Source organism: Cohaesibacter intestini, from assembly GCF_003324485.1.
GTDB classification, from domain to species: Bacteria; Pseudomonadota; Alphaproteobacteria; order Rhizobiales; family Cohaesibacteraceae; genus Cohaesibacter; species Cohaesibacter intestini.
Genome location: NZ_QODK01000004.1, coordinates 230,687 through 430,513, shown reverse-complemented (window position 1 = coordinate 430,513; position 199,827 = coordinate 230,687). Strand labels below are relative to the sequence as shown.

Genomic DNA, 199,827 nt, shown 5'->3' with positions numbered 1-199,827 from the left:
GGTCATGGCGAATGTGGCTGTGTGTGCGAGATGGAATGGATAGGTGTAAGCAACCAAATCCTACAACAAATCAACCATTTACACTACATTCGCCAGCCAAATTCCCGACCTTCATGCATAAGACGGGTTAGTCTGATCCTGAGATCGCCCTTGGATTGGGATCACCTTGCCGGAAGTGAGCGTGACGACCCGACCGATTGCAATGCGCCGATCACGCTCAGCGTTTACTTCATCACTGGTTGCCACCGGTTCATATGGCCTCAAGTACGGGACAGTCCCAGTTTCGAGATAGTCAGATCCCCAGTGTTCGATTGGCCACTCAGGCAAGTTTGCACTTAAAATGCGGTAGTCATCGGTGCGCGAAAATGGCAGTAAGCCATCATCAAGCATTTGCTCCACATCTTGGTCCTCGTTCAGAAACGTGCCTAAAATTGACCCTTTCGCCCGATAAACAACGTACCTCATGCCCAAACTCCTACAAATTTCAGTTTCCATTTGCTCAATGTGTTCATGGAGTAAGTAGACCCATCTTTCTTAATGGTCTGAAAGGTTCCATTCGCTATAGACTCATAATTGGACCACCAAATTTCTGTGTCTGTAAATCCAGTTACATGCCCAGACCCGTTATTGAGCTGATGCCTGCCGCTTCCAGTCACCTCTATTATGTCGCCTACGCTGTACCCTCCGTCCGGCTCTTTACAGACCATATAAGCCACTGCGAATAAGGGTGCCGCACCTTGCCCATGGGACCAAGACATTCGGCTGTTTTGCGTTACGGTAATCTCGCCAGAGGCAACGGTCGTTAATCCACCAACGTCACCGCTATACGTCCCCGCCGCAAGATCAAAATTGGCATGCACATTGTCCGGGTGGAACACCATATGATTGGCCCCGGTGATTTGTGTCCATGGGGACCATGTTCCGTTTAGTTTCTTTCTCAAAAAAGTCTTGTTGTCCGCCGAGAAGTCCCACGCAAATTGAGTGACATAAATATCATTGTGTCGATAGCAACGACCGATATACCATCCCGATCCGGGTGCGTGGGCCGCATTTGACCCCATATACACCCCGTTATTGATAGCATCGTTCCAATCGACAATCGTACTGGCTGTGCTGCCCGTGGCGGCGCTTGCTCGCGCATAATATTCCGGTAACTGATTGCCGAGCCGTGAGGCATTGGCCGCCGTTGCCGTTTTGCCCAAATAAGCCGCATCATGATTGTGATCGCTCGCCGCCTTGCCGTTGAGCGCATCGGCCAGCCCATCCACCGAGTTGATATTGACCGAGAATTGACCAAAGACAGCATTGACGCTGACCGGCACCCATGCCCCGGCCTGACGGGCGAGGAGATAGCCCTCGCCCGCCTGAGCGGCATCCACATCGCTGAGATCGGATAATTGATGACTATGGCCCACCGCCGCCTTGCCCGTGAGGGCATCAGCGAGGCCGGTTACCTTGTCCATGCCGATGCTGGCATCCGCATCGCGCTTGCCAGAAAGGGCAGCAAACAAGGCATGCACATCGTCATCAATCTTGCCAAGATTGCCATTGAAGGTGGAAAGATCCTCTGACAACCAGCCATTCGGACCAAAGCCAATCAGGCCATAGCCTCGATTAGGAGTTATAGTCATAACCTTGCCTTTTCCTAGTAGATTGCCGCCGCCTGATCGCCGATCAGAGGCCGAGCCTCAGGCCCGCCGGTCAGGGTGATCTTGACCCGTCCCTCGACCGCACTGACCCCATCGAGCTCATGCCGACGATCAGACCAATGGTTTTCAAACAAAGCCTCGGTCTCGGTCAGTGGCAGCTCGATCCAATTGTCATCAGCCTGATCATAATGGACGCTCGCCCCCGCACCCGGCGGCAGGAACGCCCGAAAATAATCAGTCAGACGCACATTGGCCCCGATCTTGAACGCCTTGGAGACATAGGTCGCGCTTTGTGCGATCTCTCCAGCAATCAGGATGACCGGTGCAAAGAGGATCGGGCTAAGCTTGACCGTTCCCCGCAGCACCGCCCGCAATTGGACCGTCTCGGTGATATATTCATCAAGAGACAAGACCTGACCCGCCGTGAGGCGATAGATCACCCCATTGGTGCGCTCAATCTCAAAGGTCACCGAGCAGTCACCGGACGGCACAAACACCCCGGCCCGAACCTGCAAATCAGAGCAATTGACCAAGGCATGAGATCCAAGATCAACTGTCTTTGTGGTTTGCGTGTAACGCGCCGCGATGAGCCTGAAAGTCAGATCCGAATTTTGATGAGGCGTCCAGCTTTTGGCATTGGAGGACGACAGCCGCACGCCGACCGTATAGGGCTGACCCGTGATATAGCGTTGATTGACCACATCGAGCGCGCCCAAGGTCGCCTCGGCCACCGCATGCACCCCGTCATCGGTCTTAATGACAAAGGCATGCTCACGGTCACTTTCGGTCAGGACCGGCAGGCGATAGCGTGCGCCCTTCCAGCCCACGACAGCGCCAGCCATGGACACAAAGCCCTCAGAGACAATCTCCGAGGTTGGAATGCCATTCTCAACCGTCACCTGATTGACCAAGATCCCGTTGGCCTCATCACCGATGGCACAGAGCTTGAAATCCACACCAATGACCTGACGGGGTTCCGCAGGCGTGAAGGTTTGCGCCTGAGGATCACTATCCCCCGTGTTGCCCCCTTCCCCGGATCCGGAGGTCCGGTTTGGATTATCCCAAAAGGAGAAGCCATCGCCGTTCGATTGCTCGACCAGATCCACCACGCCCCGTTGCCAAATGCTGATTGCAGTCACCCGCTGCAGGGTCTCGATATTGATCGCCCCCTCAGCCGTGAACACCGCCCACGCCTCAAGCCCCGCCGCCGATTTAGCAAAGACCTGTTTTGTGCCAGTGGTGACATTTTCCGGGATCGTGAAAGCGACCTCGATCTCACCTTGCGCATCAGCCACCTGCACGCCCGCCGGTTTGACATCGCGGCCATCAAAGGTCAGCTCGGCCAGTTGCTCGCCTTCCGACAAGCCCTTGATCACCGCCGTCACCGAGATTGACCGCATGAATTCGGCCTGCTCGGTGCGCGACCCAAGTGACCGGGTGCTTTCATCCACGGTCTGGAGCGGCCCACCATCCCACCGCGTGCCGCGCTGGAATTCTTGCGTTTCCGGCGAGGCCCACTCAGAGGCCGAGACCGTCCAGTAATCCGCTTGAGGCGACAATTCCATCGCGCCGGGCATCGGGTTAAAGTTCATGTAGGGGTTGATCGGCTCGCACCCGGATTGCGCCTCTTGCGCGATGATCACCTCCTCCTCATAGTCAAGGAGCACCGGGCCGGTCAGTGGCGCAGTGTAAAAGGTGGCAGCAATCGGCAACTGGAGGAGACCGCCAAATACAACAGCATTTTGCACCTCGCCCGCATCGCGGTTGCTATCATCGAGAAACGGATCAACGAATGTGTTGCGCACCCGTGCATTGTCCCGCCGCACCGCTTGCGCCTCCAACAGCGAAAGCTGCAGCATGCGGGTCATATTTTCCATATGCGCCCAGCGCCGGGCGAGCTCATCATAGCTCACCGCAAAGGTGCCATTGTTGACCACCGCAGGCGTGCCGAACCAATCATTATGCACCTCGGCCAGCTTGAGCAAATCCGCAGGGCTTTGCGGCTCCAAGGTTGAGCCCGGCACGCCGTTGACATAGGCCGGAAACCCGTCTTTGTCCAAACAGATCAGATCGATCCGAGGAAGCTTGTAGGTATAGGCAAGGATCGCCTGACCACCTGCAGCCGAGCCCGACACAGTGATCGAGGTGGCATCAAAGGCATCCGGCACCACGACCGTGCGATAGCGATAGGTCACGTTGTAAGTGGTGCTCTCGGCAGGTTCAGCGCCCGGCAATTGCCAATCCATCCCGCCAGCACTCAATTGATAGTCTGTGCCCTGTACAAAGGTTGTGCCGCCTTGGACCACAGAAATGATGCTGGTCACACTATTGTCAGGCAGGCCATCCACACCATTGGTGGTGGTCCCGCGCGTGATCTGGACGGTCTTTTCTTTCTCGATCAGGACTTGGGTCACCTCGGCAATCGGCGCATAGGCGACCGTGATTGTGGCCGCCACTGAGCTGGCAATCGTGTGGGTCTCACCCGGCACCGCCGCAACTTCGAAATCCTCCTCATGGCCGATCCTCAGCGCAGCAAAGCGCGTGCGCTTGCGACCTTGGATATTGGCCTCACCCTGCTCAATCGAGAAATATTGTTTGGTGCCGTCCTTGCCGAGCGCCGTCACACGATTGCCCGACACGATATAGTTGCCGCGCACGCGGTCATATTGAGCAATCGCCGCGCTCACGCCTTCCAGCGCAGGCGGAGGGGTCTGATCAATGATCGCCCCATCCTGCAGCGAATAGACGCGATAGAAATCACCGTCACCGCCATCGTCAAGCAGGCCCCAAGTCAGAGACCAGATCTCACGCGCCGCACCGGGCTCGCCTTCCGCATCCGATCCCGACACCTGACCCTTGAGCTGAGGATCCTCCTCATCGGTCAGCTCGCTCTTGACCAGCCGCACGCCGATCTCGACAAGGCCGACCATTGAGACAGCCTCAAGCACCTGAGCCTCAACCGCCAGCACGTCCCCGGCGATATAGATCTCACCGGCTTCCAGCGTCACGGCAGCGGCCTCAATATCGACAATTGCCAACGCCCCGGAAATCCGGTCGCCATCATTGGCGATCAGGTTGCCGATCCGCCGCGTGCGAGCGCGCGCAATGGTCTGCAGCTCATTGAGCTCACCGCCTTGGATCAGCGGTTGCTCACCGTGGAAGGTCACGCCTTTCCACTCAGGTTTATCGACCGCCCGGTCAATTACGTGGTCTAGTTCATCCCGCGTTGCCATCATACCCTCACTTGAAACTTGATTTGCTCGCGCACCGTCTTGCGCAAGGGGATCTCGACCGCTTGCCGCGCCATCTCAACCCCGCCGGAGACGAGATCAGGCGTCAGCCACATGCGACCGGGCAACACACCCGCCGCAATGTCAGCCTCAGCAATCAGCGCGATATGGTGAGCGGTCATCAGATCCGCGTCATTAAACGCGGTGAGCGCTTCCACATAGAGCCGATCCCCCGCCTCACTTGGCGCCAGCGAGACCCCGTTAAACTGATAGGCACCATCGACCGCGACCCCGACCGGATGGACCGCCCGCGCCCGACGATAGCCAATGGCCTCACCAGCCTCATCAAACAGACCAACCAGATAGGAGAGCTGCTTGAGCTGGTTCAGCATCACAAAGCGTCGTTGCGCCACCGCGTCCGACACCCATGGGAAATTGGCCTCACTCCACGGGATCGTGGCATCCGCCCAGGTCAGACCGGCATTCTCATCGACCGGCACGTCAATCCAGAGATCGAGCGCCTCACCGACCGCTTGAGAGAGCAGAAAATCGGCTTCCCATGTCCGGCAAAAAGACCAGATCGCCCCGCCATCCTTGACCCGGATCCCGCTTGAGAAATCCAGCATGGCATTGTCGAGCCGCGCGCCATTCGCCTCAGCGGCCCGCACGTCATAGGCAAAGACACCGCGCCAGAGATCCGACCGCATGGCCATTGACAGCCGCGTCACCCCTTCAATCTGTTCGAGCACCGGGTCATCATTCCCCGGCAGGCTGGAAAAAATGAGGGTGATCTGGTTCCAGAATGTGCGGCTCGGTTTGGCCTTCTCGATCTCAGCCGACAGATCCAGCCAGCCAAGCCCCAGCGCGACCGCCCCATCACTGGAGCGGATCCGGGTCCAATCCGGCCCCTCATTGACGAGGGTGTATTGATTGGCAATGTAAGGCGTCAGCTCGGTCAGCCCATATTCAATGATCAGCGGCAACAGAAAGGAGGGCGACGGGTGATCATGCTTAAAGCCCCGCATCGTGCCAATGGCATCGTGCAAGACTTGAGGCATGGCCATGGCGTCAGCCATCGCGCGTTCCCATGGGGTCGCGTTCGATGGCAACAAAGAGGAAAGAGACATTTAGAAAGCCCTTCCAGCGAGCTCCATATTGACCTCACCCAAGACAGCGACCTCAGTGAAAGGCACCTGCTTGTCAGAGGCCGGAGAAACGATCTCAATGCGATGCACGCCCGCATGATAAAGCTTGGCCTTGAGCCAAGTGTCATTGACATCGCGGCCCAAGAGCATGATCTCAGACCATGCAGCAATGAGCTGAGCTCGCATCTCCTCGATCACCGTGACCGAGGCATCCGGCAACAGCCAGACCCGCGCATGCACATTGGTCACCGCCCGCGCGGCAGGCGCGACAATGATTGTGTCATTGGTCAGGCGCGCCTCAGGGCTTTGCAAGGCAGCATCCACCACCGCCAGCAAGTCGGCATCCGGCACGCCATCATTGTCCGTCGAGATGATCGCCACATGGACAGTTGGATCCCGACCAATCCGATAAGGCTTGGCATCCGCGACCCGGATATCGGCAGTCATGGCGATGAGCTTATAATGTGGCTCACTGCCCCCAAGATCGCCCGCGCTGGTCTTGAGCACAATCCTTGTGAGATAGCGATCATCACTCTCACCCACCATCCGAGGCAGCTTGTGAAAGCCGCCCAGATAGTCGATATCCGTACCAGTCGCAAAGGGCAGAAATTGACCTCGCACCGCTTCATTGACGCTTTGCCGCATCAACAATTCTTCATAGGTCGAAACCTGCAGAAGGATCACAGCCGGGTCAGTCTCCAGCGCTTCCACATCGTAGGTCAGCCCTTGCGCTGCAAAGCTTTCCACCGCACGATCAATCCGAGCCGCCAGAAAAGCCTCATAGTCAATCTCATTGACCATAGTTGGCAAAGGGAGGCCCTCAGGCCAAAGGCTATTGGACATTGACTTTCTCCAACCCTAAAGCAGCACAGAGACATTGTGCTTTTCGACCGTGAAATCACCCAGATGACCGCGCGGCATGAAATCGCCAACGACCGCGACCGGCAACCGGCCTTTTCGCCGGGTGGTCACCGTCTCAGCAGGCTTGACCCGCTTGACATCAAAACGCGGCTCCCAAAGGTCAATCGCCAAAGCAATCGCCCAAAACATCAGGAGCGCATTTTCGTTGTCGAGATTTTCGCGCAGCAACATAAAGGGGATGAGCGAGCCAAAATCCTCACGCATCACGCGCACACCAAAAGGCGTCGGCAAGATGTAATCCCGAATGCTTTGGATCGTATGATCCCATTCGCTCGCCATCTTGCCAGTGTTGCGATCAATCCCCGGCATCGTCTTTTGCACGCGACACGGTCGGAGCCTTGTCAACCTTTGGCGCAGCCTTGGCCTTTGCCTCGGACTTTTCATGCGCCGAGGTGGTGACATGACCGAGCAACCAAAAATGGTTGAATTGTTTCTCGCTCAGCTCGATTGTCTGCCCCGGCTTGACCGGCGCGCCATTGATCCGCTCACCGGCCTTGTCAGTAACCTTGCATTTGATTGTCTTGGACATGGTTTCTTTCCTCATTTTGGTGTGAGCGTGCGCGCCGGACCTTCTGCAATCCCGCCATGGGTATGGGTCTCATCAATCGTCACACCGTTATTTTTGACATAACCCTCATCAAGATCGACATTGCCGACCGTGCGGATCCCGGAGCCGGTCAGCTCAAAACGCTTGCCATCGACCTCAGCCAGAATTTGACCATCCTTGATCAGCAAGGAAGTCTTGCCGACCGTCAGCCTCAGCTCATCGGGCCCCTCAGAAGGATTTTCATTTTCACCAGTCCAATCACCGGGCAGGTAAAAAGCTTGTCGCGCATCGCCATTGGGACAAAAGAGCGTGACAGGCTCGCTCTCACTTGCGGTAATGTTGAGTTTGACCGCACCCGCCGCAAAGCTCTTTTTACGCGCGCGGATAGGGTCACCCGGCCCGACCGAGACCTCAGAAAAGTCACTGCCAACTTTGGTAATCCGGCCCGGTCGGATGAGCCGTTCGATCCGCTTCTCAGCCACAGTGAGCCGCGATAAGATTTCCTGAAAGGGATCCATCAATCCAAAACCTTATCAGCCGGGTCACGACCATCGACCGGCAACCAGACAAAACCGCCCTCATCCGGCACAAGATCACCAAGCCCCAACAATTGAGCCTCACCGTTGCTCATGTTGCGCTCAGCCAGCTCAGCCAATTGTGGTAGCGCCGCCGGGTCCCCGGCAATATCAGCCCGCAGCAAAGCCGCATGCCGTGCCGTCTCAGAGACATTTTCAAGATAAGTGAGCGACCGATCCACCCAGCCGGTGGCAGGCTTGTGAGGCGCAGGCTCGGCCAGCATGCGCGCGGTCAGATGGATCTCACGCGCGGCAAACCGCACCCCATCTTTGCGACCACCACCGACCATGCTCTTACCGGTTACCAGATCCAACCCATCATGAAACAGCTCAGCCGCCTCGCTGCTTTCGGGTTGCAAGGCGAACAAGACCCCTCGCTCCAGACGCGAGAGATAGATCACCGCCCCCGGATCGGAATAAGGCAATTTCCATTTTTGTCGGCTTGGATCATTGGCGGCTTTCTCATCGGCATAAAGCACCGCCATTGAGATCAGAAAGGTCTGCTCAGATCGCCCCTTGAACACCGAAGGATTGAGGGACAATTGCGTATCCTCCGAATTAACAATCACGATAGGTGCGCAATGGTGCGCCTTGTCCTTAATGATATTGCCGATCAGGGCATCAAACACCCGCTCTTGACCAGCAAGGGTCTCAGCGGCCTTGATCGCCTGCACAAGCAGCATTTGCAAAATGGATCTGATAATCATGCCACTGACACCTTGACGCTGATCAGGTCATTGGAGGACGCAGGAGGAGCATATTCAACCACATAAGCATTCTGCTCATGGTCGAGCTGCTCGATCCGGTCCAATTCCTTGAAGATAAAGCCCGGCGGCAAGTCAGCTTTTCGAAACCGGATAAACGGCACTGTCAGGGTCACATCACCCTTAAAGTTGACGCCGATCCGCTCGCCATCGAGCTTTTGCGAAAACTCTTTCTCTTGCGGGACACCCACGCATTCAAAAGGCTCGACCGCCCCGCTCTCATCAACATTGCCATATTGGTCACGCACCACCCGACTGATCAGATAGCGCTCACCAAAAACTTGGTTGTTAATGCCAGCGGAGACGGTCGCCATAGCTCGCCGCAGGGACATGGTTAAACCACGGTCGGGACCAGCACGATCTCAACCTTGCTATCAGCCGAAGCTGAGACGGCAATACCTACCAACGTGTTGTCAGTTGCGGCCCCAGTGAAAGCCTTATCTGCAGCCTTCCAATAAAGCTTGGCACCAACTGCCACGGCATTGCCAGTAAACGGCACATCATATTTGCCGTTACGCTCAAGCCCCACCAGCTCGCCCTCATCGGCACTGGTAACATAGCAGCCAAACAGAGAACCGATCAGAGCAAAATCGCCAGACTTGGCACCGCCAGCAGGCGCAGGCACATCAATGACATTGCCCTCGGAAAGATAGTTTTTCATGATTTTGGATCCTTAAAACGAGCAAAGCCCAGCACGAGGGCTAGGCTTTTGCTCAAGGGATGGATTGGATCGGCCTAATTATTGGCCGGGATTTTTGACCGCGCCACGGAAATCAGACGCCGACACATGGAAATCAAGCACCACGACCAGCTCAACACCATCGACCGGGCTCGACTGGTTGCGCATGAAGATCGGCCCCGGATTTTGACGCAAATAACCGTAGGTCATCACGTCATACATTTCCGGGTTAGCGAACAAACGCCAAGATTTATCGGTGATCTCAGACTCGACAACCAGCTCCAGCTTGCCGCTGAACGGGTTGAAATCGGCCTGCTTGGTCGGGGTGACCTGAGCAAGGAACATTTCCGCTTCCGTTTCCAGATCCGGGCCAACCAGCAGCTTTTTCGCCGGAATGCTCAAGCGCTGCTTGTCGAGGCTCTCCTGCAAACGCATTGCTTTACGAGCAGCAGAAACCCCGGCGACCCCAAGCGCCGCCGCAGCCAGCAAGTTATTGTGAGCGGCATCAAACAGCGCTTTGCCATCCGACAACTTTGGACCATTGCCGCCATTGGCGAGCAAGATCTTGTAAGCCAGACCATTCTCGAACAGCAAAACAGCCTGAGCCGCTCGACGGCCAATGTCAGCAAATGCGCCGAGATTGTCGTTGATCAGCATTTGACGGGTGATCGAGACACGCCGACCGAAGGTCTTGAGCTGAGAGGTCTCTTTGCCTTCCGAGATACCACCGAAATCAATCTCGCCCTTTTCCGTCACCTGCTTGAGCGTCGGGAAATCGCCAAGGCTGTATGAGCTGGAGGTCTTGAAATCCTGCAGGTCAGACCGGCGCATAATCTCGCGATAGGTTGGAGCCGCTCGATCATATTCACGCCGCATGAGCTGATGATTGACCCCCTCCAGGATGAGCGGGAAATCACCGGTGGTGAGAGCGCGCTGGATGATATCAACATCATTGCGCCCGAACCTTGCCCGCTCGCCCATCGCGGTCGCCGCCACGTCAACAATCGAATAGGAGGTAAACTGACGGGCCTGATCACTCGGCTGGCTACCAGCCGCACGCGAGGCCAAGGCATCAATCAAGGCACCGCGCATATTGGCCGGGTTGTCGAGTGTTGTCTCGTTATGCGTGCCATTGGTCGGAGCCGAGGTGCGAGCCTGCAGAGCATTCAGCGCCGCATCACGCACCTCCTGCTCAGTGCGACCGCTCATCGAGCGCACCCAATCCATACCAAGGCCAGAGGCCTCGGCCTGACCGCAAACATAATCAATCGTTGCAGCAGAGCGCTCAGACTGGACAGGCGCAGCAGGCTCATTCGGAGCGCCCCGCGTTTCCTGAGGGGTTGCAGGATTGCCACCATTGACAGGATCCTGATTGGCGGACTGATCAGCCCGCTGGTTATCGGTTTCGGTTGACATCGCGCCATCCTCATTTTCTGGGGTTTCAATAGGTTCGCCTTGCGGCAAGGAACGAATATTTGCAGACGGATCGGCAGGAACGGAAACGAGAGACACCTCAAGCAACTCCCACTTGCGCGCCGTCCAGATCTCACGGTCATCCTCAATGCCGGTGCGCTCCCAATTATCGACCTTGTAACCAATCGACACACTGGAAAGCTCACCGCGCTTGACCTGACCCTCGGCATCTCGACCGGCCTCACTGTCAGCGAAAGTCAACCGGCCAACAAGCTGGCCATTCTCGACCCGAACATCGCCGACCGTGCCGAGAACAGCAGACCGCTCACGCTGATTGTGATGATCGAGGAGCTTGACTTGACCACCAGCCGCGCGGGTCAAATCAATCGCCGCGTCACTGATTTCCAGCTCCTCGAAGTCATACCAGCGCCGCACCCGCGACCCGGTTGAGAGGATCGCCTCAACAGAGCGCGACCCCTCATCATAGCTTGAAGGCGTCAGGTCAGCCGCGCGAGAGAGGCTCTGATTGCCCGGCTGGAAACGCTTTTGCTCAGTCTTCTTGGGCATCATCATCACCTTTCTTGTCATTGTCATCATCATCGGCATCATCCGGCGGATCCGCCGCTTGAGCCTTTGCATTCACATTGCCCGAATAGTCAAAGCGGATCCCGGCATCCTTGAGCACCTGATCAGCCTCAACAAATTTTGCGACCACATCGTCGAAATCACGGCCCCAGCGAGCAGTAAATTCTTGCGGTGGCATGGCACCGGCTTTGACCGCCAAAATGTCGGCCTGCATATCCTTGATTGGATCGAGATTTTCCTGCACCGGCGGCACGAAATCAGCCGGGTAACCGCCTTTTCTCGGCTTGAGCTCACCCTTGAGCACCGCCGCAAAAATGAACGACTTTTGGACGCGAGAGCAAAAGCGAGGAATGAGCAACAGCTCTTGCGTCTGCAGAACAAACCGATAGAAGGGCAACCGCCCGGCGCGCATTGAGCTATAATTGGCCTTGCGCATATCGCCGGAAACGAGGTCATACGTCATCGAGACGCCGATCCCCACCAACATCAGAATATTGGTGACGAACATCTCAAAGCTGGAATTGCTCGAAGGCGCGACCGCCTTGAATTCCTCACCCGGCTTGCCATCAATGATCACCCCCGGCGAGATCTTGCTCACCGATGGACCACCGCTCTCATCCTTTGTACCGGGCAGAACCGCGCCTCCAGCCTGAGGACGTTGCCGAAAGACCGCAAAGCAAGCCTCAATCTTGGCCTTGACCAATGCGGCCTCAAAAAACTCATTGAGATCCTTGAGCGTTGGCAGCACCGGAGCAAGCCAGCTCACACCATTGATCTGACCGGGCCGATCCTTGCGATAAAGATGGATCACATCTTCCGCCAAAAATCGGGTGCTTTGGAAGCCATCATAAGAGATCGCCTCACCGGGATGCTCATCATAGATATGATAGGCGACCCGCCGACCATGCCGGTCAAATTCGATCCCCATATCAATGCGGCCACCCTGAGGCAAAGGCCCATCTTTCGAATGATCAAGGTGATCAATCTCAAGCACCTGCAGCCGCAAAGGCAAAACCGGAAAATCCCGATCCCACCGATAGACGATCAGCACCGCGCCGCTCTCAGCCATCGCGCGCACAACAAGCCGCTGGAGACCATAATAGGTCTCCTCGCCGCCAAAATCGGCAACCTCGGCCCATTGGTCAAACAGCTTGTTTGTCTTTTTGTCGAGCGTCTTGACCCCGGTCCTCGACTTGGTTTTGATCCCACGCCCGATGAGATAGATCTCAAACAGCCGCACGATCCGCTCAGCGACCGGATTGTCGCGCACCGCCTGACGGGCATTGGCCCGCACCGTGCCAGCCGATGGCCGCACCTCGGCATTGGCAGAGGTGCGAGGCGCGACGAACTCACGAAAGCGCTTGGCCAGCATCTCGGCAGCATAGGAGCGCTGACCCATGATCGAGCGACCGACCTGATAGCGCACATATTGGAGCGCCTGCCCTGAGGCAAGCACACCCGCAGCATTCCATAAAAAGCCCATGGCGCTAACTCTCATAGATTGTTTGGATAAAGTCAGATCGAGGTTGCCCGGCGAGATCCCGCTCGATCATGTCAATGATCTCTTTCATCTCGCTCAGAGACCGATATTCGACCTCCTCACCAGCAATCCGGGTTTTCTTGGCACCAAGGGCAAAGGCCTTTTTGAGATTGGCCAAATCTTCTTGTGTCCAGCTCATCAGCTCAACCAATCATCATTTTGCCCAAGCCATCCATCACCGTCAGACAACCAACCATCGGCTGGACTGTTGCTCTCAGGCTGAGGATCCGGCTCAGGGTCCGGGTCAGGCTTGGTCAGGGCCTTGACGGGCTCAGGTGCAAAAAGCTCCTGTTGCGCGCCGACCTCTCCAAGCAAGCCATATTGTTTTTCGAGATAGTGCCAATTGTGATCCTCAAAGAGAGAGATCTGGAGGATCTCGGCAGAGGCAACCGCATAGATCTCGCAGTCAAGCAAATGGTTATCGCCGACCGGTTGCCATTTCTGTTTGGGGATCCCGGCGACAATCACATCCTTGAGATATTCAGAGGTGATCTGCTTGTAATACCAATCCGGCAAAAAATCGCCGTGATGGCAATATCCCGGCGGATCCTCAGAAGCCCCGGAGACAACCCCCTCTTTGTGAAGATTGTCATAAAAGGTCGCCTTGAGATCCCATGTTCCGACCGCGCGAAGCGTTGCGCCATCCTTGACCCGCCGCCCCTGATAGTCATAGGTGATCGGCTTTTCAGGGCCAATCGGAGGCTTGCCCCAGCCGTCCACCCCATGGATCGCTTGCGCCTTGAGACGCGCACCGCACCAAGTATAAACCGCCCCGGCCCGGCCACCGTCCCCCGCATCAACGCACATCATCTCAATCGGTCTGAGACAACCATTGATATCGGGAAACTCTTCCTCATAGACACGCGCAAGCTTTTTCCAAGCGCCCTCATTGGCGTCAGTCGTGTCACCATCCAGCCACCGGGCCGAAATGGTCCAGCTTTGCTTGCCACGACCAAAGGCCTTGATGATGACCCAAATCCCCTTATGCTGCACGTCAGCACCGGCAACCAGAATGAGGCCACCGCGCGGGATCTGGTTTTCAGGATAGTGCTGAGACCGCTCCATCAAGCGTTTCCACTCAGGCGCATTGCCTTTCATGGCAAAGGGCAAGCCAAGGACAAGGTTTTTAAAGCCCTTTGGTCCTTTGGATCCGCCATTTTCTGACGCCAGACAATCCTCGGCAATTGCCTCATAGCTCATCATCAGCGAGACAAAAGCATCCATATGGAAACCGGGCTCACGGCCCTCATTGCCCCGGTGCGCCCGATAGTGACCGGCCTTGACGCCCTTCACTCGCTCGGCCTCACTCACATGATGGCCGCAATGCGGACATTCATATTTTGACTTGTGAGGCGACTTCTCATCAATCACCAAGCCGTCAAAATGCTGATAGAAATATTCACCACATTCAGGGCATTGGATATACCAAAAGCGTTGATCAGACGCGAGAAAGGCCCGGTCAATTCTGCAGTGACCGACACCCTTGCCACCCTCCTCGCCCGCGTCAAGCTCAGGCGTCGAGAGCTGAAAAATCTTGTAAGTCTTGGCCCGGCGAAAGGCAGTGAAGCGACCAAAGAAAAGCGTTTCCGGGTCATCCTCGCCCGAAATATCCTGCCACTTGGAAACCTCATCCTTGATCCCATATTTGACCGTCTTGGATGACAGATCCATCGCCGAGTTGGCATTGGCAAATTTGATATAGCCGCCGGGAAACTTTTTCAGGAATTTTGAGGAGCCCTCATCCGACCGGCTGGTCATCGGCTTGATGACTTGCCGCCCGGTTTCTTTCTCCCAAGCGTCAATCAAGGGCCGGAATTTCTGATCGCTCATATCCTTGAGCGCATCAATCGAAGGCACCGCAAAAAGCGTATTGGCAGGCGTTTGATCCGCAATATAGAGCGCCCACGACAGGGCCAGAATTGACGCCCCGGTTTGCTGGCTCTTGCGGATTGTCACCACATTGCACGGATGCTCAACGCTCAAACATTCCGCAGGCTCGATGAGATAAGGCGCATTCGACCGGCTCCACAATTGCCCCGCATGATCACCGTCAATCAGGACAATATTTTTCTCAATCCAGTCAGGGAAACTCACCGGCAAGTTTGGCTTGATACCAGCCGCAAGCTCACCGAAGATCAGTTTTTCAGCGCCCGCAAACCAAGCCATAACAACACCAACAGTTAAAGCGGCGGATCTCCCTCAGGAGCCTCGGCAGCAATCGCCGCCAGCTCCTTGGCTACAAGGTCACAGATCTCAGCCGAATATCCTTTCAATTCCAGCCGCGCCGCATGCGACCCCTTTTCAGCCGCGAGACAAATGTCATCGGCTCTATTTTCGAGCCGGTTGATCCCGGCTTGGATCACCTTGCCCGCCCGCTCCAAAGCAGGCCGCAACAGATCCAGCCGCACCAATTGCCCCATCTCAAGGGCCTCGGCGCGCTTCTTGCGGTCAATATCGAGCTGCTTTTCCTCAAGCCTTTTATGCTCCAGCGACCCCGGCAAAGGCCCCGTCGAACTTGGCTGGCCATCCGCTTTCGGTTTGTCAGCATCAGGACGCGCCGCCGACACCTTGATCGGATCAATGGTCACATTGGCGAGCGCCTCATAGTGAGCAACCGGCACCCCGACAATATGGCCGCGCTCATTGCGCTTGAGCTCCAGCCCAGCGGCCTCAAGTTTTTTGAGCCGCTTGGAGATTGCCGCTTTAGAGATCCCTTCCATCTCGGCGAGCTCAGTCACCGTCTTGAAAAGCGTCTCACTGTTAACCTGATCGCCCATTTCCGTTAACCCCGTTAACCGCGTTAACCCAACAAAAACATAGCTTTAACTAGAAAACCCACGGGAGGTTACAACCCCGCGGGCGGGGGTGGGGGCTGGAAGGACCCGCGCGCCTTGGGCGGGTTAACCGGGGTCGGGTCAGGCAAAGAGCTGAGCGATCTCTTGTTGTAGGGTTGCATTGAGGGCCTCCTCGCTCTCTTTCTCGAACGTATCCGCCGCCTTGCCGCGAGCGCCCTCTACTGCCACGTTTGGGCCATAGAGCTGGCGGATCGGCAGGCGGTCCTCAGTCTGGCGAATGAAGACGCCAAGATGAGACTTGCCTGACTTGCCCGCCTCGACCGTGCCGAAGAATGACCCGGCGAAGATCTGACGCGATCCCCACGGGCTGGCCTCGATCCCCTCATCGGTTTGGGCCGGGCTGAACTCGGTCAGGTAAGACCATTCGGCTCGCACCCGGATCTCAAAGACGAAATTCCCAGCGCTTGCATAACTCTTGGACTTGGTTGAACGCTGGACCTTGCGTGCCTTGACGCCCGACTGCTTGGCAGTGGCTTGACGCCATGGGGTCATGGCCTGACGCCCGGCCTGACGAACGGTTGCCTGCAGCATCCGGGGCGACTTGTTGCCCATCATCTGGATGAGGTCGAGCGTCTTCTCGAAGTTGGATAGATCCACATCAATCACATCGCATCACTCCAGATCGGCCATGAGAAAACCCGCCCCGGACAATCAAGCCGGAGCGGGTTCACCTCACCACAAGGAACGCCAACAAAAAACCCGCGTTTGCTACGTGAGCAAATCGCGGGTGCTTTTCGACTATTAAAAGCTATGTCAAACGATTTGATTGCACAAGCCCTAAAGCTGGCTTTCAACCGGGTCTTGCACCCGCCTGACGAAAGACGGCAGCTCGAAGGGCTTGAGGGCCCAGCGATGCAGGCGCGGGATCATGGCATGGATCTCCTCAAGGCCACAGGCCCAAATTTCCCATTTTTTCAATTCGTTGGCATGACTTGCATGGTCACGAGAAAAGACAATATCGCAGGCCTGCCCCTTGCGGATATATGGCCCGTCATAGCCGCAAGGCTTGCGCAGCATGTTGCTGGGGATAAAGCTCAACCGTTGGTCATCGGCCCAATAGCTACACTTGCCGAGATCATAGCAGCGCAGGGCTGGCAGCTCGCTGAGCACCCCCGGCTCAAACCCGGCCCGCGCATAGAGAACCAGAGCGCCCGCCCGCATGGCCTGTTCTTTCCCCATTCCCGCATAAAAGCAAACTGTCTCATGGACAGCCAGCGCCGCCGGGTCGAGATCCTGACCGACAGGCCCGGAGCCGGAAATCATCACGCCCATTTCCTCGATCCGGTCAAAGGTGCCATTGGCATTGGCAAAGCCCAAGACCGCATCATCGGCCTGATAGCCACTCACGCGGTCAGCTTTCTGATCGCCATAGACCCACCGCAGGAGCCCGACAATGCTGATCGGTTTGGGCTCAAGGCTCTCCTGACGGGCTGGGACGGCAGGCGCGTGATAATAGACCTTTGCGGTCGCATTGGACGGCATGACCGGACCGGATTTGTAAATTTCAACCATTTGCTGAGCCTTTATTGTCAAATTTCACAAGGGAGACAGTTTGTCGACGGTTGATCGACAGTTTCAAAGACAACTGTCGAACCTGTTTTTATATATTTTTCAATTAGTTAACTAAATGGGTAGACAGTTGCGACAGTTACATAAGGTTAAAAGGTTACGCACACACACCCACACACACCCACATGAGCCTTGATACAGCCAAAACCCTCGCAACTATCGCAACCCTCTACGCAGCCTTGAAAAGACTACGTTTTTCCCGTCGACAGTTTGTCGACAGTTGGCGACAGTTGCGCACCCTTTAACCGTTGTAATCCTCCACACTTTGCGGCACGGGTGGCACAGGAGGACCGTCATGGACGCCGCCAGCATCGGGCATGACATAATCCAGCCGAATGTTGAGATAGCTGACCGTGCGCTTTTTGCGCTTCTCAAGCCCACGCTCGACCATGGCCCGGCCAAAGCCGGTCGCCTTATAGATCGGAGCCTCATTCAACCGCGCCCATGAGCAATAGGCCTCATAGAGGGTGGTGGCGTTGACCTCCTCGCCCTCGGCTTTTTCGATACAGTCAGCAATGAAGCGCCCAAGCGGGTCACTGTCCTCCTTATAGTCGTTGGTTTCTTTGGTGATCACGTCCGGCACCTGCAAACCTTCCTCCAGATAGCGCCTGACGCCATCCAGCAGCCAATTGAGGATCCCGCTCCTCTCTTGCCAAAGCTTGTCTGGCAAGCCCTTGTCCTGCTGATCCTCAGGGATATTCTGATCCCAATGGAACAGCACCACGCGCCGCCAGATCCCTCGGTCAGCCGAGCGGATCGAGGGCCGATGATTGCCCGAAACCATGAGCTTGAATTGCGGGAAAAATTCGAAAAAATCCTCACGCAACTTGCGCACCTGCAAAGGCTCACCACCGGTGATTTCCTTGATCACCGCCTCGGCCAAAACAGACCCACGCTCAGGCTCGGAGGCCTTGACCAAGCGCTTACCGGGCAAGCGGGCGAGATCCGGGGTCGCCTCGGAGCCACGCTTGCGGTCATCCTTCAACAGGGTCGAGAAATTGATTGTTGCCGCATAGGGCCCCATCATCTTGGCCAGCAGATCCATAAACACCGATTTGCCGTTACCACCCTCACCGAAGTTGAAAACGAATTTCTGCTCACGCGTCAGGCCGGTCAGGCAAAGCCCCGCCCAAACCTGCAGGAAGGCCTGCTTTTTCTTGCATGGGATCGCCGTATCCATGAACCGCTGGAACACCTCATAGCGCGCGTCTGGGTCATAGCTGACCGGCATCACCTTGGCCAAGCGATCCTCGCGCCGGTGAGGCTTCAAGGTCTCGCACGCGCCCTCAAGTTTCATGGTGCCATTTTCCAGATTGATGACCATGAGATCAGCATCCATCTCGGAGGGCTCGACCGTCATGTAATTCTGAGCGGTAGTGATCATGTTGGCGATCCGCCCGGCATTGCCGCAGGAGATCGCAAAGCCGAAATGACTATTGGCAAATTCGGCGATCTCCTCCTCATCCTGCAACCAGTCCGGCGGCTCATGGCGCAAGGCGGTCGCCTCATCCTGCATTGCCCTTGCGGTCTCATGAGCGCGCTTGTGAACATACTCCCAAGCGTCATCCTCGGTCCAATGCGAGCCGCACCAATGGTGCCAGCCAATGTCTCGCACATAGAGCAAATCCTGACCAAACCGCGCCTGCAGCCGCTCGCCATTGCCCAGATCATTGCGCTCCAGCTCAGCGAGCTCACGATCCAAGGCCGAGTAGAGCGCCGATCCATCCGACCGCTTTGGTGGCACGGCAAAGGATGATTTCTTTTTGCGCTTCTTTTTGGGCTTATCCCCGGCCTCGCCCTCCTGATTTCCTTTTGCCGCTTTTTCGGCATTATCCCCGTGATCCTCTTGGCTTTCAGGGTGATTTCCTTTTGGGCTATCCTCAGCAAATCCGCCATAGTCATCAGGGCTCGGCGCTGGAGGATAAGAGCCGGAGCGAGGGGCCCGGCGGGCGGCTTTGGCGCGGATCTCGGACAGGTCGCGTGGATGATTGGCCCCATCATTCAGCCCGCTATTGATCGTTGCTTGCACGGCCTTTGCGCCGTCATCTTTCATCAAGCCATTGCTTTGCGCCGCATCCTGCAACAGGCCGAAAGCCATGGCGCGGGTGATCACCTGAGCACCGACCAATTGCCCGATGGAAAAGGCCGCTTTGTTGAGCTGATTGTTACGCCCGCCTTTGCCACAAGTGCGCACCGCATGACACTCGCCATCGACCGCCGCAAGCGCATATTTTCGGACCGCCTCATCCTCCTCGGCCAAGGTCGATTGAAAGTCACCCTTGACCGCCGGAGCCGCACCGCCCTCCTCCTCGGCCTGCTCGACCGGCTTGATCACCAGATCCAACAGAGCCTCAGGAGCCTCGACCGGATCGACCTCAGTAGCCCAACGATAGACCGCACCGTCAGCCCTGATCGAAGGCGGCACGATGACATAACCGCCCTCACCCCTGACATCAACATGAGGCACGAATGCGAGCCTGTTGCGCACCTCTCGGCCATCGCTTGGCATGCGGTAAAAGAGATGACGTCCGCCCCTTGGGGTCGCGGTTGAGAGGGTCTGAGGCAAGGGCTCGCCGATGACCTCCTCGACAACAGCGATCAGATCCTCAACCTCGATCACCTCGCCGGTGACATCATCGACCTTTGCATCAAGGTCCAAGACCCACAGATCACAACCCCAGCCGGTCGGCGCGCCGATCAGCGCACGCGGCCACCGCGCCCACCATTGACGGATCTGATCGGGATCCTTGGTTGCATTTTCTGGCCAAGCCTTGATCAGTGATTTCTTGTTGCTTGGATTGGCCGGGAAGACCGCAAAGCCCTTTTCCGCCAGCGCCAAGGCATGATCCAGCATTTTCAGGCCGCTCTCGCCATTTGCTTTGCAATTGGCTGGCGCTGGCTTCGACGGCGGAAACGTTGTTTCCTTGTCTGTCATAGCAAAACCCCTTGTTGTTTTTTGAGATTGCGCTCTCGCCGCGCCTTGCGAGCGCGAACCGGTTGCGGCAACAAATAATCAGGAATGTCGGAAGGTTTGCGGGTCTCAGTGCAGAGTTGTTTATGCGCCTGAGCAATATGGTCAGCGCAAAACCATTGCCCCGGCCTGCCCGCCTTGAGCGAGGCCCCAATCCCGAACGCGCCCCAATTGGAGCAGCCCTTGGCCATGCAAAAATGTTTCACGCATGCCGGGTTGCTCTTATATCGGGTCGGCTTTTTGGCTTGGTCGATGATGAGGGTCATGAAATCCCCTCAACTGAGAGCCGGGCCTGCTCATCGAGAAAGGCCTCCAGCTCGGCCTCATCCGTCAGGAACACCCCATAGACGACACGGCCATCAGACATATTGACGAGAAAGGCATCCTCATCACCGAACACGACACCGGCACAGACCTCGCCCATGCGGGTCAGCTCATTGGCCAATTTTTTTGAAAGAAAGAGTCTTGGGCGCGGATGGACGCTCTCACACATTGCATCGCAATGTGTTGGCGCTTGCTTCGACGGCACTCGCTTTGCTCGCTTGTCGGGCATCTATTCACCCTCCTCAACCCGCGCCGTGTAACGCGCTTCAAGGGTCATGCAAACCCGCGCCAAGGCCTGCAGTTTGCCGCAGAGATCCTTTTCGATGATCTCTTCGGCGCTGACCTTGCCATCATCCGCAAGCGCCTCAGACAGCGCCTTGACCAGCCCGGCAAATTCATCGGTCACAGCACAGACCGCCGCATGACCGCGCCCCACCTGACAGCCATCCGGCTTTGGGATGGCGATCATCCCCGCAAGATCAGCAAGGCGCTTGACCCCATTGTTGGATCGCCCCTCGCTGAAAAGGATGATCTCAGCCAAGATCAGCAAGGACATGCTTTGTTGACGGCTTGGATCTTGCACCTCTTTGGGGCGCGCCATCCGATCAAGGGATTGGGCGCGATAGCCAGTGATTTCCGATACGGCCTCGGCACCGCCCGCCGCATCGAGATCGAGGCGGCTGGCAGCCAAAAGAGCGCTGATTTGCTTGTTGGAGAGCGCATAAGTCATGAGCGAAGACCCCGCGAAAAAACATGGACCGAGGCTGACCAGTCTTGCAGACTGGTTAACAACCACAGGAGACCAAGGAAATGGGAAACAACAGGAATGAAGGTGACCCGGCAGACCTGAAAGAGATGAGCGCCGAGACTTTCCGACAGGAAGCCGCAGCCCTCGGCCAAGAGCTGGCCAGACAGGTCAGGCGACTGGCTAAGCATCGGGGTCATCCGCTGCCCGCCTCCAGTTGAATAAACTGTCAGGCACCACAATGCCCTTTTCTTGCCCCAGATTTCGCAACTCGCGATACCATGCAGCAGGAAACTGACCGGAAGAAACGGCATTACTAATAGCTGGTGACTTTACTCCTAGGCGCTCAGCGACCTCACGAGAACCCAACGAAGCTATGATATTGCGAGCATGTTCCATGCCCCAATAAATTCATTAAAAGTGAATTTAGTCAATATTAGTTTTTAGAAATATTCATTTTTTGTGAATTGTGCAAAATAAGCGCCATGAAAACACCAGACGAAGCATCCATGGAAAAAGTCGCAGAGCGGGTCAGATGGCTGAGAGACCATTTGAACCTGAAGCAAAAGGATTTCGCCTCGAGCATAGAAATTCTACCTACGCAGCTAAACAACTGGGAAAAAGGCAATCAACGCTTATCGCTTCAAGGCGCTCTGAAAATTAGCAAGGTTTATGGGGTGTCACTCGACTTTTTGTTTTTAGGAAGAGCCGACACATTACCGCAACAAATGCGCGTAGCTTGGGCATCCAGACCACGCGTGAGCACTTCTAGCGCATCAAGCGAGAACCCCGACACATAACAAGCCTCCAACATCAATTTCAATCTCAACTCATCACTCATTTTACACTCTTAAGTCTCCCACCACACAATGGGAACAAAATGTGAACAAATCAAGATTTTCTTTACTTTTCAACCTATATGCACAACACAACCGCATTCACACCTAAATAACCCATTCCCCTAAACAACCCAAAAAGCTAGAAACAGCGCACCACAACCAACGCTACCTGTTATTCACTTTTTATGAATTTTTTTGTTGACTATTCATTTTTTGTGAATTTCAATAATGCAAAGAACTTTACCCGGACTTTGCAGAATGACAGTCACAAATCTATCGGCGACAGCCAGCCCCGACCATCGCCAAGGCACCACCGCGATCATCAATGGTCGCGCCTATCGCTGGCCCTCCAACTATCAATGGAAGCAGCTCGACAAGCGCCACAATGCGGATGAGCTTGATGCCATTCATCGCACACTCAAAGACTGGTTTGACACCAGCCCGGTGACCATCGAGCTCGCGCAGGAAATCGCCGACAATGCCCTGAGCGCCTTTGATGCATCCGGCCAAGCCCTCGCCTTCCTGAGGCGCGCAAACGGACATTAAGGGGAAGCCTTCCCCACTCACCCCTTCTCTGGCGACGTGCAAGGGGTGAGCACCTGAGGGGTGGATCGGTGATTTCTCCTCCCGATCACAGCGGATCCGCCCCTCTTTCCTACCATTCAAGAAAGGCCCAAACCATGATCATTCGAGACATTCTCGCCCTTGGCAGCTTGCTCACCTTCATGACGATGCTTGGCGTTTGGGCCTCCATTCTCTTTTGACCCGTTCACCTCCAGACAGAGAAAACAGTCATGACACTGCATTTCATTCTCCCTGAGCGCCGCTCTATGCCGCAAAGCCCTGAGCCGGATGACATTGATTTTCGCCTGATCGGCAGGCTCCTCGCCCTCAAGCCTTGGATACCTTCGCTTTTTAACGGTCAATATAGCTTTGCCGATCACTTGCTTAACCTTGCCGAGATCGTGCCGCCCAATTTCCAGCTTGAGGCCCTTTTGCTCTTTGCGCACGCGGCTTTTGATGAGCCGGTCATGCCGATGATCGAGGAGCAAAACGACACGCGCCGTTTTTTTGCGAGCTTCAAGCCGGTCGGTCAGGTGGATCCCTATATCAACCGGATCCGCGCATCTATCCGCCTTGCAGCCGGGCTGGAGCGTCACCCGGACGTTGGAGACCTTCGCTTTCTGATCGCAGCGACAAGCGCAACCATTCAAGCAGAATTGCGCGACATGGGCAGCGGCCACACCAGCAGCGTGACCAAAGGCGCAGCCATCACCAAACACCCCATCATGCCACGCACCACCGAAGGCGCAGCCGCCCTTTGGGCCGACCGGGTGGAGCAGCATATCCCTGACCGCATGGCAGAACGCAACCCCGAACGGGTCGCAAGTTAGAGAGGAGCCATCCAATGGCCGGATCAGTCAATAAAGTCATCCTTGTGGGCAATCTTGGGCAGGATCCTGAGATCCGCCGCACCCAAGACGGTCGCCCCGTCTGCACACTGTCCATTGCCACCGGCGAAAGCTGGAAGGACAAAAACACCGGCGAGCGCAAGGAAAAAACCGAATGGCACCGAGTTGTCATTTTCACCGAAGGCCTTTGCAAGATCGCCGAGCAATATCTCAAGAAAGGCTCGAAGGTTTATCTTGAGGGCAAACTCATGACCCGCAAATGGCAGGACCAGAACGGTCAGGACCGCTACACCACCGAGATTGTGTTGCAGGGCTACAACGCCGCCCTGACCATGCTGGAGAAGCTCGGAGCAGGCGGACCACCACCAGCCGAGCCGGGCAGCTATGGCGATCAACCACCCGGCCCAGACAGCCGCATCCGCGACGATCTGGACGACGATATCCCATTCTAGGGAATTGCCCTGCAATTCCCGACCGCACCACTCTCCACCTCACCACAGGAGCACAATAATGGATCGCCTGATCATCCCAATCGCCGCCACCCTTTCCGCCCTCGGCTTTGGCGCATATTTCGCCATCATGAAAGCCACCGCAATCATCGGCCCTCTGATTTAGGAACAAGACAATGGAGCCGCGCTTGATTAGCACAAAAGACGCAGCGCGCTATTGCGGTGTCTCAGTGGCCTATCTGCAAAGCAACTATCCTGGCAGACACATCAGAATAGGCAGCTACCCGAAATGGGATAGGAAAGTCCTCGATCAGTGGATCGATGAAATGTCTGGGCTGAGCAACACTTCAATCAAGGATACGGTACAAGACTATGGCTGGGCGGAACCGGGTTAAAAACCTGCATATCATCACCTCTAAGGGCAAGCGGTATTTTTACCATCGCAAAACCCGCGCGCGCATTAAGGGTGAACCAGGCACAGCAGAATTCTATCACCAAATCGCAATTGAAGACGCAAAAGTGCTCAACCAAAAGCCGATAAAGAACAGCCTAGGCGCATTGATTGAGGCCTATCGCAAAAGCCCGGAATATCGAAGTTTAGCACCCCGCACGAAGTCCGACTATGACAAGATCATGCACTGGATGCAGACTGGCAAGAGGAAAGACACACCACTAAACGGCCTCAAACCATCCACCATCACAAAAATCCGCGACATCGCATTCAAGATGCATAAGCGCACATTTGCTAACTATGTGGTGACTTGCTTTTCCCTGCTCTTCAATTGGGGCATGCAGCACGATTTCATCGAGACCAATCCAGCCGCAAAAGTAAAAAAGCTCAGAAAACCGACCAACGAAGGCCCAGCAAATCGCCCATGGACACAAGCCGAGCGCCTCGCCGCACTTGATGCAGCGCCGCAACAGTTGATCCTGCCCATGGCCCTCGCCCTCTATGCAGGCTTGAGACAAGGTGACGTGATCAAGCTCCCTTGGACTGCTTATGATGGCGGTTCAATCAACTTCATCCAAAGCAAAACGGGCGACCCAATATGGGTGCCGACAGGTCAAGTCCTGAAAACGATCATCGACAACACGAAGCGCCATAGCCCAATCATGTGCCTGACCACCAAACACACCCCTTGGACGGCAAGCGGCTTTCGCGCATCCTTTTTCAAGCTTATCCGCGAACTGGAGCAAGCCAACAAGGTCCAGCCCGGCCTAACCTTCCACGGCCTACGCACAACACTGGCAACAGACATTGCCGAGGCCGGAGGCAGCGAAAAAGAAATGATGGCAGTACTAGGCCATCGCACCGAAGCCATGGCTAGCCACTATTCCCGGCAGGCGAACAAGAAGAAACTGGCGAAAGGGGCTATAGAGAGGGCAGAATTGAAGAATAAGAAATAGTCGCTTGGTTTTCTGGGATGCGCCCGAGCCCGGAAGACGATTACAGAGGAATACGGTCATTCGACAAGCATCATCTGGGACAAATCCAGTTCCCCATCGCTGCAATTCGAAAGCCTCCTCAATACACCTCTACAATTTAAAGCTATCAAAGCCATTCAATAGAGGTCCTCAGATCCTTACAATGCCAGCGCACAGCATAGTATTGTGCCGAACGAGCTTCCTAAAAGCTTGGCCGTCATAGTTAATCTGAAGCGATATTGCTCTGCCTATTCTGCCCCCCCAAATCAATGAAATCCATTGCTTCATAAAACGCACAAAAAGGGGTTCCCTGATCTAGAGCAGAAGTTCTGCTCGTTGGTACAACAAACTAATTCAAATAGTTCAGAACCAACAAGTATTGAATGGTGTACGATCCGCCTGAATGGCAGACTAGACGTCATGCCCGAATTTTCGTTGAAGTCGCTTGACGCGTTTTATGATTGAACGTTTCATTCGTTGAGGGAATGTCTTTGCCCGAAGCGGCTGTTCTGGATCATCAACATGTTGGCCACCACCAATGTGATGACATGAACCAGGGTCAAGAAACGCCACCATCAGACCATCTCGTTTCATGACGATGCTTATCCGCTCCTCCGTCACATACTTCGCGTAAGGGCCATACTTTTTCCAGAGACTTCGCCGCGTGAGGCCAGGGTTGAAGGAAAAACTGAGCCATTCAGGGTGAATGTCCAAAGGCATCAGCGCATAAGAAACGCCATCAACTTCCTTGCGAACGCAGTTGTCCTGAAAACGTTGCTGGAGATCTGATATTTTCCTGACGCAAACGACGCTGACATCAGGCTCGGCATGCATCACCTTCATACAAGATGGAATCGTATCCTCTTCATTGAAAAGCCAATCATCCTCACCATGAAAAATAAATTCGGTGTCGACACGCGCATAAAGTTTATCGATCGATTTCATTTGTCCTAGTTGAGAGCCATTGAGAATAACATCAATGTCAGGATAGTTTTGTTCAATCCAAGATTTCACTTCTGAACTATTCGCGTCATCTATAACGAGCATTGTGCTTAAGCTATTTTTATGTGACGGCACAAAGCTGTCGATTGTTCTTGCCAAAAGATCTTTGCGTCCACAGCTTGTAATGCAAAGTGTGACTTTTTCTTTTGAACCATTTTGGATCATTTCTTCAACTTCCTGATTTATATGGTTTTTATAAAATGCAGCGCTTGATCCGGCATCATTCCTGATTTATACCAACTGAAACTGAATGCGAAGAGATAAATCAATGGTTGAAAAATGTCCCCCGATTTCAGTGCTTATCCGCACATTTAACGAAGGGGATCGGATTGCGAGAACATTGAGATCAGTCACCGGCCTAGGGCGCGAGATCGTGGTCATCGATTCGGGCTCAACTGACAACACGGTGGAGATCGCTGAAAGCCATGGTGCACGGGTGATATTCAACCCATGGGAAGGGTTTGGACCTCAACGCAGTTTCGGCGAAGGTCAATGCAAAAATCACTGGATCTTCTATATTGATGCCGACGAAGTCGTGACACCAGATCTGCGCGAGGAAATTCATTCTCTGTTCGACAAGGGAGATCCAACCCATGTTTGTTACTTCATTCGCAACACGATGGTCCTTCCAGGAGATACTTCCCCAAGACCATTCGCTGATTTCCGCAAGGTCCCACGACTGTACGATTTGCGATATGCGCGAGTGAAGCTCGATCCTTCTTATGATCGAATTGAGATTGATGAAGGCTATACCTCGGGTACGCTGAAAGCACGCCAGTATCACTATTCTTTCAGAAATTGGGGACATACCGTTTCCAAATTAAACTATACATCGGATCTTGCCGCAACCACTCAGATAGAGAAACCGATGTGGTTGTTGTATTTGCGTCTTGTGTCTGAGTTCCCGGTGGAAATGGTTAAATACTTGTTTGTCCGGCGATTCATATTTGCTGGTTGGAAAGGCATCGCCTTTGCGTCTACGCAGTCTTTTTCGCGCTTTATGAGAATTTTAAAGATGCTGGAGAAACGAAGTCAGTCATGAGTCGAATTCCTCAGAAAATAGCGCTGGCAATTTGCTCTCGCGGTCGCTCAACAATGCTGGAGCGGTGTCAGAAGTCTGTCGCCAATCTCAACTTGTTGGATGGCGTGCAGCTTTCTCTGGTTATTTGCGACAACAATGAGACGGCATACGATTGTGAGACACAATCTCAGCTACTGAGTTTTTTGCCCGCTGCTATGCATACTGAAACTGTTCATCAGCCCCAGCCAAGTATTCCTTTTGGCCTCTTAAGGTTGATGGCAAAGCCTGAAGCAGATCTCAAATTGCTCACAAAAGCGACAAAAGACGTTTCTTTTGCGGCTGGAAGGATGTGTGGATTTAGACCCAACGGGTCGAGCTATTACAAGGAAATCCAAGAAAGTTAAAGCGACAAGATGCTTGAGTAATTAATCATGATTTCGCGACTACAGCCAATCGCATCATGCAAGATATTTAAGAACGGTGACAGGGACGCCGGAACAAAAAAATGCTAACAAAGAATGATGAAATCGTCAGTCGGTTAGGTCGAAAGACAGAGCACGAAACAGAGTTCGTTTTCGAAAACCTAAACTTGTTTAACTGCTGGATTTTTTCCGACAAAAGCACGACGCACACAAATGTCTGTCAGGCTTTAAAAGGCCTTGAGTTTGGGAACACGGAAACCGTTTGGGTTCCAAAGAGCAGGTTGCTTGCGATCTTACACAATTACCTACCTAGCGATTTATACCCTGATATTGTCATTGGGATTGGGAAGACAGCAAACACAATCGTGAATAAGATAAAGAAGCGGAATCCCTCCGTTTTTAGCGCACAGTTTCTTGATAAACCTATATCAAACGCGCGACATGATCTGATTTTTACCTTCAAAGAAAATCAAGATAAAGTGGTCAGCGCGCTGAAATTTTCAACAGAGAGTGCTGTTCATGACTTGAATGCAGAGGAATGCTGCGAAGTTATTCACTCAAAATTCTGGGAAAGGCAAAAGCTGTTCCAAAAGTGGGATCCTAGCCTTGGCTCTCCAAGTTTTGAGATCTAAGACATTATTTAATCTACCGGCTCTACTGCTATGAGCGGCAAACACGTTTTCAGCGATATTCAACAGTACAGAGGGACTCAGCGGACATAACTATACGTATACTGGACATCACGATCCTGAATATCAGCAGAATGGACGACAACATGCAGCTTCAAACCAAGGGTGTCGGCAATGATATGGCGCTTGCGCCCCTTGGTCTTCTTGCCTGCATCATAGCCCCGAATGCCGCCGCTTTCTGTCGTTTTGACTCTCTGACTGTCAATCACTCCAGCCGTAGGACTGGCTTCTCGCCCTTCCAGTTCGCGGCACCCCATGACCGGGAGATGATTAATCCGGGTCCAAAAGCCAGCATTGCGCCATGCATAAAAATATCTGCGCACCGTCGAGACCGGAGGAAAGTCCCTGGGCAACATCCGCCATCGGCAACCGCTTCCACCAACATACAGGATCGCATCTATTACATCGCGTATATTTGTGGTGCGTGGTCGCCCGCCTGACCGGGCGGGAGGCAAGAACGGTTCGATCACTTCCCATTCTTTGTCGGTTAAATCTGTTGGATAGCGAAGTTTATCCCGGTTATTTTGAACCCGAGCGATATCATCCCAAGGCATATGATACTCCATCTTCTAGACAAAGACGGTTGAATCACAACCTATTGATATCGCTCAACTACTTTTCAATCCGGCTCTCAGAGGGTGAGAAATTATAAAACGGCTTGCCTCTGAAACCGTTGGCTTGCCTTGAATGATCTCGATCACAAGCGTAGATTTGCGCTTAGCCGTCCAACGTTTGACCTTGTCGTCCATCGCAATACCCATCGCGATTTTCCTTATTTATAGCATGAGTAGAATTTCAATGGGCCAATACATTCTTGCGACAACTTTATCTTTTAGACTCGGTTTCGATCTGCTAATCAGCGACAGGTCCGAATACGTGTGAAGTGGCTCGGTCCTGAAAAGTATGAACTATTTTGCGCCTTGGAATATCGCACATGACTTATAGGAACGTTCCTTCAGTTTCAGCTCGCTACGAGAGTGATCTTGGTATAAAGGAGAAACTAAGGGTCCTCATTGATGTCTTTCGTTTGTATCTGGTTGCAATTACTGCATTTGGCCTCGCCAAACTCAGACATAAGCCTTTGATTGCACTGTCTATTTCGAAAAGAGAAAAGCTTGTCTTACGCGCTGAAAATTCGGAGCAACAGTTTTTACTGAGTGCTCGCCTCCACAAGGTAAATGGCCGATCTGTGATACTGAAAAGAACACATGCCAAACTGATAAATTGCCTATTTGCCTCAGCAGTTCGGGTAGGCTGTCAGGTATACATCAAAGGTTGCGCGGACCGGGACTGGGGGCTTTCTCTACCCGATCATCCAAACGTTAAACGGATCGAAATCAGCATTTGGGGGCCAAATGCGCTAAGTTCGAACTCAGGATTGTTCTCTTATGTGTCTGATGCAAAAGGTATTTACTATGATGGCCGCACTCAGACCGAGCTAGAGGAGATGCTCAATGCACTATCTCCAAACTTTTGGCGAAATGATGAGTTTACTAAGCGTTTCGTAATGAAGCAAAAGGAAGTAGGTATACAAAAATATCCCGAAGTTGATGGTGTCTTCGAACTAGATCCGGAAGAGGAAGCAGTTCTAATCACAGGGCAAGTGAGTGGAGATGCTTCGACCGTACACACATTGACCCTTGCAAAGAGCAATTACGAGCTGGCACAACTCGCCCGTAAGATGTTCCCGGAACAGCCTCTATACTACAAACCGCACCCATACGAGCGCGGGAAAGATGAGACCCGAAAGATTCTCAAAGACTTCAAGGTCTCACTTGTACCGGCAGCTGCATCGTTCGAACAGGCAGCAAAGCGCTTCAGATCTGTTTTTGTCAACACGTCCGGAGCTGGACTTGAAGCGGCTATGCTTGGGTGTACTGTTTATACCGCTGGTGTATCGTTTTTCAGTCACTGGGGGTTTACCAAAGATTGTTTCAAGCCCGTGGAACGGCGGCACAACAAGTTAAGTCCAGAAGATGTTTACGGGGCGTTTATTTGTTGCTACGCAAAATATGTGAAATTTGATGAGAAATCAAAAAAAGTCACACTCATTCCGTTTGCTGAGTTTCTTGATTTGCACGAGCGTAAAATCGTGTTGAACTAAAGTCTCCAACAAAGCGAAACACAATTGGTTTTTGTTCAACGCCCGGAGCCCATTTCGACTAAATGTCTCTCCAAAGCCATCAGGCTTTCCAAGCTGTGAACAGGATGCTTTCTTAGCAGATAAAAACTATGATATATCCCGAAAACTGCCTAGACATTCTGGTTATCTGATTGAATCGGATTGGCGGATGTCCGGAACGTCCGCATTCCTAACATAAAAAACTGCGACAAAAGAACCGGCTTCGGAGTTTTACATTTTCAGCTCTAACCACTTGATACACAGGTATAGTTTTACATAACAAGAATCAGCAACCACTTGAATTCATTAGTTAAATCTATAAATCATAATCCGCGTGTCGGGGGTTCAAGTCCCTCCTCCGCTACCAAAATTTCCCTTATTTTTCAGAACGATAGATACTGGATGCGCTAAACGTTTATGCTAGCGTAGAACGTGGGTGCCGTTTGGGTCCGTTTTTCCTCTGAAATTGAATGCAAAAAGACCGCATCAACCCGCAGGGAAATTGAATTGCCCCTAGAATTGTAGTCACCTTGGGGCTTCAAATTTTTCTGTCGCTCATACTCGGCTGGTGAGAGCAGATAGCCAATAAGTGGACTGAAAAGAAATCCAGCGATATTTATCCCCTTATTGTCTCTTTTCGTCTTGCAGCATGTATCGTGTGGCGAATGACGTACATTATCAACGCGATGTGATTAGTCCGCATTTCTGGATATGCCATGTTCGCCGCACAATTGGGCCAATAGACCATGCAACCGATGAATGACATCGCCTCGTGGGGCGTTGATCCGTTCGACAATACCAATCTGCCGATTGACCTGAGGCATACCGAAAGGAATGCGGACCAGTGAGCCATCATCAGGGGAAGGCAGTGAGACATGGGGCACCACGGAGACGCCGAGCCCTTGCCGCACGCAGGTGACAATCGATCCGATGGTATCAATCTCCGCGACATCGAGGGTGATGACACCCATTCTAGAAATTTCAGTATCGATCAGATTGGCCAGTGGCACATTGTTGACATAGCGCACAAAGGGGTAGGTGCCCAGAATATGCACTGGATCTCGTTCCTTGACTGAGCCCGGCACAATCAACCAAAGAGGTTCACACAGAAAGGGACTCCATCTGAGCTGTGGTGGCAAACTCACATGCTCTGCCACCAATGCTGCGTCCAAACGTCCAGAAGCGACATCGGATATCATTGACGACGACAGGCCAACACGCAGATTGATCTTCAATGCAGGATATTGGTCGTGCATTTTGACAATCGCTTCGGGCAGCAGGTTAAGGGCATTTGTACGCACCGTCCCCAGACGCAGAACACCCGAAATCCGATTGCCCTTGAGACTGGCAACCGCATTTTCTTCCAAACGCAAAATTTCCTTCGCCAAGTCAAGCACTTGGACTCCTTGAGGAGTCAGACTGGGCGGGCGTGACGAGCGTTCGAATAGCTGCACATCCAGCTCTGCTTCAAGTGCCTGAATCTGCTGACTGACAGCAGAGGGCGTCAGCCCCACCACCTCGGCAGCCTTGGCAAATGTTCGGTGGGCGGCAATTGCAACCAATGTTTTGAGTTGTCGAGTATCCATCACTACATCCAGTTTTTCTTAATATAACAACCAGAATTTTTCGCTTCCATAAAGATATTTTTTTCAACTACCCTTTTGGGTGAGGATAACCGCAAAGCCTGTTGGGAGACGGCGGCGGGATCAACCGAAAAAGCAAGACTTATCACTTGCCGTTGGACGGCAAGCTGGGAGGAATTTATCATGCCGAACACGATTCTCGTGACCGGGCCTGATCTGGCACCCGCAGCTCAAGCGCTCGTGGAATCTCATGGTTTCGAAACGGTGCATACCCCTGCCTATGCAGCCAGCGATGTCATCGCTGATTTTCTGATCAAGACCGAAGCCGTCGGCGTGGTTTCTCGCCTCGGGCGCATTGATGCTGCCGCGATTGCGCAAGCCCCTGCCCTTCGGGTCATTTCCAAACATGGCGTCGGTGTCGACAATATCGATCTGGACGCAGCTGCCGCGAAAGGTATTCCGGTTCTCAAGGCGACCGGAGCCAATGCAGTGTCCGTGGCCGAACACGCGATCGCCCTGATGCTGACCACCGTCAAGCGTATCCTTCCTCTTGATGCCAGCCTGCGGGCTGGTCGCTGGGACAAGCCCGGCTTTAAAGGCCGCGAGCTAGCCGGTTCGACCTTCGCCTTGATGGGCATGGGGTCGATCGCACAGGAAACCGGACGCATCGCCAGCGGCCTCGGGCTAAAGCTGGTGGGGTATGATCCATTTGCCGATGAAGCGGTTTTCAAGAAATTCAATGTCCAACGCTGTGAGCGTTTCGAGGATCTGTTGGGCCAGGCGGATATTCTTAGCCTGCATTGTCCCCTCAATGACAGCACACGACAGATCATCAATGCGGATGCGATCCGGCAGATGCCTCAGGGCAGCTACATCGTCAATACCGCTCGCGGTGGTCTGATCGATGAAGATGCTCTGGTTGCAGCTCTTCGGTCCGGTCATCTGGCTGGCGCCGGTCTGGACACCTTCGCCATCGAGCCTCCCGCTGCCGATCACCCCTTCTGGCAAGAACCGGGCATCGTCGCCACACCGCATGTCGGTGGTGTCACGGCACAGGCAAATGCCCGCGTGGGCACAGATGCTGTCAATGGAATTTTCCAAGTCCTGAACGGAAGCCCTGTTGCGGTTGAGCGCATCGCCAACGCGCGGCAATTGGCTGCTGCCGGGCACAAAGCCTCTTAACTGGAGAATTGAAAATGGATATCGGATTCCGGATTTGCAAACGGGAACGCGTTGCACCGAAACCTCTGATCGAAGCCTATGCCAAGGTGCCTGTCGCCAACGTCTCGGACAGCATGAGCCGCATGACGGCTGCCGGATCGCGCTTGCGTCCGATGCACAAGAGTGGCGGCATGGCGGGTGCAGCCCTGACCGTTCGCGCACGCCCCGGCGACAATCTCATGTTCCAGAAGGCCATCGACATGGCCGAACCGGGAGACATCATTGTCGTTGATGCTGGAGGCGATCTGACCAATGCCCTGATGGGCGAATTGATGCTGGCTTATGCCATCACACGCGGTGTAGCCGGTTTCGTGATCAATGGCGCAATCCGCGATGTGGATGCCTTTGTTGAGACCAACTTGCCAACCTTTGCTGCAGGCGTCACGCATCGTGGTCCTTATAAAGACGGTCCGGGCGAGATCAATGTGCCGATCAGCATCGACGGTATGGTCATTGAGCCAGGAGACATCATCATTGGCGATTCCGATGGTGTTCTGTGTGTGCCACTTGATGACGCCGAAGAGGTTCTTGCGAAGGCCAAGGCCAAGCATGAGGCAGAGACAAAACAGATGCAAAAGATTGCCGATGGGAAAAACGACCGTTCTTGGGTCGATGCCGCCCTGAAGGCAAAAGGTTGCCTATTCCCCTAAAACCCACAGCATGTACGGAGGAGAAACATGCAGAAATTTATCAAGACTGTCACGCTCGCAAGCGCGTTCCTGACCATCGCCGGAGCAGCGGCTGCCGAGTTTCCTGAAAAACCGATCAAGGTGATTGTCGGTTATTCCGCTGGTGGTGGCACCGACGTCATGGCACGCACGGTTGCTCCATTCCTTGAGAAATATCTCGGTGAAGGCTCCAGCATTGTTGTTAAAAACATGCCCGGCGCCAGTGGCCAGATCGGTGTGACCGAAGCCGCTAACGCAGAGAAAGACGGCTACACGCTTGGCACCTACAATCTGCCGGGCATGATGGCACGTACCCTTGACCGCAAGGCCGATTATGACGCAGACAGCTTCACCTATCTGGCCAATGTCGTCAACGACCCGAACGTCATTGTCACATCCAAGAAAAGCGGTCTGGACACGTTTGAAAAGCTGTTGGCAGAAGCCAAAGCCAATCCGCGTGCGGTAACAGTTGGCATGTCCAGCCTTGGTGGGGACGATCACTTCCTGCTCACCAAACTGCAGAAAATGACCGATACAGAATTCACCATTGTACCTTTCCGTGGCTCCGCTCCGGCTCGTACGGCGCTCATGGGTGGTCACGTCGCAATGGGCGTGCTGAACGTATCGGAAGTCTCGGCTTTCAAGGAAGAGATCAATATTCTTGGTATCGCCCTTGCCGAACGCTCTGAATTTGCCCCAGATGTACCTACATTCAAAGAACAGGGCATCGATCTCATCAACGGCTCCATGCGTGGCTTCATTGCACCAGCCGGCCTGCCAGACGATGTCCGTGCAAAACTGCTCGACGCTTTCAACAAACTGGAAGGCGATGCCGAGTTCAAAGCGGCCATGAAAGCAACGGCCAACCCCGTAGAAGTTGTCACAGGCGATGACTTCAAGGCACTCAACGCTGAAATCCTGGACCTTGCCAAAGCGGTCTGGGCAGAAACACCCTGGCGTTGATTAACATGATGCGGGGAGAAGGCCTTGCTTTCCCAAGGCCTCTCCCTGCATCTCCCCTCGTGTCCCCTTGGCTGGAGCCTGTCTCATGCAACCGAGCAAACAGCAATCGAGCAATCGGTCGCGCTTTCTACGCGCGGAAACAATCACGGCCCTTGGCATTTTGATCGGTGCAATCGGCTTCCTCTTTCCGACGTCAAAGCTACCTGCGCTACCATCGCTTCTTCCTGCCGCCATGCTTGGTGGTCTGATCATCCTGTCGATATTGATGCTGTTGTCTGACCAGCGCAAGGCCAGCACGGGGGCCGAACAGGAGCCTGTTCTCAAAGCACCGCGCCGTGTCTTTGGTGCCTTTGGTCTGATTGTAGCCTATGCGATATCGGTCGATTTGATCGGCTTCTATCCCAGCACCGCCATCTCCCTGCCGCTTGTTGCCTATGTCTTTGGCTATCGCAGCCCTGTGGGCCTGCTGATTGCCACCGCCATCGTCTTGACCGCCATTTACCTGATTTTTGGCGTTGCAATGTCGCAGGAATTTCCGTCAGGCCTTCTTTGGTCCAAGTGAGGTGCCATGTATACCGATCTCATCCAATCTCTTCCGAATGTCATTGCCTGGACCAATCTGGCAGCGCTTGTTATCGGCGTGCTCGCTGGCATCGTGGTCGGAGCCATGCCCGGACTGAGCGCTACCATGGCGATCTCCGTTCTGGTCCCCTTTACATTTGGTCTCGAACCGCTCGTCGCACTGGGCCTGATGGCAGGCATCTATAATGGTGCCATGTATGGCGGTGCCATTCCTGCGGTTCTGCTGCGCATCCCGGGCACCCCAGCCGCGGTCGCGACCACCTTTGACGGCTATCCCCTCGCCCAACGAGGTGAAGGCGGATATGCGCTTCAAGTCGCAGTTGTCTCCTCTGCCATCGGCGGTGTCGCCAGCGCGTTTGCGCTGATGTTGCTCGCCCCGCCTTTGTCCCGCGTCACCTTGTTGTTTGGTCCCGCAGAAGTATTCTGGGTTGCCGTCTTCGGCCTCTGCAGCATCATCTTTCTGCTTGGTGGCAACATCGTCAAAGGCTTGATCAGCGCCTGTTTTGGCGTCTTTGTGTCGGTCATCGGCTCTGATCCGATCTTCGGCAATGACCGGTTTACCTTTGATCAACTGGAACTGCTGGATGGCATTCATATCGTCATTCTGCTGGTTGGCCTCTATGCCCTGCCTCCGGTCATCGATCTGCTGGAAAGCCCGCTCAAGACTGACGGTGGCGCAAGTGAACATCTCGGCACCCAACCGATCTGGCGAACTCTGCCGCGCATGAAAGGCTATTGGAAGACTTGGCTGCGCTCATCTTTGATTGGTATCTGGATCGGCATTCTGCCCGGTGCCGGTGGGTCCATGGCTGCCTTCATGTCCTACAATGAAGCGCGTCGTGCCAGCAAAAACCCTGAAGAATGGGGCAAAGGCGAAGGAGAAGGCGTTGCCGCTTCTGAAACGGCCAACAATGCCGACACGGCTTCCGCACTCATCCCTGCCCTGACCCTTGGCATTCCCGGTACGGCTGTCGCGGCAATCATGCTGGGTGGCCTGCTGATCCATGGTTTGCAGCCCGGTCCGATGCTGTTCCGCAACAATCCCGACATTGTCTTTGGCTTCATGTGGCAGTTCCTGTTTGGCGCCATCCTGCTGGTATTCCTAGGCGGTTCGCTGGCGACCAACAGCTTTGCCAAGCTACTCAAGTTGCCACGCCCGTTGCTCGGTTCCGTTATCATCATTCTGATGTTGATCGGCGTCTATTCCATCCATGGTCGGATGTTCGACGTCTATCTGATGCTCGGCTTCGGGGCCATCGGCTATGTCATGGACAAGTTGAAGTTCCCGCTTCCTCCTGTGGTGCTGGGTCTCATTCTTGGTGGCTTCGCCGAAGAGAATCTGCGTCTTGCCTTGCGCATTGGGCGGGGTGATTGGGCAGTCCTGTTCCAGAACACGACCAGTCTGATTTTGGTTGCCCTGACGCTGGCAGTGATCACTGGACCGATGATCAAGAAGCGCTTGCTCAAAGCCAAAGCATCCAACGGAAAGGCATAAAGGATGGTCGGGGCGAACCCTCACTTCCCGGTCAGGCAAAAGTGGCTGGCTTTGAACACCGAGGACGTCATCGACCCCGACCTTCCAATTTTCGACTGCCATGATCATCTCTGGGACCGGATGAAGGGCTTTGCGGCTTCTAAGGAGTCACTGGCATGATTTTGAACCTGGATGACTTCGAAGTCGCTGCACGCCGAAGGCTTCCGCGTCCGCTCTTTGGATATATCGCAGGCGCTGCGGAAACCGCTTCAGCCTATGCCGATAACCGCGCTGTTTTCTCTGAAATGCGACTGATCCCCAATGTTTTGCGAGGCGTTGAAGGCCGCACGATCACGCGTCCCCTTTTCGATAGATTATATGATGCTCCATTCGGCATCGCCCCCATGGGCATTTCTTCGCTCATGGCACTGGATGGCGATGTCGTGCTGGCACGTGCGGCGAAAGACGCAGGCATACCATTTATCTTGAGCGGCTCCTCGCTCACCCCTTTGGAACGTGTGCTGGAAAACAATCCAGATGCCTGGTTTCAAGCCTATTTGCCGGGTGAGGAAGACCGTATTCGCGCCTTGGTGCAGCGGGTCGAGCGGGCAGGCTACAAAACACTCGTTTTGACTGCCGATACAGCGGTTCTGGCGAACCGTGAGAACAATCTGCGCGCCGGTTTTTCAACGCCGCTGAGGATTACGCCGCGCTTGATCTTCGATTTTGCGCTCAAGCCGCGATGGGTTTTTGGAACGTTTTTAAGAAGTCTCGTAGAGCGTGGGATGCCGCATTTCGAGAATTCCTTTGCCGAACGCGGTGTGCCGATCGTCTCCAAAAATGTGGTGCGTGATTTTGGGCGTAAAGATCATCTGAACTGGGAGCATGTGCGTCTGATCCGCGATATCTGGAAAGGCAGGCTGGTCCTGAAAGGCCTGCTTGCGCATACGGATGTGGCGCATGCCCGCAAACATGGGTGCGATGGTGTGATCCTGTCCAATCATGGCGGGCGGCAACTCGATTTCGCCATCAGCGGTGTGCGAGCGCTGAAGGCCGCGCGAGGCGAAGCGGGTGATATGATGCTCGGTGTGGATGGCGGCATTCGCCGTGGAACCGATATCTTGAAAGCCGTGGCGCTAGGCACTGATTTTGTCTTTGTAGGACGGCCTATGCTCTATGCTGCCGCTGTTGGTGGGCAGTCAATGGTTGAACAGGCGATTCAAATCCTGAAAAAGGAGTTGAATCAGGATCTAGGTCTTGTCGGCCTTCGCGGACTTGATGAAGTGGGAGAAACGATACTTGATCGTTAAGTGCCCGATTACTGTGGTCTATGAGACCGTCGCTTCATAGAATATCGGAAGCCGGTTTCCTCCCCTTCATGTTATCTTGCCACAAGACACCTGATAGACCTCAACCATTCCCGAATTGGCCTGATCGCCGGTCCTTCCTATGCCTCAACGGCCTGCGAGCGAACAAAAGGGTTCTGAAAAGCCATGGCTGAAGCTGGCCTCGAAGTCGATGAAACCCTGGTTGCAGACTCCACATTCGGCATTGAATCGGGACGCGATCACAAAAAAGGGGAGCAATCGCTCCCCTAGTTTAATTTGCAGCTTGTCTCACCGCCAATCAGAAACTGATAACGAAGAAGGCAAACCAGGCATAGATCGCAGCAATCAATGTGGTGAACAGCATCAGCGGGAAGGCCAAAGCCATGAACTTCATGAAGGAAATCCGCTGCCCTGCCCGTTCGGCAAAGCTGGCAACCATGACGTTGGCACTGGCACCGATAAGCGTGCCGTTGCCACCAAGACAGGCACCAAGGGACAGACACCACCAGAGCGGCTTAATCGCATCTGCTCCACCAAGATCAGTTTGCATCGCTTCGATCAACGGGATCATCGTCGCAACAAACGGAATGTTGTCAACGATGGCTGAAAGAACGGCAGACGATCCAAGAATGATCATGCCAGCAAGCGGAACATTGGTGCCTGTGATTTGCAGCAACTGCTCTGCAATCATTTTCAGCAAGCCGGTATGTTCAACCCCATAGACCAGCACGAACAGACCGAAGAAGAAGAAGATCGTTTCCCATTCAACCTGCTGGAAAGCCTTGTGGACGTTGTGAGACTGCTCTTCCGGGCCGAATTTGAAGCTCTGCAACAGCAACAGGAAGGCCGCACCGGTCAGGGCGATCGTGCCTGGCTGCCAGCCAAGATCGTGCCCCCAGATGAAGCCAGCCATCACCAGCGCCAGCGTGAACAGAGACTTGTAGAGCAAGGGACGATCTTCAATGGCCTCACCGGCATTGTAGCGCATCATCATGACCTGCGCCCGCCGTGTCGTCTTCAACTTGCGCCCCCACAGGAGGTCGAAGAAGATCAGGCAAAGGATCATGATAACCACTGCGGGAGGACCAACATGTTCCACGAAATCCATGAAACTGAGACCAACCGCAGACCCGATCAGAATGTTGGGTGGGTCACCGATCAGGGTAGCCGAACCACCAATGTTGGAGGAAAAGATCTGCGAGAACAGGAACGGATAGGGATTGAGCTCCAATTGATCGGTCAAAAGCAGTGTTACCGGCACGACCAGTAAGACGGTTGTCACGTTGTCCAACAGGGATGAGAAGACTGCCGTCACAACGGCCAGCGCCGCCAGCAGGGCCCGCGGATTGGCTTTCACCGTCTTGGCGGTATAAATCGCCACAAACTGGAAAATGCCGGAATCCTTGGTGATGGCCACGATGACCATCATGCCGATCAGCAAAAACAGGGTATTGAAGTCAGTCCCGGCAACCACCAGTTCAAAGTTCAAAACCCCGAGCAGGACCAGCAGACCCGCCCCCAAAAGGGAGATGATCGCGCGGTTGATCTTTTCCGAGATGATAAAGATATAGGCAGTTACAAGAATGACGGTCGCAACAACCAGTGGCGACCAGCCAAAGGCTGCGCTTGTGGCCATCTCCGTGGCATGTCCCATTTTGTTTCGGGCCCCTATTCACAAGTGGTTAGCGAGGCCGGAACAGGCATCTGGTCAAGAGTCAGATGCGTCCATTTCCGGCCCAGTCAAGGTAGGATCCGCCTCGCTTCGCTCAAGCTCGGCAATAGCGGACCGCTCGGTCACAATTCCAAGAAACTTGTTGGTCTTCTTATCAACCACAGCAAGAGGAAGTCGAGCCTTGGCCAGCGTGCGGATGGTTTCCCAAAGGGACATTTCCGGCTGCAACGTCAGCGGTTTGCGGTTCATGACTTCTGCGAGTGGCTTGGCTTTGACCTTGCGCAGGCGACGAGCGATATCCGGCCCGGCTCCTCGTGCAAAATCGAGCCGCCCAAGTCCTATCCCCATTGAGAGGGCTTGGGGCAAAACAGCCTGCATCAGGGTTTCGTAGCCAAACAGACCAAGCATGGTCTTGTCGCTATCGAGAACAGGCGCGGTACGGATGTTGTTGTTATCAAGCACGTTGAGTGCTTCCTCGACCGTAATATCGAGTGGCAAGCTGACGACTTCGTCAATCATTGCATCAATGCAAGGCACGGCAATTTCCTCCAGCTCATTTCGCCATACGCGGCCGACAGGCCTGAAACGTACAACAAAATCTTTGGGTTAAACCCTATTGCGAATGTAACGAGCGTTGCAATAATCGCATAGGAATTCAGCCCCAGGCAAGGTAGCAGATAGGGTACCTGCAACTGATTTCACCGATTTTGGACAGGGCTTGAAGTGGCTTTATCCAAAAGTAGAACTCGACCTCACCGAAAGTATAGGATTGCTTCGTATCAGCCTTCCCTCGCGACATCAAGTTAAAGTCGATTCCGATGAAAATCCCTCGCCATCCCGACTCACGCTGTTTAAAAAATAAGTAATAATTGCAACCACTTGCAAAAAAGGTTCGATCATCGACCCTGTGCATTTCGAAACGCCGTTTGCGTTACCGGAGGCATTTGCTGAGGACTCACCCCTGTCTCGCCTATGGCCCCTGATGACGCATAAGGCAGTCCCAATTGCTCACCCTTCATGGCCAGACCATAGTTCGAAACGGAGAAACAATGGCCCCTTAAGCCATGCAAAATTTACATAGCTCCGTCAGTGAGACGCCCTTCATAAGCGGGCTATAACAGAGCCTGAAAACACAAAAAAGGCGTCCTTCGACGCCCTTTTTTCGCGTATCTTGCTTGCTTGACATCCAGACAGGGGATCACGCTTGCATGTGGGATTTGGCAATCTGCCTGAGCTTGTGCAACAACGGCTCGGTATAGCCGCTGGGCTGATCCTTGCCTTTGAAGACCAAATCGCAGGCTGCGCGGAAAGCAACCGAGGCGACATAATTGTCGGCCATGTTGCGATAGGCCGGATCATCAGCATTTTGCTGATCGACGACGCGAGCCATTTTCTCCATTGTTTCGATCACCTGCTCCGGGGTCACCAGCCCATGATAAAGCCAGTTGGCCATATGCTGGCTTGAAATCCGCAGAGTGGCACGGTCTTCCATCAAGGCCACATTGTTGATGTCCGGCACCTTGGAGCAGCCCACCCCCTGATCGATCCAGCGCACCACATAGCCAAGAATGCCCTGCGCATTATTCTCAAGCTCATTCTGGATGGTTTGCGGATCGAGATTTTTCCCCTCCAGCAGCGGTACGGTCAAGATCGTATCCAGATTTGCCTTCTGGCGCGAGGTCAGAGCATCCTGAATGGAGGCAACATGCACCTTGTGATAATGGATCGCATGCAAGGTCGCCGCGGTTGGTGATGGCACCCAGGCACAAGTCGCCCCGGCCTTTGGATGGCCGATCTTGGCCACCATCATTTCCGCCATTTCATCGGGTTTGGCCCACATGCCCTTGCCGATCTGGCCCTTACCATTCAGCGAGGTTTGCAAGCCCGTATCGACATTCCAGTCCTCATAGGCGGCAATCCAGGGCTCCGCCTTGATCTGCTCTTTGGGCAGGAACGGCCCCAGCTCCATCGAGGTATGGATTTCATCGCCGGTGCGATCCAAGAAGCCGGTATTAATGAAGACGATCCGGTCCTTCACCGCCCGAATGCACTCTTTCAGATTAACGGTGGTGCGGCGCTCTTCATCCATCACCCCGATCTTGATGCTGTTGCGCGGCAGGCCAAAACAGTCCTCGACCGCATCAAACAAGTCATTGGCATAGGCCACTTCTTCCGGTCCGTGCATCTTGGGCTTGACGATATAAATGCTGCCAGTCCGGCTGTTGCCCTTGCGAGGCAAATCATGCAAGGCGGCAGCAACAGTCGCGAAAGCATCCAGAATGCCTTCAAAAATCTCGTCGCCCTTGGCATCCAAAATGGCCGGGTTGGTCATCAGATGACCGACATTACGCACCAGCAGCAGGCTGCGCCCATGCAGGGTCAGGGTGCCGCCGCTACGATCCGTATAGGTCCGGTCCTCGGCCAGCTTGCGCGTCACCACCCGTCCGCCTTTGGAGAAACTGTCTTCCAGATCGCCCTTCATCAGGCCGAGCCAGTTGCGATAGACAAGACATTTATCCTCGGCATCAACCGCCGCAACAGAATCCTCGCAGTCCTGAATGGTGCTCAGAGCGGATTCAAGAACCACATCCTTAACACCCGCCTTGGACAGCCCACCGATCGGATGATCCGGGTCGATCTGCAATTCAATATGCAAGCCATTATTCTGGAACAGGATCACGGACGCTTCGACAAAGCCGACAAACTGGCTTTCATCTTTAAGGCTGGTTTCGCTGCCATCGGTCAGCGTGATCATCAAAGACCGGGTCTCCGGGTCGACCCTGTAGGCGGTAACATCCCCATGGCTGCCGGCTGCCAGCGGTACAGCATCATCAAGGAAGGCATGCGTCTTTGCAATCACCGCCAATCCGCGCGCCTCATTGAAGCCTTCACCCGGTGCAAGATCCCCGTCCTGCGGCACCACATCGGTACCATAAAGCGCATCATACAGACTGCCCCAACGGGCATTCGCCGCATTCAGGGCAAAGCGGGCATTCATCACAGGCACGACCAACTGCGGCCCGGCCAGCGTCGCCATTTCGCCATCCACATTGGCGGTCGTGACCTCGAAGTCGTCGCCTTCAGGCACAATATAGCCAATGTCTTCAAGGAAGGAGCGATAGGCCACCGGATCAAGCGGCTGGCCCTTATGCGCTTTGCACCAAGCATCGACTTGTTTTTGCAGATCGGCCCGCTTGGCCAGCAAGGCCCTGTTGGTCGGGGTGAAACGGGCAACCGCATCGGACAGGCCTTGCCAGAAAACAGTTGGAGAGACCTCGGTACCGGGCAGGATCTCTTCCTCGATCAGCGCCACCAGTTGCTCATCCACCTTCAGGTCATTCTTGTCTAGTCTGCGTGCCATCGTCTCAATCCCGTTGAAGTTCCTCAAAATGCAGGATGTGTTGCCCATCCCTTGTCCGGGAAGGATTATGCTCACAAGGCATCTATTCTGAAAAGCAGAAAATCGTGCGAAATTTTCAAACGATACAAGGAGATGTTTCGTTCAGAACCAGTCAGTGACACAAAAAATGCCCGGAATTCCTTGCAGAAATCCGGGCAGTCGCTGGAAAGGCTTTGGTTAGTGAACTGTGGGAACCATGCCTTTCGAGATGCTGTATCACAGGCATCGCGACAACAGCGACGCACAAGACGCGACAGCTACTCGGCAGCCGGTGCCGCTGCATCGGTGGTCAGGACGCCGCGTTCGATCTGATCGCGCTCGATCGATTCAAACAGGGCCTTGAAATTGCCTTCGCCAAAGCCGTCATCGCCCTTGCGCTGAATGAATTCAAAGAAGATCGGGCCGATCACCGTTTTCGAGAAGATCTGCAACAGAATACGGGTCCGGCCGCCATCGACCACCCCTTCCCCGTCGATCAGAATGCCATTGCGCTGCATCCGCTCCAGCGGCTCCTGATGCCCTTTCACCCGCTCGCGCGACATATCATAATAAGCATCGGGAGGGGCAGGCATGAAATCGAGCCCTTTGGCGGCAATCTGGTCTGTTGAGCGATAAATATCCTCTGTCCCAACAGCAATATGCTGGATGCCTTCGCCCTTATATGCGTTGAGATATTCCTCGATCTGGCTCTTGTCGTCTGAGCTTTCATTGATCGGAATGCGGATCTTGCCATCTGGCGATGTCAGCGCCCGGGAATATAGCCCGGTATATTCGCCTTTGATGTCAAAGAAACGGATTTCCTTGAAGTTGAAGGCCTTGGCATAGAAATCATACCAGGTGTTCATGTTGCCACGCATCACATTGTGGGTCAGATGGTCGAGATAGTAAAAGCCAGCGCCTTCCGGCTTCGGGTCCCGCTCGCCAAGCCATTGATAATCCGCATCATAGGCAGACCCATCCGCACCATAGGTGTCGACGAAATAGAGCAAAGAGCCGCCAATGCCATAGACCGCAGGCACATCAAGCGCTTTGCCCGGACCTTTATATTCCTCGGCCCCATAATCAAGGGCGCATTGCAGCGCCACTTGTGCGTCAACCACCCGCCATGCCATCGCAGGAGCGCAGGGACCATGGTCCTTGACGAACTGGGCCGCATGACCATCCGGATCGCGATTGATCAGATAATTGACATGACCTTGTCGATAGAGCGAAATATCCTTGTGCTTGTGTCGCGCCACCTCGACAAACCCCATGCTCTCGAACAGAGCTTCCAGCTTGCCCGCTTCCGGATGGGCAAATTCGACAAATTCAAAACCATCGGTCCCGGCCACATTGACCTCATCGATCACCGCCTTTGGCGCGTCATGCGGAAATGGTCCCATTGCTATCCTCCCAGTCTATTGATTAGGCATTTATACTAATAGAAACCTCCTGCGCCTTGTGCGCAAAATCAACGCCCTGTAAAAAGAATGTGCGCCACTTTGAGCGTCAAAATTCAAAATTTGCGAGAAATCAGCATGGATCGCTTTGACATCAAAATTCTGGAAGCTTTACAGCGGGATGGTCGCCTGACCAGTCAGGAACTGGCCGAAGAAGTCGGCCTGTCCTCATCCCAATGCGCCCGGCGCAGGGCTCTTCTTGAAAAGTCTGGTGTCATTGAAGGCTATCACGCCCGCCTCAACCAGTCCGCTCTGGGGCTTGATCTGATTGTCTTCATCCAGATCGCGCTCGACACCCACTCACCCGATGCCTCTAAACGGCTGTTGTCCCTGCTCAATTCCATGCCCGAGGTCAGCGAAGCTTATTCGATGACCGGTTCGACCGATTATCACGTCAAGCTGGTGGTCCCAGACCTCAAAGGCCTGTCCAACATCATCAACAACAAGCTGTTGCCGCAGGAAGGGGTCTCGCATTTGAAGTCTTCCATCGTGTTGGATCGCCTGAAAGAAAGTGGCCATCTGTCGCTGAACCACCTCAAGACCGACAGCAAAAAGGCGCCTCCCCAATAGAGAGACGCCCGTTGATCCTCTCAGCGTTTCACCACCTATTCGGCTGCTGCAAAGCCCGAAGCCTGTGGCGCATCGCCGGCATTCTCGTCCAGTAAGGCCGCCGGGCTGGCCAATTCGATCGCTTGTTTCAAATCCTCAAGGCAACCAACCTGATTGGCCAGAATAAGCACAAGCCGCGCATTCATGTCATTGGCGGCTGCCTCGGACAGGTCCCGTTGCGCCACGGTCAGCGCCTCGTAAAAGCAGTCGGGACGCTCGATATTGGGGGTCAGGATCAGACTCATTTCACACCTCCTGCCGTCGCACGACTGATCGCCTTGCGGATGGCCTCTGGATCAAACGTGCGCCAACGCGCTGCCACATGCTGGTCCGGGCGGATCAGATAGGCCGCCCCCTTGCGCCCGTCATAGCGATCGGCAGCCAGTCCCTCGACATCAACAAAGTCCTTGCCTTCAATCAGAATCGTCGGCGTAAAAGGCCCAGCATCAACCGGCTCGCTATCCAAGCCGAACACCAGAAGGGTGAAGCCTTCGCCTAAGCAATGGATCAACCACTCCTCTTGACCATCGACGACAATCGGTGCATCGGCAATGCAAGTTCCGGGCCGCATACTGCCCTGCCATGTGTCCGCATCCGGGGTGTTGAGCGGACTGTCGGCATAAGGTGTGGGAGAAGACAGACGTCCAGAATTGACCAAAGGCCGCGCAAAGGCATGATTGCGTGACAGATCGAGCACAGCATTGCGATAGCGCAGCGAGGCGGCATTTTTCGGCGTGATGAAATCCGTCGAGCGGGTCGAATTCAGCAGATTGTCATCTGCCGCATAGGCTCGCTCAAGGTGATAGCTATCAACCAAGGCCTCTGGCGCATCACCGCGCAGCACAGCCGCCAGTTTCCAGCCCAGATTGTCCGCATCCTGCACGCCCGTATTGGCCCCACGCGCCCCAAAAGGTGAGACCTGATGGGCCGAGTCGCCCGCAAAGATCACCCGCCCCTTGCGGAACTCATCCACCCGACGACAGGCAAACTGGTAGACGCTGCCCCATTCCAGCTCGAACTCCACATCCGCGCCGAGCATTGCCTTGACCCGTGGGATAATATTCTCCGGCTTCTTCTCTTCTTCCGGATCGCAATCCCACCCGAGTTGGAAATCCAGCCGCCAGACATCATCCGATTGCTTGTGCAGCAAGGCCGACTGGCCCTTGTGAAAATCCGGGTCAAACCAGAACCAGCGTTCGGTCGGGAAATCCGCCTTCATCACGATATCGGCAATCAGAAAGCGGTCTTGGAAAAATTGCCCGGTAAAGTCCGCCCCAACCATGCCGCGCACCGACGAGTTGGCCCCGTCGCAGGCAATCACCCAACTGGCCTCACTGGCGAATGCTCCGTCCGGCGTCTCGATCTCCAGACGGGCGTGATCGCTCTTCTGTTCTAGCGACACCAGCTTGTGCTTCCAGCGCAACTCAATAAGGTCGGAGGCCTCGCAGGCCGCAACCAGATATTCCTCGAGATAATATTGCTGCAGGTTGATGAAGGCCGGGATCTTGTGACCCTCTTCAGGCAGCAGATCGAAATCATAGACTTCCTTGTCACGGAAGAAGACCCGCCCACGCTTCCAACTGATGCCCTTGTCGATCATTCGGCCCGCAACCCCGAGGCGTTCCCAGATTTCCAACGGCCGCTTGGCATAGCACACCGCCCGCGAACCGACCGAGACGGTGTTGTTGTCGTCGATGACCACCACCGCAATGCCGCGCGAGGCCAGATCGAGCGCCATGGTCAAACCAATCGGTCCAGCCCCGACCACCATCACCGGATGGCGGACGGGCGCACCCGCACGTTGCTCCTCGGACTGGACATAGGCAAAGTCCGGCCAGTCATAGGTGTTAAGCATCAAGGCTCTCCCCGCCTTCAGTCTTGCCCAGTTCCTTGTCCAGTTCCTTGGCATGCAGCCATGCCGCATGCTGCGGGGCCTTCTTGGTGCGCGACCATTCCTCGAGCATATCCCATTTCACCGCATCCAGCCGCTTCAAGAGCGCTTCTTCCTGCGGGTCAGGACAGGCCAGTTCAACCCGATGGCCATTGGGGTCAAAGAAATAGATTGAATGGAAAATCGAATGATCCGTCACCCCAAGCACATCCACGCCATTGGCTTCCAGATGCTCCTTGAAAGCGATCAGCGTGTCGCGATCCTTGACCTTGAAAGCAATATGCTGAACCCAGACCGGGGTATTCTCATCCCGCCCCATTTCCGGCTTGGTTGGCAGCTCGAAGAAAGCCAGCACATTGCCCATGCCCGCATCAAGAAACAGATGCATATAGGGGTCCGGCTCATGGGTCGAAGGCACGCGGTCTTCGGCAATCGCCAGAATAAAATCCATGTTGAGCATCTTGGTGTAGAATTCAACAGTTTGTTTGGCATCCTTGCAGCGATAGGCCACATGATGGATCTGGTCGAGCTTCAGCGCGACATTTGACATGATTATTCCTCCCATTATCGTTGCAATTGCAACAAATATCAGACAAACATAGTCTTGAATTTGACAAAAATCAAGTCGTTGCATTTGCAATGATGTCAAATGTAACAAAAAGGATGATCCATGGACCTAGACTCTTTCTTTCCCTATCGCATGGCCATTGCGGCTGAAGGCTTTTCGCGCAACATTTCCAGCGTCTATGGCCAGACCTATGGCCTGTCACGCGAAGAATGGCGCTTGCTTTATCTGCTGGCAAAGGCGGGAAAGCTGGATTCGCAAGAACTGAGCCGCCGCACCACCCTCGACAAGGTGCAGGTCAGTCGTGCCTCTCAACGGCTCGAAGATAAAAAGCTGATCACCCGCGCCATCTCGAAAAAAGATCGCCGCCTGCGTGACTTCCGCATCACCAAGGCGGGCACCGCTTTGTTTGACGAGATCAAGCCCAAGATCGACGCTCAGGCCGAACAAATCCTCTCAGCCATGCCAACCGAAGACAGAGCTGCACTCAGTCAAGGCATCGAAAGCCTGATCCGTGCCATCAGGGCGCAGGAAAACGGCGAGACATAAAAAAGCCGGCATCTGCCGGCTTTTCCATTTGGATCGTCAGGACAGCAAATAGAGCGATATGCTCGGGAACAGCACGATCAACGTGATCCGCACGATATCCGCCACCCAGAACCAGAAAATGCCCTTGAACATGGTCTTCAATGGCACTTCTGGCAGCACCGAGCGCAGGACAAAGATATTCATCCCCACCGGCGGGGTGATCAGCGAGATCTCGGTCGCCACGACCACAATCACCGCAAACCAGATCAACGCCATCTCGGGATCGGCCAGAACACCCGTGCCGAAATCAAGCGTATAGAGCAATGGATAGAAGACCGGCACCGTCAGCAGGATCATCGACAGGCTTTCGAGCACCGTGCCAAGCAGCAAATAGATCACCACGATGATGAAAATCACCATCCAGGCATTCAGTCCCAGATCATAGACCATATCGCCCAGCTCATCGGGCAGCCCGGCAAAAGTGACGAAATTGCCAAAGATCTCTGCGCCAATGATGATGGCGAAGATCATGGCCGAGGCCTTGGCGGCATCCACCAAAGCACTCCCGAGCCCCTTGAGCGAAAAGCCACCGACCAGAGCGGCAATCACAACCGACATGGCAGCGCCCATTCCGGCCGCTTCAATCGGCGTGAAGAAACCGCCATAGATCCCCACCATGATGAAGACGAACAAGCCAACGGTTGCCAGCACACCAACCATGTCCTTGCGCGAAATCGGGTGCGGTTCGGTGACGTCCGGGGCCAGATCGGGCTGAAAGCGCACTGCCACCATCACCGCCGCCAGATAGAGCAATACACCCAGCAGTCCGGGAATGATCCCGGCAATGAACAGCTTGCCAATGTCGCTTTCGGTCAGAAGGCCGAAGATGATCAGAATGACTGACGGTGGAATAAGGATACCAAGCGTGCCCCCCGCCGCAATCGATCCGGTGGCAAGGCTGTCATGATAGCCATATTTGCGCATCGAGGGCATCGCCACCTTCGACATCGTGGCTGCAGTCGCCAGTGATGAGCCGCAAACGGCAGAAAATCCGCCACACGAAAAGATGGTTGCCATGGCAAGGCCACCCTTCATCCGGCCAAAGATCCGGTCAGCCCCGCTAAACAATCCCTGCGCAATGCCCGATCCGGCCAACACATTGCCCATGAAGATGAACAACGGCACGACGGACAGGGAATAGCTAAACCCGGTTTCGAACACTGCATTGCCGACCATGGCGCCAGCCGCTTCCATGCCGCGCATATAGGCAAAGCCGCCGCCACCGACCAAGGCCATGGCAAAGGCGATGGGAACACGCAGAAAGACCAGAACCAGAAGGATGGCAAAGGCGATAAGAGAAATGGTCATCCTTGCCTCCGGACAATCGCCAGAATACCCGACGCAAAACAGCTCAAACCACCAAGAGCAGCAAGCCACCAATAGGAAATGCCAAGCCCGGCCGTCCGGGTGCCCGCCGTAAACTGATCCTCGGCCATGATCACCAGACGATAGGCAAAATAGACAAAAATCAGCCCCATGACCGCACCACCAACACGCCCGAGCGCATGGCGCAGTTTATAGGGCAGGAAAGGCAACAGAAGATCGACCTCCACATGCCCCCCATGCAAGGTCGTCAGCGGCAGAGCGACAAAAACCAGAGCCGCAAGACAGACCTGCGTCAGCTCGAAAGCACCGCCAAGGGGTGCATTGAAGGCATAGCGCCCGACCACATCGACACAGGTGACGAGGACAAGCCCCGTCACCAGAAGTGCGGCGATCCCTTCAAGGAAGAGTTTCGCCTTGCCAATCATTTGCCAACGCCCGTCATCGCACGAAAGGCTTCAAGCGCGGCACGGCCATCATAGTCGCCCCCAAGGCTGTCGGCCCATGCCCCTTCAAGCTCGGCTGCCCGTGCGCGGACGGAATCCACCACCGCATCTGGCGCAGGCGCGATCTTGATGCCTGCTTTCTCCATCGCCCCAATGGCTTTGGCGTCGGCATCATTCCATGCTTTGCCCACCAGATCAGCAAAGGCCATACCGGAAATGCCTTCAATGGCCTTGCGGTCGGCTTCGGAAATGCCATTCCACTTGTCCTCATTCATCACCAGGAACCAGGTGGTGTTGTAAAGACCGCCCGGGAAGATGGTGGTGTTGGTGACATAGTCGGTCAGTTTGAAGGAGGTGATGGCTTCATAGGTAATGGTCACCCCGTCAACCACACCACGCGACAGCTTTTCATAGATCTCGCCAGACGACATGAAGACCGGCTCGACGCCATAACCCTTCAGCAGATCGGGAATATAGCCACCGGGCACCCGGATTTTGAGGCCAGAGAAATCTTCAAGTTTGTTGATCGCGGTCTTGTTGTTGTGGAACAGACCCGGGCCGTGCATGAAGAGGCCAAGCAGATGGGTGCCCTTATGCTCTTCACGGGCATCAAGCTTGTCGTTATAGACGGTCCAAAAGGCTTCAGAGCTTTTGACCGCATCGTCCCCAAGGAAGGAAAACTGACCGATCCGAGCCTTCTTGAAGCGGTCATCCTTGGTGAAGGAATGCAGACCGTAAGTGATGTCGGCAACGCCATCGCGTGCCATGTCAAAATGGGCGGGTGGCGAGCCGAGCGGTTTGGCCAGAACCCGCACATTGACGCGTCCTTCGGTGACCTCTTTCACCTGCTTGGCCCAGGGCTTGATGGCATTGATGACCACCGGATGGCGTGGCGGCAACCAGCTGGACAGGACCAGATCCTGTGCCATGGCTGTCAATGGCCCCGATACGCTGAGCAATGCGCCCATCAGCGCAGCTTTTACCAATTTCATGATGTTCCTCCCAGAAGATAACGGCCTGAACGGCCAGATGGTGTTGGTGAACCCGGCAGAGATGTCCTCTCCTTGCCCCCGCCGGGATGGTTCGTGCAGGCAGTTTTGGCCTGTTATTTGTGCGGGTTCAGCCCTGCAAATCGTTCCACATGGCAACATCGCGCTCGGCGGTCCAGACACGCGGCGTATCAATACCGCGCGCCTCGTCATAGGCACGTGCGACATTGAAGGGCAGACAATGCTCATAGATCGCATAGGAGCCGAATTTCTCGTCACAGGCCGCGCGCACCGCGTCCCATGCCTCTTTCAGGCTGCCACCCCGCGCCACAACACGGGCCACAGGCTTGTAGGTGCTTTCGATAAAGTCGGCTGTGTTGGCAATCGCGGCGGACACCATCTCCTCGCCAATCAGGGCATCGCCGCGTCCCGGCGCAATGGCCTGTGGCTCAAAGCTTGCGATATTGGCAAGCGTCTGCGGCCAGTCCTGAAAATGCCCATCGCCGCAATAGCAGGCCGAGTGATATTCAACGATATCGCCAGTGAACATGACCTCCTGATCCGGCACCCAGATCACCGCATCACCTGCGGTATGGGCTCGCCCCAGTTTCATGATGTCAACCCGGCGCTTGCCCAGATAGACCGTCATGCTGTCAGAAAAGGTGGTGGTTGGACGGGTCAGCCCCGGAATTTCCTCATGCCCTTCAAACAGCCGTGGGAAACGGCCAAACTCACTGTCCCAGTCTTCCTGACCGCGTTCTTCAACCATGGCCCCGGCCACATCCGACATAATGATTTCCCGTGCCCCGTAGGCAGACGCCCCCAGCACGCGCACCGCGTGATAGTGAGTCAGCACCAGATGGGAAATCGGCTTATCGGTCACCGAGCGAACACACTCGATCACCTTGCGTGCCAGACGCGGTGTGGCTTGCGCCTCGACAATCATCACGCTGTCATCGCCGATGATCACCCCGGTATTGGGGTCCCCTTCTGCGGTGAAGGCATAAAGCCCCTCGCCCACTTGGGTGAAGCTGATTTTCTTCTCTTCCATGTCCCCTTGGGAAGCAAACGCCTTTGCCATTGTGTCTTTCCTTAGTCCTGTGCCCAATCAGGCAGATCAATCGCAGGCAACACCTTGCCCGTGCATTCGCCAAATCCGACGCGGTAACCATCCCCCTTGGCGGCACCGCGCAAGGTCAGCACGTCGCCATCTTCCAGAAAGCTGCGTTCGTCACCGCTCGCCAATTTCAAAGGCTCCTTGCCACCCCAGCTCAGCTCCAGAAGCGATCCGCGCGATTCTTTGCTCTCTCCAGAAATGGTCCCAGACCCCAACATGTCGCCTGTGCGCATCACACATCCCGATGAAGTGTGATGGGCCAATTGCTGCGCCGCCGAGTAATACATCTGGGAATAGTTGGTCCGCGAAATGATGCTTTCTGCCTTACCCTCAGGTGCCAGCCCGACCTCCAGCTCGATGTCATAAAGCATCGGACCGGGTTCGCTGAGATAAGGCAGCAAGTCCCTCTCTCGTTCTGGTGTCGAGGTGCGGAACGGCTCCAATGCCGCCTTGGGTACAATCCACGGGCTGATCGTTGTTGCCGTCGCCTTGGATTGAAACGGCCCAAGCGGCTGATATTCCCACGCCTGAATGTCCCGTGCCGACCAGTCATTGAGCAGCACATAGCCAAAGATCATCTCATCGGCCTCGGCAACCGACACCATGCCGTTGGACGGCGTGCCGACAATCGCCCCCATTTCCAACTCAAGGTCAAAGCGGGCGCACTTGGCAAAGCGCGGAAGATCGTCATTGGGCCCCTTCACCTGCCCCCACGGACGGGTGACATCGGTACCCGAGACGACCACTGACGAGGCACGACCATTGTAACCGATGGGGATCGACAGCCAGTTGGGCGGCAGGGCATTTTCCGGCCCTCGGAACATGGACCCGACATTGAAGGCATGGTTTTTTGCCGCATAAAAATCGGTATATTCCGCGACAATGAACGGCAGCAGCATCCTTGCATCGGCCTGTGGCACCAGATGCGGTTCAATCGCCGCCCGGTGGCTTTCCTCTGACAATAGCGAGGTCAGCCGTGCCCGAAAAGATGACCAGACGTCGCTGCCAGCCGCCATAAACAAGTTCCACGCAGGCACCGCAAACAGGGCAGCATCCTGTCCATGATCAATCGCCGTGACATCGATGATCTGGTCGCCAATGGCCACCCCGACCCGAGGCCCCTTGCCATCATCAAACACCCCATAGGGCAGATTTTGAATCGGGAAATCCGTATCGCCATTGGCGCTTTCCAGCCAGCTTGTCAAAAGCTTGTCACTCATTCCAACTCTATCCTCATATTGTCGACGCCCAAATCCCAAGGACCGTTCCAATGGGCGGACACTTCACACTTCCAATCCTCAGGCCCGAAATCCGGGTCATCCGAGGGAATAAGATGATTGAGGGCCAATCGCTTGACCTCTGCGGTAGCAGCGATTTTTGCCACCTCACCGGCTGCACTGTGGGAGCGCTCCAGATGAATGCGCAGCCGGTCATCGCCATTGCCGACGCGGGCACAGAGCGCTTCAATCCCCGCCGTCAGCATGGCTTCATGCACCAACAAATCCGCCCCCTTTGCAAAGGTCACCATCGCCTCCATCGGTGCGGTATCGCCAGACAACACCACCCGATGGTGCGAGCCCGTTATTTTTAACGCGTAGCTTTCCTCAATCGGCGGATGAACATTCAGCATCGTTTCAATCAACAGACCATTGAAAGAGAAGCAACCTTGCGCAAGGCGTTCGATCGTCACCAGGCTGGCCAAATTGGGTCGTCCTTCGTCACGCACCCGCAATTCGATATCAAACGCCATACTGTCGAGAAATTTCTCCCAATAGTGCGCAAGCCCGTCAGGCCCCCAGACAGTGAGAGGCTTCTTGAGCCCCGCTGTCCAAGCCGTATGCAGCAGCGGCCCCAGTTCCAGATAATGATCCGAATGCAAGTGGGTGATGAGAATGCCATCAAGCTCGGTCAGAGCGACACCCGCATCGCAAAGACCACGCGTTACCCCAAGCCCTGCATCGACCAAAAGCCGCTGACCATCCATCTCGACCAGCATCGATGTCGGCATCGGCGTGCCGGGACGAATGGCCGGGCCACCTTTGGTCCCCAACAGGGTCACGCTATTTGTCATCGCCATCTCCTTTTCAACCGCACTCGCGTTTGCTCAAAACGCCAGATATCTATTTCTCTCCGGGCGTGCCGTCGAATTTCTTCTCAAGGCTCGTCCAGCAATCGATATAGGTATCCTGCATCGGCGCCTCGCTGGCTGCAAATGCGGTCAAATGTTGCGGGAAGCGGGTTTCGAACATGAAGGACATGGTTTTGTCGAGGAAAGCTGGCTCCATCGGCTCGTTTGACCCGTGATTGAAGGCATTGAGATCCGGCCCATGAGGCAACATGCAATTATGCAGGCTCATCCCGCCGGGCACGAAGCCTTCTGGCTTGGCGTCATAAATGCCATAGATATTGCCCATCAACTCGGACATCAGATTCTTGTGATACCAAGGCGGACGGAAGGTATTTTCTGCCACCAGCCAGCGCTCGCGGAACAGCACAAAATCGATATTGGCCGTTCCCGGCTGGCCCGACGGTGCCGTCAGCACCGTGAAGATTGACGGATCGGGATGGTCAAACAGGATCGCGCCCACCGGACTGTAGGTGCGCAGGTCATATTTATAGGCGCAGTAATTGCCGTGCCATGCCACCACATCCAGCGGCGAATGATCGATAAAAGTTTCGTGGAACTGACCACACCATTTGATCACCACCCGGCTTTTGGCATCCCTGTCTTCGAATGCCGCAACCGGGCATTTGAAGTCGCGCGGATTGGCAAGACAATTCGCCCCGATCGGCCCGCGATCTGGCAGGTCGAATTTCTGGCCATAATTTTCACAGACAAAGCCCCGACACGGCCCTTCCAGCACCTCGACCCGGTAGACCAGCCCGCGCGGCAGAATGGCGATTTCCTTCGGCTCGAGATCGATAATGCCAAGCTCGGTGCAAAAGCGCAGGCGCCCTTCCTGTGGCACCACCAGCAATTCGGAATCGGCGGAATAGAAATATTCATCCACCATCGAGCGATTGACCAGATAGATATGCGACGCCATGCCGACCTGCGTGTTGACGTCCCCCGCCGTGGTCATGGTCCGCATGCCGGTGATCCATGTCAGCGGTTCGTCGGAATGGGGCACCGGGTCCCAGCGATACTGACCCAACGACACGATGTCGTTGCCACCATTGTCTTTGTCTGTCGTGACATGGGGGGCGCTTTTCCAATATGGCACATCGACCCGTGCAAAACGGCCCGCATGTTTCACCGAGGGACGAATGCGATAGCACCATGTCCGCTCATTCTGACCGCGCGGTGCGGTGAAGGCAGTACCGGACAATTGCTCCGCATAAAGGCCGTAATTGCATTTCTGGGGGGAATTTTGTCCCTGAGGCAAGGCACCGGGCAAAGCTTCGGTCTCGAAATCATTGCCAAATCCGGGCATGTAACCCACATGCATGCCGGTCGCGTCGCTTGCACGCACCATGTTGTCGGGCAATGCGAAATCCGCCATGACCCTTCCTCCCCTCGCCTCTTTTTTGCTTGCGGGTTTTCCCGTAGCTCTATTGGCCCCAGTATTTCGTTGCACCTGCAACGTTGTCAAGAAGAAATTGTTGCGAATGCAACGAAAATACTTGCAATTTGGAAAAAAGCCCGGCGTAATATCGCCAACTTGAAAGGATGAATCCATGGCGGACGAGACGCTCCCACCGTTACCCGACTTTGATCTGATGGGCTACACACCCTACCGATTAGCTGTTGCTGCCCAAACACTTAGCGAAGAATTGGCAAAGCAGTACAAGGAACGGTTCGGCATCTCGATTCCCGAATGGCGGGTGATTGTTCATGTCGCCCATGCGGGGGGTGCATCAGTGCGCGACATAGAAGCGCGCGTCGGTATGGAGAAGTCCAAAGTCAGCCGAGCGGCCAGCCGACTCGAGGAACGTGGCTTTGTGACAAAGCGGATCAACGCACAGGACCGGCGCCTGATCCATCTCTGCATGACCCCCGAAGGCCATGCTCTGATGACCGAGTTGCTGCCCATCGCCCAAGCCTTCCAGCAGGAAGTTGAGAAACGCCTCGGGGCGACCTTTGCCGGTTTTGAGGCTGGTCTCGACAAGATCATCGGAGACGATGTGTCATGATCACCCTGCATGATTATTGGCGCTCGACAGCCAGCTATCGCGTCCGCATCACCCTCGGTCTTGCGGGCCTTGAATGGCAATCAAACCTGATCAATCTGGTTGAAGGCGAGCAAAGCACTCAAGCCCATCTGGCCCGCAACCCGCAAGGACTGGTGCCTGTCTTGGAGATTGATGGTCAGAGCTTCACCCAGTCGATGGCGATCATCGAATATCTCAACGAGACCCGCTCGCTTTCCCTGTTGCCGGACGAGCCAGTCGGTCGTGCCAAGGCGCGGGCATTGGCCTATGCCATCGCCATGGATCTTCATCCGGTCTGCAATTTGCGCGTCGCCAAATATGCGGTTGGCCAGTCCAATGGCAGCCTCACGATGGAAGGCTGGATGCAGGCCCATATTGCCCCTGCCCTAGAGGCCTTTGAAGCGATGCTGAAGGGGGGCGATTGTTGTTATGGTGACCACCTGTCGCTTGCCGACATTTGCCTGATGCCGCAGCTATACAATGCCCATCGCTGGGGCGTCTCACTCGACGCCCTGCCAAAAATCAGCCGCATCGAAGCCAATCTTGCCACCATCCCGGCCTTTGCTGCAGCCCATCCAGACCAAAGCCCGCACTGAGCATCAGGCACAAAAAAGGCGACGCCCCCTCAAAGAAGGGTGTGCACCGCCTTTTCTTCCCGCTTATCGCACTCAGCTGTCGAGTGCTGCCCGCATCTGGCGAATGGCATCGCCAATCTGCTCACCAAAACGCAACAGACTGCCGCCCAGCAAATAGACGCAATCCTCGCCATAGAGTTTTTTCATGTCCGCAAGACGATCAAGGCTCATGCCGCCACCAGGGCTTGGCAGGATCGCCCGCCCCGGACCATCCTTGGACCGGCAACTGGCCACAATCGCCTCGCATTCCTCCACCGAGAAACCAAAGCGCCCACCATGGTTGGGGAACACCGAAATATCAGCCCCCGCCAAACGCATCAGATCGCCAAACAGCATGCCATGACCATAGCCGGTATCTTCTGACAGGACATATGGCCCCAGATGGCTCGGATGGGCCATGATCGGTAGATTGAAGTCCGGATCCTGCGCCAGCCGGTTCATTGCGTCAAAGCCCAGCAGCCCCGGAATGAGCAACACACCATGCGCCCCGACCTCTTGGGCATAATAGGCCAGCTCGCGCACCTGATCCCCATGGCCACCAATACTGGCAAAATAAAGGGATTTGGTGGTCTCCCCCTCTTCTGCCCGCTCCGCATTGGCCCGGTTGACCGCGGCGGCCGCCAGTTTGACCCGCAGCCGGAAGGGGGCGGCGTCCTGATTGCACAGGCCATGATCTTCTTTGACAATGTCAGCCCCCGCCCTTGCGGTCAAATAGCACAAATGCGCCAGCCGCTCCGCCGAGGACCCTTGCGGTTTGATCACCGGACAGACATAGCCCCCGCTTTTGCGCCCGGTCAGGGCTCTTAGACCCTCGACGCCATATTGCGCACCGGGAAAGCGATCCCGCACATCCTCATTGGTCTCAATGGCAATGGCCTTGACGCCCTTGAGGATCGAGGCATTGCCCAGAACCACATTGAGAAATTGCGGAAATTCCCGCCCCACCGCGTCAATATGATAGGCGACCCGTCCATGCCATGTGCGATCCGTAACCTGCTCGACGCTTTCCACGCGCCCCAGCACCACATCTTCCACATAGCCTGACGGCACCACATCACGCGGGATCTCGACGGTATCTTCCAGAGCGATGTTGGCCGCGCGGTCCTCCGCGTCGGCCTGATCCTCGGCAAAAATCCGATAGGTGACGACGAAGCGATCCATCAGAGCGCCTCCGCCTTGACCAGCGAATGCACATCCTCGACGCGGGCGGTATCCAAATCATCCTCGGAAATACCGAATTGCTGGCCCATCAGATCCTCGATGCCCTTGACCAGAGCCACCGCATCCAGACCATAATAACGCATCAAATAAGGCCGCGAACCGCCGTGAGCATAGGTATCCTTAAGCCCCAAACGAATGAGCCGCTTGCCGACGCCTGCATCCGCCATGGTCTCCGCCACCAGCGAGCCAACACCACCTTCGGTGACATGGTTCTCCAACGTGATCACCCCATGCTTGACCGAGCCGATATGGTCGAGCAAAGTCTTGGCATCGAACGGCTTGATCGTGTGCAGATGCAAATGGCGGATCGACAGACCAGCCTTGGCCAGCGCCGAGCGAGCCCGCAGAGCCTCTTCGGTGCAAATGCCAGAGGTGACAACCAGAATGTCATCGCCAGCGGACAATTCGCGCATCTCGCCCACCTTGATCGGCGTATCAAACAGCCGCGGCACAGAGCCGCGCAACACCCGGCACCAGACCGGCCCGTCAATGCTGTCTGCCGCTTCGCAGATCGATTCCACCTCGGTCGCGTCCCCGGTTTCAAGGATCGTCATATTCGGGATCGACCGCATAACGCTGATATCTTCAATCGACTGGTGGGTCATGCCGCCGGGCGTGGTGACCCCGGGCAAGAAGCCCATCAGCCGCACCTTGCGGCGCGGATAAGCGATCGAGGCCATCAGCTGATCGTAAGGGCGGCGATACATGAAGACGCCGAAAGTGTGAATGAAGGGCCGGAAGCCAGCCAACCCCAGACCACCGGCAAAGCTGAGCATATTCTGCTCGGCCATCCCCATCGAGATGAACTGGTCCGGATGCCGATCACGGAACCCGTCAATCTCGCAGGACGAAGTCAGATCGGCAGACAGGCAGAGAATATCAGGATTGCCAGCGGCGAATTTTTCGAAGGCCGTAGCATAGGGGCGGTTTACCATTTCAACCATTTCGGGCCTCCTTAATGCGCATAATCAACAGGATCGACACCGAGATCTTCGGCAATCGATGTGTTGAAGCGGGCGCGTTCATCTTCGGATTTGAAGCGGACATAATGCAGACGCGGGAAGCGCTCTTCCAGAATTTGCATGCTCTTGAACGGAGACGTCCGGGCCAGAATGATCAAGGGACGCCCTTCATGGGGTTCATTCACTGCCTGCCGCATGGCGTCGAGATCATGGCCGTCAATCTCAATGCAGGCAGCACCGAACTCAATCATCTTGCGGCGAATGTCGCCGACTTCCATCACCGAATCCATCGCCCCGTCGCATTGCTGATCATTGACATCCATGATGGCATGAAGGCTGTCGATGCCATGGAAGCGAGCGGCCTGAATGGCTTCCCACGTTTGGCCCTCCTGCACTTCCCCGTCCGACATGAAGACCCATGTCTTGCCTTTATCGCCTTTCAGGCGACGGCCATAGGCAAGGCCTGCGGCGGTGGAAAGCCCGATGCCGAGGGTACCGTTATGCACTTCCATGCCGGGCGAATGCTCCGCCCCGATCATCTCGACCGACGAGCCATCCTGATTGAACATTTTCAGACCCGCTTCATCCATCCGGCCCACTTCGATCAGGGTCGCATAGGCAACCAGCGCATAATGGGCAGGCGCGATGAACAGACGGTCAAAGTCCGGCGTTGCCGGGCCGTTATAGCCTGCCCCGGTGTGATAATTCGGGTTGTTGGGTGATGGCACACCTTCAAACGGCTTGGGGATCGCAGGCAAGGTCGGCGCGCCCAAATTGAGCTGCTCATTATAGAGCCATGCCAATTGCTCGGCGGCTGAACAGGCTTGGCTCAGATAGCCGCCATTGTTGCGGATCGTGTGCTCGAAAACGCGACGGCGAATGCCGAGAGCAACGTCCTCCGTCCTCTTTTCATTGCGCATGTGAATACCTCATCGTCAAGCCACTTCATGCTGATAAAGGGGCTGCCTATCTTGGGAGACTGGGAACAAGTCATTTGGACTGGCCTGTGGGGCAGGTCAGTCCTTTAAAAAAGCAATGTCTTTGAAGATGGTGCCTTAAAAAACGACACCCTTACGCAGAATGAAGCAGCCGAAGGGCCGCGCTTCGGTGGTGCGCACCACGGCAAAGGCGCGTTTGGCCTGTACATAAAAGTCTTGCCGCTCAAGACTGGAGAGCGATCCCGTTTCTGGCAGGCGTGACTCCATCACCGCAAAGCCTTCACTATGCACTTCGCCAAGGGTCTCTGGCTCACCGTCAATTTCCATCCGAAGCGCGGAATAGTCGGCAAAGCCTTCAAGCGGCATCAATTGCGTGATCAGTTCGATCGTTGCTGGTGCATCAAGACCGGGCAGCTGGATGGCCTCTTTAACATTGCAATGCTCAGCGGTGGAATTTGCCGGGAAATTGGCATCCGCAACAACAATTTCATCGCCATGTCCCATCCGTGCCAGACAATGCAGCAGCTCCGGGGTCATGCGACCATCAATTCCAATCAACATCTCAATACTCCGTGTCGTCTGTCAGAATTCGGGTGGGCATAGCCTTGGAAAGGAAAGCGCCCGGCATGGCTTTTTCCGGGGAACCAGCCGGGCGCTCTGCGGGGGTTACCGCTTAGGCACAGGCATCCAAGGAGCCATTGCCACGTCAGCATGGGCAAACTGCGGCATTTTCTGGCCAAGCTCGTCCATGTTCTTGATGTCATTGTCATTCAGGAAGGTCTGGGTGATCAGGGTTGGTGGAACCACGACCTGTTCGCCCGGATTGGTACCTGCCAGCATCAGGGCAAGGGTGCGCACGGACACTTCACCAACCACGGCGGGGTTGGTTGCAACCGTTGCGGCCCAAGCTGAATTCGGTTCGCGCATTGCCGAAATATCAGCAGTCGAGACATCAGCAGAATAAATCTTGATATCCTCATTCAGACCAGCTTCATCGACGGCAATCTTCACGCCCTTGGCAAAGGCGTCATAAGGAGCGAAGACCACATTGATGGTTGGATTGGCCTGCAGCACGGCACGGGCCTGGTTGGCCACCGAGTTGGCAATCGGGTTGTCGAGGGTGCCGAACATGGCGGCTTCCTTGATGCCCGGATTGGCCTTCTTCACTTCTTCCCAAGCCACATGACGACGGTCAAGCGGTGCGATACCCGGCACATAGACATAGCCAGCAGTGAAGGAATTGCCATTATCCTTCATAGCCTGTTCCAGAGCCAGTTTGCCGAGCAGATAGTCGGACTGCTCGACCTGCGGGATGGCTTTATTCTCAACATTGACGTCGAAGGCCACGACCTTGATGCCAGCTTCCACCGCCCGCTGGGCAGCTTCCTTCATGGATTCGGTCAGACCATGCTGGATGACGATGCCGTCAACACCCAGAGCAATGGCCTGATCAACCATATCGGCCTGCAGGGCTGCATCCTGACGGCTGTCGAAAATGCGCAGATTGACCCCAAGGGCTGCCGACTGTTTTTCCACGCCGGAAAGATAGGCTTGGAAGAAGTCACCGGTGGAGAGATAGCGCACCAGAGCGATGGTGACATCTTCGGGCTTGTCAAATGGCTTTGGCATATCGGCCGCAGCGGCAGCCGTGACACCAAACGCCCCGAAAGCGAGCGAAGTGGCGCAGGCCAGTTTCATAAATTCACGTCTCAACATGTTAGATCCTCCCAAACTATGAGACTTCATGGCGAGCCCGGCTCCTCCCGTTGATAATCAGAGCCGCACTCATGACTGGATCGATGGGCCGACAAGAGATCGGCCCGTCGAAATTTTAGGCTTTCCCGCCTGACCCGCGACGCGAGGACAGGTAGAAAGTGAAGACAAGAGCAACGACAAGGACAGCGCCCTTGACGAAATCCTGTGTGTAGTAAGGGGCGTTGAGCATGGTCATGCCCTGCAAAAGAATACCGACAAACAGCGCTCCGATGGCCGTCCCGAACGCATTCGGACGGGCAGCGCCCAGCACGGCAAAGCCGATGAGGGCAGCGGCCACACTGTCGAGCAGCAGATTGTTGCCTGATGCGATATCCCCGCGCCCGAGGCGGGCCGCCAGCAGAATGCCACCGACAGAAGCCATGACGCCGGAGACCATATAGGCAACGACCTTGTATTTGTTGACCGGGGTACCGACGAGACCGGCGGCACGCTCATTAGACCCGATGGCATACATCAGACGGCCATGACGGGTCAGCGCCAGGAACACCCAGATGCCGAAGGCAATGATGATGAAGATCAGAACAGGCACCGGCACAAGGCGTTCCATCACCAGATCAAAGCGATGACGGCCAAGCCACAGGAAGGCCTGCGAGAAGACACCGGTTGCCTGAGAGCCATCTGGCAGGCTCATGCCCGTGGCAATTGAGTTGCCCTGCGTCGGAATGCGTTGCAGACCGATCAGCAGGAACATCATGCCAAGGGTTGCCAGCAGATCCGGCACGCGGAATTTCACGATCAGAATGCCATTGACCAAACCGACCAGAGCGCCCATCAGCAGACACAGCATCACCGCCACAAAGGCAGACTGTTCAAGGATAACCATCGAATAGGCTGACAGCATCAGTGCCGAGGTAGCGACCGCGCCAATCGACAGATCGAACCCGTCAACCACGAGCGTACAGGTGACACCCAGCGCAAGGATGCCAGTGATCGCCACCGACTGAAGAACGAACACAGCAGAGCGTGGCGAGGCGAAGCCGGAGGCCGCAACAGAGAAGTAAATGACGAGGCCCACCAGCAGGATCAGAAAGCCGTATTTGATGGCAAAGTTGATGATTTTGTCGTTTTGCATAACTATTCGGCCGCTTGGTTGGTTGCACCTTGACCGGACACCTGGCCAACCAGGGCGGTCATATCGATATTGCTGTTGCGATGTTCGCCGACGACGGCGCCCTCATGGAGCACGATCACCCGATCGGCGATCTCCAGAGCTTCGTCGATTTCGGAGACGAAGACGATGGTCGCCCGCCCCTTGGCTGTGGCCCGGATATGCTGGCCAATGTCCCTTCGGGCGCCGATATCGACCCCTTGGAAAGGCTCGTCGAGCAGCAGAACCCGGCATGGCTCAAGCAACCAGCGCCCAATCATCACTTTTTGCTGGTTGCCGCCCGACAGGGTATTGATCCCGTCCCCATTGCCCTGACAGACAACGCCGATCTGGCTGATCATCGCGTCCGCTGCCCTGCGCTGGCGTTTGCCACTGAGCAGGGACAGGCGACTGAAGGCGCCAAGGAACGGCAGGGTCATATTGTCGGCAATGTCGAAGTCGGGAATGACCGCATTGGTTGCCCGGTCTTTCGGCGACATATAGACGCCTCCGCGCACAGCATCCTTGGCATTGTTCGGCGCATAGGCCTTGCCATCGATTTTCATCGAGCCTGTCGGCGACTGGTCGAGACCGAAAATGATTTCCCCGAGCTTTGACTTGCCACTGCCAAGCAGGCCGGTGATGGCAACCACTTCGCCGTCGCCAGCACTCAGACTGACCTTGCCGCCATGCTCAAGCAGGGTGAGATCATTGATCTCTAAAATCGGGTCCCCTGCCGCCATTGGGTCAATCGCCGCTTCGCTCATCTGACGACCAAGCATCGCGGTGACCGCACCCTTGTAATCAAGCGTCGGCCCTTCAAACAGGCCGGAAATCTTGCCATCCCGCATACAGATGATCCGATCGGCAATCCGGCGGATGTCTGACATGCGGTGGGAGATATACAGAATGGTCACACCCTGATCCCGCAACCGGTCAATGAGCGCAAACAGGCGATCTGCTTCTGATGCGGAGAGTGACGATGTCGGCTCATCAAGGATCAGCAATTTCGGTGCGCGCGCCATGGCCCGTGCAATGGCGATCATCTGGCGATCAGCAACCCCGAGGTCGGATACCCGGGTGCGGACATCCATCGACAGCCCCATACCGGCTGCCACGCGCTCGGCTTCCGCACGCATTGGGCGTTCACGCACGAACAGACCCGCATCCGATCGGGCGAGCCGGTCGAGCAACAGATTGTTGGCCACATCTAGATCTGGAATGACCCCGTCATCGATGGATTGATGCACCGTCACCACGCCCTTGGCAATGGCGTCAGCGGCATCCTCCGGCTCAAAGGCAGAGCCTTCAAGTTCCATCGCTCCCTCATCGGCGCCGTGATAGCCGCAGATGACTTTGACGAGTGTCGATTTGCCCGCCCCGTTCGCGCCCATCAGCACGGTAACGGTCCCGGGATATAGCTCCATGTCAAGCCCGCGCAGCACTCGGTTTTGGCCGAATGACTTGCGCAGCCCTGTCACTTTCAGCGCTGCTTCACTCAATTATTCCTCCCTGCGCCGACCAGTGCGGCGTAGCTTCCACGAGCGATTATCAGCACAGATTATTCATTTGTCAACCCACTTGACGTTTGAATAATTTGATGTCAGTGTGAAGCCACCATGGGAGGAACAAAGCCATGTCTGAACATAGTCAATACACACCATTTTCAACCGAAAGCCTGCCCGGTTACCTCGCCGGCGTAGCTGCCATTGCCGACCGACTCGGTGGTGACCAGAGCGCCTGGAAGGTCCGTGAAGTGGGCGACGGAAACCTCAACCTCGTCTTCATTGTGGATGGGGAAATCGAGACCATCATCGTCAAGCAGGCCCTGCCCTATGTCCGCCTTGTCGGCGACAGCTGGCCCTTGCCGCTTTACCGGGCCTTTTTCGAATATCACGCGCTGATCCGTCAGGAAGCCCGTGACCCCGGCTCGGTACCCGAAGTGTTCCATTTCGATGAAACCAACGCCCTGATCGCGATGGAATTCATCAAGCCGCACCTAATTCTGCGCCACAAACTGATCAGGGGTGAAAGGGTTGAGGGTCTTGCCACTTTCCTTGGTAATTTCTGTGCCCGTACGGCCTTCCGCGGATCCGAATTGTCAATGAAGTCTGCGGACAAGAAAGCCGATGTCGGCCTCTTTGCCGGTAATATTGAAATCCCCGCCATCACCGAGGCTCTGGTCTTCACCGATCCCTATTATGACGCGGAAATGAACCACCATACCGATGGTCTTGACCCGGTGGTGGCGCAGCTGCGAGGCAATGCCGAGCTGAAAGCCCGCGCCCAGCGCATGCTGATGAAATTTGCCTCCAACACCGAAACCATGGTGCATGGGGACCTGCATTCCGGGTCGATCATGTCGACCGATAGCGACAGCCGGGTGATTGACCCCGAATTTGTCCAATATGCCCCGATGGGCTTTGACATTGGCATGCTGACCGCCAACTTCCTGATGGCCTATTTCAGCCAACCGGCCCATCGCGGTGCAGAGCTTGATGACTATCAGGAATGGATCCTTTCGGTGATCTCCGATTGTTATCAGCAGTTCGAGGCCGAGTTCATCCATCTCTGGAAGACCGAGCGCACCGGCATGCTCTATCCGAAAAGCCTGTTCGAAGATCAGGGTCACAGTTCGGAAGCGGCCTGTAAGGCTTTGCTCAAAGACATCTGGATCGACGCGCTTGCCATCTGCGGCATCGAAATGCACCGCCGCACCCTGTCCCTCGCCCACAATGCCGACTTTGAAAGCATCGAGGACGTCACGGTTCGTGCCCCACTGGAAGCACGCAACCTGATGATGGGAGCAGAAATCATTCTCAAAGCCGAAACCATCGCCGATCCCACCGCCCTCGTGGCCATGGCACGCGACTTCAACAAGAGGGACATCCTATGAAGGTCAACGGAAAACACTATCGTTCACTCTGGTGGGATGAAAGCACCAACGCGGTCGCGATCATCGATCAGCGCTGGCTGCCCCACGAATTCCGCATCCAGTCCGTGACCACGATGCAAGAATTTGCTGACGCCATCGTCGAAATGCGCGTCCGCGGCGCTCCGCTGATCGGGGCAACGGCTGCCTATGGCATGGCGCTTGCGATGAAGCTCGACCCGTCCGACAAGCATCTCGACGAGGCATGGCATTATCTCGACAAGACCCGTCCAACGGCCATCAACCTGCGCTGGGCGCTCAATCGCTGCAAAGCCCATTTGAGCCCCCTGCCCGAAGCGGATCGTGCGGCGGCTGCTTTGGCATTGGCCCATGAAATCGCCGATGAAGATGTGGAAATCAACCGCCGCATCGGCGAAAATGGCCTCGCCATCATCCGCGAAATCGCTGCCAAAAAGCCAAAGGGTGAACCGGTCCGCATTCTCACCCACTGCAATGCCGGTTGGCTGGCCACTGTGGATTGGGGCACAGCAACCTCACCGATGTATCACGCCTATAATGAAGGCATTCCACTCCATGTCTGGGTCGATGAAACCCGTCCGCGCAATCAGGGCGCCATCACAGCCTGGGAGCTGGGCAGCCATGGTGTGGAGCACAAATATATCGTCGACAATGCCGGCGGCCATTTGATGCAGCATGGTTTGGTAGACATGGTCATTGTCGGGACCGACCGCACCACCCGCCGCGGCGATGTCTGCAACAAGATCGGCACCTATCTCAAGGCGCTCGCCGCCCATGACAATGGCGTGCCCTTCTATGTCGCCCTGCCTTCTCCGACCATTGACTGGACGGTGGATGACGGCGTTGCCGAAATTCCCATCGAGGAACGCAATGCCTTCGAAACCACCCATGTTCAGGGTCAGACGGAAGCAGGTGACATCGGCACAGTGCAAGTCACCCCGATGGGGACTGAGGGCGGCAACCCGGCCTTTGATGTCACACCGAACAGGCTGGTCACCGGATTGATTACGGAACGCGGTGTCTGTGAGGCCACCCCGGAAGGTCTGGCGGCGCTCTTCCCAGACCTGTCCAAGACTGACTGACGCTTCAACCGCACCCGGCCCCGCAGCTTTTTTCCGCGCGCTAAAGGGGCCGGGTGATGGCGCAAATTGCATCCCGAGCCAAATCAGGCTAGAGCGACAAGCGCCTAAAGATCTCACATCCCGGTCCACAAACAAAAAAGGACCAGCCGGGCAGTGAGCCAATTGGGGGGAGAACCGACCATGGCGACAGACAGTTCCAAAGCAAAACCTACCCATTCTCTGACGCGCCGCATTTCAAGGCAGGACGACGCGATCATCGAGGCGACATGGGCCTATTATCATGACGGCCTCAATCAGAATGACATTGCCAAGCGCCTCGGCGTCAGCCGCGCATCCGTTGTCAATTATCTGACCGAAGCCCGCCGCCGTGAATATGTTCGTATCACGCTCGACAGCGAGATCTTTCTCAATCACGAACTGTCTGAACGGCTCAAGGATGCCTATGGCCTGACCGCAGCTTTGGTGGTGCCTTCCGACCCTTCCAGTCCGGCAGGCTCAACCGAGCGCGTCGCCCGCTCCACCGCCGACTGGCTACCCCATTTGCTCGAACCGGGCGACCGGATGGGCGTTGCCTGGGGCGAGACCATCTATCGGGTGGCCGAAATGGCCCCGCATCTATCCATCGAAGACATCACGGTCGTCCAATTGGTCGGCTCTCGCGCTGCTGATCTGGGCTTTGCTGCCGAAGTCTGCTCGGGCACCATCGCCCGCCATTTCGGCGCGCACTGCATCAACCTGCACGTACCGCTCACGGTCTCCAATGCCGAGCTGGCCACCCAGTTGCGCGCCGAGCCCGACATCACAGAACAATTGGCCGCCGTGGCCGACTGCAACAAGGTGCTGTTTGCCTGCGGCACAGTCACCGATACCAGCCACATTGCCCGCACGCGCATTCTCAGCCTCGACAGTCTGGAAAAGCACCGCCAGGAGGGCGCAACCGGCGTCATCTGCGCCCGCCTGATCGATCAGGATGGTACGCCAATCCCGACCGACATTGACGACCGGATGCTCGGCGTCACCCTCGAACAGATGCGCGACAAGGAAATGGGCATTCTGGTTGCCTCCGGCGCAGCAAGGGTGCCCGGTGCACGCGCCGCCATCAAGGGTGGTTATGTCACCCATCTGGCCACCTGTTCCCAAACCGCACAATTATTATTGGAGCAAGAGACGTGACCAACGCTCTCCCGGATACCGTCACCACCCGCCAAGCCATCATCGACGCCTGCCGCTGGATGAATAGCAGCGGCATCAATCAAGGCACCTCAGGCAATATTTCCGTACGCACCGGTGATCGGGGCGACGACATGCTGATCACCCCGTCCGGCGTTCCCTATGCCGACCTCGAACCGGATATGCTCGTCCGCATGCCAATCGACAGCGCCCCCACCGGCAACGAGCCTTTGAAGCCGTCAAGCGAATGGCGCTTCCATCAGGGCCTGTTGCATAGCCGCCCCGACATGGCCGCTGTCGTCCATGCCCACCCGGCCTATGCGTCGGCGCTGGCCATCAATCGCCAGACGATCCCCGCCTGCCATTACATGATTGCGGCCTTTGGCGGCTATGATGTGCCGCTGGCTGGCTATCACCTGTTTGGCAGTATCGAATTGTCCGATGAAGTCAATCGTGTGATGCAGGATCGCCATGGCTGCCTGATGGCCAACCATGGGGCAATTGTTGTCGGCGAAAGCCTGGACAAAGCCCTCTGGCGCCTCGAAGAGCTGGAAAATATCGCCAAGGTCTATTGCCTGAGCAAACAGGTCGGCGATCCGGTCATCCTGTCCAACGCCGAAATGGACGATGTCATATCGGCCTTCGCCAATTATGGCCCTGTGAAAGTCTGATCTCTCCGCAAGCAGCATTGGGGTGAAACTGAGCAGCCATTTACCCCTTATGATTGATTGCAACCTTAAGGGCCGCGACCCTGTCGCGGTCCGTTTTTTTTGCCCCCGCCGCAACAAAGCCGAGCGCCAACTCCCGCGTTGCACCTCCAGCCAACTGACAAGGAGATGAACAAGAGGCATGCAGTTCCTTCATCCCCATAGCCTTGAATAGAGGCGCATTGTCGATTGTCACCCCACCACCGGGCATGATGCCAATCCTGCCGGCAGCCCAATCGATCGACGCCTGCAACTGGTCGCGACCTTCATTCACACAAGGCGCACCGCCAGACGTCAAGATCCGCTCGATCCCAAGAGATATGGCCTCTTCAATGGCAGCTTCAGGGTCGGCAAGTAGATCAAACACCCGATGCAGGGTCACTCCCATGCCCTCTGCCGCCTCAACCATCCGCGCCAAGGCGTCCAGATCGAGCGTCAGATCCAGACGCGCCGCCCCGATCACCACCCCCGCAAGACCAGCATCGCGAGCGGAGCGAATGTCGGCGCACATCAAGGCGATCTCTTCAGCGGAAAAACAGAAGTTCCCGGCCCGGGGCCGGATCATGCCATAGACAGGCACGGGGGAGTGCGTCGCCGCATGGGCCATGAACCCTGCCGATGGTGTCAGGCCACCCACTGCCAGAGAAGAACAAAGCTCGATCCGGTCCGCCCCGCCAGCCAAAGCGGCCTCAAGCCCTTCGACATTATCGACACAGACTTCCAGCAAGACATCGGCTGACCCGGCTTGACCCTCTTGGAACTGGCGATGATCGTCCTTAGCCATCAAACCGACTGCCAAGAATTGCAGCCCCCAGAATGCCCGGCTCAATCCGGTTTTCGGCCGGAACAACGATATGCTCAAGGCCATGCAACAAAATACGCTGCCGCACCATCGCGTCAATGGCTGCGATCAGCGCGGTCGCATTGGACAAACCGCCACCGACCGGCACAATCGACGCCCCTGTCACATTGATCACAAGTGCCAACGGCCCGGAGATCAGGTCCACATAGACAGCTATGGTCTTGCTGGCCGCAGCGTCATCAGCCTCCCAAGCCGCAACAATCTGTTCTGCGGAGAGACAGGTGCCGGTCAGATGCTTGTGGATCTTTTCCAGCCCCCGTGCACTACAGGTGGCATCAATGCAGCCTTTCAGACCACAGCCACATTCAAAACGCGGCAAGTGAATAGGCGGATCGCCCACTTCGGTTGCCGCTACGGGACCATGGCCCCACTCTCCGGCATACCCGCCGCGGCGATTGACCAACTGTCCGTCGATCACCAGACCACCTCCAACCCCGGTACCCAAAATGACCCCAAAGACGACTTCATGCCCCTTGGCCGATCCAAGCTCGGCCTCGGCCAGCGCAAAACAGTCGGCATCATTGGCAATGATCACCGGCAGGCCAAGGGCTGCCTGCAGATCGGCCTGCATTGGACGTCGATGCAAGCAGGGAATGTTGGCAACAACCGCCAGACCACTAGCAGGATCAATGATCCCGGCAATTGAAATGGATATGCAGCGCGGTCTTTCCGGCGCCAACGCGATCACGCTGCGCAACGCAGCCACAAAGGACTCAAAACAATGGCCCGGTGTCGGGATACGCGGCACGATTTCCAGCGATCGTGGGTCGGCACCAAATGCACCCTTGATAGAGGTGCCGCCGATATCGAAACAGACAATCATTCAAGCGCCCTCACTGTCAGGTGCGGGAAAAGCAGCACTGCCCGCCAATCCAGGTGGAATGCAGTGACAGATCAGCCCCCATCAGCACAAAGTCGGCATCCGCCCCGGTGCGCAAGTGCCCCTTGTTAGCGGCACCAATGGCCTGCGAGGGATAGAGCGACGCCATTTTCAGCACATCAGCCAAGGACAAGGACAATCTCTCATGGGCCAGCTTGATCATCGACAGCATGTCGATATCAGCCCCGGCCAACGTGCCATCGGCCAAGGTCAGTCGCCCGTCGCGGCGATAGATGGTCCGGCCCCCAAGAATGAATTCGGTCGCATCGGTACCTGTGGGCGACATGGCATCGGTGACAAAGAAAATACGCCCTGCCCCCTGCTTGGCCCGCAAGGCTATCGCCATGGAAAGCGGATCGACATGAACGCAATCGGCAATCAAGCCGCACCAGACCGTGTCACTGGTCAGCGCCGCCCCCACCACACCGGGTTCGCGATTGCCCATCTGGCTCATGGCATTGAACAGATGGGTCACCATCGACGCCCCTGCCTCGAAATAAGCCTTGGCATCCGCCGCCTTGCAATCGGTATGGCCAACACTGACCTTCCAGCCCGCCGCCACCAGAGCCTTTACCTGATCCAACGTGACATTTTCCGGCGCGACCGTCGTCATGGCCTGCCCAAAGGTGCCAACTGCCTTGGTCAGCGCCGCCAGATCAGCGTCATCCATTGGCCGAATAAAATCTTCCACATGGGCCCCTTTGCGAGATCGCGACAAATGCGGCCCTTCCAGATGCAACCCCAGAAAGCCCGGCACCTTGGCACGCTTGGCCTCGGCACCGGCTGCAAGCACCGCATCGCGCACCTCTGGCGCGTCGGTGATCAGCGTCGGTAAAACAGACGTGGTACCAAAGCGGGCATTGGCCGAGCAAATGGTCTCGATGGCATCCTTGGTGGGCGTGTCATTGAGCAATGCCCCGCCGCCGCCATTGACCTGTAGATCGACAAAGCCCGGCACCAGAAGATCGCTCACATGATCGTGCAAAGCATAACCATCCGGCACATCAGAGAGGGACGCAAGCCCTGCAACCGATCCATTCCGGACCAACAGGGCAACATCGTCATGAAAATGTTCGCCATCAAACAGGTGCTTGGCGGAATAGGCAACGGAACCGGTCATCGCGTCACCGTCACTTTCTTCAGCGCTGCAGGCTTGTCCGGATCAAGGCCACGATGCCGCGACAATTGCTCGACAAAGCGATAGAAAGGCACGATCAATGTCAGGGCGTCGGTCAGCGGGTGACCGGTAACGACAAAGGGCAACCGCACTGCGTCGCCTGCATGGTTCGATGAAATGTAGCAATGGGGATTCTTCGCCACCACTCCATTGACGATCTCGACAATCGAGTTTTCAGCAGCATCCCGCGCCGCAAAGGCGATAACCGGAAAGTCCCGATCCACCAGCGACACGGGCCCATGCAACATTTCGGCCGACGAATAGGCCTCCGCATGCAGTTCGCAGGTTTCTTTGCATTTGAGCGCGGCCTCGGCCGCAATCGCCATGGTCGGCCCACGGCCCAGCATATAGAGCGAATTGGCCTTGGCGACCGGCTCGATCATCTCTGACCAGTCAATCGACAAGGCGGTGTTGAGATGCTCTGGCAGACGCGCCAGTGCATTCTTCAACGTGTAATCCTCAGCCCATCCGGCGAGGATCGCCAGCCCGGCGACGATCGAGTTGACATAAGACTTGGTGGCGGCAACCGCCTGTTCTTCTCCGGCTTTGATGTCGACCGCCAGTTCGCATTGATTGGCCAGATCGGATGGCAGCGTGTTGACCAGAGCCGCCGTCAGCGCCCCGCCTTCTCGCGCCGCCTTGGCCATCGCCACGATATCAGCACTCGCCCCGGACTGGGAAATGGCAAACACGGCCGCGCTGTCCATCTTCATTTTGGCGCCATAGATCGAGGCAATCGACGGCCCTTGCGAGGCAACGGGCAGGCCCATCACCAGCTCGATGGCATATTTCATGAAATAGGCAGCATGATCGGACGAGCCGCGGGCAATGGTCACCACGACCTTGGGATCACGCGCACGCAGGGCAGCCGCGACCGGGTCAATGCTGTCCGGCACGCTCTTTAGCAGTCGCTCCACGGCTACAGGGATTTCTTCGGTTTCTTCCCGCATCTTCGTCATTGGGCACTGCCTTCTGTCATTGTGAAAAACTCATTTCGGCGACAAAGTCATAAGCGTCGCCACGATAGATGGATTTGGTCAACTCGATCGCCCGACCGCTTTGCAGATAGGAAATGCGCCGAATGCTCAGCCCCGCCATCCCCACCGGCACACCGAGCAACTCGGCCTCGCGCGCCTCCAGATTGATCGCAGAAATCTTCTGCACCGCCCGCACCGGACGATTGCCGTCCCGGTCCAGCTGATCATACAGTGACGTTGTGACCTTGGAGGGGTCCGACAGGATATCGACCGGCAGAACCGCACATTCCAAGGCCATCGGCTGGCCATTGGCTTCCCGCAGCCGATTGAGGCAGGCAATCGAGACGCCCCCGGACAATCCCAGCGTGAACATCTCATCCGGCGATGGCCTGCGCACTTCGCGTTCCAGCCAGATCGACGAGGTTTCAAAGCCCCGCGCCATCATGTCTTCGGTAAAGGAGGTGAGATGGGACAAAGATTGCTCAAGTTTGCCCGGCTGCTGACGCACGAAGGAACCGGAGCCATGACGTTGCTCGACAATCCCCTTCTTGACCAGTTCCTGAATGCCCTTGCGCACGGTGACCCGCGACAGATCGGTCAGATCCGCGATTTCCCGCTCGGCAGGCAGTGAATGGTCAGGCAGCAACAACCCCATGGCAATGGCCTGCTCAATCCGCCGGGACAGCAGCACATAGAGAGGCCCAGCCTTCTTACTCAACCAGTCCCCCGCTCGCAGATAATCTTCCACTGTCATCAAGGCATGCCTCACAGTTCTGATTGCGCCTCTCTTCAGGCTCCCTCGCATCCAGATCAGAATGCCAAAAGCGCGGTCAGCGCAAAAACCCTCCAAAACAATTCCAATCCTATTCAGTCATACAGGACCAGACGGAATAAAGAAAGACCAAAATAAGACCAAATATATCAATAAGCAAAAATTTTTCGCACAAGCCTAGATATTATGCAAACTTTAGAGGTGGACAGATGGTATTTAAAAGGTATTATATTGGAGAGCACTGTCAGGAGGAGTAAGCAGTGGACCTTGTCACCGAAACACGCCACAGAAGCGCAATCGGCCTGGAAATCCAGCCCCCGCTGGACATTGCGACGATTCTTGCCAATGGCCAGATAGAGGCAGCCAAGGCGATTGAAGCGGCAAAGCCCGCCATCTGCGACGGATCCGCTGCAATGGCCCGTCAGTTCCTAGCCGGTGGAAAGCTGATTTACGCCGCAGCAGGCTCGTCCGGGCTGATGGCATTGGCAGATGCCTCCGAGCTTGGCGGCACCTTTGGCATCGATTCAGCCAAGATCCGCATTCTGATGGCTGGCGGCATCCCCACCAATGGCGACATGCCCGGCAACACCGAAGATGACAGCTCCAGCCTGACGCAAGCCTTGTCTGATCTGTCCGACCGGGACTGCCTGATCGCGATTTCTGCCAGCGGCAGCACCCCTTACACTTTGGAAGCGGCACATATTGCCAAGAATGCTAGCACCTACGTGATTGGCATCGCCAACAATCCAGGCTCTCCGCTGCTTGGCCTGAGCGACTGTCCGATCCTGTTGCCGACCCCTCCGGAAGTGATTTCCGGATCGACCCGCATGGGTGCAGCGACCGCCCAGAAAATGGCACTCAACATGCTTTCCACCATGATGGCGATCCATTTGGGCCATGTTCATGACGGCATGATGATCAATTTGAAGGCAGACAATAACAAACTGCGCCAGCGGGCAAGAATCATCGTCCAAACCATTGCCCAGACATCCGAGGATGACGCCACCAACGCCCTTGAAACAGCACAGGGCAATGTCAAACAGGCCATTCTTCTGTGCGCCGGCATCAGCGACAAGGCGGAGGCCGAGGCGCTTCTCAGCCGTCACGACGACCATTTGCGTGCAGCGCTCAATGCGCTCGCCGCCAAGGACTAGAACCAGCACCATAACAAGAAAAGCAACTTGCCCATTCCACTTGCAACCAAGCAACACAACATACAGAGAGGTTCAACGTGAACACCAAATTGACAACTGCAGTCCTTCTCGCAGCCACCGTGCTGAGCAGCGCTGCCTATGCCGCCGACGCTACCCTCACCATCGAGAGCTGGCGCAATGACGACCTGACTCTCTGGCAGGACAAGATCATTCCAGCCTTTGAAGCCAAGCATCCAGGTATCAAAGTCAAGTTCACCCCATCGGCTCCAACCGAATATAACGCGGTGCTGAACTCCAAGCTTGATGCAGGCTCTGCTGGTGACATCATCACCTGCCGTCCATTCGATGCCTCGCTGGCTCTATATGATGCCGGTCATCTGGCAAAACTCGACGACATGGACGCCATGAACAACTTCTCCGACGTTGCCAAATCCGCTTGGCAGACGGACGATGGTTCTGCAACCTTCTGCGTACCGATGGCTTCCGTGATCCACGGCTTCATCTACAATAAAGACGCCTTCGACGAGCTGGGCCTCAAAGCCCCGGAAACCGAAGACGAATTCTTCGCAGCCCTTGAGAAAATCAAGGAAGACGGCAGCTATATTCCGATGGCCATGGGCACCAATGACCAGTGGGAAGCGGCCACCATGGGCTACAACAATATTGGTCCAAACTACTGGAAAGGCGAAGAAGGCCGTCTGGCTCTGATCAAGGGCGAGCAGAAGCTGACCGACCCGCAGTGGGTTGAGCCATATGCGACGCTGGCCAAATGGGCCCCATATCTCGGCGACGGCTTTGAAGCCCAGACCTATCCGGACAGCCAGAACCTCTTCACCCTTGGCCGCGCCGCTGTTTATCCAGCAGGCTCTTGGGAAATTTCCGGCTTCAACGCACAGGCTGACTTCAAGATGGGTGCCTTCATGCCACCGGTCAAAAAGGCTGGCGACAAATGTTATATTTCCGACCACACCGATATCGGCATTGGCATGAATGCCAAAACCCCGAATCCAGAAGCCGCCAAAACCTTCCTGAGCTGGGTGGCTTCGCCTGAATTTGCTGAAATCTTCGGCAACGCTCTGCCGGGCTTCTTCCCGCTGTCGAAAACCCCTGTCGAGCTGAGCGATCCGCTCGCCAAGGAATTTGTCAGCTGGCGCGGCAAGTGCGAAAGCACCATTCGTTCCACCTACCAGATCCTGTCCCGCGGCACACCAAACCTCGAAAACGAGACCTGGGGTGCATCAGCCGCCGCCATCAAGGGTACCGCGACCCCTGAAGAGCTTGGCAAGAAACTGCAGGATGGTCTGGCCAGCTGGTACAAACCGCAAATGTAAGACCAACGGGCAAGCGGCGCACCGCGTCGCTTGCCTCACATAGCCTGTCGGTAGCCCTCGGGCTGCGGACAGGATCGGCCCGGCCTTGAACGGCCCTCGCCCAACCTGCGATGTCCGCACCCGTCAAGCCTAAAGGCACCGAGACGACATCAAGCTGGGTGCGAGCAACAGACTGACTTTCAAGCCTCATCGGACCGGGAAAGCGCGAGAGGCTTCGAAACTGGAGAATGTGATGCAAGCGCCCCGCTTTCGATGGCACATCGTCGTGTTTTTGGCACCAGCCGTGCTGGTCTATACTGCGGTCATGATCTTTCCGCTCTTCAACACCCTGCGCCTCGCTCTTTATAGCGAGATCGATCATGTGCGCACCTATGTCGGATTCGCCAATTTCGAACGTCTGTTCGGCAACTCGATCTGGTCCGAGCAATTCTGGAACGCGCTGGGGAACAATTTCTGGTTCTTCTTCATTCATATGCTGGTCCAGAACCCGATTGGTGTCGCACTGGCAGCGATCCTGTCCCATCCGCGCTTGCGCTTTGCGGCGCTTTATCGGTCTGCCATCTTCATTCCAACCATTCTGAGCTTCGTGATTGTCGGCTTTGCATGGAAGCTGATCCTGTCGCCCATCTGGGGCATCGCCCCCAATATGCTCGATGCGATTGGCCTGAAGGCCCTCTTTGCCCCGTGGCTGGGCAAGGAAGCCTATGCCCTGACCGCCCTGTCACTGGTCTCGGTCTGGCAGTTTGTCGGCATCCCGATGATGTTGATCTATGCTGCTTTGCTGTCGATCCCCGAGGAAGTGCTTGAAGCGGGTGAAATTGACGGCATCACCGGCATTTCCGCCTTCTGGAAAATCAAGCTGCCGCTGATCCTGCCCTCCATCGGCATCATTTCCATTCTCACCTTCGTGGGCAATTTCAACGCCTTCGACCTGATCTATACCGCGCAGGGGGCCCTTGCCGGTCCGGACTTCTCGACCGACATTCTGGGCACCTTCATGTATCGCACCTTCTTCGGCTTCCAGCTGCAATTGGGTGACCCGCATATGGGCTCGGCCATTGCTGGTTCCATGTTCGCGATCATTCTCATTGGCGTCTGCATCTATTTGTTCGGCATTCAGACGCGCCTGCGCCGTTATCAAATGTAGAAGGAGGCAGACATGGAAAATACAGCCCGTACCAACCGCTTCAATGCGCTGGCTATGCATGGCGCTCTGGGTCTTTACACCCTGATCGCCCTGTTCCCGGTCTTCGTCATCCTGATCAACAGCTTCAAAACCCGCAAAGCCATCTTTCGTGAGCCTTTGGCCCTGCCCAATGCGGACAGCTTCTCGCTGATCGGCTATGAAACCGTGATGAAACAAGGGGATTTCTTCCTCTATTTCCAGAATAGCTTCATCGTCACTGTGGCCTCCCTGTTCTTCATCCTGTTGTTCGGAGCCATGGCCGCCTTTGCGCTGAGTGAATATCGCTTCAAGGGCAACACCTTGATGGGGCTTTATCTGGCCCTTGGCATCATGATCCCAATCCGCATTGGCACCGTTGCCATTCTGGAAATGATGGTCGCCACCGGCCTTGTGAACACCCTCTGGGCGCTCATTCTGGTCTATACAGCCCAAGGCCTGCCGCTGGCGGTCTTCATCCTCAGCGAATTCATGAAGCAGGTTTCCAATGACCTCAAAGACGCTGCCCGCGTCGATGGCCTCAATGAATATGTGATCTTCGGGCGCATCGTCGTGCCTTTGGTCCGTCCAGCCATGGCCACGGTCGCGGTGTTCAACATGATCCCGATTTGGAACGACCTGTGGTTCCCGCTGATCCTCGCTCCGGCCGAGGAAACCAAAACCCTGACCCTTGGCAGTCAGGTCTTTATCGGCCAGTTCGTCACCGACTGGAATGCGGTTCTCTCCGCTCTGTCGATGGCCATCCTGCCGGTCCTCATCCTTTACGTCATCTTCTCCCGCCAGCTCATTCGCGGCATCACTTCAGGAGCGGTGAAATGATCAGAACCCTGATTGCAGGCCTCGGCAATATGGGCTTTTCCCATGCCCTCGCCCACCATCATCATCCAGAGTCCGAGATTGTCGGCCTCGTTGCCCGAACGCAAAGCGCCAAAAAGGACGAATTGGCCGCCTATCCCTTCTTCACCGACTTTCATCAAGCGCTGAGCGAGACCAAGCCTGACCTCGTGGTGATCGCCACCTATACCGACACCCATGTGGATTTTGCCTGCGCCGCCATGGAAGCCGGGGCCCATGTGTTCGTCGAAAAGCCCCTTGCCATGAGCGTGGCGGATGCCGAACGGGTGGTCGCCACCGCCAAACGCACCAACCGCAAGCTGGTGGTTGGCTATATCCTGCGGCATCACCCCTCATGGATCCGCTTTGTGGCCGAAGCCCGTGCGCTGGGTGGACCTTATGTCTTCCGCCTCAATCTCAACCAGCAATCAAGCGGCGCTGAATGGGAAACCCACAAAGCCCTGATGCAAACCACCAGCCCTCTTGTCGATTGCGGCGTCCATTATGTCGACGCGATGTGTCAGATCACCGATGCCAAGCCTGTCAGCGTCAATGGCATGGGCTTGCGCCTGTCCGATGAGATCGCCGAGGACATGTATAATTATGGCCAACTACAAGTCATCTTCGCCGATGGCTCGGTCGGCTGGTATGAGGCAGGCTGGGGGCCGATGATGTCCGAGACCGCCTTTTTCGTCAAAGACATCGTCTCGCCCAATGGCTCGGTTTCGATCACCGATGGCAACAAGGGCGCATCGGCCGACATTGATGGCCACACCAAGGTTGGCGGCATTCTGGTTCACAAACCGGACGGCGACCGGACCATCGATCTGGCAGGAGAGCCCGGCCATAACGAGCTTTGCGCCAACGAGCAGGATTTCATCCTGCGCGCCATCAAAGACGATATCGATCTGGAACGACATATGCAGGATGCAGTGCAATCGCTGGCCATTTGCCTTGCCGCCGACCAGAGCATCCGCACCGGCAAACCTGTAATGCTTGAGGAGGCAACGCTGTGACTGCGCTGACCCTGAAAAATGTGTGCAAGGCCTTTGGCAAGACCGAGGTCCTGAAAGACATAAATATCGACGTCGAGGATGGCGAGTTCGTCGTTTTCGTCGGCCCTTCCGGCTGTGGCAAGTCCACCCTGCTGCGGGTCATTGCGGGCCTTGAAGATGCCTCATCGGGAGAAGTCTCTATTGGCGGCGAAGTCGTCAACAGCGTGCCGCCTTCCAAACGCGGTATCGCCATGGTGTTCCAGTCCTACGCCCTCTACCCCCACCTCAATGTCGCCAACAACATGTCGCTGGCCTTGAAGCAGGAAGGCGTACCGAAGGATCAGATTACCGCCCGCGTCAATGAAGCCTCGCGGATGCTCAAACTGGATGACTATCTCAGCCGCTATCCGTCCGAATTGTCCGGCGGCCAGCGCCAGCGCGTCGCCATTGGCCGGGCCATCGTCCGCAAGCCCAAGCTGTTCCTGCTCGATGAGCCTTTGTCGAACCTCGACGCAGCACTGCGCATGAATACCCGCATCGAAATCGCCAATCTGCACAAACAGCTCAATGCCTCGATGATCTATGTGACCCACGACCAGACCGAGGCCATGACCTTGGCTGACAAGATCGTCGTGCTGCGTGATGGCCGGGTCGAGCAAATCGGCAGCCCGATGGATCTGTATAACAATCCGGCCAACAAGTTCGTTGCCGGATTCCTTGGCTCGCCTTCGATGAATTTCCTGCCCGCCTCGCTGCTTGAGGAGGGCGACCGCCGCACCATTGGGCTGCGCCCGGAAGACCTTTATCTCGCAGACGATGGCCCGCTGAGCGCAGATGTGCAGCATGTTGAGCATCTGGGAGGCGACACCAATGTCATCTCCAAGATTGCCAACATCGACTCCACCATACGCCTGTTTGGCCAGCATGACATCAACCCCGGCCAGCAATTGAAACTGGGCTTTGATCCCGCAAAACTGCACTATTTCGACGACTAGCAGCAACGGGCTGCCATCAAGACACAACAACATCAAGGCCGACGGGACATCTTGTCGGCCTTGATGCATTGTAGGCCCTCGCATTGCTGCTACAGATGTCCAATGTGACAAGGTGCTCGAGACAAGGCGTCGCTGCTCCGCTATCATGAAGACCTCCTCCCTGACACTGAACAAGGAAGGGACCCCATGACAAAGGCAGAGACCAAGACAGCAACAAAAGACAAGAAAGCTGTCACCCAAGACCCCTTCAACGCCCCCGAAAAGACGAGTGAAGACACCTTTGGCAACACACCGATCGAGTGGACCATTGATGTTCCGCTGGCCACCAATCGCGTCGTCCTGCGCCAACTTGGGCTGGTGATCCTTATTCCGGCTGCGGCCCTTGCCCTTCTCATGCTGGTCCTTGGGGTCATCGACAATGATCCGGGCGAGATCAGGGTCGCCATCATCCTGTTTTTTGGTGCGATCGGGGTTCTGACGGTCCTCGTTGCCATTGCTGTTCTGCTGGTCCTTGGCAACCGGATGAAAATGCAGTTCCAACTGGGACGCGATGACATTCAATCGCGCGTCATCGACAGCCGCGCCAAGGTCAGTCGCAGTCTGGCCATTTCCCTCGGGCTGATCACCTTCAATCCCGGACTGGCCGGAGCCGGCCTGCTCGCCAGCGCCAACAGCGGCAGACAAACCCGTTGGGAGGATATTGACGAGCTGGAAATCATCCGCACCCAACACACCATTGTCTTGCGCTCGGGCCTTTTGGTGCTTGATGCCATTTTCTGCACGCCAGAGAATTTCCAAACCGTCTGCAGCCAGATCGAAACCAACGTGATGCGCACGGGTCAATGAGCGGCACTCCACAGGCCTCAAAGGGGAAAGGAGACCGCAATGCCAGATCCTGTCGGTAAAGCCCCCTTCTACTGGGACTATGATTTCCCCGTGCTGTCAGCCTGTGTCATAAAGCAAGTGGCCATTCCGATGATCGGCATTCCCCTTCTCTTTGCCACACTCTTTACCGGATACTCCGCCTATCAGGGCTATTATGAACCGGTACTCGGGGTTTATGTCGGAGCCTTCGGCTTCTCCATCTTTCTCGGTCTTTGCTACTTGATCGTTGTCGCCCTGACCGGCAACCACCTTCAGGTCGGCTATGTGATCACCGAGCAAGGGCTGTTTTCCGCAACGATCGGCGCTGGCAGACGCGGTGCATCCATACTGGGCACCTTGCTGCTGGCCATTGCTGACGACATGACCATGCAGGGCATTGGCCTGCTGGCCCAGCGCAGCGACGCCAAATTCACCCCGTGGGACAAGGTGGCAGACATCCGCCCCGCCGGACCGAACAAAGACCTCAAATTGCTCAATGGAAAAGGCCGGACAATCGACCGTCTACGCGCAGGAACCGAAGAATATGACCGCGTGCTGCACCTCGTCACCCGAATGATCGCCCAACGCAAGTCCGAAGCCCAAGCACCAGGGCAAGACCTACTTGATGGTATGGGGCGTCGAGCAGGAACTGCGAACGATCAAATCCCCATGCAATAGGGTCCGTCCAAGATGCCGCCGATGGCTGGTGAGCTGATCGAGCAGTTCCGTCATGGCAATCTCGCCAATATGGGTGCGTGGCTGACGAATGGTTGTCAGTGCAGGCGTAATGTGGCTGGCAAAGGGAATATCATCAAAGCCAACCACCGAAAAATCATGAGGCACCTGCATGCCGCGCGAATTGAGTGCGCTGATCACGCCGATGGCTGTGCTGTCACTGAAGCAGAAAAAGGCCGTCGGCAGGGTGTCACGAATGAACAACAATTCCACGGCAGCCCGTCCGCCTTCGGTCGAACCATCCCCACGCACCTTCCAGATGTCGGGCCGGTCAAAGGATTCAAGCATTGCCTGACAATAACCCGCATAGCGCATATCATCGACCAGACTGCCCTGCGGCCCTGCTACATAGGCGATCCGCCGATGGCCCAACGAGATCAGATAGTCCGTTGCCACCTTGGCGGCAGCCGTGTCATCGACACCGACATAAGGGATTTCGGCATGATCGACGGGATTGCAGGCAGCCACCATCGGCGGGAAGCTGGAGGCGGACCGCTCGGGCCAACCAGCCACCGGCAAATGTCCGGTTAGCAGAACCAGCCCATCCACCATTCCGGTCGAGAGGAAATGAAGATATTTTTCCTCATGCTCCACATTGCCCTCTGTATTGCCGATCAGCACACCATAGCCGCGCTGGTTGGCGACTTTCTCCAGCCCCACCAGAATGCCTGAAAAGTTCGGATCGGAAATGGACGGTGCAAGCGCCATCACCATCTTGGACCTTTGCATGCGCAGATTCTGCGCCATGGCATTGACCGTGTAGCCGGTCCGGGCAATCGCCGCAGTTACCTTCTTGCGCGTGCTTTCCGCGACCTTTTCCGGCGTCCGCATCGCTCGACTGACAGTGGCGATCGAAACCCCGGCAAGCTTGGCCACATCTTCAATGGTGGCAGCCTTTTTCCCTGTTGGCTCCAATCCAGTCCCCTGTCTTTCAAATTGTCGGCATATCAAAGCTGGTGGAGTTTAGAGAAGTTACACCGCCCGGTCCACCAAACACCGACCTTCGCACCCCACTCTACGCTCCATTTTGAACAATGAAAAGGTTTACATCGATTATGAAAAGGTTTACATTGACCAAAATCAGCCCAAAAGGCTGAACAAACGCTTGTGCTAGGGAGGAAAGCAAGTGTTGGAAAAGTGTCCTGACGACGCTCCGATTCTGGCTGCGCAAAGGGTAAGCAAATCCTTTGGCTCGGTGCCTGTCCTGTTCTCTATCAATTTCGACATTCGAGCAGGCGAAGTGCATGCTGTAATCGGCGAAAATGGTGCAGGCAAATCCACCCTCATGAAAATCCTCTCGGGCTTTCATCCCGCGACCTCTGGCACCATCCTGCTTGACGGGGAACCGATCACCCTGCCCCCCAACGGGCAAGCGGAAGAGCTGGGTATTGTCCTGATCCATCAGGAGCTCAATCTCGCCGAACAGATGACGGTTGAAGAGAACATCTTCCTGGGACGCGAGCAGATTGCCAAGGGCTTTCTCAAGCGGGCCGAGATGCATGATCAGGTTCTCAAGATGCTGACTGAAGTTGGCCTCGACATCTCGCCTGACGATCGCATTTCCAATCTGTCGATTGCCCAGAAGCAAATGGTCGAAATCGTCAAGGCGATGAGCCGCAACGCTCGCATCCTGATCATGGATGAGCCGACTGCCGTGTTGACCGAGGCGGAGACGGCTTTGTTCTTCAAACAGGTAAAACGGTTGAAGGCGCAAGGCACGGCGGTCATGTTTGTCTCGCACAAATTGAAGGAAGTCGCCGCCATCGCCGACCGCATCACCATCCTGCGTGATGGCCAGTGGATCACCACCAAACCGACAGAGGATTTCACCCTCGACACGATGGCGCAAATGATGGTTGGGCGTGAATTGTCCGATCTTTTCCCGCCCATGTCCGAAGCGGATTTCGACGCCGAGCGTGTGCTTGAGGTCAAGGGACTGAGCACTGATTTGGTAAAAAGAGCCTCTTTTTCCTTGCGTAAAGGCGAAATTCTGGGCTTCTCCGGGCTGATCGGCTCTGGCCGAACGGAACTGTTCGAGGCCATCTGCGGCCTGCGTCCCATGACGTCTGGCCATGTATCCCTGTTTGGCAAGGACGCCCATATCCGGTCTGCCGCCGACGCACGGAATGCTGGCATCGTTTATCTCACCAAAGACCGCAAGGGCAAGGGGCTGCTGGTTGACAAGCAGATGCAGCCAAACCTAACCCTGTTTGCCTTACCCAAATTCATCAAGGGCCTGCTGCTCGACCGCAATGGGGAAGAACAGGCCCTGCGCCGTGGCATCCGCCGCTTCGACATCCGCGCCCGCGACCCCAACTGCAAAATCTCGGAAATGTCCGGCGGCAACCAGCAGAAATTGCTGCTCGCCAAGGTGATGGAATGCGACCCACGCATTGTCATTGTCGACGAGCCGACCCGTGGCATCGACGTGGGCACCAAACAGCAAATCTATCATTTCATCGCGGCACTGGCAGCCGAAGGCATGTCGGTCGTCGTCATCTCATCGGAAATGCCCGAAATCATCGGGATCTGTCATCGGGTGATTGTGATGCGCGAAGGGCGCATCACGGGAGAGCTCACCGGCGACGCTATCAACGAACATGAAATAGTCCGCTTTGCGGCCGGCTTGAAGGAGGAGGCCAGCGCATGACAGACAATCCTGCGGGCAAAAAGGCGAAAAGCCTGCCTTTTGCGACAGACTTCAAAACCCTTGGACCTGCGATCGCGCTGCTTTTGCTGTGTGTCATCGGGTTTTCGCTCAACAGTGCCTTTCTGTCTGAGGGCAACATCACCAACCTGCTGACGCGCTCGGCCTTCATCGGCATCATCGCCGTTGGCGCAACCTTCGTGATCACATCGGGAGGCATCGATCTGTCGGTCGGCTCAATGGCTGCGGTGATTGCGGGCGTCATGATCATCACCATGAACATGCTCGTCCCCATCACGGGTACAGGCATCACGACAGTGCTGATTGGATGTGCCATTTCGGTTGTGCTGGGGCTTGGGGCCGGTTTGGTCAACGGACTGCTGACCACCAAGGGCAAAATAGAAGCCTTCATCGTAACCCTTGGCACCATGGGCATTTTCCGCTCACTGGTCACCTATTTCGCCGATGGCGGCACCCTGTCGCTGGACTATGGCATCCGCGGCACCTATCGCCCGGTCTATTATGACAGCTTCATGGGCCTGCCCATCCCGGTCTGGGTGTTCATCAGTGTCGCCATCATTGGCTGGGTGTTGCTCAACCGGACCGCCTTTGGCCGCTATTGCACGGCCATCGGCTCCAATGAGGCTGTGGCCAAATATTCCGCCATCAAGGTCGACCGCATCAAGACCTGGACCTATGTCATTCAGGGCATTTGCGTGGCGCTTGCCACGATCATCTATGTGCCACGTCTTGGCTCGGCCTCCTCGTCGACCGGTGTGTTGTGGGAGCTGGAAGCGATTGCTGCGGTGATCATTGGCGGTACGGTTCTCAAAGGCGGCTATGGCCGGATTGGCGGCACCATTCTGGGTGCCCTGATCCTGACCACCATCGGCAACATTCTCAATTTCACCGACATGATTTCCAACTATCTGAACGGCACCATGCAAGGCCTGATCATCATCACCGCCGTTTGGCTCCAACGCGGCAATTTTGGCCGCAAAAAGGAGAAAAAGGCCTGACCGGACCACGATGATCGATCCCCGGCATCGACCCCAAATCGATCACGAAAAGACCGCCACCCCGCCCCTCGCGGGATGGCATTGGGAACGCAACGCCTGCTCTCGAACGAGCCTGCAGGCCAAAGCGCCCCCTGCTCAAGACCTGAACCACTTTATACTGGCGCATTTCTGCAATTCTGGGAGGAAACCATGAAAGCACCAAAAAGCCTATTCGCCGCCGCGCTGACCGGAGCCATGATGCTCGCTGGCACGGCTCTCGCCGCCGACAAGATCAAGATCGGCGTATCTTATCCAACCCCGACCCATGCTTGGGCGGCTGGCATGAACTGGCATGCTGAAAAGGCCGAAGAGCGGCTCGAAGCCCTCTATCCCGACGTTGATCTCATCTTGGTCAACTCGCCGGATCCAAGCCAGCAGGCCTCAGCGATTGAGGATCTGGTCTCGGTCCATCAGATCGACGCTCTGGTCGTCCTGCCCTTTGAATCCGAGCCTCTGACCGACCCGGTGCTCAATGCCAAGAAGTCCGGCGCCATGATCACCGTGGTGGATCGCGGCCTGAGCCAACCGGGCATCGAAGACATTTATGTTGCCGGCAACAACCCTGAAATGGGTCGTGTTTCTGCCGAATATATGAAGTCACGTCTGAAATCCGGCGACAATATCGTTATCCTGCGCGGCATTCCAACCATTATCGACAATGAACGCTTCGACGCTTTCATGGAAGGCATCAAGGATACCGGCATCAATGTGCTCGATCACAAGCATGCCAACTGGAACCGCGATGATGGCTTTGAAGTGATGCAGGACTTCCTGTCCCGCTTCCCGGACATCGACGCTGTATGGGCACAGGATGATGACATTGCCATCGGTGTGGTCGCCGCGCTCAAGCAGGCTGGTCGTGATGGCAATGGCATGTTCGTTGTCGGCGGTGCTGGCATGAAAGAAACCATCAAGGGCGTCATGGATGGCAACGAACTGGTGCCGGTTGATGTGCTCTATCCACCCGCAATGATCGCCACCGCGATGGACGTGACGGTTGCAGCTTTCAAGTCCAATGGTCCGGTTGCTGGTCGCTACATTCTGGGCGCTACCTTGATCACCAAGGACAATGCGAAAGACTTCTACTTCCCGGATTCCCCATTCTAAGAAATAGACATCAAACAAACCAGAGCCGGGGCAAATCATGCTCCGGCTCCGATCCGGCCCGCCACCTTGCCATGGCAAGGATACAGGTGTACGGCATGTAAGGCAGGCGCGCCACCATATGAAGGCGCCAAAGATCTTGGGAGAAAAAGCCATGAAAACCATCAAGGGTCCAGCGCTGTTTCTGGCACAGTTTGCCGGGGACGAAGCACCATTCAACAGCTGGGCTGACATCACCCGCTGGGCGGCGGATTGCGGCTATAAGGGCGTTCAGGTCCCCTCTTGGGATGGTCGCCTGATCGATCTGGAACAGGCTTCCAGCTCGAAAGATTATTGCGATGAGTTCAAGGGCATTGCTGCAGAAGCCGGTGTCGAAGTCACGGAATTGTCGACCCACCTGCAAGGCCAGCTGGTTGCCGTCCATCCCGCCTATGACGAAGCCTTCGATGGCTTTGCCGCCCCAGAAGTGCGGGGCAATCCCAAGGCCCGCCAGCTCTGGGCTGTCGATCAGGTCAAGAAGGCCCTGATGGCCTCTCGCCTGATGGGGATCAAAAATCACGCCACCTTCTCCGGTGCCCTTTGCTGGCCCTATATGTATCCATGGCCGCAGCGCCCGGCTGGCTTGGTGGAAACCGCCTTTGACGAACTGGCAGCCCGCTGGCAACCCCTGCTGGATTTCGCCGATGAGTGCGATGTCAATCTCTGCTATGAAATTCATCCGGGCGAAGACCTGCATGACGGCGTGACCTTCGAGATGTTCCTTGAGCGGGTCAACAACCATTCCCGCGCCAACATGCTCTATGACCCGTCCCACTATATCCTGCAATGCCTCGACTATCTGGACAATATCGACATCTATAAGGACCGGATCAAGATGTTCCATGTCAAGGATGCCGAGTTCAATCCAACCGGCCGTCAGGGCGTTTATGGCGGCTATCAGGGTTGGGTCGATCGGGCTGGCCGCTTCCGCTCCCTTGGGGATGGTCAGGTTGATTTCGGCGCGGTCTTCTCAAAGCTGTCTGCCATGGATTTCGATGGCTGGGCCGTGGTGGAATGGGAATGCTGCCTCAAACATCCCGAAGATGGGGCCCGTGAAGGCGCGCAATTCGTCACGGATCATATCATCCGCGTCACCGAGAAAGCCTTTGACGACTTTGCCGACGGTGGCACCGACGAAGCCATGAACCGCAAAATGCTCGGACTGGAGAATTAAGATGGCCATCACCGGACGCAATGAGAGCCTTGGAGGCCGTATCCGCCTTGGCATGGTGGGCGGCGGCAACGACGCCTTTATCGGCGGTGTGCACCGCATCGCCTCACGCATTGACGACAAATACCAGCTGGTTGCAGGCGCCCTCTCCTCGACCCCGGAAAAGTCGCATGCTTCAGCTGCGGCTTTGGGGCTGGACCCCGAGCGCAGCTATGACAATTTCACCCTCATGGCAGAAATCGAGGCCAATCGTGAGGATGGCATTGAGGCGGTATCGATCGTCACGCCCAACCATATGCACTATGCCGCGGCCATCGAATTCTTGCGCCGAGGCATCCATGTCATTTGCGACAAGCCCCTGACTTCGACGCTGGAAGAGGCCGAGAAGCTCGTCAAGGAAGCCGAACAGTCCGACGCCCTGTTCATCCTGACCCACAATTATACCGGCTACCCGATGATCCGGCAGGCAAACGCGATGATCGCCAATGGCGATATTGGCACCATCCGTGTGGTTCAGGTGGAATATCCGCAGGATTGGTTGACCGAATTTGCCGACTTCAAACAGGCCGCTTGGCGGACCGATCCCGCCCGTTCCGGTGCGGGTGGATCGACCGGCGACATTGGCACCCACGCCTTCAATCTCGCCAGCTTTGTGACCGGATTGGAGCTGGAAAGCCTTGCCGCAGACCTGCAGTCCTTCGTGCCGGGTCGTCAGGTCGATGACAATGGCCATATCATGATGCGTTTCAAGGGCGGGGCTCGTGGCATGCTCTGGTGCAGTCAGGTCGCTCCGGGCTGCGAAAACAGCCTCAAACTGCGCGTCTTTGGCGACAAGGGCGGACTGGAATGGTGTCAGGAAGACCCCAACTATCTCTGGTACACACCGTTTGGCGAACCCAAACGCCTGATCACCCGCAATGGCGCAGGCGCAGGCGATGCCGCCGCCCGCATGAGCCGCACCCCATCAGGTCACCCGGAAGGCTATCTGGAAGGCTTTGCCAACATCTACAGCGAAGCCGCAGCGGCCATTCTGGCCAAACGGGACGGCTCAGCGCCGGATCCGGCGGTAACCTATCCGACCGTTCAGGATGGACTGAAAGGCGTCCAGTTCATCGACGCCTGCGTTCGTTCGTCTGCAGCCAATGCCGCTTGGGTCACCATCGGCTAACATACCAGCCTCTCCACTCCCAAGAGCACTCCCAAGGAATGGAGGCTCTTCACCCCGTCAGTGCCCATCTGGCGGGGTGCTTTTTTGCCCGGTTCCAGGTGTTTGCAGAGTTGACAGCACAGGTGGATTTGGCAAATCAGGCCTTGCGGAAAATTTCAGTGACGCCGATCATATTTTCCATTTCCCGGATACGCTTGCTGCTCTTGTCCGGGCTGAGGATCTGGATCTGGGCAATCATCGCTTCCACCAAAAGATTGATGGCGATCGTACTGTCCCAGCTGGACGGCGCTTCCACCATGGCCCGGAAACAATGATCGGCAATGCCCTCGATCGGCGAACCCCACTGATCGGTGAACAGCACGATTTTCGCCCCTTGAGAAGAAGCCAATGAGGCCAGACGCTCCAGCTCCTGCTCATAGCGACGAATGTCAAACAGGATCAGAACAGACCTGTCATCCATATCCAGCAAGGTTTGAGGCCAGACGCTTGGAGACGCCCCCAGCATCGAGACATTGGGGCGAATGATCTGCAGGTGATTGAAGAAATGAAAGGCACTTGCTTGGGAAATCTTGCCGCCACGCAGATAGATCTTGTTGTCGGTGTCTGCCAGCAGCGCAGCAACACGGTCGAACAATTCATAATCAAGCTGGTTCATCGTCCGGTTGACATTCTCCACCACATGCATGGTGAAGCGATTGACAATGTGACGCTCATGCTCCGCACCCAGCTTGGTTTCGAACTTGGCAAGCGGCTGCTTGATCCGCTCGGCCAGCTCGGTCCGGATGGCATTTTGCATATCCGGGAACCCGTCAAATCCCAGCTTACGCGCAAAGCGAATGACGGTCGGCGTGGACACATCCGCAGCTTCGGCCAGCTTGGTGATCGACTTCAATTCAATCGCCAGCGAGTCGTCCTTGATGTAGGGCACCAGCCGCCGCTCCGCCGGGGTCAGGTCTGCCTTGTGCGCCTCAATCAGATCACGAACAAGCATGATGTCCTTCTTGGTCTTTTGTTTCATTTCTACATCTTACTCAAATATGTAGAAAAAAATACAGAAAAAAATTGACACTGGTGCCCGGCATGTAGTTTTCTTTACAGAAGTTAACAGGGAGTAAGTAGAATGCCCGAAGCCATTTGGTCGCCAGTTCATCTGCATCGGACAACAGGATCCGCGCCCTTTGTGTTGCTTTGCGAGCATGCCTCCCTGCATATTCCCACTGAATTCAACGGATTAGGAATAGACACCGAAACCGCCACCTCCCATGCTGCATGGGACATCGGTGCGCTGGATGTTGCCACAGCCCTGTCCGACCTGCTTGATGCCCCTTTGGTGGCTGGTGGCGTCTCCCGTCTGGTCTATGATTGCAACCGCCCGCTCGAAGCCCCCGATGCCATGCCCGCCAAGAGTGAAATTTTCGCCGTTCCGGGCAATGAAGATCTGACCGATGGCGAACGCCAAAACCGTTTCGGCCTCATTCACAACCCGTTCCACAACACCGCAGCGGAACTGGTGCGCACCCAGCGCGAGCGCGTTGGCGATGCCCTGACCATTCTGACCATTCACAGCTTCACGCCAATCTATCATGGCGGCCGCCGGGAAGTGGAAATCGGCTTCCTGTTCGACAAGTCCTCCGCCTTCAGCGAAGCGATGCAATCCATCGAAACCGCCGAGGGGCAATTCATGACCGCCCTCAACCAACCTTATGACGCCACCGACGGTGTCACCTACAGTCTGAGAAAACATGGCGAAGACCATGGGCTGGATTCGACAATGATCGAAATCCGCAACGACTTGATCAATACAAAAGAAAAAGCAATCACAATGGCAAATCACCTCTCCCGTTCCATCCTCCGCTCCCAAGAGGCTCTTGAACGATTAAGGCAGGTGTCCCCATGACACCCATGACACCGCTTCTTCGCTTCGTCGACATCATTGACGGTTTCAACCTCCGCGTTGGCCGTTTCGTGATGTATGGCGTGTTTGTCCTGATGGCGATCCTGCTCTGGTCCTCGATCTCGAAGACCTTCTTCCAACCATCGCTCTGGACGCTGGAAATGGCCCAGTTCGCCATGGTCGCCTATTATATGCTGGGCGGACCCTATTCTCTATTGATGGGCTCCAATGTCCGCATGGATCTCTTCTATGGGGACTGGACCATCCGTCGCAAGGCCGCTGTGGATTGCTTCACGGTGATGTTCCTGATCTTCTATCTCGGTGTCCTGCTCTATGGCGCGCTTGGCTCGACAGCCTATTCGCTGGGCTATTGGGGCATGGAGCCGATCGACTATTTTCTGGGCCTGATCGATGGCAGCGAGAAAATCGGCCGCCTTGAACGCTCCTCCACCGCTTGGCGTCCTTATGCCTGGCCCATCAAGGCCATCATGATCATCGGCATCCTGATGATGCTCCTGCAATCCATTTCCGAGCTCTGCAAAGACATTCTGCGTCTCAACGGGCACACCATTCCGGAGGCCAAAGAATGAGCCAGGAGCATATCGCCCTTTTCATGTTTGCATCGATGATGCTGATGCTCTTTTCCGGTCAGCGCGTTTTTGGCGCGATTGGGGCCATCGCGGCCATTTCCGCCATTGCCCTTTGGGGCACCGGTGGGCAGGACATCCCCTTCTCGGCCGCCATGAAGCTGATGAAATGGTATCCGCTATTGACCCTGCCGATGTTTATTTTCATGGGCTACGTGCTGTCTGAAAGCCGTCTGGCGGACGACCTTTACCGCATGTTCCATGTCTGGTTCGGCAATGTGAATGGCGGCCTCGCCATGGGCACCATCGGCCTGATGGTGCTGATCTCAGCGATGAATGGCCTGTCCGTTGCTGGCATGGCGATTGGGGCCACCATCGCCCTGCCTGAGCTGTTGCGCCGTGGCTATGACAAGATCATGGTCACAGGGGTCATTCAGGCTGGCTCCTCACTTGGCATTCTGGTGCCCCCATCGGTGGTTCTGGTCCTCTATGCGATGATTGCCCGTCAGCCGGTCGGTCAATTGTGGTTGGCTGGCATTCTACCCGGCCTGATGATGGCGGCGATGTTCATCCTGTATATCTGGATCCGCTGCCGTCTCCAGCCCGAGCTTGGCCCGGCCTTGAAAGACGCCACCGACGTGCCGCGCGAGGAAAAACTGCGCCTGCTGGGTGCGGGTGTCCTGCCACTGGCCATTTTCGCCGCCATGATGGTGCCGTTCGTCAATGGCTGGACCTCCTTGGTCGAAAGTTCTGCCATTGGGGCTCTCACCGCACTCGCGGCCTCAATCCTCAAACGCCGCATGACATGGAAAATCTTCCAGACCTGCACCCGTCAGACTCTGGGCATTTCCTGCATGTTCATGTGGATCATCCTGGCCGCCCTTGGCTTCGGTGCGATCTTTGATGGGCTGGGGGCCGTGAAGGCCATCGACAATCTCTTCACCGAACAAATGGGCTTGTCCCCCTGGATGATCCTGATCCTGATGCAGCTGAGCTTCATCTTGATGGGCACCTTCCTTGATGACACCGCCATGTTGGTGATTGTCGCCCCGCTCTATGTGCCACTGGTCGGAGCTCTGGGCTTCGATCTCATCTGGTATGGGGTGCTTTATACCATCACCACCCAGATCGCCTATATGACGCCGCCCTTCGGCTATAACCTGTTCCTGATGCGCGCCATGGCGCCACCGGAAATTAGCCTACGCGACATTTACAAATCCATCCTGCCTTTCGTGGTCGTCATGGTCATTGCCCTGACCATCATCATGGTCTTCCCACAGATCGCTCTGTGGCTGCCCGAAACCGTCTATGGCAAGTAAGGATGCGTTTGAAAGCCAATAACAAGAAAAGACCCTGAAGCAATCTACCGAATAAACCCCAAGAGTTTCTGAAAAAGAAACCGCAATCACCTTAACGGAGACGAACGATGACTACCTCGAGACGTAATTTTTTGAAGACAGCTGCAATCGGTGCGGCCACCGCGCCTCTGGCAGCTCCAGCGATCGCAAGCAGCACCATCAAATGGCGCATGCAGACCTATGCCGGTCCGGCATTGGCAGCACACGTGATTGATCCAGCCATCAAGATGTTCAACCAGATCGCTGGCGACCGCATGCAGATCGAGCTTTTCTATGCCGATCAGCTGGTCCCAACCGGCGAGCTGTTCCGTGCCCTGCAGCGCGGCACCATTGATGCGGTTCAGTCTGACGATGATTCCATGGCATCGCCAACCGACGTGACCGTGTTCGGCGGCTACTTCCCCTTTGCCTCGCGCTATAGCCTCGACGTGCCTGTGCTGTTCAACCAGTATGGCCTGAATGAGATCTGGGACGCGGAATATTCCAAAGTCGGCGTCAAGCACATCTCCGCCGGTTCCTGGGATCCTTGCCACTTCGCCACAAAAGATCCAATCAACTCGCTCGCCGACCTCAAAGGCAAGCGCGTCTTCACCTTCCCGACCGCTGGCCGTTTCCTCAGCCAGTTTGGCGTGGTGCCAGTCACCCTGCCATGGGAAGACATCGAAGTGGCAGTCCAGACCGGCGAGCTTGACGGCATCGCATGGTCCGGCATCACCGAAGATTACACCGTTGGCTGGGCAGACGTGACCAACTACTTCCTGACCAACAACATTTCCGGCGCATGGGCTGGCTCCTTCTTCGCCAATATGGGCCGCTGGAACGAGTTGCCGGAAGATCTCCAGACCTTGTTCCGCGTCTGCTGTGACCAGTCTCACTATTACCGTCAGTGGTGGTACTGGGGTGGTGAAGCATCCCTGCGCGTTGATGGCACCAAGATGAAACTGACCTCCATTCCCGATGCCGAATGGGCGCAGGTTGAAGAAGCCGCTGTCAAATTCTGGGATGAGATCGCAGCCGAGTCCGAAACCAAGGCCAAGGTTGTTGAAATCATCAAGAAATACAACGCCGACATGCAAAAAGCCGGCCGTCCTTATCGTTACTCCTGATGAGTGTCACCGAAGGCGGCTCGCCGCCTTCGGCTCCCTTATGGAAAGCACGCCATGACTTTTGAAGAACTGAAACAAGCCATTGCTGGCAAAAGCATCGATACCGTTCTGGTTTGCATGGTCGACATGCAGGGCCGCCTTATGGGCAAGCGCTTCCATGCCGAGGCCTTTCTCGACATTGCCGAGGATGAAACCCATTGCTGCAACTATCTGCTCGCCACCGATCTGGCCATGGCGACCCCGGACGGCTATCGCTCGACGAGCTGGCAAAGCGGTTATGGCGACTATGTGATGAAACCCGACCTCAGCACAATCCGCCCGATGCCGTGGCTGGAGGGCACCGCCATGGTGCTGTGTGACGTGATCGACCATCACAGCCACCAACCAGTGGCCCACGCCCCGCGTGAAATGCTCAAAAAGCAGATCGCCCGCGCCAAAGCCCTTGGCTTTGATGCCGTGATGGCGACCGAGCTTGAATTTTTCCTCTTCAACGGCACCCATGATGAGATTGCCCGCAACGGCTTCAAGCTGGAAACGATCTCGAACTATAACGAGGATTACCACATCTTCCAGACCTCGAAGGAAGAGTTTGTGATGCGCCCGATCCGCAATCATCTGCGCGAGATGGGCATCCCGATCGAAGGCTCGAAAGGCGAAGCCGAAGCCGGTCAGGAAGAGCTGAATGTCAAATATGCCGAGGCTCTGGCGACCGCCGATCATCACACCATCGCCAAGCATGGCATCAAGGAAATCGCCCATCAGCATGGAGTGGCCGCCAGTTTCCTGCCCAAATGGCATCAGGACCGCGTCGGCAGCGCCTCCCATGTTCACCAGTCGATCTGGAAGGATGGGGACAATGCCTTCTATGACCCCTCAAAGCCTCTCGCCAAGTCCGAATTGATGGATCATTATATGGCCGGGCTGATCAAATATGCCTCCGACTATACCTATTTTCTGGCGCCTTACATCAACAGCTACAAACGCTTTGCCAAAGGCACCTTTGCGCCTACCCAAATTGTCTGGTCTGTCGACAACCGCACCGCTGCCTTCCGTCTTTGTGGCGATGGCACCAAGGGGGTGCGGGTTGAATGTCGCACACCGGGTGCCGATATGAACCCCTATCTCGGCCTTGCCGCCATGCTGGCTGCCGGTCTCAAGGGGATCGAGGAAAAGCTTGAATTGCCCGCCGCCTTTGCTGGCGACGCCTATAGCGATGATGAAGCCCATCACATCCCGCGCAGCCTGCGGGACGCCCGCGACAGTCTGATGCAATCAGCCATGCTGCGCGAAGCGATGGGCGACGAGGTAATCGACCATTATGCCCGCGCGGCAGAATGGGAAATTGAAGACTTCAACCGGGTTGTAACCGACTATGAAATCGCGCGCGGTTTTGAAAAAGCCTAACCGCCGCACCAGTCAAGGACGTAAAGAATGAAGATGCTGACCTGTATCTCGCCAATCGACGGATCGGTCTTTGCCGAAAGACCGGCCCTGTCGCTCGAGGCAGCAAAAGAGGCCGTCAACAAGGCCCGCACAGCCCAAACCGCATGGGCCGCGCGCCCATTGAGCGAACGCATCGCGCTTGTCATGGCGGGCGTTGCCAAAGTGGGCGAGATGAATGACACCATCGTGCCAGAACTGGCCAAAATGATGGGTCGTCCAGTGCGCTATGGCGGCGAATTTGGAGGCTTCAACGAGCGCGCCTCGCACATGGCCAAGATTGCCGAAGAGTCGCTGGCCGATATCGAAGTGGGCGAAGATGCCACCTTCAAACGCTTCATCAAGCGCATCCCCCAAGGCGTGGTCTTTGTGGTCGCCCCTTGGAACTATCCTTTCATGACCGCCATCAACACGGTTGCTCCGGCACTGATCGCAGGCAACACAGTGATGCTGAAACATGCCACCCAGACCCTGCTGGTCGGTGAGCGCATGGCCGAAGCCTTCCATGCAGCTGGCGTGCCGGAAGATGTGTTCCAGAATCTCTTCCTTGATCATGGCACCACCTCGGCCCTGATCGCCGACAACAGCTTCGATTTCATCAATTTCACCGGCTCCGTTGGCGGTGGCGTGGCGATGGAACAGGCGGCCGCGGGCACCTTTACCGGTGTTGGCACCGAGCTTGGCGGCAAGGATCCGGGCTATGTGATGGAAGATGCGGATCTGGACGCCGCCGTCGACACCCTGATCGATGGCGCCATGTTCAATTCCGGCCAATGTTGCTGTGGCATCGAGCGGATCTATGTCCATGAGAGCCTCTATGATGCTTTCCTTGAGAAAGCCATTGCCATTGTCAAAGGCTACAAGCTGGGCAACCCGCTCGACGCGGAAACCACCATGGGCCCGATGGCCAATGTGCGCTTTGCCGACGAAGTCCGTGCCCAGATCGCCGAGGCCCTTAAGGCCGGAGCCGTCGCCCATATCGACACCTTTGCTGAAGATGACGGCGGCGCATATTTGACCCCGCAAATCCTGACCAATGTCACCCATGACATGCGAGTGATGCGCGAGGAAAGCTTCGGCCCGGTCGTCGGCATCATGAAGGTCAAGGATGATGCAGAAGCCATCGCCCTGATGAATGACAGCGACTTCGGCCTCACCGCCAGCCTCTGGACCCAAGATGTCGACCGCGCCATTGCGGTTGGTGACCAGATCGAAACCGGCACCGTGTTCATGAATCGCGCCGACTATCTCGATCCGGGCCTCTGCTGGACCGGCTGCAAACAAACTGGTCGCGGCGGTGGTTTGTCGGTCATCGGCTTCCACAATCTGACCCGTCCAAAATCTTATCATCTCAAGAAGGTGACCAAATGAATCTCGTAGGAAACTGGAATTACCCAACCGCCATCAAATTCGGTGCGGGTCGCATCGCGGAGTTGGGCGCAGCCTGTGCGCAGGCTGGCATCACCAAGCCGCTGCTGGTCACCGACCGGGGCCTTGCCGCTTTGCCTGTCACCCAGTCCACCCTCGATGTGATGGAAGCCGCAGGCCTTGGCCGCGCCATCTTCAGCGAGGTGGACCCGAACCCGAACGAGAACAATCTCGATGCCGGTGTCGCTGCCTATAAGGCCGGTGGCCATGATGGCGTCATCGCTTTTGGCGGTGGCTCTGGCCTTGATCTGGCAAAAATGGTCGCTTTCATGGCTGGCCAAACCCGCCCGATCTGGGATTTTGAAGATATTGGTGACTGGTGGACCCGCGCCGATGCAGACGCCATCGCGCCCATCGTTGCCGTACCAACCACTGCAGGCACGGGCTCAGAAGTCGGCCGCGCCAGCGTCATCACCAATTCCCAGACCCACGAGAAGAAAATCATCTTCCATCCAAAGGTCCTGCCAAGCATCGTCATCTGTGACCCGGAGCTAACGGTCGGCATGCCGCCAGCCATCACCGCAGGTACAGGCCTTGATGCCTTTGCCCATTGCGTGGAAGCCTTCTCCTCACCCTTCTATCATCCAATGAGCCAGGGCATTGCGCTTGAAGGCATGCGCCTAGTGGTCGAAAACCTGCCCCGCGCCTATAAGGACGGCTCTGACATCGAGGCCCGCGCCCACATGATGTCCGCCGCCGCCATGGGTGCCACCGCCTTCCAGAAGGGACTTGGCGCTATTCATGCGCTCAGCCACCCGCTCGGTGCCATGTATCACACCCATCACGGCACCACCAACGCGGTCTGCATGCCCGCAGTGCTGCAATTTAACCGCCCGGCCATTGAAGCCCGCTTCAACATTGTCACCGAATATCTCGGCCTCAGCGGTGGCTTTGATGGCTTCTGCGCCTTTGTCGATGAATTCAACGACAGCTTCAACATTCCAAAGCGTATGGCCGGCCTTGGGGTCACCGACCCGGATATCGATAAACTGATTGAAGGCGCGCTGAAGGATCCGTCCTGCGGCGGCAACCCGATTGAACTGAATGCGGGCAATGTCCGTGCCCTGTTCGAGGCCGTGCTCTGATCCATCCCGGAGAAGAGACTCTGACAAGCCCGCTCGCAGTGAAAAAATTCTGCGAGCGGATCGCGCGGTCAAGCACAACCGGCCGACAACTCAAAGCCTCTCATCCGCCAAAGATCCCACCATCCCACAGAGCATCAACACACTCCAACGAATTGATATAGCGAAATAATGTGTTGGAAGACGAGGCTCATGATATGATAAGGGCCGAACTCAGCTAGCAACAAAACAAAGCTGATCTTTTCGGCCAATTGCCTGACAAAAGGCAGCATGCCGACCCACCGAAATTCACAGCATCAGCGTATGAGGACGCCAATGCTGCAGCGGCCCGAATGAAACAAGTTGGAACAGCGATCCCGGCCGGGGCGTGATTGTTCCACAGAGTGGAGGAATAGATGTACAAGAATATTCTGGTTCCCGTCGCCTTTGACGCCGACCATGATCCATCCGCCGCTTTGGCAGCAGCCAAAGTGCTGGCTGATCAGGGCGGCAAGGTCACCCTGATCCATGTGCTTGACGCAGTACCAGCCTATGTGGCAGCCCAGGTCCCCAAGGAAGTGCGCATCGAGGCCCGCGACAAGATCAAGCATGATCTGAAGGAAAAGGCCACCATTTTCCCCGATGCCGAAATCGTCGTCATTGACGGACATGCAGGCACAGCCATCGTCGAATATGCCGACGATCATGACATTGATCTGATCGTGGTCGCCTCTCACCGTCCGGGTTTGCAGGACTATTTCCTCGGCTCCACTGCCGCCCGTGTCGTCCGCCACGCCAACTGCGCGGTCCATGTGACTCGCTAAACGACCCCATCAAGAAAAAGCCCTGCCGACGGATGTTGGCAGGGCTTTTTTCGTTGCTTCAGAGGGCTTAGCGCATGTCTTCATGCCGCCAATGAAGCGGGAAACCGGGATCAAACACCGTCACGGTCTCACTCTGAACTGCCACCGTGCTGGGCAGTTCCAGCGGCGCATCGCTCTTGTAAAGGCGGATGGTCTCTTCATTGACCGGCAGACGATAGAAAGCCGGACCATTGAGCGAAGCAAAGGCTTCGAGCTTGTCGAGTGCACCCTCTTCCTCAAACACATGGGCAAGACAGCTGATTGTGTTGATCGAGGTGTAAATGCCCGCGCAGCCGCAGGCGCTTTCCTTGGCATGGGTCGGATGCGGTGCGGAATCGGTTCCAAGGAAGAATTTCGCACGGCCCGAGGTCGCCGCCGCCCGCAAGGCCAGACGATGCTTCTCGCGCTTGGCCACCGGCAGGCAATAATAATGCGGCTTGATGCCCCCGACCAGATAGGCATTACGGTTGATGATCAGGTGATGGGTGGTGATGGTGGCCGCAATATTGTCGCCCGCCTCATTGACAAACGCCACCCCATCTTCCGTGGTGATATGCTCCATCACGATGCGCAAATCCGGAAAGCGATCCCGGATTGGCGACAGGACGCGCTCGATAAACACCGCCTCACGGTCATAAATGTCAATATCCGCGTCCGTCACTTCCCCATGAACGCAGAGTGGCACACCGATCTCGGCCATTTTCTCAAGCACCGGATAGATCTTTTCAATCACCCGCACGCCGCTGTCCGAATTGGTGGTCGCCCCTGCAGGATAGAGCTTCAACGCCTTGATCAGCCCTTGCTTCACGCCCTCTTCCACATCTGCCGGATCGGTCGCTTCAGTCAGATAAAGGGTCATCAGTGGCTCGAACTGGTGGCCTTCGGGCAAAGCCGCCATGATCCGCTCACGGTAAGCAGTGGCATCGGCAACGGTGACCACTGGCGGCACCAGATTGGGCATGATGATCGCACGGGCGAAATTGGCGCTGGTATGGGGCAGAACAGCATTCAACATGGCACCATCGCGCAAATGCAGATGCCAGTCGTCTGGGCGGCGGATCACGAACTCAGCTTGGCTCATGGAAAACTCCATCCTCTTGGCAACCATCTGCGCAAATGCAAGCGGTTGCTGGTCTTTCTAGGGTCTCAGGTCCGTCAGGCTCAGGATCGCGCTGAATTTGGCGCAGTCTCCAAGATGGGACGGACCAGCTTTGGCCCCTCTTTACCAGCAATCGAATGAGAAATCTCTAGGCCATGTTGACGAAATGAGAATTCCGCGAGCCTCAGCGATAAATCTGGCTCTCGCTTGGGAAGGTGCGGTTTTTCACCTCTTCTGCATAGCTCTTGACCGCTTGGTCGATCTGCTCACCGAGATTGCCATAGACCTTGACGAATTTCGGCGGCTTGGGATTGAAGCCGAGCATGTCTTCCAGCACCAAAATCTGCCCGTCACACACCGCCGAGGCACCAATGCCAATGGTTGGAATGGCCACCCGACGGGTGATTTCGGCGGCCAGCGGCTCAACCATACCTTCGAGCACCAGAGCGAAAGCCCCGGCTTCGCTCACCGCACGGGCATCCTCGAAATGCTGTTCCCATTCCGCTTCCTGCCGCCCTTGGGTCTTAAAGCCACCCATCGTGTGGACCGATTGTGGCGTCAGGCCGATATGGGCCATCACCGGAATGCCGCGCTCTGTCAGGAACCGGATCGTCTCCGCCATTCGCTTGCCACCTTCCAGCTTCACCGCCCCGCACTGGGTTTCCTTCATGATATGGGCCGCATTGCGAAAGGCCACCGACGGGCTTTCCTCATAGGAGCCGAATGGCATATCGACCACCACAAGGGCCTTTTCAGTGCCCCGCACCACTGCCTTGCCATGCATGATCATCAGCTCAAGCGACACACCGACGGTCGATTCCATCCCATGCATCACCATGCCGAGGCTATCGCCAACCAGAATGAAATCGGCATATTGATCGACAATCGCTGCCGTATGGGCGTGATAGGACGTGAGGGAAACAATCGGCTCGCCACCCTTGCGGGCCGCGATTTGTGGCACAGTGATGCGGCGAACCTGTTTTTGCGCGCTCATGATAGAACCTCTTGGAATTTTGACTGGGTGGACGGGAGCCATCGGCTCAATCCGGGTAAACCACCTGTTGATCGATCAGCAGAACCGAGCCGAACTGCACCGCAAGCAGAATGACAGCAGCGCCCTTCAATGCCCCTTTCAAAGGGTCCAACGAGCGGGCATCGCGAATATCGACGCTTTTGACGACCCCGTCCGGGGCTTCGGCCAACACCTTGCGAATGGCCTCCTGCAGCTCTTCGACCGTTGGGTCATCGGCCATCATCTCGGCGGCTCGTTTCAATGATCTGGACAAAAGCACGGCCTGTGCCCGATGGGATGGAAGCAGCCGAACATTGCGCGAGGACATGGCCAGTCCATCATCCTCCCGCACTGTCGGGTGACCAATGATATCGACCGGCACATCGAGATCTCGCACCATCTGCCGGATCACCGTCAGCTGCTGATAGTCTTTCTCACCAAACACTGCGATGTCTGGGGTGACGATGTTGAACAGCTTGGTGACGACCGTCGTAACACCGCGAAAATGCCCCGGTCGCAATGCACCCTGAAGGATGCTGGACAGACCGGGCACCTCGACCAGACTGTCCCCCATGGTCGAATACATCTCCGCGACATCCGGCATCAGGACCGCATCCACCCCTTCAGCCTCCAGCAAGGCCAAATCACGGGCTTCATCACGGGGATAGCTGTCGAGATCTTCATTCGGGCCAAACTGGGTCGGATTGACAAAGATCGACACCACCACCCGGTTCGCCTTGTCCGCAGCCATCCGCACAAGCGACATATGCCCCTCATGCAGGTAACCCATGGTCGGCACAAGGCCCACCAGTTGCCCGGCTTGACGCCACTGGCGCACAAGCGCTCTGATCTCAGCCTTGCTACGGCAGATCTGCATATGCTTCCCTCCGGCTCATCGAACCGATTGTTCGGCAAGGTCCACTCACCGAACCTGCCAATTGAGTGGCCGCAACATATCGATCAAGGCAAGTGATTTCCAGCCCTAACAATTAGAGCAGGACTGCCCCTTGGTATAAGAGAGAGAAAAAGCAAGAGAAAACAATCACTCAAATGTGAAAACATCACACCAGATAGATTGATTACACGTATCATCAGCCCGACTTACGTCAGTTAGACTTACATGCAAAGGGCATTACTTGAACGTAAGAATAACAAATCTACGATCCCACAACCCCGTCAATGAGATTGCATTCAGCCAGATGATTCCAGAACTGCTCTTGTTCACTTGGCACCGCCTTGAAAGCTGCGATGGACTGGGCAAGCTGTTGCTCAAGCAATCGGCGGGCTTTTTCCGCCTGCGCCACCGTCACCGCGCTGAAAGTCAATGCACAGCCCGGCTTCATCCGACCAAGGCGCGGCAAATCGGCGCTTGCGACACAGCCGATTTTCGGATAGCCACCCGTCGTCTGATGATCGGCCAGCAGCACAATCGGCAAGCCATTGCCCGGCACCTGAATGGCTCCGGTGACAATGCCGTCGGAATTGATATCCGCGCCCTTCTCATGCGCTACCGGCGCCCCTTCGAGCCGCGACCCCATGCGGTTGGAATCGCCTGAAATCACATAACTTTCCGAGAAGAAGGTCTTGAGGCCAGCCTTACTGAAATAATCCTTTTGCGGCCCCGGCACCACCCGGATCGGGTCGGTGCTGTCCAGCAAAAGGGGAGCATCACACACCTGCTCGTGTCGATCCGGCACACTTGCAAGTGCAAGCGGCAGGAGATCCCCGACTTGCAAAGCTCGACCTTCGAACCCGCCAAAACCGCCGGACATGTAGGTTGACTGGCTGGCATAGACGTCCGGCACATCAAAGCCGCCCTCCACCGCCAGATAGGCAACCGCCGTGTCTGCCGTCACACCGACCTTAAACAAAGCGCCTTTTTGCAAGGTGACGGACTGATAAGAAGGCACGCGCTTCGCCACCGGCTCCATCAGCTCGATGACGGCTTCGGTACCAGTCAGAGCGATCCGCACGCTATCCGCCAATACCCGGATGGTTGGCCCCATGATGCGGAATTCCAGCGCTCCTTGACCCTCTTCATTGCCAACCAGCCGATTGGCAAGGCGCAAATTGACAAAATCTAGCGCGCCAGAGGTCGGCACCCCTTTGGCCTGATAGCCGAAGCGCCCGAAATCTTGGATGGTGGCCATCATGCCCGGATTGACGATTTCCAACACAGCTTTGGTCATCCCGCCAACTCCTCAAGATCAAAGCGTCCGTCGGCCACTCGGCCTTCGATATCGGCAAATTCCGCCCCATCGACCGCCCGGAACCGCACCCGATCCCCCGGCGACAGCAGAACCGGATCTGCCCGCCCGAGATCAAAAACCGGCACAGGGCAGCGCCCCACCACATGCCAGCCGGTCGGATTGGCCGATGGATAGATGACGGTCAGGCCAGTGGCGACCATCACAGAGCCTTTTTCCACCCGCTTGACCGGTACTTTTTTGCGCGGAATATTCAGCGCCTCGGGCAAATCGCCCATATAGGGCATCCCCGGCGCAAAACCGAGCATATAGATGAAATAATCCGTCTGGGTGATCACCGAAATCACCTCTTCCGGGCTCATCTTGGCGAAATCGGCGACATGGGTGAGATCGGTCGCAAAGTCCCCTTCCCAGCAGAGCGGCAAGGAAAAGGTCCGCGCTTTGTCATTCTTGCCCGAATCCAGCTGGGCAATCATCGGCTTCAAAGCGGCAATCAATTTCGATTGCGAGGTCTCCATAGGGTTGTAATGGACCAGCAGTGAGCGATAGGTCGGAACGGTTTCGATCACACCAGCCAAACCGGCATCATCCACCGCCGCCCGCAAAGCCATGATCTGGGCACTCAGAGCCCGATCAACGTCAAAGCCAAACTGCACTGTCAGCCCGGTATCGCCGGAGGCGAGGAACTGCACTGCCATCAACCAGCCCTCAGGCTTTCAACCATAGGCCGGATGGTGACCCCTGCCGCTTCCAGCGCCGCCCGCACCTTGCGTGCCGTTGCCACCGCATGGGGATTGTCCCCGTGAACGCAAATGGAATCGATGGCCACCGGCATGCGCTTGCCATTGACGCTTTCGACAATGCCGTTGGTAACGAAATCCACCATCCGCCGTGCGGCTTCATCGGTATCCTCAATCATCGCGCCGGGCAATTTGCGTGACACCAGCATGCCCGTATCCTCATAGGCCCGGTCGGCAAAAATCTCGCGGGCAATGTTAAGGCCCAGCTTTTCGCCGGCCTTTTCCATCTCGCTGCCCGGCATGACCAGATAGATCAGATCCGGATCAACCGACTTCAGCGCCCGTGCGGTCGCCATCGCCAAGTCTGCATCGACGCAGGCCATATTATTCAGCGCCCCATGCACCTTAAAATGCCCGACGCTCACGCCAACGGCCTTGGCCACCCCAAGGATTGCGCCAAGCTGATAGACCAGTTGTTTTTCAATGTCGGAAGGTTTCTCGCCCTGAATGGGACGGCGACCAAAGCCCCAGAGATCCTGAAAGCCCGGATGAGCACCAATGGCGACGCCCTTTTCCTTGGCCAAGGCCAGAGTGTCATGCATGACCAAGGCATCGCCGCCATGAAAGCCGCAAGCCACATTGGCTGAACTGATGATATCAAGCATCGCGCCATCATCGCCGATCGTATAGGCGCCGAAGCTTTCCCCCAGATCCGCATTCAAATCAACAACATGCATGAGCGTCCCTCCATATATCTGACCCGACATTACTACACGCCGATACCGCCCTCTGACCAGCACAAAGTGCCCCAAACGCTTCGCCTTTGATGCAGATGTCCAAAAACGACTTCGTGAAAGTCCGCCCCTTATGGATCAAGGATCCCAAGACATCCTCATCGGCCAAACACCTAATAGTGCGTCACCGCGAAAAAACACAACCTTTTAAACTAAAGTTGCAAATCGCCCGATTTCCCACATTCATCCACGTTGAAACGATGCAAGAGCACGCAATTAAGGCAATTTTATCGAATTATTGCTCTATTACTTAATAACCGCGCCACGTCATTCAGCTGGTGGAAATCGAACCTGAACCAAGTGTTCCTGCCCAAAGTTCTGGCAAGAAAGACAACGAGAAATGATGAAACATTTCAGGTCCCTGAGTGCAAAGATCATCGCCGCGATCTTCGCACTTGTCGCCTTCGCATTCGTTGCGGACACGCTTCTGACCCACTCGATAACCCAGAGTGTCTATGATCGCACCGAAGCACTCACTGGCCAGATGCGTGATATTGTCGAGGAGAAGGATCACCAAATTCAGGAACTGATGTCTGGTTTGCTTGCTTCCAAGGAAAATCATCAGGAACTGTCGCAGTCCCTTTCCACCAAGAAATTGACGGCCGAGAGCGAACATAAGGCCGCCTTTCTGGAAGGCACGCGCAATGGCATCTCGCTGTCCATTGCCTCGCTGGTCAGCTCGGCAATGATGTCTGGTGACGCGGAAGCCGCCGTCGACCAGATGGATATCCTGCTGGAAAATGATCAGATCGCCGCCATCAATCTCTGGCGCGCAGATGGCGAACTTGCTTTCCGTGACAACAAGACCATTCAGAAGGTCAATCGCTTCGTCGAGTCAGACGCTTTCGAGCTGCGTGATGAAGAAGACTCCGTCAAGATCTCGACCGACCGCAAGGCAGTGCTGGATCAGGCGCTGGCCAAGGATTCCAATCATGAGAGTCTTGAATCAAGCCTGAAAAATGATGATGGCGAAGAAATCACCATCACCTATTCCTACTTCATCCTGAAAAATGCCGAAGACTGCCAAAGCTGCCATGATCCGAAGGAAAAGGTTCGGGGGGTTTTGGAAGTCGCCGTCGCCAATGACGAGTTGCTGGCTCTGCGCGCAAAGTCAGAGAAGCTGATCAAGGAACTTGACGAGCGCCTGCATGCTGAGCGGGAAACACTGGTGAAAGCCAGCCAAGCCGAACGCGAGAAGGTCGCCGACCAGACCAAGCAATATACCGCCGAGTTGAACGCCGCCAATACAAGCCTGATTGAGACCCGCGAAGACGCCTCAATGATGAGTATGGGCTCGAAGCTCTTCTTCTTCTTGCTGACCATTGCCGTTTTGGCGATTGCGCTGAACAAATTGCTCACCAAGCCCCTGCATCAATTGACCTCCGTGATGCTGCGGCTGGCAAAGAACGACCTCACGGTCGAAGCAACAGGCCGAGATCGCACTGACGAGATCGGCTCCATGAGCCAGGCCATCGCCATTTTCAAGGACAATGCCCTTGAACGGCAAAAACTGGAAAGGGAGAGCGAGCAGCATTTTGAGCAGCAGCGCGAACGGCAAATGCGCATTGACGCACTGCTCAATGACTTCCGCTCGAAAATCCAGCAGTCGCTTGAAACCGTCTCGACCCGCGCGGAACTGATGCACCAGTCGGCGTCAGCCCTCAATGACCAATCAACGGCCACTTCCGAACGCGCCCACTCGGTCAATGAGGCATCTGGCCATTCCGCTGAAAATGTCCAGATGATGGCTGCCGCCAGCACCGAGATGACATCGTCCATCGCCGAGATTGGCGAGCAGGTCCATCGGACCAATGATCTGGTCAGCGCCGCATCCATCGAAGCCAATGAAACCGATGCCAAGGTGGCAGGCCTTGCCAGTGCGGCAGAAAAGATCGGTGAGGTTGTTTCACTCATCCGCGACATTTCCGAACAGACCAATCTGTTGGCACTGAACGCCACCATCGAGGCAGCCCGGGCCGGAGAAGCGGGCCATGGCTTTGCCGTTGTCGCCGCTGAAGTAAAGGATCTGGCGGCCCAGACAGGCAAGGCGACCGAGGACATTGCCAGCCGTATTCAGGCCATCCAGTCCTCGTCTGACGCGTCCGTGGGAGCCATTCGCGCCATTGCCACCAAGATGACGGAAATCAGCGAATATACCACCGCCATCAGCGCAGCGGTGCAGCAGCAGAATGCATCGACCAACGAGATTTCTCACAATATTCAGCAGGCCGCCGAAGGCACCCGCGAGATTGTAACCAACATCTCCGAAGTCGCCCATTCGACCGAAGAAACCCGCCATTCCGCGCTTCAAGTGGAAAATGCCTCCACCACGGTCGCCAATGTCGCCACCGAAATGCGTGATGTGATCGACGATTTCCTCGACAAGGTCGCAGCCGCCTAGAACGGCCCGACAGTTTCCATGGCAGAAAAAGACGAAAACCGCGCCTCGCAATCAGCAAGGCGCGGTTTTCTTATCCATGTCCAGTCATCACGACAAAGGCATCAAGCCTTGTCTTCTGCTGGTTTTTTTGCCCCGGTCATGAAAGCCACCGCATCGGACATGGAATATTCCTTGGGATCGATGACACAAAGCTGCCGCCCCAGACGATGGACGTGAATGCGGTCAGCAACCTCGAAGACGTGAGGCATATTGTGTGAGATCAATATGATCGGCAGGCCGCGTGAGCGTACATCCTGAATGAGCTCCAGCACCTTACGGGATTCTTTCACCCCAAGCGCTGCTGTCGGTTCATCCATGATCACCACACGAGAGCCAAACGCCGCAGCACGGGCCACAGCAACCCCCTGACGCTGACCACCTGACAGGGATTCAACCGACTGGTTGATATTCTGAATGGTCAACAGGCCCAACTCGGTGAGCTTGTCACGCGCGATCTTTTCCATCTTCGCCCGGTCGAGCATTCGGAAATAGGTTCCCAAAGGCCCTTCCTTGCGAATTTCACGCCCCATGAACATGTTGTCGGTGATCGACAAGGCAGGAGACAGAGCGAGATTCTGATACACTGTCTCGATACCCGCATTGCGCGCCGCCATCGGGGAGTTGAACTGTACCTTCTCCCCATAAAGCCGGATTTCCCCGGCATCTGGTATCAAGGCACCGGAAATCGCCTTGATAAGCGTGGATTTGCCTGCGCCATTATCCCCGATCACCGCACGGATCTCGCCCGGATAGAGATCGAAATCCGCACGATCAAGAGCGGTCACCCGACCATAGCGCTTGGTGACACCCCGCGCCGTGAGGATCGGTTCTGCTTCATAGTCAGGTCCGGTCATGACGCCACCTTTCTGATCCATTGGTCGATTGCAACAGCGATGATGATCAACAGGCCAATCAACAGATAGGTCCATTGCGGATCTGTCCCGATCAGCCGCAAGCCGAGCGAGAAGACGCCCACGATCAAAGCACCGAACAACATACCCAGAATGGAGCCTCGCCCGCCAAACAGCGAGATCCCGCCAATCACCACAGCCGTGATGGATTCGATATTGGCATTCTGACCAGCAGTCGGCGACACCGACCCCAACCGGCCAATGAGCGCCCAACCGGCCAAGGCACAGATCAAGCCACCGATCACATAGACCGAAATCAGAGTTTTCTGTACCTGAACACCAGACAGCTCTGCTGCATCCGGGTCATCCCCGAGCGCATAAACATGCCGTCCCCATGCGGTGTAATTGAGCACATAGGCCAGAATGAAGACCAGCGCCAACATCATAATCACACCATAGGTGAAGACAGCGCCGCCAATGATGATCTTCTCGCCAAAAAACTGCAAAATGGGGGCTTCTGCCGCGATTTCCTGACTGCGGATGGTTTCGTTTGCCGAATAGAGAAAGTTGGTCGCCAGCACAATCTGCCACATGCCCAGTGTGACAATGAAGGGGGGCAACTTGACCCGAGCCACCAGCACACCATTGATGAAACCGCAAAATCCGCCAACCGCGAAACCGGCCAGCACCGCCAATTCGGGCGGCATGCCATATCGGAAAGCGACCTGCCCCATCACGGTCGAAGACATCACCATCACCGCACCAACCGACAGGTCGATACCGGCGGTGAGAATGATCATCGTCTGCGCGGCACCCAGAATACCGACAATCGCCACCTGCTGCAGGATCAGCGTCAGCGCAAAGGGTGAAAAGAGCTTCGACCCCAAAATGAACCCGAAGATCAGCAGCGACAGGATCAGCACGATCATCGGCACGAAGGCCGGATTGGAGTGCAGAATCTGCTGAATGCGCTCAACGCCGCTTTTCTTGTTGCTGTCAAAGGAAGCGATGCCCTTTTCGCTGCCTTCCAGCACCCGTTCAAAATCCTGCATCTTGCTGGATTTTGTTTCCGTGTCTGCCATCTATACCTCCCACCGGGCCATACCCGAAAGCCCGGTTCTGTGCGATAAAAAGGGCGGCCTCCAGCACGCGAAAGCCGCCCTGTTTTGTCTCACATTAAAGTGGATGATCCCTCAAAGATCAGCCCCAGCACCGGTCGGTACCTTCTTTGACGTCGATGGATTCAACGCCAGCAGCAGGCTTGTCGGTGACGAGGTTCACGCCGGTATCAAAAAAGTTTTTGCCCGGAGTGTTGGCAGGTTTGGTACCGTCTTTTGCCCATGCAGCAATCGCTTCAATGCCTTTGGAAGCCATAAGCAAAGGATATTGCTGGGAGGTAGCGCCAATGACACCGTCTTTGACGTTGGCAACGCCTGGGCAGCCGCCATCAACAGACACGATCAGGGCATCATTTTCACGACCAAGGGCTTTCAATGCTTCATAAGCACCGGCAGCAGCTGGTTCGTTGATGGTATAGACCACATTGATTTCCGGATCCTGGGTCAGAAGGTTTTCCATTGCCTTACGGCCGCCTTCTTCGTTGCCTGCGGTCACGTCATGGCCAACGATACGCGCGTCGGTTTCATCACCCCATTTGTTTGGATCGCCGAGGTCGATACCGAAGCCTTGCAAGAAGCCCTGATCGCGCAGAACGCCAACGGACGGCTGGGAAACGGCAAGGTCAAGCAATGCAATTTTGGCGTCTTTGGCTTTGTCACCAAGCGTAGCAGCAGCCCATTTGCCGATCAGTTCGCCAGCAAGGAAGTTGTCGGTAGCAAAGGTTGCATCAGCCGCATCAATCGGCTCAAGCGGGGTATCCAGCGCAATCACCAGAAGGCCGGCTTCGCGGGCCATGGTCACGGCCGGTACGATGCCTTTGGTGTCGGAAGCGGTGATCAGGATGCCTTTTGCACCATCGGCGATGCAGGTTTCAATCGCTGCAACCTGGCTTTGGGAATCGCCATCGATCTTGCCAGCATAGCTTTTAAGGGTAATGCCGAGTTCTTTTGCCTTGGCCGTCGCACCTTCCTTCATTTTCACGAAGAATGGGTTGGTGTCGGTCTTGGTAATCAGACAGGCACCAATATCAGCAGCGGATGCATAGGTGACGCTGGCAGCGCTCATTGCCAAGGCAACAAGGGTGGTTTTGACGATGGATTTCATGGTTTCCTCCCAGGATTCAAATCCATTTTGATAATGCTTCTATGCAACCTGTTGCTCTCCCAAACGACATAGCTGCGAAGCTCAATTTCTCAATTGCGAAAAAAGAGTGACATCGAAATTCGACCTTGTCAATAAATAAATCCAATTGATTTATTAATTAGACTGTGAGAAGCTGCCGCTCGGCGCGCACAGACAAAAAGCGCAAAAAAGCGACAGAAAACACACTCAGAACAGGGCGCGCCGGGAGGAATTGTGTTGGGGAAAGACCATGCAGCCAGGTCTTGAGACAAATGACCGCATATCGGATCCATCTGGCGGCTCCAATCAGACGCGCGTACGGGCCTATAATGAACGGCTCGTGTTATCGCTTGTGCGCCGTCACGGCCATTTGCCAAAATCCGAGATTGCACGCCGCTCCGGCCTCAGTGCCCAGACGGTGTCCGTCATCATGCGCAGTCTGGAGGCTGACGGCTTGCTGCTCCGTGGCGATCCGATCCGTGGCAAGGTGGGCCAGCCTTCGATCCCAATGGCGCTCAATCCCGGCGGTGTCTATTCCTTTGGCTTGAAAATCGGCCGCCGTTCGGCCGATCTGGTGCTGATCAATTTCCTTGGCGACCCCCTGACATCCCAGCGCATCACCTATGATTATCCGATGCCCGATGCGTTGCTCGACTTCGCCAGCACAGCCATTCTGGACGCGTCAAAAACCTTCAGCGACGAAGACCGCCAGAAGATCGCGGGCATTGGCATCGGTCTGCCCTTCCAGCTATGGAACTGGGAAGAACAGGTCGGCGCCCCCAAGGGGACAATGGATGTCTGGAAGCACTTCGACATCGCCGCCGCTCTTGAAGAACGTTGCCGTTTCCCGGTCTTCCAGCTCAATGACGCCACCGTGGCCTGTGGGGCCGAACTGACCTTTGGCCGCGGCCCGGAATTCGCCGATTTCGTCTATTTCTTTGTCGGCACTTTTGTTGGTGGCGGCATCGTGCTCAATCATTCGGTCTATTCGGGTCGCACAGGCAATGCTGGCGCTTTTGGCCCGATGCCATTGATTTCAGCCGATGGCACATCCACCCAGTTGCTGGCGGAAACCTCACTCTATTCGCTGGAAAAGTCACTCCTCAAGGAAGGGCGCGACCCGACATTTCTGCGGCATGCAGAGGCCAATTGGGATGATCTGGGTGAAATACTCGAAGAATGGCTCGACCATGTGGCCCACTATCTGGCCATGGCGGTCATTTCTGCCTGTGCGGTGATCGACTTCGAAGCCGCCATCATTGACGGCTCCTTCCCGGTAGAAATCCGCAAGCGACTGGTCGAAAAAGTCAGTGCCTCGATCGACACCATCGACTTGCAAGGCATCGTTCTGCCTTCGATTCAAGAAGGCACCATTGGCTCAGGTGCCCGTGCCCTTGGCGCGGCCACCTTGCCATTGCTCAATCGCTATCTGCTGGATCAGAGCGTATTGTTCAAGGAATTGAGATAACCGCCCTGCTTGCTCTCGATTTGCCAGCAGATCAACCAATCAACCTTTGGAAAAGACATATTGCGTCTGCTGACGATAGGTCTCACCCGGTCGCAATACGGCTTGCGGGAAAGCCGGATGGTTGGGCGCATCTGGCCAGACCTGTGGCTCAAGACAAAAGCCAGATCGCGGACCCATCTCACACCCGTCAAGCCCAATCATCCCCGCCTCGATGTAAGAGCCATCATAGGCCTGCACACCCGGCTCAGTGCTCAACACAGCCATACGCACCCCGGATGCGGGGCTTTCAAGACGTGCAATCAGCCGCAGCGCCTGTCGCTCGTCCGTTAGACAGAAATTGTGATCAATCGAATGCTCCGCAAAGGCGTCCCCCAGCCGTTTTGGCGCCCGGAAATCCATCCATGTTCCTGCCACCGGCGCAACCTCACCGGTCGGAATGGCTTCCTCATCCACCGGCAGATAGTTTTCGGCCTTCACCTGCAGGACATGATCATCAATGGTCGGACCACCATCAAGATTGAAATAGCTGTGGTGCGCCAGATTGCACAAGGTCGCCTTGTCGCTGGTGGCTTCCATCTGAATGTCAAGGCAGCCACCATCCAGCAACGCATAACGCAGCCGGATCTCCATCGCGCCGGGATAGCCCATATGGCCGTCCTCAAGGTGGCAAACCAGTGTCACAGCATCCGCCTCCAGCGTCTCGATGGACCAGAGCCGCTGCGAGATGCCATCGACACCCCCATGCAAGCAGTGTTTGCCAAGGAAGTTCTGATCCACCTGATGGGTCTCCCCATCCAGCGTGAAACGACCATCGCAAATCCGATTGGCGTAGCGTCCCGCCATTGCGCCGAAATAGGGCGACTGGGTGAGATAGGGTGCAAAGCTGTCAAACCCTAGCACCAGCGGTTTGTCATGACCATCAAGGCGCAGATCCTGCACCACGGCCCCAAAGGTCAGGACCGTGGCCGTCAGCCCGCCGCCCTTCAGAACCACCCGTTCCACGGACCGGCCATCCGGCATGGCCCCGAAAATCTCACGAGACATAACGTCCTCCCCCAAATCAGCGTCTTCCAGCCAAGCCGGCTAGGCCTGGCCATCCATATATTCTTCTTCAATCATCTTCTGTACCGAGACAAAATCCACCTTGCCTGTCCCCAGAACGGGCACCGTACGGACGACAATTTCCGCAGGCACCAGCAACTCGGTTGCCCCTTGCGACTTGGCAAAGGCAGCAAAATCCGGACGGTTGGCGTCTGGATTATCGGTGACCATGATCACCCGCTCGCCGCGTTTGGGATCGGGGATGCGCGCTGTAGCGGACAAAAAGCCCGGCCACAACTGATCGGCCAACGTTTCAATCGCAGCCATGGATACCTTCTCACCAGCAATTTCGACAAACCGCTTGGCACGGCCAATGATGGTGATATAGCCATCGTCATCGATGGTAACGATGTCACCGGTATCATGCCAGCCCTCTTTGGGCGGCTCCAGCACGCCTGGATTTTCCGCCCGCAGGTAACCGGTCATCACGTTGGCCCCGCGGACAAACAATTGCCCGCCTTCCTTGACCCCCGGCACAGGTTCGAGTCTCGTCTCGATCCCCGGCAAAGCCTTGCCGACCGAGCCAGCCTTGAAGAACATCGGTGTATTGAGCGAAATGACTGGCGAGGCCTCTGTCACCCCGTAGCCTTCAAGGATGCGCACACCGAACCGCTCCATGAACAATTCCCGCGTGGACGCCTTCACCGGCTCCGCACCGGCAACGCAATAGCGCACAGAACGGAAATCAAACGGATGCGCCGTGCGGGCATAGCCATTAAGGAACGTATCGGTGCCAAACATGATGGTGGCATTTGAGCCATAGAGCAATTCCGGGATCACCCGATAATGCAGCGGCGAGGGATAGAAATAGACCGGCATGCCGCGCACCAATGGCAAGATCGTGCAAGCCGTCAGGCCGAAGCAGTGGAAGATCGGCAACACATTGAAGATACTGTCCTGCAGACTGAAATCAATTACGGCCCCGGCTTGTGCGGTGTTCGCCAGAAGATTGCGGTGATTAAGCACCACGCCTTTGGGCACCCCTTCCGAACCGGACGTGAAGAGAATAACCGCCGTGTCATCCGCCCCCCGCTCGACAATCGGCTTGGTTCGATTGAGCAGGCCGGAGATCTTCTCGAAGCTGCCAATCTTGTTGCGCATGTCGTCGACCCAGACAATCTGCACGTCATCCTTCAACCCTTCGATCAGCTCTTCCAGCTTGGCGCCCTCAATGAAGGCATGCGAGGTCAGCAGCACCTTCACTTCTGCCGTCTTCAGAGCGGAACGAATGCTGGCAAGACCGGAGGTGAAGTTGATCATCGCCGCAACCTTGCCTGCCGACATCAGTCCCAGCAGAACGGCCACAGTGCCATTGGCATTGGGCAGCATCACGGCAATCCGCTCGTCATTCGGGAAGTCGTGATAGAAACGGTTGCCCAGCACCCGCGCACCGGTCAGCAGCCGTCCATAGTTAAGACGCCCGGACAGAGGATCCTCCAGAGCATGACGACGCATACCCAGATCACGCCCCACATCGATGATCGATTTCAGCACCGATTGTTCGACATTGGTGGTCCGGTAGACCAGCTCCGACATCAGCCGCTGCAACGCCGCCCCTGCTGCCATCCGACGCTTGCGACCCTTGAAGCGCTCAGGCACTTGCAACCGCACGGGCTCCAGAATGGTGACCTTGACCTTCGGGAAAAACTGCCGCCGCACCTTTTGCGACCCCATCCGTGAGGAATAACTCCGCTCCAGCCCATCGATCCGGATCGGCACCACCATCGAGCCGGTCATATCGGCCGCCATCGCAGCAACATCATAAACCTTCATCAGGCCACCGGTATCAGTGACCCGCGCCTCAGGGAAAATCACCAGTGGCTTGCCGCTCTGGATCGCCTGAATGAGATCCTGAGAGGCCACAGGCAAGGACGGTTCGAGAATGATATAATTGCAAAAGCGCAGGAAAGGATGGACCCACCATGCCTTGGCGGTTTTGGCATCAATGGCAAAGACAGGTTCGTCTTCGGTGATCGCCATCGCCAGCGGCCCATCGAGGAAGCTGACATGGTTACAGGCCAGAATCGGCGCCTTGCCAGCCTTCTCGAGATTTTCCCGTCCCTCGACTTCCAGCCGAGAGAAGGTCCGAAACAGAATGCTGACCAGATCCCACAAAGGATTGGTCGGCAAATAGCGCAGCATCATCCATGCCACGACCACATTCAGCAGCCCAAGGAAGAACAGGATCTGCGGGATCGAGACCCCTTGCGCCTGCGCCAGGGCCAAAGCCCCGCCCGACACGAAGATGAAAGCCGCATTCATCACATTGACCGCCGCGATCACCCGCGCCCGCCGGCTTTTCTTGGCCCAGGTCTGCAAGCCGGTGAAGGCAGGCACCACCAACAGCGCCCCCGCAATGGCAAGACCACTGAGATCAATTCCGACGCGGATGGCTGCGGTATGCGTGAAGAAATCAACCAGCCCATCAAAGGCGATCGGTGCTTTGAGATTTGAAAGGTTCCACGCCAGCTGGAAACAGAAAAAAGCGACCAAAGCCGCACCAAAGGGTGCAGGCAGCAACACCACCCGCCCGGCGCAAAGCCAGGCCGCAATCGCCGAACCAAAGGCCACAGAGATCGCGAAAATAACCGAATAGATCGTCACCACCATCGGTGAGCCACCCATAATCTGGGTGACAAAGGTTGGCACCAGAGCGGTGATCACGCCCCCCAGCAACCAGAACCACGATACGATCAGGCTGGCACGCCACAGCTTCTTGCTGCCATAAAGCTCCCCCAGCAGCTGGCTGGTCGAGGCGAGAATATTGCGATTGATCACCAGATCCGGAGCGCTGGAGCCCGTATTGGGGATTTTGCGGCTAATCATCCAACAGCCAACCGCAAAGATCAGCATCATCGGCCCGAACAGCGTGATATCAACCCCGCCCGTTGCCGCCAACCCTGCCACGATGGTGCCTGCCAGAATGGCAACAAAGGTCGCCCCTTCCACCCACGCATTGGCCACGGGCAATTCCCGCCGCGGCAGATGATCGGGCAGGATGCCATATTTGATCGGCCCGAAAAGCGCAGACACCACGCCGAACAGGAACAAGGCCACCATAGAAAGCCAGATCGAGCCAAGCCCGATACCAAGCACCGCCACCACGGCGGCACCGATTTCGGCCAGCTTGAGCTTTTCAGCCATCCGCCCCTTGTCATTTTTGTCGGCCAGTTCCCCGCCAAGCGCCGACAGGATCAGAAACGGAAACATGAAAATGGCGCCAGCCATGGTCACCAGTGAGCCAGCCTCTTGCGTCGCCATTTTGGCAAGGATCAGAAAGATCAGCGAATAGCGAAGAAAGTTGTCATTGAAGGCAGACAGAAACTGAGTCCAGAAAAGAGGCGCAAACCGTTTCGATCTCATCATATGCGGGCGCATGAGTGGGCTTTCTTTTTCTTGTTGCTATAGCGTCGGCACCGGCACAACGAAAAAACAGATGGAGCGGCGGCCTGGCAAAATACGAAAACCATGATGGTGCCTCAGCGTCTCAACAGGCCGCAAGGCTCCATGCATGCAAACGGTCAAGCCCGCATGATCCCGGGTACAATCGGGGATCCACGAAAAGGCGGGCATGAGAACCGAAAAGTAGCCTACTTTCTAGGCGACAAAAACCGAGAAAAAATTGATCAAGAGCAGATTGTAAAAAGATTCACAGCCAGTTCGACCAAAAAAGCACCGACCGACCCGCAACAGGCGACAGAAACGCCGTTCAAGCCCGTTACAGTTGAATACAATTTGATACCAAACATGACTGGAACTCACCCTGTCCGAGCCAATAATCTGTCCTGCATAAACGGGATCTTGGCCACCGTCAGATCCTGACTCCGATTTCAATCACCCTTGGCTTTCACGAACGGATTTCAGGATATGTCTGCATCCTCTACAATCAAACGCTTTTTCAGCAGCCCTTATGTCTTTTGGCTCCTCATCGCGCTTCCTTCCTTTGGCATGATCGCCGGAGCCCTGCAGGGCAACGACCTGCATCGGCTGCTCCATCCAACCGGGGAATTTGCAGCCCGCTTCATGATCATAACCATGATCCTGACACCCTTGAAAATGCTGTTTCCCAAAACTGGCTGGATCCGTTGGCTGGCCCGCCGCCGTCGCTATCTGGGCGTCGCCGCCTTTGGCTATGCCGCGCTACATACCCTATATTATGTGATTGATCTGGGCACCATGTCCGCCCTGCTGGCAGATTTTGTCAAAACCGGTATCTGGACCGGCTGGCTGGCCTTCGTGATTTTCGTGCCTCTCGCGCTGACGTCCAACGACCTGTCCATCCGCCTGATGGGGCCACGCGGGTGGAAAATTCTCCAGCGCACCGTCTATGGCGCAGCCCTTGCCACTTTCGCCCACTGGGTGTTCCTCGAATATCACTTCGGGCCGGCACTGGCCCATTTTGTGCCGCTCGCATTGCTGGAAATCTACCGTATCTGGAAGAATGCCACAGCGACACCCAACCCAAGGTCAGGCCATCGTGCGACGGCCTGATTTAACACTGGCAGCAAGCGGCGTCAGTTTTGCAAAGCCACCTGTGAAGGCAACCAGACATCGGCGGTGGATTTGCCCCGTGTGATCCGGGCATGCTGATTGGCAAACAGACGGATCCACGGGCTCCATTCTCCATCCGGCCATTGAACCCGCGCAACGGCACGTTCTGCCACTCCGATACCGAAATGATGCCATCCGGCCTTGCCCCCCGCATGGCCACCGCCAATGGTGATTTCCCGACTTTGCGTCCGATCCGCAATTCGCACCTCAAGGAAGGAGCCTATGGCATCCCTGTTGGGACCATCCTGAAGCAGCTGGAGAGCCACCCAATTGCCCATGGGAGCGGCAATCGTCTCGTCCGTCGCGCCGTCCTTCGTTTCAACCTGTCCCATATTGCGCCAGATCTGGGCATTGACCTTACGATTGACCACAACACTGTCGAGCTGACCATCCAGATTGAGGTCAACCAGAGAGCCGCCCCGTCCGCGGGCAAAACTCAACATGTTGGCCTTGTCGGCAGCTTCCTCGAACGAACCATCTGGCATGCCAAGCAACAGGCTGTTTGGATCTTCCATGGCAAAATCCGTCATCGCCTCGACATTGCCCTTGGTCACGAACAGATCAATGAAACTGTCATTGTTGACATCATCAAACTGCGCATGCCACGAGGTCGACGGATTGACATTGTCGCCAACAAACGGCCGATGGGCGGTGATGCCGCGCTGAAACGCCCCGTCTTCAAAATCCGGCTCTCCACGGCGGGAGGTCAGGATCTGCAACTTGTTGTCAGCCATTGAGGTGATGTAATAGTCGGGCCGACCATCGCCGGTCAGGTCTGTCGAGGCGATTCCCATGCCCCAGACCCGCACCCGGCGCCAGCCATCGCCGGAGCGATATTCCTCTGGCTGTTCACCTGCCCGGACCTTCCACAATTGCTCGTGACCGCCGCGATAATATTGCCGGTCATTGGCGATCCGCAAATCGGGTTTGCCGGAGCGATCCCAGTCGGTAAACATCATCGACAGGGCACAATAGCCCGGCTTCAGACTTTCATGCCGATAGCCGCCCGATCCATCGGAACCGCTGGGACGAAAGAAATCGGTGTCATGACAGGTGCCAAAAGGGGCACCCGGTTGGTCGCGATCCACATAATTGCCAATTGCCAGCGTTGGCAGGCTTTGGCCTTCTTCCCACATGGCCGCAAAGGCCGTCGACCAGGCCTGACCGCCATCAAACGACCAGCGTTTGTTGGCTTCCTCGAACTGGCAATTACCAAGACCGCGAAACAGCTTATTCTCGCCGACACGCAGGACCAGAAGGTCCTGAATGCCGTCGCTATCGATATCAAGGGGATAGGCCCCACTGACCGCTTCTATGGCCAGGGGGCTATCCGACTTTTTTTCAAATGACAGAGCTCCGCCAAGTGTGCTGCGATTGACATAGAGCGCTGCTGGATCAGAGCCCCCCGCCAGATAGAGCTCCGGATAACGGTCGCCATTGCAGTCAAAGGCTGCAACACCGCCGCCAACAAAATATTCCCAGCCGCCATTGTAGCGGTGCTCAACTCCGGATGTCTCCGTCACTTCAACCATATGAGGCGCTTCTACCGCCAGTGCATGGGACGCAAACACGCCGATGACACCGGCAGATATAGCATAGATAATCGCTCTCATTGCTGTATCTCCGTGGCTAGAGTAAGGGTAAGGGATTGTAGATATTGTATTATTTTTCGCTGTTCGAGATCTGACAGCTTTTCGAAGGCCAACCGTGCCTCTTTGGCTTGCCCACCGTGATGTCCGATCACTTCCCTGAGGGTAGAGACGTCACCACGATGACCATAAGGGGCCGTGCTGCCGACACCCCAAAGACGGGGTGTCAGGAATTGGTCATTCGGAATGAACCGCTGAGACAGACGCTCATTGCCAAAATGACTTTTCTCGGCATCGGCGATCACATGGCGCTTGAAGTCTGAAAAGACTGGCACCATCCATTCACCCTTCTCATTTTGCTCCAATCCTGCCGAGGACAATTGGAACGAGAAGACGGCATCAGAGCGATCAGACGCCCTGAGATTGCCCGCTGCGTTATAGGGGCCGGGTTCGACAAATGTCAGCGATTTGAGCGGCAAGGCCTTCACATGGCATTGCGAACAAAGCGCCTGATCGAACAGATCAGCCCCCTCTTTCACCGCATCCTGCAGAACGGGATGCTCGGGCATGGTTTGGACAGGCGTCGGCAAAGCCGCCTGAAACAGAACAACGGCAGTCAGGTCACCGGACAGCAATTCCTGTTTGTGACCATCTTCATCAAAATCGGCGGAATGGGTCCATTGCATACCCCAGCGCTCATCGCTCTGCATCCCATGGTGGGTGTTCATCGCGTTGATGCTGAACTGGCGCAGAGAAGTGAAGACCCCTTTCTGGCTGAACGGGCGAACGATCAGATCGTGATCAATGCCTTCGATCTGTTCGACATTGACGAACCCGTCCGGCTGCACGGTCAAGGAGCCGAAATCGACCCCCTTGGCAACCAGAGGCACGGTCACCGACTGACCGCTTGCACGCGCCTGATCGACCGCATCACGGCGCAGAGCACGAAGCTCGGCAGTCATTTCGCGCGCCAGCAGCTCCACAAGGCCGGAGCCATGCAAGTGCGGCGTGCCACGCTCATTGGAGAATTGTGCTTCAAGCGTATCAAACTCGGCATCAGACACGCCCACAGAGGTGAAAACATTGGCGACAAACTCACCTGCACCGCCAGACGCTGGCTGATTGTGACAGCCATTGCAAGCATTGGAATCCGGACCCGAAGTGCGGAACAGGGCCGGCACACGACCGGGGCGGCGCTTGACTGGCACTTCCGCCTGTGTTGCAGCAGGGCGCCCAGCTCCATCGAGTGTGGTGAATTTGGCGTCGAACAACATCCGGCCATGGGCGTTGATTGCCTCGACGGACATGGTTGCAAGGTCAGACAGATCAAGATGCTGGCGCACTGCGCGTTCATCACCGATCACCGGAGACGCACCTGTCTCCGCAGCGGCGGAACCGACCGCAGCCACCCCGAAAACGACATAAGACGCAAAGCACAGGGCAGCGCAATGCAAGGGTTGCTTCCAACCTGCTCGCATGGATTTCCTCCCGAAATACACCTTGATCATCCCCCCTCCTCAGGGTTTTTCGACAAAGCCAGCGCCTGATTGTTATCATTGACGTAAACTGGCCGACCAGAGTGTATGTTAACGTAAGCTGCCACAAACGGAAGCTCGACTTAGAGATGGGTTCCCCACCATTGAAAAAGGACCCGATGTGACTACTCAGCATAGCACATCGGGTCCTTGATTGTACTTATAATCTTGGATCTATATGGTTTCGCCCGTATGCGGATGTTTGCCAAGAATAATCATCCCCAGAATGTCATCCTCGGTCACCTCATCGACCTTGACGGTTCCGACAAGCTTGCCATTCTTCATCACCGACGCCCGATCACACAGCGCCTTAACCGCGTGAATATCATGATCGATAAGGAAAATTCCCAATCCTTGCATCTTCAGTTCCTGAATGAGATCGGCCACCATCTTGGTTTCTTCGACACCGAGGGCAGCGGTCGGCTCATCCATGATCAGGATCTTGGCATTAAAGTAAACGGCGCGACTAATCGCGACACTTTGACGCTGACCACCGGACAAGGCAGACACCGGGGAAGAGAATCGCTGGAAGCGGGGATTGAGTCGTCCCATGATCTTCCGGGTTTCCGCTTCCATCTGCGCATCATCCACGAGCCCCACACCATTCACCAGCTCACGGCCAAGGAACATGTTGGAGGCGGCATCGAGATTGTCTGCCAGCGCCAAGGTCTGATAGATCGTCTCGATATTATATTCGCGTGCGTCGCGCGGATTGTTGATCTCGACCATCTCGCCATTGACGAAAATGTCGCCACTATTTTTCTTGTAGGCACCCGAGAGCATCTTCATGAGACAGGACTTGCCCGCCCCATTATGTCCCAACACCCCGACCACTTCGCCGGGATAAAGGTCAACCGTCACGTCATCGACCGCATTGATGCCGCCGAAAGACAGGTTCATATTGCGCATTTCAACGAGCGGCGTGCCGCGATCAGCTTGTGCAGAAGTTGGCATCGATCAGTCTCCCGTTCTCTTGCGATAGACAATGTCGACATAGACAGCCAGAACCAGCACGATACCGACGACAATATTCTGATAAGGCGCTTCAACGCCCACCATGGCCATGCCCGATTGCAGCGACTGCATGATCAACGCACCCAGAATGGCACCATAAATGGTTCCGACACCACCAGCCAGAGCCGTACCGCCAATGACCGCGGCGGCAATGACCCGCAATTCGTCAAGCGTCCCGATATCGTTGGAGTGGAAGTTGAGGCGCGCCGAGGCAACCACCGCAGAAATGGCGCAGAGCACGCCAACCATGGCGAAGATCTTGACTGTCAGCAGCCGGGTATTGATGCCCGACAGGGCTGCTGCTTCCGGGTTGCCGCCTGTGGCAAAGATATAGCGACCCAGACGGGTTCGCTGCGCAATCACCGTCATCACAGTCGCCACCAGGATCAGCACCAGCACCGAATATGGCACACCATAGCCTTCGCTATAGCCCTCAGGCATCACTTCTCCGCGCGCTTCGAACAGACGCTTCAAACGACCAATCGGCACATCATAAGCATTGAGCATCCAGACAAATCCGAGGATCGCTCCGACCGCAATACCGCCGATGATCAACTCTGCCCAGACCGGCTTGACCGGGAAATCGTGGGCAATCTTGTTGCGGCGCGCCCCGAACAGCAGATAGACAACAAACACGGCAACCAGCACGCCAAGTACCCAGCTGCCACTTTCCCCGAGCGTGCCCTCAATACCGCCAAGAGACACGAATGCTGTGTCGAGCGGCCCGATGGTCTGGCCATCGGTCAAGTGCCAGGCGACGTTGCGCCATACAAACAGCCCACCCAGCGTCACGATAAAGGCCGGGATGGTCAGATAACCAATCAGCCAACCATGGAAGGAGCCAACCAGAGCCCCAACCACAAGGCCGACAACAATGGCGATCGGCGCGATCATGCCAGAGCCGAGCTCCAACCCGAACCAACCGGGCAGGACGGCAGTCTGGATCATGGCCATCACCGCCGAACAGGTCGCGAGCAACGCGCCCACTGACAGATCGATATGCCTTGTGACGATAACAAACACCATGCCGGTCGCCATGATGGCAACGGACACTGTCTGGATCGTGAGATTGAAAATGTTGCGAGGAGTTAGAAAACGACCGCCAGTCCAGAAATCAAAAACGATACAGATAATGACAAACGCACCGATCATGCCGAGCAGTCGGGTGTCAATTTCCATTGTATCGATCAGGGTTTTCCGCGCTTGTTTTGGCAGGCCGCGATTGGTAGTCACGCTATCGCCCATGTGCTGCTCTCCAGCATGCAAGTTATCATTACCTCTGCCGCGCAAGGCAGAAGCTGATGGTCAATGCTTGATTGTTGTAGCTTGTTTGCTCCCGCTTCCAACCCGGTGGCCTGCAGGCCACCGGGTCATTGCGGGTATTTGAAGCAAAGCATTGAACGGCCACCTGAGTGTTGGGGTGACCGCTAGTCGCTTAGTTACAAGGAGCCGGACCGTTGGTAACGCCCTGGCAAAGTGCTTCAACAGAGATCCAGCCACCATCGGTGACAACGGTGAGGTTGTCTTGGGTGATCGGGATCGGAGCCAGGAAACGAGCGGTCATTTTGGTGCCTGATGGGGAAGTCCATGCGCCAGCGCCTTCGACATCCGCCATTTCAGTACCACCAGCCAGAGCAACAGCGATTTCTGCAGCTGATTTGCCGAGGTCACGCGCGTCTTTCCAGACGGACACAGTCTGAGTGCCCTTGGCCACACGGTTCAAGGCGGCATGATCGCCATCCTGACCGGAAACCGGGATACCTTCCATGCCCTGAGCAGTCAGAGCCGCAACAACACCACCGGCGGTGCCGTCGTTGGAAGCCACAACAGCGTCAACCATGTTGTCGTTGGCCGTCAGGATCTGTTCCATGTTGCGCTGGGCGTTGGCTGGCAGCCAGCCATCGGTGTAGGCTTCGCCAACAATCTTGATGTCGCCGGACTTCACCGCAGCATCAATGATTTCCTGCTGACCACCACGCAGGAAGTCTGCGTTTGGATCAGTTGGAGAGCCCTTGATCATGACATAGTTGCCCTTTGGCTGTTTTGCAAAAACAGCCCGAGCCTGCATACGACCAACTTCCACATTGTCAAAGGTCAGATAGAAGGCGCGATCATCTTCGATGAGACGGTCATAGGCAATCACAGGAATGCCTTCATCGGCAGCATTCTGAACAGCCGGAATGATTGCCTCGGTGTCCTGAGCCAAAACGATCAGCGCATTCACGCCCTGAGCCATCAGCGCTTCAATATCGCTGAGCTGTTTGGACGAAGAAGACTGGGCATCGGCGGAAACATACTTGGCGCCGGCAGCTTCAAGAGCCTTGACGATTGCTGCTTCGTCAGTTTTCCAACGTTCTTCCTGGAAATTCGACCAGCTGACACCAACGACGAGATCTGCGGCGAGCGCAGGCGTGAATACAGACGCGCTCAAAAGAGCCGCCATAAGCAGTGATTTTTTCATATCTGTTCCTCCCAAGAACATAACAGCCAGTTCAGCATGGGCTGCTGCAACTATCAATACCATCATTTATTTTAATGCTCAAATTAAAAATGCAACTCTTTTCTGTTGAGTTAGAAATTCTGCAAGATTTTCCGATCGAGGGGCGTTAGTATGTCGTTTGAAACACATCAAGATTTGCAAAAAGATCCACAAACAAAGCCAGCCAGATGAACAACCGCACAAGAAAGCCGTCACAAATTCCCGAACAACGCAATCAGGGGCGGCATCTGGTCTTCTCTCACATTCGCAACAATCATCAAGTTGCCCGCATCGATATTGCCCGCGAGACCGGCATGAGTCCGGCCACCGTTACGGCCATAACCGCAGAGTTGCTCGGCGCTGGGCTGATCGAGGAAGTACAGCGTACGATCGAGCCGGGTCAGTCCCGCAGAGGCCGTCCGCGTGTCGACCTCAAGCTACGCGGCGAAGCCCATTTCGTGGCCGGGATGAAACTCACCAACAAATATGCCACGGCGGTGATTCTGGATCTGGAAGGCAACCAGCTGGGCAACGCCCAGCTACCCATGCCAAGACCGCGCCTGAGCAACAAGGAATTTCAGGATCTGATAGTCGCCATGGTGGATCTGGTCACCCAATCCGCCAAGATCGAGATCAAGGACCTGTCCTGTATCGGCGTCGGCATCCCCGGCACGGTTCAGGCCGAAAACGGCTTCGTCGACTGGTGTCCGCTGATCGAGGAAGAACAATGCAACCTGCAAGAGGTCTTGCAGGAAGTACTGCCCATGCCCGCCTTCATAGAGAATGACGCCAATGCGGTTGCCATGGCGGAGCTGTGGTTCGGGTTTGGCCGCGATGCCCCGGATTTTCTGGTTGTCACCATCGAACAAGGCGTCGGCCTTGGCATCGTGATTGACGGCAGGATCTATCGTGGCACACAGGGCTTCGGCGCGGAATTTGGCCACACCAAGGTCCAACTGGAAGGGGCCTTGTGCCGCTGTGGCCAGCGCGGCTGCCTTGAAGCCTATGTCTCCGACTATGCCTTGCTGCGCGAAGCGGAACTCTTCATTCAGAAACCCGGCAGCGGGGACGAGAACAACCGTCTGGCCGAACTGTTTGAAATGGCCCGCAATGGCGACATGATGGCCAAATCGATCTTCGATCGCGCCAGCCGCATGTTCGCCATGGGGTTGGCCAATCTGGTCAATCTGTTCGACCCGTCTCTGGTAATTTTGGCTGGTGAACAGATGCAGTTCGACTATCTTTATGCCCAGACCGTTCTGGATGCAGTCAAATCCTCGACCATTCAGAAAGGGCACCATGCCCCTGAAATCCGCATCCACAAATGGGGAGACCTGATGTGGGCAAAGGGCGCTGCTGCCTACGCTCTGGAAGAGATTGTCCGCATCACGATCGACCAGCTCAATGCCCCAGACCCGTAACATGCCTTCCTGACCCTTCCTGACCCTTCCTGACCCGCCAAATAGCCCCGAGCCGCGCCCACGTCTCCAGACCTTGTCACGGGACAGTTGGCCCAAACCCGAGGCCCCTCCTCTCGCAATGCCAAGGGCCGCGCACCACGGCAACTGTCCACAAGATCGCAACCGGTGACCACGACCGAAATATCGGTCAATCTCAATCATCTGCCGCATAAGCACAATCGGTTCCGCAGTGCGAACACTCCTTTCGCTTGATTTATTTTACGAACTAAAATAAACTTTTCTGGCGAAATATCTCCGGCCCGTTCACTCCGATCTTGGATGCCACGGACCGGTTGGGAGGAAATCATGTATTTAGGAATTGACCTGGGCACGTCCGGGATCAAACTGCTGGTTATGGACGAACGCCAGCAGATTGTGGCCACCGTCAACCAACCCCTTAGCGTCGAACGCCCAGACACGGGCTGGAGCGAGCAGGATCCGGAAAGCTGGATCAACGCCACCGCAAAGGCCTTCGACGAACTGGCTGCCAATGCCCCGCAGGCCGTCAAGGACATTCGCGCCATTGGCCTTTCAGGCCAGATGCATGGCGCCACCATGCTCGATGCAGACGACAAGCCCGTCGCCCCCTGCATCCTGTGGAACGACACCCGCTCCTACAAGGAAGCAGCCAAACTGGACGCCACCGAAGGCTTCCGCAGCCTGACGGGCAACATTGTCTTTCCCGGCTTCACCGCCCCGAAACTGGTCTGGATGCACAACAACAAGCCAGACCTGTTCGACCGGATCAAGAAAGTTCTGCTGCCAAAGGATTATCTCCGCCTCTGGTTGACCGGCGATTATGTCTCTGATTATTCCGACAGCGCTGGCACCGCCTGGCTTGATGTCGGCAGCCGCACCTGGTCGGACCAGCTGCTTGCCGCAACCGGCCTTGATCAGTCCCACATGCCAGCCCTTGCCGAAAGCATCGAAAGCACCGGCAAGATTCGTCAAGCGCTCGTCGAACGCTGGGGCTTTTCCCCCGACACCATCGTGGCTGGCGGCGCCGGCGACAATGCAGCATCCGCTCTGGCGACCGGCATCGTCGCTGAAGGCGACGCCTTCCTGTCTCTGGGCACCAGTGGCGTGATCTATGCCGCCACCAACAGCTACCGTCCGCTGCCAGACAGCGCCGTGCATACCTTCTGCCATTCGACCGCCAATCACTGGTGCCATATGGCGGTGATTTTGGCCGCCACTGATGCGCTCAACTGGTATGCCAAGCTGGTCGGCTCGGACGCGGCCACCCTGACCAAGGCTTTGGGGCAAGAGGTCCATGCACCGGGGTCAACGCTCTTCTTCCCTTATCTGGGCGGTGAGCGCACCCCGCACAATGACGCCAGCATCCGCGGCGGCTTCATCGGCCTTGCCCATCCGGACGATCGCGACAGCCTGACCCGCACCGTGCTCGAAGGCATTTCCTATGCCTTCATGGATGGCATCAAGGCACTGGAAGCCGCAGGCACCCATCTTGACCGACTGATTGCCGTCGGCGGTGGCTCTTCGTCCGATTATTGGCTTTCTCTGCTCGCCACCATTCTGGGCAAACAAATTGACCGCCCCGCCGCCGGTGATTTCGGCGGTGCCTTCGGTGCGGCCCGCACAGGGCTGGTTGCCGATCTGAAATGCGATCCCGCAGAGGTCTGCACGATGCCGACCATCGACCAGAGCTTCCATCCAAACACTGACCTGCAGCCTGCATTTGCAGACGCTTATGCCCGCTATGCCGCTGCCTATCCATCCCTGAAGGATCTTTGATCATGACTGACTTTTTTGGTTCGCTCTCCAAAATCAAATATGAAGGCCCAGACAGCGACGATCCGCTCGCCTTCCATCACTATAATCCAGACGAGATCGTCATGGGCAAAAGCATGCGCGACCATTTGCGCTTTGCCGTGGCCTATTGGCACAGCTTTGCATGGGAAGGTGGCGATCCCTTTGGCGGCCGCACTTTCGATCGCCCATGGTATGGCGACGGCATGGACCGCGCCAAACTGAAAGCCGACGTCGCTTTCGAATTGTTCGACATTCTCGACGCGCCTTTCTTCTGCTTCCATGACGCAGACGTTCGCCCCGAAGGCAACAACTTTGCCGAAAGCCTGTCGAACCTGAATGAAATTGTCGACTATTTCGAAGAGAAAATGGCAACCTCCAGCACCAAGCTGCTCTGGGGCACTGCCAACATGTTCTCCCATCGCCGGTTCATGTCCGGCGCCTCCACCAATCCGGACCCGGATGTCTTTGCCTACAGCGCGGCCACGGTCAAAAGCTGCATGGATGCCACCATGCGTCTTGGCGGCGAGAATTATGTGCTCTGGGGCGGCCGCGAAGGCTATGAAACCCTGCTCAACACCGACATCGGTCAGGAACTCGACCATATGGGCCGCTTCCTCTCGATGGTGGTCGACTATAAGCACAAGATCGGCTTCAAGGGCACCATTCTGGTTGAACCAAAGCCGCAGGAACCTTCCAAGCATCAATATGATTATGATGCCGCGACCTGCATCGGCTTCCTGCGCAAATATGGCCTTGAAAATGAGGTCAAGCTGAACCTCGAACAGGGTCATGCCATCCTTGCCGGCCACAGCTTCGAGCATGAAATCGCCGTGGCCTGCGCCGATGGCATGCTTGGCTCCATCGACATGAACCGCAACGACTATCAGTCTGGCTGGGATACTGACCAGTTCCCGAACAATGTGCCGGAAGTGGCCTTGGCCTATTATCACATCCTGAAATCGGGTGGCTTCACCACCGGCGGCACCAACTTTGACGCCAAACTGCGTCGCCAGTCCCTTGACGCCGAAGATCTGGTGGCCGGTCACATTGGTGGCATGGACATCTGTGCCCGTGGCCTGAAGGCGGCGGCTGCCATGATCGAAGATGGTGGTCTGGAAAATGCCCTCAAAGCCCGCTACGCCGGTTGGGAGCAGGATGCGAACAAGGACATGCTGGCCAATGGTACGTTGGAAAGCATTTCCGAGCGCGTCCTCAAGGACAACATCAACCCAGAGCCACGCTCTGGTCAGCAGGAAAAACTGGAAAACTGGGTCAACCGCTTCGTTTGACTTTGCTCTCCCCCTCCCCAACTTCCCCAAGAGCGGCTCCGGCCGCTCTTTTTTTGTTCAAAGGCAAGAAACAGCTTCGACCGGCTTTTGGATCGTTCTAAGTAAAGGTGCGACATATGCGACCTTTGTTGGCAGCCTTTAGAATATTCATCTAATTTACGAACAAAGTTACAAGTCAATTACACGAATCTGATTGCATTTTTCACCCATATATGCAGCCATTGATAGAACGGATACTTTCATCCGCAGCCCGAACCAATCAAAAGAGGGCAAAATGCTGGATATTATCATGTGGGGGTGCGTCAGCATGGCGGCGGCAAGCCTGCTGAAAACAATTATCCCGTTGCAACTGGACGAGCGAGCTTTGCTCTACTATCTGCGGACCGACCCGAAAGCCCAGAAATGGGTATATCGGTTCGGTGAAAAAAAAGCGGCCAGTTTGTCACGCCAAATCTTCATGCCACTTTGCATTGTCACCTCGGTCGCAATCATCGCCTACAGCCTGTGGCTGGTTGCTCTGGCCATGACGACAGGCGCCTGAAGCGACGTTCGAACTGCAGCACCACATGGCCCATCGGCCCTTAGACCCACCCCCTGAGACACAAATAGGGAGCGGAGAACCGCTCCCCATTGTCGAGCAGAATGCTCTTGGGAGATTTTCTGGAAGGGCTACCCATCCTCACGAGCGGGGCAACGCCTGCCCCTCAGCATCGAAGAAATGCAGTTTTTCCGGATCAAAGACCAACCCGACCTTATCGCCAGATCTGACCGCCGTATTGCCATCAACCCGCAAGCCAATAGCCCCGAGTGAGCCGCAGTCAACCAGCAAGTGGGTGTCGGCCCCGAGATATTCGACAATATCGACCACCCCATCGCACTGCCCTTGACCGACATCACCCAAAGTAATGGCTTCAGGTCGCACACCGAGATAGACCGCAATCCCCTTTTGGGTCTGGGCACCGCCTCTGCCCCCTTCCAGCTGGTAGCGGTCACCATCGGTCTGGCATGGCATGATATTCATCTTCGGAGAGCCGATAAACTGCGCCACAAACAGATTGTCTGGCCGCTCATAAAGGGTGCGGGGCGTGCCGACCTGCTCGATGATGCCATCACGCAAAACGACAATCCGATCCGCCAATGTCATGGCTTCCACCTGATCATGGGTCACATAGATCATTGTGGTATCCAGCTCGCGATGCAGCTTGGCGATCTCATAACGCATCTCGACCCGCAAAGCCGCATCTAGATTTGACAGTGGCTCATCAAACAGGAACGCGGTTGGGTTGCGCACGATCGACCGCCCAATGGCAACCCTCTGTCGCTGACCACCGGACAATTCTTTCGGACGTCGATCCAGATAGGCCTCAAGCTTCAGGGCCTTTGCGGCGTCATCGACCTTGGACTGGATTTCCGATGTGGGTGCACCGGCGGTTTTCAGACCAAAGCCCATATTGTCACGCACATTCATATGTGGATAGAGCGCATAAGACTGGAACACCATCGCCAATCCCCGCTCAGCGGGAGGTTTGGCCGTGACGTCTTGGCCTTCAATCAGGATTTCGCCACGTGAGCATTCCTCAAGACCGGCAATGGTCCTGAGCAAGGTGGATTTACCACAGCCCGACGGGCCGACAAAGATGATGAACTCCCCTTCTTCAATATCGAGATCCACCCCCTTAATCACCTGCAGATCGCCAAACCACTTCTCGACGCCATTGAGTTTAATGGATGACATATCACGCCTCCTTTGGATCTTTGGACACCCAGGCAAGCCAGCTGGCTGCCGTCCAAGTGAAGACACCCCCGCCCGCAGGCGTGCCATCTTCCGGGTCAAAATATTCAGCAAAGCCGCCGCCTTCAATCAGCCGCGCACAATCGGAGCGAATCCGCTCGGCCTCTGACCGATAGCCAGCATCCTCAAGCCCGATGCCAATCAGTGTATTGACAATCACCCAGACCGGACCGCGCCAATAGCGCTTGGGATTATAATGTGGGCTGGTCGGATCAAGGCTCGCCACTGCATGGGGGGAAGCGATCAGGAAGCGCTCCAGATGTGGCAGCATGCGCTTGTCATCAATCCCCGCATACCAGCACAGAAACGCCGCCGACGTGACATTGCCCGCAAACAGTCCGGTACGCAGATCCTTGGCATCATAGCAGCCAATATCCTCGTTCCAGAGGCTCTTCACGCCCTCTTCGAGCGCCACGATCCAGCCATCAATCTCGGACACGTCGCGGCCCAGTTGCTCACCCATCCATTTCAAATCGCGGTTGGCCCGCAACAGGGTGAAGGTGAGGGTCGGGTCTGCCACACGGAACAGGCCATCATCCAGAATCCGCTGTTCGTCCCAACCATTGTCACGAGCGAAATAGAGGATCGACAGATAGACGTCATAATCCCGCTTGGTTGGGCGCATCTCCGGATTGACGTGAGACGTGTCGCGCCTTGTATAGTCACCGACATTGCTGGCATCGACATTGGCCATTGCCGCATCCCAGTCGGCGGCATTGTCGCGCCCCGATTCCCACGGATGGGTTACACAGATTGCCCCGCTTTCGCCGCGATGACGCATGAACCAGCCATGCCATGCAACAAATTTGTCAAACAGAGCCTCAAGCTTCTCCTTGCCAAACGCGATGTCCTTTTCAAACAAGGCCCGCGTGAAGGTCGCTGCCACCGGTGGCTGGCTGATGCCCGACGAGGACACAGCATTGCCCGAACACTTGTCCGTGCCCCAGACGTCGGGACCGGGAAAATAGCCATCGTCTTTCTGGTGAAACAGGATATGAGGCACCATACCATTCTGCCACTGGCCAGAGAAAAGCGTTTCGATTTCCTGCCATGCACGCGGCAGATCGAATTCGGCAAAGCCATAGGCCGCAAAGGCACTGTCCCAGTTCCATTGATAAGGGTAGAGCCCTTCGGTTGGAACCGTATAGCCGCCGCGATCATTGCCACGCAGAATGGCAATGGCCTGATCGGAGAGGGAAAGTGTCGTCATCATCTTATCCTTTAACAGAGCCTGCGGTCAGGCCTTTGGTCATGAAGCGTTCAAGGCCGAGAAACAGCACCATGATGGGGAGCGTGGCGATCACCGCACCTGCCATCAAATGCTGGCGCGGCACTTCTGACGAGTTGAGCATGGAGACGCCCCGCGTCAGAGTGAATTTGGAAGGGTCATCAAGCAGCATGAAGGCGAGCAGAAACTCGTTCCACGCAATCATGAAGACATAAAGCGACACCGAGGCAAGGGCTGGCAGAGACAGAGGCAGAGTGATTTTGAGGATCACCCCAAGACGGCTGAGACCGTCCATCAGGCCTGCCTCCTCCACCTCGGCCGGAAGACCGCGGAAATAGCCTTGCAGCATGTAAAGCGCCACCGGAATGGTCGTCACCGGATAGATTAAAAGCAGACCAAACAACGAATTACGCAGACCGAACATCGAGAAGCCGACATAGATCGGCAGCGCCAGCACGATCATCGGCACCATATAGATCAGCAGGATCGAACGGGACATCATGGCCTGCCCACGAAAGCGCAGCCGCGCCACCGCATAGGCCCCCGGCACACTGAAGAGCAGCGTCACCAGCACCGTCATGATGGAGATCAGTATCGAGGTGAACAGATAGCTGGCGAAATTATAGTCGGTGAACAACTCGGAATAGGAGCGGAACAGATCCCAGCCCTTGTCCCACTCAATAGAGAAATCGAGCGGATTGAGCAGCAAAGCCTGCTGGCCCTTGAGGGACGTCATCACCATCACATAGAAGGGCACAATCACGACCGCAGTGAAGAAGACATAGCCAAAACCGGTAAGGAAGCGAACGATGGCATCCTCGAATTGGTGCCGATTGAGCGCGGCGGCTGGCAGATGCCCCAGCATGACCCGAAGCGGCAAATACAAACCGGCTGCCAGCACCAACAGGCCCAACCCTTGTGCCACCGGGCTCTGATCAAGCGGTATGGCAAAGGGCTGCATCAGGCTCGTTGCCAGAATGACGATCAGAGCAAGCCCGACACCCAGCAGGCGATGCCCGACATAAAGCGCAATGCCACCGATCGCCACCCCTTGCAGCAAGGACACCAGCCAGATAGGCCGCACCGGCAGGCCAGTGGAGAAGGCCAGCAGAATGGTCAGGCAGACAATGATGGTGAGGCTCCACAAGGCGCCCAGCACCGGAGCAACAAACAATCCGTGTTTCATAGTCCTTCCTCCCGGCTCATGAAACGGAAGAAGAAGAAGGAGAAGGCCAACAGACAGGCAAAGATCACCACGGCGACGGCTGCACCCGCGCCAATGTTGGAAATCGCAAAGGCCTGCTCATAGACATTCACCGTCAGGGTTCGCGTCCCCGCATTGCCGCCGGTGAGCAGAAAAATGTCGTCGAACTTGTTGAACGTCCAGATGAAACGCAGCAGGAACAGGACCGACAGAATGCCCATCAATTGCGGCAGGGAGAGATAGTAGAATTTCTGGAAAGGTGAGGCCCCATCCATATCCGCGGCCTCATACATATCCGTATCGATCGATTGCATGCGCGCAAGAATGAACAGGAACGACAGCGGGAAATAGCGCCAGATCTCGAAAATCGTCACCGAAATCAGCGCCAAAGGACGGTCGCCAAAGAAGTTGATCGGCGCAGAGATCAGCTCCATCTGCACCAGAAGCGCATTGAAGGACCCGGAGAAAGGATCAAGCAGGGTCACCCAGGTGAAGGCCACCGCAATCACCGGAGCCACATAGGGGAACAGAAACAGACCGCGCAGAATCCCCTGCCCCTGGAAGCTTTTGTTGAGAATAAGCGCTGCCATCATGCCAACGATCAAGGCCCCCACCGTGCCGACCACCGTGTAGAAGGTGGTCACCCACAGCACTTCAACAAATTCGGAGCTGTCAAAGACCGCACGGAAATTCTCGAAGGTGAATTCAAGACTGAACAGATCAGACGAGGCATCCCCTTCCATCACAGGCACACTGTCGCGGATGTTGATGCCACTATCCAGGAAGGCCTGTTCGGCAATCACCTCGATTTGCAGCTTCTCGCGATAGCCCGGCTTCCAGTCGCCGAAATTACAGGACAAGCGCCCTGCAGCGATGGCGCATCGCTCATCAAGCTCTACCGGCACAAGTCCGTCCGGCCAGTCATCCACCATCGTGACATTGGCAATCGGCTTTTCGCGCGAAGAGTTTTTCAGACGGAACTCAACGATCGATGCATCCCCGGTGGCCTTTGGCTTGCCTTTGAGACGCTCATAGACATCGGGTGTCGTGGGACGCAAATCGCCCAAATTGATCGGCTTGGCGCTGATCCAGAAAATCGCCAGCAAAGGCAGGATAATCACCAGAGCCACGCTGATCAGCGTGGGCAGCAACAATCCCCAGGCAAGGCGCGCTTCGCGCTTGGCCAGTGGCCCGGCGCTGGGTGGCGTGGATACAGGATCCCGCGTCCGGCGTCCGCTGGGACCGGCTTGAGGTTCGGACATCGACATGAGAATGCGCTCCATTGTCATGCCGGGCAGACCGCGCCGCCCGGCATGGAAGGATCAGGATGAGGCTGGCTTACTTGATTTTGGCCAGTTCTTCATTCAGAGCTGCCACCGCTTCGTCAGCCGAGATGGCATCATCGGTGAACTTGCGCACGATCTGGTTAAACACCTGAGCGTTGATCATCTTGGAGGCAAGCGCCAACTGGCCTTCCTTGACGCCCCAACGCTGGGCCACATCCAGACCACCAACGATTTCGCCAATCATCTCGGAAGGATACAGATCACCCAGCGGTTTTTTGCGATCCACACCGACAGGCAACTTGGCCCATGCTTCGGTGAATTTGGTTGGATTGCCCTTGTCACCACGGCGGGTCGGGAATTTGCCTTCCGGCGCGATGCTAAGGGTTTTGGTATAGCCTTCATTCATCGAATAGGAGACGAATTTCTGAGCCGCTTCGATATCCGCATCAGACGTGATGCCGAAATAGCGAGAGTCACCCCAGGCAGCCCCGCCTTTGTTGGATGGTCCGGCAAAGTTGGTGACGATACCGGTTTTTGAAGCCAGTTCCGGGCTGGTTGGATCATCATTGATGGTTGGAGGAGCGGAATCGCGCAGACCCGCCAGCTCGTCAAGAATGAATGGCGACCAGATGATCATCGCAGCCTTGCCAGCGAAATAAAGTTCGCGGGACTGTTTCCAGTAAAGCTCACCCGGAGGAGAGGCCTTGACGATGGCCTTGTAGAATTCGAGCACTTCCTTGGTTTTCGCCGGATCAAGTGCCTTGAAGCCATTGTCATCCACTGGCGACACACCATTGGCAAGGAAGACATGCTCGAGCACCTGGCTCATGAAATTCTCGTCAACCTTGGTCGCGGCAACGAAGCCGTACATTTCCGGCGGATTATGAAGGGCCTTCAGTGCAGCTTCCACGTCTGCAAAGGTGGACGGGGCCTTGAGGCCCTTGGCATCGAACAGATCCTTGCGATAGACAATCATCTGCGTCCAGCCATCGACCGGCACAGAGGCGTACCCATTGTCGGTCGCTGCCATGCTCAAGGCACCGGGTGCAAAGGTATCTTTGCCCAACTGATCAACCACCTCGGTCGCAGCATCCGAATCCAGAATGCCCGCTTCCACCCACGGCAGCGCATATTGCAGCGGATGATAGATAACGTCAGGCAGATCACCGGCCGCAAAAGCAGCGGTGGCGCGGGTGCCAAGGTCTTTTTCCGTTACCGGAATGACTTCGACCTTGATGCCCGTTTTGGCTTCAAAGTCTTTGGCCATTTCCTGCTGTTTGGCCAGACGAGGGGTCTGTTCTTCCGTGGTCCAGAGCCGGATGCCATCGGCCGACGCAGTGACCATGGAGAAGCCGAGCGCCAGAGCGGACCCGAGCAGCAGGCCTGTCAGTTTTTTGCTGGTGCTAGAAAATTGCATTGTCGAACCTCCCAATTCAACGGTTTTGAAATATCGGAACTTTGGTCCGATGCAAGCTGATGACTGGATTAGCCGACTGCATCAGACCTTGACGAAAAGCGGTTTGCCAATCGCCCGGACCAGCCAGACGACCGCCAAACAGCCAGTTAAGGTGAGACCGGCGGGCCGTCAGAGGCTCGCTCGATCAATTTTGCTTCGCCCAGCTGGCGGAGAGTTTCAGGCGCAGCCCCACGGATGCGCTTGATCAGCAAATCGGCAAGGCGTCTTCCTGCCTCGCGATTGTCAACGGAAAAACTGGTCAGCGGCGGCGAGGCAAACTCGCCTTCCGAAATACCGTCATAGGCCATGACCGACAGGTCCCGTCCAATGTCGAGATTGGCCGCCTTGGCCGCCTGATAAAGCCCAAGGGCGGCAAGATCGACCGCACAGATGATCGCCGTCGGGCGGATGGGTTGCGACAGCAAGGCAACTCCCTCGCGCAACCCGTCTTCCTTGGTGACGGCATTGGACCGCATCAATGCCCGATCCACCGGCAGCCCAACCTTTTCCAGACCGGCCAGATAGCCCTGAAGCCGCAGCCGGGCATACATGTAATAGTCGAGCCCATTGATAAAACCGATGCGTCGATGACCAAGCCCGTAAAGGCGCTCGACGGCCTGCTCCATTGCCAGTTCGCCGCGAATATCAAACCAGCCACAGTCTTTGTCGTCGCCAGTGCGGCCAAACATAATGAAGGGGATATCGTGGGACCGCAGATAATCAACGCGCGGATCATGCTCACGGGTTCGCGGCAGGATGAAGCCATCCACCTTGCGCTCGCCACTCAAACGTTCGATGGTCTCCAGAACGGCTTCGGAATTTTCCGCCGTCGCCACTGTCAGTGTCCAGTTTTCCTCACTGGCCCGCCGCGAAATACCGTCAATGAAATTGGCGAGGAAGGGACGGTGGCTGCCATGCCCCCCCACATTGAGCACCATCCCCAATGACTGGATGAGCCCTGTACGGATCGCCTGCGCCTGCGCCAAGGGCTTGTAACCCAGCTGGGCGGCTGCCTTGGCCACTCTCAGACGGGTGAGCTCGGCAATATCATTATAGCCATTCAAGGCCCGCGACACCGTGCTCTTGGACATACCCAAATGGTCGGCGACGTCATTGATCGTCACGCGCGGCTTGCCCGAGCGCCTGTAGCCGTTCCGCCGAATAGCCTCTTGGATATCTTCAACTTTACTCACGATGTCCTCCACGAGAAAATGCTGATTTACGAAACCGGTTTCGGCAACAGCCAGAGTCCAAGAAACCGTCATTTTTGTCCAGTCAAAGAAGATTTATTTCCCAATTGGCGAAATCGGTTTCTGAGACTGGTTGAGAAGGCCTGCATCGCTGGTTTGCAAAATGTTACGAAGAATCAGCTTTTTAACACAGATCTGCCACCTCACCGGTTGCCCATGCAGAACAATCGGATTGCGTGTTTTTATTGACGTCACACGCCCATACCTACCTGTGGACTTTATCGTTTTGAGGGGTCAGTGGTGTCTCAAAAATGAATATCTGGCGTTGTAGCCATGCTCTCATCGCAACAACTCAGGTCCCTGAAATGACAACCGCATTTGGCATTATGTGTCATTGGGTCCAACACCACCTCTTGAATAAGTTTATACTTGATCATATTTATCAAACTACAATCTATCAAGCATCACCCCGCTTTACCATTCCTCACAAGAGCATCCGATGATCCCGTTGCTTCCCCCTGCTCTGACGGCGCTGCTGACCATCGCACCCCTGTCCCTGCTGGGCCTTCCCGCCCCATCTGGCCTGCAGATAGCCCCCTTTTGGCTTGTCTGGACAGGCGCAGCCTTGTGCATACCGGCCGGACTTCTCATCGCCCTTGTCGGCAAGATACAGTTCCATCGCAATGACAGCGAAATCCACCCTTTCCGTACACCGCGCAATCTGGTCACCGGCGGTTTGTTTCGCATCAGTCGCAACCCGATGTATCTGGGCTTTCTGCTGCATCTCACGGGCATCGCCTTGCTCGTCAATCTCTGGCCCGCCCTGTTGGCACCTCTTGCCTTTTTCGCGGCAGCCAATCTCTGGTACATCCCACACGAAGAACAAGCCGCGATAGACAGTTTCGGCGAGGCCTACATAACCTATTGCAACAATGTCAGGAGGTGGCTCTGATGGCACGCCCACGCATCGACGCCGACCGCGTCAAGGAACAGATCATCGAGATTGCCCGTGAACTGGTCATCGAATCCGGTGGCAAGCGTCTCGTCCTGTCCGACATCGCCGACCGAATGGGGGTCTCCCAACCCTATATCTATACCCACTTCAAGAACAAACAGGCCTTGTTCGCCGTTTTGGCCGAGCGCTGGTTCACCGAGCTGGAAGAAGCGGGCCAAGCCATCTGTGCCACCGAGCGTGCATGGCAATGCAAACTGCGCGATCTGATCCAGACCTTCCTGACCATCAAGAAGGCAGAATATGAAAGAGACCCGGCTTTGTTTGTTGCCTGTCTGGAATTGGCGTCGCCCCATCGTGACATTATCGAACGCCATGTCGCCCACCTGCACAGTTTGGTGCGGCAAATACTGACCGAGATCGTCCCACCGTCCCAGCTCAACACCATGGCCCATATGGTACTGGATGCCACATCGGCCTTTCGCGTTCCCTATGAAATTGCTCGTGCCCCCGAGCGTGCAACGCCAGAACGAGCCGAAGAGGTGATCGCCGCTCTGATCCACTATCTCGAAAGCTGCTTTGCAGAAAATCTCACCACAAGCGATATCCTGTCCGATCCGTCAAATGCAGACGCGCACCCTGCCTCCAATCAGGCATCCCGGACGCAGAAGACGGTTATTCTCCCGGTCTAAGCTTTGCCGCACCAACAAGACCCCCTGTTTAATGGAAATCCCGGCTTGGAAACAGCTTCTTGGCCTGCTCACGCGGATGCCGCGCCCGCGCCACACTGCGCGACCGCGCCAAGGCTTTGGAGGGCTTGACCCGTGGCGCCTCATCGGCCTGAGGATTGGTGATGCCCACCGCATCATCCAGCGGGTGACCAAGCTCTGACAGGCGGTGAGACAAATCCTCCACCCGCTCAGCAATCAAATGAACGACAATGCCCTCTTTCTGCAAATAGCCATGCACCCGCAGCAACCGCCCGGCAATCACCGCCCGGCGGAAGGCTTTGTAGACTTTCGGCCAGACCACCACATTCGACACTCCGGTTTCATCCTCCAGAGTGACAAAAATCACTCCTGACGCCGTCCCCGGCCTTTGCCGCGTCACCACCAGCCCACAGACGCTGACCTTCTTTTGCGTGCAAGTCAGCAACTCCCCATGGCAGGTCAGATCCGGCATTGAAGGACGCAGCAATTCCATCGGGTGGGCCCTCAGCGACAGGCGGGTGGCGACATAATCCTCCACCACTTCCTCTCCCAGATGCATTGAGGGCAGCACCACTTTCGGCTCGGTGATGCATTCCCCATCAATCGGATCATTGAACAAAGGCAAGGGCTTGAGGCCCGACAAGGCCTTGACCTGCCAGAGCGCCTCGCGCCGATCCATTTCCATACTAACAAAGGCATCGGCCTCTGCCAGCCGCTCCAAGGCCGCCGAGGACAGACCCGCCCGCTGCCACAAGCTCTGCGGATCGGGATAGCCATTGCCTCGCGCAGCCTCGATCCAGACCGCATCCTCCTGCGAAAACCCCTTGATCTGGCGAAAACCGAGCCGCAAGGCCCATGCCCCGTCGCCGCGCCGCTCCAACCCATTGTCCCAGCCGCTGTGATTGACGCAAATGGGTCGCACCTCGATCCCATGCTCGCGCGCATCGCGCACAATCTGCGCCGGAGCATAAAAACCCATCGGCTGGGAATTGAGCAAGGCGCAGGCAAAGATCGCCGGATGATGGCATTTCAGCCAGGCCGAGACATAGGCCAGCATGGCAAAGGCCGCCGCATGGCTTTCGGGAAAGCCATATTCGCCAAAACCCTCAATCTGGGAAAAACAGCGCTCGGCAAAGTCCCGGTCATAGCCCCGCGCCATCATCCCGCCCATGAAGCGCTCACGGAAGGAATGGATCGTCCCCATCCGCCGGAAAGTCGCCAGCGAGCGCCGCAGCCGGTCGGCCTCTTCGGCCGAAAAGCCTGCCGCCACAATGGCGATCTGCATCGCCTGTTCCTGAAACAATGGCACCCCGAGGGTCTTGCCGAGCACCGCTTCCAGCTCCGCCGACGGATAATGCACCGGCTCACGCCCCTGCCGCCGATTGATGTAAGGGTGCACCATGCCGCCCTGAATGGGACCGGGCCGGACAATCGCCACCTCGATCACCAAATCATAAAAGCGCCGCGGACGCATCCGCGGCAGGAAATTCATCTGCGCCCGGCTTTCCACCTGAAACACCCCCACCGCATCGGCAACGCACAGCATGTCATAGGTTGCCTTATCCTCCTGCGGCACCGTGCCGATGACAAAATCCAGCCCCTCATGGCTGCGCAACAGATCAAAGCTCTTGCGGATGCAGGTCAGCATGCCAAGGCTCAGAATATCGACCTTCAAAATACCCAGCGCATCAATGTCATCCTTGTCCCATTCGATGATGGTGCGGTCTTCCATCGCCGCATTCTCGATCGGGCAAAGGTCATCCAGCCGCCCCTTGGTGATGATAAAGCCGCCCACATGCTGGGACAGATGGCGCGGAAAGCCGACAATCTCGGCAATCAACCGCAAGGTCTGCATCAGCCGCCGATCGCCGGGTTCCAGCCCCAGCTCCCGCATCCGCCCCATATCGACGCCCTCATTTGACCAGCCCCAGATCTGGCCGGACAGAGCCGCTGTCACATCCTGCGACAGCCCCATCACCTTGCCGACCTCGCGGATCGCCGAGCGCGAGCGGAAATGAATGACCGTGGCGCAAAGCCCCGCCCGGTGGCGACCATATTTCTGATAAATATGCTGGATCACCTCTTCGCGCCGCTCATGCTCGAAATCGACGTCAATATCCGGCGGCTCGCCGCGATGCTCCGAGACAAAGCGCTCAAACACCATGGTGATGGTTTCCGGCGCCACATCGGTGATGCCCAGCGCATAGCACAAAATGGAATTGGCCGCCGACCCACGCCCCTGACACAGAATGTCCTGTCCCTTGGCAAAGGCAACAATGTCATGCACCGTCAGAAAATAGGCAGCAAAGCCGAGCTTTTCGACCAGCGCCAGCTCCTTGTCGGCCAGCTTTTGCGATTGCTCTGGCACCCCTTGCGGATAGCGCCGCTTGAGACCTTGCCGGGTCAGGCGTTCAAGCCGCGCCTGCGGCCCCTCGTCCCCCGCCACCTCATCGGGATATTGATAGCTCAATTCGCTGAGACAAAAATTGCAACGCCGGGCAATTTCATTGGCCCGCCTGAGCGCCGCCGGATGCCGCCGATAAAGCCGCACCATATCCGCCGCCCCCTTTAACCGTCGCTCCGCATTGGGCAGGGCGCGCGCGCCGATTTCATCGATGGTGATATGCTCGCGCATGCAGGTCAGCACATCAGCCAGTTGCCGCCTTTTGCCGTGATGCATCAACACATCCCCCACCGCCACCATCGGCGCGGCCAGCCGATAGGCAAGGCTTGAGCAAGCATCAAAATAGAGCTGATCCGAGCCATTATAGGCAGGCGCCGCGCCTAAAAAGACCGAGCCGGGAAAGCGCTGCACCGCCGCCTTGATGTGCGCCACCACATCCCCATGGCCAAGCCCTTGCTGCGGCAGGGCAATCAACATCATCCCCGAACAGCCGCCCAGCATGTCCCCATGCAGCAAATGGCACGCGCCCTTGCCCGCCCGCCTTTTGCCAAGGGTCAGCAAGCGGGTCAGCCGCTCGTAAGCGGCCCGATCCGTCGGCAGCGCCACCCAGTCAAGACTGCTATCTTCCAGCACCAACCGTGCCCCAACAATCAGCCGGGGCAGTTTCACGCCTTCGGGCCGGGTCAAAGGCTGCTGATGGGGAGTGTCTAGCACCGCGCGGCTCGAGGGATTGATCCGCTGGCTCGAGCGCACCTTGATCGCCTCGTTGCTTTCGCGCTGCAATTCTTTCAGCGCAGAATAAGCCCGCACCACCCCGGCCAGTGAATTGCGGTCGGTGATGGCGATCGCCTCTAATCCCAGTTCAGCGGTCCGTGTCACCAATTCCTCCGGATGCGAAGCGCCCTTGAGGAAGGTGAAATTGGACATCACGCAAAGCTCGGAATAGAGCTGCGGTCGCAATTGCTCGAATTGCTGCGCAGAAACCGCACCGGGCTGAGGTCCGGGATGCGGGCCGCTGGCCGGTGTTCCTTGGGCTGACTTTCCTTGCGCCGCTGTGCCAGCGTTCTTGCTCTGCACCTGATCATCTGGGGCGCTCATGCAAATTCCCCCTGCACGAACCAGCTCGACAAATGGGTCAGCCGATTTTGCGGCGTATGAAACAGCCACAAGCGCCAGCCCTGCCGGGTTTCCACCCACCAATAGTCCCTCAAACCCGACCGCCAAAGTGGATCATCCCACCACCATTCCGGTGCAATCCGTTCCGGCCCACGGGCTCGACTGACTGCCAGCTGCATCCGCCGCCAACGGAAATGGGCCGGAGGCTCTCGCCGGGCGATGTGCTCGTCTGATGAAAGGGGCAAGACAATCGGCTCGGGCGGAAACAGCCGCACAGGGCGCGGTAAGCCAGAAACAGGGCCAGAGACTGGGCCAGAAACAGGAGCTGCTTTGGATCCAGCTTTGGGCCATTCATCCACCGCCATGCTCCACGCGGCAGGCTGCAGCGAAAAGCTGCGCTCGGGCACATGGCTGTCGGCGGGCAAAAAGCGCAACACATTGTCCAGCCCGATCCGACTGCCAAGCCGGGTGATCAGATCATCAAGCGGCTGGGAGACTGCCTTGTTCTTCGCTCCTGCGTCCATCTGAGAAACGAGTGCAGCAGGCACCGTCTGCTCGGCCGCCATCGGCTCGACGGCCAGCGCTTCCAGCCGCACCATGTCGATGCCAAAGCCTGCATCCACCTCGCCAACCCCGCGTTCGAACAAAGGCAGGATCCGCTCGGCCTCCCGCATCGGGCGCGCGAGGCGCAATTCCACCTGACTGGCCGCCATATCGAGCCGCCGCATGGTCAATTGCAACACCCGCGCGCCAGCGCCGCGCTGGTCCAGCTTGTCGCAAAGCCGGTCCAGCAATTTCCCCGCCACCGCCATCACATCCTCGGTCAGGCCAATCGGCTCGGGTAAACTCATCCGCACCCCATAATGGGCCGGTTCCGACAGGGGCGAGATCGCTTCCTCCCGATGCCCCAAGGCCTGATCGAGCCGCATCAAAGGCTCAAGGCCAAAGCGCCGGGTCAGTGTCGCGCGCGGCAAGGCATAAAGCTCTTCGATGCTGCGCACCCCCAGCCGCAACAGCCCGGTCACCAGCTTGTCCTCAAGCCGCAAGGCCGCCACTGGCAAGGCCCCGAGCGCCGACAAGCTTTGACCCGGCGCCACCAGCCGCTCGGACAACGGCCGGTCTTGCGCATAATGAGCCAGCGCCCACGCCCCGCCGCGTGTCTCCGCCAGCCCCATTTGCACCGACAGGCCCGCATGGCCCAGCCGCTCCTCAAGCCGCTCAAGCAAAGCCAACTCGCCACCAAACAAATGGGTCGATCCGGTGACATCCATCACCAGGCCATCCTCCCCTTCCAGCCCGACCCAAGGGCAATAGCGCCCCGCCCAACAGGCCAGCAACAGAAGAAACTGATGATCGGCGTCCTGATCCGCCGGCATGGTCTGCAAGTTTGGACACAGGGCGCGGGCATCGGCCAGTCCCATGCCCCGCTCCAACCCCTCCTGCTCGGCCAGCCCATTGAGGCAATAAAGGCGCTCGGTGTTATTCTGCTGCCACGTGAGCGCAAAAGGCATCATCGCCGGTTGGTGCCGCATAATGCGGTCGCTCGCCAGCCTCGGAAACCACAATGACACGACGCGTCTCTGCATCCCAGATGATATCCCAACTTCCCAATGTTCCTGATTTGTTCTTTATAATCTGCCAGCGTTGCAGAGTCGAGTCACCAGACCGCCCTGCAGAGGATGACAGGGAGGAGTCCGCAGGAGTCTGCCGAAAAAGCGGTGCACAATGCCAGCGGCTTTCCGCTGCATTGGTCCCCATCCCCTCGCCAATCAACAGGATACCCGTCGCCCGCCCCTCTTCAGCAGCCAGCTGCAGCCGTCGCCCGGCGGTGAAGGAAACCGGTTGCGCCATTTCCGCCACCACAGCCGCCACCGCACCGGAGCGCAAGGCCTCTTCGGCACAGGCCTGCATCGATTTGTGGTCGGGCACCCGTACCAAAAGCAGATGCTCCGGGTCACAAAAGGCAGCCAGCCCGTGCGGATTGAGCTGATCGCTGCGCCATCCCTCAACCAGCCACAAAACAGCCCGTGCCTGATACCCGGTCTTGCGATCGGGGCAACGGGCCATACCGGCAGCGATCGCCGCAAAAACCACCCCCCCATGGCCGACCACTTCATGCACCCGCCCCTGTTTCAGCGGAAAAGCATCCGCCAAAGACTGGGAAAGAGACTGAGACATGAGAAACCCCTCCTTGATAAGCACCAGTGAAAGCCCGGAGGATGCATCAACAAAAGCAACGCCAAAACCGGGCAAAAAGGAACATAAAGAGAACGTATCACAAAAAGTCAATCCCGTCAGCCTTTTGCATCGTCATAATTATTTTGCATTCCGAAAAATATATCCATGCATTTTATGCATAGGTGTGTCGCACAATCATCTCTTCCGAAAAATTCGAAAAATGGCAGAATAGAGCCAACAACAGACAGAAAACACACACAGCAACCACAGCATCCGATCCAATCAGCCCCGGAATTTAGACATCAAACCAGCTGAAAAGATCATACAGAATGCAGCGCAAATTCGGGCCAAGGCAGGCTCGAAACAGCATGATGAGGTAAGCCATGTTCGACAAAAACAGCACGCCCTTTTCTTTCGCCCTCAACATCTTCAAAAATGTAGGCAAATCCGAGCCACGCATCCATCCGGACCGCCGCGACTGGGAATCCATGACATTCTATCGCCGTGGCGAAGAATGACCATCTGACCGCAAGAATGGCGGAAATCTGGGGATCGAGTGGAAAATCTGGGGATTGGACAGGCCTGTTCAAAGGTATAACTTCCCCGGCTAAGACGAAAGTATTAAAGTTGCTTTCGTAAGTGAGCCAACGAAGCCTCTCCCCAGAGGCACCGTCATCTGCGACGGGGGGCCGCCGAAACGCATACTGCCTCTCCCCGATAACGTATGCAATCGGACCCGCCCGGATGACCCTCATGCCCTGCACCCGATCACTTGGGAGCAGGGCATTATTTTTTTGTGCCTCACCCAACAATCCACCCATAAACTCTGGCCCTTTGCTGTGGCCACTTCTATAGTCTGCCCAAATTCGATGACAGAAAATCACGCCAAAGGGAGAGAAGCAGATGGCAGAGCAGCAGAAGGACAACCAATCCTTGAGAGATCTGGCTCTGGCGTTATTTCAGGTGGGTGTGGATGCGGCCAATCCGGCCCATGGGCTGGCACGCGCCTTTGAAAAGCACCCTCTGCTACCGCTTGAAACCGGCCGTTACCTGATCATTGCGCTGGGCAAGGCCGCCAACGCCATGGCGGAGACCTGCCTCAAGGCCCTGCCCGACGGCACGCCCTTTGAGGCCTTGGTGGTCACCAATTATGAAAATGCCAAGGCGATTGATGGGGCCTCCTGCTTTGCCACCGGACACCCGGTCCCAGATGCCAATGGCCTTGCCGCCGGTCAGGCCATCATCGCTCTGCTAGAAGGCGCAACGGCTAAAGATCAGGTGATCGTGCTGATCAGCGGCGGCGGCTCCGCCCTTGTCCCTGCTCCGATTGACGGGATCAGCCTTGAGGACAAGATCGCCGTCAACAAGCTGCTGCTGGCCAATGGCTACGCCATCCATGAAATGAACCTCGTCCGCCAGACCTTGTCGCAGCTCAAAGGTGGCGGTCTCAGCCAATTGGCCCACCCGGCCAAGGTGCAAAGCTATATTCTCTCAGACGTAGTCGGCGATGATCTGAGCACCATCGCCTCCGGCCCGACCAGCCCGCCGCTGGGAACTGCCAAGGACGCCATGGCCCTGTTCGCAGACAAGGGCTTGCTTGATGCCTTGCCCGGCGCGGTACGAACGGCCCTTGAAACCAAAGCCAGCAGCGAGCAAGACAGCCCCCCCGCCGATCTGTCCAACAGCAGCAACAGCCTGATCGGTTCGAACGCCATCAGCCTTGAAGCCATTCTCGAAGCCCTGCCAATGGGCTGGCGTGGACTGATCCTCGATGATTTGCTCGAGGGCGATGTCGAAGAGGTCGCGCCCATGCTGCGTGACGCAGTGGCCGAAGCCCCAAATGGTCACAAGACAGCCTATATCTGGGGCGGAGAGACCACAGTCACCCTGAAAGGTGATGGCAAGGGGGGCCGCAATCAGGAACTGGCAGCCCGCTTTGCTCTGGCCGCAGAGGCCGAACCAATCACCGGGTGTTGGGTGTTCCTGTCCGGTGGCACCGATGGCCGCGATGGCCCGACCGACAGTGCCGGAGGGCTGGTTGATCCGGATAGCCTTGCAAGAATGCGAGATGCAGATACAGACCCTGCGGCCCTGCTGGCCAACAATGACAGCTACAAGGCATTGCAAGCCTCAAGCGATCATATCGAGATCGGCGCGACCGGTACCAACGTCGCTGACATCCAGATCTGTCTCATCGATCGCAGCTAACGGAATCAAGAGGCAAGACAATGACGAGCAAAGACACCAAGCCGCTCGAGATTCTCGTTGATGCGGATGCCTGCCCGGTGAAGGAAGAGATTTACAAGGTTGCCGAGCGGCATCAGGTGCCGGTCACGCTGGTCGCCAACAGCTTCATGCGCATCCCCCGTGACCAGCCGGTCACCTTCATCAAGGTTGAGGATGGCCCGGATGTCGCCGATGATCGCATTGCCGACGCGGCGCACGGCAACAGCGTGGTGATCACCGCCGATATCTTGCTGGCCCAGCGCTGCATAGACAAGGGTGCGCCAGTGATTGGCACCAACGGCAAACCCTTCACCGACAGCAGCATCGGCTCGGCTGTCGCCATGCGCAATTTGATGGCCGATTTGCGCGAGCAGGGAGAAGTGGGTGGCGGCCCGCCGCCTTTTTCCAAAGCCGACCGCTCGCGCTTTCTTTCAAGCCTGCATGAGACGCTGGAGCGCCTCAAGCGCAGCTGAGATGATGAATGGAGCCCCGCGCTCTACCAAGCGGCCTTATAGATCGCCAAGGCTGCGACCTCATCCACTGGGCGCGGATTGTTGACCAACAGGCGGGTCTGCTTCATGGCTTCTGACGCCAGATGTGGTAGATCACTGCGCTCGATCCCCACCTGACGCAATTGGGTTTTCAGCCCCAATTCCGAGCAGAGATCGGCCATCCGGGCAACGAACTGGGCCGTCCGGCGATCCGGCGCAACCAGCCGCAGATCCGGGAAGACCAGCGGGGCCAACTTCCCATAGGCTTCATCACAAACGGCTGCATTGAAGGCCATCACATGGGGCAGAACCAGCGCATTCGATAGCCCGTGCGGCACATGATAAAGCCCGCCGATTGGGTAGGCCAGCGCATGCACCGCCGCCACAGGACTGTTGGCAAAGGCCTGACCTGCAATCAGCGACCCCAACAGCATGTTGCTGCGAACCTGGAGATTGCTGCCATCGCGTACTGCTGCCACGATATTGGCCCCGAGCAACTCAAGCGCCCCCTTGGCGAGGCCCTTTGAAATCGGATTGTTGTTGAGAGACTTGGAGCTATAGGCCTCAATGGCATGCACCATCGCATCCACCCCGGTCGCTGCCGTCACTTCAGCAGGCAACCCAAGGGTCAGCTCCGCATCCAGCACCGCCCAATCAGGGATCAGTTGCTGCGTCACCACCCCTTTCTTCTCCCCTTCACCAACGGTGATGATGGAAATCGGCGTGACTTCCGACCCTGTTCCGGCAGTGGTGGGAATGAGGATCAACGGCAGGCGGTTACCCTTGGCCTGATCGACGCCATACAGATCCTCCAGAGCCTCGCCGCCGCCAACCAACAGAGCGACAAGCTTGGCCACATCAAGAGATGAGCCACCACCAAAGCCGATGATCGCCTCCACCTGATGGTCCAGCGCATGGGCTTTTGCCGCTTCCACGATGCAGGCGGGCGGATCCGCCACCACTTCATCGAACACAGCAACCTTGACGCCTGCCTTTTCCAAAGACGCGATAAAGGGGGCAAGCAGCCCGGCTGCCACCAGCCCCTTGTCCGTCACGATCAGGATCGAACGGCCAAACTGGGCGGCAATCTCCGGGCCAAGCTTTGCTGACACCCCAGCCTCCGCACGGATGCAGGGCGTGGTTCGAAAGGTAAAAGCAGACATGATTCCTCCAACTCAAATCTGCGACAGGGATACTCCCACTCTCCCGTCACAAACAAGCCCCGGATAATCACTAAGCCGAAACAGCAGATCCATAAACGCGCTTTGCTGTTCACAACTTGCGCAAGGCAGGCCCACCACGCCCCTTACGGGTGATAGTGATGATCACCACCGCGCGAAACCACCATTTGCCGTGAGATCGCCCGATTGCGTGACAAGCTCATCACAAAGCTGATCACGAACAGGGTGGACATGACCAGCACGATGGTGGGCGCCGAGGCACTATCGAGAAAGAAGCTGAGATAGACCCCAACAATCGAACAGCCCACAGCCACCACCACCGCAACGATCAGCATGGCATTGAAGGTGCGGGTCAGCAAGAAGGCAATCGCACCGGGTGCAATCAAATAGGCAATCGCCAAAATCAGCCCCACCGACGTCAAAGCGCCCACCACGGTGAGAGAAATCACCGCCAGCAATCCATAATGCAAAAACCGCGTCGGAAGACCTATGGCCATCGCATGTTGCGGATCAAAGGCATAGGCCAACAGGTCAAGCCGCTTGAGCAAAATGAACGCACAGGTCACCAGTCCGACAAGCAACGCAGTCATCAGCTCATGCCACTGCACTCCCAACATGTTGCCGTAGAGAATGTGATCGAGATGCACCTCTGTCTCAATTTTCAGATAGAGCACAATGCCAAAGGCAAACATGCCTGAAAAGACGATCCCGAGGATCGTGTCTTCCTTCACCCGGCTATTCTCTTTCAGCCAACCGGTAAAAACCGCACAAAACATCCCGGCACAAAAGGCCCCGATGACCAGCGGGATATTCAACAGATAGGCGATCACTACGCCGGGGAAGACGGCGTGGGAAATGGCATCCCCCATCAGGGACCAGCCCTTCAGCACCACATAACAGGACAAAAGCGCCATTGGTACGGCGACAATCACCGCCACCCAAAAGGCCGACTGCATGAAAGGAAACAGAAAAGGCATCAAGGCCATATCGAGAAAGTCGCTCATACCACCGTCTCCTTGGGCTTCAGTGCCTCGCGCGCCTTGCGGCGGGCGGCCAGCATGCCATGCTTGGGGGCCAGCAGAAAAACCACCAGAAAGATCAGCGTCTGCAGAACCACAATCACGCCGCCCGTCGCCCCATCCAGAAAGTAACTGATATAGGCACCAACAAAACAGGTAAGAGAACCAATCAGCACCGACACCAAAATCAGCCGTGGAAAGCGATCACACAGCAAATAGGCTGTCGCCCCCGGTGTCACCACCATAGCAATCACCAGAAAAGCCCCCACCGTCTGCAAGGCCGCCACCGTCGAAGCACTGAGCAAGGTGAAAAACAAAACCTTCAGCCAATCGGGATTGAGCCCGATGGACCGGGCATGGCTTTCATCAAAGAAGGCGACCATCAAATCTTTCCATTTGAGCAACAGGATCGTCAGGGTCACCCCGCCAATGATCAGCAACTGCAAACTGTCGCTTTTGGTGATCGCCAGAATATTGCCCAGTACGATGGTTTGAATGTTCACCGAGGTTGGTGACAGGGACACCATGAACAAGCCGAGCCCGAAAAAGGAGGTAAAGATCAGCCCGATGATCGTGTCTTCCTTCAGCTTGGTACGCTGATTGAGAAACAGCATGGTGGTCGCGGCCAACCCGCCGGCAATGAATGCGCCAATCGAGAAAGGCAGTCCAAGCATATAGGCCCCGGCGACACCGGGCACGATGGAGTGGGACAAGGCATCGCCAATCAGCGACCAGCCCTTGAGCATCAGATAGGAAGACAGAAAGGCACAAATGGCTCCGACCAGCGTGCTGATCAACATTGCATTGCGCATATAGTCATAGGCAAAGGGTTCAAGCAGTGTCTCCATGTCTCACCCCTTGCTGCCGGACACATGGCCAGCAGCATCGCCATCGGTCTCTTCGGCCTCGCCATAGAGCACCAGCGGCCGCTCATCATCGGTCAGCACGGTGACTTGACGCGTATCATCATCATCATGCAGCTCTTCGCCACCCAGAATGAAATGGCGCAGAACCCCGCCAAAGGCCTTTTCGAGATTGGCCTGAGTGAAAACATCGCTCGTCAGACCAGAGGCCAGCACCGTGCGATTGACCATGATGGTACGGTCGCAAAATTCCGGCACCGACCCCAGATTGTGGGTGGAGACCAGCATCACATGGCCTTCATCGCGCAAGGTTCGCAGAAGAGTGATAATCTGCTCTTCTGTCTTCACGTCGACCCCGGTGAACGGCTCGTCAAGCAGAATGACTTTGCCTTCCTGTGCCAGCGCTCGGGCGAGAAAAACCCGCTTCTTCTGACCGCCGGACAGTTCACCGATCTGGCGCTTGCGGAAATCCTGCATACTGACCCGTTCCAGCGCCTGCTGGACCATCGCATGATCATGTTTGGACGGAATGCGCAGCCAATTCATATGGCCATAGCGCCCCATCATCACCACATCCTCGACCAGCACGGGAAAGTTCCAGTCCACGTCTTCGGCCTGCGGTACATAGGCCACAAGATTATGCTTGAGAGCCTCCGCCCCCGGCATACCCAGAATGGTCACAGAGCCTTTGGCCAGTGGCACAAAGCCCATCAGCCCCTTGAACAGGGTGGACTTGCCCGACCCATTGACCCCGACCAGCGCTGCAATCGAGCCACGCGGGACGGTGAAATTGGCGTCATGCAGGGCCGTATGGCCATTGCGATAGGTCACAGTGATATCGCAGGCTTCCAGTCCGATTTCCGACATCTCACCCTGTCGGACAGGCGCATTTTTCATGGTCATGTTCGATAATCAACCAGAACACTCTCTTACCAAGATCACCTGACATGCGTGACAGGAGAGTGTCTTTTCGGGGTTACATTCACCGCGGCACTTGGGAGCATGCCGGGACAGGTCCTATTGCTTTGCCAGCCCATCCGCGATGGTCTGCGCGGTCACTTTCAACAGATCAAGATAGGTCGGAACCGGCCCGTCGGCTTCGGACAGGGAATCCACATAGAGAACGCCACCATACTTGATCCCGGTTTCCTCGGCCACCTGTTTGGCGGTCTTGTCAGATACCGTGCTTTCGGAAAAGATCACCGGTATGCCCTCGGCCCGGATTGTGTCGATCACCCGTTTCACCTGCTTGGGTGTACCCTGCTGATCCGCATTGATCGGCCAGAGGAAAAGCTCCTTGAGCCCAAAATCCCTTGCCAGATAACTGAAGGCGCCTTCACTGGTCACCAGCCATTTCTTATCGTCCGGAATCGCCGCCAGACTGTCCCGGATCGGATCAGAAATCGCCCGTATCTTGTCCTTGTAGACCTCAGCATTGCGATTGTAGATGTCGCCATGATCAGGATCATACTTAACCAGCGCCTTGCGGATATTCTCCACATAGATCAACGCGTCACTGAGCGACATCCAGGCATGTGGGTTCGGTTTGCCCTCATACGGCCCCGCATTGATTGACATCGGCTCGATACCCTCTGTCAGCACGACACTCGGCACATCGCGCAAATTCTGGAAAAAGCGCTCGAACCAAAGCTCCAGATTGAGACCATTCCACAAAATGAGGTCCGCCCCCTGACCGCGGATCAAGTCACGCGGGGTGGGCTGATAATTGTGGATTTCGGCACCCGGCTTGGTGATCGATTCCACCTCGGCAACATCCCCTGCAATGTTGCGCGCCATATCGGCAAAGACCGTAAAGGTCGTCACCACCTTGAATGTCTTCTCAGCAGCGAAGGCCGCCTGCATTGGCAACAGGGTGATCATCACCGCCACCACGGCCAATCTCTTCAAAAGCTTCATCAAACCATCTTTCCATAAGGCAAAGAACTGCAACAGGGACGAGCCTAACAGGCCCTTCCAATAATTACAACTGCTTTTAAGAAGCATTCGCAACTAGCAACAAAAAATCGCCATTTTCAGGACGTTTCCGAGAAACTCCCGATCGACCTTTGCGCCCAAATCGTACAGATGTAGCCCTTGCTTGGGGCATAAGTTGCAGTTTTATGAAAAGAGGCGCATCCTTTTGTCAAAAAGCGACCACAAAGCTGCCCTAACAGAACAAACGACCATCCAGAAGCCACCTAAGAAGTGACCCCGAACCGATCATGAGCACAACAGACCAGACCTGCTATCCCGACGTGCAAAGACTCAAGCCCGTCAGGCTCCCCACGGTCAGACTGGGGTTGCTAATCCTGCTATTGGGTCTTCTTGGGGCAGACATGGGCAACAGCCTTTATCGAGCCAAACCCCTATTCAGCAGCTTTTTTACCCTTGTTACCCGTTCCTATGCCAACAGTATCGGGCTGATCGAAACACGCAAAGGCCATCTGTCCAATCATCCCGAGCTGGTTCAAACGGTCACTGACGGCCTAAAACCCTTTGATATTTTGCTGATCGCCGCCCCCTTCAAGGCGACAGCCATGACCACACCGGGCCATTATACCCATGTGGCGATCTGGCTTGGCGACGGGACCGATTGGCACCAACGTCAATGGGACGAAAATCCGCGTTACAAAAAGCTTCTCAACGCTGTTCGGGATGGACGATCCGTTGTCCAGTCGGACCGTTTTGGTGTTCGCATGGGCAGTCTTGATGAGCTACTCAATGCTGATGAAATCATTATTTTCAGGTCGGACAATTTGCAGAAGACCGATTTTTACTTTGACCGCATCGTGGAAAATATGGGAAAAGCCTATGACTACAATTTGGACGGGCTCAACCAGCAACAATTGATCTGCACTGAACTGGTCTCCAGCATCTTCCCTGATCTTCCGGTCGATATGACCAGATGGCTGGGACGCAGTTTCATTGTTCCTGATCAGATCAAGCAGGGTCTTGAGCAGGCAAGCAACTGGCACAGCTGGTTCTATGCCGATGCCCAGACCGAGGAGAGCGCCCGCCTCGACGAGTGAGAGTATCGACCGACATGCAAAGTCTTGGTCTGAACAAGGCGGCTCCCAAAATTGCCTCCAATGCCCCGTTGATTGCCATTATCGCACTGGCTGTCACCCTGCTGACCACCTATTTGATGGTCACACAGACGCGCTTCACCGGTGACATCACCGACAATCTGGCCAATGATAGCGAGAGCTATCGCAGCTTTGTGGCACTGGAAAACCGCTTTCGCGCCTTCTCGCAGGACGAACTGCTGCTGATCAAGAGCGCGGATCTCTCCAACCCCGAGACCTATCAGGCATTTCAGACTTTCCTGCTCGATCTGCAATTTGCCAGTCAGGTTGAAGCGGCCTTCTCCATCTTTTCCCTGCCGGATGTCTCACGGGCAACGCAAACCGCTTCACAGGACAGCGACGAGCTGGCAGAGCCATCCTTTTTCCTCACCAGCCCGCAAATCCGCACCAAACCGATTACCGAGCGGCTTGACGCTCTCCGACAACAGGTACCACTCGCAGACAAAATGCTCAGCGAAGACCTGACCGTAACGCTCATTTCCCTGATGACCGGCTCTGCCGAAGAGGGCAAATCCGCCAAACTGACCCCGGAAAGTCTTGCCGAAATCAAGGCACTCGCCGCCCCCTATCAGCAAGCCTTCACCCTGTCCTTTGTCGGCATCCCGGAAATCCAGCGCACCATCCGCGACACCCTGCATGGGGACCAGACCAAACTGACCATCGCCTCGATCCTGCTCTGCGTCGTGGTGGCCGGTGCCATTTTCCGGTCTTGGCGTGGCGCGCTGATCTGCTCGGTGCCTCCGGTCACCGGGGTGATCTGGTATTTCGGCTTTCTGGCGCTTTTCTCCATTCCGGTTGATTTCCTCACCACCATCGTGCCGACCATGGTCATTGTCGTCGCCTTTGCCGATGGGGTGCATCTCTATATGTCGATCCAGCGCAAAAGGTCTGACGGCCTGCCGCGCAAGGACGCCATCGCCTATGCCATCTCCACCACGGGCCCGGCCTGTTTCCTTGCCAGCCTGACCACCTCGCTCGCCTTTATCGGCATTGGCCTTGGCGGCGCAACCACCATGGAGCGCTTGTCCTTCACCGGTGCGGTCGGCATCATGCTGGCCTTCCTGTCCGTCATTCTGATCGTGCCGACCTTGTCTCATTTCCTGCTCAAGAAGGGCAACACGGACACGGTCGCGACGCCTCCCTTTCTGCAAAGCCCCGGACGCCCGGCCATCTGGCTTGCCACCTTCCATCGCAAGACCATCCTCAGCGTCGCTTGTGCCCTGTCGGTCGGCTTGATTGCCATCCACATCATCCTGCCAGCCAGTTTCCGCGTGACAGACTATCTGTCTGAAGACCTGCAAATCCGCAAGGATGAAGTGCTGATCGAAAAAAAGCTCGGGGGCTCCGGCCAGCTCTATGCAATTCTCAAAGACCCGGATGGCCAGAAAGGCCTGAATGCGTCGGACCGGGAGACCTTTGAGGCCATTCTGACCTCTCTCAACAAACGCATCACCAAGCCCATCGACCCGGAACCGATTGTGGCGATGCTGCAACGGTTCGAAGGGGCTGACCTGCCAGAGGACAATGTGCTCCTCTCCCGCTTCATCAGCAAGGACGGGCTGGCCTATCTGGTACCGATTCCCCTTGGCACCATGCTGGCGGCAGAACAGATCAGCGCCTATGCCGATGGCTTGATCAACGGGCTGGAAGCCGATGGTTTGGAAGGTCATGTCACGTTGGCCGGGCTATCCCTGTTGACCGCCAAGGAAACGCCGAACCTGATTTCCGACCTTAGAACCGGTCTGATCGGCGCGATCATCATTGTCATTCTGGCCATCATGCTGCTGGTTCGCTCAATCCGCTTCGGCATTGCATTTCTGTTGCCAAACCTTATTCCCATCCTCACGGTCGAAGCCTATTTCTGGATCGTTGACAAGCCGCTGAACATGACGGCCGTCATCGCCCTGACCATTGCCTTTGGCATCGCGGTCGACAATTCGATCCACCTGCTCAATCAATATCGCCTCTGCCGCCATACCAATCCAGACGACAGCCACAGTCAGGCCATGGCCCGCGCGATTGGCGCCATCACACCCGCGGTTCTGGCCACCACCATGCTTCTGGTTGCCGGTCTGGGCATGACACAATTGAGCACCCTGCCGTCGGTTGCCCTGTTCGGCCAGCTGGTCATCACCGCCTTATTTGTGGCGCTTTTGGCTGATCTCTATATTCTCCCGAGTTTCCTGCTTGCCCTCGAAAAGCGGGCCGAAAACGGCCCGACTGAAGCGGGCAAAAGCAAAGATTAGGAAGACTGAAAGGAAGATAGAATGAGCCTCAACCGCACCATCCGGTTATTGCCCCTCATGCTTCTTGGCGCGTCCGCCTTTGTCACCGCCAGCCCGGCCTCTGCCAAGACCTTTCTGGAAGAGCTCCATGGCAGCTGGCGCGGCCTTGGCACCATCCACCACAAGGGCAGCAACCCCCATGATGATCCGATCGCCTGCCGTATCAAGGCCAAGTTCCGTGCCAACAGTGACACCCTGTCGCTCAGTGGCCGATGCGGATCGGTCTCTTTGACCTCAAGCTTCAGCTCCACCCTGACCGAAGATGCAAACGGCTATGTGTCTGGCACACCGATCCTGCAAACCGGCAGCATGGCCAAGATCGGTCTGGAAGGCAACGCCGAACCCAACCGGTTGCGCCTGAAAGGCACTGATGGCACCAACGAGGTTTTCATCAGCTTTTTCCTCACCGGAGACGGCAAGTTTCAAACCATCTCGGGGCGCAACAAAGGGCCCAAAGAAGTCAACGAGATCGTCATCAACTGGAAAAAGCAATAAGCCGCTTCGCCGCTAAACTTTGATTATGCAAAGGGACAGGGGCTCTCAAAATCCATCCACTCGCCTCTTGCAGGATGGATGAGCCCCAGTCGCTCCGCATGCAGCATCAGCCGATCCGCAGAAGCGAGCGCCTCGCCTGTCGCATAAAAGCGATCCCCCAAAATCACATGCCCCAAGCTGAGCATATGGACCCGCAATTGATGTGACCGTCCCGTATGGGGTATGAGGCGCACCAGACTGCTCGTCGCATCACGACTGAGCAATTGCCAATCGGTTTTGGCAGGCTTGCCTCGCTCAAAACAGACCATCTGTTTGGGTCGGTTCGGCCAATCGCAAATGAGCGGCAAATCTACGTTGCCCGCCTCTTCGGCCAGATGCCCCCAGACCCGCGCAACATAGCTTTTCTGAGTTTTGCGTTTCTCGAATTGCCGGCCCAGATTGCGGTGGCTGTCGGCATTCATCGCCAAAACCATGATGCCCGATGTATCCATATCAAGCCGATGGACAATCCGCGCGTCGCCCAACTGCTGCTGGGCGCGATATTCCAGACAATCCCAATGATCCGGATCCTTGCCCGGCACGCTCAACAGCCCGGTCGGCTTGTCGACCAGCGCAATATGCTCGTCCGCATAGAGCACCGACAGATAAGGCTCCTGTGGTGGCAGATAATTGACCAGCGGCGGGGTCAGACTGGGCGGATGGGCTGTTTCACTCATGGCTGTTCTATGCCCCAAAGCCCGCGGCAGGGCAAGCCAGAACAAAAGCCAAATAGAAACAACAATAGAAAAGGCGACCCACGGGGCCGCCCTCTTTGATCATACGCATCCCTCACATATGCAGCGGATGCCCCAGCGCCCCGAAGGCAGCTTCCAGCAAGCCTTCCCCTTGGGTCGGATGGGCATGGATGGTGCCAGCAATATCTTCAAGCCGCGCCCCCATTTCCAGCGCCAACCCGAAGCTTGCGGCCAGCTCAGCCACGCCCTTGCCAACCGCCTGAATGCCAAGCACCAGATGATTGTCCTTGCGAGCCACCACCCGGACAAAGCCGCTTTCCGCAACGCTCGCCATCGCCTTGCCATTGGCGGCGAAGGGGAATTGCCCGATCACGATCTCATATCCTGCGGCCTCAGCCTCGTCCGGCGACAGACCAGCCGAGACCACTTCCGGGTCCGTGAAGCAAATGGCAGGGATCGCAGCCGGATCAAACCGCCTTGGCTTGCCCGCCAGAATGTCCGCCACCAGCTCCCCTTGAGCGATCGCCCGATGGGCCAGCATCGGCTCGCCGGTGACATCACCAATCGCATAAATGTCGGTCATCGAGGTTTGGCATTTATCATTGATCGCGATAAAGCCGTCCCGCATGGTCAGATAAAGGTTATCCGCCCCCCAGCCCTCAAGCCGGGGCTTGCGCCCCACTGTCACCAAAATCTTGTCCGCAGGCAGAGTCACCTCACTTCCATCTTTGAGGCCCACCACCAGACCGGAGCCATCCTCGCTCAGCTGCTTGGCCGCAGCCCCTATTGTCACGGTGACACCGAGACTCTTGAGCGATTGCAGCACCACCTTGCCGATTTCCCGGTCATAATGGGGCAGGATATGGTCGGCAAATTCCACCACATGCACCTCTGAGCCAAATTTGGCAAAGGCGGTGCCCAGCTCAAGCCCGATATAACCGCCACCGACCACCACCAGCTTGTCCGGCACATGGGTCAGGGCCAAAGCTTCAGTCGAGGAGATCACCTTGCCGCCAAAGGGCAAAGACGGCAAAGCACTCGCCACCGATCCGGTCGCCAGAATGACATGCTCCGCATGGATCAGCACCGGCCCATCCTTGCCGCTCACCTCGCAGGTCTTGCCATCCAGCATCCGACCCCAGCCAATGATTTGCTCAACCCCGGCCTTTTTCAGCAAGCCTTCCACGCCCTTGTTGAGGCGTTCCACAATGCCATCTTTCCAGCCAATCGTCTTGGAGAGGTCGATCTCGACAGAGCCACCCCCAAGGCTGATGCCAAAGACATTGTCCTGCTCGCACCCTTTGACCTTCTGGAACTGCGCCGCCGCATGGATCAGCGCCTTGGATGGAATGCAGCCGACATTGAGGCAAGTGCCGCCGGCCTTTTCGCCCTCGACAATCACCACCTTCAAGCCCGCCTGCCCGGCCCGAATGGCGGCTGTATAGCCCCCCGGCCCGGCCCCTAGCACCAGGACATCGCAGGATTTCGATCCTTTTTTCCGATTCATCCTCTGGCCCTCCTATTCGACAAACAGCAATGCCGGATGTTCCAGCAGGCTCTTGATTTTCTGGATGAAGACCGCCGCATCCCAACCATCGATGATCCGGTGATCGAAGCTGGAAGAGAGATTCATGATCTGTCGCGGCTGGAATTCCCTGTCGATATAGATCGGACGGATCACCACCTTGTTGACGCCGATGATCGCCACTTCCGGGCTATTAATGACCGGGGTCGAGACAATCCCGCCCATCGCCCCAAGGCTCGAAATGGTGATGGTCGAGCCGGTCAACTCGTCCCTTGTGATCGAACCATCGCGGGCCGCATCCGCCAGACGGCGGATTTCATCGGCCATGTCCCGCACCCCGCGCGCCTCAGCATGGCGCACCACAGGGACCATCAGGCCAGCATCGGTCTGGGTCGCCATGCCGATATGCACCGCCTCATATTGGCGCACCAGATTTTGCTCATCGTCATAATGGGACGAGATTTTCGGCACCTCGCGCGCCGCCACGACCATGGCCCGCATCAGGAAGGGCAGAATGGTCAGCTTAGGCTGATCGCTCTTGCGGGTCTCATTCATGTGACGACGCAGCTTTTCCAAATCCGTGACGTCAATTTCCTCGACATAAGTGATGTGCGGAATGCGGCTTTTGGAATCCTGCATCCGCTCGGCAATCTTGCGACGAAGACCAATCACCCGCCATTCTTCCACGCCATTCTTGAGCGGCACAACGGCCTCGCTCACTTGCACTGGCAAGCGCACCCCACCCGCAATATAAGCGTCGAGATCCTCATGCAATATGCGCCCGGCCGGACCTGTCCCTTGCACAAAGGCCAGACGGACCCCCGCATCCATTGCCCGCCGCCGCACACTTGGGGAGGCCAGCGGCTTCTCACCCACAGGCCGCGGCAGACCAGTCGGAGCCAAAGCCTGAAAGGTCGGTGCCACGGCAGCAACCTCTGGCTGGACGTCCGGTGTTTCGTCCTTGCTGGCGTCTTGAGAGACGTCCTGAGCGACATCTGGGGCAGCGTCTGACAGATCTTCGGCTTTGTCGTCTGCGTGTTCTTCCCCGTCACCATCCACTTCCAGCGCGATGATTTCAGCCCCAACGGCAGTGGTCTCACCCAACTCCCCATGCAGCGCCAAAATCGTCCCGGTCACCGGAGACGGGATCTCCACCGTCGCCTTGTCGGTCATGACGGCGGCAAGAATGTCATCTTCCTGCACAAAATCGCCGACCGACACATTCCATTCCACGATTTCCGCTTCCGTGATGCCTTCGCCGACATCGGGCATCTTGATGCTATACCGGCCCATCAGATTTCCTCCATCATGGCAACAAGCACCTTGCCGACCCGCTTCGGTCCGGGGAAATAATCCCATTCCTGCGCATGCGGATAAGGCGTATCCCAGCCGGTCACCCGGGCAATCGGCGCTTCGAGATGATAGAAACAGCGTTCCTGCACCTGAGCGGCCAGTTCGGCCCCAAAGCCGCTGGTCAGCGTCGCTTCATGCACGATCATACAGCGACCGGTTTTCTGAACGGACGTGACGATGGTTTCAATGTCGAGTGGCACCAAACTGCGTAGATCGATGATCTCCGCATCAATCCCTGTTGCGGCAACAGCGGCTTCGGCCACATAAACCATCGTGCCATAGGCGAGAATGGTCACCGCCGCCCCTTCGCGGCGGATCGCCGCCTTGCCAATCGGCACAATATAATGGCCCTGCGGCACATCCCCCCAAGGGTGCCCCGCCCAGCTTTTCGACGGGCGATCATGATGGCCATCAAACGGGCCATTATAAAGCCGCTTGGGTTCGAAAAAGACCACCGGATCATCATCCTCGATCGCCGCAATCAACAGCCCTTTGGCGTCATAGGGATTGGACGGAATGATGGTTTTCAGCCCCGAGACATGGGTGAACAAAGCTTCCGGGCTCTGGCTGTGGGTCTGGCCACCAAAAATACCGCCACCGCAGGGCGTACGAATGGTGATTGGCGCGGTGAAATCCCCCGCCGAGCGATAGCGCAGCCGTGCGGCTTCCGAGACAATCTGGTCATAGGCCGGATAGATATAATCGGCAAATTGCACCTCGACACAGGGTCTGAGGCCATAAGTCGCCATGCCGATCCCCACCCCGACAATGCCGCTTTCATTGATCGGCGCATCAAACACCCGATCCTTGCCATATTTTTCCTGCAAACCGGCGGTGCAGCGGAACACGCCACCGAAATAGCCGACATCCTCGCCAAAGACCACCACATCCCGGTCCTGCGCCATTTTGATGTCCAGCGCATCGCGGATGGCTTCCACCATATTCATTTCAGCCATGGCTCACACTCCCAGCTTCTGGCGCTGCTCGCGCAAATGGGGCGGCATGTCTTTATAGACATCGTCGAAAATGTCCCGCGCGGTCGAACCGCCACCCATCACGCCGAAGGATTCGGCCTTTTTGGTCGCCGCTTTCACTTCCTGCGCATATTCAGCCTCGGCCTGCACATGACGGTCCTCGCTCCAGAGCCCCCTTTTAATGAGATGATTCTTCAGCCGCAGGACCGGATCTCCCAACGGCCAGGCGTCCGATTCCTTGCGTGGCCGATAGCGGGCCGGATCATCCGAGGTAGAATGCGGAGCAACCCGATAGGTCACCCATTCAATCAGCGTCGGGCCAAGATTGCGCCGCGCCCGTTCAATCGCCCAGCGCGAGACATTGTAAACCGCGATCCAGTCATTGCCATCAACCCGCAGGGACGGAATACCAAAGCCATGGGCCCGCTCGGCAAAGGTCGCCGAATCCCCCCCGGCAATGCCTTGGAAGGAGGAAATGGCCCACTGATTGTTGACCACATTCAGAACCACAGGCGGCTTATAGACCGAGGCATTGACCAAAGCAGCGTGGAAGTCGCTCTCTGCCGTCGAGCCATCACCAATCCATGCAGTGGCGATTTTGGTATCGCCCTTGATGGCCGAGGCCATCGCCCAGCCCACCGCATGGACATATTGAGTGCCCAGATTGCCCGAGATGGAGAAGAAGCCATGCTTTTTCGAACTATACATCACCGGCAACTGACGCCCGCGCAATGGATCATTGGCGTTGGACAGGATCTGGCTGATCATATCGACCAGCGGATAATCCTGACACAGCAACAGCCCCTGCTGACGATAGGTCGGGAAATTCATGTCACCCGGCGCAAGAGCCAGCTGTTGCCCGATGGCAATTGCTTCCTCGCCGGTGCATTTCATGTAAAAGGAGGTTTTGCCCTGCCGTTGCAGGGTCATCATCCGCTCGTCAAAAGCACGGGTGCGGATCATGCTGCGCAGAGCATGCAGGATCGTCTCGTCCTCGACCGGATCAGCCCATTCGCCGACCGCATCCCCATCCCGGTTCAACACCCGGATCATGGTGCGGGCCAGATCGCGAATATCCTGATGATCCACATCCACCGGCGGCTTGCGCACGGTGCCCGCCCTTGGCACATCCAGATAGGAAAAGTCCGGCTCGTCACCGGGACGCCCCATCGGTTCAGGCACGTTGAAAGACAGAGGTCCATGTTCGGACATCTTGAAATCCTCCCTCATTGAAACATGGCCGCCCCCTTGCCTCTCCGCGCAGACACCAGAGAAGACAGGAGACCGGGATACGCACCGTCAGACCTCCACCTGAACGGCACTTGCATTGACAACACCCCCTTGCTTTTTCTTTTAGGGGCCTTGCATTCATGCCAACGCGCTTATGTCAGCACTGTTGTCCTATCTTCGCACAAATGGCCAAAACAGACATTCCTATTTTTTCTCAACACCAAAAGAAACAAAATAAAATTCACCTAACAACGCCAATAATCTGGAATATTAATACCAATAGCATCAATTTTCTAGTTCAGGCATTCCAAATCATCTCAGCGCCAAATTTTCCCCCGACCGCCTCGAACCTCCTCACCCATCCACCGCGTGCGATCAGTGGGTTTTTACCCCTAGAAAGAACAACACTTCTAAAGACCGGGCAATTTAGACAAAGTCAAAACAAGGTATGTGAGTCTCTTTGAAGTCATTTCGCACATGCAGCAAAATACAAAAGGCAATTATACTTTCATAGTAAGACTAGAGACAACTTTTTCTCTAGACCAGCACCGAATGGACTCAAATCCAGCAAAGAAAAGTCCTTTCGAGACTAAAGGATGATGGAATTATACGAAACATTAATTGAAACCATCTCGCCACTCATTTTACATCGTGACACGCCAGAAGGTGCCTTCACCTGTCTGGTTTCTTTCGCAAACATTGCTCAGGTGCGCGCGATGGCAAAGGATGTGGGAGCAAAAGAGGAATGGCCCCCGACAACAAAACATCCGCCTTCAAACAAACCGAGTTTCCAGGAAAATGGACCGCAAGCCCGGTTCATCACCATGGGGGGAATAAATGGCCGAGAATAATGACTCCGGTGCCTATTGGAAAGCCAACCTAAACCTGATCACGGTCTGCCTGATCATCTGGTTCGTGGTTTCGTTCGGCTTTGGTCTTCTTCTGCGTCCTGCATTGTCTGGCATCTCTGTCGGTGGAACCGATCTGGGATTCTGGTTCGCTCAGCAGGGATCTATCTATGTGTTCCTTGGACTCATCTTCTTCTATGCGGTGCGCATGAATGCCATCGACAAGAAGTTTGGCGTTGAAGAATAAGAACAGGACGTTGGAGCTAGATTATGGATCTTAAAACTCTTACCTACATCGTTGTGGGCGCGTCCTTTGCGCTTTACATCGGCATTGCCTTCTGGGCCCGCGCCAGTTCAACCGGCGAATTCTATGCAGCCGGTCGCGGCATTCACCCTGTTGCCAACGGCATGGCAACCGCCGCTGACTGGATGTCGGCAGCCTCCTTTATTTCCATGGCAGGCCTGATCGCCTTTAACGGCTATGGCGCATCGGTCTTCCTGATGGGCTGGACCGGTGGCTATGTGCTGCTCGCCATGCTGCTGGCCCCATATCTGCGCAAATTCGGCAAATTCACCGTGCCAGAATTCATCGGTGACCGCTTCTATTCATCCACCGCACGCATCGTGGCTGTTATCTGCCTGATCATCTGCTCGATCACCTATGTTATCGGCCAGATGAAGGGCGTTGGTGTTGCCTTCTCGCGCTTCCTGGAAGTGGAAGCCTCCACCGGCCTGATCATCGGCACGGCCATCGTATTCCTGTATGCAGTGCAGGGCGGCATGAAAGGCATCACCTACACCCAGATCGCTCAATATTGCGTTCTGATCCTTGCCTACACCATTCCCGCCATCTTCATCTCGATGGAACTGACCGGCAACTTCCTGCCACAGCTCGGCCTGTTCGGCGATCACGCCGCCTCCGGCACACCGTTGCTGACCAAGCTTGATCAGGTGGTCACCGACCTTGGTTTCAAGGAATATACGGCCTATACCAGCAACCCGCTCAACATGTTCATGTATACCATGTCCCTGATGATCGGCACCGCTGGCCTGCCACACGTCATCATCCGCTTCTTCACCGTGCCGAAAGTCTCTGACGCACGCTGGACTGCGGGCTGGTCACTGGTCTTCATTGCGATCCTCTACACCACCGCTCCCGGCGTTGGCGCCATGGCTCGCCTCAATCTGATGGACACCATCCAGACCGGCACCATTGGTGCGGAAGATGGCAACCTTCAGTATGAGAACCGTCCTGACTGGTTCAAGAACTGGGAAACCACTGGTCTGCTGAAGTTCGAAGACAAAAATGGCGACGGCCGCATCCAATATTACAACGACAAATCCGAAACCTTTGCTGCAAAGGCTGAGGAATTTGGCTGGAAGGGCAACGAGCTGAGCGTGGACCGTGACATCATGGTTCTGGCCAACCCGGAAATCGCCAAACTGCCAAACTGGGTGATTGCGCTGGTTGCTGCCGGTGGTCTTGCTGCCGCGCTGTCAACTGCAGCCGGTCTGTTGATGGCTATTTCGTCTGCCGTCTCTCACGACTTGCTCAAAGGCACCTTTACTCCGGATATTTCCGAGAAAAAGGAATTGCTCTATGCACGTATATCCATGGCGGTTGCCATCGTGATTGCTGCCTATCTTGGTCTCAATCCTCCAGGCTTTGCGGCACAGGTTGTGGCACTGGCCTTCGGTCTGGCTGCATCCTCGATCTTCCCGGCTCTGATGATGGGTATCTTCTCCAAACGCGTGAACTCCAAGGGTGCAATCCTTGGCATGGTCGCCGGTATCCTCTCCACCCTGCTCTACATCTTCATGTATAAGGGCTGGTTCTTCATCCCGGGCACCAACATGCTGGCAAACACCACTGCCAACCATTTCCTAGGCATTGCTCCGGAAGCCTTTGGTGCCATCGGCGCGATCATCAACTTCGCCGTCGCTTATGTTGTTTCTTCGGCCACCGAAGAGCCACCACAGGAAATTCAGGAACTGGTGGAAAGCATCCGCGTTCCAAAAGGTGCTGGCGCGGCAATCGACCACTAAGACCATCGTCACGAGGCTCCTTCCAGATCCTCGTGACCTTGATCAAGGACATGTTGAAAGATCCCGCCGACCCTACTATCGGCGGGATCTTTTTTACGTCCCCTGTGGAGACCATTCTGATCAGGGGCAAAATTCGGTGATTCAACGCGTTCGTGGGGAGGCTTGTCATGGCCACGCGTGACTTTGCAGACTTTGCAGCACATCGACATCCATTCGACCTTCTGGAAATGAGCCGATTGGAAGAGATCGGGGCTATGACCTCGTTCATTGGCGTCAAGGCTGGCGAGACCATTGTCGATGTCGGCCAGCGCATGACCGGCCTTTATGTCATTCATTCCGGTGCGGTGGACCTGATCACCCCGGAAAACAATCTGCTGCTGCATCTCAATGTCGGCAATTGCTTTGGTGAACGGGCGCTCCTGTCCAACGGAGAGGCCCCCAACAAGGCGGTCGCATCCGAAGACACCACCCTGTTCGTCATTCCCAAGGCCGAATTCAATCGGCTGGTGCAAGGCAACAAAGCCTTTCACGGCTTTTTCGACAGCTCGATCATCAAACGGCAGGCGAAGCCGCAAGGGATGGATCAGACCACCAACCTGATCTCCATCACCGTTGGGGAACTGATGACCCCGGACCCAATCACCATCACGCCAGAGGCCACAGTCACCCAAGCGGCGAAAGCCATGGCGGAACGCCGGATTTCTTGCATATTGGTCACCGAAGAGGACAGATTGATCGGCATTCTCACCTCGGGCGACCTCACCGACCGGGTGGTGGCTGCGGGCAGGCCGCTCGACACACCGGTTCGCGCCGTGATGACCCCGGATCCCTTCACCCTTGGCCCTGACGCGCTCGGTTTTGATGCCATGACCTCGATGATGGAGCGTTCCCACACCCATTTGCCGATTGTCTCGGGCGGCACTTTGGTGGGCATCCTGACCAACACCAATCTGGTGCGCCAGCAGGCGGTCTCCGCCCCCTATCTGATCCGCGACATCCAGCATCAGGACGACTTTGAAGGCCTCAATTCCATTGTCGTCAAAGTGCCGCAAATGCTGGCTCAGTTGGTCGGCAGCGGCGTGGATGCCCACCATATCGGTCGCATCGTCACCAATGTCACCGACACGCTAACCCGCCGCCTCATTCAGATGGCCGAAGGCACATTCGGCCCCGCCCCCATCCCCTATCTCTGGCTGGCCTGCGGTTCGCAAGGGCGACAGGAACAAACCGGCATATCCGATCAGGACAATTGCCTGATGCTCGACGACAGCTATGACGCGACCGAGCACGGACCCTATTTCAAGCACCTCGCCCAATATGTCTCGGACGGCCTTGATGCCTGTGGCTTTTACTATTGCCCCGGTGACATGATGGCCACCAACCCGCGCTGGTGCCAGCCAAGCTCGGTCTGGCGCCGTTACTTTGATCAATGGATCGACAAGCCCGACCCAACGGCCCAGATGCTGGCCAGCGTTATGTTCGATTTGCGCCCGATTGTTGGCCAAGAGGATCTGTTTGCCGGCATGTTCCAGGAGACAATGGAAAAAGCCAAGAAGAACAGCATCTTTCGTGCACACATGATCTCCAACTCCCTGTCCCACACCCCGCCGCTCAGCTTTTTCCGTGGCTTTGCGCTGATCAAGAAGGGCGAGCATAAGGATACGGTCGACCTCAAACACAATGGCGTCGTGCCGATTGTCGATCTTGCCCGTGCCTACGCCATTCAGGGTGCCATCACCGCCGCCAACACCCGCGAGCGGCTGATCATTGGCCGCGATCAGGGCACCATCAACAAGACCAGTGCGCAAGACCTGATCGACGCCTATGACCTGATCGCCGACATGCGCCTTGAGCATCAGGCCCGGCAAATCCGCGAGGGCCGCGCCCCGGACAATTATCTGGCCCCGGCCAGCCTATCCGATCTGGAACGCAACCATCTCAAGGATGCCTTCCTGATCATCAAGACCCTGCAATCGGCCCTTGGCCAAAGCCAGAGCGCCTTTTCCTGATCCATATCGGGGTCGGACCTTGCCAAACAAGCAGCCCGCCCCCGACGAAATGCGGTCTTACCAAGGCCCGCCAACCATTGTATCTGTCGATCAAAGTAGTTTCAGGATCTTAGCGCCTGAAAGAGCAGTCAAATTCGAGTATATCGCACCCTTGTGTCGGGTTGCGCGGGAGAGAGTGAAGCCATGTTGTTCATCTTGCTTGGAACCTTTGTTGCCGGGGTCGGCGCGGCGGGCTTCATCATCCTGTTCTACAAGATCATCCTCAAGCGCCCGCGCCCGAAGGCAGCCGTGCCATTGGCCGCAGGCTCCGCAATGATCCTGCTGCAAATTGTCCTTGATTATGGCTGGTATGCCCGCGCCACCGCCGACTTTGATGACAATGTCGTCATCCTGCGCACCGCCGAGGGCACCAGCATGCTCCAGCCCCTGTCCTTCATCGTGCCCCGCACCGACCGCTTCCTTGCCATCGACAAGGCAACCATCAAGAAAAATGACGACTATCCCGGCATTCGGCTTGCCACTTTGTTTCAGGCAGAGAAAGACGGCCCGACCACGACCATTCTGCAAATGATCGATTGCATTGGCGGCAAACGCGCCGACTGGTCCGCCAACGAACCCTTGACAGAGGATGCCATTGGCAAGGCCAACTGGTTCGACATTGACGGCACCGATCCGCTTTTTGACGCGGTCTGCAACCAGCCCTGACAAAGGTTCTCTCGCCCGATGGCACCACCTTGCTGAGCAGAAAGGCCAATAGCACGAAAAGGCAAAAACAGACATACTTTCAATGAAAAAGAGAAAGCGGTCAGTCGTCAGTCTTCATACACGATAGCCCCGCTCTAAACTTCATGTCATCTTCGGTCTCTGGGAGGAATACCATTTTGGCTCATTCAGTTTTGGTTGTCGATGATGAACCATCTATGTCCTTCGTGCTTGAACATTTGATGAAAGCGCAAGGCTATCATGTCATGACCGCCCCCGACGGCAGCAGCGCCCTCAGCTCCACGCAAGAACATCATCCAGATCTGGTGTTGCTCGATCTTTCTCAGGATGATCGCAGTGCCTATGAGACCTGCCAGACAATCCGGGCCACGGCTCAGACGAGCGACACCAAGATCATCATGATCAGCGCCCGCAGCCGTGAAATCGAAATCGAAAAAGGTCTCGCGCTTGGAGCCGACACCTATCTCACCAAGCCTTTCGCACTTGAGGCTGTCGTCAAGGCGGTTGATGCCTTGCTGACCGAACCCGGCTCGAAAAATACGCATGACATGGCCTTCGGCTAAGTCAACCGACCCGCAAGCCCGACCGATCAACCTGAATTCAGCTCAAAGACCATTTTGTCAGATCCATAGTGTTTCCATGCCTTTACTCCAGCGGCTCAGCCTGCGCCTACGCATCTTTCTGTTCTTTGCGCTGATCGCCCTTGGCTCCAGCGCGCTGGTCATCATCGATCTTTATCTTGCTCTCCAGCGCATTGGATTTGACGCCCTGCCACATTTGGTTCTGTTCGGCGGACTTACCTGCTTTGGCATTCTGTTCCTCACTGGTTGGGTCTGGCAGAAATTCGATGTGAATGTTGCCAACCCGATTGAGATGATTGTCAAGGATGTCCGATCCCTCGTCCATGCTGGCGCAGGCCAGGGGCTTGATCAGGAAACCGGCAAATATCTCGGCTTTCTCAATCCGGCCATCCGGGAAATATCCGAAGCGCTGGTCGAGGCGCGCAACGAGACCGACCGCCAGATTGCCGTGGCAGTCAACAATGCCAACAAACAGAAACGCCGCCTTGAAAGCGTTCTGAAGGATCTCAGTCAGGGGGTACTGATCTGCAATCTTGACCACAAGATCCTGCTCTATAACCACCGGGCGCTGGAAATTCTCCACGTATCCGGCGATCTCGGCCTTGGTCGCTCACTCTTCAGCGTGGTCTCCGCCGCCCCGTTCCATCATGCCCTCGAGCGCCTCACCCGCCGTTTTTCTGAAGGCCGTCACAAACGCCACAAGGAAGGCCTTGGACAACTGGTCATCTGCGCCACGGCTGATGGACGCCACACCTTGCAAGGGCGCATGTCGCTGCTGCTCAACGAACAGGAAACCAGCGCCACCGGCTTCATGATTACCTTCGACAATGTCACCCGTCAGTTGGCCGAAAATGTCGAGCGCGACCGCCTCTTGCACAATGCGCTGGTGAATTTGCGTGACCCGGCAGCCAATCTGCAAGCCACAGCGGAAATGCTGACTGGCGACTTTCATCTCGACAGCCAAACCCGCCATGCGCTTGAACAGATGATCGCCCGCGAAGCCGCAGCTTTGGCCAAACGCATCACCGCCCTTGACGACACCGCCCACGCCATGCTCGCCAATGCATGGCCGATGAGTGATGTCTATTCCTCCTCCCTGTTCAACTCGGTCCTGCGCCGCAACAGTGCCGAAAGCCTCAAGATCACCTGCGAGTTCATCGGAGAGCCAATCTGGCTCCACTGTGATTCTGTGACCATCGTTGAACTGGTGGAATTTGTCCTGCGCAAGGTGGCAGAGACCACCGGGCTCAAGGCCTTCCAGCTTCAGGCCACCGAGACCGGACGCAAGGTCTATATCGATCTCCACTGGCATGGAGACGAGGTTCCAAGCGTTGCCCAGATCAATTCCTGGCTCGATGAACCACTGGATCGCGATCTGGGTGAGATAACCGGCCGTGATGTGCTCGACCGCCACAAAACCGACTTCTGGTGCACCCGCGTGCCACAAGGCACCATCCATCTGCGTCTGCCTCTGGCTCCCGCCCGCGATCACCACACCGATGAGGCACGCGAGGAAACGCAAATCCTGCCAGAGCGGCTGGAATTCTATGATTTCGATCTGATGGAGCGCACCAACCTTGGCTCACTCGAGGATACGCCCTTGCGTGAGCTGGACTTTGTCGTCTTTGACACCGAAACGACGGGCCTTGATCCATCCGGTGGCGACGAGATCATCTCGATTGCCGGGGTGCGTATCGTCAATGGTCGCATTCTTTCGGGCGAGTTTTTCGACCAGTATGTCTATCCGGGTCGGACCATTCCACCCGCCACCACCAAGATCCACCACATCACCGACGCCATGGTCGCCAACGCCCCGCGCATTGACGCGGTCTTGCCGAAATTCCAGTCTTTTGTCTCTGATGCCGTTCTGGTGGCCCACAATGCAGCCTTCGACATGAAATTCCTCAGTCTCAAGGAGGAAAGCACGGGAATCAAATTCACCAATCCTGTGCTCGATACGGTGCTGCTCGCCGCCCATCTACAGGGACAAAATGCCAGCCTTACCCTTGATGCTCTGGCAGAACAGTTCGGCATTGAAATCCTGCCCGACATGCGCCACACCGCTTTGGGCGACACCATGGCCACGGCGGAAGTCTTTCTGCGTCTCGTCGATCTGTTGGAAGCCTCCGGCATCACCACCTTGCGACAAGCGGTCGAGGCAGAAAACAAGATCGCCGCAATCCGCCGCCAGCAGGCGCGTTACTGAGCCCGCCGGACAAGGGCCAGCAACCGCCCGTCAATCGCGGCCAGCCCGCAACCGATCAAACCCATCCCGACAAAATGCAGCAGCTCCAGCCGTTCACCAAGCACCACAGCGCCCAGCAGAATGGCAGAGACCGGAATGAGGAAGGTAACCAGCAACAAATTGGTTGCCCCCGCCCGTTCCAATATTCCAAAATAGAGAATATAGGCAAAGGCGGTCGACACCAGTGCCAGTGCCACCAGAGCCCCAATCACCCCCATGGAGGGCACCGACAGGCTTTGCGGTGTATCGAACAACCACACCATTGGCAGCAAGATCACACTTGAGGCACTCACCTGCCCCGCAGCGGTCATCACCGGCTCAACACCCAGTGCCTTAAAGCGCCGCCCGAAAACCCCGGCAAAAGCATAGGACAAGGCCGCCCCCAAAACGGCCAGTTGCGCCCAGACTCCTTGACCGATGCCTGACAGGGCATCGCCGCCAATCATGATCACCACCCCGACAAAGCCAATCACCACACCAAACCCTTTGCGCAAGGTCATCCGTTCATCGGTGAGCAACAGCCCCGCGACCAGAATGGTAAAAAGGGGTGTTGAGGCATTCAGGATCGACGCCAATCCCGACGCGATGGTCTTCTGTCCCCAGACAATCAGCGCGAAGGGGATGACATTGTTGAGCAGGCCCATCATCAAAAATGCGCGCCAGACGGCAAAGCTGCGCGGCACCGCTCGCCCGGTCAGCAGGATCACACCCCACAGGGCGATTGCGGCCAATAGAACCCTTGTGAAAACGATAGTCAGTGTCGGCAACTGGGTAACCGCAACCTCGACAAAAAAGAAAGATCCACCCCAGACCAGGGACAACATCAGCAACATGGCCCATTCCCTCGGCCCCATCGACTGTTGAATGTCGCTCGAAGCGCCCATTGTTTGCTTTTTGATGGCCATTATATATCCCCGTTCCTCACAAGAGACCTCTGAATATCAACCAGATCCTCTTTGCAGCCACCCATTTCTTGCGCAAGACACACGAATCGGCGACTTTCCCCGCCCGACCCCTCCTTATCATCAGAGCAGAAACCGTATGACCGTCAGCATTGATCTCGGAACCATGAAACTGGGCCAGCCTGCCCTTATGGATCTGGAAGAGTTGCTGGCAACCCGTCTGCTGGTTCAGGGCAATTCCGGTTCGGGCAAATCCCACTTGTTGCGCCGCATTCTCGAACAAAGCGCCCCGTGGGTTCAGCAGGTCGTCATCGATCCGGAAGGGGACTTTGTCACCCTGGCCGAAAAATATGGCCATGCGGTTGTCGATGCCATCGGCACCGAGGATGACTTGTCAATGATCGCCGCCCGCGTGCGCCAGCACCGGATATCGGCGGTTTTGAACCTTGAGGGACTGGATGCCGACCGCCAGATGCGGGCCGCAGCCGCGTTCCTGAATGGCCTGTTCGATATCGAACGTGACTTCTGGTATCCGGTCGTCGTGGTGGTCGATGAGGCCCAGCTCTTTGCTCCCGCCGCTGGTGGTGAGGTGAGCGAAGAGGCCCGCCGCACCTCCCTGTCGGCCATGACCAACCTGATGTGCCGCGGCCGAAAACGCGGTCTTGCGGGGATCATCGCCACCCAGCGTCTGGCCAAGCTGGCCAAAAACGTTGCCGCCGAAGCCTCGAACTTCCTGATGGGCCGCACCTTTCTCGATATCGACATGGCCCGTGCTGCCGACCTACTCGGCCTTGAGCGCCGTCAGGCCGAAACCTTCCGCAATCTTGATCGCGGCCAGTTTGTTGCCCTCGGCCCGGCCCTCTATCGCCGCTCGGAAACGGTCAAGATCGGCGCGGTCGAAACCTCGGCCCGTTCCACCAGCCCCAAATTGATGCCGTTGCCTGAAGTGAATCGGGAGGCCATGGACGACCTATTGTTCAAGCCAAGCGGCGAGGATGAGCCGCGCCGCGCGATCGCCCCTCCAACCCAAACCACCGCGCAAGTGCTCCAGCAGTTGGCCCATATGCGCCTTGATCAGCAATTTGAAGGGGAAACCGAACCGCAGCTCGACCTCGACCCCGGCCTCAGCGCCGAGGAGCGCGAGGAGATCCTGCACCAGATCCTGACCGATCTGCTGGAAGATCCGGACGCCGCCTATCAGCCGGTCTCGGTGCTCTATCAGGATTTTCAGGTCCGCTGTCGTATCGAAAAGCGTCTCAAGCGCACCCCTGAATTGCAGGAATTCCGACAGCTTCTGGCCGTTGCTCGGGCAGGCGTCGATGACAAGGAAGACACCCTGGATGAGGACCAGTGGAAACAGGCGAGCCTGATCGCAGACCAATTGCCCGAAGACATGCGCGGCGTCTATTTGCTGCTGGCCAAGGCAGCCTTGGGCAAGAAGCCCTGCCCGACCAATCTGGAGCTTGCCACCGCCTACGGCACCCGGTCGCCGTCCCGTGCCCGCTTCCTGCTTACCTACATGGAAGAACGCGACTATCTGGTCTGCGCCAACGACCTGCGCGGCAACCGCATTGTCACCCTCAAGGATCTGGGCGTACAGACCGAGCCGGGCAATCCGGACTAAAGGGCGCGACCTGTGCATCAGCTTTGTTATGGGATGACGCGCAGGATAACACTCGAGTTTGCACTGGTGATCAGCTCACTTTGACCGATCTTGTCATTGAGTGCCGTCAAGGCTGCCACGTCAGGAACTGCGCATCTGACCAGAGCGTCGATGTCACCTGACAAGGACACCACCTCCTGCACCCCATTCAGAGACGCAATCCAGTTCAGAGCCGGCTCACATGGGCGAACCGCAATTTTGACAAACAAGGCGGCACGGATCAGATCCCCTTCAGCATCGGAAATCACAACGCGGTAGCCACCGATGATACCGGAGGTTTCGAGCTTTGACAGGCGATCCTGCACCGCTGTTCGGGACAACCCGATCCGACGTCCGATTTCAGCGGCACTTGTCCGTGCGTTGCCTTCCAGAACCGCCAGTATCCGTTTATCCATCTGATCCAACGTCATTTCCCTCCAATAGCAGGCCAATTACGTCGCAACGCAAGTGTCCGTTCGCCCATGTCGGCGGTAATATCCCACCAGTCACGACTTAGATCAACGGCCAGAGCGAGGAGAACCTATGCAGAAAATCACGGCGAATGAATTCACCGGTCAGAAGGCTTGGGAGGCGCTGGATATCGAGCGCATTGAAGACGCCACAATACGGCTTCATTGGACCGACTCCCCCTACAAATGGCACGTGAATGACGGCCCTGAAGTGTTTGTTGTTCTGGATGGAGAGGTCGACATGCATGTACGCGAGAAGGGGATGGAATCCGTTTTGCGCTTGAAGCCCGGAGATATCTTTCATGCCCAGGATGGCGATGAACATGTGGCGCATCCGGACGGGCCTGTTCGGGTGCTGGTGATTGAAAAAGCTGGCAGTGTCTGAAAATCTCCACCGTCAGGGAAGGTACAAAGGGATCCCAGATAAGGATTATCCTGCCATCTCGTCAGCCCTGAAATTGACCTGCCTGTGACAGAGAGAGCTTCCATTTTGGGCAATGTCATCTCGCAGATTTGTACCTATCCATGAACAAAGTTATCCAGATGCACAATGTGCGCATTGTCAATCATGAGGCTTAGAAAGAGAACAGTAATTTCAGGGATTTAATCACCAAAACTTGACTCCGTTCCATCTTGTAAAAATCGGCTGAAAACGGCCAATGAAATCGAATTCATTATTCTATTGAAATCGATTTCATCTGTGTCATTCTAATAACAGCAAAGATGCATAGGGAGAAAGCTGATGAAGTTGAAAAATGCACTTTTGGCCGTTGCTGCGATGGTCGTGACCATTCCGGCGGCCAGCGCGGAGGAATTTGTGATTGGCCTGTCCAATGGATGGGTAGGGTCTGAATGGCGCACTCAAATGATTGAGGAAGCTCAGGCCGCAGCAGAAAAATGGAAAGAACGTGGCGTTGACGTCAAGGTTGTCGTCCAGAGCGCCAATGTGGATGTGCCTGGTCAGATTGCCCATGTGCGCAATTTCATCAATCAGGGCGTCGATGCCATCATCATCAACCCCAACAGCCCAACAGCCTTTGATCCGGTATTCAGCCAGGCCAAGGAAGAAGGCATTTTGGTGATCTCGACAGACGCCGAAGTCTCCTCTCAGGATGCGATCTATGTGGGGATCGACCAGACCAACTGGGCAGCAATCAGCGCCAAATGGCTGGCTGAAAGCCTCGGTGGCAAAGGTCAGGTTGTGGCCATCAATGGCTTTGCGGGCCATCCGGCCAATGAAATGCGGATTGCTGGCTATCGCAGCGTGTTCGAACAATATCCGGACATCAAGATCGTCAACGAGGTCAATGCCAACTGGGACCAGGCGCAAGGCCAACAGGCCATGCAGAACCTGCTGGCAACCTATCCCGACATTGACGGCGTATGGGTACAGGACGGCATGGCGGCTGGCGCCTGGCGGTCACTGATGGATGCCAAGAAAGCTGGCGAAATCTCGGCAACCGGCGAAATCCGCAAGGACTTCATCGACTTGTGGGTTGGCAACAACTTCAAGTCTGGCGCCTCTGTGAACCCTCCAGGCGTGATGGCCAGTGCGTTGAACGTGTCCGTCTTCATGTTGCAGGGACGTGAACTCAAAGAGCCAGCCACCGCTGGCCAGTATAAGAATGCAATGTATCTGCCTATCCCGTTCATTGGCAGCGACAATGTCGGCGAGATCGCCAAGGAACTGGCTGACAAGCCGGGCTTCTATTCCTATACCAGCTCCCTCACGATCGAGGAAGCAGAGGCTTACTTCAAGTAAAAAGTGAGCCGTTGGCGCCGCAGGTCAGGGGACGGCTTGCGGTGCCGATCTTAGGTATGGAAAGAGGGACACCAAAGCATGTGTCGATTGAAACTCCAGCAGATCGTCAAGCGATATGGAGCCACGACAGCGTTGGCCTGCGGCGATCTTTTGCTGGAACGCGGTGAAATTCACGTCTTGATCGGAGCCAATGGCTCGGGCAAATCCACGCTCTGCAAGGTGATTGCAGGCAGTGTCAAGCCGGACGGCGGCCTGTTCGAGTTGGATGGTCATCCCGTTTCGCTGAACAGCCCACAGGATGCGCGCGCTGCAGGTGTCTGCCTGTTCTATCAGGAGCTGAGCCTGTCCGGCCATCTCTCGGTGGCCGAGAATATTTGCCTTTATGCCCTGCCCAGCAAAGCTGGCATTTTGGTCGATAGCGCCCAGCTGACGCAGAAAGCCTCGCGTTATGTCGAGAAGTTTGCAACGGTTGCAGGGGACGATTTCTCTGTTGATGTACCGCTTGCCAAGCTGCGCCCGGATCAGAAGCAGCTGGTCGAGATCATGAAAACGCTGGCGAGTGAAGCCGAGATTCTGATTTTCGATGAGCCGACCTCAGCCTTGGACAGAGCACAGGTCGAGTGCTTCTTCTCCATATTGAGGGATTTGCGTGCTGAAGGACGCTCGATCATTTTCATTTCCCACCGCATGGATGAGATTTTCGAGATTGGCGACCGCATCTCCGTCATCCGAGATGGGACAACGATCTCGTCCCACAAGGTCGATGAGACAGATCAGGCTGCGGTTATCAGGGACATGATTGGTGAGCAGGCGACCCAACCCGCCTCGGCGGCGGTGCCTGCAACAGCCGTGACAAACAAGGACAAACACGTTCGTCTTTCCGCCAGCGACGTGACGGGCGGCCGTCTCAAGGGCATTTCCTTTGATCTGGCCGAAGGGGAAATTCTCGGCCTTGGGGGATTGCATGGCCAAGGGCAATCACAATTGCTGCGCACGATATTCGGCGCTGAAAAAATGATGTCCGGTCAATTAATGTCTGGAGATACGATCTACAAAAACACCACCCCCCGATCTGCCATTCGCAATGGCTTTGCTTATGTGTCAGGCGACAGGGTGCGCGATGGTGTGATCACCGGGCGTTCGATCCGGGAAAATGTCGCGCCGATCCATTTCCTCAAAAGCCGCAAACTGCTGGCCATGCCCTCCTCGCTTGGAGAGGTGGTCGAACCGGCCTTGGCTGCACTGAGCACCAAATATGCCAGCTTGTCCCATTCCATCGGGTCCTTGTCGGGCGGCAATCAGCAAAAGGCAGTGATTGCGCGCTGGCTAACCAATCCCCCGGACATCCTGTTGCTCGATGATCCAACCAAAGGCATCGACCTTGGAGCCAAGAACGAGCTTTTCGCTCTTGTGCGCAGGTTGGCGGATGAGGGTATGGCGATCATTCTCTATTCATCTGAAGATGCAGAGCTCCTCACCCACTCAGACCGCATTCTGGTCTTTAACAATGGTTCTGTGACAAGAGAATTGACCGGGGAAGACCGAACCCGCTTCAATCTCTATCAGGCAGCCTATGCAGGAGCGGAGTGATGCAGACCCAATCCAGTAAGTTTGATGCAGCAGCCATGCTGCGCCGTTTCCCTTTTCTGCCCGCACTGGGCATCCTGCTGCTGTTGATCGTGCTCAATGGCATTGCCGAGCCGAACAGCCTGACAATCCGCGCCATGAAAGGGGTGGTCAGCACCTATCTGGCTCTGGTTTTCCTCTCAGTTGCCCAGACATTCGTGGTCTATGGCTCCGATATCGATCTCTCGGTCGGGGCAATCCTGTCGCTGGTCAATGTCAGCATGATTGTCATCATGAACCAGCTAGGCGGCGGGCCTTTCGCTGTGCTGCTTGCCTGCTTCCTCGGTATCTTCATCGGGGCCCTGTGCGGCCTGTTCAACGGCCTGATGGTGGCCGGGCTGCGCCTTCAGCCCATCGTGGCGACCTTTGCGACATCGATCCTGATTTCCGGCATCGCCCTTTGGGTTTTGCCAGTGGCCGGACTGCCCGCACCATCTGCCTTCTGGAAAATCTACGGCGGCCGCAGCTTTGGTATTCCAAATGTCTTTTTCTTTCTGACACTGCTTGTTGGTCTGCTGGTGGTGATTGCCAAAACAAAGCTTGTCACCAAGCTGCTGGCCGTTGGAAATGGTCAATTGTCGGCCTATCAGTCCGGTCTGCCAGTTACCAGAATCCGCATCTCCGGCTATGTGATCTGCGGAATTTTCTCCGCCTTCGCCGCAATGTGCATCACGGGCGATACTGCGAGCGGGGATCCATTGGTCGGCGGCGCCATGACCCTTTCAAGTGTGGCTGCCGTTGTTCTTGGTGGCACAGCCCTGTCCGGCGGGGCAGGCTCGGCGTTCGGCTCGGCCATCGGTGCCCTGATCATTGGCCTGATCAGTTCTCTGGTCTTTTATGCAGGCACCCCGTCCGAATGGCAAAATCTGGTACAAGGGGCCACCATTCTGGCCGTTCTCATGTTGGGTGTTCTGGCCTCAAGGAGGATAAACAAATGAGCATCCTTCAAACCAGCACCTCAAATACGAGCAACAGCATGATCACATTCGTCAAAAACCCGCTGATCGTCGCTTTGATCCTGATCGGCCTATTGCTTGCCATCGGTGAAACCCTGTCGCCCGGATTTGCCTCACCGGAACAGATCCTGCGCCTGTCAATTGTTGCAGCCCTTCTGGGCATCGTTGCAGCAGGCCAGAATCTGGTTATTCTGGGAGGCCGCGAAGGCATCGATCTGTCGGTCGGCGGCGTTGTGTCTCTGGCTGCGGTTCTGGCCGGCAATGTGATGGATGGCAGCAATGCCAACATTGTGGCCTCGATTCTGGTCTGTCTTGCCGCCGGCGGCTTCATCGGATTGCTCAACGGCGTCGGCGTCACCATTTTCGGCATTCCACCGCTGGTCATGACCCTTGGCATGCTTGGCGTCTTGCAGGGACTGTTGGTCGTGATCCGCAATGGCATCCCCTCCGGCCTTGCCGCTCCTGCTTTGGCCAATTTTGTCTCGCAGCCCTTCCTTCTTGGCTTACCGGGACTGATCTGGCTTTGGATTGCGGTCGGGATCCTGATGGCCTTCATGCTGATGCGCACAGCCTTTGGCTATCGCATCTATGCCATTGGCTCCAATGAGAATGCGGCCTTTATGGCGGGTGTTCCAGTCAAGGCGATCCGCATCACACTGTTTGTCCTGTCTGGCATGTTCGCAGCCGTGGCCGGGATTTGCATTCTGGGCTATTCGGGTTCTTCCTTTGCCAATGTCGGGGATCGTTATATGCTCTCTTCCATCATTGCTGTCGTATTGGGCGGCACGGCCCTTGCCGGGGGGACGGGTGCCTATACAGGGACCATGGCCGGGGCGTTTCTTCTGGTCTTGATGCAGTCCATTCTCACCACATTGAATATGGGAGAAGCGGGGCGTCAGATCATCTTCGGTGCAACCTTGCTGATCCTGCTTCTATTCTATGGCCGCAGCAAAGCATTGAGAGGGTGACGTGAGTTCGAAAACAAGGATCAAGGATATCGCGACCGAGGCTGGTGTGTCTCCTGCAACGGTATCCCGCGCCCTCACCGGCTCGGGACTGGTGGCAGAGCCAACCCTGTCTCACATCAAGGCCGTCGCGAATGCCTTGGGATATCGCCCCAATATCAGTGCGCGCAATCTGCGCACACAAAAGACCATGTCGATCCTTGTGGTGGTTCGTGATATCGGCAATCCTTTCTATCTGAATGTTTTCAAGGGTGCAGAGAGCGTTGCCCGTGCAGCCGGTTACTCGTTGCTGATGGGCAATACCGAGAATGATCTCAAGCGGGAGGAAGACTATTTCCAGATGCTGGCAGATGGCCATGCCGACGGCATGATCCTGATGACCGGCAAAATGCCGCAAAATGGCGATCTCTCCGAGGACATCTCGCAAAAAGTCGTGATTGCGTTGGAAATGATCGATGATACCAACCTGTCCCATGTAGTCATCGACAATGAAAAGGCCTCGATGGACGCGGTTGATCATCTCGTCGCACTTGGACATCGGAGAATTGCCCATATCACCGGGCCGATCCCCGCCGAAGGCATGAGCGTGCGCCGCTTGTCTGGCTTCAAGAAGGCCGTGGCGCATCATCAACTGCCCGTCCCCGATGACTATATTCAACGTGGCACCTTCTCCTATCTGAGTGGAGAAGAAGCTGCATACCGATTGCTGGACCTGCCGGTCCCTCCCACAGCGATCTATGCCGCCAACGACGAGATGGCTTTCGGGGTGATCCGCGCGGCAAACAGCCGTGGCCTGACGGTTCCTCAGGACCTGTCCGTCTTTGGCTTTGACGACATTTATCTGGCTGAAGCTTTCGTCCCGGCCCTCACCACCATCAACCAGCCCTGCCTGGAGGTCGGGCGTGCTGCAATGACCCGGCTTCTTGATCATTTGTCCGGGCAATGCAAGGCAATCGATCCGATTGTCGTGCCGACCAGATTGGTCGTGCGGGAATCCACAGCGCCGCCAAAGGACAGCGCCATGACGGCCAGCTAGATCAACCCACCCGTTGCGCAGCTTCGGGTGGGGAAACACCAATCCAAGACTGATCCAACGACGCGCATTCGGCAGTGATTTTCGAGTGACGGCCAAGTGCGTCCAAATTCAAGGGAGAACCATCATGGCAACACCAAAAGAGACCCTCAATATCGGGATTGTCGGCACCGGCTTTATCGCGGAATTTCACCTCAAATCCATGATCGGCGTGCGCAATGTCAAGGTCGCAGGCGTCTATAGCCGCAACGGGGAAAACCGGCAACGCATAGCCGATCTTGCGCAAGAGCTGGCCTTGGGACCTTGCACACCGTTCGAAACGTTGGATGCCATGCTGGAATGCGACAAGATTGATGCCATCTGGATCCTGTCACCCAACCACACCCGCCTCGACATTATGCGTCAAATCCATCTTGCAGTGACCGAAAAACGCAGCAAGGTCTTCGCGGTCGCTTGCGAGAAGCCGCTGGCCCGGACCATTGCCGAGGCGCGCGAAATGCTGCGTCTGGTTGAAGATGCCGGACTGAACCACGGCTATCTGGAAAATCAGGTCTTCTGTACACCTGTCCTGCGCGGCAAGGAAATCATCTGGCGGCGGGCGGCCTCCACCACAGGACGGCCCTATCTGGCGCGCGCCGCCGAGGAGCATTCCGGCCCGCACAATGCCTGGTTCTGGCAGGGCGACAAACAGGGCGGTGGTGTCTTGTCGGACATGATGTGTCACTCTGTCGAAGTGGCCCGCCATCTTCTCACCGACCCGAGCAAACCACGCAACTCCCTCAAGGTGAAGTCTGTCAACGGCACCGTGGCCAACCTCAAATGGACGCGCCCCAACTATGCCAAGCAGCTTTCGGATCGCTATGCAGGCAAAGTCGATTACATCAATCGTCCCTCGGAAGATTTTGCCCGCGGTACGATCACACTGGAAGACGAGGATGGCAACGAGTTGATGATCGAGGCGACCACGTCTTGGGCATATGTCGGTGCGGGCTTGCGCATCCAGCTCGAGCTGCTGGGGCCAGAATATTCCATGGAGTTCAACTCCCTCGCGACCGGTCTGAAAATCTTCATGTCGCGGGAAGTCTCCGGTGAAGAAGGGGAGGATCTGGTCGAGAAACAAATGGCAGAGCAGGGTCTGATGCCGGTGCTTGAAGATGAGGCGGGTGTCTATGGATATACCGATGAAAACCGTCACATGGTCGAAGCGTTCCGCAAGGGCGAGCGTCCGTCTGAGACATTCGAAGATGGGCTGGCTGTTGTCCAGATGCTGATCGGTCTTTATCGCTCGGCAGAAATCGGTCAAACCGTTTCCTTCCCTGCCGATGATCTGGAGACCTATGTGCCTGTCGTGGCGCGCATTCCATCCTGACCTGTTGCAAAGGAACGCGGCGCCATCTGGCACCGCGTTCCATCAAGGAGAACTCACCCATGACCATCATGGCCCAGGAAATCGCATCCATCCCGGACGTCGTGGCGAAGCAAATCAGGCAGACCCTTCCGCTCTATCTTGAACAAGGGGAACAGTTGGGCAGACTGGATCCCCCCTGCCTGATCACATGCGCGCGGGGAAGCTCTGACCATGCCACGCTTTACTTCAAATATCTGGTTGAAAGCCAGTTGGGCGTGCCGGTCTGCTCCATGGGGCCCTCGATTGCCTCAATCTATGATCAGGGTCTTGCCACAAAAAAGGCAGTCTTTCTGGCTGTCTCCCAGTCCGGGGGCAGCAAGGATATTGCTGCGCTTTGCAACAAAGCCACCGAATCCGGTCTGACAACCATCGCGCAGGTCAATGAGAAGCAGTCATTGCTGGGCAGCACAGCAAAGCGCGTTCTGCCCTTGCAGGCAGGCAAGGAACAGGCAGTTGCAGCCACAAAAAGCTTTGTTTGTTCGCTCGTGGCACTGGCATCAATTTATGCGGGCTGGCGCAAAGACAAGGCATTCATCGATGCGTTGACGGCACTGCCTGACGCGCTCGAACGATCCCTGGCATGTGACTGGCAATCGGAGCTGGAGGCGCTGACCGCCGTGAAGGGCCTATTCGTGATTTCCCGCGGGCCGGGTTACGCCATTGCACAGGAAGCCGCACTCAAATTCAAGGAAACCTGCGGATTGCACGCCGAAGCCTTCAGCGCGGCGGAAGTGCGCCATGGCCCCATTGCACTGGCACAAAGCAACTTTGCGGCCCTTTGTTTCGCCAGTCGGGACAAGGCTGGCCCCGGCATTGAGGAGACGGTCGGACATTTGCGAGATGCAGGCATTCAGACCTTGCAGACCGGTTTTGATCAGGTCGACAATGCCACCTTGCCGGTCGCCTCGGCATCCCATATCCTGCTGGATCCGATCTGCCATATCACCAGCTTCTACAAGGCAGTTGAACAACTGACCGTGCGCCTTGGCACCAACCCCGATGCGCCCGCCCATCTTTCGAAAGTCACGGTGACTCTATGACCAGCCTTCTATGTGATCTGGGTGGCACCAATTGCCGCCTTGCCCTTGTTTCTGCCAATGGCAAGGAACTGGAGAGAATTGACAGCGTCCCCAATGACCGATTTGCCTCTTTTGTGGATCTGGTATCGGCCTATCTGGCCCAGTGGAAGTTGTCCAGCCTAGACACAATGGTGATTGCTCTGGCTGCCCCCATTGAAGGAGACTGCATATGGCTGACCAATCGGGACTGGAAACTGGACAAGACCGAGCTTGCAGAATGTTTCGATGCCCCTCATATCCATTTCATCAATGATTTTGAAGCATTGGGATATGCCTTGCGTCTCTCTGACCGGCTTCAGTCAAGCCCCATCGTTGTGCCTACAGAACCACGCCATCATAGCCCGAAGCTGGTTTTGGGAGCGGGAACGGGCTTTAATTGTGCGCTTCTGACTGGTGGGGAAGAGGTCGTTTGTTGTGAAGCAGGTCACAGCTCACTGGTCACTGAGACCCCCTTTGACCGGCGCCTTCAGGACACATTCATCTCGCGCTATGGGCGTTGTTCCACCGAGCGTGTTTTATCGGGCAAGGGCATGTTCGAACTCTACACAGCCGTGTGTGAAGACATGGGCTCTCCTGCGCTCTTGACAAATAGTCATGACATCGTCGACGTCGGACTGGCTGGCACCAATGCTGCGGCGACCAGGGCTTGCGAAGAATTTGCCCGTATTCTGGGACGATTGACCGGTGACCTCTCCCTTTTGATGCTTCCCTATTCTGGGGTTTTCCTGACCGGGGGCATCACGCGCGCCTTGGCGCCGATCCTGATGCAGCCGGAGGGGCCGTTTCTTCGGGCCTTCAAAAGCAAGGGGCGCATGGCAGAGCATATGGAGAATTTTCCGATTCACCTGCTGCAGGACGACCATGTGGCGCTCTTTGGCTGCCTTTCCTTCTTTCAGTCTGCCACTTTGGGTGTTCGAGCGTGACCGCCATCACTGCCCGCCACCCCCGTTCAAGCGCCGAAAATGGCGCTTGACCTTATTCCTGCAACGTCTCGACTGGCCCTGAGAGCAAATCTTCGACAAAGAAGGCCGCCAGCTGCGCCCGATTGGAAACCCCGGCCTTGGCATAGATCCGGGTCAATTGTGCGCGAACGGTGCCTTTGGCAGCACTGCGAAGAGTAGCGATTTCCGCAGCATCCAGCCCCTTGAGGGCAAACAAAGCCACTTCCCGCTCCGCAGGCGTCAAGGCCCAAAGCTCGAATTGCCGAGTGACCACGCTGGACAGATGCCCTCGGGCAACGTCGAGGGCACGGTTTGTGTCTGCAAGCTGCGCCATCAGATTGCGCAACAGAAGAATGCCGGAGACAAGCCCAGCAAGCAGCATCAGGGACGCAAAGAACTCCATCGCAGTCTCGACGGTCTCGGCACCTCGAAAGGTATCGCCGATCGCATCGGCCAGATAGAAAATGGCCGCAATCCCCTGCAGAATGATCAACAGGGTCAACGCGGCCGTTTTGCCTTTCGAGGAAATCGTCACAGTCACTTTCTGTCTCCAAGAAGCATGGGTTTGACAAGGTTGCGTCGCATCACGCGCCCTTCCACAAACACCCCTACCACATGCAGAGCAGCAAGGAACATAAGCAGATTGGCGGTCACCTCATGCACAAAGCCTGCAGCATGCTTGATCGCCATGTAGATTTCGCTGTCAACATCCAGAGCATTCTGCGCAAGCAGCGACCAGTCTCCGGCCTCAACAGCCGCCTGCTCCGCCGCAACCTGCATGGGAGAACCGGCATCGGTCATGATCAACCCGGTCGCAATCACGATACCCAATGAGGCCCACAGAGCATAGACCATCAACGCCCCTGCGGGATTATGCGAGGGATAGTCACGCGGCCGAATTCCCTGAATCAAATCAATGACATACAGTACGGCAGCCCGCGGATCAGGCAGGAACGAGACAAAGCGAGCCTCGGAAGGTCCGATCAGGCCCCACACCAATCGCACGGCAAGGATTCCAAGCACCGCCCAACCAATCCAGACATGGAGCGCCTTGCCGGGATCGCTGATCAGGCCATTGACAATGACACAGGCCGCTATGGCCCAATGGGTCAACCGCACCAGCGGATCCCAAAGAGCGGGCGACGCGACGTCGCCCTCATTCTTTTCACGACACGATGACATCAGTCGTCTGCCTTGATTTTGGTGACATTGCCGGATTTTGGATCAATATAGATTTCCCAACGTTTGTTGGAAGCGTCATGGCATTTGGCTTCGATCTTGCCCCCTTCTGCTTCGAACTTGCTGACTGTGCAGCCAGCGGAGGCAAGGGCGGTGCGCGCCGCATCAGGGGAGGTGCCGACATGATCACCAACGACAGGCATGGCATGAGCAGCAAATGGAAGAGCGATAGCGGCGGCAGCAAACAGAATGGTTTTCTTCATCAAGGAATGTCCTTCTAAACAGAGTGAGGTTGCCCGGTCCAAACCGGATGACCCCAAAATGAAGCGTCCCCTCCCTCTGGTCGATTGCACAAAAGCTGCTTTGCCGCTCCGTAAGCACCTGCTTATGCCTTTACGAGACATGCGTATGGGCTTTTGGGGTGCGTGTCGGCCGCTTGCGCGCCGGTCGCATGCGCCCTCACGGCCGGGCCTTCCACATACACACACGCCGCCCTCTTGCCATCTGTGTTGACCTCCCTCACCGTGCCCTCAGGCGCCGCCTGTCGTTGATTCGGTTGTTTCGCGGCAGGGACCCAGAAGCGTGTGAGGCTCGAAGATGACACAAAGCACGGATGATCTGCTTACCAAAGGCGCGAAAGCGCAGGCCAACGGGCAGTGGCAGGCAGCTGAACAGGCCTTCGCTGAAGTACTGAACAGCGAGCCGGATCACCCCATCGCCAATCATCATATGGGTAGCCTCGCGGTCGCGGTCGGCAAACCCGCCGAAGCGATCCAGTTTTTTGGCGCTGCGCTCAAACAGCGCCCCGACCTGCCCCAATATTGGATCAGCTATATCGACACGCTGATTGCACTGAGCATGTTCCCCGAGGCAACTGCGGTGCTTGAACAAGCCAAACTGCACGGAGTGATGAACAAGGATCTCGCCAAACTGGAAGCCCTGATCACCAGCGACACAGATCAGTCAGCCACAGCAGACCTGCCACATGCCGCCGCTGTCCAACTGGGCCAATTGCTGGAGCGAAAACAGTTTGCCGAAGCTCTTGAGGCCACTGAAAAACTATTACCCCATTTTCCCAGCTCGATTTTGTTGCACAATGTGCGCGGCAGCGCCCTTGCCCGCCTCGATCAGCATCAAGCGGCCATTGCAAGCTTTCAGCAATCACTGGCTCTCAATCCTGATGAGGCCTCGACCCATTATAATCGCGCGCTCGCCTTGCTTGAGATGGGTGATCTCGACGCCGCCCGCAGCGGTTTCCATGATACGCTGCAGCACAATCCGCGCCATATCGGCGCCCATCACAAGCTGAGCCCGATCAAGACATTTACCGCAGAGGATTGGCAAGTCCAAGCCATGCGCGCCTTGCTTGAGGAAGGCGACCTGTCCGACGAAGGCCGCTTTTGCCTGTCCTTCGCCCTGTCCAAGGCCTATGAAGATCTCGGCCAGCTGGACGTCGCCGTCACCTATCTGCATCAGGGCAACGACATCCGAAGCCGGATGCTGGACTATTCAATAGAAACGGACCGGGCACTGTTTGCCAATATCAAGCAATACCATACCGATTTCATCAAACAACTGGATCTACCGACACCTGCTCCCACTGAAACGGTGCCAATCTTCATTGTCGGCATGCCGCGCTCTGGCACCTCTCTGGTTGAGCAGATTGTCTCGTCCCACTCTACGGTCGGTGCGGCAGGAGAGCTCGATCAATTCGGCACGTTGGGCAATGCACTGGTCAGCGAGCGAAGCCTTCTGACATCTGAAACCATCGATGGTTTCCGGAGTATTTTCGATCAGGTTTTGCAGGAACTCACCAAGGGTGAGGCCTTTGTAACCGACAAGATGCCGCAGAATTTCCGCTTTCTCAATCTGATCCGGATCTTCTATCCCGAAGCCAAAATCGTCCATGTCGAGCGCGACCCGATCGCCACCTGCTGGTCGAACTACAAGCACACATTCGGCAATCAAGGCCTTGGCTATTGTTACAATATCAAGGACCTGATCGCCTATTACGGTCTTTATCGCGACCTGATGGAGGTCTGGCACGCGGAATATCCCGGCCAGATTTACCGCCTCAATTATGACCAGCTGGTCGCCGATCAGGAAGCAGAAACCCACCGGTTGGCGGACTATCTGAACCTCAGCTGGGAAGATGGCCTTTTGTCGCCAGAGGAGAACCAGCGTGTCGTACGCACAGCCTCGCAACAACAGGTCCGTCAAAGCGTCTATCAGGACAGCTCACAACAATGGCGCAAGTTCGAACCCTACCTTGAAGGGGCCTTTGACCCCTTGCTGAGCGATAGCCCCTGATCATCACAAGCTCCAAACGAAAAAAGCCGGCTAGTTTGAGCCGGCTTTTCTACACCATCGTAACGTTCTCGATCACTCAGCAGCACTGATGCCGATCGAGGCAGGAATGGCCACTTCGGTGGTCGTGCTGGCAATCCAGCCGCCGCCCCAAAGCTGGGCTTCCTTCTCAACGCCATTATAGAAGACGCAAGCCTGACCGGGCGCCACCCCTTGCTCACCATCGAGCAATTCGACCTCGAACGAGCCGTCAGCCATTGCAAACAGCAAAGCTTCTTTCGGCGGCCGTGTCGAACGGACCTTGGCAAAGATCTCAAGCCCGGTATCAGGGATTTCGGCAATCGATTGCGGCCCAAGCCAATTGACTTCACGCAACTTCAGGCGACGGGTCACCAGCGCCTCGCGCGGGCCAACAATCACCTGCTTGCGCTCGGCATCGAGCTTGACAACATACAGCGGATCGCTGGACGAAATACCAAGCCCCCGACGCTGACCGACTGTGAAGCGGATGATGCCCTGATGCTCGCCCAGCACGCGGCCATCGATATGCACGATCTGCCCCGGCTCGGCAGCACCGGGATGCAGGCGCTCGATCACATCGGTATATTTGCCCGTCGGCACGAAACAGATATCCTGACTGTCCTGCTTGTCCGCAACCGCCAAACCAAGCTCACGGGCCAACTCACGGGCCTCCGGCTTTGGCATGCCACCCAATGGGAAGCGCAAAAAGTCGATCTGGTCCTGTGTTGTAGCAAACAGGAAATAGGTCTGATCCCTGTCTTCATCGGACGGGCGGAATAGCACCCGGCGGTTGCCCACAATCTTGGAAGAAATATAGTGCCCGGTCGCCATACAATCGGCGCCGAACTCCTTGGCGGTGGCCAGCAGATCCTCGAACTTGACCGTTTGATTGCAGGTCACACAGGGCACGGGTGTCTCCCCTGCCAGATAGCTTTCGGCAAAGCGGTCGATCACCGCTTCCTTGAAGCGGCTTTCATAATCCAGCACATAATGCGGAATGCCCAGATGCTCTGCCACCCGGCGCGCATCCTGAATATCCTGCCCGGCACAACAGGCACCGGCCCGGTGCATGGCCTTGCCATGATCATAGAGCTGCAGGGTCACGCCGATGACATCATACCCCTGATGCTTCAACAAAGCTGCGGTAACCGAGGAATCTACTCCGCCGGACATGGCAACGACAACACGGGTGTCTTCTGGGCGACCAGGCAAATCGAGACTGTTTAACATCAATCGATTCCATTCTTTCTTGTCTCCGGCAAACAGCTCTGGTCCTGCATGCATAACTGCCGGTATGTGTTTTGGCTCATATATAGCGTCTTTGGCTGATTTTGGAAGGGAAAAGGAGAATTTTCGTTGTCCATGCCCCCTGCATGACCCGGCAGTTTTTGCCAAGCCCCGGCAGTTTTTGACCTGCCAAGCGCGGAACTCTCACTAAGTAGAAACACAAGCCTTTGAATTAATAGACTAATTTTTCTGAAAATTTCTGGCACAATTCTTGAATACTTAGATCAGACACTGCGCAATGAGGACAGGTATGGTATCTCAGTATTCCGTCATTTCAGACCCGTTCACAGCTCCGACCAATCCGGCTGCGAACAAACAGTCTTCCCCAAAACAGGATGCATCCGCGTCCAGTTTCGAGAGCCATTTGCGCAATCAGGACCGGCGCGAGGCCTCCCTGCAACGCGAAGACCGGCAAGCATTCGAGCGCAATGAACGTGCTCAGGATGCGCGCGCACAGGATATCCGTGCACAGAATGATCGCGCCCACAATGAGCGGGCCGAGGCACGGCGTGCACGTGCGGATGAAGGGGTCCGGACTGCCGCGCAGGACACACGGCCAGATACCCGTCCAGATACCCGTCCAGACACGCGACCAAATGAAAAGGCCAGCACGGAAGCGCCAGCGCAAGACACCAGAACCGCCAACACGCGTCCAGACGCTTCGGATCAGCCACGGACAGAGGCCAATGAGGCACGCAAAACGGATGCGGCCCCATCAGGCACGGATCAATCACAGCCGCGCCCGACAGCGCAGTCCGACGAGACGCCCACATCAAATGACAAGCCTGACACTGATGCAGTGGTCAAAGAGCAGGCCGAAGGCTCACAGCCGGACCTCACATTGGCGGCCCAACCGGCAGCTGCTCAGACACCCAATGCTCCCGATGCTGGCCAATCTGCCGATGCACTGGCACAGGCGTTGAATGATGCAGCTAACGCCAACATTGCTGCTTCGGAGCAGACAGGGACAGGCGCAACAGGCCAGCAGACCACTGTGGCAAATGCGGCCCAGCCCGCAAGTCAGGATGCGGATCAGGCTTCTACCCAGACGGTGACCCAGAATGCGGCCCTCAACGCGCCCCTGAGTACATCTCAGAATGCGGCCCAAACCCCGACCATCGACCCGGTAACAACGCCGCAGCTCGCCTCTTCGCAGGCCTCCGAAGGGCAAGCACCGTCTGGCCTTGCCGATGGATTGACTGGTGAGAGCACGCCACAGCAACCGGCAAACGAAGAATCCGCAGCGAAAGCCGCCGAACTGGTTGCCACGACCAAAGCCGGTGCCTCTCCGACCACGCAAGACGCCAGCGCCCAGACAACAGGACAACAACCAGCGACCGAACAGGCTGACACCGAGGGAAAGGCAAATATCCAAGCCCAACCCGTGCTGGACGCAGATGGACAGCAGGTTACCCCAGCGCCAATCGATCCCGTACAGACCGAACTGGCACAGGCCCCTCTATCTGACGCCATCGCAGAACCGGTGAGCCAATCGGTCAGCAGCCATCAGGTCCAGACCGTCACGGGTGAAACCGTTTCGATCGACACTGCCCAGTCTCAACCACAGACGGAGACTGGCGAGGCATCGTCTGATCAATCAGCAGATGCTCTGGCCAAGATGGTGACCATACAGCAGCATGAAGACAGCCCGCAGGTCACCCAGCAACAGACACCATCGTCAACTCAGCCTCAGTCTGCACAGCAGGACGCTCCTGTCTCTGAGCGCACTGATCAGGCTGCCAGCACGACGAAGCAGTCAGCCACGCCGGAGGCTCAGCAAAGCCAGACTCAGGCTGCTCTCAACGCCATGACCCAAGGCCGCAAGGGCGCAGAGCAGGTCACCAACGACCCACAGCAAACGACGGCGTCCGATGACACGGCCAACGCCGATGCGGATGCCGGTGACGAACCCGCACGCCCGAAAACGGTCAATCCTCTGACCGTGGCATCGGTGGAAAGCGGCACACTGCGTCAGGCCCCGAAAGCCGATGCCTTCACCAAAATGATGGCAGGAATCGACAATCAGGCAGGTCTCAAGGATATGGCTATGCAGTCTGACCCGACATTGAAGGTCGACGGCATGACCCCGATACAGGGTGACGGCTCCACCGTGCGCCTGACCGGCATGGAAAACTTTGCCCGGACCGGCCATGTGCCGCAACAGGCGGCAGCTGCCAACGCACAGGCCATGGCCGCCCAGATTTCCAAATTCGCCATGCGTGGTGAAACCCGCTTCGAAATCCGCCTTGACCCGGCGGATCTGGGCAAGGTCGATGTCCGCCTGACCATTGGCTCGGATGGTCAGACCCGGGCACATCTGTTTGTCGAACGGCCCGAGACCCTCGACATGTTCATGCGTGACCAGCGGATGATGGAACGCAGCCTGCTGCAAAGCGGCCTTAATCTCGACAAACAAGGCCTCGAATTTTCGCTAATGGATCAGCAGGATAGTGGCCAACAGATGGCTCATGACCAGCAACAAGCCATGGAGCAGGAAAATTTCGGCTCAAGCACCAAGTCAGATGGGTTCGCCGAGGAACAGGCTACACCATCCCTCACCCACCCCACCCATTCAGGCAGCTATGTCGCGTCGACTGGCGTCAATCTGGTAATCTGACCGCGTCTCTGGAGTAACGATCATGACCACCATCGGTAACATCACATCGCAAGCCGTTTCCAACAGTGCGCAGGACAAAACGGGACTCGTACAGAATTACGAGACCTTTCTGACCCTGCTGACCACACAGTTGCAGAATCAGGATCCGATGGAACCGATGGATTCTTCGAAATTCACCGAGCAGTTGGTGCAGTTTTCCGCCATCGAACAGCAGATCAAGTCAAACGAGCAGCTTGAAAATCTGGCGAACATGATGACGTCGTCCAACGCACTGGGCGTCCTCAATTTCGTTGGCACGACCGTTACCGTTGATGGCTCACGTGGCAATCTGTCGAGTTATGGCAGTGTCGATTACAGTTTGGAGTCCGAGAGCGCCGGCTCTGCTGAAATCACCATCCGCAACGATGCGGGCGATATCGTCTACAATGAAGCCGACGTCTCGCTGACAGAAGGCCAACAAACCTTCAAGTGGGACGGCACAGACAGCTCCGGCAACCGGATGGCACCGGGCACCTATTGGATCCAGATCAACGCCAAGGATGCCGAAGGCGCCGCCATCTCGGTCGACACGGATATGACCGGCGTGGTCGACAATGTCGATCTGTCCTCAAGCCAACCCATGCTGATCATCAACGGCAAGTCGGTTCCCACCTCACAAATCAAATCCGTCGCCCGACCCACCGACAGCGGCACTGCCTGATCCGTTTTGCACACGACAAGTGATGCAATTTGCGGCTTGGCCCCAGTCTGGAGGCCTGAGGTAGGATTGTGTTAACCTTCTTTGCAGCCTGCCCCCGTTGGCGCAAAAGGAAAAAAATGAAGGCCAGGCTCTCAATCTGCAACAACTGCCTCAAATTGAAAAAAACTATTACCAAAGTGTATCCAGAGGCTTAGGCTTTTTTTAAAGGCATTGTCCTATGCTCTTCCATGATGAGGTCAGGTTGAGTGTGAGAGTACAATGACCGATCAAGTACGTGCGAGAGTAAAATATGTCATCGGCCCCGATGGGAGTCCTTTGACTGTGGCTGATCTTCCACCAGAAAATACGAGACGGTGGGTGATCAGGCGCAAAGCCGAAGTTGTTGCTGCCGTCCGCGGTGGACTGCTGAGCCTGGAAGAGGCCTGTGATAAATACACTTTGACCGTTGAGGAGTTTCTCAGTTGGCAAAGCTCTATTGATCAACATGGTCTGGCCGGTCTCCGTGCCACACGGATTCAGCAATATCGGTAACAGTTCCAGCCCGGGGCATTTCGGACTGGCAAACCTTGCGAAAAGGTCGAGGGGCTTCCCTCGACCTTTTTACGTGTGGCAAGGCATTCATTTCTGCCCCCCTCACCTCCCCCAAAGAAACGCGATGACACCCTGTTATAATTAACAAGGCAGCTGCCCCTCAAAGGCGTTCTAGCCATACATTCCCACAGGGTGACCCAATTCTTTTTCGACTGAATGGAAAAAAAAGACCGCTTTTGAGTCATTTTCATCGGTGCAATCTGCAGCATCAACCACTCGTTAACCAAATCCTTAACATCTTGTTAACCATCTCCTAGGAAAATATTGCCTAGTGATTTGGAGCGAACTCCCGAAATGATAGGGTGAGTGGTGTGAACGGCATTTTGGAATTCATCAAGGCATTGGGCCCGGCAAGACTTGCCGCTATGGGCGTTGTGACCGCTGTGCTGATTGGCTTCTTTGCCTTCATCATGATGCGCGTGACCGAGCCCGTGCTGTCGCCGCTCTATACCGACCTGTCATTCGAAGATTCCATCCAGATCACCAAATTGCTGGAATCCCAGAATGTAAATCACGAAGTGCGCAATGAAGGCGCAGTCATTCTGGCACCAAAGGAGCAGATCCTGCGCCTGCGCATGCAACTGGCTGAGAGCGGCCTGCCAACCGGTGGCAATGTCGGTTATGAAATCTTTGACAAGAGCGAAACTCTGGGCACCACCAGCTTCGTGCAGAATGTAAACCACCTGCGGGCGCTGGAAGGTGAGCTGTCCCGTTCGATCCGCACCATTCGCAATGTCCGCAGTTCCAGGGTCCATCTGGTGTTGCCCAAGCGTGCGCTGTTCAAGCGCGAGCAGAAACCGCCCTCCGCCTCCATTGCCGTCAAGCTGCAGGGCAATCTGAGCCCGGTTCAGATTCAGGCGATCCAGCATCTGGTCGCTTCGGCAGTAGAAGGCCTCAACCCCGAAAATGTCACCATCATCGACGGTCGTGGCCGTCTGTTGGCATCGGGCCGTGGCAATGATGACAATTATCTCTCCACCCGTCTTGAAGAGCGCCGCACCGAAATGGAAAGCCACTTGCGCACTCAGGTCGAAGACATTGTCTCCTCCATCGTCGGTCAGGGCCGGACCCGCATCGAGGTCGCCGCCGAGATGGATTTCAACAAAATCACCCAGACCTCCGACACCTTTGATCCCGATGGACAGGTGGTTCGCTCAACCCAGACCCGCAGCGAAACCGCCAAAAGTCAGGAAAAGGAAGGCAATGAAGGCGTGACCGTCGGCAACGAACTGCCCAACGCCAATGCCAACAATGCCAACGGCCCGGGTCGTCAGGAAGCCACCGACATCACCGAAGAGCTGGTCAATTACGAGATTTCGCGCAAAACCACCACGGAAGTGGTTCAGGGTGGCCGCATCAAGCGCCTGTCGGTCGCGGTTCTGGTGGACGGTGTTTATGAAAAGAATGCCAATGGTGAGCTGGAATATAAGCCGCGCACCCCAGAGCAACTGGAAAAGATTGCAACCCTCGTTCGCTCTGCGGTTGGCTACGACCAGACCCGTGGGGACAAGATCGAAGTCATCAACATGCAGTTCGCCGAAGGGCCGGAGCAAGTTTTCGACGATTCTGGCGACGAATTGTTTGCCTTCACCAAGGATGACTATATCCGCATGGTTGAACTTGGCACATTCTTCCTGATGACCCTGTTGATCTTGTTCTTCGTCCTGCGTCCAATGATGAAGCGGATGTTTGAAAAGCAGCAGGAAGAAGCAAGTCCGGACATTGTGATTGGCGCAGATGGCGTCCCGATGATTGTCGGTGAGAATGGGGAACTTGTCCCGGCCCCTGACGGGGAAGACACTCCGCACCCAACCATGCAGGCAATCGAGAATGCCCAGCTTCAAGGAGCCCTGCAGATGGACACCCTGCTCAAGGTTGGTGAACTGGTCAAAGAAAACCCTGAAGAAGCTGCCAAGATCGTGCGTCTATGGCTTCAGGATGCAGCGTGAGGTAGAAGATCATGTCAGCACTTACCAATGTAACGAACTCCCTTGCCAATGTCTCCTCAAGCAATGAAGAACGCGACCTTGATGGCGCGGAGAAAGCTGCCATTCTGCTGCTGGCGCTTGGAGATGAATTTGGCGGTCCGATCTGGGCGCGTCTTGATGACATCGAGATCAAGCAGGTCTCCATTGCCATGTCCAAGCTGGGCGGCATCACGCCCAACATGCTCGACAATCTGATCGTCGATTTCGTCGCCCGCCTGTCGTCCAAAGGCTCGGTCAACGGCAACTATGATTCCACCGAACGCCTGCTGCTCTCCTTCCTGCCGCATGAACGCGTCAATGTGATCATGGAGGAAATCCGAGGTCCGGCCGGTCGCAACATGTGGGAAAAACTGTCCAACGTTCAGGAAAACGTGCTCGCCAACTATCTCAAGAACGAGTATCCACAGACCGTTGCGGTGGTGCTCTCGAAAATCAAGCCAGACCATGCGGCCCGCGTCCTGTCGATCATGCCGGAGGATTTCGGCCTCGAAGTCATCAACCGCATGCTGTCGATGGAAGCCATTCAGAAGGAAATTCTCGAGAAAGTCGAACAGACCCTGCGTGTCGAATTCATGTCGAACCTGTCGACCACCCAACGCCGCGATGCGCACGAAGTGATGGCAGATATCTTCAACAATTTCGACCGTCAGACCGAAGCCCGCCTGTTGGCCGCTCTCGAAGAGGAAAACCGCGAGTCGGCAGAGAAGATCAAGCAGCTGATGTTCACCTTCGAAGATCTCTCCAAGCTCGACGCCGCTGGTGTTCAGGCTGTGCTGGCCAACATCGAGAAAGACGTTCTCGCTCTCGCCCTCAAGGGTGCCAACGAGACGATCCGCACACTCTTCTTCGACAATATGTCCCAGCGTGCTGGTGCCATGTTGCAGGAAGACATGGACACGATGGGTCCAGTCCGCCTGCGCGATGTCGACGAGGCACAGGGCACCATGGTCAACATGGCCAAGGATCTCGCCGCGCGCGGCGAAATCATGATTTCCAAAGGCAACAACGACGACGAGCTGGTTTACTAGGCCAACCGTCTGACCAAATCCAAACCCGACGATCAAACCGTTGATCCTTACTTGACCCGCCCCCAAAACCAAACAATGGGGCAAACTGGAACCCGCAAGATGCAACAGGCTGCTCGCTATCTGTTTGATCTGGATTTTTCCGCTCCACCGGAGCCGGAAATCGAGGAAGAGATCGAGGAAATCCCGCCCGAACCGATGATCACGGTTGCCGAGCATGAGCGCCTGCTTGCGGAGGCAGTGGCAGCGGCCCGCGCCGAAGGCGAGGCAGCTGCGCTTGAACAGCGCGAGCGTCTGGCAAGCGAGGAGAGCCTCAGCCTGCAGCGAACCATGTTTGACGAGATCGCAATGATCTACACCGAGGTCGGCACCCTGCTGCAACGGCTTGAGAAGGATGCTTCCAACCTTGCCTTCGCCTTTGCCTCGCGCTTTGCAGAACGTCTGGTCGCTCAGGAGCCGAAAACGGAAATTCTGGCTCTGCTGCATCAGGTCCTGGCTCCATTGCGAAAGGTTCCGCACATTTCCATTCGCCTGAATGATGAAATTGCCGACGAGATCAAGGAACTGGTGGACCAGCAGATGACGGAGCTGGGTTTCAGCGGCAAACTGACCATCATTCCGGATTCCACCATCCTGGCAGGTGACTGCGAAGTGGAATGGGCCGATGGCGGCATTGGTCGCAATCTGCGTTCGGCGATCCGTCAGGTCGACCAGTTGCTCGAAGATCATTTTGCCCACATTCCGGACGCAGAAGATGACATGCAAGGCGACGCAGACGCGGAAACCGAGGCAGCCGCAGACAGTGACATGCCAACGGCGTCAGAGCCTTCAGACCAGAATATCGACCAGAATTCCGAAATGAACGGGGAGGTCAGCCCTGAACCGATGCCGGTCGAAACATCGGGGCAACAGGACCAAGCCGAAGATTTCATCCCAAACCAAGAACCGATCCCGACTGACGCCAGTTCTGCGGATTCGCTCTCGACCGACCCGGAGCTGGATGATCCGTCCCAGATCAATCAACCAGATCAAGACCCAGAGATACCTGCCTCGACCGGCCAGATGCAGATGGAGATGAACAATGAGTGATAACGATCAAGATGATGGCCTCGCTCTGCAAGAACAGGATGGCCAGTCCCTCGCAGCCAATGGCGCGATGGATGTCGAGAATGTGCAGAAGAATGCAGCGGATCTGGAAGCCGTTTTCGATGTGCCGGTCCGTGTGTCGGCCATTCTAGGCCGGGCAAAAATGCCCGTCAGCGAATTGCTCAACCTTGATGTCGGCAACGTGCTGGAGCTTGATCGCAAGGTCGGGGAAGCCGTCGATATCTATGTGAATGCCCGCCTTGTTGCGCGTGGCGAAGTGGTGCTTGTCGAAGACAAACTCGGCGTCACCATGACCGAAATCATCAAATCAGAGAAGTGATTGGGAGAGAACCATGCGCCTTTTGATTGCCGGAACATTGAATGGTCAGCTTTCCCAGGCCACCAAGATTGCCCTTGACCGGGGGGCACAGGTGTCCCATGCCGAAACCACCGCCATGGCGCTCAGCCATTTGCGGGCCGGTCGCGGTGCAGATCTGATGATGGTTGATGTCCGGCTCGACATTGCCAGCCTGATTGCCGATCTGGAAAGCGAACGCATCACCCTGCCCGTCGTCGCCTGTGGCATCGAAAATGACGCTCGCGCCGCGGTCAATGCCATCCGGGCAGGTGCCAAGGAATATATCCCGCTGCCACCGGATCCGGCCATCATCGCTGCCGTTCTGGAAGCTGTCTCGCAGGATCAGGGGGCGCTGATCTATCGCGACCCGGCCATGGGAGCCGTTGTTCAGCTGGCCAACCAGATCGCCCCGAGTGACGCTTCGGTGTTGATCACCGGCGAAAGCGGCACCGGCAAGGAAGTTCTGGCCCGCCACCTGCACACCAACTCCCGCCGGGCTTCCGCTCCATTCGTCTCGGTCAACTGCGCCGCCATTCCTGACAATCTGCTCGAGTCCGAGCTGTTCGGTCACGAAAAAGGCGCCTTCACGGGTGCTGTCGCTCGCCGGATCGGTAAATTCGAGGAAGCCAATGGCGGCACCCTGTTGCTCGACGAGATTTCCGAGATGGATATCCGGCTGCAAGCCAAATTGCTACGTGCCATTCAGGAACGGACCATTGACCGGGTCGGCGGGTCAAAACCGGTATCGGTCGACATCCGCATCATTGCCACCTCCAACCGCAATCTGGCCGACGCAGTGCGTTCGGGCATCTTCCGCGAGGATTTGCTGTTCCGCCTCAATGTCATCAACCTGCAAATCCCTTCCTTGCGTGATCGCCCGCAGGATATCGACCTGTTGGCCGAGCATTTTGCCGACAAATATGCGCAAGCCAATGGCCTGCCACAGCGCCGGATGAGTGCGGAATGCTCCCGCCATTTGCATGCAAACCAGTGGGAAGGCAATGTCCGCGAGCTGGAAAACACCATGCACCGCGCGGTTCTGTTGGCAACCGGCACCGAAATCGGACCCGAAGCCCTGCGTATGCCGGACGGCAGCCGGATGGATCAGACCATCATCGGCATGGCCTCAGGTCCCGCAGCACAGGCCGTGATGGCAGCAGAAGGCGTGACCCGCAATCTCGTTGGTCGCACGGTCGCCGAAGTGGAACAGGAACTGATCCTTGACACCCTCGACCATTGCCTTGGTAACCGGACCCATGCCGCCAACATTCTGGGCATTTCCATCCGGACCCTGCGTAACAAATTGAAGCAATATTCCGAAGAAGGCGTCTCGATCCCGCAACCGGGTGAAGGGCGCATCGCCAGCTAAACGACAAGGTCGGATCTCACGGGAACGGGTCCGCCCCCCTCAACCAGACCAACAGGTCACTGACAGGACGACATCGGCATGAGCGAAGCAGACGCGACAATGGCTGACGCCCCCATCGCCCCGGCTCCAGCCCCTGATGGTGCTGCCCCGGAAGGGACAGCCCCGGCTGGCCCGTCTGTGCTTGCACAGCTGGGTGGCATTGTCACCTTCCTGCGTCAGGGGGATCTGGGCCTTGCCGTTGGTGTCATGACCATTCTGGTCGTGATGATCCTGCCGATGCCGGCAGCCTTCCTTGATATGTTCCTTGCCATCTCGATCATTTTCTCCGTCCTGATCCTGATGACGTCACTCTTCATTCGCGCGCCGCTGGAATTCTCCGCCTTCCCGACGGTTCTGCTGGTCGCCACCATGCTGCGGCTGTCCTTGAACCTTGCCTCGACCCGACTGATCCTGTCCTATGGCCATGAAGGGGGCGGTGCGGCTGGCAATGTCATCGAGGCCTTTGGCAATTTCGTCACCCGTGGCAACTTCATCATCGGTTTGATCGTCTTTGCGATTCTTGTAACCGTCAACTTCGTCGTCATCACCAAGGGTTCGGGCCGTATCGCCGAAGTCGCCGCCCGCTTCACTCTTGATGCGATGCCCGGCAAGCAGATGGCAATTGATGCCGACCTCTCCGCCGGCCTGATCACCGAAGAGCAAGCCAAGCAGCGCCGTAAGGATCTGTCTGACGAAAGCGCCTTCTTCGGGGCCATGGATGGTGCCTCAAAGTTCGTGCGTGGTGACGCCATTGCTGGACTGGTCATCACTTTCATCAACGTACTGGGTGGCATCATCATCGGCGTGGTGCAGAAGGAAATGGCCTTTGGCGATGCGGCACAGGCCTATACCCTGCTGACCATCGGTGACGGCCTCGTTTCCCAGATTCCGGCCCTGATCGTTTCCACCGCAGCCGGTATTCTCGTCTCCAAGGCTGGCGTCTCCGGCTCCGCTGACGCGGCAGTTATTCGCCAGTTGTCCGGCTATCCCAAGGCCCTTGGCATGTCGTCGGCAATTATGATCATCATGGCCTTCCTGCCCGGCATGCCGTTGATCCCCTTCTTCACACTCGGTGGTGCCGCTGGCTACTTTGCCTATAAGGCCACCAAGAAGCAGCAACGCGAAGCCCTTGAAAAGGTCATTCAGGAGAAGCAGGTAGAACTGGCCGAAGCAGCCCCACCTGCGGAAGAACCGATTAGTTCCGCTCTCAAAATGGACGAGCTGCGCCTTGAGCTGGGCTATGGCCTGATCAGCATGGCCAATGGCTCGGCTTCACAGGCCCTCACGGACCAGATCAAGGCGTTGCGTCGCCAGCTTGCCTCGGAAATGGGCTTCATCATGCCCGCAGTCCGCATCATGGACAATGTCCAGTTGCAGGCCAATGACTATGTCCTGAAGGTCAAGGAGGTCGAAGTCGGGCGTGGTGTGGTCTATCCGAACCAGTATATGACGATGGATCCGACCGGCCGCGACATTGCCCTGCCCGGCGTGAAGACCACCGAGCCGACCTTCGGCCTGCCTGCCACCTGGATCGACGGTTCCCTGCGTGAGGAAGCCGCCATTCTCGGCCTGACGGTTGTCGACCCGGCGACGGTCATCTCCACCCATCTGACCGAAATCATCAAGGCCAACATGGACGAGTTGCTCTCCTACGCGGTCGTACAGGGTCTGCTTGATGAGCTGCCGTCCGAACAGAAGAAGCTGGTCGATGACATCGTTCCGAGCCAGATCACGGTATCCGGCATCCAGCGTGTGCTCCAGACCCTGCTGGCGGAACGCATCTCGATCCGCGATCTGTCCTCGATCCTCGAAGGCATTGCAGATGCCTCTGGCTTCACCCGTTCAATTCAGACCATCAGCGAACATGTGCGCGCCCGTCTGTCGCTGCAAATCTGCGCCAGCCACCAAGCGCCGGGCGGCTATCTGCCGATCCTCAGCCTGTCGCCAGCATGGGAGCAGGAATTTGCCAGCGCGCTCATCGGCGACGGAGACGATCGACAGCTGGCCATGGCACCGACCAAATTGCAGGAATTCGTTGCCAGCGTTCGCGACGGCTTTGAAGATGCCGCCCAGATCGGTGAAATTCCTGTCCTGCTCACCTCTCCGGGCAATCGCCCCTTCGTGCGCTCGATCATAGAACGCTTCCGCGCTCACACCACGGTTCTGAGCCAGAATGAAATCCACACCCGGGTCCGGCTGAAGACTGTCGGCACGATCTAACCTCTGAGAACAAACCCAATCCAGTTTGCGACAGGGCCATCCCACTTCTGCTGCCAAGCCAAAGGGCAGCGGAGGTGGGGCGACCTTGACCAAAAGGCAACGGGATGA

At 56.3% G+C, this 199,827-nt stretch carries 180 protein-coding genes and 2 pseudogenes; 88 read left to right on the top strand and 94 right to left on the bottom strand.

Annotated features, from left to right (window positions below; all coding sequences use genetic code 11):
• Positions 1-111: 111 nt before the first annotated feature.
• The 22 genes from DSD30_RS16620 to DSD30_RS16520 all read right to left on the bottom strand — a co-directional run bounded on the left by DSD30_RS16620 (position 112) and on the right by DSD30_RS16520 (position 21,497).
• Positions 112-465 (bottom strand): hypothetical protein, encoded by a 354-nt coding sequence (locus DSD30_RS16620; protein WP_114010826.1) that lies wholly within the window; start codon positions 463-465, stop codon positions 112-114.
• On the bottom strand, positions 462-1,574 hold the full coding sequence (locus tag DSD30_RS16615; protein WP_157967745.1) for a pyocin knob domain-containing protein: 1,113 nt from the start codon (positions 1,572-1,574) through the stop codon (positions 462-464). Before DSD30_RS16615 ends, DSD30_RS16620 begins: the two co-directional genes overlap by 4 nt.
• Positions 1,575-1,645: 71 nt before the next feature.
• A complete protein-coding gene (locus DSD30_RS16610; RefSeq protein WP_245418509.1) occupies positions 1,646-4,882 on the bottom strand; it encodes a DUF4815 domain-containing protein in 3,237 nt (1,078 codons plus the stop codon).
• Positions 4,882-6,006: a phage tail protein gene (locus tag DSD30_RS16605; protein ID WP_114010823.1), complete on the bottom strand. Its 1,125-nt coding sequence runs from the start codon at positions 6,004-6,006 to the stop codon at positions 4,882-4,884. The genes DSD30_RS16610 and DSD30_RS16605 overlap by 1 nt, the downstream gene beginning before the upstream one ends.
• Entirely contained in the window at positions 6,007-6,867 is an 861-nt protein-coding gene (locus tag DSD30_RS16600) for a baseplate J/gp47 family protein (RefSeq protein WP_114010822.1), read from the bottom strand.
• 15 nt (positions 6,868-6,882) lie between these two features.
• Entirely contained in the window at positions 6,883-7,254 is a 372-nt protein-coding gene (locus DSD30_RS16595; protein ID WP_157967744.1) for a GPW/gp25 family protein, read from the bottom strand.
• Complete coding sequence (locus DSD30_RS21620; protein WP_138150534.1) at positions 7,241-7,474, bottom strand: hypothetical protein; 234 nt, start codon at positions 7,472-7,474, stop codon at positions 7,241-7,243. The genes DSD30_RS16595 and DSD30_RS21620 overlap by 14 nt, the downstream gene beginning before the upstream one ends.
• An 11-nt stretch (positions 7,475-7,485) precedes the next feature.
• Positions 7,486-8,010 (bottom strand): phage baseplate assembly protein V, encoded by a 525-nt coding sequence (locus DSD30_RS16590; RefSeq protein ID WP_114010820.1) that lies wholly within the window; start codon positions 8,008-8,010, stop codon positions 7,486-7,488.
• Positions 8,010-8,774 carry a hypothetical protein gene (locus DSD30_RS16585; protein ID WP_114010819.1) on the bottom strand — a complete coding sequence of 255 codons (765 nt, stop codon included), beginning with the start codon at positions 8,772-8,774 and terminating at the stop codon, positions 8,010-8,012. Before DSD30_RS16585 ends, DSD30_RS16590 begins: the two co-directional genes overlap by 1 nt.
• Positions 8,771-9,145 carry a hypothetical protein gene (locus tag DSD30_RS16580; RefSeq protein WP_157967743.1) on the bottom strand — a complete coding sequence of 125 codons (375 nt, stop codon included), beginning with the start codon at positions 9,143-9,145 and terminating at the stop codon, positions 8,771-8,773. The genes DSD30_RS16585 and DSD30_RS16580 overlap by 4 nt, the downstream gene beginning before the upstream one ends.
• Before the next feature lie 20 nt (positions 9,146-9,165).
• Positions 9,166-9,492, bottom strand: a complete 327-nt coding sequence (locus tag DSD30_RS16575; protein ID WP_114010817.1) for a DUF2190 family protein — start codon at positions 9,490-9,492, stop codon at positions 9,166-9,168.
• Between the two features lie 78 nt (positions 9,493-9,570).
• Positions 9,571-11,490 carry a prohead protease/major capsid protein fusion protein gene (locus DSD30_RS16570; RefSeq protein WP_157967742.1) on the bottom strand — a complete coding sequence of 640 codons (1,920 nt, stop codon included), beginning with the start codon at positions 11,488-11,490 and terminating at the stop codon, positions 9,571-9,573.
• Positions 11,474-12,991, bottom strand: coding sequence for a phage portal protein (locus tag DSD30_RS16565; protein WP_157967741.1), 1,518 nt, complete (start codon positions 12,989-12,991; stop codon positions 11,474-11,476). The genes DSD30_RS16570 and DSD30_RS16565 overlap by 17 nt, the downstream gene beginning before the upstream one ends.
• 4 nt (positions 12,992-12,995) lie before the next feature.
• Entirely contained in the window at positions 12,996-13,187 is a 192-nt protein-coding gene (locus DSD30_RS16560) for a phage head-tail joining protein (protein ID WP_114010814.1), read from the bottom strand.
• Positions 13,187-15,214, bottom strand: a complete 2,028-nt coding sequence (locus tag DSD30_RS16555) for a terminase gpA endonuclease subunit (protein WP_114010813.1) — start codon at positions 15,212-15,214, stop codon at positions 13,187-13,189. Before DSD30_RS16555 ends, DSD30_RS16560 begins: the two co-directional genes overlap by 1 nt.
• Positions 15,215-15,228: 14 nt before the next feature.
• Positions 15,229-15,825 (bottom strand): winged helix-turn-helix domain-containing protein, encoded by a 597-nt coding sequence (locus DSD30_RS16550; RefSeq protein ID WP_114010812.1) that lies wholly within the window; start codon positions 15,823-15,825, stop codon positions 15,229-15,231.
• A gap of 138 nt (positions 15,826-15,963) precedes the next feature.
• Positions 15,964-16,509: a hypothetical protein gene (locus DSD30_RS16545; protein ID WP_114010811.1), complete on the bottom strand. Its 546-nt coding sequence runs from the start codon at positions 16,507-16,509 to the stop codon at positions 15,964-15,966.
• Between the two features lie 171 nt (positions 16,510-16,680).
• Positions 16,681-17,415 (bottom strand): hypothetical protein, encoded by a 735-nt coding sequence (locus DSD30_RS16540; protein ID WP_114010810.1) that lies wholly within the window; start codon positions 17,413-17,415, stop codon positions 16,681-16,683.
• A gap of 298 nt (positions 17,416-17,713) precedes the next feature.
• On the bottom strand, positions 17,714-20,407 hold the full coding sequence (locus DSD30_RS16535; RefSeq protein ID WP_114010809.1) for a phage/plasmid primase, P4 family: 2,694 nt from the start codon (positions 20,405-20,407) through the stop codon (positions 17,714-17,716).
• Positions 20,404-20,709: a hypothetical protein gene (locus tag DSD30_RS16530; RefSeq protein WP_114010808.1), complete on the bottom strand. Its 306-nt coding sequence runs from the start codon at positions 20,707-20,709 to the stop codon at positions 20,404-20,406. Before DSD30_RS16530 ends, DSD30_RS16535 begins: the two co-directional genes overlap by 4 nt.
• On the bottom strand, positions 20,706-20,867 hold the full coding sequence (locus tag DSD30_RS21615) for a hypothetical protein (protein ID WP_157967740.1): 162 nt from the start codon (positions 20,865-20,867) through the stop codon (positions 20,706-20,708). The genes DSD30_RS16530 and DSD30_RS21615 overlap by 4 nt, the downstream gene beginning before the upstream one ends.
• A 129-nt stretch (positions 20,868-20,996) precedes the next feature.
• Positions 20,997-21,497, bottom strand: coding sequence for a hypothetical protein (locus DSD30_RS16520; protein ID WP_114010806.1), 501 nt, complete (start codon positions 21,495-21,497; stop codon positions 20,997-20,999).
• A gap of 80 nt (positions 21,498-21,577) precedes the next feature.
• Here DSD30_RS16520 and DSD30_RS21610 point away from each other — a divergent pair, with 80 nt between their 5' ends.
• The 6 genes from DSD30_RS21610 to DSD30_RS16485 all read left to right on the top strand — a co-directional run bounded on the left by DSD30_RS21610 (position 21,578) and on the right by DSD30_RS16485 (position 25,619).
• The gene (locus tag DSD30_RS21610) at positions 21,578-21,733 is read left to right on the top strand and encodes a hypothetical protein (RefSeq protein ID WP_157967739.1); all 156 of its coding nucleotides are present in this window, start codon (positions 21,578-21,580) and stop codon (positions 21,731-21,733) included.
• Positions 21,734-21,997: 264 nt separating this feature from the next.
• Entirely contained in the window at positions 21,998-22,312 is a 315-nt protein-coding gene (locus tag DSD30_RS16510) for a helix-turn-helix transcriptional regulator (RefSeq protein ID WP_114010804.1), read from the top strand.
• Between the two features lie 297 nt (positions 22,313-22,609).
• Complete coding sequence (locus DSD30_RS16505) at positions 22,610-22,897, top strand: hypothetical protein (RefSeq protein ID WP_114010803.1); 288 nt, start codon at positions 22,610-22,612, stop codon at positions 22,895-22,897.
• 248 nt (positions 22,898-23,145) lie between these two features.
• A complete protein-coding gene (locus tag DSD30_RS16500) occupies positions 23,146-23,745 on the top strand; it encodes a hypothetical protein (protein ID WP_114010802.1) in 600 nt (199 codons plus the stop codon).
• 14 nt (positions 23,746-23,759) lie between these two features.
• Positions 23,760-24,215: a single-stranded DNA-binding protein gene (gene ssb / locus DSD30_RS16495; RefSeq protein WP_114010801.1), complete on the top strand. Its 456-nt coding sequence runs from the start codon at positions 23,760-23,762 to the stop codon at positions 24,213-24,215.
• Between the two features lie 369 nt (positions 24,216-24,584).
• Positions 24,585-25,619, top strand: a complete 1,035-nt coding sequence (locus tag DSD30_RS16485) for a tyrosine-type recombinase/integrase (protein ID WP_114010799.1) — start codon at positions 24,585-24,587, stop codon at positions 25,617-25,619.
• 429 nt (positions 25,620-26,048) lie between these two features.
• Here the strand turns inward: DSD30_RS16485 and DSD30_RS16480 are convergent, their stop codons facing one another.
• Positions 26,049-26,804, bottom strand: a complete 756-nt coding sequence (locus DSD30_RS16480; RefSeq protein WP_114010798.1) for a glycosyltransferase — start codon at positions 26,802-26,804, stop codon at positions 26,049-26,051.
• 103 nt (positions 26,805-26,907) lie between these two features.
• Between DSD30_RS16480 and DSD30_RS16475 the strand changes: the two genes are divergently transcribed.
• The 3 genes from DSD30_RS16475 to DSD30_RS16465 all read left to right on the top strand — a co-directional run bounded on the left by DSD30_RS16475 (position 26,908) and on the right by DSD30_RS16465 (position 28,714).
• Positions 26,908-27,681 carry a glycosyltransferase family 2 protein gene (locus tag DSD30_RS16475; protein WP_114010797.1) on the top strand — a complete coding sequence of 258 codons (774 nt, stop codon included), beginning with the start codon at positions 26,908-26,910 and terminating at the stop codon, positions 27,679-27,681.
• On the top strand, positions 27,678-28,064 hold the full coding sequence (locus tag DSD30_RS16470) for a hypothetical protein (RefSeq protein ID WP_114010796.1): 387 nt from the start codon (positions 27,678-27,680) through the stop codon (positions 28,062-28,064). Before DSD30_RS16475 ends, DSD30_RS16470 begins: the two co-directional genes overlap by 4 nt.
• Positions 28,065-28,165: 101 nt before the next feature.
• The gene (locus DSD30_RS16465) at positions 28,166-28,714 is read left to right on the top strand and encodes a hypothetical protein (protein ID WP_114010795.1); all 549 of its coding nucleotides are present in this window, start codon (positions 28,166-28,168) and stop codon (positions 28,712-28,714) included.
• 107 nt (positions 28,715-28,821) lie between these two features.
• On the opposite strand, the pseudogene DSD30_RS16460 reads toward DSD30_RS16465, so the two are convergent.
• A pseudogene (locus DSD30_RS16460) lies at positions 28,822-29,325 on the bottom strand (IS5 family transposase); the annotation flags it as partial.
• A 380-nt stretch (positions 29,326-29,705) separates the two neighbouring features.
• Between DSD30_RS16460 and DSD30_RS16450 the strand changes: the two are divergent.
• On the top strand, positions 29,706-30,875 hold the full coding sequence (locus tag DSD30_RS16450; protein WP_114010794.1) for a capsular polysaccharide export protein, LipB/KpsS family: 1,170 nt from the start codon (positions 29,706-29,708) through the stop codon (positions 30,873-30,875).
• 710 nt (positions 30,876-31,585) lie between these two features.
• Here DSD30_RS16450 and DSD30_RS16445 read toward each other — a convergent pair.
• Positions 31,586-32,479 carry a LysR substrate-binding domain-containing protein gene (locus DSD30_RS16445; RefSeq protein WP_114010793.1) on the bottom strand — a complete coding sequence of 298 codons (894 nt, stop codon included), beginning with the start codon at positions 32,477-32,479 and terminating at the stop codon, positions 31,586-31,588.
• A gap of 180 nt (positions 32,480-32,659) precedes the next feature.
• Between DSD30_RS16445 and DSD30_RS16435 the strand changes: the two genes are divergently transcribed.
• The 7 genes and pseudogenes from DSD30_RS16435 to DSD30_RS21915 form a co-directional block, all read left to right on the top strand.
• Complete coding sequence (locus DSD30_RS16435) at positions 32,660-33,658, top strand: hydroxyacid dehydrogenase (RefSeq protein ID WP_114010791.1); 999 nt, start codon at positions 32,660-32,662, stop codon at positions 33,656-33,658.
• A gap of 14 nt (positions 33,659-33,672) precedes the next feature.
• Positions 33,673-34,347: an RraA family protein gene (locus DSD30_RS16430; RefSeq protein ID WP_198662994.1), complete on the top strand. Its 675-nt coding sequence runs from the start codon at positions 33,673-33,675 to the stop codon at positions 34,345-34,347.
• A 27-nt stretch (positions 34,348-34,374) separates the two neighbouring features.
• Positions 34,375-35,328, top strand: a complete 954-nt coding sequence (locus DSD30_RS16425) for a Bug family tripartite tricarboxylate transporter substrate binding protein (protein WP_114010789.1) — start codon at positions 34,375-34,377, stop codon at positions 35,326-35,328.
• 85 nt (positions 35,329-35,413) lie between these two features.
• A complete protein-coding gene (locus tag DSD30_RS16420) occupies positions 35,414-35,890 on the top strand; it encodes a tripartite tricarboxylate transporter TctB family protein (protein ID WP_114010788.1) in 477 nt (158 codons plus the stop codon).
• Positions 35,891-35,896: 6 nt separating this feature from the next.
• Positions 35,897-37,405, top strand: coding sequence for a tripartite tricarboxylate transporter permease (locus tag DSD30_RS16415; protein ID WP_114010787.1), 1,509 nt, complete (start codon positions 35,897-35,899; stop codon positions 37,403-37,405).
• A gap of 155 nt (positions 37,406-37,560) precedes the next feature.
• Positions 37,561-38,694 (top strand): alpha-hydroxy acid oxidase, encoded by a 1,134-nt coding sequence (locus tag DSD30_RS16410; protein WP_114010786.1) that lies wholly within the window; start codon positions 37,561-37,563, stop codon positions 38,692-38,694.
• 72 nt (positions 38,695-38,766) lie between these two features.
• Positions 38,767-38,946 (top strand): annotated as a pseudogene (locus tag DSD30_RS21915) (substrate-binding domain-containing protein); the annotation flags it as partial.
• A gap of 64 nt (positions 38,947-39,010) precedes the next feature.
• On the opposite strand, the gene DSD30_RS16405 reads toward DSD30_RS21915, so the two are convergent.
• From DSD30_RS16405 to hppD, 4 genes are all read right to left on the bottom strand, one after another.
• On the bottom strand, positions 39,011-40,348 hold the full coding sequence (locus tag DSD30_RS16405) for an ArsB/NhaD family transporter (protein ID WP_114010872.1): 1,338 nt from the start codon (positions 40,346-40,348) through the stop codon (positions 39,011-39,013).
• A 72-nt stretch (positions 40,349-40,420) separates the two neighbouring features.
• Positions 40,421-40,921: a CBS domain-containing protein gene (locus tag DSD30_RS16400; RefSeq protein ID WP_138147209.1), complete on the bottom strand. Its 501-nt coding sequence runs from the start codon at positions 40,919-40,921 to the stop codon at positions 40,421-40,423.
• A gap of 661 nt (positions 40,922-41,582) precedes the next feature.
• On the bottom strand, positions 41,583-43,745 hold the full coding sequence (locus DSD30_RS16390; protein ID WP_114010783.1) for a malate synthase G: 2,163 nt from the start codon (positions 43,743-43,745) through the stop codon (positions 41,583-41,585).
• Positions 43,746-44,041: 296 nt separating this feature from the next.
• The gene (hppD, locus tag DSD30_RS16385) at positions 44,042-45,166 is read right to left on the bottom strand and encodes a 4-hydroxyphenylpyruvate dioxygenase (protein ID WP_114010782.1); all 1,125 of its coding nucleotides are present in this window, start codon (positions 45,164-45,166) and stop codon (positions 44,042-44,044) included.
• Positions 45,167-45,301: 135 nt separating this feature from the next.
• On the opposite strand from hppD, the gene DSD30_RS16380 reads away from it, so the two are divergent.
• A complete protein-coding gene (locus DSD30_RS16380) occupies positions 45,302-45,793 on the top strand; it encodes an Lrp/AsnC family transcriptional regulator (protein WP_245418508.1) in 492 nt (163 codons plus the stop codon).
• 35 nt (positions 45,794-45,828) lie between these two features.
• Here DSD30_RS16380 and DSD30_RS16375 read toward each other — a convergent pair whose 3' ends face one another.
• From DSD30_RS16375 to DSD30_RS16365, 3 genes are read right to left on the bottom strand one after another with little or no spacing between them, the layout of a single operon-like run.
• On the bottom strand, positions 45,829-46,077 hold the full coding sequence (locus DSD30_RS16375) for a DUF2783 domain-containing protein (protein ID WP_114010780.1): 249 nt from the start codon (positions 46,075-46,077) through the stop codon (positions 45,829-45,831).
• Entirely contained in the window at positions 46,074-47,687 is a 1,614-nt protein-coding gene (locus tag DSD30_RS16370; protein ID WP_114010779.1) for an FAD-dependent oxidoreductase, read from the bottom strand. Before DSD30_RS16370 ends, DSD30_RS16375 begins: the two co-directional genes overlap by 4 nt.
• Positions 47,680-48,258, bottom strand: a complete 579-nt coding sequence (locus tag DSD30_RS16365; protein WP_114010871.1) for a VOC family protein — start codon at positions 48,256-48,258, stop codon at positions 47,680-47,682. The genes DSD30_RS16370 and DSD30_RS16365 overlap by 8 nt, the downstream gene beginning before the upstream one ends.
• A gap of 135 nt (positions 48,259-48,393) precedes the next feature.
• Here DSD30_RS16365 and DSD30_RS16360 point away from each other — a divergent pair, with 135 nt between their 5' ends.
• Positions 48,394-48,837, top strand: coding sequence for a MarR family winged helix-turn-helix transcriptional regulator (locus DSD30_RS16360; RefSeq protein WP_114010778.1), 444 nt, complete (start codon positions 48,394-48,396; stop codon positions 48,835-48,837).
• Between the two features lie 36 nt (positions 48,838-48,873).
• On the opposite strand, the gene DSD30_RS16355 is transcribed toward DSD30_RS16360, so the two are convergent.
• From DSD30_RS16355 to hmgA, 7 genes are all read right to left on the bottom strand, one after another.
• Positions 48,874-50,184: a TRAP transporter large permease gene (locus tag DSD30_RS16355; RefSeq protein ID WP_114010777.1), complete on the bottom strand. Its 1,311-nt coding sequence runs from the start codon at positions 50,182-50,184 to the stop codon at positions 48,874-48,876.
• Positions 50,181-50,627 (bottom strand): TRAP transporter small permease, encoded by a 447-nt coding sequence (locus DSD30_RS16350; RefSeq protein ID WP_114010776.1) that lies wholly within the window; start codon positions 50,625-50,627, stop codon positions 50,181-50,183. The genes DSD30_RS16355 and DSD30_RS16350 overlap by 4 nt, the downstream gene beginning before the upstream one ends.
• Positions 50,624-51,637 carry a TRAP transporter substrate-binding protein gene (locus DSD30_RS16345; protein WP_114010775.1) on the bottom strand — a complete coding sequence of 338 codons (1,014 nt, stop codon included), beginning with the start codon at positions 51,635-51,637 and terminating at the stop codon, positions 50,624-50,626. Before DSD30_RS16345 ends, DSD30_RS16350 begins: the two co-directional genes overlap by 4 nt.
• Before the next feature lie 127 nt (positions 51,638-51,764).
• Positions 51,765-52,715, bottom strand: a complete 951-nt coding sequence (locus tag DSD30_RS16340) for an MBL fold metallo-hydrolase (protein WP_114010774.1) — start codon at positions 52,713-52,715, stop codon at positions 51,765-51,767.
• A gap of 11 nt (positions 52,716-52,726) precedes the next feature.
• Positions 52,727-53,971 carry a fumarylacetoacetase gene (gene fahA / locus DSD30_RS16335; protein ID WP_114010773.1) on the bottom strand — a complete coding sequence of 415 codons (1,245 nt, stop codon included), beginning with the start codon at positions 53,969-53,971 and terminating at the stop codon, positions 52,727-52,729.
• Entirely contained in the window at positions 53,968-54,822 is an 855-nt protein-coding gene (locus tag DSD30_RS16330) for an MBL fold metallo-hydrolase (RefSeq protein ID WP_114010870.1), read from the bottom strand. Before DSD30_RS16330 ends, fahA begins: the two co-directional genes overlap by 4 nt.
• Before the next feature lie 49 nt (positions 54,823-54,871).
• On the bottom strand, positions 54,872-56,227 hold the full coding sequence (hmgA, locus tag DSD30_RS16325) for a homogentisate 1,2-dioxygenase (protein ID WP_198663003.1): 1,356 nt from the start codon (positions 56,225-56,227) through the stop codon (positions 54,872-54,874).
• Between the two features lie 202 nt (positions 56,228-56,429).
• Between hmgA and DSD30_RS16320 the strand changes: the two genes are divergently transcribed.
• Both DSD30_RS16320 and maiA read left to right on the top strand, forming a co-directional pair.
• Complete coding sequence (locus DSD30_RS16320; RefSeq protein ID WP_114010771.1) at positions 56,430-56,885, top strand: MarR family winged helix-turn-helix transcriptional regulator; 456 nt, start codon at positions 56,430-56,432, stop codon at positions 56,883-56,885.
• The gene (gene maiA / locus DSD30_RS16315) at positions 56,882-57,499 is read left to right on the top strand and encodes a maleylacetoacetate isomerase (protein WP_114010770.1); all 618 of its coding nucleotides are present in this window, start codon (positions 56,882-56,884) and stop codon (positions 57,497-57,499) included. Before DSD30_RS16320 ends, maiA begins: the two co-directional genes overlap by 4 nt.
• 72 nt (positions 57,500-57,571) lie before the next feature.
• Here the strand turns inward: maiA and DSD30_RS16310 are convergent, their stop codons facing one another.
• The 7 genes from DSD30_RS16310 to DSD30_RS16280 all read right to left on the bottom strand — a co-directional run bounded on the left by DSD30_RS16310 (position 57,572) and on the right by DSD30_RS16280 (position 65,024).
• Positions 57,572-58,699 carry a RuBisCO large subunit C-terminal-like domain-containing protein gene (locus DSD30_RS16310; protein WP_114010769.1) on the bottom strand — a complete coding sequence of 376 codons (1,128 nt, stop codon included), beginning with the start codon at positions 58,697-58,699 and terminating at the stop codon, positions 57,572-57,574.
• Positions 58,699-59,703, bottom strand: a complete 1,005-nt coding sequence (locus tag DSD30_RS16305) for a transketolase family protein (RefSeq protein ID WP_114010768.1) — start codon at positions 59,701-59,703, stop codon at positions 58,699-58,701. The genes DSD30_RS16310 and DSD30_RS16305 overlap by 1 nt, the downstream gene beginning before the upstream one ends.
• Before the next feature lie 11 nt (positions 59,704-59,714).
• On the bottom strand, positions 59,715-60,641 hold the full coding sequence (locus DSD30_RS16300) for a transketolase (protein ID WP_114010767.1): 927 nt from the start codon (positions 60,639-60,641) through the stop codon (positions 59,715-59,717).
• Between the two features lie 135 nt (positions 60,642-60,776).
• Positions 60,777-61,220: an RbsD/FucU family protein gene (locus DSD30_RS16295; protein WP_114010766.1), complete on the bottom strand. Its 444-nt coding sequence runs from the start codon at positions 61,218-61,220 to the stop codon at positions 60,777-60,779.
• 105 nt (positions 61,221-61,325) lie between these two features.
• A complete protein-coding gene (locus DSD30_RS16290; RefSeq protein WP_245418517.1) occupies positions 61,326-62,357 on the bottom strand; it encodes a substrate-binding domain-containing protein in 1,032 nt (343 codons plus the stop codon).
• Between the two features lie 133 nt (positions 62,358-62,490).
• Entirely contained in the window at positions 62,491-63,507 is a 1,017-nt protein-coding gene (locus DSD30_RS16285; RefSeq protein ID WP_114010764.1) for an ABC transporter permease, read from the bottom strand.
• A gap of 2 nt (positions 63,508-63,509) precedes the next feature.
• Complete coding sequence (locus DSD30_RS16280; protein WP_198662992.1) at positions 63,510-65,024, bottom strand: sugar ABC transporter ATP-binding protein; 1,515 nt, start codon at positions 65,022-65,024, stop codon at positions 63,510-63,512.
• A 134-nt stretch (positions 65,025-65,158) separates the two neighbouring features.
• Between DSD30_RS16280 and mtnK the strand changes: the two genes are divergently transcribed.
• The 4 genes from mtnK (at position 65,159) to DSD30_RS16260 (ending at position 69,356) form a co-directional block, all read left to right on the top strand.
• A complete protein-coding gene (mtnK, locus tag DSD30_RS16275) occupies positions 65,159-66,418 on the top strand; it encodes an S-methyl-5-thioribose kinase (RefSeq protein ID WP_114010763.1) in 1,260 nt (419 codons plus the stop codon).
• The gene (gene mtnA / locus DSD30_RS16270) at positions 66,415-67,515 is read left to right on the top strand and encodes an S-methyl-5-thioribose-1-phosphate isomerase (RefSeq protein ID WP_114010762.1); all 1,101 of its coding nucleotides are present in this window, start codon (positions 66,415-66,417) and stop codon (positions 67,513-67,515) included. Before mtnK ends, mtnA begins: the two co-directional genes overlap by 4 nt.
• A 180-nt stretch (positions 67,516-67,695) precedes the next feature.
• Positions 67,696-68,688 carry a sugar-binding transcriptional regulator gene (locus tag DSD30_RS16265; RefSeq protein ID WP_114010761.1) on the top strand — a complete coding sequence of 331 codons (993 nt, stop codon included), beginning with the start codon at positions 67,696-67,698 and terminating at the stop codon, positions 68,686-68,688.
• The gene (locus DSD30_RS16260; RefSeq protein ID WP_114010760.1) at positions 68,685-69,356 is read left to right on the top strand and encodes a class II aldolase/adducin family protein; all 672 of its coding nucleotides are present in this window, start codon (positions 68,685-68,687) and stop codon (positions 69,354-69,356) included. The genes DSD30_RS16265 and DSD30_RS16260 overlap by 4 nt, the downstream gene beginning before the upstream one ends.
• A gap of 40 nt (positions 69,357-69,396) precedes the next feature.
• Here DSD30_RS16260 and DSD30_RS16255 read toward each other — a convergent pair whose 3' ends face one another.
• The 5 genes from DSD30_RS16255 to DSD30_RS16235 are packed head-to-tail and all read right to left on the bottom strand — an operon-like array spanning position 69,397 to position 74,042.
• Positions 69,397-70,176, bottom strand: a complete 780-nt coding sequence (locus tag DSD30_RS16255; RefSeq protein WP_114010759.1) for a copper homeostasis protein CutC — start codon at positions 70,174-70,176, stop codon at positions 69,397-69,399.
• Positions 70,169-71,077 (bottom strand): ROK family protein, encoded by a 909-nt coding sequence (locus DSD30_RS16250; protein ID WP_114010758.1) that lies wholly within the window; start codon positions 71,075-71,077, stop codon positions 70,169-70,171. The genes DSD30_RS16255 and DSD30_RS16250 overlap by 8 nt, the downstream gene beginning before the upstream one ends.
• A 16-nt stretch (positions 71,078-71,093) precedes the next feature.
• Positions 71,094-72,254, bottom strand: coding sequence for an N-acetylglucosamine-6-phosphate deacetylase (gene nagA / locus DSD30_RS16245; RefSeq protein ID WP_114010757.1), 1,161 nt, complete (start codon positions 72,252-72,254; stop codon positions 71,094-71,096).
• Positions 72,251-73,270: an SIS domain-containing protein gene (locus tag DSD30_RS16240; RefSeq protein WP_114010756.1), complete on the bottom strand. Its 1,020-nt coding sequence runs from the start codon at positions 73,268-73,270 to the stop codon at positions 72,251-72,253. The genes nagA and DSD30_RS16240 overlap by 4 nt, the downstream gene beginning before the upstream one ends.
• Positions 73,271-73,286: 16 nt before the next feature.
• Entirely contained in the window at positions 73,287-74,042 is a 756-nt protein-coding gene (locus DSD30_RS16235) for a GntR family transcriptional regulator (RefSeq protein ID WP_114010755.1), read from the bottom strand.
• Between the two features lie 278 nt (positions 74,043-74,320).
• On the opposite strand from DSD30_RS16235, the gene DSD30_RS16230 reads away from it, so the two are divergent.
• The 8 genes from DSD30_RS16230 (at position 74,321) to DSD30_RS16195 (ending at position 82,094) form a co-directional block, all read left to right on the top strand.
• Complete coding sequence (locus DSD30_RS16230) at positions 74,321-75,214, top strand: N-acetylmuramic acid 6-phosphate etherase (protein ID WP_114010754.1); 894 nt, start codon at positions 74,321-74,323, stop codon at positions 75,212-75,214.
• Between the two features lie 77 nt (positions 75,215-75,291).
• A complete protein-coding gene (locus tag DSD30_RS16225) occupies positions 75,292-76,545 on the top strand; it encodes an ABC transporter substrate-binding protein (RefSeq protein WP_114010753.1) in 1,254 nt (417 codons plus the stop codon).
• Positions 76,546-76,777: 232 nt separating this feature from the next.
• Entirely contained in the window at positions 76,778-77,692 is a 915-nt protein-coding gene (locus tag DSD30_RS16220) for a carbohydrate ABC transporter permease (RefSeq protein WP_114010752.1), read from the top strand.
• Between the two features lie 12 nt (positions 77,693-77,704).
• On the top strand, positions 77,705-78,547 hold the full coding sequence (locus DSD30_RS16215) for a carbohydrate ABC transporter permease (protein WP_171021897.1): 843 nt from the start codon (positions 77,705-77,707) through the stop codon (positions 78,545-78,547).
• Positions 78,544-79,578 carry a Gfo/Idh/MocA family protein gene (locus tag DSD30_RS16210; protein ID WP_198662991.1) on the top strand — a complete coding sequence of 345 codons (1,035 nt, stop codon included), beginning with the start codon at positions 78,544-78,546 and terminating at the stop codon, positions 79,576-79,578. Before DSD30_RS16215 ends, DSD30_RS16210 begins: the two co-directional genes overlap by 4 nt.
• On the top strand, positions 79,575-80,552 hold the full coding sequence (locus DSD30_RS16205; RefSeq protein ID WP_114010751.1) for an ABC transporter ATP-binding protein: 978 nt from the start codon (positions 79,575-79,577) through the stop codon (positions 80,550-80,552). Before DSD30_RS16210 ends, DSD30_RS16205 begins: the two co-directional genes overlap by 4 nt.
• 186 nt (positions 80,553-80,738) lie before the next feature.
• On the top strand, positions 80,739-81,398 hold the full coding sequence (locus DSD30_RS16200) for a hypothetical protein (protein WP_114010750.1): 660 nt from the start codon (positions 80,739-80,741) through the stop codon (positions 81,396-81,398).
• Between the two features lie 39 nt (positions 81,399-81,437).
• Positions 81,438-82,094: a hypothetical protein gene (locus DSD30_RS16195; protein WP_114010749.1), complete on the top strand. Its 657-nt coding sequence runs from the start codon at positions 81,438-81,440 to the stop codon at positions 82,092-82,094.
• Here DSD30_RS16195 and DSD30_RS16190 read toward each other — a convergent pair.
• Complete coding sequence (locus DSD30_RS16190; RefSeq protein ID WP_114010748.1) at positions 82,035-83,066, bottom strand: LacI family DNA-binding transcriptional regulator; 1,032 nt, start codon at positions 83,064-83,066, stop codon at positions 82,035-82,037. The two genes, DSD30_RS16195 and DSD30_RS16190, sit on opposite strands and share 60 nt — an antisense overlap.
• A gap of 211 nt (positions 83,067-83,277) precedes the next feature.
• On the opposite strand from DSD30_RS16190, the gene DSD30_RS16185 reads away from it, so the two are divergent.
• The 5 genes from DSD30_RS16185 to DSD30_RS16165 all read left to right on the top strand — a co-directional run bounded on the left by DSD30_RS16185 (position 83,278) and on the right by DSD30_RS16165 (position 89,338).
• Complete coding sequence (locus DSD30_RS16185) at positions 83,278-84,801, top strand: sugar ABC transporter ATP-binding protein (RefSeq protein ID WP_114010747.1); 1,524 nt, start codon at positions 83,278-83,280, stop codon at positions 84,799-84,801.
• Positions 84,798-85,817: an ABC transporter permease gene (locus DSD30_RS16180; protein ID WP_114010746.1), complete on the top strand. Its 1,020-nt coding sequence runs from the start codon at positions 84,798-84,800 to the stop codon at positions 85,815-85,817. The genes DSD30_RS16185 and DSD30_RS16180 overlap by 4 nt, the downstream gene beginning before the upstream one ends.
• Positions 85,818-86,006: 189 nt before the next feature.
• Entirely contained in the window at positions 86,007-86,963 is a 957-nt protein-coding gene (locus DSD30_RS16175) for a substrate-binding domain-containing protein (RefSeq protein ID WP_114010745.1), read from the top strand.
• 151 nt (positions 86,964-87,114) lie between these two features.
• Entirely contained in the window at positions 87,115-88,173 is a 1,059-nt protein-coding gene (locus tag DSD30_RS16170) for a sugar phosphate isomerase/epimerase family protein (RefSeq protein ID WP_114010866.1), read from the top strand.
• Position 88,174: 1 nt separating this feature from the next.
• Entirely contained in the window at positions 88,175-89,338 is a 1,164-nt protein-coding gene (locus DSD30_RS16165; RefSeq protein WP_114010744.1) for a Gfo/Idh/MocA family protein, read from the top strand.
• 136 nt (positions 89,339-89,474) lie between these two features.
• On the opposite strand, the gene DSD30_RS16160 is transcribed toward DSD30_RS16165, so the two are convergent.
• Positions 89,475-90,356 carry a MurR/RpiR family transcriptional regulator gene (locus DSD30_RS16160; RefSeq protein WP_198662990.1) on the bottom strand — a complete coding sequence of 294 codons (882 nt, stop codon included), beginning with the start codon at positions 90,354-90,356 and terminating at the stop codon, positions 89,475-89,477.
• Positions 90,357-90,458: 102 nt separating this feature from the next.
• Between DSD30_RS16160 and DSD30_RS16155 the strand changes: the two genes are divergently transcribed.
• From DSD30_RS16155 to DSD30_RS16120, 8 genes are all read left to right on the top strand, one after another.
• Positions 90,459-91,235, top strand: coding sequence for an N-formylglutamate amidohydrolase (locus tag DSD30_RS16155; protein ID WP_114010743.1), 777 nt, complete (start codon positions 90,459-90,461; stop codon positions 91,233-91,235).
• A 5-nt stretch (positions 91,236-91,240) separates the two neighbouring features.
• A complete protein-coding gene (locus DSD30_RS16150; protein WP_114010864.1) occupies positions 91,241-91,822 on the top strand; it encodes a TRAP transporter small permease subunit in 582 nt (193 codons plus the stop codon).
• A complete protein-coding gene (locus DSD30_RS16145) occupies positions 91,819-93,138 on the top strand; it encodes a TRAP transporter large permease (RefSeq protein ID WP_114010742.1) in 1,320 nt (439 codons plus the stop codon). The genes DSD30_RS16150 and DSD30_RS16145 overlap by 4 nt, the downstream gene beginning before the upstream one ends.
• A gap of 107 nt (positions 93,139-93,245) precedes the next feature.
• Entirely contained in the window at positions 93,246-94,283 is a 1,038-nt protein-coding gene (locus DSD30_RS16140) for a TRAP transporter substrate-binding protein (RefSeq protein WP_114010741.1), read from the top strand.
• Between the two features lie 54 nt (positions 94,284-94,337).
• Complete coding sequence (locus DSD30_RS16135; RefSeq protein WP_114010740.1) at positions 94,338-95,687, top strand: glutamine synthetase family protein; 1,350 nt, start codon at positions 94,338-94,340, stop codon at positions 95,685-95,687.
• Positions 95,688-95,714: 27 nt separating this feature from the next.
• Positions 95,715-97,094, top strand: coding sequence for an aldehyde dehydrogenase family protein (locus DSD30_RS16130; RefSeq protein ID WP_114010739.1), 1,380 nt, complete (start codon positions 95,715-95,717; stop codon positions 97,092-97,094).
• The gene (locus DSD30_RS16125) at positions 97,091-98,236 is read left to right on the top strand and encodes an iron-containing alcohol dehydrogenase (RefSeq protein WP_114010738.1); all 1,146 of its coding nucleotides are present in this window, start codon (positions 97,091-97,093) and stop codon (positions 98,234-98,236) included. The genes DSD30_RS16130 and DSD30_RS16125 overlap by 4 nt, the downstream gene beginning before the upstream one ends.
• A 392-nt stretch (positions 98,237-98,628) precedes the next feature.
• Entirely contained in the window at positions 98,629-99,036 is a 408-nt protein-coding gene (locus DSD30_RS16120) for a universal stress protein (protein WP_114010737.1), read from the top strand.
• A 67-nt stretch (positions 99,037-99,103) separates the two neighbouring features.
• Here DSD30_RS16120 and pyrC read toward each other — a convergent pair whose 3' ends face one another.
• From pyrC to DSD30_RS16090, 6 genes are all read right to left on the bottom strand, one after another.
• Complete coding sequence (gene pyrC, locus DSD30_RS16115; RefSeq protein WP_114010863.1) at positions 99,104-100,156, bottom strand: dihydroorotase; 1,053 nt, start codon at positions 100,154-100,156, stop codon at positions 99,104-99,106.
• Between the two features lie 202 nt (positions 100,157-100,358).
• Positions 100,359-101,168 (bottom strand): 3-methyl-2-oxobutanoate hydroxymethyltransferase, encoded by an 810-nt coding sequence (panB, locus tag DSD30_RS16110; RefSeq protein WP_114010736.1) that lies wholly within the window; start codon positions 101,166-101,168, stop codon positions 100,359-100,361.
• A gap of 46 nt (positions 101,169-101,214) precedes the next feature.
• Positions 101,215-102,063: a pantoate--beta-alanine ligase gene (gene panC / locus DSD30_RS16105; RefSeq protein WP_114010735.1), complete on the bottom strand. Its 849-nt coding sequence runs from the start codon at positions 102,061-102,063 to the stop codon at positions 101,215-101,217.
• A gap of 280 nt (positions 102,064-102,343) precedes the next feature.
• On the bottom strand, positions 102,344-103,375 hold the full coding sequence (locus DSD30_RS16100; protein ID WP_114010734.1) for a 5-oxoprolinase subunit C family protein: 1,032 nt from the start codon (positions 103,373-103,375) through the stop codon (positions 102,344-102,346).
• Positions 103,372-104,091, bottom strand: coding sequence for a 5-oxoprolinase subunit PxpB (pxpB, locus tag DSD30_RS16095; RefSeq protein WP_114010733.1), 720 nt, complete (start codon positions 104,089-104,091; stop codon positions 103,372-103,374). Before pxpB ends, DSD30_RS16100 begins: the two co-directional genes overlap by 4 nt.
• Positions 104,091-104,870 (bottom strand): LamB/YcsF family protein, encoded by a 780-nt coding sequence (locus DSD30_RS16090; protein WP_114010732.1) that lies wholly within the window; start codon positions 104,868-104,870, stop codon positions 104,091-104,093. The genes pxpB and DSD30_RS16090 overlap by 1 nt, the downstream gene beginning before the upstream one ends.
• A 397-nt stretch (positions 104,871-105,267) precedes the next feature.
• Here DSD30_RS16090 and DSD30_RS21985 point away from each other — a divergent pair, with 397 nt between their 5' ends.
• Positions 105,268-107,328 (top strand): methyl-accepting chemotaxis protein, encoded by a 2,061-nt coding sequence (locus tag DSD30_RS21985; protein ID WP_114010731.1) that lies wholly within the window; start codon positions 105,268-105,270, stop codon positions 107,326-107,328.
• 101 nt (positions 107,329-107,429) lie between these two features.
• Here the strand turns inward: DSD30_RS21985 and DSD30_RS16080 are convergent, their stop codons facing one another.
• The 3 genes from DSD30_RS16080 to DSD30_RS16070 all read right to left on the bottom strand — a co-directional run bounded on the left by DSD30_RS16080 (position 107,430) and on the right by DSD30_RS16070 (position 110,441).
• The gene (locus tag DSD30_RS16080; protein WP_245418507.1) at positions 107,430-108,242 is read right to left on the bottom strand and encodes an ATP-binding cassette domain-containing protein; all 813 of its coding nucleotides are present in this window, start codon (positions 108,240-108,242) and stop codon (positions 107,430-107,432) included.
• Positions 108,218-109,300, bottom strand: a complete 1,083-nt coding sequence (locus DSD30_RS16075) for an ABC transporter permease (RefSeq protein ID WP_114010730.1) — start codon at positions 109,298-109,300, stop codon at positions 108,218-108,220. Before DSD30_RS16075 ends, DSD30_RS16080 begins: the two co-directional genes overlap by 25 nt.
• A gap of 118 nt (positions 109,301-109,418) precedes the next feature.
• Entirely contained in the window at positions 109,419-110,441 is a 1,023-nt protein-coding gene (locus tag DSD30_RS16070) for a sugar ABC transporter substrate-binding protein (protein WP_114010729.1), read from the bottom strand.
• A gap of 268 nt (positions 110,442-110,709) precedes the next feature.
• Between DSD30_RS16070 and DSD30_RS16065 the strand changes: the two genes are divergently transcribed.
• Entirely contained in the window at positions 110,710-111,927 is a 1,218-nt protein-coding gene (locus DSD30_RS16065; RefSeq protein ID WP_114010728.1) for an ROK family transcriptional regulator, read from the top strand.
• A gap of 39 nt (positions 111,928-111,966) precedes the next feature.
• On the opposite strand, the gene DSD30_RS16060 is transcribed toward DSD30_RS16065, so the two are convergent.
• Positions 111,967-112,971, bottom strand: a complete 1,005-nt coding sequence (locus DSD30_RS16060) for an aldose epimerase family protein (RefSeq protein WP_114010727.1) — start codon at positions 112,969-112,971, stop codon at positions 111,967-111,969.
• 39 nt (positions 112,972-113,010) lie between these two features.
• Complete coding sequence (locus DSD30_RS16055; RefSeq protein ID WP_114010726.1) at positions 113,011-116,406, bottom strand: acyl-[ACP]--phospholipid O-acyltransferase; 3,396 nt, start codon at positions 116,404-116,406, stop codon at positions 113,011-113,013.
• 489 nt (positions 116,407-116,895) lie between these two features.
• Here DSD30_RS16055 and DSD30_RS16045 point away from each other — a divergent pair, with 489 nt between their 5' ends.
• A complete protein-coding gene (locus tag DSD30_RS16045) occupies positions 116,896-117,519 on the top strand; it encodes a protein-methionine-sulfoxide reductase heme-binding subunit MsrQ (RefSeq protein WP_114010724.1) in 624 nt (207 codons plus the stop codon).
• Between the two features lie 23 nt (positions 117,520-117,542).
• Here DSD30_RS16045 and DSD30_RS16040 read toward each other — a convergent pair whose 3' ends face one another.
• From DSD30_RS16040 to xylF, 5 genes are all read right to left on the bottom strand, one after another.
• The gene (locus DSD30_RS16040; RefSeq protein WP_114010723.1) at positions 117,543-119,192 is read right to left on the bottom strand and encodes an FG-GAP repeat domain-containing protein; all 1,650 of its coding nucleotides are present in this window, start codon (positions 119,190-119,192) and stop codon (positions 117,543-117,545) included.
• Positions 119,189-120,646 carry a cytochrome c family protein gene (locus tag DSD30_RS16035; RefSeq protein ID WP_157967738.1) on the bottom strand — a complete coding sequence of 486 codons (1,458 nt, stop codon included), beginning with the start codon at positions 120,644-120,646 and terminating at the stop codon, positions 119,189-119,191. Before DSD30_RS16035 ends, DSD30_RS16040 begins: the two co-directional genes overlap by 4 nt.
• A gap of 231 nt (positions 120,647-120,877) precedes the next feature.
• Complete coding sequence (locus tag DSD30_RS16030) at positions 120,878-121,657, bottom strand: ATP-binding cassette domain-containing protein (RefSeq protein WP_114010721.1); 780 nt, start codon at positions 121,655-121,657, stop codon at positions 120,878-120,880.
• A 3-nt stretch (positions 121,658-121,660) separates the two neighbouring features.
• A complete protein-coding gene (locus DSD30_RS16025) occupies positions 121,661-122,962 on the bottom strand; it encodes a sugar ABC transporter permease (RefSeq protein WP_114010720.1) in 1,302 nt (433 codons plus the stop codon).
• A gap of 190 nt (positions 122,963-123,152) precedes the next feature.
• Complete coding sequence (gene xylF, locus DSD30_RS16020; RefSeq protein ID WP_114010719.1) at positions 123,153-124,178, bottom strand: D-xylose ABC transporter substrate-binding protein; 1,026 nt, start codon at positions 124,176-124,178, stop codon at positions 123,153-123,155.
• A gap of 206 nt (positions 124,179-124,384) precedes the next feature.
• Here xylF and DSD30_RS16015 point away from each other — a divergent pair, with 206 nt between their 5' ends.
• The 4 genes from DSD30_RS16015 to DSD30_RS16000 all read left to right on the top strand — a co-directional run bounded on the left by DSD30_RS16015 (position 124,385) and on the right by DSD30_RS16000 (position 129,259).
• Positions 124,385-125,617 carry an ROK family transcriptional regulator gene (locus DSD30_RS16015; RefSeq protein WP_114010718.1) on the top strand — a complete coding sequence of 411 codons (1,233 nt, stop codon included), beginning with the start codon at positions 124,385-124,387 and terminating at the stop codon, positions 125,615-125,617.
• 345 nt (positions 125,618-125,962) lie between these two features.
• On the top strand, positions 125,963-127,411 hold the full coding sequence (gene xylB, locus DSD30_RS16010; protein ID WP_114010717.1) for a xylulokinase: 1,449 nt from the start codon (positions 125,963-125,965) through the stop codon (positions 127,409-127,411).
• Positions 127,411-128,718, top strand: coding sequence for a xylose isomerase (gene xylA, locus DSD30_RS16005; protein WP_114010861.1), 1,308 nt, complete (start codon positions 127,411-127,413; stop codon positions 128,716-128,718). The genes xylB and xylA overlap by 1 nt, the downstream gene beginning before the upstream one ends.
• Positions 128,719-128,992: 274 nt before the next feature.
• Positions 128,993-129,259: a hypothetical protein gene (locus DSD30_RS16000; RefSeq protein WP_114010716.1), complete on the top strand. Its 267-nt coding sequence runs from the start codon at positions 128,993-128,995 to the stop codon at positions 129,257-129,259.
• Between the two features lie 138 nt (positions 129,260-129,397).
• Here the strand turns inward: DSD30_RS16000 and DSD30_RS15995 are convergent, their stop codons facing one another.
• The 6 genes from DSD30_RS15995 to DSD30_RS15970 form a co-directional block, all read right to left on the bottom strand.
• The gene (locus tag DSD30_RS15995) at positions 129,398-130,453 is read right to left on the bottom strand and encodes an ABC transporter ATP-binding protein (RefSeq protein ID WP_114010715.1); all 1,056 of its coding nucleotides are present in this window, start codon (positions 130,451-130,453) and stop codon (positions 129,398-129,400) included.
• A 1-nt stretch (position 130,454) separates the two neighbouring features.
• Complete coding sequence (locus DSD30_RS15990) at positions 130,455-131,720, bottom strand: MGH1-like glycoside hydrolase domain-containing protein (protein ID WP_198662989.1); 1,266 nt, start codon at positions 131,718-131,720, stop codon at positions 130,455-130,457.
• A 4-nt stretch (positions 131,721-131,724) separates the two neighbouring features.
• Positions 131,725-132,924, bottom strand: a complete 1,200-nt coding sequence (locus DSD30_RS15985; RefSeq protein ID WP_114010713.1) for a carbohydrate ABC transporter permease — start codon at positions 132,922-132,924, stop codon at positions 131,725-131,727.
• Positions 132,921-134,210, bottom strand: coding sequence for a carbohydrate ABC transporter permease (locus DSD30_RS15980; protein WP_245418506.1), 1,290 nt, complete (start codon positions 134,208-134,210; stop codon positions 132,921-132,923). The genes DSD30_RS15985 and DSD30_RS15980 overlap by 4 nt, the downstream gene beginning before the upstream one ends.
• 70 nt (positions 134,211-134,280) lie before the next feature.
• Complete coding sequence (locus DSD30_RS15975; RefSeq protein WP_198662988.1) at positions 134,281-135,645, bottom strand: ABC transporter substrate-binding protein; 1,365 nt, start codon at positions 135,643-135,645, stop codon at positions 134,281-134,283.
• Positions 135,646-135,791: 146 nt separating this feature from the next.
• Positions 135,792-136,877: a LacI family DNA-binding transcriptional regulator gene (locus tag DSD30_RS15970; RefSeq protein WP_198662987.1), complete on the bottom strand. Its 1,086-nt coding sequence runs from the start codon at positions 136,875-136,877 to the stop codon at positions 135,792-135,794.
• Positions 136,878-137,373: 496 nt separating this feature from the next.
• Between DSD30_RS15970 and DSD30_RS15965 the strand changes: the two genes are divergently transcribed.
• A complete protein-coding gene (locus DSD30_RS15965; protein ID WP_114010711.1) occupies positions 137,374-137,826 on the top strand; it encodes a methyltransferase family protein in 453 nt (150 codons plus the stop codon).
• Positions 137,826-138,518, top strand: coding sequence for a TetR/AcrR family transcriptional regulator (locus tag DSD30_RS15960; protein WP_114010710.1), 693 nt, complete (start codon positions 137,826-137,828; stop codon positions 138,516-138,518). Before DSD30_RS15965 ends, DSD30_RS15960 begins: the two co-directional genes overlap by 1 nt.
• Positions 138,519-138,546: 28 nt before the next feature.
• Here the strand turns inward: DSD30_RS15960 and DSD30_RS15955 are convergent, their stop codons facing one another.
• Genes DSD30_RS15955 through DSD30_RS15945 form a run of 3 tightly spaced genes read right to left on the bottom strand, consistent with a single transcriptional unit; the run spans position 138,547 to position 144,234 of the window.
• The gene (locus DSD30_RS15955; protein ID WP_114010709.1) at positions 138,547-142,038 is read right to left on the bottom strand and encodes an error-prone DNA polymerase; all 3,492 of its coding nucleotides are present in this window, start codon (positions 142,036-142,038) and stop codon (positions 138,547-138,549) included.
• Complete coding sequence (locus DSD30_RS15950) at positions 142,035-143,588, bottom strand: Y-family DNA polymerase (RefSeq protein ID WP_245418505.1); 1,554 nt, start codon at positions 143,586-143,588, stop codon at positions 142,035-142,037. Before DSD30_RS15950 ends, DSD30_RS15955 begins: the two co-directional genes overlap by 4 nt.
• Entirely contained in the window at positions 143,536-144,234 is a 699-nt protein-coding gene (locus tag DSD30_RS15945; protein ID WP_114010858.1) for an ImuA family protein, read from the bottom strand. The genes DSD30_RS15950 and DSD30_RS15945 overlap by 53 nt, the downstream gene beginning before the upstream one ends.
• 383 nt (positions 144,235-144,617) lie before the next feature.
• Here DSD30_RS15945 and DSD30_RS21980 point away from each other — a divergent pair, with 383 nt between their 5' ends.
• The 3 genes from DSD30_RS21980 (at position 144,618) to DSD30_RS15935 (ending at position 146,933) form a co-directional block, all read left to right on the top strand.
• Positions 144,618-144,752: a hypothetical protein gene (locus DSD30_RS21980; RefSeq protein ID WP_280955318.1), complete on the top strand. Its 135-nt coding sequence runs from the start codon at positions 144,618-144,620 to the stop codon at positions 144,750-144,752.
• A gap of 385 nt (positions 144,753-145,137) precedes the next feature.
• On the top strand, positions 145,138-146,442 hold the full coding sequence (locus DSD30_RS15940) for a glycerate kinase type-2 family protein (RefSeq protein ID WP_114010707.1): 1,305 nt from the start codon (positions 145,138-145,140) through the stop codon (positions 146,440-146,442).
• A gap of 20 nt (positions 146,443-146,462) precedes the next feature.
• The gene (locus DSD30_RS15935; protein WP_114010706.1) at positions 146,463-146,933 is read left to right on the top strand and encodes a YaiI/YqxD family protein; all 471 of its coding nucleotides are present in this window, start codon (positions 146,463-146,465) and stop codon (positions 146,931-146,933) included.
• A 23-nt stretch (positions 146,934-146,956) separates the two neighbouring features.
• Here the strand turns inward: DSD30_RS15935 and DSD30_RS15930 are convergent, their stop codons facing one another.
• From DSD30_RS15930 to DSD30_RS15910, 5 genes are all read right to left on the bottom strand, one after another.
• A complete protein-coding gene (locus DSD30_RS15930; RefSeq protein WP_114010705.1) occupies positions 146,957-148,114 on the bottom strand; it encodes an iron-containing alcohol dehydrogenase in 1,158 nt (385 codons plus the stop codon).
• A 143-nt stretch (positions 148,115-148,257) separates the two neighbouring features.
• Positions 148,258-149,136 carry a metal ABC transporter permease gene (locus tag DSD30_RS15925; protein WP_114010704.1) on the bottom strand — a complete coding sequence of 293 codons (879 nt, stop codon included), beginning with the start codon at positions 149,134-149,136 and terminating at the stop codon, positions 148,258-148,260.
• Complete coding sequence (locus DSD30_RS15920; RefSeq protein WP_114010703.1) at positions 149,133-149,999, bottom strand: metal ABC transporter permease; 867 nt, start codon at positions 149,997-149,999, stop codon at positions 149,133-149,135. The genes DSD30_RS15925 and DSD30_RS15920 overlap by 4 nt, the downstream gene beginning before the upstream one ends.
• A gap of 3 nt (positions 150,000-150,002) precedes the next feature.
• Positions 150,003-150,911 carry a manganese/iron ABC transporter ATP-binding protein gene (locus tag DSD30_RS15915; RefSeq protein WP_425359473.1) on the bottom strand — a complete coding sequence of 303 codons (909 nt, stop codon included), beginning with the start codon at positions 150,909-150,911 and terminating at the stop codon, positions 150,003-150,005.
• Positions 150,912-151,031: 120 nt separating this feature from the next.
• Positions 151,032-151,895, bottom strand: coding sequence for a metal ABC transporter substrate-binding protein (locus tag DSD30_RS15910; RefSeq protein ID WP_280955319.1), 864 nt, complete (start codon positions 151,893-151,895; stop codon positions 151,032-151,034).
• 341 nt (positions 151,896-152,236) lie between these two features.
• On the opposite strand from DSD30_RS15910, the gene DSD30_RS15905 reads away from it, so the two are divergent.
• Genes DSD30_RS15905 through DSD30_RS15895 form a run of 3 tightly spaced genes read left to right on the top strand, consistent with a single transcriptional unit; the run spans position 152,237 to position 155,880 of the window.
• On the top strand, positions 152,237-153,043 hold the full coding sequence (locus DSD30_RS15905; protein ID WP_114010701.1) for a YiiX/YebB-like N1pC/P60 family cysteine hydrolase: 807 nt from the start codon (positions 152,237-152,239) through the stop codon (positions 153,041-153,043).
• Between the two features lie 14 nt (positions 153,044-153,057).
• Positions 153,058-155,346, top strand: coding sequence for an efflux RND transporter permease subunit (locus DSD30_RS15900; protein WP_114010700.1), 2,289 nt, complete (start codon positions 153,058-153,060; stop codon positions 155,344-155,346).
• A gap of 21 nt (positions 155,347-155,367) precedes the next feature.
• Positions 155,368-155,880: a hypothetical protein gene (locus tag DSD30_RS15895; RefSeq protein WP_114010699.1), complete on the top strand. Its 513-nt coding sequence runs from the start codon at positions 155,368-155,370 to the stop codon at positions 155,878-155,880.
• 23 nt (positions 155,881-155,903) lie between these two features.
• Here DSD30_RS15895 and DSD30_RS15890 read toward each other — a convergent pair whose 3' ends face one another.
• The 5 genes from DSD30_RS15890 to DSD30_RS15870 all read right to left on the bottom strand — a co-directional run bounded on the left by DSD30_RS15890 (position 155,904) and on the right by DSD30_RS15870 (position 161,678).
• A complete protein-coding gene (locus DSD30_RS15890; protein WP_114010698.1) occupies positions 155,904-156,596 on the bottom strand; it encodes an RluA family pseudouridine synthase in 693 nt (230 codons plus the stop codon).
• 112 nt (positions 156,597-156,708) lie between these two features.
• The gene (lpdA, locus tag DSD30_RS15885; RefSeq protein WP_114010697.1) at positions 156,709-158,121 is read right to left on the bottom strand and encodes a dihydrolipoyl dehydrogenase; all 1,413 of its coding nucleotides are present in this window, start codon (positions 158,119-158,121) and stop codon (positions 156,709-156,711) included.
• A 12-nt stretch (positions 158,122-158,133) separates the two neighbouring features.
• Positions 158,134-159,432, bottom strand: a complete 1,299-nt coding sequence (locus tag DSD30_RS15880) for a dihydrolipoamide acetyltransferase family protein (protein ID WP_114010696.1) — start codon at positions 159,430-159,432, stop codon at positions 158,134-158,136.
• Positions 159,432-160,448 (bottom strand): alpha-ketoacid dehydrogenase subunit beta, encoded by a 1,017-nt coding sequence (locus tag DSD30_RS15875; RefSeq protein WP_114010695.1) that lies wholly within the window; start codon positions 160,446-160,448, stop codon positions 159,432-159,434. Before DSD30_RS15875 ends, DSD30_RS15880 begins: the two co-directional genes overlap by 1 nt.
• Positions 160,449-160,451: 3 nt before the next feature.
• The gene (locus DSD30_RS15870; RefSeq protein ID WP_114010694.1) at positions 160,452-161,678 is read right to left on the bottom strand and encodes a 3-methyl-2-oxobutanoate dehydrogenase (2-methylpropanoyl-transferring) subunit alpha; all 1,227 of its coding nucleotides are present in this window, start codon (positions 161,676-161,678) and stop codon (positions 160,452-160,454) included.
• Between the two features lie 614 nt (positions 161,679-162,292).
• Between DSD30_RS15870 and DSD30_RS15865 the strand changes: the two genes are divergently transcribed.
• The 7 genes from DSD30_RS15865 (at position 162,293) to DSD30_RS15835 (ending at position 170,109) form a co-directional block, all read left to right on the top strand.
• Positions 162,293-162,547, top strand: a complete 255-nt coding sequence (locus DSD30_RS15865) for a hypothetical protein (protein WP_114010693.1) — start codon at positions 162,293-162,295, stop codon at positions 162,545-162,547.
• Positions 162,534-162,791: a DUF4212 domain-containing protein gene (locus tag DSD30_RS15860; protein ID WP_114010692.1), complete on the top strand. Its 258-nt coding sequence runs from the start codon at positions 162,534-162,536 to the stop codon at positions 162,789-162,791. The genes DSD30_RS15865 and DSD30_RS15860 overlap by 14 nt, the downstream gene beginning before the upstream one ends.
• A 23-nt stretch (positions 162,792-162,814) precedes the next feature.
• Positions 162,815-164,590, top strand: coding sequence for a sodium:solute symporter family protein (locus DSD30_RS15855; RefSeq protein ID WP_114010691.1), 1,776 nt, complete (start codon positions 162,815-162,817; stop codon positions 164,588-164,590).
• Positions 164,591-164,757: 167 nt separating this feature from the next.
• Positions 164,758-166,599: a DUF294 nucleotidyltransferase-like domain-containing protein gene (locus DSD30_RS15850; protein ID WP_114010690.1), complete on the top strand. Its 1,842-nt coding sequence runs from the start codon at positions 164,758-164,760 to the stop codon at positions 166,597-166,599.
• 183 nt (positions 166,600-166,782) lie between these two features.
• Positions 166,783-167,304 (top strand): hypothetical protein, encoded by a 522-nt coding sequence (locus tag DSD30_RS15845; RefSeq protein ID WP_114010689.1) that lies wholly within the window; start codon positions 166,783-166,785, stop codon positions 167,302-167,304.
• Between the two features lie 176 nt (positions 167,305-167,480).
• Positions 167,481-167,885 carry a response regulator transcription factor gene (locus DSD30_RS15840; RefSeq protein WP_198662986.1) on the top strand — a complete coding sequence of 135 codons (405 nt, stop codon included), beginning with the start codon at positions 167,481-167,483 and terminating at the stop codon, positions 167,883-167,885.
• A 76-nt stretch (positions 167,886-167,961) separates the two neighbouring features.
• On the top strand, positions 167,962-170,109 hold the full coding sequence (locus tag DSD30_RS15835; RefSeq protein WP_157967736.1) for a 3'-5' exonuclease: 2,148 nt from the start codon (positions 167,962-167,964) through the stop codon (positions 170,107-170,109).
• Here the strand turns inward: DSD30_RS15835 and DSD30_RS15830 are convergent.
• Positions 170,103-171,053 carry a DMT family transporter gene (locus DSD30_RS15830; RefSeq protein ID WP_245418504.1) on the bottom strand — a complete coding sequence of 317 codons (951 nt, stop codon included), beginning with the start codon at positions 171,051-171,053 and terminating at the stop codon, positions 170,103-170,105. The genes DSD30_RS15835 and DSD30_RS15830 overlap by 7 nt on opposite strands.
• Before the next feature lie 136 nt (positions 171,054-171,189).
• Between DSD30_RS15830 and DSD30_RS15825 the strand changes: the two genes are divergently transcribed.
• A complete protein-coding gene (locus DSD30_RS15825; RefSeq protein ID WP_114010686.1) occupies positions 171,190-172,674 on the top strand; it encodes a helicase HerA domain-containing protein in 1,485 nt (494 codons plus the stop codon).
• A gap of 26 nt (positions 172,675-172,700) precedes the next feature.
• Here the strand turns inward: DSD30_RS15825 and DSD30_RS15820 are convergent, their stop codons facing one another.
• Positions 172,701-173,123, bottom strand: coding sequence for an Lrp/AsnC family transcriptional regulator (locus DSD30_RS15820; RefSeq protein WP_114010685.1), 423 nt, complete (start codon positions 173,121-173,123; stop codon positions 172,701-172,703).
• A 112-nt stretch (positions 173,124-173,235) separates the two neighbouring features.
• Between DSD30_RS15820 and DSD30_RS15815 the strand changes: the two genes are divergently transcribed.
• From DSD30_RS15815 to DSD30_RS15775, 9 genes are all read left to right on the top strand, one after another.
• On the top strand, positions 173,236-173,547 hold the full coding sequence (locus DSD30_RS15815) for a cupin domain-containing protein (RefSeq protein ID WP_114010684.1): 312 nt from the start codon (positions 173,236-173,238) through the stop codon (positions 173,545-173,547).
• Between the two features lie 357 nt (positions 173,548-173,904).
• The gene (locus tag DSD30_RS15810) at positions 173,905-174,924 is read left to right on the top strand and encodes an ABC transporter substrate-binding protein (protein ID WP_114010683.1); all 1,020 of its coding nucleotides are present in this window, start codon (positions 173,905-173,907) and stop codon (positions 174,922-174,924) included.
• Positions 174,925-175,002: 78 nt separating this feature from the next.
• Entirely contained in the window at positions 175,003-176,514 is a 1,512-nt protein-coding gene (locus tag DSD30_RS15805; protein ID WP_114010682.1) for a sugar ABC transporter ATP-binding protein, read from the top strand.
• Positions 176,514-177,488 carry an ABC transporter permease gene (locus tag DSD30_RS15800; protein ID WP_114010681.1) on the top strand — a complete coding sequence of 325 codons (975 nt, stop codon included), beginning with the start codon at positions 176,514-176,516 and terminating at the stop codon, positions 177,486-177,488. Before DSD30_RS15805 ends, DSD30_RS15800 begins: the two co-directional genes overlap by 1 nt.
• 38 nt (positions 177,489-177,526) lie before the next feature.
• A complete protein-coding gene (locus DSD30_RS15795) occupies positions 177,527-178,474 on the top strand; it encodes an ABC transporter permease (protein WP_425359472.1) in 948 nt (315 codons plus the stop codon).
• Position 178,475: 1 nt separating this feature from the next.
• Entirely contained in the window at positions 178,476-179,507 is a 1,032-nt protein-coding gene (locus tag DSD30_RS15790; RefSeq protein ID WP_114010679.1) for a LacI family DNA-binding transcriptional regulator, read from the top strand.
• A gap of 124 nt (positions 179,508-179,631) precedes the next feature.
• Positions 179,632-180,873 (top strand): Gfo/Idh/MocA family protein, encoded by a 1,242-nt coding sequence (locus DSD30_RS15785; protein ID WP_425359470.1) that lies wholly within the window; start codon positions 179,632-179,634, stop codon positions 180,871-180,873.
• 59 nt (positions 180,874-180,932) lie between these two features.
• Positions 180,933-181,952: an SIS domain-containing protein gene (locus DSD30_RS15780; protein WP_245418503.1), complete on the top strand. Its 1,020-nt coding sequence runs from the start codon at positions 180,933-180,935 to the stop codon at positions 181,950-181,952.
• Entirely contained in the window at positions 181,949-182,914 is a 966-nt protein-coding gene (locus DSD30_RS15775) for a glucokinase (protein ID WP_114010678.1), read from the top strand. Before DSD30_RS15780 ends, DSD30_RS15775 begins: the two co-directional genes overlap by 4 nt.
• Positions 182,915-182,966: 52 nt before the next feature.
• Here the strand turns inward: DSD30_RS15775 and DSD30_RS15770 are convergent, their stop codons facing one another.
• The 3 genes from DSD30_RS15770 to DSD30_RS15760 are packed head-to-tail and all read right to left on the bottom strand — an operon-like array spanning position 182,967 to position 184,374.
• Positions 182,967-183,473 carry a helix-turn-helix transcriptional regulator gene (locus DSD30_RS15770; protein WP_245418502.1) on the bottom strand — a complete coding sequence of 169 codons (507 nt, stop codon included), beginning with the start codon at positions 183,471-183,473 and terminating at the stop codon, positions 182,967-182,969.
• Positions 183,470-184,114, bottom strand: coding sequence for a cytochrome b/b6 domain-containing protein (locus DSD30_RS15765; RefSeq protein WP_114010677.1), 645 nt, complete (start codon positions 184,112-184,114; stop codon positions 183,470-183,472). The genes DSD30_RS15770 and DSD30_RS15765 overlap by 4 nt, the downstream gene beginning before the upstream one ends.
• Positions 184,114-184,374, bottom strand: coding sequence for a PepSY domain-containing protein (locus DSD30_RS15760; RefSeq protein WP_114010676.1), 261 nt, complete (start codon positions 184,372-184,374; stop codon positions 184,114-184,116). The genes DSD30_RS15765 and DSD30_RS15760 overlap by 1 nt, the downstream gene beginning before the upstream one ends.
• Positions 184,375-184,708: 334 nt before the next feature.
• On the opposite strand from DSD30_RS15760, the gene DSD30_RS15755 reads away from it, so the two are divergent.
• Positions 184,709-186,421, top strand: a complete 1,713-nt coding sequence (locus DSD30_RS15755) for a tetratricopeptide repeat-containing sulfotransferase family protein (protein WP_114010675.1) — start codon at positions 184,709-184,711, stop codon at positions 186,419-186,421.
• A 72-nt stretch (positions 186,422-186,493) separates the two neighbouring features.
• On the opposite strand, the gene mnmA is transcribed toward DSD30_RS15755, so the two are convergent.
• The gene (gene mnmA, locus DSD30_RS15750; RefSeq protein WP_171021889.1) at positions 186,494-187,672 is read right to left on the bottom strand and encodes a tRNA 2-thiouridine(34) synthase MnmA; all 1,179 of its coding nucleotides are present in this window, start codon (positions 187,670-187,672) and stop codon (positions 186,494-186,496) included.
• 304 nt (positions 187,673-187,976) lie between these two features.
• Here mnmA and DSD30_RS15745 point away from each other — a divergent pair, with 304 nt between their 5' ends.
• From DSD30_RS15745 to flhA, 9 genes are all read left to right on the top strand, one after another.
• Entirely contained in the window at positions 187,977-190,343 is a 2,367-nt protein-coding gene (locus DSD30_RS15745; protein WP_157967735.1) for a flagellar hook-length control protein FliK, read from the top strand.
• 22 nt (positions 190,344-190,365) lie between these two features.
• A complete protein-coding gene (locus DSD30_RS15740) occupies positions 190,366-191,043 on the top strand; it encodes a flagellar hook assembly protein FlgD (RefSeq protein WP_114010673.1) in 678 nt (225 codons plus the stop codon).
• Positions 191,044-191,301: 258 nt separating this feature from the next.
• Positions 191,302-191,574 carry a CtrA inhibitor SciP gene (sciP, locus tag DSD30_RS15735; RefSeq protein WP_114010672.1) on the top strand — a complete coding sequence of 91 codons (273 nt, stop codon included), beginning with the start codon at positions 191,302-191,304 and terminating at the stop codon, positions 191,572-191,574.
• A 371-nt stretch (positions 191,575-191,945) separates the two neighbouring features.
• The gene (gene fliF / locus DSD30_RS15730) at positions 191,946-193,583 is read left to right on the top strand and encodes a flagellar basal-body MS-ring/collar protein FliF (protein ID WP_114010671.1); all 1,638 of its coding nucleotides are present in this window, start codon (positions 191,946-191,948) and stop codon (positions 193,581-193,583) included.
• An 11-nt stretch (positions 193,584-193,594) separates the two neighbouring features.
• Entirely contained in the window at positions 193,595-194,650 is a 1,056-nt protein-coding gene (gene fliG, locus DSD30_RS15725) for a flagellar motor switch protein FliG (protein WP_114010670.1), read from the top strand.
• A gap of 99 nt (positions 194,651-194,749) precedes the next feature.
• Positions 194,750-195,736, top strand: coding sequence for a FliH/SctL family protein (locus DSD30_RS15720; RefSeq protein WP_157967734.1), 987 nt, complete (start codon positions 194,750-194,752; stop codon positions 195,734-195,736).
• Positions 195,729-196,073 (top strand): flagellar motor switch protein FliN, encoded by a 345-nt coding sequence (gene fliN / locus DSD30_RS15715; RefSeq protein WP_114010668.1) that lies wholly within the window; start codon positions 195,729-195,731, stop codon positions 196,071-196,073. Before DSD30_RS15720 ends, fliN begins: the two co-directional genes overlap by 8 nt.
• A 13-nt stretch (positions 196,074-196,086) precedes the next feature.
• A complete protein-coding gene (flbD, locus tag DSD30_RS15710) occupies positions 196,087-197,460 on the top strand; it encodes a sigma-54-dependent transcriptional regulator FlbD (RefSeq protein WP_114010667.1) in 1,374 nt (457 codons plus the stop codon).
• A gap of 78 nt (positions 197,461-197,538) precedes the next feature.
• On the top strand, positions 197,539-199,719 hold the full coding sequence (gene flhA / locus DSD30_RS15705) for a flagellar biosynthesis protein FlhA (protein WP_280955317.1): 2,181 nt from the start codon (positions 197,539-197,541) through the stop codon (positions 199,717-199,719).
• Positions 199,720-199,827: the final 108 nt, after the last annotated feature.

Excerpts from the sequence above, each read along its gene's own strand:
- DSD30_RS16620 (WP_114010826.1), bottom strand. The coding sequence starts at position 465 with ATGAGGTACGTTGTTTATCGGGCGAAAGGGTCAATTTTAGGCACGTTT.
- DSD30_RS16610 (WP_245418509.1), bottom strand. The coding sequence starts at position 4,882 with ATGGCAACGCGGGATGAACTAGACCACGTAATTGACCGGGCGGTCGAT.
- DSD30_RS16605 (WP_114010823.1), bottom strand. The coding sequence starts at position 6,006 with ATGTCTCTTTCCTCTTTGTTGCCATCGAACGCGACCCCATGGGAACGC.
- DSD30_RS16600 (WP_114010822.1), bottom strand. The coding sequence starts at position 6,867 with ATGTCCAATAGCCTTTGGCCTGAGGGCCTCCCTTTGCCAACTATGGTC.
- DSD30_RS16595 (WP_157967744.1), bottom strand. The coding sequence starts at position 7,254 with ATGCCGGGGATTGATCGCAACACTGGCAAGATGGCGAGCGAATGGGAT.
- DSD30_RS21620 (WP_138150534.1), bottom strand. The coding sequence starts at position 7,474 with ATGTCCAAGACAATCAAATGCAAGGTTACTGACAAGGCCGGTGAGCGG.
- DSD30_RS16590 (WP_114010820.1), bottom strand. The coding sequence starts at position 8,010 with ATGGATCCCTTTCAGGAAATCTTATCGCGGCTCACTGTGGCTGAGAAG.
- DSD30_RS16585 (WP_114010819.1), bottom strand. The coding sequence starts at position 8,774 with ATGATTATCAGATCCATTTTGCAAATGCTGCTTGTGCAGGCGATCAAG.
- DSD30_RS16580 (WP_157967743.1), bottom strand. The coding sequence starts at position 9,145 with ATGGCGACCGTCTCCGCTGGCATTAACAACCAAGTTTTTGGTGAGCGC.
- DSD30_RS16575 (WP_114010817.1), bottom strand. The coding sequence starts at position 9,492 with ATGAAAAACTATCTTTCCGAGGGCAATGTCATTGATGTGCCTGCGCCT.
- DSD30_RS16570 (WP_157967742.1), bottom strand. The coding sequence starts at position 11,490 with ATGCCCAAGAAGACTGAGCAAAAGCGTTTCCAGCCGGGCAATCAGAGC.
- DSD30_RS16565 (WP_157967741.1), bottom strand. The coding sequence starts at position 12,991 with ATGGGCTTTTTATGGAATGCTGCGGGTGTGCTTGCCTCAGGGCAGGCG.
- DSD30_RS16560 (WP_114010814.1), bottom strand. The coding sequence starts at position 13,187 with ATGAGCTGGACACAAGAAGATTTGGCCAATCTCAAAAAGGCCTTTGCC.
- DSD30_RS16555 (WP_114010813.1), bottom strand. The coding sequence starts at position 15,214 with ATGGCTTGGTTTGCGGGCGCTGAAAAACTGATCTTCGGTGAGCTTGCG.
- DSD30_RS16550 (WP_114010812.1), bottom strand. The coding sequence starts at position 15,825 with ATGGGCGATCAGGTTAACAGTGAGACGCTTTTCAAGACGGTGACTGAG.
- DSD30_RS16540 (WP_114010810.1), bottom strand. The coding sequence starts at position 17,415 with ATGGTTGAAATTTACAAATCCGGTCCGGTCATGCCGTCCAATGCGACC.
- DSD30_RS16535 (WP_114010809.1), bottom strand. The coding sequence starts at position 20,407 with ATGACAGACAAGGAAACAACGTTTCCGCCGTCGAAGCCAGCGCCAGCC.
- DSD30_RS16530 (WP_114010808.1), bottom strand. The coding sequence starts at position 20,709 with ATGACCCTCATCATCGACCAAGCCAAAAAGCCGACCCGATATAAGAGC.
- DSD30_RS21615 (WP_157967740.1), bottom strand. The coding sequence starts at position 20,867 with ATGGGCGAGGTCTGTGCCGGTGTCGTGTTCGGTGATGAGGATGCCTTT.
- DSD30_RS16520 (WP_114010806.1), bottom strand. The coding sequence starts at position 21,497 with ATGACTTATGCGCTCTCCAACAAGCAAATCAGCGCTCTTTTGGCTGCC.
- DSD30_RS21610 (WP_157967739.1), top strand. The coding sequence starts at position 21,578 with ATGGGAAACAACAGGAATGAAGGTGACCCGGCAGACCTGAAAGAGATG.
- DSD30_RS16510 (WP_114010804.1), top strand. The coding sequence starts at position 21,998 with ATGAAAACACCAGACGAAGCATCCATGGAAAAAGTCGCAGAGCGGGTC.
- DSD30_RS16505 (WP_114010803.1), top strand. The coding sequence starts at position 22,610 with ATGACAGTCACAAATCTATCGGCGACAGCCAGCCCCGACCATCGCCAA.
- DSD30_RS16500 (WP_114010802.1), top strand. The coding sequence starts at position 23,146 with ATGACACTGCATTTCATTCTCCCTGAGCGCCGCTCTATGCCGCAAAGC.
- ssb (WP_114010801.1), top strand. The coding sequence starts at position 23,760 with ATGGCCGGATCAGTCAATAAAGTCATCCTTGTGGGCAATCTTGGGCAG.
- DSD30_RS16485 (WP_114010799.1), top strand. The coding sequence starts at position 24,585 with ATGGCTGGGCGGAACCGGGTTAAAAACCTGCATATCATCACCTCTAAG.
- DSD30_RS16480 (WP_114010798.1), bottom strand. The coding sequence starts at position 26,804 with ATGATCCAAAATGGTTCAAAAGAAAAAGTCACACTTTGCATTACAAGC.
- DSD30_RS16475 (WP_114010797.1), top strand. The coding sequence starts at position 26,908 with ATGGTTGAAAAATGTCCCCCGATTTCAGTGCTTATCCGCACATTTAAC.
- DSD30_RS16470 (WP_114010796.1), top strand. The coding sequence starts at position 27,678 with ATGAGTCGAATTCCTCAGAAAATAGCGCTGGCAATTTGCTCTCGCGGT.
- DSD30_RS16465 (WP_114010795.1), top strand. The coding sequence starts at position 28,166 with ATGCTAACAAAGAATGATGAAATCGTCAGTCGGTTAGGTCGAAAGACA.
- DSD30_RS16450 (WP_114010794.1), top strand. The coding sequence starts at position 29,706 with ATGACTTATAGGAACGTTCCTTCAGTTTCAGCTCGCTACGAGAGTGAT.
- DSD30_RS16445 (WP_114010793.1), bottom strand. The coding sequence starts at position 32,479 with ATGGATACTCGACAACTCAAAACATTGGTTGCAATTGCCGCCCACCGA.
- DSD30_RS16435 (WP_114010791.1), top strand. The coding sequence starts at position 32,660 with ATGCCGAACACGATTCTCGTGACCGGGCCTGATCTGGCACCCGCAGCT.
- DSD30_RS16430 (WP_198662994.1), top strand. The coding sequence starts at position 33,673 with ATGGATATCGGATTCCGGATTTGCAAACGGGAACGCGTTGCACCGAAA.
- DSD30_RS16425 (WP_114010789.1), top strand. The coding sequence starts at position 34,375 with ATGCAGAAATTTATCAAGACTGTCACGCTCGCAAGCGCGTTCCTGACC.
- DSD30_RS16420 (WP_114010788.1), top strand. The coding sequence starts at position 35,414 with ATGCAACCGAGCAAACAGCAATCGAGCAATCGGTCGCGCTTTCTACGC.
- DSD30_RS16415 (WP_114010787.1), top strand. The coding sequence starts at position 35,897 with ATGTATACCGATCTCATCCAATCTCTTCCGAATGTCATTGCCTGGACC.
- DSD30_RS16410 (WP_114010786.1), top strand. The coding sequence starts at position 37,561 with ATGATTTTGAACCTGGATGACTTCGAAGTCGCTGCACGCCGAAGGCTT.
- DSD30_RS16405 (WP_114010872.1), bottom strand. The coding sequence starts at position 40,348 with ATGGCCACAAGCGCAGCCTTTGGCTGGTCGCCACTGGTTGTTGCGACC.
- DSD30_RS16390 (WP_114010783.1), bottom strand. The coding sequence starts at position 43,745 with ATGGCACGCAGACTAGACAAGAATGACCTGAAGGTGGATGAGCAACTG.
- hppD (WP_114010782.1), bottom strand. The coding sequence starts at position 45,166 with ATGGGACCATTTCCGCATGACGCGCCAAAGGCGGTGATCGATGAGGTC.
- DSD30_RS16380 (WP_245418508.1), top strand. The coding sequence starts at position 45,302 with ATGGATCGCTTTGACATCAAAATTCTGGAAGCTTTACAGCGGGATGGT.
- DSD30_RS16375 (WP_114010780.1), bottom strand. The coding sequence starts at position 46,077 with ATGAGTCTGATCCTGACCCCCAATATCGAGCGTCCCGACTGCTTTTAC.
- DSD30_RS16370 (WP_114010779.1), bottom strand. The coding sequence starts at position 47,687 with ATGCTTAACACCTATGACTGGCCGGACTTTGCCTATGTCCAGTCCGAG.
- DSD30_RS16360 (WP_114010778.1), top strand. The coding sequence starts at position 48,394 with ATGGACCTAGACTCTTTCTTTCCCTATCGCATGGCCATTGCGGCTGAA.
- DSD30_RS16355 (WP_114010777.1), bottom strand. The coding sequence starts at position 50,184 with ATGACCATTTCTCTTATCGCCTTTGCCATCCTTCTGGTTCTGGTCTTT.
- DSD30_RS16350 (WP_114010776.1), bottom strand. The coding sequence starts at position 50,627 with ATGATTGGCAAGGCGAAACTCTTCCTTGAAGGGATCGCCGCACTTCTG.
- DSD30_RS16345 (WP_114010775.1), bottom strand. The coding sequence starts at position 51,637 with ATGAAATTGGTAAAAGCTGCGCTGATGGGCGCATTGCTCAGCGTATCG.
- DSD30_RS16340 (WP_114010774.1), bottom strand. The coding sequence starts at position 52,715 with ATGGCAAAGGCGTTTGCTTCCCAAGGGGACATGGAAGAGAAGAAAATC.
- fahA (WP_114010773.1), bottom strand. The coding sequence starts at position 53,971 with ATGAGTGACAAGCTTTTGACAAGCTGGCTGGAAAGCGCCAATGGCGAT.
- DSD30_RS16330 (WP_114010870.1), bottom strand. The coding sequence starts at position 54,822 with ATGACAAATAGCGTGACCCTGTTGGGGACCAAAGGTGGCCCGGCCATT.
- hmgA (WP_198663003.1), bottom strand. The coding sequence starts at position 56,227 with ATGGTGCGTGCAAGCGACGCGACCGGCATGCATGTGGGTTACATGCCC.
- DSD30_RS16320 (WP_114010771.1), top strand. The coding sequence starts at position 56,430 with ATGGCGGACGAGACGCTCCCACCGTTACCCGACTTTGATCTGATGGGC.
- maiA (WP_114010770.1), top strand. The coding sequence starts at position 56,882 with ATGATCACCCTGCATGATTATTGGCGCTCGACAGCCAGCTATCGCGTC.
- DSD30_RS16310 (WP_114010769.1), bottom strand. The coding sequence starts at position 58,699 with ATGGATCGCTTCGTCGTCACCTATCGGATTTTTGCCGAGGATCAGGCC.
- DSD30_RS16305 (WP_114010768.1), bottom strand. The coding sequence starts at position 59,703 with ATGGTTGAAATGGTAAACCGCCCCTATGCTACGGCCTTCGAAAAATTC.
- DSD30_RS16300 (WP_114010767.1), bottom strand. The coding sequence starts at position 60,641 with ATGCGCAATGAAAAGAGGACGGAGGACGTTGCTCTCGGCATTCGCCGT.
- DSD30_RS16295 (WP_114010766.1), bottom strand. The coding sequence starts at position 61,220 with ATGTTGATTGGAATTGATGGTCGCATGACCCCGGAGCTGCTGCATTGT.
- DSD30_RS16290 (WP_245418517.1), bottom strand. The coding sequence starts at position 62,357 with ATGAAACTGGCCTGCGCCACTTCGCTCGCTTTCGGGGCGTTTGGTGTC.
- DSD30_RS16285 (WP_114010764.1), bottom strand. The coding sequence starts at position 63,507 with ATGCAAAACGACAAAATCATCAACTTTGCCATCAAATACGGCTTTCTG.
- mtnK (WP_114010763.1), top strand. The coding sequence starts at position 65,159 with ATGTCTGAACATAGTCAATACACACCATTTTCAACCGAAAGCCTGCCC.
- mtnA (WP_114010762.1), top strand. The coding sequence starts at position 66,415 with ATGAAGGTCAACGGAAAACACTATCGTTCACTCTGGTGGGATGAAAGC.
- DSD30_RS16265 (WP_114010761.1), top strand. The coding sequence starts at position 67,696 with ATGGCGACAGACAGTTCCAAAGCAAAACCTACCCATTCTCTGACGCGC.
- DSD30_RS16255 (WP_114010759.1), bottom strand. The coding sequence starts at position 70,176 with ATGGCTAAGGACGATCATCGCCAGTTCCAAGAGGGTCAAGCCGGGTCA.
- DSD30_RS16250 (WP_114010758.1), bottom strand. The coding sequence starts at position 71,077 with ATGATTGTCTGTTTCGATATCGGCGGCACCTCTATCAAGGGTGCATTT.
- nagA (WP_114010757.1), bottom strand. The coding sequence starts at position 72,254 with ATGACCGGTTCCGTTGCCTATTCCGCCAAGCACCTGTTTGATGGCGAA.
- DSD30_RS16240 (WP_114010756.1), bottom strand. The coding sequence starts at position 73,270 with ATGACGAAGATGCGGGAAGAAACCGAAGAAATCCCTGTAGCCGTGGAG.
- DSD30_RS16235 (WP_114010755.1), bottom strand. The coding sequence starts at position 74,042 with ATGACAGTGGAAGATTATCTGCGAGCGGGGGACTGGTTGAGTAAGAAG.
- DSD30_RS16220 (WP_114010752.1), top strand. The coding sequence starts at position 76,778 with ATGCAAGCGCCCCGCTTTCGATGGCACATCGTCGTGTTTTTGGCACCA.
- DSD30_RS16215 (WP_171021897.1), top strand. The coding sequence starts at position 77,705 with ATGGAAAATACAGCCCGTACCAACCGCTTCAATGCGCTGGCTATGCAT.
- DSD30_RS16210 (WP_198662991.1), top strand. The coding sequence starts at position 78,544 with ATGATCAGAACCCTGATTGCAGGCCTCGGCAATATGGGCTTTTCCCAT.
- DSD30_RS16200 (WP_114010750.1), top strand. The coding sequence starts at position 80,739 with ATGACAAAGGCAGAGACCAAGACAGCAACAAAAGACAAGAAAGCTGTC.
- DSD30_RS16195 (WP_114010749.1), top strand. The coding sequence starts at position 81,438 with ATGCCAGATCCTGTCGGTAAAGCCCCCTTCTACTGGGACTATGATTTC.
- DSD30_RS16180 (WP_114010746.1), top strand. The coding sequence starts at position 84,798 with ATGACAGACAATCCTGCGGGCAAAAAGGCGAAAAGCCTGCCTTTTGCG.
- DSD30_RS16175 (WP_114010745.1), top strand. The coding sequence starts at position 86,007 with ATGAAAGCACCAAAAAGCCTATTCGCCGCCGCGCTGACCGGAGCCATG.
- DSD30_RS16170 (WP_114010866.1), top strand. The coding sequence starts at position 87,115 with ATGAAAACCATCAAGGGTCCAGCGCTGTTTCTGGCACAGTTTGCCGGG.
- DSD30_RS16165 (WP_114010744.1), top strand. The coding sequence starts at position 88,175 with ATGGCCATCACCGGACGCAATGAGAGCCTTGGAGGCCGTATCCGCCTT.
- DSD30_RS16160 (WP_198662990.1), bottom strand. The coding sequence starts at position 90,356 with ATGAAACAAAAGACCAAGAAGGACATCATGCTTGTTCGTGATCTGATT.
- DSD30_RS16155 (WP_114010743.1), top strand. The coding sequence starts at position 90,459 with ATGCCCGAAGCCATTTGGTCGCCAGTTCATCTGCATCGGACAACAGGA.
- DSD30_RS16150 (WP_114010864.1), top strand. The coding sequence starts at position 91,241 with ATGACACCGCTTCTTCGCTTCGTCGACATCATTGACGGTTTCAACCTC.
- DSD30_RS16145 (WP_114010742.1), top strand. The coding sequence starts at position 91,819 with ATGAGCCAGGAGCATATCGCCCTTTTCATGTTTGCATCGATGATGCTG.
- DSD30_RS16140 (WP_114010741.1), top strand. The coding sequence starts at position 93,246 with ATGACTACCTCGAGACGTAATTTTTTGAAGACAGCTGCAATCGGTGCG.
- DSD30_RS16135 (WP_114010740.1), top strand. The coding sequence starts at position 94,338 with ATGACTTTTGAAGAACTGAAACAAGCCATTGCTGGCAAAAGCATCGAT.
- DSD30_RS16130 (WP_114010739.1), top strand. The coding sequence starts at position 95,715 with ATGAAGATGCTGACCTGTATCTCGCCAATCGACGGATCGGTCTTTGCC.
- DSD30_RS16125 (WP_114010738.1), top strand. The coding sequence starts at position 97,091 with ATGAATCTCGTAGGAAACTGGAATTACCCAACCGCCATCAAATTCGGT.
- DSD30_RS16120 (WP_114010737.1), top strand. The coding sequence starts at position 98,629 with ATGTACAAGAATATTCTGGTTCCCGTCGCCTTTGACGCCGACCATGAT.
- pyrC (WP_114010863.1), bottom strand. The coding sequence starts at position 100,156 with ATGAGCCAAGCTGAGTTCGTGATCCGCCGCCCAGACGACTGGCATCTG.
- panB (WP_114010736.1), bottom strand. The coding sequence starts at position 101,168 with ATGAGCGCGCAAAAACAGGTTCGCCGCATCACTGTGCCACAAATCGCG.
- panC (WP_114010735.1), bottom strand. The coding sequence starts at position 102,063 with ATGCAGATCTGCCGTAGCAAGGCTGAGATCAGAGCGCTTGTGCGCCAG.
- DSD30_RS16100 (WP_114010734.1), bottom strand. The coding sequence starts at position 103,375 with ATGACCAAAGCTGTGTTGGAAATCGTCAATCCGGGCATGATGGCCACC.
- pxpB (WP_114010733.1), bottom strand. The coding sequence starts at position 104,091 with ATGGCAGTGCAGTTCCTCGCCTCCGGCGATACCGGGCTGACAGTGCAG.
- DSD30_RS16090 (WP_114010732.1), bottom strand. The coding sequence starts at position 104,870 with ATGCATGTTGTTGATTTGAATGCGGATCTGGGGGAAAGCTTCGGCGCC.
- DSD30_RS21985 (WP_114010731.1), top strand. The coding sequence starts at position 105,268 with ATGATGAAACATTTCAGGTCCCTGAGTGCAAAGATCATCGCCGCGATC.
- DSD30_RS16080 (WP_245418507.1), bottom strand. The coding sequence starts at position 108,242 with ATGGATCAGAAAGGTGGCGTCATGACCGGACCTGACTATGAAGCAGAA.
- DSD30_RS16075 (WP_114010730.1), bottom strand. The coding sequence starts at position 109,300 with ATGGCAGACACGGAAACAAAATCCAGCAAGATGCAGGATTTTGAACGG.
- DSD30_RS16070 (WP_114010729.1), bottom strand. The coding sequence starts at position 110,441 with ATGAAATCCATCGTCAAAACCACCCTTGTTGCCTTGGCAATGAGCGCT.
- DSD30_RS16065 (WP_114010728.1), top strand. The coding sequence starts at position 110,710 with ATGCAGCCAGGTCTTGAGACAAATGACCGCATATCGGATCCATCTGGC.
- DSD30_RS16060 (WP_114010727.1), bottom strand. The coding sequence starts at position 112,971 with ATGTCTCGTGAGATTTTCGGGGCCATGCCGGATGGCCGGTCCGTGGAA.
- DSD30_RS16055 (WP_114010726.1), bottom strand. The coding sequence starts at position 116,406 with ATGCGCCCGCATATGATGAGATCGAAACGGTTTGCGCCTCTTTTCTGG.
- DSD30_RS16045 (WP_114010724.1), top strand. The coding sequence starts at position 116,896 with ATGTCTGCATCCTCTACAATCAAACGCTTTTTCAGCAGCCCTTATGTC.
- DSD30_RS16040 (WP_114010723.1), bottom strand. The coding sequence starts at position 119,192 with ATGAGAGCGATTATCTATGCTATATCTGCCGGTGTCATCGGCGTGTTT.
- DSD30_RS16035 (WP_157967738.1), bottom strand. The coding sequence starts at position 120,646 with ATGCGAGCAGGTTGGAAGCAACCCTTGCATTGCGCTGCCCTGTGCTTT.
- DSD30_RS16030 (WP_114010721.1), bottom strand. The coding sequence starts at position 121,657 with ATGCCAACTTCTGCACAAGCTGATCGCGGCACGCCGCTCGTTGAAATG.
- DSD30_RS16025 (WP_114010720.1), bottom strand. The coding sequence starts at position 122,962 with ATGGGCGATAGCGTGACTACCAATCGCGGCCTGCCAAAACAAGCGCGG.
- xylF (WP_114010719.1), bottom strand. The coding sequence starts at position 124,178 with ATGAAAAAATCACTGCTTATGGCGGCTCTTTTGAGCGCGTCTGTATTC.
- DSD30_RS16015 (WP_114010718.1), top strand. The coding sequence starts at position 124,385 with ATGAACAACCGCACAAGAAAGCCGTCACAAATTCCCGAACAACGCAAT.
- xylB (WP_114010717.1), top strand. The coding sequence starts at position 125,963 with ATGTATTTAGGAATTGACCTGGGCACGTCCGGGATCAAACTGCTGGTT.
- DSD30_RS16000 (WP_114010716.1), top strand. The coding sequence starts at position 128,993 with ATGCTGGATATTATCATGTGGGGGTGCGTCAGCATGGCGGCGGCAAGC.
- DSD30_RS15995 (WP_114010715.1), bottom strand. The coding sequence starts at position 130,453 with ATGTCATCCATTAAACTCAATGGCGTCGAGAAGTGGTTTGGCGATCTG.
- DSD30_RS15990 (WP_198662989.1), bottom strand. The coding sequence starts at position 131,720 with ATGACGACACTTTCCCTCTCCGATCAGGCCATTGCCATTCTGCGTGGC.
- DSD30_RS15985 (WP_114010713.1), bottom strand. The coding sequence starts at position 132,924 with ATGAAACACGGATTGTTTGTTGCTCCGGTGCTGGGCGCCTTGTGGAGC.
- DSD30_RS15980 (WP_245418506.1), bottom strand. The coding sequence starts at position 134,210 with ATGTCGATGTCCGAACCTCAAGCCGGTCCCAGCGGACGCCGGACGCGG.
- DSD30_RS15975 (WP_198662988.1), bottom strand. The coding sequence starts at position 135,645 with ATGCAATTTTCTAGCACCAGCAAAAAACTGACAGGCCTGCTGCTCGGG.
- DSD30_RS15965 (WP_114010711.1), top strand. The coding sequence starts at position 137,374 with ATGATCCCGTTGCTTCCCCCTGCTCTGACGGCGCTGCTGACCATCGCA.
- DSD30_RS15960 (WP_114010710.1), top strand. The coding sequence starts at position 137,826 with ATGGCACGCCCACGCATCGACGCCGACCGCGTCAAGGAACAGATCATC.
- DSD30_RS15955 (WP_114010709.1), bottom strand. The coding sequence starts at position 142,038 with ATGAGCGCCCCAGATGATCAGGTGCAGAGCAAGAACGCTGGCACAGCG.
- DSD30_RS15950 (WP_245418505.1), bottom strand. The coding sequence starts at position 143,588 with ATGCGGCACCAACCGGCGATGATGCCTTTTGCGCTCACGTGGCAGCAG.
- DSD30_RS15945 (WP_114010858.1), bottom strand. The coding sequence starts at position 144,234 with ATGTCTCAGTCTCTTTCCCAGTCTTTGGCGGATGCTTTTCCGCTGAAA.
- DSD30_RS21980 (WP_280955318.1), top strand. The coding sequence starts at position 144,618 with ATGTTCGACAAAAACAGCACGCCCTTTTCTTTCGCCCTCAACATCTTC.
- DSD30_RS15940 (WP_114010707.1), top strand. The coding sequence starts at position 145,138 with ATGGCAGAGCAGCAGAAGGACAACCAATCCTTGAGAGATCTGGCTCTG.
- DSD30_RS15935 (WP_114010706.1), top strand. The coding sequence starts at position 146,463 with ATGACGAGCAAAGACACCAAGCCGCTCGAGATTCTCGTTGATGCGGAT.
- DSD30_RS15930 (WP_114010705.1), bottom strand. The coding sequence starts at position 148,114 with ATGTCTGCTTTTACCTTTCGAACCACGCCCTGCATCCGTGCGGAGGCT.
- DSD30_RS15925 (WP_114010704.1), bottom strand. The coding sequence starts at position 149,136 with ATGAGCGACTTTCTCGATATGGCCTTGATGCCTTTTCTGTTTCCTTTC.
- DSD30_RS15920 (WP_114010703.1), bottom strand. The coding sequence starts at position 149,999 with ATGGAGACACTGCTTGAACCCTTTGCCTATGACTATATGCGCAATGCA.
- DSD30_RS15915 (WP_425359473.1), bottom strand. The coding sequence starts at position 150,911 with ATGAAAAATGCGCCTGTCCGACAGGGTGAGATGTCGGAAATCGGACTG.
- DSD30_RS15910 (WP_280955319.1), bottom strand. The coding sequence starts at position 151,895 with ATGATCACCCTGTTGCCAATGCAGGCGGCCTTCGCTGCTGAGAAGACA.
- DSD30_RS15905 (WP_114010701.1), top strand. The coding sequence starts at position 152,237 with ATGAGCACAACAGACCAGACCTGCTATCCCGACGTGCAAAGACTCAAG.
- DSD30_RS15900 (WP_114010700.1), top strand. The coding sequence starts at position 153,058 with ATGCAAAGTCTTGGTCTGAACAAGGCGGCTCCCAAAATTGCCTCCAAT.
- DSD30_RS15895 (WP_114010699.1), top strand. The coding sequence starts at position 155,368 with ATGAGCCTCAACCGCACCATCCGGTTATTGCCCCTCATGCTTCTTGGC.
- DSD30_RS15890 (WP_114010698.1), bottom strand. The coding sequence starts at position 156,596 with ATGAGTGAAACAGCCCATCCGCCCAGTCTGACCCCGCCGCTGGTCAAT.
- lpdA (WP_114010697.1), bottom strand. The coding sequence starts at position 158,121 with ATGAATCGGAAAAAAGGATCGAAATCCTGCGATGTCCTGGTGCTAGGG.
- DSD30_RS15880 (WP_114010696.1), bottom strand. The coding sequence starts at position 159,432 with ATGGGCCGGTATAGCATCAAGATGCCCGATGTCGGCGAAGGCATCACG.
- DSD30_RS15875 (WP_114010695.1), bottom strand. The coding sequence starts at position 160,448 with ATGGCTGAAATGAATATGGTGGAAGCCATCCGCGATGCGCTGGACATC.
- DSD30_RS15870 (WP_114010694.1), bottom strand. The coding sequence starts at position 161,678 with ATGTCCGAACATGGACCTCTGTCTTTCAACGTGCCTGAACCGATGGGG.
- DSD30_RS15865 (WP_114010693.1), top strand. The coding sequence starts at position 162,293 with ATGATGGAATTATACGAAACATTAATTGAAACCATCTCGCCACTCATT.
- DSD30_RS15860 (WP_114010692.1), top strand. The coding sequence starts at position 162,534 with ATGGCCGAGAATAATGACTCCGGTGCCTATTGGAAAGCCAACCTAAAC.
- DSD30_RS15855 (WP_114010691.1), top strand. The coding sequence starts at position 162,815 with ATGGATCTTAAAACTCTTACCTACATCGTTGTGGGCGCGTCCTTTGCG.
- DSD30_RS15850 (WP_114010690.1), top strand. The coding sequence starts at position 164,758 with ATGGCCACGCGTGACTTTGCAGACTTTGCAGCACATCGACATCCATTC.
- DSD30_RS15845 (WP_114010689.1), top strand. The coding sequence starts at position 166,783 with ATGTTGTTCATCTTGCTTGGAACCTTTGTTGCCGGGGTCGGCGCGGCG.
- DSD30_RS15835 (WP_157967736.1), top strand. The coding sequence starts at position 167,962 with ATGCCTTTACTCCAGCGGCTCAGCCTGCGCCTACGCATCTTTCTGTTC.
- DSD30_RS15830 (WP_245418504.1), bottom strand. The coding sequence starts at position 171,053 with ATGGCCATCAAAAAGCAAACAATGGGCGCTTCGAGCGACATTCAACAG.
- DSD30_RS15825 (WP_114010686.1), top strand. The coding sequence starts at position 171,190 with ATGACCGTCAGCATTGATCTCGGAACCATGAAACTGGGCCAGCCTGCC.
- DSD30_RS15820 (WP_114010685.1), bottom strand. The coding sequence starts at position 173,123 with ATGACGTTGGATCAGATGGATAAACGGATACTGGCGGTTCTGGAAGGC.
- DSD30_RS15815 (WP_114010684.1), top strand. The coding sequence starts at position 173,236 with ATGCAGAAAATCACGGCGAATGAATTCACCGGTCAGAAGGCTTGGGAG.
- DSD30_RS15810 (WP_114010683.1), top strand. The coding sequence starts at position 173,905 with ATGAAGTTGAAAAATGCACTTTTGGCCGTTGCTGCGATGGTCGTGACC.
- DSD30_RS15805 (WP_114010682.1), top strand. The coding sequence starts at position 175,003 with ATGTGTCGATTGAAACTCCAGCAGATCGTCAAGCGATATGGAGCCACG.
- DSD30_RS15800 (WP_114010681.1), top strand. The coding sequence starts at position 176,514 with ATGCAGACCCAATCCAGTAAGTTTGATGCAGCAGCCATGCTGCGCCGT.
- DSD30_RS15795 (WP_425359472.1), top strand. The coding sequence starts at position 177,527 with ATGATCACATTCGTCAAAAACCCGCTGATCGTCGCTTTGATCCTGATC.
- DSD30_RS15785 (WP_425359470.1), top strand. The coding sequence starts at position 179,632 with ATGGCAACACCAAAAGAGACCCTCAATATCGGGATTGTCGGCACCGGC.
- DSD30_RS15780 (WP_245418503.1), top strand. The coding sequence starts at position 180,933 with ATGACCATCATGGCCCAGGAAATCGCATCCATCCCGGACGTCGTGGCG.
- DSD30_RS15775 (WP_114010678.1), top strand. The coding sequence starts at position 181,949 with ATGACCAGCCTTCTATGTGATCTGGGTGGCACCAATTGCCGCCTTGCC.
- DSD30_RS15765 (WP_114010677.1), bottom strand. The coding sequence starts at position 184,114 with ATGTCATCGTGTCGTGAAAAGAATGAGGGCGACGTCGCGTCGCCCGCT.
- DSD30_RS15760 (WP_114010676.1), bottom strand. The coding sequence starts at position 184,374 with ATGAAGAAAACCATTCTGTTTGCTGCCGCCGCTATCGCTCTTCCATTT.
- DSD30_RS15755 (WP_114010675.1), top strand. The coding sequence starts at position 184,709 with ATGACACAAAGCACGGATGATCTGCTTACCAAAGGCGCGAAAGCGCAG.
- DSD30_RS15745 (WP_157967735.1), top strand. The coding sequence starts at position 187,977 with ATGGTATCTCAGTATTCCGTCATTTCAGACCCGTTCACAGCTCCGACC.
- DSD30_RS15740 (WP_114010673.1), top strand. The coding sequence starts at position 190,366 with ATGACCACCATCGGTAACATCACATCGCAAGCCGTTTCCAACAGTGCG.
- sciP (WP_114010672.1), top strand. The coding sequence starts at position 191,302 with ATGACCGATCAAGTACGTGCGAGAGTAAAATATGTCATCGGCCCCGAT.
- fliG (WP_114010670.1), top strand. The coding sequence starts at position 193,595 with ATGTCAGCACTTACCAATGTAACGAACTCCCTTGCCAATGTCTCCTCA.
- DSD30_RS15720 (WP_157967734.1), top strand. The coding sequence starts at position 194,750 with ATGCAACAGGCTGCTCGCTATCTGTTTGATCTGGATTTTTCCGCTCCA.
- fliN (WP_114010668.1), top strand. The coding sequence starts at position 195,729 with ATGAGTGATAACGATCAAGATGATGGCCTCGCTCTGCAAGAACAGGAT.
- flbD (WP_114010667.1), top strand. The coding sequence starts at position 196,087 with ATGCGCCTTTTGATTGCCGGAACATTGAATGGTCAGCTTTCCCAGGCC.
- flhA (WP_280955317.1), top strand. The coding sequence starts at position 197,539 with ATGAGCGAAGCAGACGCGACAATGGCTGACGCCCCCATCGCCCCGGCT.